We start from the raw sequence: 204658 nt of genomic DNA on the forward strand, positions 1-204658 counted from the left end.
TTATTTGTAGAGGTGCTATGGTTGTTTCTTCCTTGCTTAATAAGCTCGATATTTTACCAATTTCCGTATTCATTCCTGTCTTTTCAACTCGAACGTTTGCTTTTCCTGTGACTACTAATGAGCCAGAAAAAACCAAGTCTTTTCTGTCCCCTAAAGAATCTTCTTTAGAAGAAATATAGGTGGGATCTTTTTCACTTGGTTCACTTTCACCAGTTAGAAACGACTCATCAACAAAGAAATTACTACTCGTTAAAAGCTTAGCATCTGCTGGAATACGGTCCCCTAATGCCAACTGAACAATATCACCAGGAACAATGTTCAAACTTTCAATCTCTTTTAACACCCCATCTCTGAATACTTTACTCACGGGAACACTCATTTTATTTAATTCACTCATTGATTTTTCCGCATGTTTTTGCTGTCGAATCGACAAATATAGATTAAGAATGACAATTGAAAAGATGACTATTGGTTCCGTAAAATCATCAGGATGGTTTTGAAATGCAACGTAACTAGATAAGAGCGTTGCAACGATTAAAATCAAGATGGTAATATCCTTCATCGACTCTTTCAAATAGTCATAAAAATGCTTCTCGTCTGTGCTTTCTATGGAATTAAACCCATATTTCTCTAGCTTCATTTCTGCTTCTTTACTGGAAAGTCCCGACTGGTTAGGGCTCTTTCCTTTTTCTTTCAATTGTTCTTTTAACATCTGCCTATACCTCCTAAAACAAAAAAGAAGTCAGACAAACTAACCATAAAAGCCTAAGGTTAGTTTTTCTGACTTCAATAAGATTTATTCCGGCGAACAAATCTAATGTCATTATTTAAATTCCACCTAATTATTGCACATCCGAATATTTGGGTCAAGATTTTCACGATGACCGATCAATCAAAATGAGAGAATGGTATGCAAAATCGAGAAAAAGTACGTGTACATCCTTATCCTATAGACAAGAAGCTCGCCCTTACAAAATGATTTCAGGACTTTCTTTACTTAGCACATAATCATTACCTGCTACTTTAAAATACTCTTGAACCAACTGACTTAACTCTTTGATTGCTTCATTCGCCCGAGCCCGTTGCGTTTCATTGATCGATTCAATGAATAAAACAGCATTGGTGGTCTCTTCTGTTAGCATCGTACGTTGGGCTTCCCGCCAATTTAAGCATCGACAGATTGCACCTTTCTCATCATAGTAAATGACTTCCTTTTCCAAGGCTGGGGAATCAGTATCTGCACCTAAGGGAAAGAAAGATTCGCCACCTTTTGCAACGCCTAAATGAAGGTCGCCAACGATTGTATCGAGGTCTTCTCCGCCTAAAGGGACACCATATTTCAAGGAAATACTATTATAAATATCTACTAAAGGATTGATGGGAGAAAATTCTCTGTCTTGATTCACCCGTTTCAACAGTGCTTCGATGGAAGAGCGTACCCCTTTTTTCGTTTTAAATTGCTGAAAAGCACTTCGCCAATCTTGGATCACCTGGTTTTCACTGAAGGTGTCGGTCGTTAAGTAGCGCTTTGCTTGCTCTTTACTACTTTTTAGCAAGTTAGTAAAAAACGTCTCTTGTGAAACATCCGCAACATTGTTTATATTTTTTACAACAAGGCAGTTGATTTGGGCTTCTGGAAATAGCGCCCAAAATTCTTGATCGATCATTATTTTCTTCACTTTCTCTACACTCCTACTTAGTTTATTTGAACAAATTCATGTCCTTTATTTTTCAGGCTCTCTGTTTTTTCAGCAGCCAGCCGAGCTATATCCTTTTTAACAAAATATCAGCTACCTGTGCTTCCTATCCTAGGTAGCATGAATGTACATTCAATCAGATCCAATCTCCCCAGTTGCGTTATTCGTTCAATAGTCTCTTTTGATCCCATTCTTGACGTTGACCCAATCAACTTCTACCGAAGATTTTATTTTTGCCAGCATTTCCGCAAGATTTTTTCTTTCTAAAGCAGATAACTGTTGAATCGCTACTTTATTTGAATAGTTATTTTCTCTTATGATTAATTGAACCGCTTGTTTCCCTTTGGCGGTTGTGTATAAGTGTTTGATTTTTTTATTTTCTTTGTCTGACTCTTTTAGAATGAAGCCATTTTCCTCTAATTTTTTTACCGCCCTGGACAAAGTCGTGCGATCAACTTTGATCCGTTCGGCTAATCGTTCAGGAATAATTCCTTCATTTTCAAATATACGAACTAAGTAAATATATTGCCCTTTACTGAGTTGAACCTCTTTAAATTCAATATTAGCAATTGATTCCAACATTCTACTGATTGATCCTATCTCACGAAGGATATCCTCCACGAACTATCCCCTCCCTATCTAGCACTATAATAGCCCATTATTGTTGCATATGCAACAATAATGGGCTTGATTTACTTTTTTACTCACTCTTAGAAAATGGGTGTATTGCATAAGCTTGTCTCAAAAAAGTAGGAGAATACCGAGAAAAACTTCTCTGTACTCTCCTTTTACAAACATTCCAAGTGGAAATACTATCCAAATTTCTCCTAATTTCAAAACCAAATTCATGAAGATGATTGCTTAGTACAGTAGTGAATGAATCAACTTCGTTTTCATTTACTTTCCCCGAATCGTATAATTTCTTTCTTTTTGCTTGCTAAGTTTTTATTTAACCTTGTCTAACGCAGATTGATTGGTTACATCCAATTCGTTGTTTAAAATCACTAAAATTCACATTAGATTTACGACATAAGTTTATGACGCTCTCTCGAGCTTATTTCAATGAGAGTTTACCAACGTATCAAAAACTATTAAGTTTCTGACTCTTTCTAAGAATTGTCCTAATATTCATGAACCTAAATTTTAAATGAACAATGATTTATTTACGAGTTTATGAACACAAAAATACAGTGACACATATAAATTATTGTATCTAAAAAGAGTGTCCAGAAATTCGTCACTTTCTTAACACTCTTTGTCGAAAAATTAAGAAGATCAAAAGCTATTAAATTTCTTCCCCTCATATAGCTGTTAAAAAAATCATGAACTAAAATTCTTATAAACACCTTTTTTAATTGTTGTTTTTTGTATATCTTTTCAGATGTTTTGCTGTGTATGAATCTTCTAACGTTAATAAGTCTATTGGGTACCCTTGAAACAATACTTTACCTCCAAAGTTCCCCCCGCCAGGTCCCATTTCGATAAGCCATTGAGCCTGACTAATTATTTTGAGATTGTGCTCTAGAATAATCAATGTATTTCCTTTTTGCAAAAGTTTATTTAACAATAATAACAACTTGTCAATATCCGCCTCATGAAGGCCGGTAGATGGTTCATCTAATATTAGACAGTTAGAAGTATCTTGAGCAATTATTTTTGCTATCTTTAAACGCTGAAGTTCTCCACCAGAAAATGTATCTAGCGACTGCCCCAACTTCATATACTCTAGATGAACATCCATGAGAATTTGCATCGTTCTGATCAATAAGCGATCATCAAACAAATCTACTGCTTTTCGAACTGATAATTGTAAAATATCGTAAATAGTGAAACCATGCCATAAAATAGATAAGGCTTCATCGTTATATCTTTTTCCTCGGCATTTCTCACAAACTTGCTCTGCATCCCCCATAAAAGCCAAATCCATTTTTATCACTCCTTTGCCTTTGCACAGAGGACATGCTCCTTTACCGTTATAGCTGAAAAGAGAGGCACTTTTACCAGAACATTGCGCGTAGATGCTCCGAATTTTATCAAAGACATTTAGATACGTGAGAACATTTGAGCGAATGTTGCCATTTATCTGACTCTGGTCTAATATACTTGCTTCAGGATATTTTTTTTTAAAAAGATAGCGAATGAGTGTGCTCTTCCCAGAACCAGCGACTCCGGTTACAACCGTTAATGCTTGTTTTGGCAACACCACAGAAGCGTTTACAACATTGTGCAAACTAACCTCATTTAATTCGTAATAGGAAGAAAATTGTTGTCTTTGTGTATTAACGTTCAACTGATCTGCCAACGCTCTTCCAGTGATGGTGTTCGACTTCATTAGTTCATCATAGGTTCCTTCAAAGGTGATTTTTCCACCGCTATCCCCGGATCCTGGACCGATCTCAATGATATGGTCTGCAATTTGTATAATATCCGGATCATGGTCAACAAGAACAACAGTATTTCCTTTATCTTTTAACCCCCTAATTATCTTTGCTATTTTTTGAATATCTTCTGGATGGAGTCCAATACTAGGCTCATCAAAAATGTATAGAATATCACTAAGTGCACTGTTAAGATGTTTAACCATTTTTATTCTTTGAGATTCTCCACCAGATAATGTTGCTGTTGGACGGTTAAGAAACAAATAGCCTAAGCCAACCTCCTCCAAACTCTGTAGTTTCTTACTTAAATCTTTCAAAATCACCTGAACAACAGAAGAATGAATCTCTTTAATAAATTTGTTTAGTTCAGGAATAGGCATCCTCACACAGTCTGCGATCGATTTTCCATTTATCTTTGCAGAGCGAACGAGTTTACTTACTCTAGTGCCTTGACAATTGGGACATTCTTTCACTTGCAGAATGTGATTTAATGTTGCACTATATTGCGTGCTTTCTTTTTCGATAAAATTTTTGGTAATTCTGGGAATAATCCCTTCATAACGTGCAGTTTTTGGCCATTTATTCGTAGGATTACTTGGAGTGCTGCCGAGATCATTTAGTAAACGGTCCAATTCTTCTGCTAGGTAATCTTTAATTTTTTTATTGTTATCGAAATTACCAGATTCTGTATACCTAGACAGGCGCCATCCTCCCGGTTGAAAAGTAGGAAATTGAATAGCTCCCTCTGATAAAGATTTGTCAAAATCGATTAATTTATCGACATCAATCTCTTTGACCTCACCTAATCCCTTACAAACTTCACACATGCCCTTGGGATTATTAAACGAATAATTCATAGAATATCCAATAAAAGGGGTTGCAACCCTCGAGAATAGCAGCCTTAAACTTGAATATATATCTGTTACAGTTCCAACTGTGGAACGTGCATTTCCTCCTAGTTTCTTCTGATTAATCACAATAGATACTGGTAGATTTTCTATTTTATCAACGATCGGTTGAGAATAGTGAGGTAGTAGCTGTTGGATATAACTCGAATAGGTCTCGTTTAGTAATCGTTGGGATTCAGCTGCTAAGGTATCAAATACCAAAGAAGATTTTCCCGAGCCTGAAACACCTGTTACGACAGTTACTTGATACTTAGAAAGTTTCAGAGAAAGATTTTTTAAATTGTTTGTTTTAGCTCCTTCGATAGAAATGAGATCATTCATCATACCTCAGCCTTTCCGTTTTAAGCGCTTCTAAATATTTCTTTGCTAGTTCAGCGAACTGCTCTTTTTCCTTCCGGTTAAAAACTGCATTTGCGATTTCAGATAAGTGTGTATGTCCATTATCAATAGTTGTTAATAAATGACTTCCCTCTTTTGTCAAAAAAGTGAGTAGTTCTCGACCATCTGTATCATTGGGTTTCTGTTGAATATAATTCATTAATTTTAGCTCTTTTAACGCCTTTGAAAGTTTTGTCCTACTAATTCCTAGCAAAACACTCATTTTTGACGGGCGCATCTCAGTTTCAGAATTTAGAATATTTAAAATATCATATTGAAGCCAACTAATTGTTTTAGGATTTAGTCTGGTTCTTTCAGCCACCAATTCACATTGTAAGTTTACTAATACCTCTTCTAAATTATTCATTGAAAACTTCCCTTCAAATTGATTTCTATTTGGAAACTATATCATTTGGGAAATCAGATGTCAAATAGGTAGTCTATCCATCTGGCGCTTATCATTGTTGTGCGTTGATTCCTGCTTAGTCAAGCAGCCTCTTTCGTAGAAAAATGTCAAGTTATTGAAATGGCTAAAAAGGAGTCACGATCCAATGAATTTCTGACACTGGAAAACTTAATTATCGGAAATTCATCGGCCCAAACTAAAAATAGAGTACTCAGAAAATAGATATTTCCAAGCACTCTATGTATTAAAAATCTTTCTTTCACTATCGAAGCAAATGATTTAACTCAAACGATCAATTTGGATCGCACCTTTTATGACGATCAATTTGAGCAAGACATGCGTACTTGAATTCATTTGTTCAACTGGTTGCCCTCGTTAACCATGGCTGCTTTTCTTAGTGTATGATTCTAAACTAAATTCAGTTTCTTCATAAGGAACATCTTCCGCATGTATGCGATTGTATCGCTGCTTAAATTTTCGAAACCCAAACACCACTAACACTTTCACGATTGCATAAAGTGGTATACCGAAAATCAACCCAAACATGCCGAAAAGTTCACCCATTATCCATAGCACAAAAATAATTGTTACTGGATGGATCACCATATGTTTTCCCATGACCTGAGGTTCGATCAGCTCCCCATTTAATAATTGAACAACGATCCAGACAATGCACAACTGAATGAACATCGTAGGAGACGTCATGATTGCAATGATTGCACAAGGGAAAAAGGCGACAACCGGTCCGATATAAGGAACGATAGCTGTTGCGCCAACAAGAAATGCTAAGCTTCCAGAAAAAGGCATGTCGATAATTAAGAAGCCAATAAAAGTCAATGTTCCTATGATCACACAAACGACTAGTTGTCCCTTTAGATAGGCGCCCACCTGATTTTCCATCGTCCGAATGATTTCTTTGACTTCATGACGTAATCTAGGGGGGAAGATACCTAAAGAATACTCTACAAATTGACGGTCATTTTTCAATAAAAAGAACGTGATGATCGGCACTGTCAATAACAACAACAGGACATGGGTAATCGTTGAAAACACTTGTGAAGCACCGAAAATAATATTGCCCAGATATACGCCCACATTATTAGAAACTTGATTTATCCAATTCGCCAGAACCTCGAGTCCCTCATGATATGCTTGTTCATATCTAGTATTTTGTATAAAAGTTTCTATTACTCGTTCAGCTTCGATCAAATAATTTGGGAAGTTTTCGATCAATCGTTCAAATTGTTGGATAAGTAACGGCAGTGCGAGGGCAGTTGACAAGATGAAGGCAGCAGTAAGTGTGCATAATGTAATAATAATACTCAGTACTTTTGAAAGTCCTAGCCCTACCAAAAACTTTACAACTGGTTTAAGTACAAAATATAAAACGAGCGTCATAGTCAACGGAGGAAGAACCACCTGAAATACTTTAACTACTGGCTCAATCAAAAAGGTAAGATTTTTGAACAGCAATAGTGTTGCGCCACCTATAAACAGGACCGCTAAGATGTATAAGAGTGTAGCCCCACCCAACATTTGTATCACTTTATGTTTCTTTTTCATTTCTTCTCCCCGTTCTTTCATTATCTAAATCAATCTTCTTTTCTTGTAAAGATTAGCTCACCCCAAATGGACCTTTTCATTCACTAATCTCCCCCACTTGAGGATTCGATGCGATTTGAAATGAAGACAACTTTTATTTAATAATCTTACCATAATTAGTCATAAAAATACCTCTAAGCTATATCTCTAGCCTAGAGGTGTTTTTCAGATTGATTAATGAGCTATCTTCTTTATATTATTTGACAACCGCCCTTTATTATTTTAGTATTTTCAGAACTTTTTATAATCATTCACAATAAATAAATTTTAATTATCAATGAAAAATCAGCCTCCAAAAAAATTATACCGTTAGCTTAAATGAACATAATAAAAAGAGCCTAATCAAAAATGAAAAACAGGTGAAACATTAATGAATCAAGAACTTTAAAGTTTGCAATTCCTTAAATGAATTATTCTTATATTTAGCGACTCCTATTTTATCTAGACATAGATTTCATTGTAGGTTTCTATACACAATATCGAATAGTATTATTAGAAATTTGATTCAAAAAGAGTGTCCAGAAACGATCGTTTTCTGAACACTCTTTCTTCCTCTTATCGATTACTTCTTTTACGTTTTTTAATTGCTACAAATACGAGTGTGACTAACAAAGCTCCGACACTACTTAAAATCAGTTGTCCTTTAATCTGTTGTCCAGTTTTTGGTAAATGATTATTTGAATTACCATTGTTCTTAGGATTATGCGCTTTAGTGTTATATACGTACACGACTTCTTCAGCTGCGTCACTGAAAGTACCTGAAGCATTATCTGGGGTTTCTACTACATACCACCCTGGGATCTCTTTGGCTTCGCTTGTATATGGTAACCCTACTTTGCCGCTTAATACCGTTGGGTCTGCCAACTGATTCCCTTCGGAATCTTGATATTTCACTGTGACTGGTGCTGCATCGCTGCGTTCATATACGTACACCACTTCTTGCGCTGTATCACTGAAGGTGCCGGAAGCATTATCTGGGGTTTCTACTACATACCACCCTGGGATCTCTTTGGCTTCGCTTGTATATGGTAACCCTACTTTGCCGCTTAATACCGTTGGGTCTGCCAACTGATTCCCTTCGGAATCTTGATATTTCACTGTGACTGGTGCTGCATCGCTGCGTTCGTACACGTACACGACTTCTTGCCCTGTATCACTGAAGGTGCCGGAAGCATTATCTGGGGTTTCTACTACATACCACCCTGGGATCTCTTTGGCTTCGCTTGTATATGGTAACCCTACTTTGCCGCTTAATACCGTTGGGTCTGCCAACTGATTCCCTTCGGAATCTTGATATTTCACCGTGACTGGTGCTGCATCGCTGCGTTCGTACACGTACACCACTTCTTGCCCTGTATCACTGAAGGTGCCTGAAGCATTATCTGGGGTTTCTACTACATACCACCCTAGGATCTCTTTGGCTTCGCTTGTGTATGGTAACCCTACTTTGCCGCTTAATACCGTTGGATCTGCCAACTGATTCCCTTCGGAATCTTGATACTTCACTGTGACTGGTGCTGCATCGCTGCGTTCATATACGTACACCACTTCTTGCGCTGTATCACTGAAGGTGCCTGAAGCATTATCTGGGGTTTCTACTACATACCACCCTGGGATCTCTTTGGCTTCGCTTGTATATGGTAACCCTACTTTGCCGCTTAATACCGTTGGGTCTGCCAACTGATTCCCTTCGGAATCTTGATACTTCACTGTGACTGGTGCTGCATCGCTGCGTTCGTACACGTACACCACTTCTTGCCCTGTATCACTGAAGGTGCCGGAAGCATTATCTGGGGTTTCTACTACATACCACCCTGGGATCTCTTTGGCTTCGCTTGTATATGGTAACCCTACTTTTCCGCTTAATACCGTTGGGTCTGCCAACTGATTCCCTTCGGAATCTTGATATTTCACTGTGACTGGTGCTGCATCGCTGCGTTCGTACACGTACACGACTTCTTGCCCTGTATCACTGAAGGTGCCGGAAGCATTATCTGGGGTTTCTACTACATACCACCCTGGGATCTCTTTGGCTTCGCTTGTATATGGTAACCCTACTTTTCCGCTTAATACGGTTGGATCTGCCAACTGATTCCCTTCGGAATCTTGATATTTCACCGTGACTGGTGCTGCATCGCTGCGTTCATATACGTACACCACTTCTTGCGCTGTATCACTGAAGGTTCCCGTCGGATTACCTTGAACTTCTTTTATAGTATACCCGTCTATTTCTAACTTATACTCTGGCGTTGTTGCATCAAAAGATTCACCAATATTACCGCTAATTTTTTGAGAAGGCTTCAATTCATTCCCTTCAGTATCAATATAACTCACGGTAACATCTGCAGCGGCTTCTTGATGATTGATCGAAAATTGGTGCAAATAGGTTCCTGAAGAAATAGCGTAAAAACTATATCCATCTGGTTGAGCATAGGATCCGGCAGGATTATTCAGTCGTGCGTTATACTCCATTGTTTCGATACTTTCAAATTCACTTTGAGTAACCCCAGATACAGTAATCCCATCTTCTGTAATACTTAATCTTGAGGAGGGTACCTGTACACCATTCAAATCAAAGTACGTCTGACTAGTACTATTCGATTTTGTAAAAGGAGGCTGATATCCATCAAAATTTGTTAAACGATTAGGCATAATGGAAAATGGAACAAAAAATGATTGATTATCGGGATCGTAATTTAACTCTTTTGCAGATAATGAAGTAATCGCATCATTTCTTCCTGTGTTTTGTCCATAAGCAGCTAAGTTTGATAATTTGGGAAACTCATTTATCACAGTAAAATCTGTCACGCCACAGAACTGTATTCTTAATTCTGTTAGATTTGGTAATGCAACCAGAGGTGCAATTGTCGTAATATTCATATTGGACTCGAAACTTAGCGACTCTAGTCCTTTCATATTAACTATTTTTGAAAATACAGCATCGGTTACATTTGCGGAACTAAGATTTAATCTAGTTAAATTGGCACCAAAGTTTGGTACATTATCATCCGTTACATTAGCACCCATCAAATATACATAAACTAAGTTATTTAACGAAGTGAGAACGGAAAAGTCAGTAACCTGATTTTGGCCGCTCATATAAAATGATGATAGATTTGTTGCATATTCCAAGCCTGTCAAATCAGCAATAGCGGAATCTGCAGCGTAGATATAGAGAGTCTGAAGTTTGCTCATCTGTTCCTTCGTGATTTCGGACACATCTATACCTAAAGATTTAGCAACTACGGATTGTAGTGCTGGATCCGGAAGCCAAGCTGCAAAATCTTCTTGATCATTATTTACTGCGACCTCAGATGGATTTGCAGAACTTTGACTTGTCGTCTCATTTTCAACTTGGCTATTCCCCTGATCTTCGCCAGAATACTTTGCGTTGTTAGAAGAGCTTTGCGTTGTTGTTTCTTCCGTGGATTCATTATTATCTTCTGTCGAAGTATCAGAAGATTCACTTTGCGTTGTTGAAGAATCCAGCGTTGTACTCGAATTACTCATATTTTCAGATTCTTCATTAGTTGCTTGTGCTACACTTTCTTGTTGCTCATCTGATCGAACATTCACAATGGGAACAAAAAAAGAAGGTACTATTAAACTTGCCAAAGATATGTAGGAAAAAATTTTCTTTTTCATCTGCCAACTCCATCGTGGTATTTTTTTAACCACCTATTTTTATATCTCATCTATTGTAGTAATAATGTATTCTATAGTAAATACTTTTCAAGCAAGGACAGAGTTCCTTCAACCAAAAATAATCATTATTTTTATAAGATACTTGGTATTATGTAATAATAGTTCCTCTTTGTTTTTTAACAACCCCAGAACAAAATTTAAAGAATGAAAGTTTCTATCTTTGTTAAATGATAGTTAGTGAAAGTCTTCCCGATGTGGACCAAACGTCGAAGAGATGCCCAGATTCATGATAAGATAGATCATTTCTGCATTACCTTTGACCAATTCTGCTTTTCCCGTGTCATAGTTGGTAAGTGAATAGGATTCAATAAGCACGTTTAGCTTCTCGCAATTTTTCACGTCTGTCCTCTATCGTTCGGTTAGAAATTTTATTACGTCTTCATAGGATTCCATCCCTGACTTCAAAATATATTATAAAAGACTACTTTTCCTTGATTCTTTTTCCAGATCACTTTATTTTAAAAATTAGTGAATGGCTAGTTACATCATTCAATTTATATCCACATAATTCTTTATTGTAGTATGGATAATCTTGTTCTACTATTTTTAACACTTCTTCGTCTGAAAAATCAAAATCTTCTATAGTGATAATGAGTTCTCGTAATAATACTAACTTAGAATCTATTCCCATAATTATTGGAATATCAATCCAAAAATTCGCGGACGTTAATGCTTCTATCAATTCTTTTAATTTTTGAACTTGATTTTCAATATAATTTTTTATCAACAGATGTGCTTTAAATGAACAATATTTTGTATATCAATAGACACAAAACGAAAGCCACTTGCTTCAATTGTCATAAAAAAAGAGGGTCCAGAAACTAGTCATTTTCTGAACACTCTTTTAATAGTTTCATAATGCACATTCCATTATCCGAAATTTATTTTTGCGCAACATATTTAGCTGCCAATAATGATTTGTATATTTCATTCGGCAAAAAAATCCATGGAGTATACTCTACTGTCCTCTGAAATAATACCTTTTTGATCTAGTTATTTGAATTACATAAGGAGTTATGAAATAAGTAACTAAAAAGGATCAAAACCTTTTAAGTTTCTGTTCACTTTTGATGAGCTGTTCTAATACTCACAAATCTAATTTTTAAGTGAACAATGAGTTGTATCCGATTCTATAGATACAAAAATAAGCTACTCGTTCAGAAAAAAAACGAGTAGCCTTGAACAGCCAACATCTCTAAGGTGCAAATTCTTTACTTTTGTGAAAAATGATTATTGATACAAGAGAATTTCCTAACATTTTTGATTGAATCTACCATAAAAAGCGATCTTCCTACTTAAGTACATAAAAAGGTATCTAGAGAGGATTCATTTTCTAGATACCTTTCTTTATAAATAGTTCCCAGCGAAAGGAAACATTGCTCCTAAAATATAAGAATATGTTCACTCATTTTTCTATTATACACTCAAAAAATTATTCAAGCTGCACGACTATTGCAGGGAAAACCGAATCTATCTTAGAGATTCTATGCTATTTTGCTTTGTTTGCTTCATCGACAGCTTGTTGCGCTTTTTCCTTACTTCCATTGCTGTCATTAGCTTTACTAATTGCGGCTTGCAGTTCACTGTCCACTTGACTCAACGCATCATTGGTATTATCGACGTCTATGGAGCTATCGCTTAAACCGGCTTCCGCAGCAACTGCGTTCGCATAATCCTTTAGCTTCGTATTTGCAGATTCTAAATCTTTTGCATATTGCGCTACCTTATTAACATTGGCGTTCGCACCACTTACAGCAGCAGAAGCTTCACTATTTTGGGCTTGCACGTTTTCGATTGTTTCATTGGCTACTTGTAAGTCACTTTCCGCTTTTGCTTTTGCTGCTTCAGCTTCCGCTTTTTCTTGGACTAGTTGTGCTATTTGGGCTTTTTGACCTTTAATCTCTATCCCCAAAGCGCTTAAAACTTGTGCAATTCTTATGGAATCGTCTTTTGTCCCCAAAAAATGAAACGTCGTTGCAATCGCTGCATAGGCGCCCACACTAAATGAAAAGATCATTCCCAGTGCTGCAAGAGCTAGGACACACCCTTTCTTATGCTCTTCAATATACCCTCCGATCCTTGCTTGTTTCCTTCTTTCTCTCATACACTTCTTCCCTCTCTCATTTTAATTATTTATACTTCTATCTTTCGATAGTTTTTTATATTGTTTGCTAACTTAGACGATGATAGTTGCTACTCACTCTCTCATTACCCTTGGTTGAAAAACAACGAAAATAAACTCAGTTACAAATCGACTCCATCCCATCCATAATTGAAAAATGGCCAATGTCAATGTCCTGGATTTGATTAAAAAGTAAATCATCAGAAAACCAGTTCTGTCGGAACACTATTGTGACATTAAGCACAATGTATAGTTTATCAAACCTCGTTTGTTCGAATTATTTTGGTCTGGTATTTCGGACTTTCCAGATTTGCTGAATTCCACTTTCCTTTTATAAACCTATGAAAATAAGCAAAAAAAAAGAGTTCAAAAACGTTTTAGTTTTTTGAACCTTTGCTTCTGTAATCCCCTATACTTTTTGAACTATATTTACACAAAGCGCCTATCTATGAGTCACCTTGCATGGCGCTGTCTTAAACATTATATTTAGTAGCTTCTATCTTCCACATAGGATTTAATACACTGGAATCAGCATGTTACTCCAACAATAACGAGAACATTTTTGATAAAGGTGCTTGATCAAGTTCAACCATGATGTCTAGCATTCTTGTTGCCATTGTTCTTCCCTGCTCCTCATTGACTGTCCTCATAATCAGTAATCCTTCAAAAAATTTGTACAGCGTTCTCGAAAAAAAGTCTTGGAAACTGGTGGATAACAATCCCAATTGGGTAAGTAAAACTTCTGCAAACTCATACTGCTTTTTTATAAATGTATATTCAATAATATTAATCAGAAGACCACAATATACTTCTCTGCCTTTCTCAAATTGAATGTAATACTCCAGCAGTTTAGAAACTCTTTTAAAAAAGATAAATATAAATTCGTGATCTAAAAAATCTAGTGTATTGGCAAATAAATGTATTTCTTGAAGCGTCCAGCTTTCAATCCCCATTAAATAGGACAAGATCAGTTGCTTATCTTCTTCTAAAACGACAGCGGTATTGTATACTCCATAAACTTCTAAATGCTGTAAAATTCTTATTCTCGAGCGTACCTCAGCCACTCTGATCGCATTTATTTGTCCTGATTTTCTTTTTAGTTCTTTTAAAAGTAACGCTAATCCTTTTATGTCTTGCTTATTAGATAGGTTGGCGTAATGATAAGTGTAATGATTTTGTTCATTTAATTTATAGCCATTGGCAATAAACAAGAACTCGCTAATATCCATAGACAAGTTTTCTAATATCTTAATAAGGACATCAGAAGATATATTATGTTTTCCTTTTTCAAATTCAATCGCATATGATTTTGAGATAATATTTCTATAGACTTCTTTTTGACTAAATCCTTTTTTTAGCCGTATTTCTCTAATCGTTTCTCCAAACATGCATTATCCCTCTCTAAAAACGTGATACATTTCTAAATAAAACTGAGTAATACTAAAGTGCATATCATAAAAAACCATTTCATAAATTATTCTCCTCTATCTTTCTAAAAATAATGTTTCATCTACGTATCCATGTGATAAAAAGCACAACCAAAAATATTTTTAGGTTCATCCCGAATTTTCTAAAACTCGTCTTGCGGTTCTCATTATAGCCTCCTTTAAATAAAATTTGCATTAGGTCTTATATTTGAGACTAAGTATTTTGGGCATATTTACTATATCTTAACTAGATAGCCAAACTTGTTGGCCCCACCGTTCAATTTGTTAGCATACTGACGGCAAAAGTCTGTCTAGACCAAGACAAAAAGCTTATAAGCATGATCTCAGACTGGTAAAATAAGCTATTATGCTGGCCTCCACTTGCTAAGCTGCTAGTTAAAAAACTATTTCTCCGCCTGAACACAAAAAGAGAGCGTCCAGAAATTCATCATTTCTGAACCCTCATTCAACTAGACCATCCGTTATCGTTTCTTACTGACGATTTAACTTCCTTCGACAATTTGACCGCTAAGAATGGGCTATTTTTCTTTTCACCGAAACGAATGGATCGTTTGGTACCTGATAAAATTTCAGAGCGAAGCTAAACTGATTTTTGTTCCCCTTCACTTAGGCTTACTTTTCATCAATCTCAATCCATTCAAAGTGACAAGCAAAGTGGCTCCCATATCAGCTAGAATGGCAATCCATAAGGTCAACCAACCAGGAACGACTAGTAATAATGCTAGTAGTTTGATCCCTAGTGAAAACGTGATGTTTTGCTTAATGATCTTCAATGTTTCTCTGCTCAGTTTAATAATAAACGGCAGTTTTTGTAAATCGTCTCCCATTAAAGCAACATCTGCTGTTTCTAGTGCTGCATCAGTGCCAATGCTTCCCATGGCAATACCAACTGTTGAGGCAGCTAAAGCTGGGGCATCATTCATCCCATCCCCAATCATAGCCACTTTCCCATAAGTTTGCTTGAGTGCCTTTATATAATCTAATTTGTCTTGGGGCATCAAATCACCTTTTATTTCAGTTATGCCAGTTTGTTTTCCAATGGACTGAGCTGTTGTAGCATTGTCTCCCGTCAACATTATCGTATGTTCGATTCCTAAATCATGTAGTTTTTTAATGACTGATTTACTTGTTGCTCTGACCTCATCCGCTACTGCAACGACTGCCAAAATTTGGTGCTCTGTTCCTAAAAGCATCGCTGTTTTTTCTTGCTGCTGAAGTGTTTGATACGGTTCAATCATCTTCGAGTCAGCGATGACCTTAGCTTCAAAAAGCTTTGGACTTCCCACAAAATAGGTGCTGCCTGCAACATTTCCCTGTATCCCTTTTCCAGTAAGTGAAGTAAATCCGTCAACAACGACTGATCGATATGGCAGTGTTCGTTTGTCAGCTTCTTTTACGATTGCAGATGCGAGGGGGTGTTGAGAGTAGGATTCTATTGCCGCAATGATCGAAAAATATTTTTCTTCATTCGTTGGATCAACTGAAATGAAATCTGTTACGACAGGCGTTCCTTCCGTCAATGTTCCAGTTTTATCAAAGGCGATCGCTTTCAGTCCGCCAATTTCTTCAAGATAGATACCGCCTTTAACTAAAACACCATTTTTGGCAGAGTTACCAATCGCTGAAACAATCGATACAGGGGTCGAGATAACTAAGGAACACGGGCAACCTACAACTAATAAAGAGAGCCCTTGATACACCCACGTATGCCAAGCTCCCTGAAAAAACAAAGGTGGAATAATGACGGTCAGTGCAGCGATTATCATGATAGCTGGCGTATAGAACTTCGCAAACTTATCGACGAATGCTTGAGCAGGTGCACGCTCACCTTGGGCCTCTTCAACCAAGTGAATAATCTTTGCAATCGTCATATCATTTACCTGTTTTGTCACTCTGACTTCTAGCGCACCTTCTTCGTTGACAGTTCCTGCAAAGATTTCATCACCAATGTTCTTTTCAATAGAGACAGATTCACCGGTAATGGCCGCTTGATTTACTGAGGAATATCCTTTGGTCACTCGACCATCCATAGCAATTTTTTGACCAGGTTTAATGATCATAGTATCGCCCACTTCGATTTTTGAAACATCAATCCAGTGCTCAATGTTATTTCTTCTAATCAATGCTTCTTTCGGAGCAATATCCATCAAGTCCCGTATCGATTGTCGGGCTTTGTCCAATGAGAAGCGTTCTAACGCTTCGCTGATTGCAAATAAGATGACCACAATCGAACCTTCCGTCCATTCACCAATAAGGGCGGCACCAATGATCGCAATCGTCATAAGTGTTTCCATTGTAAAATCCAGTTTTAAAAGATCCGAAACTCCTTCTTTAAACAAACGAAAACCGCCGATAATAATCGCTGATACAAATAATCCTTCCGTTAAAAGCGCCTCTTCTCCATTGATTATTTGAGCAATGAATGCCAGAATGATCAAAAAAAGTGAGAGCAATAAATGCCAATTTTTGTTCACAAAAGGCGCCTTTACTGCCACTTGAGAGACTGGATCATGTTCGGATTGGATCCTTAAGTTTTCGAAAGCACCTGCTACTTCAATTTCTGCAATCGTCGCTTCACCTTCAATAGAGAGTTTACTAGCCCCAAAGTTTACTTTAGCAGTTTTCACATTTGGCAGTTGAGAAACGTTTTTTTCGAATTTAGCTGCACAATTTGTACAACTCAAACCTTCCACTCGATAAACCTGTTGTTTATTTTCACTCATATCAAAACCCCATCTTCTAAAGATGGCTTAGCATTTAGGAGCTGAACAACTTTTTCATTTTTAATAGAATAATAAACGAACTTCCCTTTTTTCCGACTGACAATGAGTCCTTTTCTTTTCAAGGATGATAAATGATGTGACGTCGTTGCCACTGTTGCTTCGATGATTGCCGCAATGTCGCAGACACACAATTCATCCTCATAACTCAAGGCATAAAGAATTTTTAGGCGATTCTCATCTGCTATTATTTTGAAGAAGTTTTTCACCTTCAAGATGTCTTCGTTTTGTAACTTCGTTTTTCCTCGCAATACTTTATCTTCATGTATACATGTCATTTCACAAACTTCGTTATCCATATAGACACTCCTTAAACATTCAAATGTGCATTTGAATATACCTTAACACGAGTGAATGTTTAATTCAAATAGCGGCTAGTAAAGGACCAAAGCAATCTTTTCTGGAGTTTTTCCATTTTACAGATCCGTTTCCAGAAGAAAAACCAGATCATTCTATCCATCTTTCATAAATTCGACACAATATTGTTTTTCGCACCAGTTTAAAACCGGCTTTTTCTAGCACTCTTAAAGAAGCAATATTTTTTTGCTCAACTTTTCCAAAAACGCGCAACTCTTCTTGCTTTTCTTTTAGATATGGTTCCACCCATTTTATGACGTGATTCACTGCTTCTGTGGCGTAGCCCTTCTTTTGATAGGCTTCGCCAATGTAATAGCCGACTTCAAAATGCTTCAACCTTTTTTTACCATGGTATTTGGAAACTTCCACAGACCCTATTAGATCGCCTGAGCACTTTTCTTCTATCGCAAAAGCATATTGAGCTTTTGTCATATCAATTGTATTCTGCCACAGGTCTCTATTTTTCTCGATTTGTGCTTTTGCTCTTTTTTCATTAAGTTTTGGCAGGAAATAAAACCATCTGCGATAGGTTTTCTCATTGCACAACTTGATTAATGCCTCCAGATCTTTCTTCTCATAGGGCCGATAGATCAACCGCTCACTAGTATATGTATTCATCGTTTCCTCCCGATCCTTTCTTATTGTCCACACTTGCTAGTTTTCTATTTTTAAGCACAATTCCATTGTAGGGATGGATGCTGTTTCCTGGTATCTTTCGACTGAAAAAGCCTCCACTTTTATTTCATGTTTTGGAAGCCAGACATCAAACAAATACCTATATGCTTCATTCAAAGCATTCGTTACTAGCATTTCTTTCGTCTCCGCCTCGATTTTGCACACCAGATAATAGCCAGAAGGAACACGTTTTATGACCCTACTTGTCGGCGGGACTACTGTCCGGTCTAATTCTTTTCCGCCGACAAAATACCCGAAATGCGTTTGAGAATGACTTGTTGCAAAAGAAATACCAGCTTCCACTGCCTCATCCACAACTCCCTTAAGTAGCGGTTTTTCTTGATAAAATCTCTGCCATAGCTCACCTGGTTGATCAATGCCGGTTTATTGCCCGATAGGAAGTTGCTGATCAACTGAGACCATCCCCTCGATTCCCACATACCGTTCTTCCGTGAGTTGTCTTTTTTCAATCTCCAAGACGATTCCGTTTACGATCAGTGGCACCTTCTCATCAACCAAAAGATAGCTTAAGGCAAGGTACGGTTGTCGGATCAGATTCATTCGCGGCCTTTTTTCTCGGTATTCTTCAGGAGTCAAGTGATAGGTCTCCTTGAACATGCGAGTGAAATTTGAATGATCCGAAACGCCTAAATGGTTAGCGATTTCTATGATTTTCCAGTCTGTGTTCTTAAGTAAATCAACGGCAATCGCTAACCGTCGCAGCTTAATATACTCTTGTACCGATTTACGAACCAAGCGCTTAAATAATCTTTGAAAGTAAAAGGGTGAAAGATACACCTGCTCTGCTAACTGCTTTGTGTTCAATTCCTCTGAAATATGCGCGTCAATGTAGTTTAATGATTGATCGATTGCTTCCCATGCATGCATCTTCTCCCTCCTTTTTAAACATTTTAGCAACCTCTAAAGCATTTCACTGGTTATAGGGTGCTCATTTTGAATCTTTTTAAAAAGAATCACTAAATCTTGTACGCCTGCTCTAAAAACTTTCTATTAGAGACGACACTCTTTCCTCTAAATCGTTGAAGACCATTCAAAACTTTCAGAGTGCGAACCTCTCTTAGCTCCATAAAAACAAACATGTGAATTGCATCAGCTCTTGCAATTTAAAATCGTAAGTTTCAAAAATTCCTATTAAACCGTTAGAACTAGCGCTACTGTATCTTTCTTCCCCATTTCAGAAGCTGAATGTAAATGTTTTTCATTAATTGTGTTACCATTTGAATAAATAGAAACTATCGCTAGACACTTACCAAGGAGAAGAACTATGAGAGCTTTACACTTGAATTTTATATTGGACAAACGAACCATCCGCTTCCTTAAAATTTTGTCCGTATTTGAAGGAAAATCGGATTATTTATTACGAGATCTGTCAGAAGCAACTGAAATAAATGAGCGAACACTTTTGGTCGATATCAAGAATATACGCCTACATTTTGACGGGTGTTTAGAGATAGAGAGTACCCATACGGGTTATCAGTTTCAATTACTTGATCCAACTGGCTATGCAGAAGCTAAGCGAGAACTCATTTCTCAAGAACCGCTTTTCGTTGTGATAGAGAGCATACTGAGCGGAAAACTGCTTTCTTATGAAGAATGGGCCGACCACTTTTTTCTTTCTGAAAGCTCCATGCGCAGACATCTTCTGCGCGTATCTGAAGCACTGGAACCGTACCAGCTACAATTTTCAATAAATCCAGTCGATCTGATTGGGGAAGAAGGAAATATTCGAAAGTTTCTCAAAGATTTTTATTATGAAGCCGACGAAATTTCCCCCTTCACCCTAAAACCGTCTGTAGAAGTCAATGAACTCATGCATTATTTAGAAGAAAATCGTTATCAGCCATCTATGGGAACAGATATTTTGCCTACGGATTTCTATTATCAATTCTATATCATGATTTACCGAAGTTCTCAGAGAAAGTATATGCCCGTCCCTAATATTGAAGGCATGGATTGGGAAAAAGACGACACTTACCAGTTTCTTTTATCACTTAAGCCTAAGATCCAAAAGCGTTATGGCTTTGTCATACCTGATAGCGAGCTTCTCGGTTTGTATCTGTATGCCATTTGTAAGAGAACGATCGACGCTCCAGCAAAGGAAGAGCTATTTTGCCAACAGTTTAACCATTGGTCAACTATAACTGAACTAGCCAGAAAGTTCGTAGTTTATTATGATCCGATTTTAGCCGATCCTCATTTTCCCACGACAACATTCATTGAATCATTTTTCACTTCGGTAAAATATCTTGATCAACTCACACCGATCATGAATAAAAATATTACTGAAGTAAACGCATTTGCTCGTGATTCGTATCCAGATCGTTTCAAGCGTATTCAATCTTTCCTAAGAGCTAACTTGAAGATGCTAAAAGTGGCGGAAATGTACATTGAAGATATTTCCGCAAGTCTACTTTTAACAATTGAAGCAATTCGTGACAGCTATGTTCAAAATCCCAAACGTATTGCTTTCCTACTGGAGGGCTCCTCCTTCGTCTGCCGTAGTGTTAAAGCAAAAGCCCTTCGCTACTTTCGTGGGTACCATCAGATATTTTTTCCAACGATCGAACAAATGGACAACCACTTTTTTTACCAGAATCAGATTGATATTTTCGTGACCAACTATGCAGACTATGTATCCTACTTAGAAAAAGACATGGAGTATATTTTGTTCCAATCCATTCCGACGATCGACGACTGGAATCATCTGCTTGAACGAATCAATCCTCAAATCTTAAAAGATTTCTCCTTGAACCCACTAACTGATCTCAAAGGCTAGCGCCCTTCCAATAGTAATAAAACAAGGATCCTACCCATACTGGCAGGATCCTTATTTTATTTATCCTCGACAGCTTATTTGTTTCTTAGGGAATTGCATTGATCGTCCAAATGATCGTTGTATTGTATTCTTTAGAATTGGGCATCGTACTTCCTGGAACAGTCAGTTTTATGCTTTCAGACATCGTTTTTGAATCGCCGAAACGATAGATCCAGGTTCCAGCACCTTCCTCAGCTATTGTTTTAAAAAGTAAACTCGTTTCTTCAGGAACGAGTTCAACTTGGGTTGGATAATCGGTTGGGACCTTTTGATCGTGAATACTGATTAATTCTGCATTTTTAAAGCTCAAAGAGGCCCCTAATAAAAGATCGCCCTCGCTTGTCTGGAATTGAGACTCTTGCCGAACAGATAGTGTCCAAGAAGTGATCGTTCGATCAAAATTACTTACCTGAACAAAATTTGGTCGCTCCTCATTCGATCCATTGATTTTTAGTGTACCTGCATAATACTCTTGTTCATGAGTCGTTATATTTTGTGTGCCGAATAGAATGAATGGGACGAAATCAATACGAAACCTTTGTGTTTCTTTTGGAAGCTCTGGCATTAACTCTGGGGTTATTTCTACCTCTGGATTGATTGGATCCAAGATAGATGTCTCATTCAAGCGATAGAAAAGATTCACTTCCGTTGTTTCCCCTGTAAATCTTTCTTGAAGTGACCAATCTGAATAATCAAAATGCCAACCTAACACAGACGGAGGAATGATCGAATAATCTTCTAAATACCCCCCTCGGATCGTTTGTTTTTCAGTCAGAAAATTGCCTTTTTGATCGATGGGGTTGATTGTAATCGTTTGCCATTTTTCTAAGACATAGGTTCCCGGCTGTGATCCATCATAAAAGGCAGACAATAAGGAGCTTCGAGGCGCCACTACTCTTTCCCCCACTTGATTGCCGAACTGATCTTTTGTATGCACCCAGTTTCCTGTATATTCATTTGAAGGCACTTCACTAGGAAAACGTGGGCTGCTGGATCCCATATGTAAAAAAGTCGTATTTTCTCCCAGGTGAATAGTTCTTAAGTTTCTCGCTTCAAAGATAAACCAAGAGTTTGAAGATACACTAGCAAGATTCGTCGTATTCCAACTTGAAAGATCCAGTTCCACTAATTCAGTCATATTATGAAAGGTCCTGTTCACAGTACGTACATTCCTTGTATCCCAACCGTTCAAATTGAGAACGGATAAAGACGTACAATTTGCGAACAGGAAATCCATCGTAGTTACTTGGCTCGTGTCAAAAGACAATGCATCTACGTACGTCAGACTCGTTAAATTGGAAAATAAATTTGCGGCATTACTTTGTAAAGTGATCCTATCTTGCACAATAATCTTTTGTACTGAAGAATATGTTTTCCATGGTGCTGCTGCAACCGTTCCAGCATTACCTCCCTGCAATGTTAAGGTAACCGTTTCTTCCTCCCATTCCCAAGAAACGTTCCCCCAGATTCCTGTATCCTGAGAGACAAACCTTTCATCCTCGGAGTCATCTTTTCGTACTTCATCCTCCAATTCCAAATTCTTTTCTTCTTTGAATCGGGAATCCTCTGATTGTTGGCTCTCATCGATAGCAGGGTCTGCCATCACTTGAGAATCATCGGATAGCGAAGACTCACTCAACCTTTTTTCAGGTGCTTCTCCATCCAATATAGTACCTTGAGCTTCAACAATTGGCATGCAAAGAAGAAACGCAAAAACAATGATTCCACCGAGGACGATCAAACAAACTTTCTTCATCATTATCTCCACCCTTTAGCAAAAAAGGATCACTACACATTGTGTAAGGATCCTTTTTCATATTCTTCACCCAAATAGATCAAGCCCCATTTTGGTTTTTGATGTAAATTCCCACCAGTAATTTCTCGATAAAAGGAATCTTTATCTTGACGAGTCATTCGGATAATTTCTTCTTCTGTCATCCCAAAGTCGCTGATAATATCTTTTTGGATAATTTCTGCTAATTCCATCAAGATCTGTATTTGAGCATCAATACTCAACAATTTCCCCCACTGCAAGAAAGGGTTTTGTTGATGGTTGTGATATACGGTCTCAAATTGTGTACAAAGTTCCTCATAATAAGCACATATTTTGGGGTAACTATTTAGGAACCCTGATCCTTCTAGCAATTGCTTGGAATAAGCCAAATACTCTTCAGGGTTATGAATAGATTCTGCTAACATGCTCTCACCTCTTTTCTTCGTTTATTCATTACTTGGTAAAACACGCAGTGGATCAATCAACTGGTCTTGAGCCAAGCTCGGAGACAAACTCACTTCAAAATGCAAATGGGGTCCGGTGCTGTTTCCAGTACTCCCCATCGACGCAATGATTTCTCCTTGAGCCACTGTTTGACCAACAGTAACCAGGTTTTGATTATTATGCGCATAAAGTGTGGTTAGTCCATTCTCGTGCTCGATCGCCACATAATTCCCCCAGGAATTATGGTACTCAGAACGAATCACAGTTCCTGCAAGACTTGCGAGAATTGGTGTCCCAAGTGGTGCCGCAAAATCAACACCACGGTGAAAGCCATCTCCTCGTGGACCAAAAGTAGAAGAAACAACGGGATTCATGACCGGGTGGATCATTTCGTCAGTGCCTTCTGGCAATGCTGCTTTTTCTTTGTCATAGCTAGTCAATGCGTAGGCTTCAATTAGGGCATTCAACTTTTCGCCATATTGCGTGTCCGTCGCATACCGTCCGGTTAAAAAATCCGTTGCATCTTCATAGGATTCCGTCTCTGATTTCCAGGTACCTTTATAAAAGTCGCTATCATGCGCTAAGCCCTCTTTTAAAAGCTTCGCATAATCGTTGAAGGTCGCTTCGTAATCTTCGTATTGTCGGAACGTTGCATCGATCGTATACAGATTCCCTGATCCATCATCTTCTTGCGTTTTGAAGGTAATACCCTTTCCTTCAACTGTTCCTTTGATCCCAAAGAGGTTATGGTACGGGGCTTGGCTTAGCTCACTTTGGCCGCTGGCGGATTCAAGAATCGCTTGGGCGATCATAACCGATCCGTAAAGGTCTTCCTCTAAACCGATTTTCCGTGCCTCTTCACCAATTTCTTTAATAAAATCCCACGTTTCTTTCACAGGAGTGATTTCAATAGCCGCCGATTGATTGACTTCAGCTGGCGTGCTCTTTGTTAGCTCTGGTAAGGTCGGACGTTGCTTTTCAACAGGTGTTGGCAGCTTAGATTCTGGTGTTGATTCCTGATTCGTTGATTGATCCGGTTGAGGAGTTGGTGCTGGTTTCACTTCTTCTTTTGGCGGATCAACCGGTGTAGGATCTTCTGGTTTCGGCGCTGGTGTAGAATCCTCTGGTGTTTCTTCAGGAACTTCTGGTAGAACAGGTTCCTCTGCAATCGGTGGATTTACCTCTTCTAAAGGCAGGTCTTCAGGTCCTTCTTCAGGTTGTGTTTCCTGGTCATCAGGTGTCATTTGCGCTTGTTCTTCCTTCTCTTCACTATTGGTCACTACAGCCGCTGAAGCAGGCAATGTAGTTAAAAACTGACTACAAACCAGCACAAGGGCAAGCCACTTTCTTGATTGTTTCAAAAAATAATCCTCCTTTATTGTGATCGATTTGAAAGGAATATCCAAAATATTAGACATCATTCTAATATCTTGGATAAGATTCCTGTCTTACTCGTTACCAGGTATGGCTTGTAGTTCCCAGTCCAATTTTGTTTGGTAAGTCGTGGCCTCTGGAATGGTTTCTTTTGGTACAACTAAAGCCACGCTTTGATCAGAACTTGCGCCATCACCAAAGCGATAGATCCAGGTTCCCTTGCCTTCGCCAGTAGAAGACGTTAGCAGTGGTTGTTTTGCGCCTGGCTCAAGAACGATCGTTGCTTCAGTCGTTGCTTCTTGCGGTTGTTGTCCATCGTGGTCGGCCACAAGCTGGCGGTTCTTCAGCTGAAGACTTGCGCCACTTAATTCATTCCCGGTTTCTGTCTTAAACTGTTCTCTTTGTGTGACAGACAGCTGCCAACCATCGGCATCCGCACGATTATCTGTGATTTGGACAAAGTTTGGTTTTGGTTCACTTTCAATCACTTCCCCATTTGAATCGAGTCCATATTGTGGAAGTGCATAATAGGTTTCTTCTTCAAACATATTTCTTTCATGGTTGCCAAAGGTAAATTGGGAGACAAAATCAAGACGGAAGTTTCCTTGGTTTTCAGGAATCACTGGTGGATTTTCTGGATCGATCTCAGTATCTGGTTCCAATGGATCCACCGGATTTTCTCCAGCGATTCCGGAAGAACTAATCCGAGAGTAACCATTTAGACCTTGTCTAGGATAAGTAGCACGAAATACATTATGATTCGTGCTGGTGATCGTAGCCGCATTGGCACCAGTCAGTCGTGCTTCAATCTTCTCAAAGTTTTGAGAAGGGGTACTACTTGTACGTCCTCGATTCCAAACTGCTAGGTTTTCAGTTGAGAGTTGGACAGTGTTTGAGCGCGAATTATTAAAAATAGGGCCGCCTTGACTATTAAGCATATCAAATTGTGCTCCGCTAGCAATTTCCATCTCCAAATTAACATTATTTAACAAGGTAAATAGGGGTGTAGTGCTACTTTCCCGTTGTTCAAATTTCACTTGGCTTTTTTCACCCAATTTTATAATAAGAGGCACTGTTCCCTTTGGGTTAGTTTCAAGAACACTAGAAGTATTTGCACTAAAATTTGCTGTACCATTTACCTCAATATATCGAAGCCTAGCTGCACCTCCCTCAGACTCGATAGTTAGGTGGCTTCCTTCATCAATAATCATGCTGGTTAAATTATGTGAAGCAGCAGAATCATCCGCTAGTCGTCCAACTAACATGCCACTTGAAAATACTGAAGCATTATTAGTGACTAGAACACTAGTAGTTCCCTGAAATGTGGAACCAGAATTCGTTGATCTAATAATTGTTGTTCCGCCATCAAATATTACATTCGATCTAGGATTTTGTATAGTCGAAGCAATTACCGAGTTACTTCCTATAAAGTCCACATCACTCAATCTTAAGGTAAAGTTTGTACCTCCTGTACGGATCTTTGAACTTTGATTAATTAAAATAAAATTACGTAGTGTCATTGTACGATTAGCACCTGTCACCTGGAACACTTGTGACTGGGTATCAATTGTATAACCATTCCCATTAATCGTTAAATTTCGAGTTATACTATTCAAACTAGTATTTCCAGAAATATCTTCTAAAACATTAATCTCAGTTACACTAGCAGTATTGATTGCAGTTCGAAATTGCGCCCAAGTACTTACGTTCGAAGTAGTTGCAGGCGTAATATCCTCTGTCTCTTGTGTTGGAGTTTCTTCCTCATCTTGGACTTCTTGGATCACACTGTCTTCTGGATCACTTGTATTATCCTCATCATCGGTTAATACTGATTCATCGTTGCCTTCATCATCCGCTGCTTCTTCAAAGGCGATCGTTCCATCAAGCTCATCTTCAACACGAATGGAAAACTCCCCTGCGGTTTGAGAAGAAACCGGAATGGTGAATTTTGTGCGTTCGTCTGCTGAAAACCACCACTCGGTCTCTGTCATTTGTGTTGCTTCCAGCCCTCCTGACAACTCATCTTTTTGAACAGTCAGCTCTTGAGGAATCGTGACTTGTACTTGCTTCGTTGGGCGATCCACCAGAATCACAACTTCCGTTGTCTCTCCAATCGTCCCAACCATTTGTTCTTTTTCAAGAGAAAATGTCGGTTGCTCTTCCACAGTGGGTTTTTGGTGAGTGTCAGAGGACTCACTCGTTGGTGCCTCTAACAAATTATCATAAGGCAAAGTCACGTCTTGTGTTTCTGTGTTTTTTGTTTCATTGACGGTATCCGCAAGCACCATATTGACCGAGGGCAACATTGTTGTTAGCCCCAATAAAACAATACTGCTTAGCACCCAACTTTTTTGTAGCTTTCCTTTCAAAGTATCACTCCTTTTTGCCTAGACTCGCTTTATTCTTTTTGTTTTGCAGGATCAGGTAAGCAATCACTGCTAATAGGCAGACGATAAATATTGCACCACCAATAAGCAGCCAATTCGGGCTAGAATCAATCGTTACGTCGTCTCGGTTTAGTGAACGAGCTTCATCAGCTTTGATTGTGAATTCTTCCGTCCAGCTCCACTCCTCTTCACCAGAACGAGCAGTCAAATGCAACACATAGTCACCACTTCTAAAACGATCGCCATTTAATGAAATTGGAAAATTGAAATGAGAATTCGGAGCCATTTGCATTTGCTCTTTGCTGGCTTCATAAAGCACTTCATCCTCACCTTTACGTTTTACACTTGCTTCTACTTCCAAACGATTCACGAAGGTCGAAGTAAAGTTCTGTAACGTCGCACTGATCACATTTCGATAGTTCAGCTGATCAGGAAAGACATCCAATAAGGCAAGATCTGGTTGAACCGTATCCCGAGAATTGCTTACAATAACCCCGACAACATAAGAGAACTCATTCTTGATCGCAAGTCCTTCTTCTTCACTTGTCTCTTCCTCAGCTTCTTCTTTCACTTCTGACAAGCGTAAGCCGCCAGCTAAAAATCCTTCAAAGGATTCTTCAGGCATCTTTAATGTCAAACTGACTGTTCTAGTTTCATTGCCCGCTAATTCGATCGTTTCCGGCACTTCAATCAGTTCATCTAGTGAATGAACAAGAGAAGGATCTACTTCTTCGGCATCTTTGCCATATTCCACGACGCCATTGACATTTGTATAGGCGGTATGGGGCGTGATCGCTACTTTGACTGGCTCATCGATCGCATTTTGTAAGGTTAACGTTAATGTTTCAGTCGCACCTGGCGCTATATTTAAATCAAAATAGCTGCCCGATCCTTCAACTTGGCTCTCCGGAAATTCAGGAGTGACATAAAAATTTAAGGTGCCCTCTTCTGCAAATCCTTTCATTGGAAAAGACAAAAGTAGACTCATAAGTACTAAGAAGAACGTCGCAACACGATTATTCTTGCTCAAAATTGATTTTTTCACTTGTTGATCCTTTCTAAAAACAGCCCAATAAGTAGAATTGGGCTGTAATCAATTGATTGTTTTCTATGTTTAGATTGCTTCACCAGCATTCGCGCCTGGTGTTGTGGTCAACTCCCAGTTCAATGTTGACGTATAAGTGGTCGCATCTTTGGCTGTTGATCCTGGAACAGATAAACGGATCATGTCATTCTCAACAACTTCAATTTCTTCATCTGCAAATTGTGCATTTAAATCTGCTTGATCGCCCCAAACAACAGAAGAGGCACCGGCACCTTGGCCTGTTTCAGCTGTCATTACAGATACGCCAGCATTATTCGGGCTTAATACTAAGCCAGCAGCGTGGTTACCTGGCGCATTGTCTTGATTAATTCCTTCGTATTGGATACGTGAATCCACGAATTCGATTTCTGCTCCAGTCAAAACGTTGTTTTGTGTGTTTGAAGTAAATTCAGACATACTTACTTGTAGACCCCATCCAGCGTTGTTCCCACGGACATCTTGTACTTGGGCGAAGCTGACGTAAGGAACCAATTCACCGGTTTCTCTCAATGGTTGCATTTCTGCCACCATGTTATACGTTTGATCTTGGTTAGAGATTACTTGTGAACCAAAGTCCATGTGAGCAACTTTCACGATTGACAACGGTCCTGTTGTTCCTGGAATTTCTACTGGAATATCTACATCCGGTCCTTCTTCTGGCGGAATAACTTCTAACTCTTCGTTATCACTTGGTGTAAATTCGATTTGACCATTCGAGGTTACATCCCGAACTTCATCGGCAAACGCACTCGCTGCCCCTCCTGCTAAGATAGTTGTTGTTAATGCTACGACTGTTGCTAAACGGATCAATTTCATGTAATAATTCCTACTTTCTGATTGTTTTTTGTTTTGGATTGCTCTTCAGTGTTGCTTTCTTTCTGTTTTCTTCGTTTCCATAAGAGAACCACGAAGAATAATACGCCGATTCCTATCCAATAAAGATAAGTTTCACCAATCATGTTGGTTTTCGGTAAAGACCCTTCAGGTCTATTTACGCCGCCACTCGGTGGTATTTCACTGCCATCGGGCGGCGTGGGTTCTGGTATTCCAATTGGTTCATAAATGCCAGTAAACTGGACAGAACCTTCTGTCTCTATCTCTTGGACTTCTTTTCCTTGGGCATCTATGGGGGATAGAATACACAAGAATGTGGCCAATAATGGTAACAAGAACCCGAGTTTTACACGCTTCCTCATTTCCCTCCTCCTGAATGTTTGTCTCAATTTTCGTCGTTTTCTAGATAAGAGTATTTCATTTCACCAGCATTTTGATAAAACCTAATTTAATAGACTTTATAGGACATTCAATATTTCTTGGGTGTCTTTTTTTGTATATTCTCAAAAACGACGGTTTTTAAGAAAACGAATATTGTCTTTCGACATTTCAAACTATAACAAGTTCAGCAAGAAGAGTTAAATCAAGATATGTCGTGATCCCTACATATTTTGAAATTCTCTATCAATTCACGAAAAAAAGACGCTCAAATAAGTGATTTGAGTGTCTTGGATCAATAGTTGTGTTTAGGTGTATCTACTGAAATTTTAAGTCATATAGTTGTTTCTGATAGTATGACATTCTTTTCATATCATCGGGTTCGTACTGATTGCTACATTTCATCATGTTTAGAAATTAGTCGTTTTCTGAACACTCTCTTTAACGATTTCATCATATATATTCTATTATTTAAAACCTAATTTGCTCAACAAATCTGGTCACTATGAACTTTTTTTATATTTCATCTATAAGTACTGCCAACAGTGTATACTATAACGACTTCTAAATACATATCTACATGCTCTAATTAAGTGCGCTACCGAATTTTCTATAAAATGAGCAAAAACGAGGACTAAAAACTCAATTTTTAACAAGAACGATTTGGTTCATAATTACCTCCTAATATATCCATCACACTAATTCGATTCTAATCAAAAAAATATCTTTTCGCTTAAAATACATCCAAAAATTTTTATTCGATTTTAAAAACACAAAATTTATTTGTTTGCATAATTGGAATTTCACCCTATATAATAGAATAAATAAGATTTATATTATAAAACAAGGAGGGATTTATAATAAAAAAAATCAGTTTAAGTATTTCAGCATTACTAGTACTTATGGCTATAAGGGGATGCACTTCCAGAAATAACAATAACGGAACGAGTAGTTCCAGTATCGAAATAAGTGCTAAAAGTGATTCTGCTACTAATCCTACGGGAGATAGCATCGATAGTATGAGAACTGATGGCGATAACTCGAGGTTTAAAGTAGAACAAAAAGCGGGGCAATCCATTCATATCATGTCTACTAATCTAAAGACTGAAGAAGCAACAGAAATAGTTAATTCGGAATTTGTAAATGACTCTCAAAGCAGAGAATTAGAATTGACTTTTACCTCTCAAAACAATAAATTTGAAGTCTCCTTATCGGTTTCAGGTAGTGAAGAATTATCTGATACCAGTACTTTTACGGCTGATCAAAAATATGTTGCATTCATCCCCTATAGTTCTGAAGAAAAAAATAAGTTAGGTGTTTTCGTAATGAGTAATGATCAGAAGATTATTACTGATATAAAAAATGATTTGGATAATATAACTAAATATATGGAAGGTGATTCAGATTTTTACGAACAATCGATAGAGGTACAATAGATTAGTATCTCCCGTCCTAGCATAGTTTATTAGATCAGATGTTAAATTTGTAATATTAAGTTGATCAAAATAAAGAGTGCCCAGATAATAACTCTGGACACTCTTTATTTTGTGGGTAAAACAACCTTTGGGTTTACAATACACTCTATTAAATAAGGGGAAGATTTTCATAGGTTGACATTACCTTGATACTCTCACGTGCACTATATGTTCGTTAAGTAATACTCAACGAGAGAATTAGTTAGTTACAGTTCCTGTTTCTAAATCGATGGTATAATTCGTGTTTTTAATTTTGATAGTTTGCTTATCAAATAGAAAATCATTAGGAATTTCTAAATTCACTCTCTTCTTTGGATTAAAAATAGCTTGTAGCTGTATCCTTTTCGAGACTTCAATAATCCCCTTTCCATCCTCTAGATCCGGATAATATTCCCAGATTTCAGGTTGTTCAAATACATTGAGATTCAATTGAACCTCAACATTAGTGTGATCCTTTGATTTAGTAACAGTAACAGAATCTACATCGTCTTTACCAATATCCATTGAGGGAGAAAAATAGTTTAAAACAAATATAGAAATTAATAAGGTTAAACAAAGTGTCGCTATTTTCCATCCTTTGTATTTTTTTGACATATTAACCTTTTGTGCGAAATCTTTTACCATTACAGAATCACCTCGTAAAATTTCATCTAAGGAAAATTCAAAAAAAATGCTAAGTTCTACAAGAGTATCTATATTAGGGTATGATAATTCATTTTCCCAACGAGAAACAGTTTGACGTGTAACATTAAACTGCTTCGCAATATCTTCTTGTGTTAAATTTAAATCAGTTCTCTTTTGGCGTAACATTTTTCCGATTTCCATAAATAAAGTTTATCCTCCAAGGGTTCGTTTGTTTAGCAATTGCCATTTAACAATTGATTTTGTAAAACATAAATTGCTCTAATTATTTTATTGTACCTGTAAACGAGTAAGAATTGTTTATCAAGTTACCATTATAAAATTGAGCATACCAAGTTGTACTAGATTTAATTCCATTCCAGGTTACTGTCCGGCTTTTCCCTGCTTTGACAGAAAAAGAAATATACGTTGTACTACTATTTTTACACTTTATATCTATAACATTTTTTCCTGTATTACTAATCGATACGGTATAAGAAGTTTTTCCTTTGAATGTATAAGAAGAATACACGTATCCCCCTCGATCACTACTTCCACTAAGGGAATATTTACCTTTGGAGGCTATATTCCAATTGCTACTTGGCACATTAGCTCCTCTAGTCAACCCAGGGATAGTTATGCCAATATTTTCAATTGGTTGATCGCTTAAATCGGCATCCGTTTCAACATCACTAATAATTTCAATTCCCTCAGAAACCCAAATCTCTGATTCTTCAGCTGAAGCTGCTACACCCCATTAATACAGATAGAACAGCTGCAATCCCTAAAATAATTTTCTTCACAATGATCATCTCCGATTTTTTCTGATTACTATATCAGTCAAGTAGGATTATACATTGTGTTCGACAAAACAGGCACGCAATTATCATGTTACATCCCTGAAAACATGCTATTCTACCGTATTCGTCTTTCTATTTGTTGCCCCTCATCTTTTCATGGGAGGGACCCACTCTTCTAAAGATTCGACTTTTCCACCAGCCTCTTCGATCTATCTTTTTTGCTTTTGCACGATAAGGTTAACTATTTTAGTAATTCCTTGAAAATAAGAGGTCAGTATTCTGGTAATCCTATTGATTTATAGGCTGATCGATTTCATCGTAAATTTTACCATAACTTAATACCGACTGAATAACTGAACTTAGATTTTGTTATGTGTTTCTGAACACAATAATTAAGACTAATGAATAAAACTGTAGTCTACGATAAATCACTTTCTTGATCAACTTGTAACCAAGTGATACGCCAAAGCGACCAATCGTTGCTCCCCACCACTTAGGAGGACAAAAAAATAGACGTGCAAAGCACGTCTATAGCGTCAATGATTGATATCTTACTGAAATCTTGCTATAATTACTGTGTAAAGAGGAGTTGCGTCAACAACTCCCCTACAGCACCGTTTAAGACGGTGGCAAGTTTTATATTATTTTAGTAATCAGTCAACTCGCCAAAGTTTAGTGACTGGTTACTTTTTTTTGTCGTTTTTTGCTGCAGTTAGGATGCCAAAGATAATCGTTGCGATTAAATAACCGAAACTAATCATTAGCCCTAATGCTTCAGCTACAGACAAAAGGCTTCTCCTTTCTAAAGAGTTAGCACTTACTTTCATAAGCACCACCACCTTTCAAAAGATAGCCACCGTCACAAACTTTACTGTCCTACTATTATACCAAAAATCCACGTTAAAAACCGATAGTTATCAAGGTTTTTAGCGTTTTTTCATGCGATAAGAACGGTCTAAGTAAAGGGATTTTTTTCTAGTTTCATCGGTTAAAGGAACCATCCATTTGTTTTTTTCCACGTTGAAAGATCCCTTTTATTTCAGCAGCTCAAGCACACATACCGACACCATTTTTTCTCTGACCTTACCTCAAGAAATCCCCATTCCTCATCCTTCATCCTCCCAGGACAGCTCATCCAAGATCCTAATCAACTTTTGAACCTCTTGATTCAACATCGCACTCTTTAAATAGGCATATTGAATATAAAAAATTTCCTTATCTTCAAGGACTAACGGTATTTTCACTAAGCCTTCCATTTCTTGAAACACAGGAAATTCGGTCATCAAGGTAATGCCGATATTGGAACTGACCAGCTGGCCAATCGTCTGGACGTCTGAAAAATAAAAGGGGACTTCCGGCTTCTTCTTTGATTTCTCACTTAAATTCTGAAAAGCGCGCATGTGGGTATAGCCTTTTTCCAATAGGATAAAGGGATATTCGGCAGCTTCTTCAAATGAGATTTCCTTTTTCTTAGCTAATGGATTTTCTTTTGACACAAAAATAAAAAACTCTTGCTGATGCAATAATTTCACTTGCAGATTCGGGTGGACGAGGGGATTGACACTGCCCAGCAAGCTAAAATCGATTTTTCCCGATAATAGTTTTGAAAGCAATTCATTCGATCCCCCAGATACCAAGTGAAATTTCGAAATAAAGCGGATGATCTCTTTTTCATCTAAGAGTTTTGAAAAGACTTTGGAACGAATGATCGGTGGCAGGCCGATGTGGGTGCGGTTGTTTTTGGCATGGTCGATGGCTCTGTCTAAGGTCACAAATTCATCTAAGATATATTGCGCATGAGCCTTCAAAATTTCCCCTTCCGTGGTCAATGAGATGGAGCGATGTGAGGCTTCTCGCACGATCAAATCACAGCCATAATGCTCTTCCAAGCGTTTGACAGCGTAGCTGACGGTTGGTTGACTGACCGCAAATTTATGCGCCACTTGGGTAAAAGAAAGCATATCTGCCAAAGCGTTAAAGTATTCTAAATCTCGTATATTCATCGTCTGATTCCTCCCTTAACCGGTTTAAACTAGCAGCGGTTTTGTTATAAATAATTTTTATTATACCACCGATAGTTGACTATAATTCTGTCTGAGGATTAAAGTAGCTAATGGAAATGAACGAGTACTCAAAATATATCCATTGGAGGAACATAATGAAAGCACATGACATTTTAAATAACCCATTTTTAAACAAAGGAACCGCGTTTACACAAGAAGAACGAAAAGAACTAGGGTTGATCGGTTTATTGCCCCCACACGTGCAAACGATCGAAGAACAAGCAGAACAAGCTTATTTGCAATATGTCACCAAAGAATCAGACATTGAAAAACGTCACTTTTTAATGGAAATCTTTAATACCAATCGGACATTGTTCTACTATTTGTTCAATCAACATATCGTTGAATTCAATCCGATCGTCTATGATCCAACGATTGCTGATACCATTGAAAATTACAGCCGCCTATTCGTTGATCCTCAATATGCAGCATACTTAGATATCAATCATCCAGAGAACATCGAAGAAACGTTGAAAAATGCCGCTGGCGATCGGGACATTCGCTTGATCGTAGCCACTGACGCTGAAGGGATTCTTGGGATTGGTGACTGGGGTGTCCAAGGTGTCGATATTTCTGTCGGTAAATTGATGATTTATACAGCAGCTGCTGGGATCGACCCTGCTTCTGTTTTACCAATCGTGATCGATGCTGGCACGAACCGAAAAGAATTGTTAGAGGATCATTTGTATCTAGGCAATCGTCAAGAACGTGTCTACGGTGATGCCTACTACCAATTCATCGATCAATTTGTTCAAACGGCAGAATCATTGTTCCCTAAACTTTACTTGCATTGGGAAGACTTTGGCCGTTCAAATGCTGCAACGATTTTGGACAAATACAAACAATCGATTCCAACTTTCAATGATGATATCCAAGGAACGGGAATCGTTGTACTGGGCGGTATCTTCGGCGCATTAGATATTACAGGTGAAAAATTAACGGATCAAGTCTACTTATGTTATGGCGGTGGTTCCGCTGGTGCCGGGATTGCCAGCCGTGTCCATGCCGAAATGGTCAGCGAAGGTCTTTCAGAAGAAGAAGCCTACAATCATTTCTTTATGGTTGACAAACAAGGGCTTTTGTTCGATGATATGTCCGATTTGACTCCTGCACAAAAACCATTTGCCAAAAAACGGGCTGACTTTGCCAATGCTGGCGATATGACGCAATTGATCAATGTCATTAAAGTCGCAAAACCAACGATTTTGGTCGGTACTTCAACCAATGCCGGTGCCTTTACCAAAGAAGTTGTGGAAGCGATGTGTGAAAACACAGCTCGTCCAGTGATTTTCCCTATCTCGAATCCAACCAAAAAATTAGAAGCAACGGCTGAACAAGTAATCGAATGGTCTGATGGAAAAGCCTTTGTGGCAACCGGTGTCCCTTCAGGAACGATCCAATACAAAGGGGTCGACTACCAAATCGGTCAAGCAAACAACGCCTTGATCTATCCTGGTCTAGGGTTAGGTATGTTGGCTTCAGAAGCCTCTCTCTTGACCGACGAAATGATTGGTGCCGCTGCTCACTCATTAAGTGGTTTGGTTGATTTGAGCCAACCTGGTGCACCTGTTCTTCCACCATTTGAATACGTTGCGGACGTTTCTATCAAAGTGGCTGAAGCAGTTGCCAATAAAGCAAAAGAACAAGGACTAGCCCAAGCGCAAGAAACCGATATGGCAAAAGCTGTCCAAAATCTTAAATGGTATCCAACATACTAGGAAGGTCTGAAAAATGAATAAATTAAAAACGATGACGATTTCGGGAATTAGTCTTCCCTTGTATCTCTTTTTCATGGTTGTCATATTCAGTGCGATTGCCTTAGACAAGTTGCCATTAAATATGGTCGGGATCACCATTTTACTGGTTGCCTTAGGACACCTGCTGTATTTCATTGGGGAAAAACTCCCGATCATGAATTCTTATCTTGGCGGTGGGTCAGTTTTTACCCTGCTTGGTGCCACTCTTTTAGCCTCCTTCCATCTCGTACCCACGAAAGTCATTGACGCGGTCAGTGACTTCATGGGGGGCGGTTTTGGCTTTCTTGATTTCTATATTGCCGCTTTGATTTGCGGCTCGATTTTAGGTATGAACCGTAATTTGTTGGTGAAAGCTTCTACGAAATTCATTCCCGTTGCTTTGATCACTATGGTAGTAGGCTTTTTCTCCGTCGGCCTTGTCGGTATGCTGCTAGGCAATGGATTCGCTGATTCGGTGATGTATGTGTCTCTACCAATGATGTCTGGCGGGATGGGGGCGGGAATCACCCCACTTTCACAAATTTATGCTGATGGCTTGGCAAACGGCAATCAAGCCGCCATCTTTTCTCAATTAGCGCCAGCAGTTACTTTCGGGAATATTCTTGCCATTATTGGTGCTTTATTTATCGCAAAGGCCTTTGCTAAAACCAAATACAATGGCCATGGCACCCTGATCAATGCCACGAAAGAAGAATTAGAAAAACCAAAAATAACGCTTGATGCCCAACAAATCGGGGTCGGGATGTTGTTTTCCTTTTCACTGTTGGTCGTTGGTGCGATTTTAAGCGACTTTTTCCCTAAAATTCACGAGTATGCCTTTATGATCGTGATTGTCTTTATTCTGAAAGCCTTGAATATTGTCCCTAAGAAACTCGAAGATTCTGTGGTGATGTTCAACAATGTTGTAATGACGAATTTGACCCACGCAGTCTTGGCGGGGATTGGTTTGGCATTGATCGATCTGTCAACACTGGCCTCTGCCTTTACTTGGCAATTTGTCGTGCTTTGCCTAACCAGTGTCGTATCTATGGGGGCTGCCAGCTGGTTCTTCGGGATGGTATTAGGGATGTACCCCGTTGAAACCGCAATTGGCGCCGGTATGATCAACAACTCGATGGGGGGAACAGGTAATATCGCTGTATTGTCTGCCTCTGATAGAATGGAAATGATTGCTTTTGCCCAAATGGCCAACCGTTTATGCGGTGCGATCGTGCTGATTCTAGGTGGAATCTTGATCCGTTTCTTCTATTCTTGATCTAAAACAAAAAACAGGTGCTGCTACGCATGATGCATAGCAGCACCTGTTTTTGCATTCCTCAAACGAATTCGTCCAATTGGTTGCACGAATCGAACAAAGATTCAGCCATTCACTCATAAAAGAGCCAAAAAGAGCAGTGCCACCGCACTGCTCTTGCTTTACTGATTCATTCAAGGGTTACAGCTTCTTAAACAAGGTTGGTGCTTGATCTGGAGACCAAGTGGTGTCCCCGTAATTTGAGTGGGTGTTAATCACGACATAATTGCTGCCTTTATGGCTCACGATTTCACCACTTGTATACACTTCTGGTGCAGAGAATGTACCTAGTTTCCACACACGGTATTCTGACTCCCCGCCTCCAGGTGTTTCAGTTTCTTCTTTGGCATTGGTTTTCACGCTCAGCTGGTTACTGAAAGCGGATTGTTCGCCCGTTTTGCTGATTGCTTTGATTTGGTAATTGTAGGTTGTATCCGCTGCTAGATTCGTGTCTTCATAGGTTGTTCCTGTGGCCGTAGCAATTTTGACGCCATTGCGGTAAACATCATATCCAGCGATCCCATTTGTATGAGTCGATGCTTGCCACATTAAGGAAACGCTGCTGTCTGTCACGCTCATTTGATGCAGGTTGCCTGGTGTCGAAGGTGTTTCGACTTGATTGTCTGCTGAGGTAGTCACTTTCACTGCAGCACTTTTTTCTGAAACTAACGCAGTAAAGCCGACTGCTTCTACTTGATAGCTATAGGTTGTGTTGGCTTTTAATTGTGTGTCGGTAAAAGTTGGCTCAGTAGTCGTTGCCACTAAGGCACCATCGCGATACACGTTGTATTCTTTCGCATCGGTTTGACCGTTCCATGCTAAAGCCACCGTGCTGCTAGTCACTCGTTCTGAGCGGACATTTGCTGGTGCTGCTGGTTTTTCGGGAATGACCGTTGAGCCGGAAACGTTGACGTCGATCACGTTATAAAAGGCATTTGGCGTATCTGCAACATCCCAGACCGCTAAAATGACATGGTAACCGAGACGATTTTCTGGAATGGTAATGGTATGACTTGGGCTATTGCTGGCAGCCGAACCATCGTGATTCACAGTAGCGATCAATTCCAAGCTATCTCTTGAAAGTGGCGCGTTTTGATCCCAACCTGGTTTCGTGATATAGTAATGCCATTTTGTGGTCTTGTGAGGCGCTGTATAATGCCAATTGACCCGCAATGGTCCTTGATTGATGTCTTGTTTGGTCCAACGATTGGTTCCTTGTTCATCAAGAACAAAGTCCCCGATTTGTCCGAGTCCACCATCTGCCGAAGCGATGCGACCATCTACTGGTCCTGCTTCTGGAAAGCCTTTTTTAGTTTCCAATGATTGTGGGTTTGAAATGACATTGCCATATTTCTCAAACGCAGCGCTCCACCCTAACGTATTGCGATCCAAAGACCCTTGATAGCCCCGACTGACCGGTGATTCCACATAACCATGAGCAAATACTTGTTTCCCCGTGAAGAACAAGCTCCCTCCAAGTAAGATTGCCACCCCGACCGACCATTTTACCAATGCGTTTTTCATACTCTGCCTCCTAAAATTTTTTATCATCGAATAAACCAATCCTATCCGTTTATTCCTTGATTCCGATTCATTGAAAAGCAAACCCTACATATATAAATAGTTTATTTATATATGTATGATAAACGACTTAATCATTATAAGATTATAATGACTAGTTTTCCGTCCTTTCAGTTAGAAATACAAAAAACTTGAAACGATTCTCCTCCTAATCACTTAAGAGGATTCGTTCCAAGTTACTTTCTTTATAGACGATCTTTTTTAGGAAAAAACAGCCGCTTATTTCCCGTTTTCTTTCACATAGTCAGAGGATTGCGCGCCTGCTTGGCGACCAAAGACCATAATGTCGGCTACAGCATTGCCGCCGATTCGATTTTGTCCGTGGATACCGCCGGTCACTTCACCTGCTGCATACAAGCCAGTGATTGGTGTGCCATCTTCTTTCAACACTTGGGTCTTCGTATTGATCTTGACGCCGCCCATTGTATGGTGGATCCCAGGTGCAATTTGAATCGCATAGAATGGCCCTTCCGTCAAATCATAGTCCATCGCCGTTTCACGACCGAAATCTTTGTCGGCTTTGTCTGCCACTGCTTGGTTCCATGTATCTAAAGTTTTCTTCAAGGTTGCTGGATCGACATCGATTTTTTCAGCTAACGCTTCGATGGTGTCAGCTTCTACCACTACACCTTGTTCTTTGTAGTAATCGACTTGTTTGGCTCTACCTGCTAACGCATTGTCAAAAATCAAGTAGGCATAGCTTTCTGGCAGATCTGTGATGGCAGCTGAAACATTGTCGCGGGTTTCTAATTCATTGTAGAAACGTTCTCCTTGTTGGTTCACCAAAATGGCGCCTTCTCCACGAACGGTTTCACTGATCAACATACCTGTATCTTGAACCACTGTTGGATGGACTTGGATTTGATCCATATCAACCGTTGCGCCGCCTAATTCTTCGATCATCTTGATACCATCGCCTGTACTTCCTTCAGAAGTCGTGCTGACATAGCCTTTCAGATCTGGACGATATTTTTCGATCAGTTCTTTGTTGGAGCCAAAACCACCAGTAGTAACAACCACTGCATCACCAGCGATTTCTTTTTCTTCGCCATTGATTTTCACGTTGACGCCAGTGACTTTGCCGTCTGTTTCATTGATTTTTGTCACATCAGCATTTACAAACAAAGGAATTTCTTGCTCATGAATGTTTCTCAACAGGCCATCCACCAAATACGTACCGACTGCTGAACCGTCGTGAGGACGATGGATCCGTTTTACACTGGCACCACCGCTATAGCTGATATTGTCTAAAGTGATCCCCATTGAATCCAACCAATCAATCGCTGAAGCAGAGTTGTCTACTAAATAATGTAGCAATTCTTGATCGTTGGTTCCTTTACCACCTTTAAGGGTATCTTCAAAAAATTGTTCATTCGAATCTTCAATACCTTGGGCTTCTTGGAATTTGGTTTCTGATGCGTTCATTCCGCCAGAAGATTTCAAGGTATTTCCGCCTGCGATCGGCATTTTTTCTAAAATGACTGGATTCATTCCAGCATCTTTAGCCGACAAGGCTGCTGCCATCCCTGCACCGCCAGCACCAACGATGACGATATCATATTGATCTTTTAACTCTGCTGGATCGGTATACTCTTGTTGGGAAGCACCTGAAGTGACTTCACTTTCTGAAGAAGAGCTTGACGCACTGCTGCTGGCTTTTGTTCCGCCATCGGCACCACATGCACTAAGCAACAATAATGAGGCTGCCCCAATCACCCATTTTGACCATCCACTTTTTTTCATTTGTTTCCCTCCGTTTTTCTTTTTGCCCTTTTCTCCTCACTGATCCCCGTCATATATGATGAGAAAAGAAGCATTTTTCTTGCGAACCCCGCTTAACTTGTTACTTTATTAACAATGGTAAACATCTTGCGATCGGACTATTTTTCTATTCGATAGCGATAAAAACATTGTTTAAGCAACATTTCAACAGAGTTCTATTTTATTTAACCATTGTAACAAAAAAAGAAACTAAGTGTCTCGTAATAATTTGTGTATATTTTAACTATTAATTCTCATCTTTTTCTAATTTTATCGGAAAAAGATACTATATTTTCCTCGCTAATTTCTGCTATTCAAAGCTGCCACAAAGGTCCCGCTCATAGAATGACCGTTAAGTTCGCGGTCAAAAAGATATTGCCGCGATTGTTCTTTCACTGTTCTTTTCCCTTTGTCCTGCGCCTTCTTTTGTATAATAAAAGAAAAAGCAGAAATGGAGTGGCAAATGGAAAAATTGACCCGGATGTTCGAGCGAGTGATCAGTATCTGTATTGATAGCATGTTAGCGATCTTAGTCGTTGTCGTCTTGATTTTTATGGGAAAAGCGATTTTTATGATCAGCACGACGCTCTTTCCTTTAAGTGAAGCGCCCCACCTGTCCTTTTTGATTGAAGAAATTGCCACGTTATTCATTTTGTTAGAAATCATTTTGATGTTGCTGCGGTATATGAAGGACGGACACCATATTCCCGTCCGTTACTTGATTTTGATCAGTATTACTGCGATTTTGCGCGAGCTATTGCTGACGCAAGGCATGGCGAACGATGCCCTATTTTTTGCTCTAGCGATTTTTGTCTTGGTACTGGTCTTGCTAGTCCTGCAAAAAATCAATGCCTTCCAGCATGCCCAAGAAAAAGACCACTGAAACCATCCCATTGGATCAGTTGGGTTCAGTGGCTTTTTCGGGATCAGTTAGAGGAATACCAATATAAAAGGTGGTTCCTTTAGGCGTACTTGTAACATCGATCAACCAGTCGTTTTTTTCCACGATCGAAGAGACAGTAAAGAGTCCTAGACCAGTACCGCCAGTGGCACTCTTGGTCGTGAAGAAGCGGGTAAAGATTTTTTCTTGGATCGCTTCTGGTATGCCGGGACCGTTGTCGACGATTTCGATCAAAGCAAACTCCTGTTGTGCGGAGAAAGCTTGCTTACGAAATGGAAAGGTGGCGCTTTCTGTCGAAGTGCGACTCAATCGAATGCTGCAATCGGCATTTGCTTGGTACACATTCATCAACAAATTGTAAATGATGACTTGCAGATCGATCTTCTCGTAGACGGCATATCCTACTTCTTGGATATCATACGTAAGGGAAAAGGCTTTTGGCAACAGTGCGCGCATAGTATCGATGGCTTCTGTCAAGGTAGTAGCGATCGACTGCACAGTTTTATCGGCACTTTCGAGTTTCGAAAAACGCAGCACATTGCTGGATAACTCTTTGCCTTTTTCCGCCGCTTTGCAGACTTCTTGCAAGTCCTCCACTAAGACTTCATCGTGTTGGTTTTCCTCGATCAGCAATTGCAGATGACCAATCATAGGCGTCAAAAAGTTGTTTAGGTCATGGACGATTGAGGTCGTTAGCAAGCCAATGGTTTCCAGTTTTGATTCTTGCAAAATGTTTTTTTCGATTTCGTGCTTTTCTTTTAACAGCCGTTGTCGTTCTTTCAATGCTTGGTTTTCGACATAGGCTTGATTGCGTTTCATGTAGTTTTTGATCAGTACGGTCAATAAAATCATAATGACAAACAACAAACCCAGCAGGCCGATCAAAATCAAGTTGTCTTGTAAGAAGAGACCGCTTTGCTCCAAAAAATCGGCATTGCTGGCGACGATCAGCCGACTGTCGCCGATGGTGATCCATTGATAAGCAGCCAATTTCAGCACTTTTTGCAGTGTTTCTTCGTTCCACCAATAAGAATAATAGACGGAGGTGCCTTCTTCATTGTCGATTTGTTCTTGCTCCAAGCGCTCAAGATCGGTGAAATCCAGCTCTGGAAATTCTTTTTTGCGGCTCTCAACGATGGAAAAACCAATTTGTTCGTCCGATGGGTGCATAACGATCCGCATATCGGCGTTTTTGACCATCGTATAGCCGGAAACATTGCGATCGGTGGTAAATTCATGATGATACATGCGCTGCAGATTCAAAGGCATCACAAGAACCGCTTCTTTGTCGTCAAGGGTTAGGGACTGATACACATTTAAATAGGCCTCTTTACCATCGAAATAGACTTGCCCATTTTGTACCTGCCGACCCGCCAATACTTTGTCTAAGGATGGATCTTTAAATAACAGTTCCTGCATCGTTGGATCTTGTGGTTTATTTATAGACGTTGCGGTATTTTGGGCGATGACCTGACCTTGTTGGTCGATCAAAAACAATCCGACCATGGCATTGTTCGCGGAATTGATCACTGGTAACGTTAAGGGGCGCTGCAAATCAGCCAAGGCGGCACCTTCGAGGTGGTCATCGGCATAATTGGCAAGAGCCATGTGGTACGATTCGATACTACGGCTGATCAGCTTGATCGCCGCTTGGTTGACCGTTTCTAACTGCCGCAACCCGACGGTTTCAGCTTGTCTTTGTGCGCTTTTATAACTTGTAAAGGTAAAAATAAGTCCAATCAATGTAATGAATAAGGTAGCGACCACGCTTAAATACAGCCAAAACTTTGATGGCGGTTTCATTGTAAACCCCTTTCATATTTACTATAATACTATTGATACAGGAGGCGGATATTTTGCGAGATGAAAAAATTTTAATCGTTGATGATGACCCTGCTATTCGGCGGCTGATTTGGAAATCTTTACAATCGACGGGCATTTTGATCTACCAGACTGATTCCGTTGAAAAAACGATTGCGATCAATTCTCGTGTCAGCTTTGATCTTTTTTTACTGGATATCAGTTTGGAGCATGAAAATGACGGCTATCATTTGGCACAACTGATTCGAGAAGAAAACCCCACGGTGCCGATCGTCTTTTTGAGCGGTAAAAGTGACGAAAAAGATATGATCAACGGCTATGAGATCGGTGCCGATCACTACATTACGAAGCCTTTTTCACCGGCACTCTTAAAAGCACAAATCGTTTCGATTCTTGATCGCCGCAAAGTGCTGCGAGAAAAAGGGATCGCCAAACCGGAAGGGGATCTGTGCAGCGGCATGTTTCGTTTTGACCAAAAACGCTATCAGTTTTTCAAAAATGACCAGCCCATCAAGTTATCTTCAAAAGAAATCATGCTGATGCGCTTTTTCATGGAAAATCCGGATCAAGTGTTCTCGAAAGAACAGATTTACAGCAATGTTTGGCAAGATGGCCAATTCGATGCCAATACCGTGATGGTTTTTATCAATCATCTGCGAAACAAAATTGAAGATGAGCCGAAGCAAGCCCGTTTTTTGAAAACCGTTTGGGGGATCGGCTATACCTTTTTACCAGAAGGAGACGCCTTCTAGCTGCAAGAAATAAAGGGCCAAGGCTAAAAGATCCGCCGAGCCGCCGGGACTCAAATGGCGTGCGATCAACAATTGATCATAGGTCGTTAATTCACGAAGCAAGTCTGTATCCGACAGATTGGCTTGGTGAATTTTTTGCATTTCCTGCTGCACGGTCTTCATCGCCTCGTAGCCGCCTCGGTGGACGAGGTTGCTGTCTTCGGTTTCACTCATTAGATAGACCAACCCTCGCAACAAGGAAACGGAGGTTTTTTGTGGTTGCTGCCGTAAGTACTCCAGCAGTTTTTTAACCGTTGGATAACCAGCTGCGGCTTCTCCACGAATCCCCATCGTGCCGTAGGTTAAATAATTTTTTTCTCCGTAAGACAACTGGTCTTTGTGGGTGATTTGCTGCAGGTCTTGCTTGACCAAATGCTGGCAGATGTCGGCGGCAAGCTGCAGGATCTGATTAGTATCTTCAGCCGTCAGCACAGCCTTGTCATGCTGTTGATAATAGACTCCTGTCGCCCCCAACAAAACTGCAAAGGAAAAGTTCGCCCCTTTGTGGGTATTGATGCCTTTGGTTGCCTGAAGCATCGCTTCTTCTGCTTCTTGACCGATCCCACGTAACTGGTCAAACAGCTGGATCAGGGCGCCTGTATGGGCAAAGCCAGCTTGGCTATAGCGCTGAAAAAAAGGCGCCAAACAAGTGATACTGTTGATAAAGGTAAACACATTCATGTCCTGATGCGCACCAGAGGAGCAAGGATCTACTAAACCAGGCTTGGGTGCTAACGCTACCTCATAATGCAGCGCATTGACTGCATAGCTGCTGGCGATAAAAAGACGGGAATCAGTCAATTTTTCTTCGCTCCATTTCAGCAAGAATAAATTGCAGGGAGTGATCCAAATGTTCATGGGTCAACAACGTGATCTGTTCCGTGTCATTGGTTCTCATGCCGCGATAAATCAGCCAATGTTCCGCCAATGCCGCATCCCTTCTTCTAGAAGAGCGAATCGCAATGTCACGAAAATACACGAGGTACGCTTGCAGATCCAGCACGATACTTTTTAACCGCAGCATCTGGCTTTTTTCGTAAATAAACGCATTGAAGTCAGAAAAGTTTTTCAAGACCCCATCCACATCATCCTCACGATTCAGCTGTTCGCCATGTTCTAACAAGCAGCGCATCTCCCGGAAATCCTCCTCACTCATCAAGGCCATTGCTTTGATAGTCGCCAATGTATCCAATGATTTGCGGATATCGTAAATCTCATAAGCATCTTTGATACTGATCCCTTTTACGACGATGCCGATTTTTGGTACGTGTTCCACCAGTTTTTCAGCCACCAGCTGAGTCATGGCGTAACGAATTGGGGTCCGGCTGATGTTTAACGTATCGGAAAATTCTTTCTCATTGATGCGAGAGCCTGCAGGAATGTCTCCTAAAATGATGGTTTTTTTGAACGCTTCATAGATCAAATCTTTTAATGGTTTATTTTTGGTCAGATCCAGATTTTTATTTACTGCATCAATAATTGGATTCATGATTTACTCCTATCATACTAAAAACAAATGAGATTTTTGGGAAAAAATAGATATATCGATAAACAAGGAAAACTACCGAGCAAAATGGCAGCCTGCTCGATAGTTTCTTTATGAAGTTACTGTGGAATATAAAACGGCATATGACCCAATAGTACGATCGTAACGACAAAGATCACGAAAATCCCCAGTGCGTATTTCGCCGCTTCTTTTTGCCATTGCCCCATATCTAAGCCAGTCAAGCGCAATAGCAAGTAGATGAAGGCAACCAATGGACTTAACAAGTGGAACGCTTGGCCCATTAAGGACGCCAAGGCCATCTGCATATTGGTGAAGCCATACGAACGACCCGCTTCTGCTAAGACCGGTAGAACCCCAAAGTAAAACCCATCATTGGAAATAAAGAAAGTCCCAGGTGCAGAGATCAGGGCGATAACTATGCCCCAGAAACCAGCCAATTGTTTAGGAATGATTTGCGTGAAACTATTCGCTAAGGCAGTAGCCATCCCAGAGCCTTGGAACAAGCCCATGAAGACGCCCGCTGCAAAAACTAAAATTACTACTTGCACAGCGTCGCCGCCGTTGGCACCGATCCGTGACGATTGATCTTTCAAAATTGGGTAGTTGACCATCAATGCGATACAAGTACCTACAAGGAATAACAAGATTGGTGGTAAAGCGATACTAGAAATAAAGGAGCTTGCTACTAACCAGCCAATCAAGACGATCGTTAAGATACCGTTGAAGACAAAGTTTTTCGGACGGCGGATCGCTAATGTATCAGGATCAGTCACAGTCGTCATTTCTAATATCTCATCGTTCGTCAGTTCCGTAACCCCTAAACGTTTCCGTTCTTGGATCCCCATTCTGCGAGCCACGAAGAAAATCACATATAACAGAGACAAAATCATTCCTGGCAACAAATAAGAAAGGATATCCGCATCAACTTCCAGCACGGCCATTGCTCGGGCAGTCGGTCCGCCCCATGGCAATAAGTTCATGATGGTGTTTTGCAAAATGATCAAGACACCAAGGTTCATCATTTTCATATTCAGCTTCTTGTAGATGGGAATAAACGCAGAACAACAAATCAAGGTAGTGGTCGTTCCATCACCGTTCAAAGAGACCGCAGCGGCAACGACTGCCGTTGCCATCAAGACTTTCATCGGATCGCCTTTAGCAAAATAAATCATTTTTTTCGTGATTGGATCAAACAAACCGGCATCCAACATAATGGAAAAGTACAAAATCGCAAACAGCAACATGATTCCTGTGTTGGCTGTTGTCGAGATGCCCTCAAGGACAAAATCACCGATGTTGCCTTTTTCGGAAACACCAGCAACCATCGCAACGAGGGTAAATAGTAATGGGATAATTACTAAGGATGTAAAGGGTGACATTTTTTTCTTCATGATGACAAACATGAAGACAATAATCATGGCATAGGACAAAATTGTTAAGAACATTTTCTTCTTCCTTTCATGCATCGAAATGTGTAAGCGTTATCAAAAAACATTTTAAAAAAATTACAGGCCCGTAATTTGTTAGCGACAAGCGTCACTAGTTTGTGAATATTTTTCTTTTCTTAAAGGAAATAATGTTATTGAATGCTTTACACGTCTAAGAATAAACAATCAAGAAATAGAAAAAAAGACCCGTTTAAAAAAAGAACAGCAAAAAAACAATTTCTCTTTTCAAATCTTATTTTTCGTTTAAAAAGTTCTTAACAGAATATTAACGCAAGAAAAACCTTGATAAATCAACGTTTATATCGGTTTTTCACTCTTTTCTCAAAAAAGGAACACTGAAAAAACAATTTTCAGCCGAAATAAATCTCGCTGATTGAACGGGAGTTTCTATAATGAAAGGGAACGAATCATTGAGAAAGGAGAAACCCATGAATCTTATTAAAAGATTGTTCAAAAAAACGCATGATGAACCAGATGCGCCTGTCAGTCCTCCTCTGAAGCCAAGGGAAATGATAGCGGACCCACCCGCGTCTGATTGGCAAGAAGTGTCGGGCTATCAGCCGGCGCCTGCAGAAGATTATCCGTTAGTCAGTCTGATAGCCGCCGCACTAGGTGCCGAGTGTTCCCCTGAAAGTCAGTTTGTCATTCGAAGAATTGAGAAACGCAATCCTGAATTTAAGCGAGTCACCCTGATTGCCGCCAGTATCGCCGCCGGAGAGCTATCAGATTCTCAGTTCACAATCAAAAAAATAGCCAAAAAAAATGAAAACAAGTGAGGGAAAAACATGTTACGTAAATTTAAAATAGCGATCGATGGGCAAGAATACCTTGTCGAAATGGAAGAAATCGGTGCCCCGCAACCTACCGCTCCTGCCCCAGCAGTGCCAACACCGGCTCCAGCAGCGGCACCCGCTCAACCAGAACCAGTCAGCACACCAGAACCAGAAGTAGCACCACAGCCAGCACCAGGTACGCTTCCTGCTGACGGCGAGCCGATTCATTCTCCAATGCCGGGAACGATTTTACGTCTCTTGGTCAATGTAGGTGATACTGTACAAGAAAACCAGTCGTTGATGATTTTAGAAGCCATGAAGATGGAAAATGAGATCGTGGCACCAAAAGCCGGAACCGTGGTTGCCATTGCAGTCAATGCGGGCGATATGGTCAACCCAGGAGAACTGCTGATTACGATCGGCTAATTTATTGAAAAGGAAGTGACGTAGTGGAAACGTTAATTGAAGGTGTAGTCGGGTTAGGATCGGAGCCGGGACGGATCGTTATGATGCTCATCGGTGGTCTATTGATGTATTTGGGGATCAAGAAAGAATATGAACCAACCTTGTTGGTCCCTATGGGATTGGGCACGTTGTTAGTGAACTTCCCGAACTCAGGTGTGTTAAGTGCTGGTGGAGAAGCTGGCCCGTTCCAAGTATTGTTTGATATGGGGATCTCAACTGAATTATTCCCTTTGCTTTTGTTTATCGGGATTGGTGCGATGATCGACTTCGGTCCATTGCTGCAAAATCCATTTCTTTTATTGTTTGGTGCCGCTGCGCAATTCGGGATCTTCTTTACGATCATCGTTGCCGTGCTGCTTGGTTTTGATTTAAACGACGCGGCTTCCATCGGGATCATCGGTGCCGCTGACGGACCAACGTCGATTTTTGTCGCAAATACGCTGAACTCGAAATATATGGGTGCGATCATGGTAGCAGCTTACTCTTACATGGCGCTAGTACCGATCATTCAACCGGTAGCCATCAAAGCTGTGACGACCAAGCACGAACGAAAAATCCGCATGACGTATCGTGCCGGTGAAGTTTCGCAAACGGCAAAAATTTTGTTCCCGATCGTGATCTCGATCGTAGCAGGGTTGATTGCTCCTGTTTCATTGCCATTGGTCGGATTTTTGATGTTCGGAAATCTCTTGCGGGAATGTGGTGTCTTAGATCGTTTGTCCATCACCGCTCAAAACGAACTGGTGAATATCATCAGTATCCTCCTAGGTTTATCAATTTCTGTGAAAATGCAATATGAAGAATTTTTACAAGTCGATACATTGATGGTTATTGGTTTAGGGCTGGTTGCCTTCATTATGGACTCGGTCGGCGGCGTGTTGTTTGCGAAAGTGCTGAACTTGTTCCGTAAAGAAAAAATCAACCCAATGATCGGTGCAGCTGGTATCTCTGCGTTTCCAATGTCTAGTCGTGTCATCCAAAAAATGGCGACAGATGAAGATCCGCAAAACTTTATCTTGATGCATGCAGCCGGTGCCAACGTTTCAGGACAGATTGCTTCGGTCATCGCCGGTGGCTTACTGCTGGCACTGATTGCTTAGGTCACTAGAAAGGAGAGGAAAATTATGAGTCAAGATTTACTGACTTCATTTGAATTGTTGTTATTCGGTTGGGGCGGCGTCTTTGTCGTGATCCTGATCATCTACTTCGCATCTTTGCTTTTGTCGAAGCTCTTCCCAGTAAAAAAATAAAGAAGGCATTGTATGTATACCCTAAAAAGAATCTGGCTGCAAAAAGATCCGGAAGTCTTTTTGCAATGGCAAAAATTGATCACCCGTGCTGGCTTAGCCGTCGGTGAAGAAGTAGCCTATACCATCGGCATTTTTGACCAGCAAACCTTGATTGCTACTGCTTCTTGCTATGCCAATATCATCAAGTATGTGGTGGTCTGTGAAAAAAAACGCTCCGAACAGCTGTTGACGCAATTGATTTCGCACCTTAGCGATCATATCAAAGACGAGGGCCATACCAAGTCCTTCGTCTATACAGCACCGAAAAATCGTCTGTTTTTTGAATCTCTCGGGTTTCGTGAAGTGCTGGCAGCACAAGACATCTTGTTCATGGAACAAGGCGTTCCTTCTTATGAAAGCTATGCCCAACAACTGCAACGGCAGCGAATCGGACAAAACAACGGCGCGATCGTGATGAACGCCAATCCTTTTACCAAGGGACATTTGTACTTAGTCGAAACGGCTGCGAGTCAAAAAGAACAGGTTTATGTGTTCGTTTTATCAGAAGACCGCTCGCAATTTTCTGCCAGTGAACGGCTGCAGATGGTGACGGATGGCGTGGCTCACCTGCCAAATGTAACGGTGCTGCCAACCAACAACTATCTCGTCTCTTCGGCAGTTTTTCCCAGTTATTTCTTGAAAGAGCAAGCACCTGAGGCGATCGCCAAAAAACAAGCCGCCTTTGATGCAACCCTCTTCAAAGAAAAAATTGCGCCGTTGTTGGCGATCACTACGCGTTTTGTAGGCTCAGAGCCTTACTCGCCCGTGACTCAACTCTACAACGAGGCAATGGCTGCCGTTTTTTCTCCCGAGCTTGAACTGATCGTGATCGACCGTCTGAAGATCAACCAATCAACCGTTTCGGCTACAAAAGTTCGGAAAGCGATTGCAGAAAAAGATTTACTTTTCTTGCAGCAATTTTTACCAGAAACAACGTTCTCATTTTTAATGCAGCATAACTATATTTAGAGGTGATAATAAGTGGAAATCAAAAAAAGTGCGGTTGCTGGCTCTGTTGAATCCAGTGATATCTTGATCGCGATCGAGCCCACCACAACCCAAACCATCGAGCTGACCCTCGATAGCAGTGTCGAAAAACAATTCGGCAAACAAATTCGCGCCGTCATCCTTGAGACGCTGAACCATCTAGGCGTGACACAGGCCAAAATCACTGCCACCGATAAAGGCGCATTGGACTGTACCATCAAAGCCCGAACTCTGACCGCCGTTCATCGGGCCGCCGAACAAGAACAGTATGCTTGGAAGGAGATCGACACATGGAACGTTTAAGAAGAACGATGATGTTTGTACCAGGAGCCAATGCTGCCATGCTACGGGATGCGCCATTGTATGGCGCCGATTCCGTTATGTTTGATTTAGAAGATGCGGTCTCCTTGAATGAAAAAGACTCTGCTCGGACACTGGTGCATTTTGCCTTAAAAACCTTTGACTATTCTGCCATCGAAACCGTCGTGCGCATCAACGGCCTCGACACGGTGGGTGCCCTTGATATCGAAGCGATGGTCCTAGCGGGGGTCAACGTCATTCGACTACCGAAAACCGAAACCGCCAAAGATATCATTGACGTTGCCGCTGTGATCACACAAGTAGAAGAAGAAAACGATCTGCCTGTAGGAACCACCAAAATGATGGCTGCCATCGAGTCGGCCGAAGGCGTTTTAAATGCCCGAGACATCGCTACAGCTTCCGATCGTTTGATCGGGATCGCTTTAGGGGCAGAAGATTATGTCACCAATATGAAAACCCGTCGCTACCCAGATGGGCAAGAGTTGTTGTTTGCCCGCAGTATGATTTTGCATGCAGCTAGAGCTGCGGGGATCGCCGCCATCGATACCGTCTTTTCTGATATCAATGACACAGATGGCTTTCTCGCTGAAACGACCCGCATCAAGCAGCTTGGTTTTGACGGAAAATCAGTGATCAATCCCCGGCAGATTCCCCTAGTTAATGGGATCTATGCGCCTTCAAAAGCCGAGATCCAACAGGCCAAAGAAGTGATCTGGGCCATTCGTGAAGCCGAAAGCAAAGGTTCTGGTGTGATCTCCTTGAATGGCAAAATGGTCGATAAACCAATCGTTGAGCGAGCGGAACGCGTGATTGCCCTTGCCAAAGCAGCGAAATTGATTACCGAGGAGGAAGTGTAATTATGGTGTTAAACAAAGCAGGAAAAGACATCCCTGAATGCTATGCCAACCAATACGGGGTCTTTGAAAATGAAACGGCCAATATCCATGCCTACAAAGAAGCGAGTCGCAAGATCGAGCCAGTCCTGCCGGGCAAAAGCAAGGTCTTGGGCAGTATTCGTGAAGCCATTGAAAAAACAGGGTTAACGGACGGCATGACGATCTCCTTCCACCATCATTTTCGCGAAGGGGATTTTATCATGAATCTCGTTTTAGACGAGATCGCAAAAATGGGCATCAAGAATCTTGCGATTGCCCCTAGTTCCATCGCCAATGTCCATGAACCATTGATCGGACATATCAAATCTGGCGTCGTAACCAATATCACCTCCAGCGGTCTGCGGGACAAAGTCGGTGCCGCAATCTCCGAAGGCATTATGGATGCTCCAGTCATTATCCGTTCTCATGGCGGTCGGGCTCGTGCCATTGCCGCCGGCGATATCCACATCGATGTCGCCTTCTTAGGGGCCCCTAGCTCAGATGCGTATGGCAATGCCAATGGCACCGTCGGAAAAGCAACCTGCGGCTCATTGGGCTATGCGATGGTCGATGCAAAATACGCCGACCAAGTCGTGATCATCACCGACACCCTGGTGCCGTTTCCAAATACCCCAATCAGCATTCCCCAAACGGATGTCGATTATGTCGTGGAAGTCGACGCCATCGGTGATCCTGCAGGGATCGCAAAAGGTGCGACCCGCTTTACCAAAAATCCAAAGGAGTTACTGATTGCTGAGTATGCAGCCAAGGTCATCACCAGCTCGCCTTACTACCAACAAGGCTTCTCCTTCCAAACCGGAACAGGCGGTGCCGCATTAGCCGTTTCTCGTTTTTTACGCGAGGCGATGATCAAAGATGAGATCAAAGCTAGCTTTGCCCTCGGCGGCATTACCAATGCCATGGTGGAACTGTTAGAAGAAGGATTAGTAGAAAAACTGATCGATGTCCAAGACTTTGATCACCCTTCCGCACAATCACTAGGAAAAAACGCCAATCATTACGAGATCGATGCCAATATGTATGCCTCGCCGTTAAGCAAAGGGGCGTTTATCAATCAATTGGATACCGCCATTCTTTCCGCACTGGAAGTCGACACGGATTTCAACATCAATGTCATCACTGGTTCTGACGGTGTGATTCGCGGTGCTTCTGGCGGACACTCAGATACCAGTATGGCGTGCAAAATGAGCTTAGTGATCGCTCCTCTTGTGCGGGGACGGATCCCAACAATCGTCGATACCGTCAACACGATCGTCACGCCAGGCGCCAGTATTGATGTCGTCGTTACGGAAATCGGGATCGCCATCAATCCTGCTCGCAAAGACTTGATCAGCCATTTTGAAGCATTGGATATTCCCCAGTACACCATTGAAGAATTAAAAGAAAAAGCCTACAGCATTGTCGGTCAACCCGAACCAATCAAGTACGGGGAAAAAACCGTCGCTTTGATCGAATACCGCGATGGCACGATCATTGATGTGGTCAAAAATGTCTGATGCCCTATTTTCAGGAACCCCTGTGACGCTAACCGATATGCTGCAGGCGCGAGAAAATAGAAGCTCCCTTCAACGGGAGCTTCTCGCTGCGGATGAAAAAGCGGCATTGCTTGTTGCCACCATGAATATTCCCGGTCCCGTGAAAAATTCTGTCCCATTGACCGCCGTTTTTGAAGAACTCATTACGGAAATCGAAGAGGCCGTCAAGGAACTGATTCCACTGGCAAACCTCTACCGTAGTTTGGAAACCGGACCGGAATATTATCTCGTACTGCCCACAGATCCTTATGAACTAAAACGAATGATGGTTCAGATTGAGACCCATCATCCTTATGGTCGATTGGTGGATCTGGATGTCTTAGCCAAAAACCAAGACCAGCTTTTACCTATCAGCCGCACCGAAATCGGACTGCCGACAAGAAGCTGCTACGTCTGTGAACAAGATGCCAAAGTTTGTGGCCGTTCTAGAACTCATAGCGTAGCAGATATACAGCAGCAGATCCGTAAAATCATTCAGGAAAGAGTGAAAGAATGAAAAAAATCCAATTTACCGAAACCGTCTTGCGGGACGGCCAACAAAGTCTGATCGCTACACGAATGCCTACCAGCGATATGCTACCGATTTTAAAAACCATGGATCAAGCGGGCTATCATGCCTTGGAAATGTGGGGCGGCGCAACCTTCGATGCTTGTCTGCGTTTTTTAAATGAAGACCCATGGGAAAGATTGCGCGCAATCCGCAAAGAAGTGAAAAAGACCAAACTACAAATGCTCTTACGGGGGCAAAATCTCTTAGGGTACAAAAACTATGCCGATGACGTCGTTGCTGACTTTGTGACCAAATCGGTTGAAAACGGCATCGACATTCTTCGTTTGTTTGATGCCTTAAATGATGTCCGCAATTTAGAAACCGCCATCCGCGCCACAAAAGCAGCCGGCGGACACTGTCAAACAGCAATCTCTTATACTACTAGCCAAATCCATACCGTGGATTACTTCGTTGACCTTGCCAACAAAATGGCAAACCTCGGCGCCGATTCCATCTGTATCAAAGATATGGCAGGCGTTTTGACACCGCAAACTGGCTACGAGCTGGTCAGCCGAATCAAAGATACCGTCGATCTACCGCTAGAAGTCCATACCCATGCCACCAGCGGCATCGCTGAGATGACTTACTTAAAAGTTGCGGAAGCCGGTGCAGACATCATTGATACCGCCATCTCCTCCTTTGCTGGCGGCACCAGTCAGCCAGCAACCGAATCTGTGGCAATCGCCTTAGAAGATTGCGGCTTTGCTACGGGACTTGATTTGCAGAAAGTCGCTGAGATTGCTGAACATTTCAATCCCGTTCGTGATCGTTTCCGCGAAGAAGGACTACTGAACCCGAAAGTCAAAGATATCGAACCTAAAACCTTGATCTATCAAGTACCTGGTGGCATGTTGTCAAACCTACTCAGCCAATTGACGGAACAAGGATTGCAAGACAAGTATGAAGAAGTCCTAGCAGAAGTACCAAAAGTCAGAGCAGACTTGGGCTATCCGCCACTAGTGACCCCATTGTCGCAAATGGTCGGTACCCAAGCCTTGATGAATGTGATTTCAGGAGAACGTTACAAACTTGTCCCAAGTGAGATCAAAGATTACGTCAAAGGACTTTACGGTCAATCGCCAGCACCCATCACCGACGAAATCAAAGAAACAATCATCGGAGATGCTGAAGTGATCACCGTCAGACCAGCTGATCTACTGGCACCACAACTGCCAGCCTTTCGGGAAGAAATCGCTGAGTATGCCCAAAGTGAAGAAGACGTGCTGATGTACGCCCTCTTCCCTCAGCAAGCCCAAGACTTTTTAGGCCGACGAGAAGATCCCTTTTATGATGTCCCCGTACAGAACGTGTCTGTGAGGATTGCGGTGGATTAACAACGAAGCCAGAAACAGAGAAAACGACTGAAAGTGCCCCTCACAAATTCGCTTGCTTGAGCAGATTTGTGAGGGTTGTTATCATTTACAGGCTGTTTCTTCGTTTTTACTAATTAGCAGCGCAAAAATACATGCGCCATAGCCACTCCACCAATAAGCTTGCATTCGTCGTTTCTCGCTCACGTATTTTGGGCATCTGAGAAGCCAGGATTGTACTTCCGCTCCATCCATTCTATAATCAGCTAAAAGAAGGGGTTTAAAGGAGGGGTTATCCATGCAACGATACATCGCTTTATTAAGAGGCATCAATGTCGGTGGAAAGAACAAAATTTCTATGAAAGAATTGAAAGCCGGTTTTGAAGAATTGGGGTTTAGCAATGTGGTCACTTATTTGAATAGCGGCAATGTGATTTTTTCCAGTGAAGAGGATGATCCACAAGCCCTTGCCGAAACGATTAAAGCAATGGTCAAACGCGACTTTTCCTTTGATATCGCTATTTATATCATTCGCCAATCAGAGCTGCAGGAACGCTTGACCCATATGCCCGACTGGTCAGGAACGGAAGATAATACCATCTATGACAACCTGATCTTTTTGATGCCTTCGCTGACCTACGAGGAGTTATCTGAAAAACTCGGGGCTCCGAATGCCGAGCTTGAACAGGTTTTCCCTTACAAAGACGTCGTCTTCTGGTCCTACCTCCGCAAAGACTATCAAAAAACCAATTGGTGGAAAAAAACAGCCAGCACCAGCGTCGGCAAACAGATTACGATTCGAACCATCAATACCGTACGGAAGATTGCGGAGCTGTGACGCCATTCTAAAAATATTCCCCTCTCAACTTATAAGAAAAACCGTCAGAAGGAGTCCCTCTGATGGTTTTTCTTTGACTATCGAATCGTCTTTTTCGCTTGATGGATTTCAATAAAAAGAGCCAGCAGAAACGTGAAGGTTACGATCCAAATTGAATATTTTTTTAAAACAAGACTGACAAAGGCTAGTAAACAAGCACCAATGACAAATGAGAGCACGACGATCGTATAGTTATGGGCATTGCGTCTTTGAAGCGACGTTTTATTCCGTGAGGTCAGATACAGATACCATTCATTTAGCATTTTCCGATAATTGCCTGAGGTCATCATGATCGTATAAGGATTTCCTTCGATTTGCGTTCCAGTAAACGTCAGCATCAGCAAGCCACTGCCAAAAGCAAGCAGACCAATTTTAAAAAGGTGCAAGTTTTGAGACAACAATGGAATGATCAAGCTCGATAAAATAACAGGTAGCATGGTGTAACTGCGCCAATAATGACTGAAATTGCTGCGCTTTAGAAGAATACCTAATAAAAATCCTACCGTAAACAAAACGATCGATACGATCTTAGGCAGCATTTGCTGCCAATTATATTGGGATAAATTCGAAGCCATCAAAATAATGTTCCCCGTCTGGGTAGCAACTAATCCATGAAAGTAATTGTGAGAATAGACATCTAATGCCCCGCCTGAAAAAGCCATTAAAATCGCAAACAGACGACTGTTATTCGAGACAGAGACAACTTTATAAAATTTTTTTTGCATAGTAGGTTCCTCAATCGCTTGATAATTTTGATAATATCGTTCATTTTAGACACTTTTCTTCTATCAACACATTCAAAAATCATTGATCTTTGAATGAAGTTTTTTCAATTGTAAGTATAACAGAATGAACATCTCCTCTTACTTTAATGCAAAGAAAATAAATAGCAAGTAAAGAAGCCCAACAAAGCAAACTTCGTTGAGCTTTCCATACCCGAGATTCGAAAAGAAACCTTTCGCTATCTTTTCATCCAGAAACCAATAGTTCAAACGTACCTGATTCTTATATGCTACTGTTTTGCATGGCGGGCAGGTCATCCTTATTTAGTTTATTTAGATAAGGAATCATCATTAAGACACCCGCAACAAACGCGATACCTTCTGTAATCGCCATTGACCAAATCAATCCGTCCAATCCATAGAAATGATGCAGCACTAAAACGATTGGAATAAAGAATGTTCCTTGAATCGTGGACATCACTCCGGTCTGAGCACCTAGTCCAGATGCCTGGAAGATGCCCGTGAATAAACCAGAGAAACCATTAAAGATCGAAGAAATCAACTGTGCTCCCAAAATCGTTAAGCCAACTTGGATCACACGTGGATCACTTGTGAATAATCCCAACACAGGCACTCGCAACCAATACACAATCAAGGCAAAAAGGATGGAGATCCCACCTATCCACAAAGATACTTCTTTCAGTGCTTCTTTCACTCGTTTCGTGTTATGGGCAGAGAAACTGTAAGCAAATAACGGTATGACGCCCAAAAATAGACCCATTGTTAAAAATTCCGGTAATTGCGTGATTCGAACAGCGATACCAAAGCTAGCCACAACATTGTCCCCATACTCAGCAGAAAAATTGTTCAACAATAATGTGGTGACGATCATGAAAGCTGATTTAAACAGCTCGGATATCCCTATTTTATAAACTTCTAGCTGATCTTTGATTGAAAGTTTCACGTTCTTTAAAAAGCCCTTCAATGTCTCGCTTTTCGTTTCTAGGAACCAGACATAATACGTTGTTGAAGCGATGTTCGCAATCACTAGTGATAGCCCTGCACCGATCACATGTAGGTTAAAGACGAGAATCAATAATGCATCAAGTAGGATACTCACTGCAACACTGACGAACATGCCATACATTGATTCTTTTGATGCCCCTTCTGAACGCACCAACTGTTCCAAAGCAAAATTTAAAATGAACGATGCTCCACCAACAAACAAAATCAGTGAATATTGTTTTGTATACAAAAATGTCTGCCCACCTGCTCCTAGTAAATGAATAAATGGATCCATGAAAATTACTGCGACAATCCCTATGATTACACCGAGCAGGATGCTCGAGTAAAACGCATAGCCGGCAACTTTCTTGCCCTTTTGAGTGTCTCCATTGCCTAGTAGTCGTGTGATATAGCTTCCTCCACCAACACCCAGCATGTTCCCAACGGCCATCAACAGAATCGTAATGGGCATCGCCAAGGTAATCGCCGACATCATATTGGTATCATGGATCAATCCAATAAAATAGGCATTAATCAAATTATAGATCGTCGTGGTTGAAATACCAACCATCATCGGTATCGATAAATAGGCAATTGCCTTTCGCACCGGACTTTCGCTTAAGTAGTAAATATTGGATTCATTCATTGTGACTTCTTCCATGATGATTCCTCCTTCTATTAGATAGTTAACTGTTAGAATTCTAACTTTAAGGCAATAAGCAGTGATTGACTGCTTATTGCTCATAGACTTTGATCGATTTTTCTTAACAAACGAGTCAGTTCTTCGACTTCTTCTGCATTCAGTGCTTGGACCAGTTCTTTTTCTGCCGCATAAAAAGCTTCATTGGTTTGATCAATCAACGCTTTTCCTTTAGGTAAAACGTATATATTTTTTTGCCGCTCATTATTTTTTGGGATGCGGCGTTCGATATACCCTTTTTTTTCTAACCCTTGAAGCATACTTGTGATACTGGCATCACGACGTTGAAACACTTGGGCCAAATCCTTCTGAATCAATCCCTTGTCTTCATTTTGTGCGATATACGCAATCATTCTTCCTTGCTGCTGACTGATATCCAGGTCTTTTATACGCAGTTCCATCGATTCCCGTGACTTATTCATAATGGAACGCATCAAATTCGAAACGATCAGTTCCTCCAAAACGACTCCCCCTTCGCCAAATGTTAGATATCTAACTATTCGAAAAGAATATACACCGGTTAAAAAGGAAAGTCAATAAAAAGATTCGCTACCTAATAATTAGATCTCTAATTATTTTCAAATCCAATAATGGTAGTAAGGCTCAGGGAGTTCCACACTGTGGAAAAGTTACTCACAAAAGCAGACAACAAGGGACTTTTTATTGCCTTTGTAGTAAACGTGTATAAAAGAGTCTCTGGGTTCATCGATTTTTTCCCCTCATGGTATCAAAGCCAATTAGAAAAGTAGGCTTTATTTTCCGCTCTTGCTAGCGAAAAAAAGAAAGCTTATCCAGAAATCATTTTCTGAATAAGCTTAAACTGATTTATCGATCTAATTAAAAAAATTTTCGTCAACTAAGATCGGCTTCAATACTGTAGTAGGTATTATGAACTCTTGTGTCCCCATGTATCCAGCCGAAACTTCATATTTATCAAACGAAATAACTAGTTCATGATTTTCATTAATATAAAAATTCGGATCATTCTCCAACCAATTTGTATCATTATAGTCTAAAACCCAATATTTGATATCGCTATTTACTCTCATCCGCTCTTTCATTTGGTGCTCAATTTCCTGAGCCAGCACCTCTAAATAGTTTTCCGTTTTAAATAACATCTTTAATGATAATAAGACCTCGTTCTTTTTATCGAATGTATCAAATCGATGTTCGACATTGGTGCTCCCCACTGTCTCTTCAAATGTACGGTCGATTACTAAAAATCGATTATCATTGACTTTCACATCATAGGTACCACTGACATACATTTGTTTTTCGTCCACCTTATTTATTACGTCTATATAACTTTGATATGCTCGTTGTCCTTCACGGAGATATTTTTCATTTAATTGCGAATACACTTGATTTTCTTCTGTTATCTTAGGCACATCAATAGTGATTTCTGCCTCCTCTTGACTGAACAGAAGCGTTTCCCCAGTTATAATTGATACCAAATCCCCCAAAATAGGTATTTCTGATGCAAAACCTCTAAAGGTAGTATTTTGAAGCATAATCAAAAAACTAAAAACCACCAAGATCACGCTTTCGACGCCTCTTCTAAGTACTTTTCGCTTCTTTTCTTCGTATACCTTTGCCTTTTCTATTTGAAAACGCGCAACTATTTCACGCTTTAATTGTTCTTGGTTTTCTCCATCAAACGTGTGCTGTTTCATTTCGCTCATTCTCCTTTTCATATCTTGTTTTTTAATTTAAAAGATGCTTAAATTGAACAAGAGAACGGTACATCTTCGTTTTCACCGTATTCTCATTTAAATTAAGTATTTGAGCAATTTCTTGCAAGGTAAATCCATCAAAATATTTTAAAATGATGATATCTCTTTCCGGACTAGGCGTTCTCTCTAGAATTTCCTTTAGTTCAAGAAATTCACTTTGATCGAAACGAAAATGTCTTAGTTCTATAGTTTCTTCAAAGGCTAACCCAAATGGTCTTAGTCTCTTCACTCGCCATTGATCAATCGCGGTTCTTACTAAAATTTTATAGAACCATGCTTGAAAATTATCAATTTCTACTGTTTTTCTAAAGCTTTTTAACGCCTTTTGAAAGCTATCCTGCAGGACATCTAAAGCATCTTCATGATCATAAACATAACTGTAGGCAATTCGATACATTTGATCATATTTACCTTCTATCAGTTCTTCTAGTAGATGCTCATAATAGCGCACTTTTTTTATTTGACTTCTATTCTTAAAAATAAAGATCACTCCTTCAACAACTCTCCAAGGGACTAGAAAAGACTGCTATTTAATTTCTCTTTGGTCAGCTAAACCAAAATACTGATTTAGTGGTTTTTGTCCATAAGAGAGCAATTCGCTTATAGTCACAAACTCATAGCCTCTTTTTCTTAGTTGACTTACCATTTCTGGAATGGATTCTACGGAACGTTCATGGATATCATGAATCAAAATGATTGATCCATTTTCTACAGTATCAATTACCTTATTTACAATCAAATCTTTATTTTTGACTTGCCAATCTTCAGAGTCTACATTCCATTGAATAATAGGCAATCCGATGGTTTTGGCAACGGCGCCGTTTACTGCTCCGTAAGGTGGTCGAAAGAGTTTTGGCAATACCCCTGTAGCATGAAATATTGCCTTATCAGTCTTCAGTACTTCTTCTTTGACTTTATCCAGAGTTACTTGAGTTAAGTCTGGGTGAGTGTATGAATGACTGCCAATTTCATGCCCCTCTCCCACTATTTTTTTCGCGACCTCTGGGTTCTTATCAACCATCTGACCTAAAACAAAAAAAGTCGCTTTGATCTTTTCTTTTTTTAACTCTCCTAGTAATTTTTTCGTAGACGTATCGTTAGGTCCATCATCAAAGGTGAGCGCGACATAGTTTCTTTTTTGGTCTAAGGATTTTTTTGGCAGATTATTATCAGAAACGATCGCTGGATCAATAAAAGACAGAATTTTTTCAATGTCGACATTCATCTTTGTCACCCCTAAGACCTCTTTATCAAAAGCGATTTGTATTGAGTGAGGGAGAATGGTTATCTTACTATCCTTGCTTAAAAAGTCATTTGTTAACACTTGATCTAATTCTTCTTCATCAATTGTCGATTTTAATTTAGTTCGAGTACTAAGTAGCTGTTCTTGTACAATTCTGTTTATCGCAAGCAAGTCTGATTCATCGTTGACAATATCTTTTAATCGAGGCTCATTTCGATTTTTGGATAAGAGTATTTCAGATAATTCTTTTAATTCACCTAAATATTTCAAAGACTTTGTTTTATCATCCCAAATATATTCCTTTGTTACTAATTGTCGATTAATAAGGGCATCATTCACCTTTTCCTCATTGACATAGGAAAGCACCATTGACCGAGAATCCTTCAATTGTTTCGAAGCAACCTGAGTTTGAGCTTCCAATTGTTTTATAATATTTTTATTTTCAGTCGCAGAATAGTACAGGTAATATTTATTGTATTGATTATCGCCACTCTTTGATTCTTCAATCTGAGTGATATCACGATCAAAAAATTCAGTTTTAATTGTTTTTTCGACTTGCGTTTCAAAATTTGTTTCTTCTTCTCCATACACTTGACTCATTAGATACTTATACGTGACACCCACTACTAACGTAAGAATCAGTGCACAGAATATAGCTATTAACAATAATTTTTTTCTCATAGTATTTCCTCTCTTTCGTTGTTCTATAGGGTATGACGAAAGAACAGGTCAAATAGTTTCATTTATTAGCAAGTTTTTATCAATCGTGAACTTTCTTAATCGTGATTCCTTTATCTCCATAATGTTGCTGTCTAAATTCATTAGCGAAAAATAGAAACTTCCAAATTATTCGTTTTTTCCTATCTTTTCCTTTAAGGTTTAGCTTTGACATCAGACCTTTGCATTTTCCCTTAACTATGTCATTAGACAATAGCGTTAGTTCTTAATCTTAATACTTGCGGAAAACAAAAAAAGGCTTCAAAAAATTTTTTTTCGAAGCCTTTTTTAAGATAATTTTTATTTATGCAAAACCTATGACACATTGAATACGATAGAATTCTTCTTTTCTACACTTAGATCATAACCACAGATTTCTTTGAAATACGTCTTGTAATCATTCTCAGTAATTCTAATAATCTCATCTGCTGAGAAATCGTCGAATCGAGATAATTCTGAAACTAGATTCATCTTTGCATCAAGTCCTAGAATTTTTGGGAGCACTTCCCAGAAATTATCTTTTGAAATCGATTCAATCAGCTGACCGAATTCAGTTAGGTGTTTTTCGCAATATACTTCCAATTTTTCACGTTCAATACCTTTTTTTATTTTCTTAAAATTGAAGTAGTAAGAAAAGGTTTCGTAGTTGTTTCCACCGTCCATTCATTTGCCCCTCTTTCTATGTATTTTTCCTAAAATTTTATTTGTATCAGCTAAACGCTATTATCTTGCCTTCCTTTTTATAACAATTAAATAAAACTGCCCTATCAGCTCCATCGAGGTGTTCTGATAGGGCATAAGTAATTATAGAATACTCTGCCTACTCATTTATTTGTTCACTAATTATAGTAATCAGTCGTTCCATAAATGTGTCTGCTTTTACTCAATAGTAATAAGATAGAAAATACTATGAGTGCATACCCCAGGATGATCAAACTGCTTGTGTTTGAAGAACCTGTTTGCGGTAATTTCCCTTGTCCGATTTGAGAAGTATCTGCGACGATCGTTTTCTTATTGTCATCGTCTGCTTCTTCCTCTTCCTTCGCTGTTTCACCAATTCGACCAGTCACAGTGACCTGCCCTGTTGTCGCCTCTGCGACAACGGTTTCTGATAGCTCCCAGACAGTCAGAGCCAGTAATGCAGCGATGAAAAAAATGATTCTTTTTCGTTTTTTCATACGATAGATCCCTTCTTTACTGGGATTTCAGTTTTTAGTCTTCCTCTACATCCGACGCAAAACTCAAGACCAATTTGAAACTTGGGTTTGATTCTTCTGATGCATTGGCAGGTGTTGCTTCACCAGTGAACGCAAACGTCCCTTCATTCGTTCCTTGGTTGCCTTCAAGGGTAAACAATTCTGTTTCTGTTACAGTTGGTGTGCCGTTTTCAAACAACTCAATCCCGTTTACGTTTAACAAGTCTACTTCAGACATATTCAATGGTGTATCAACACCTGCAACAGAAGCGATCACACCAACTGCTGAGTTATTTGTCACTGTGTACGTAGGCGAAACGATCTCTGTATGACTTGACGCTTCAGTCGTATAGAACAAAGCAGTCGTTGGAATCGTTACATTGATCCATTGGTTCAAGTCATCGGGATTTGGTCCAGGTGTTGTATTATCGAATTCACCGATGATCCCGTTTACTTGGACATCTCCTGACGTATCGCCTTCACGTCCATCAATAGTTTGTGTCGCAAAAGCGGTGGTGCCGCTTGCGATTACTCCTGCGATCGTTGCTGTACTTAGAATAGCTGCTACAAATTTTTTCATTTTTATTTCCTCACTTTTCCTTTTTTTAATTCTTAACGATAATCGTTAATTCAGCTTCAGTGACCCCTTGTTTTTCTTTGCTTTCAGGGTCGTAAATATTGATGGTGGCTTTGGCAGGATACTCGCCTTTTGCCAATGGTGTCGCTAAGGCGACATTTTCAACAAATTGATTTGGATAGATCGCACCGGAAGAATAGATGACTTCCCCGCTCGACAGTAAAGAGATATCCACGGCGATTGGGTACACATTGGTGCCTGGATTAACGATTTCGATGGATCCCGTGCTTTGACCATCTTCAAAAATGGCTTCTGGATTGATTTGCAGGGTGAAATAATTCGCATCTGCAATTTCCTGCGCCCGTTCAGATAATCGCTGATCGGTGGCATCGCCAGATTCAGGCAAAAGGTCTGCACTGATCAACGGAACCGCTTCTTTTGATTGATAGAAATAGTACCCGAGTCCACCGGCAAGTACGGCCAATAGCAACAACCACCAGAGCCATTTCCGTCGTTTTTTATTTTCGGTTTGATTCGTTTGCTCCAATGGATTCACCTCCTTCACATTTGGTACGATCTTTTTTTCTTAGTCTCGTGGAACAAAGCGTAAGACGATGCGATAATTCGGTACAAGTAAGTCTTCATAATACCCGCCTTGATCGGCTTCTGAATCAACGACCCACTGGGGATAGTCCCCATAGAAATCCCCCGTTAAGGAAATCGGCACGCGGCTTCTTTCTTCTAAGCGAACCAAGTGTTGTTCTTCCATCGCTTCATAGAGTTGAATCTGGGTTTCTTCCGTTTTTAGGTTCAGTCGCAACAGCGGGGTTGAGATATCGTCATAAGTAAGGGTTGGGTCTTCCTCTTCGCTTTCACTTTCAGCGTAATCGAGGGGATCTTCTCCCTCTTCTAACAAGACGATTCCGGCACTATCATCGATCGCCAATTGATTGATATAGGTATCCACAGCAAGTGGCGATTGATTGCGGATCTCATACGCTTGGCTTTCAAAATTACGATTCGATTCCGCCGGATTGTACAAGGATTCAAAGACCATTTTGGTCGGGATCGTTACTCGCATATGCTCCAGTTTCGATGTCACATCGATACCGATAGTCATCTGGTAGGCTTTATTCCCCACCTCAAGAACAGCGAAGTAGCTGCCGTCTTCGTCCACTTCTCGTGTAAGATCCGTTTCTACGATGCGAAAGTCATCCGTCATATCCGCTTCCGTCAATACATTTGCGGCTTGCGCGCGACTTTCTTGAAGGATCAAAGCATCTAATTCTTCTTGCGTGCTTAATTCATTAATTTTGAAACGGTCTAAAGTGAAGTTATTCGCTCGATAATTAATTCCTTTTATGACTGTTTGTTCTTCCGTTCTATCACCGGTCGTTTCAACAGAAGGTTTCGAAACTGTAATCGTTACCTTTGTCTCGGTCTCAAGACGTTCATTCCCTATCAAATCAATTTGGAACTGTCGGACTTGTTGATTTGACTCTTGATAATCGCCCCAAACAATTCGAGGATCATCTTTTTCAAGAACTACCTTATCTCCAGACGTCGTTTGGTAACTAATAGTCAACTCATCTACGGACTCTGTTGCATATCCAGTAATAGTTTGGGACTGATCGCTTACTCGATCAATGCTTGCGACAAGCTGTTCTGGAGCTACTCGCTCCCAGATATAGGTTCCTGGGGAACTACCATCATAGTTAGCCATAAACTCAGTTGAGTTTTCAAAAGTTATAACCGAACCATCACCCGACAAATTTTCTTCTAGCGTCCAGCGTCCAGTATATTGTTCAGTACTTGGGATTGCTGGTAAGTTTGCAGCAGCAGAAAAAATAGATTGTTCTCCTAATGTTATTCTATTTAATGTGTTAGTATTACCAAACATACTCTGCATATTAGTTACCTGAGAAGTATTCCAGTTGCTGACGTCAATTTCTTCTAAGTCACTTGCATTGGTAAACATGAATGCCATGTCTGTTACTTGTGACGTGTCCCAATTGCTAACATCTATCTTCTTTAAAGCATTCGCATTTTGAAACATCGTTCGCATATTAGTTACCTGAGAAGTATCCCAGTTGCTGACGTCAATTTCTTCTAAGTCACTCGCCTGGGCAAACATGAATGCCATGTCTGTTACTTGTGACGTGTCCCAATTGCTAACATCTATCTTCTTTAAAGCATTCGCATTTTGAAACATCGTTCGCATATTAGTTACCTGAGAAGTATCCCAGTTGCTTACATCTATTTCCTCTAAATTTACATTGTTAAACATAGTTTGTGTAGACAGTAAACTAGAGGTGTTCCAGTTGCTGACGTCAATTTCTTCTAAGTCACTCGCCTGGGTAAACATGAATGCCATGTCTGTTACTTGTGAAGTGTCCCAATTGCTAACATCTATCTTCTTTAAAGCATTCGCATTTTGAAACATCGCTCGCATATTAGTTACCTGAGAAGTATCCCAACTACTAACATCTAGTATATTCAATGCACGGACCTGACTAAACATGAATCTCATGTCTGTTACTTGAGAAACATCAAACTTATCAGCATTTTCGATAGATTCCAATTCTGCTAGTCCATCAAATAAGAAGGAAGAATTTCTTGGTAAAGTAACACAATCATTGACTAAGATTTTCTTGACCGATGGATAAGTTTTCCAAGGAGCAGTTGCAACTGCTCCAGCTTCTCCACCATACAAGATGATCGTTTCTGAGATACCATCATATAGCCATGGAACGGATCCCCACATTTCAAATATTTCCCATGTATACGTACCTGGAAAACGGCCATCATAACTTGTCATGAATTCACTTGAACTGGCATACCTGATCCCAAGATTTTCTGTACCTGGTTCCAACTTCCACCCACCGGTATAACCGTCTGTTTGTTGAATCGCTGGAAGCTGAGTGTCAGCTGAAAACAAGCTGTTTTCTCCGAGTGTCAATGATTTTAAATTAGTATTATTAAATATCTGACTCATATTTGTAACACTGGAAGTGTCCCATGAACTAAGATTCAATCGTGTGAGAGATCGGGTTAAATTAAACATTCGGCTCATATTCGTAACTTTTGATGTGTTCCATGTTCCTAAATCTAAAGTAGTAAGACTATTGGCTTGAAGAAACATGTCACTCATATCCGTGACATTTGATGTGTCCCATGCTCTTAAATCTAAGGTGGTAAGACTTTGAGCATTCATAAACATTTGACTCATATCCGTGACACTTGATGTATCCCACGATGCAAGGTCTAACCTAGTAAAAGCTGCGGGTGTGGCCGCCAGATTCCCAAACATAAGTCTCATATTAGTCACATTTGACGTGTCCCAATTACTAACATCTATTTCCCTTAACCGCCATGTAACTTGAAACATACTCTCCATATTAGTGACGTTAGAAACATCTAGTTTGTCTGCATTCTCTATGACTTCTAAAAGTTGTAATTCCCTAAACATCCCCGACGAGTTACTAGGTAAAATCACTTGATCTTCAAAAATTATTTTGCGAATGTGACGATACTGCCACCATGGCGACTCTCTTGCCGCCCCTGCTGTTCCGCCACCTACTATGATTGTTCCTTCTCCTTCGTAATAAGACCAAGGTACAGTCCCCCATAACCCTTGATCTGTAGGTATCCCTCTGACTAAAATCGAGTCTGTAACTTTACTATCTCTTTTTTCTTGTGCCACTGCCACAGACTCTATTTCTTGTTTTAGTTCATTGTCATGTGAATTTTCTGATATATTGCTATCTACTACTTTTGATGTCTCACTCTCAAATAGTGTATCATCTGAATATTCGTCACTATCTGATTCATTTATTTCTTCTCTTGATGATTTGGATTGAGCAATTTCGTCTTCTTGACGAACATGAACCTCGGCAAAAACAATAATAGGATGAAAAACTTGAACAACCAAAAAACATAATACAGTCAATAATCTTTTCTTCACCTGACCACCTCCTAACATATAAATATAAGGTCATTTAACCAAGTGATCTATATATTCAAATCACTTTCACCTCGTTTTTCGTACTAATGTGATTCAATATTTAAAAATTTCAGAACATTTAACGAGAAAGGTCTGTACACTTAATAAGTGGAATACTTTATGGATGAAAAACACCAAAAACAACCTTCCTAAACCAATAAAGAGATATCTACTTCTTAATTAGTCTCAAATTTCTTCGATTTTTAGATTAGAACAAAAATAGACATTCGATCCGATCGAATGTCATGGAAAAGTTATTAGATTAGGTTTTCTATTTTAGAGAATAAACAACAAATGTTTATTCTAAAAAACGAAGGTTTTTGATACATTTGTCTGTAAGTTTGTATGCATACCTATCTCTTACATGATAAAGGTTACATGATTTTTAGATAAAATGGGAATCAACATTTTCATATTCGGATGAAATAAATGAAAAAAAACACTCGTTAATACTTTTAACGAGTGTACGGGGATTAGAGAAATGGTTTTCGATACGGATCAATTTTTCTTTCCAGATTCCGCCAGTCATGCTCATCTGGGACAGCTTTCAATAACAAGTAATCTGTTTCAATAATATAGTCTAAGAGGTACCGATTATAGTTTGTGACAATCAAATCAATATGATCGGCATTTAATATTTCTTGTGTCAGATGTTGCAATGGCAAAAAGGTCAACGTGTGCTTTGTCCCAAACTGTTGCATTGCACGAGTTCGAATCTGTTGGCAGATGAAGTGATCACCTTCTAGAAGAAAATAAATTCTTTTTGTCGGTGAATAAAAATCAAAAATCAAATCACTGTAGATCGTTAAACTCACACAAATATCTTCAAGATATGGCGCAGCCAAAAAGTCTTTTCTTTGATGCTTCTTTAAAAATCGTAAATTCCGTTGATAGTTTTCATTGTCAGAACGCATGAGAGATTCTTTGATGTCCTGTGCCTCTTTGTTCAATGCAGGAGCTAACGCATAGTTCACTTTTCTAGACAAAAAGAAGGATTGCAAGAAAATTTTTATCTTGGCATAGCTCTCATTTGTGAGCTCAAACTCTTGTAAGTAAGCCTCCGTAAGTTTGGCAATTTCTGATCCTTGATGAAACTGCTGGTAGAACTTTTCCTCCGATGCTTCTCGATCTAAGGTACGTTTACAAATAGTAACTAAATAAATCCATGCAAATTCTTCCTTCGCTAGTTCTACGCCGTAAAGCTTGTTGATTCCGTCTTTTAAAGAATACAGGAGGGAGAAGCTATTTCCTTTGTAGGCTAATTCAATCAAGTATTTCGGGACTGTTATCGGAAAACCAAGGCTCGCCCGTTTGATTGCAATAAAAAAAGTATAGTAAAAAGCAGCTGGTGTTGTTCCAGAGCCAATATCATATTGTCCTAGTTTGTTGTTTAACTGGGTTAAGACCAACTCATGCAATGCGGGGTCGGGAACAAGGGTATGGGCAGTATCAATCCCTTCGTAATAAAAGTCTTTGAAGAATTTCCGTAAATCCGCTTCGCTCCCTTCAATTGTCAATGGATTCGACACCCATTTTAACCGATAACTGCTCAATATTTTGTTCGATTGACCCAACAACCGTCGAAACGTGCTCTCAGAAAAATGATAATGATGGGCCAACTCGTCAATATCCATCAATTCCCCTTGAAAAATATGACCGATGATTTCAAATAAGCACTCATTTTCTAGCAAATCTTGTTTCTTTTCTTGGTACACGGAAGGTTTTTTCTCTTCAAAAAGAAAGCCACTATTCCCCGAAGTTAGGGTGATACAATCACCAAAATAGTCTTTCACATACTTGAGATCATTTGCAATTGTGCGTTGTGTGACTTGCATCTTTTCTGCCATTTCACCAATTGTAAATAAACGATCTCGCTCCATCACACTCAAAACTCGAAATAAGCGCTTAGTTGTGCGATTACTGATAAATGCTAACTGTAAGTCTCTCATATTCTCCGCCTCATATCTCACTACGTCTTTTGTCTAGATGTTACATACATAACACAACAACAAAAAATGAGCAAGACACGGCTCTTAATCACTTCATAAAAAAATAAGTTGCTTCTATACACAAAAAAGGATCAAATGCTCTTATGCTTTTCCATTATTATCTATTTGCTTACAGAACATTCTAATCTCCTTGGCGATGGTGGAGAAAAGGAATGTTCTCGAGCTTCTTTCATTGCAAAAATCTCCTTTAAATGGTTTAATGGTTTAAACTTTTAAACGATAATGGAGAGACAATTATGATAGATTATGCCAATCTGCAACAAGATTTTTCTGAATTAAGTGATTTTTTAATCGCGCTAGGTGACAAAAAAAGACAAGCTATCATCATTCGGTTGCTAGAAGTGGAAAATTGTGCTGGCTTACAGGTCACTTCCTTATTAGAGGCCACCAATTTATCTAGACCCGCCATTTCACATCATTTGAAAATCTTGAAAGAAGCCAAAATCGTGAATTTCAGGCAAGAAGGAACAAAAAATTATTACTATCTCGATCATGAGCAAACAGAAATAAAAAAACTCCAATCCTTTTTAACGAAAGTCCTTCACATTATGAACGAGAGGGACCATTTATGAAGAAAGTATTAGTTGTTGAAACAAACATTCAAAAATATGCTGGCACGAACGAGGCTACCGGACTTTGGTTAGGAGAAAGTGCCGAGTTTCTAGATGAAGTCTATCAACAAGGGATTGATGTTGATTTCGTAAGTCCATTAGGAGGCTTTGTTCCTCTAGATCCAAGAAGCATGAAATATATAGATCAAGCCATTATGAACATTTATCTGGAAGAAAATTTCATTCAGAACGGCTTGATTCACACGAAAAAACTCTCAGAGATAAATCCGAACGATTACCATGCGATTTATTTTACCGGAGGGCATGGTGTCATGTGGGATTTTCCTGATAATAAAGAGCTTCAAGAACTCGCTTTAGCTATTTATGAAAACAATGGGTATATTTTATCTGTTTGCCACGGAATCGCTGGTTTACTAAATATAAAAGATAGAGAAGGAAGCTTTTTGATTTCTGGAAAAAAAATCACAGGATTTACGAAAACCGAAGAATTTCTCGCCGGGAAAATGAACAAAGTTCCTTTCTTTAATCAAACCGCCGCAGAAGAAAGAAACGCTCAATTCAAAAAAAGACGCTTTTATAAAGCATTTGCCTTAAAAGATGGGCGGATCATCACTGGCCAAAATCCTTTTTCTGTACGTGCTGTAGCAAAACTATATCTTGAGGAGGTACAGTCATGCAAACAATTTTAGGAAGCAATGGACAAATCGGCTATGAACTAGCAAAAGAACTATACAAAAATTACACAAATGAGCTTCGGCTAGTTAGCCGGAAGCCTCAAAAAATCAATCCTACAGATCAGATCGTTTCCGCAGATTTGATGGACTTTTCGCAAACGAAAAAAGCGATTGAACATAGTGAGATTGTTTACTTCACTGTTGGGTTACCGATGGATGCAGAGCTGTGGGAAACCAATTTTATGAAAATCACAGAAAATGTCATCCGCGCTTGCCAAGAAGCACAGAGCAAACTGGTTTTTTTTGATAATACTTATATGTATCCAAAGGATCGTACACCCCAAAAGGAAGACACGCCATTTTTTCCAGCAGGCAGGAAGTCCCTCGTGCGCTCTAAAATGGCTCAATTGGTTTTATCCGAGATGGAAAGTGGCCGTTTAGATGCGGTGATTTGTCGAGCCCCAGAGTTTTACGGCCCAGGCAAGACCCAGAGCATTACCAATACACTCGTCTTAAACAATATAGTCCACAATGCTCCCGTCAAAATACCTGTCAATAAGGACACTTTACGCACACTTATATGGACACCTGATGCTAGCCGAGCAATGGCCCTTATCGGAAATACGCCTAGTGCCTATGGCCAAACTTGGCATTTGCCCTGTGATACACCTCATAGTTTCCAAGACATGATCGATCTCGCCGAAAAAATTGAGGGCAAACCATTGAAATACCGCGTCATTCCTTTGTGGCAATTTAAACTTGCTAAGCTATTCAGTAAAAACGCGCGCGAACTAAGTGAGTTATTACCTAGATACACGGTGGATAATCTTTTTGTCTCTGATAAATTCAAAAAGGCATTCCCTCATTTTAAGATCACAACGTTTGAAGAAGGCATTAGGCAGGTACTTGTTGAGAATAGGGCAGGATGACTGGGAATGTTCTTTCGCTGTGTATTCAACAAATAACCCCTCCGAGTCCAATGGAACTTAAGCAATCTGCGAGTGTCCATCAACGAAAAGAAGGCGAATCAAAATAAAGAAAGTCCTTGAAAAACACGCACAAGAAGACCACAAAGAACATTATTTAGTTCTTATTTAAAAAAAGCCAAATAGAAGCGAAGAAAACAAATTGTGCTTTCTTCGCTTTTTTTCAATACATTGATTCTTTACCTTCCTCATTGTCCATCTGTTTCTCAAACCGTTTAGAACGCTAGAACAAAATCATCGATTTTTCGTTGATAATAAGCAATTATCTTCGCATCGATCGCTAATTTTGCTTTGTCTTTCTCACTTAACTCCTTTAAATACCGAATAAAATAGCTTTTCAATACAGAGAATTCAAAATAAGAAAGCTTTACTTGTTTCGCTTGAATCAATAAAAAACCTCTATGAATCATCCCGCTATTTAAATAGGTTTCTAACAAATCATTTCCTGAGACGACATTCTCTTGCTCATCTTCAACCTCACCAAGATCCACTTGGCTTTTATCCAATCTAAAAACAGATGCAATGGCAGCACCTGCCCCTTATCCAATCACTTTTAGCTGTTTTACGATATAATCATTTTTCATCAAATAATGTGCGTCTTCTTTCGTTATATTTTTCTATAGTCTATTTGTACTTCGTGATACTAGTCAGTAATGCTGACAGGGTAAACTTTGAGAAGTTGGGTCGCGCTCTTTGAGATTCTGATCAGTGACGTCTAAAAAGCTCTCCTCGATGCTGTATAATTTACATTCCACTCTTTTAGATTCATAGCCTTTTTACCTTATCTTCTCTTTAAAATTAGAAAATAATGGAGTCTCACTTAAAGCAGAACCAATAATGAACCCACAAGTATTAGTGAAAATATCACCAAAATCAAAAATCCCTAAAGCAAAAACATATTGACTAATTTCTACAAGAAAAATAACCAAAATAAATAGGAGTAAATTTTTCTTGTTAAATTTAAATAAAAAACCACTAGGTATAAACATAACAATATTAAGCAATACCACAGCACTCAGTAAATCTTGAATGAACATAAGAGGATTCCATTCAATTCCTAGTATCCCAATATTTTTGAAAAAAAGTAAATAAATTAATAACAAATAATAAATAATATAAAATATGTATATTGCCCATTTTGGAAAAAAACCAGAAATAAAACTTTGAACAAATAAATACAAATAAAAAGTAATAAGCAATATCTGTATCAACGGAATAACAAAATCAACAGATCCACTAGTAGGGAAAAAACTCATCGAAAAAGGATACAAAAATTCCATAAAAAACCATCTGGATAAAAAAAAGAAACTATAATTATAAAAAAATGGATTAAAATTAATTTTAAGTTTTTCATGAATTCTCCAATATATTATCGTATACATGCAATCGTAATAATAGTATATCATGTTGGAGGATAAGTCATGGAGAAATATATGAAAAAGGTAGCATACTCATTGCTTGTGTTAAGCTTTCTAATTCCCGCTGTTGCACACGTAGCAACCGATATTACTTACAAAAGATATGGTATTTGGTCTTGGTCATCTGTAAGTGATTGGTCAGTAAGCTCAACAAAAAAATACAAAGCAACACATAAACAAACAAGAACAACTGCAACCTCGATTACATCAATGACAGTATATATTATTCGTGGGTTCTAGCACTGCAGCTTCGTCTAGTTTTAAAGGTTCAACAAGCGGTTCTTTTTCAGCTAACCTAGGCAAAGGAACATACTATTTAAGATTTGAAGCTCCCAAAGCATTAAAATTTGATATTAGTGGTAGCGTAACTCACTAAACAAAAAAACGAGCAAAGTTCTGCTCGTTTTTTTTGAGATTGCTCTAAAAGAGAACGCAATCATTCAATTTATTCGTAAAATTTTGGCGTTATAGTTTAGGTAACGGATGAATTAGACGTGATTTTTCAGTCCCAGATTTGATTTTGTACAATTCATCAGTCCTCGGGAACTAATTTTTACCTAATACGTTTCTTTTAAAGGGTCTATAAGACACAAAATTTTTGAACAACCCATTCCTCCCGGAAATGATTTCGTTGTTGTATGATTTCGCAGAGTACAATGGATTTAGGAAAAAAACCAACGAGGAGTTGCTAAGCAACCCTGTAGTTTGTCCCTTCATAAGTCTGTTAACCAGAGCACTCTGTTCCACTTACTAGCTGTTTCGCTCAGGTGCTCGACTCTCAAATAGAAATCAGAAGACATCTGCTCGCTCTTTTATTCCATATTCTATTAGGTGAAACGTGGCCATCCAGTCAGATTCTGGGAACCCCCACAGTATCAAGATGTTTGCTTCCTAATAGATAATAATCAATTGCTCATTTTGCCGGAAACCTCGGTTACTAATGACAGCGAGGGAACTTCATTAACCGATAGACCGGATGACAAAGAGCCAATATTAGACTCGTCACGTCGCCGTCTGTATTTTTTACAAACACTTATTTGACGACTTCTAATAAATATTTTTTTTAATCAGCTCACCGTTTTTCCACTGCATTTCAACTGTTTTATTCCCTTTGATTTTTAGTCCTTTGACAAAACCATCTTTCAGTTCATTTGGTAATGCAGGCAACCATTTAACGCGTCCATTGCGATCTTGAACAAACAGATTGGCAATCCCAGCGGCCACACCAAAGTTACCGTCAATCTGAAATGGTGGATGTTTGCTCCAAAGATTACTATAGGAAGCTTCCAAAATAGCATGCTGAATATGTTGATAGGCTTGTTGCGAATCTCCTAAAATAGCGAATAAATTGATTAACCAAGCGTTACTCCATCCGGTATGTCCCCCACCATTTTCTAAGCGCAGAGCAATTGACTTTCTCGTTGCATTTAACAGTTCATCTGTCTTATAAAGTTCACCAGGATATGCCCCATAAAGGTGAGAAACGTGGCGATGCCCGGGTTCTACTTCTTCAAATTCTTCTTGCCATTCCAAAATTTGACCTTTCGATCCAATTTTTACAGTTGCTAAATATGGTTGGATTCGCTTAATTCTATCCAACAAATCATCTTGGATACTTAGTGATTCACAAGTTCGCTGGAAGAAATCGAAGTTTTCATTGATTAAGCAGATATCCATTGTAGTTGACAGATGCAACGAGCATTTATTTCCAGCAGCATCGAAAAACAGGTTCTCTGGTGACGAAGATGGACAGCTATGATATGTTCCATCACTTTCTATTAATGTATTGACTAAGAACATCACAGACTTTCGCAATACTGGATAAACCACCTCTTTCAAGTAAGTCCTATCTCCCGTGTACTCATAGTGCCGGTACAAATCACTGGCTAGCCAAGCACCGCCCATTTGCCACATTGCCCAAGAAGCATCGCCTCTACCAGTCTGGGATTGATAAGGAGCCCCCACTGGATTGGTTGTAAACCAACGATCTGTATTATGATGACACACAGATCCTGCTACACCATAATGAACACAGGCTGTCTTTTTCCCTGCACTAGAGAGTTGTTCAATGAAGTTACTATAAGGCATAAAGCATTCGTGTAAATTACAAGTATCCGCTAACCAATAATTCATTTCTAAATTGATATTTGTTGTGAAATTGCAGGACCAAGGCGCTCGCAGCTGCCAACTCCAGATTCCTTGTAAATTACTCGGCAGACTCCCAGAGCGAGAAGAACTGATCAATAAGTAGCGTCCATATTGAAAATATAAAGCGATTAGTCCAGGATCTGATTTCCCTTCCTTTACCCTTGCAATACGTTCATTCAGCGGCAAATGGACTTGGTCTCCTAAAGACATCTCCACGCGATTGAATAGTTCTTGATAGTCTTTCCTGTGGCACTTTTCCGCTTCTACAAAGCTTGAAACCTTTCGTGACTCTTTTCTTCTAAAAAGAAATGATACATTTTGGGCGTTTTCGATGACGAGTCGATCGTTGTCAAACACCAGATTGCCATCCGTTTTCTCAATGATTAATTCATAGATATGTGTTTCTCCGCGTGTCCCTTGTACAAAGTCCCATTCATTGCTTATATATTTAGGGTTTACGTGTTCCGGACATTGAACCTGTATTTCAACACAGCTTTCATTCGCATGGTAGATAACCCTTGAGTGTAACTGTGACTCATACGCAATAATAATGGATTCTGCTTCCGGCGCAACGAATCTTCCCCACAAGGCTTGGTCAGGATAACTAGCAAAATACTCGCGCTGATAGACACCTTTCCTTCCTTGGTAGGTTATTTCTACTTTACTTCTACTTAAATCAAGACAACGACAATACTGTTCAATCGCTCCTTCTTGATCTGGTTGCGTAATGATCAGGTTTCCCAAGGGCAAATAGCTTTCGGTATAATTTCCTAAAAAAGCCGCTTCCACTTGTTGGCCCGCTTTTAGATAACGGCCTTCTAAAATAGCTTGTTGTATTTCTGATAAATACTTTGCAGCTTCTGGCCTATTTTTATCATATTCGTATCCCGACCAGAGTAATTCATCATTCAAGCCAATTTTTTCAGGAAAACTTCCAAAGATCATTCCCCCTAGACTACCATTTCCAATAGGTAACGTTTCCTCCCATTCCTGCGCTGGACTTGTAAAGAAAAAATTCATTTTGAGTACCTCCATCATAAAAAGACATATGGCTGTTCTTGAAAAGAGTATTGTATCCCTGATTAAACAATCAGGCATGGTCATATGCCCTCTTTAATTCAAGCTAATTCTAGTCATATTCCACGAGAGCGGCTTTGTGTTAATTGTAACTCTTCCTCCGTCAATCACTATCTGCTCCAACGAATCACGAGGGACAACTAACTCTTGATTTGGCCCATTTACCGCTTTTGGATCATAATCAGCCATTTCAGTAGCCTCAATGACACTAGCCAATCTCAAATCAGAATCAACTGTGAATGCAATTTCTTCACAACGATGCTTATTAACAGAGAAAATGACTAACTCATTTTTTTCATCGTTCAAAATAGCAATACTGTCAAGATAGGGCACATTCTTGAATTGGTTTGTATCATAAGTTGCTACATCAACTTTTGTCGTTAAGGCTTGGCCATGTCCATACAATGAAGCTTGTTGGTATGGATAGAAGATGGTCTGCTTCCAAGCGGTTCCATTTTTTTCGGTCATAATCGGTGCGATCACGTTTACCAATTGCGCTAAACAAGCAATCTTCACTCGGTCAGAATTCTTTAACAATGTAATGAGCATGCTGCCAACAAGCAAAGCATCTTCAAAATTGTAGATATCTTCCAAAATGTGCGGTGCTACCGTCCATGGTTTTTGCGCCGCCGTTTCTTCATTGGAGTGGTACCAGACGTTCCATTCATCAAAGGACAACATCATAGTCTTGTCGCTTCGTTTTTTTGCTTTCATCGTGTCACAAATGGCTATTACTGATTTGATAAAACGATCCATATCTTCTGACTTGGCCAAAAATTCAGCAAGGTTATCTGTTTTATTGTCGTAATATTGATGCAGTGATAAGTAATCGACATATTCATAGGTGTGATCCAGTACCGTTAATTCCCAATCCACGAATGTCGGTCGAGTACTGCTGGAACTGCCACACACCACTAGTTCAATTGAATCATCAACCCATTTCATTGCTTTTGCCGTTTCTTCTGCTATGCGACCATATTCTTCTGCAGTCTTATGTCCAATTTGCCAATCTCCGTCCATCTCATTCCCTAAGCACCAAGTCTTAATTGCAAAAGGGTTTGCATCTCCATTTTGCTTTCGAAGATCAGACCAATAGGTACCTCCCTCAAAATTGCAATATTCAACAAGATTACGTGCGGCATCAATGCCCCGCGTTCCCAAATTAACTGCCATATTCACTTCAGTCCCGCACTTCTGCGCCCAATGCATATACTCATGTATACCCACTTCATTTGTTTCAACACTTTGCCATGCTAAGTCCAATCGCTGAGGACGATTTTCTTTCGGTCCTATGCCATCCTCCCAACGATAGCCAGACAAAAAATTCCCTCCAGGATAGCGAACAATTGGAACAGACAACTCTTGTACAAGCTTTAGAACATCTTGGCGAAACCCATTTTCGTCACTCGTTTCATGATTTGGTTGATAAATTCCTTCATAAACGGCTCGCCCCATGTGCTCAATAAATGAACCATAAATTCGACGATCGATTCTCGAAATTTGTTGCGTCTGTGAAATTCGTGTACTAGCTTTCACTTAATCACACTCCTTTTATTCTTACCTCAAATTGATAATGATACTTTTGCAAATGTAGTTGGTATTTGTCTAATACATCAGGACCACAGCTTCTAGAACCAATCCCGTGCTGTTGATAATCGATGTACAAATAATAGCGGTCTGCTTTTTTTAATTCATGAAGATGTTGTGCAGAATCAATAGCCGCAACAGAATAAGGATGTACACTAAAATTAAAGGGATCGCTTCCTTGAAACTTGAGTGCTAATTGGTTGTCTGCCTTGAATGTCGCCCACTTCGTCTGGCAGTGATTACCACTTTCTTGTGGATACAAATATCGGAAACTCAGCTCATCTGTGGCCTGGGAAAATACATCAAAGTAACTCCCATTTTCGGTATCTGCATAGGTTTCTATGGGCCCCTTCCCAGACCAGCAAGTTTTATCAAACTGTTTATGCAGTTGCCAAACAAGTCCGATACGGGGAACTGTCAGCGGATAGTTATCTTTAGGCTCCCCAGATATTTCATAGATAACTCGACCATCCTTGAAAAAAGTAATCGTCGATGTTTGCTCAATATGCCAGAACTTCCCTGCTGGCCCGATTGCTTCCCTTAAAGATAGCTTCAATTTCTCAGAATCATTGGCGACAATGCTGCAGCTCATTACATTTGTTAGCATGCGATCAACACCATACTCCCGCCACGTTTCACTAGAAATAAAATCATTGTTTGTTGTCGGTCGCCAAAAAATACTTTCTGGCGAAGCTAGATAAATGTCTTGTTGTTCGTTCATAAACTGCCATTTGCCAGTGACTTTATCCACTCTCAAATAGTTTGTCCCATGTTGGAGCAGCAAAATTTTTGCATCATTCTGAATTTCATTAAAAATGAGTAAATCAGGTTCTGGCTCAGGTAGAGAGAATCCTTCAACTGGCATAGATGCGACAATATTAGCTAGTTTGCCATGAAGTGCTTTTTGATCATCGAAAATCAACACTTTTAAAAGGTTACCCTTTTCTGTATTCAACAACTCCCTAGGCAACGCAATTTCGACGTCTTTTTCGTGGGGCAAATTGACGGTCACTATCTTTCTTGCTAACACTTCTTGCTCTCGTTTCATTTCAAGACAACACTTCATACCTAGCAGGTCTTTGAATTGATTGCGATTACGTAGGATTATTTTTCCGACTTCATACGAGGAAAAATCAATGGTGATTGGTTCTTGTTGTCGCTGAATATCGAAATAACTAGGTGATGGTTGCAAATCAGGTGTCATTAACCCATCCAGAACAAAATTGTAGTCGTTAGGAATATCACCGAAGTCGCCGCCGTATAAATAGGTTGGTTGTCCCTCTCGCTTTGCTTTGATTCCTTGATCTTTCCATTCCCATAAAAAGCCCCCTTGTAATTGCGGTTCCTTATAAAACATTTCCCAGTACTCTTTTAACGAACCGGGACCATTCCCCATCGCATGTCCATATTCACAGAGGATGTAGGGTTTGATAACTTTCGGATTATCGACGACCTCTTGTAATTCCCGCATCGTCGCATACATTCTAGAATTAAAATCGGCTTGTTGAACATCTTTAACGTAGCGTCCATCCGTTTCTGAGAGACAATCGCGGGACTCTCCTTCATGGTGAATCAAACGAGTAGGATCTTTTTCGCGGCACCAACGAATCATGGCTTCATGATTAGTCCCATTTCCAGACTCATTTCCTACCGACCAGATAATGATTGAAGTATAGTTCTTGTCGCGTTCGACCATTTGTTTCATGCGATCAAGATACGCTTCTTTCCATTCTTGACTGCTACTCAAGAAATTTTGATCACCGGTACTTCCTATGCCATGACATTCTAAATCCGCTTCATCCATCACGTATAATCCATAGCGATCACACAACTGATAAAATTCAGGGCTATGAGGATAATGAGCAGCTCGAATGGCATTGAAATGCGCTTGTTTTATCAACTGGATTTCTTCTTCTAAAAAACCTTTTGGCAAAGCTCGCCCCTTCGTCTCATGAAACTCATGATGATTGACTCCTTTAAAGAGAATTGGTTTGCCATTAATACAAATTTTATTTTCCAAAAGAGCAACTTCTCTGAAGCCAATTTCCTGACAAATTTCCTCTTCTGAAGTGACCAAGCGCAACCGATACAGTTCTGGCGTTTCAGCAGTCCATTTTTTTGGTGAAACGACTGGAAAAGCAAAACAATGATTATCTTTATCTATCACGATCTTTTTTTGAAAGACAATGGCTTCTTTTTCTAAAAAGACTTCGCAAGCGAGCTGATTCCCATGAATTTTTGGAAAATCAATCGCCAAAATGCCGTTCTCATAATTGCTATCAAAAGATGTTTGAATTTGGAAATCCCAAATACATTCTTTGGGGCGACTAAGTAACGCTACCTCACGAAAGATACCACTTAACCACCACATATCTTGATCTTCAATATAAGAACTATCGGACCATTGGAAAACCTCGATGACGAGTTGATTCTCACCCTCTTGGATATAAGCGGTTACATCAAATTCAGTTGGATTACGGCTGCCCTTACTAAATCCTATATACTTCCCATTCAGATACAAAGCAAAGCAATTATCTACACCTTCAAACCTAAGAAACTGCTGCATTTTTCGAGGGTCATAGCTAAAATCACAGCGATAAACCCCTACCGGAATCTCAGAAAATGTATAGGGTGGATTGATTGGGAATGGATATTGGATATTTGTATAGTGCGGTTTCCCATACCCTTCCATTTGCCAATTGCTAGGTACAGGAATCAGGTTACTATTTTGCCAAAATTCATCAGAAAAAAATTGCTCCTTTTCAATATCTAGATGAGATGGAAAATATCGAAATCGCCAAAAACCATTCAATGACAAAACTCGCGAAGAATTGTCATGATCATCCGTTGGAGCATAGGGAAGATAATAACTTCGCGAGCTTTCTCTATTTTCATGAATGCGCTTGGGATCTGACAAATAGTTTGTCGTAAACATTCGCTTTCCTCGCTTTCATTCATAATTAGTCTTTCATCCCAGTTGTCGCACCAGAATCTAAGATATAACGTTGGAACACGATAAACACTAATACTAATGGAATAATTGAAATCACTGAGGCAGCAATTAACACGGTCCAGTTCACATTTTCTGCCCCCACCAAGCTCCTGATGGCTACCTGGAAAGTGTATTTCTTGGGGTCGTTCAAAACTATCAACGGCCAAATGTAATCATTCCACCGCCATTGGAAAGAAAAGATGCTCAGCGTCATAATGATTGGTTTGGCAATGGGTAACATGATTTTCATAAATATTGTGCCATCTGAAGCTCCATCGATTCGCGCGGACTCGATTAAGTCATCCGGAATAGAGACAAAGAAGGTTCTGAACATGAAAATTCCTGTAGCAGTATTGATTGAAGGAATAATGATCCCAGCCAAACTATCATACAAACCTAATTTACGAATTACCGTAAATACTGGATTCATGATTACTTCGGTAGGTAACATCGTAGTTGCAATAATACAGACAAAGAAGAATTTCAACCACTTCATGTCATATTTTGCAAACGCAAAGCCACATGTTGCACTGGCAATAACCGTTAATATCGTGGTAATAACTGACGACTTCATGGTGTTCGTAAAGTATTTTACGAAATCCAGACTTGTCCATGCATCAAGATAATTCTGCACAGTTGCGTTCTCTGGCAAGATACTTAACGGGTAGGAAAATAATTCTGACCCGGGTTTAAAAGAGCTAAGTACAAACCATACTAGTGGGAACAAGTACAACATAGCCACAAGAATCAGAGCCACTGTGAGAATGATTGTGCTCGTTTTATCGTGAAGCTTTGAAGTGTCATTCATTTTTACCACCTCCAATTTTCATTTGAACGAGTCCGAGAACTAACAAGATTGCAAATAATACCATAGAGGCTGCACTGGCATACCCAACCCTCATCTTGTCAAATCCAGTTGTATAAATGTATTGCACAATGAACATATTTGCTGTGCCTGGTCCACCATTCGTTAAGGATTGAACTAAAGCAAATTCTTTCATGGCCCCAATACTAGCTAATAGGATCACCATAAAACTAGTTGGTTTTAATGAAGGAATCGTAATGTACAAAAACTTTTGAAAGGATGAGGCACCATCAATATCTGCTGCCTCGTAGTATGATTTAGGTATGTTCTTGAGCGCAGACATAAATTGCAACATATTAAATGCGGTCCCGCCCCAAAGCGCTGCTAACAGAATGACAGCAAATGCCGCGCTTGCATTGGAAAACCACGGAACGGATTCTCCGCCTAAATTCCCAATGATGTAGTTTACAAAACCAAAATTTTCTCCAAACAGCCATTTCCAAATAACCCCAGCGACAATTCCTGAAATTGTCCAAGGTAAAAAGAAAACTATTTTCCCTAAGAGTTTTCCTTTTGTGTGCTTGTTATTCAACAAGATGGCAATTCCTAAAGACACAGCGTAAATCAGTGGCACCAAGAAAATTGCATAGGTAAAGGTTCGGAATAAGGAACGATAAAAACTCGCATCTTGAAATAAAGCAATATAGTTATCGAAACCAAGAAAGTTAGCAGTCCCAAATCCTTTATAATCCGTTAAAGAGTAATAGAAACCCAGAATTGCTGGTATGAGAAAAAAAGTAATGAACAGGACAATATTGACTCCCGTAAAAACTAAAGGCCATATATTTTTTTTAAGTTTCTTCATGCTCTGCTCCCTCTTTCATTTTTACAACTGGCATTACTTGGTACGACGCAAGATGGTCAATCTCATTCCAAACGAACAAGCCAAATTGAGAATCATCAAACGACTCATCGGTCATTTTCGCTTTTTTGACCACTGCTATAAAAGACTCAAAAGTTGAAAACTCATTCCTGCTTCCGCACTTTACAAGTACAGTATGATCTATTCCTTCAGAAACGATGTCTCTCCCACGAGTATCCCCGCTTTGCTGCATTTTATACCCTTGCGAGAAGTAAACACCAAGGTAGCTTTGATCTTTTTTGATAAACAGCCAATTAGAATCATCCATATCTACCTGATCTAAATTCCAATAAGGCACATACATGTGGATAAACGGTACATATGCCTTCGATAAATTGTATTTCATGCACAGAACATTTTTAAATTGTTTAATACAAGGCATTCTGCCATTTCCGGCCCAATAACTAGGTCGATTTTCGCCACTATGCATAAACTCACCTGGGTTATTAATCCAAAGCTGTGTCCCATCACTGCCTAAGGAAACGTTCATCATATGTTGCTGGTGGCCTTTTTCAAAGCAATGATAGTCGATCCCACTAGCAAGTGAATATTCTCGACATTTATAAAGATACGTCTGCACTTGATTGATCCCCTGAAGATAAGTTACGGTCAATTCCTCATTTGGCTTTAAATCAATCAAAGACAAGCACTCCTTTGGTGGAACATAATCAGATAGGCAAAACAGTGTCGATGCTCGTAAGGCGTAATTAAAATTTCCTCGGTCCCAAGCAATCGCTAATATATTACTGAGTTCTCCTAAACGCATGGCTTTCAAATCGTGCTCATAGGTTCTACCGAATGTGGAGGAAAGCGTTCCTCCATGAGAATTTACAGCCATGATTGTGAAGGTGAAATCCAATGCTTTTTTCGCTGCATCTCTTATCTCTTCATCTGGTGCATTCGTATAAAGGCTGAAAAATCCGATTAAATCGATAGGGAGATACGTAGTAGAATTCCATTCAGAAAACCCATAGTGTTCAAATTGCTCAAACCACTGTAACAAACGTTGTTTTCCTAAATCGTATTGTTGACTTCCCTGTCTGCCACTCGTTACAAACGTCTCCTCCGGAAGCAAGCACCCAGCAAAATATTGGCAGGTATGAAACAACAAGGAATGGTTTTCACTGAAGTACCACATAACATCATTGCCAGGTTCATCGATCCAATACCGAAAATGTATCGCCAAATCTTTTAATTTTGTCCTTAGCTTTTCTGGCAATTGCTCTTTTTTCCCTAGCCAAAAGCCTAACAACGGTGCAAACATAAAATCTGCACAATCTCCCCGCTCTTCGATCATACGAAAAGCAGGCTGGAGTTTTTCCCAGCACTCTTCTGACAAGGAACCTGTTAAGTGAATTTCGGCTAACGCACTGTTCATATCCTGAATAGCCAGTTTTGAAAAAATCGTCAGCGCTGTCGTTTTTCTTTCTTCTAAATTTCCACCTAAATGACGCGCAAGTTTTTCTTCGTTATAAACTGTAAAAACAAATTTCTTGAACAGATACGTTTGATCCGGAAGTAAAACCCCCACAAATAGATGCGTTAGTCCTGAGGTAGGGATGTCTTCTACATCACCTAAGGAAATCCGTTGATTATTTAACGGCAGAAACTGACTTTCTCGTCGGAAATCTGTGATATTTCCCCCAACTTCTTCTGTAAAGGTGACTTCTTCATAAGTAACAAAGACTTTTTCAAAATAATCATAGTCTGAACAGATACTTACTTCCCCTTTAGAATAAAAGTCTTTTTCAAAATAAAGGCCATTCAAGAAATCCTCTGCCTGTTGAAGAATCGTATCGTCATACGATAAAGGTAAAACGACTTGAAAGTGATGATTCGACAAAATTTTTAATTCAACAAAAAAGTTTACGTCCCGCTCGGCTAGATCATCCATGTAAACAATCAGCTCGTTATCCCCCTGTTCAAGAGGAAGATTTACCGTGGTTTTCGTGCCGTGGTTTCGCGTATAGGGATGAAAATCGGTGAGCAATTTTCCGTTTATCCAAAGAATAGCTCTTCCACAAGTAACCAACGCGCATTCCACCGTTTGGTTCTCTTGGCAACGTAGTTGTGCTCGCAAGTATGTACTTACTTTCTGCGGTGTTGCTTGAAAAGTAGAAAAATCTACCCTCGGGTTTTCAAAGCCATCATACACTTCTGAAAACACTTGCTTTCTAGGGTAAGGCACCTCCGAAAGTGCTCTCAAAAAGTTTGTTCGAATGGGGTATTCGACTTCTTGATATCCTTCCGTCATATTTACAGGAGCATCAATACAACTAGCTTTGCTTGCAACTTTTTGCTTTTGGAGCGTGCTACGTTGCCAGCGATTGATAGAAGTGCCTTGCTTTACTGAATAAATATAATTGCTCATTCTTCTCCCACTTTCAAAATAGAATGGATGTGAACCGGATGAATATCCGTCCAGTTCACATCATTTCTCGCTTTACTTACTTCATCGTGTACCCATCATTGTAGTCTTTTTCGATATTTTCAATCATTTGATCAAACGTGATTTCGTCATTCAACGCTTGAACCATTGAGTCCTTGTATGCACCAGTTAGTCCAACGTATCCAGCCATTGTCATCGCTACTTGATCTGCAGTTTGTTTAGAAGAAATGGGTTGGGCTGCAGCTTCAATTTCTTGGTTGTAGATATCATAAGCCGCTTGTGCATCCCCGTAGTCCACATTTATTCCTTCTTCTGCTGGAAGATAACCAGCTAATTCACATAACTCAGTATAATTTTCTGGTGTGTACAACCACTCCATAAACTTCTGTCCGCCCTCACTGTTCTTACTGTTCTCAAAGCCAACCATAAAATTACCACCCATATTGGTAGCACGAGTTGTTTCATACGGCATGTAGATGGCTTGCCAATTGAAATCTTTAATATTCGTAGTAAAATCCTTAATTTGCCAGCTGCCCGACATGTATGCAGGAATCATTCCACTCTTAAACATAGAAGAAGCATCTTCCCCAGAAGTCCAGACCGTTTTGGGAATTGTTCCGTCATTATTTAGATCAATGAACTTTTGTAGCGCGTCTTTTGTCGCGTCATCCGTTTCATACGTTCCAGTTGCTTCATTTAAAACAAAATCCTGTCCACCAAATTGGTACGTAAACGCTCTCAAACGATGATCAGAAGGATCCATTACAAACCCATATTTCGCATCTGTTTTTTCTTGAATTGTGTCCACTGCTTCTAAAAATTCATCCCATGTCCAAATGTCTCCTTCATCCTGGGGATAAGAAACACCTGCTTGATCAAATAGATCTGTATTAATAAACATCCCTACCGCAGTGACATCTGTTGGTAGTGCTCGAACCTTGCCGTCGTCATCTTTGATCGTCATCGAATCTAGCGTTTTCCCTTTATTAGCAATATCTGTCAAATCAACTAAGTAGTCTCCCCAATCTGGTAAGATTCCTGAAACGCGGGCAACATCGGGCGCATCATCTGATTGTACAGCTTTTGTAATTTTCGTTTCCATGTCTGCATAAGGTACATCTGTCACTTCCACTTTGACGCCAGTTTCTTCTTCATAGCGTTTTGCCATCTCACTATAAGCACCGCCTTCTGATGCATCTCCCGATACAAACAATCTTACCGTTTCGGAAGAAGCTGAATCAGAATTGCCACATGCCGTCAGGCCCATTAATAACCCTACACATAAGCCTGCCTTTAAAATCTTGTTTTTCATTAGTATTTCCTCCTAGTCGTCTATTTAAATTGACTTAAACCCAAAATTGCTGAAAAAAACATGACCATTCCGATGATCGTATGCATCACTTCTACCTTGGTCTTTTTTTCCTTTAATAATAAAATCCCTCCAATAATAGATACAAATATGCACAACTGAGAAATCGTATAACTTAATCCTACGCCTAACTGTGTCACGATATAAAATAAAGAAACATTTGCTATTGTCCAAAATATACCTGTCAGCACATTACGAGAAACTCTTGAAAGTTCTTGCTTTCCTGGATCAAACTTCGCAATCACACAAGAGGAGAGAAACATTGCAAATGCTTGAGGTAGAAAGATTTGTAGCCCTTCTACATGAAAAAGTGAGGTCGTTATCATATAGCCCATCAGACAAAGTGATGAAGTACAAATCATGATCATGGTTTGTAACGACACCGTTTTTTGTTCAGTATCCTTTTTTTGATTCATTGTAATAAGATAGATGGCAGCTAGGATAACCAGCAGCAATAGCAGGGTAACAAGTGACTGCCTCATACTCTGCCATTCACGGAGAAGGATGCCCGCAGCCAATGACGTAAACACCAATTGTGTTCCATTTGATAATGGCATCACGATCGAAACTGACCCAGTCTTAAGGGCTTTAAATTGGAGATATTGGCCACCTGCCCAAAATGATCCAGAGATCAACGCCGCAATAGTCCCAGTCAAGGTGTACTCAACACCCGTTAAAAAACTGAGAATGATAGAAATGCCAAACGCCGTAACAGTTGTTCCCAACAATTGTTCCACGGGTGATCCCCCAGCTTTTTTAGAAATAATAGGCATTAACCCCCATCCCAAAGCTGGCAAACAATAGATGAGATAGTTCATTTGATTTCCTTTTCTTTCAAAGATTTTGCGATACTCAAGGCAAGCAGTGTCATCGCTTGTCCATACACCATTGGCATTTGCACAATTCCTTTATAGTCCTCCGCATTGCAGGAAATCGGAGTACCTGCAGACACCCCAAGTACCGTACCATCTTCTGCTATTTTGGCAGTTAATGATGAGATTAAATCGTTGATCGCCTCGTCAGAAAGCTGAATGTTAAGGAAGTCATTCTTTATTCCTAAAAGAATGCCGGCAATAATTCCGGCTGAGCCGGACGTTTCCGTATAGGAAGTGGTGTCCGTTAAAATGGTATGCCATAATCCATCCTTGCTCCGGAGGTCTAACAACGTTTTGACTTGATTGTTGTAGAGATTCAATAGGTACACTTCTGACGACTTAGCTAAATACCCTTTCATTATTTCCAAAAACAGCGGTATACCAATCGTGATCCAGCTATTTCCTCGACACCAAAAATTGCCTCCATAGTTTGATTGTTCTTCAAAATTCCACCCATGATAAAACAACCCACTCTTACGATTCAAGAGATACTTACAATGAAGCAGCATTTGTTCTATTGCATCCTCACGCCATGTTTGATTATCGTATTTCACCCCCATTTTCGCCATAAAAAGCACGGTCATGAAAAGAGTATCTACCCAAATTTGCTGTCGATTCTCTTTTACTGTGAATTTGTCTATCCCAGACGTAATATGCTGTAGTCCATTTTCATCTGTTCTAGGAAACTCTTTTTCAATCCACTTCATCCATTCTAGAGCCATGTTTTCATATTCTGGATAGTCAACAAGCGTTAGTAAAGGACAAATCGTATTCACATTTTTAGTTGGAAGTCCTTTATTGATCTCTTCAGTTGCCCATTGTTTGATATACTCATCATTTAGCGGTCCTTCCAAATGTAAACCATAGATTGCGACGCCTTGAGGCCAGTCCCATTGTTCCATGCCAAAGTCTCTAGCAAAAAATCCTTTACTTTCTGATAATTGATCATTATTGTCTCTAAAATCTTCTTGATTTAACGGTACGCTATCAAAATACTTAAGCCGTTCTCTCACAAGTGAGATTTTATTATTCGTTACTACCATTTCTAACTCCTCTTGGCTCTTAAGTTTTTTATTTGGTATTGTTTTGGTGACTCGGCTTGTATCTCTTTAAATTTTTTAATATAGCTAGATTCATCACGATAACCAATTTTTTCCGAAACTTGTTTCACAGAGTATCCTTGTTCTAATAATTCTCGTGATTTCATAATTCGCATATAGATTAAATATTGATTTGGGGTCATCCCAAGTGCATTTTTAAATGCGCGAATAATCGTTGATTTACTAATAAAAAACCGTTCACTCAATTCGTCCAGAGTCATTTCATTCATGTATTCTTCTTTAAGAAAAGAAACAATCTCAGAAATTGTTTGGTAATGCTCATACGATATTGGTTTATGTAGTTTCTCATTAGAATAAACAATTTTATTCAATAGAATAAGTAACTCAGTTAACTTCAATTTTAGATGCAAAAGTTCAAAGGGTTTTTCTCGCTCTTGGTCACATCGAATCATTTCCTCATAAAGGTTAGTGACTTTAAGACTTTGATCTGAAGTCAACTCGAGACAGTCGACTTTTTGTTTCTTAGAAAATATTTCTAAAAGAAAAGGAAAACTGGTTGTAAATTCTTCAATAAAGCTGGGCTTGAACAAAATAAAATAGCGTTCATACAATTTGCTGCGGTCAATAGAGACTCGATGGAGTTCTTCTGAACTAAATAGAGCAACTGTACCAGCATCCGCATCAAATTTTCGCTCATCAATCTGATAAGTCGTGCTGTTTGTTAATGTAAAATGAATTTCAAACCCGTCATGAAAATGCGGCTTATCCATAAAATGAATCCTGTCTATTTTGTGCATTACTACTAAATCATTTTCAATCAGTACCTTATCAACGTTTTCAGTATCTAATCTCATGTTTTCACCTCACTGACAAGATGATTGTAACCGATTTCTCTATGAAATTGTATACGTTTCCATTCAATAAATCGGGCAATATTGTCATAAAAGATAGAATTTGGCACGATTTTAATTGTTACTAAATAATTAACCGGAAAAAAAGTATGCATTACTTAATCTAGTTGAGTGGCTCGAAACCTCTTGATATCACTCCAAGCCAAAATTTTTCGATAAGCAGTTTTAAACGGCACATAACGAGAAGAACGTCCGTTGGTTAAGCGTATCTGGCTTAAATGATGATCGCCATTCAAATCAAACTGTCAGAAAGCATTGGCTACTAAACAGAGAAATAGAGGACTCTATCATTTATCGGGCTGATGAATCATAATTGTCGTTGTACCATTTTTGCGCATCGTAAGAAATAAAAAAACCGCGCGTTTCTACGCGTGGCCAAGATAACATGAACGATAAAAAAACCTTTCAATACACGAACAGTGGCTACCAACCACATATCAGATCGAAAGGAAGTTTTTAATGTCTAACAACGATAAACCTTTAGGGCATGTAAGGTGGAGTTGTAACGTTCCCCTTGTTTTTACGGGTGGCTATTTACTATAGCTATAAAAAACGTATCGTTCTCTAGGTTGAGTAAATTACTACAAAATAAAAATCGGGATCTTACGAGTATAACATTCCACTATTTTAGATTTGAACGATCAAACCGCTCCCTCGTTCAGCTGGATTATCGGAATTTACATTCCACTCTTTTAGATTTGAACCGAAGAGCCGGACTTGAATCTGAGCCTAATCCGAGATTTACATTCCACTATTTTAGATTTGAACAAGATGTCTAATTGCATTGATACATGCGTATCTAGATTTACATTCCACTCTTTTAGATTTGAACATATTAGTCGGGGGCTTGGCGTTCTTCGATTTGTACATTTACATTCCACTATTTTAGATTTGAACGAGCTGCATTCGTATAAGCAGGGGACAGTGTCCAGCATTTACATTCCACTATTTTAGATTTGAACCCCGCATCTATTACAAGTTGAAATAATAGGCTTTATAGGCCTGTTTCTGTCGATGGCCAAAATTTGAAGTGATTCATCCTCTTAGATAACATTATATATCAAAAAAAGCTTATGTTCTAAGTACTTTTCGTCATCTGTCGTAACTAGGGGAAATCAGGTTATTCGGCATCGACAGAGAACGACTGTAAAAAATTTTAGAACCGAACCTAGGCTACTACTCTCCCTGCACTTGTTTTAATGTCCTTTTATACTTTTATGAAATCTGAATTTTCTTAGGTCATTTGTTAACCGAATCTTTTTTGATCACCACACAAAAAGCTAGTCAGGAACTGTTCCTAACTAGCTGTAACTGCTTTTTCATCTTCCTGTGTGTACCATTACCTAAGCTAACCGTTAAAGCTAGTTTTGTCTTATAGGACCTAGTAAAAAAGAGTTTCTCTTGACTACTATCTTCTTACTTTTAACTGATTTTAAGCTTCCCTGCAATCAGCCCCACTAGAAGCAATAAACTGCCGGAAAGAACAAACACCCACCGTACATCGAAAACATCTGCCACCTGTCCCATCAACAAGGTGAATAAAGCAAAAACACCGGAATTCAAGATGCCTGAGGCAGCGTAGATGGCAACCAATCGATCGGCTGCTATTTTTTGTTGGATTAATGAGGCTTGTGGGATATTTTTGATCTGGGAAAAAAGCCCGATTAAGACGGATAATCCTAGAATCAAAAAGCGGTCGCCTGATAGGGCAACGGCAACAGTGATCAGTCCGCCTAAAATAGCGCCCATTACAATCGCTGTTCGTTTGTTTTTATCAAACCGCTCGGAAAATCGCATCACCAACGCACTTCCTAGCAACGCGCCAACAAAATAAGTGGCGTTGATATAGCCCCACCAAGCATCAGGTGCCTGCATCACTTCTCGGACGAATACTAACACAATCGCAGACACCCAGGCTGTATTGGCGATACTTTCCAGCATGTCCATGCCAACGATCACCCGAACCAGAGGATCTTTCATAATCCAGCGCCAACCGATAAACAACTGGTGCGCTAATGGCTGCTTTTCGTTTTTTTCTCGAGTCGTTCTGGGCAAAAACGCTAATACTATCGAGGTGCTTAGAAACAGAAAGCTGTCTAATAAAACCAACTGATGAACAGAAAATACCAGCAGCAAGGAGGTTCCGATCGCCCAGCTGCCGATGTTGACTGTTTGAAGCATCGAATTGAATATTCCATTGGCTTTGACGAGGCGATGCTTTTCCACATATTTCGGGATCAAGGCACGACTAATTGGTTCTGAACAGCCGTCCAAAAATGAAATCAATGCGACAAGGCAATATAAAACCAGTAGATTCATCGTTTCGGCTTTCAGATAGAGATACGCGGTCATAAAAAAGAGCACGGCTGTTTTGCACATCTGGCTGACCTTCAGCACTTGTTCTAAGCGAAAATAACTCGTGATGACAGGTGAGAGAAAGCCGGAAATGACACCGCCTCCCGTTACTAGCACCGGGACAAGCGCCGCTGCCAAAGCAGAGTCTGTCCAGCTAAAAATAGAACTGATAATTGCCACAATATAAATGGTATCCCCGACATTCGCCACTGTTTGGCCAATGATCAATTGGGTAAATCCCTGATTCTTCTTCATTTGTTTTCCACCTTTACTTAGAAATAACGATTGCTCGTTTTTCTAGTTATTGATCGCCATTTGCTAAGTAAAGGATTTTATTTTGTCTGATTCATTTGCGGGGCCTCCTCTATCTGGTGTTGCCTAGCTGTCTAATAGTTCTACTATACCAGATTGACGAGCAAAATTATCTTATGTACACTATAATCACATTGCTCAAGGAGGCACCTATGAATGAATTAGGAACTACGTATCGTAAAATCAGAAAAAGCCGCGGCATCACGCAAGCGCAAGTTTGTAAAAACCTGCTTTCAAGAACTACCTTATCTAAATTTGAGAATGAAAAATTAACGCCCTCCGTTACCCTTTTTATCGAACTTTTAGCGCGAATCGATTGCGGTTTTGATGAATTTTTTTACATCGCCCAAGGATACTGTTTAAATGAAAAACAACAAATCTTGCATCAATTTTTCTCTTTGTTTTCCAACCAGGATCTAAAAGCATTGCTTGCCTTGAAAGAACAATGTTTACTTTTCCAAAGAACATCCGTCAGTAAAACCATTGACTTATTGTTGTATGTAATCGACTCTCTCACAGCGCTCTCAACGAATGCAGAAAAAGAAATTCCTTGCCTGCCCAAAGTTCTTTTGACGGTTCCCTGGGATGCGCTTCAGACCTATTCCAATTGGACTCTTGATGATATCAAGCTGATCAATTGTCTTTTATACCTCTTTCCAGTTGAAACCGCCCACGCCATTGCCCGCCAATTGATCCAACAGCTAAAAAAATACGAAGCACTAGAAAATACTGTGCCTTTACAGTGTGCGATTCATTTGAATGTCGCCTTGCTTTATCTGCAAGAGCAGCAACACCAAGAGGCGAAAGAAGCCGCGAATCAAGCCCTGCTATTGGCAAAAAAGAGCAAGCGCTATGATTACTATTCATTAGCCACTGCTCGAAAAAGTTTTGCGATCGGAGATACGGATTTATTTGCCCAAGCAAGACAGATGGCGTCGTTGTTTAAGGATAAATGGACTTGTGAATTGATTGAGAAGGAAGGACGACAGTTTTTGGGTTGATGGCAGGTCGTCGGATGACTTACATTAACCAAATTTTCATAACCGTTCTCCAATGATCACTACGTCATTAAATCTATCTAATACCAACTGGTCGTAATGATGTAAGGACAGCAAAACTATTTTATCGTCAATCTTAAGCAAATAGTCCAGCACAACTTCCTCCATTACTTTGTCCAAAGCAGAAAAAGGCTCATCCATAATTAAAAATGACGCGTCTTTATACAAAGCTCTGGCAATTGAGACCATTTGCTTTTGACCACCACTAAGGGAGCTGATTTCTTTCGAGAAAAAATCATCCTGCTCATTAATAAACAATTTTTTTATCTTACGTAGTTTCTCTTCATTCACATCGCTAGAAAAGCCTGTAATGTTGTCGATTACACTGCCGTTGTATAGTTTTATGTTTTGAGTCACCGCACTGATTTGAGAAAAATAGCCTTCTTTTTTCAAATGTTGGATGTTTTTACCATTAATCAAAATTTCTCCACGATATTTATTATTAGCCAGCATCAAAGCAGCATATATCGTTGACTTTCCGCTACCGTTTTTCCCTATCATTGCATAAGTATTTCCTTTCTCCAAAATAAAACTGTTTGGTCCAATTTCTCGCTTGTTTTCCATAAGAAATGTTACATTTTTCATTTCTACTTTATCTATAACAGAATGGAAGTCCTCTCGCTTTTGTGAATCTTCTGATTGCAAAAACTCCATCATTTCTTGTCGAATTTCCTTTGAAGAGTATATATCTGCTAGTGTATTGGAAAACCAGAAAATAGGTGTTGTAATTGTCCCAGCAGCTTGTGTGATAGCAATCAATTCCGCAAAAAATAAGCTCTTTTGTGTAATGAGAATAGCACCAATGACATACATACCAATTTGTAATAGCCAAGCGAACGAATCATTTGAGACAGTTACGATTGACTTTTCTTTTTTTAATACAAACATTTTTTTTGCACTCTGTTCACTTGAAGAAGCAAACCGTTTTTCCAAAAAATTATCTAGAAAAAATACTTTTCTAATTATGGAGTGATCAAAAATATCTAGCAAAACGTCTGAGTTATTTCCCAAACTATCATTGTATTTCTTTTGAGAAGGGGATATCTTGTTTGACATTTTTTTCGAGACGAGTAACGAACAAACAGCAATAAGAATCAGATAGCACAGAATAATTTTGTTTAAAGAGAAAATAAGAATCGCACCAAAGCTAAATGACAAACCAAAATATATTAAACTAATCAATGAAGGAATATAATTATCCACGATTAAAGGGATGTCATTACTAAATACCTTGATTAGTTTTGAAACCTTTAATTCTTCTGTCACATGTTTAGCAGCTTTGCTGTAAAACAATTGATTTAACTCGTTTTGTGAACGAGAATAAAATTTAATTGAAAAATATTGAGAAAACCAATTAACTAGACACAAAAGAATCAATACACTCAGATTTATTGTTGTCAATCTAACCAGATCTAAAGCGTACTTACCTTCTGCGACAGACATATTGTATTGAATTAATTTTGATAAAATAGGACTATACGCTGAGTAACATACTAAAAAGAATAACGATAAGAAACCCAAATATTTATTTTTTTTCAATAAAAGTCTAAACATTATTTACCTCCAATACGTGTCTTTGATACTGATCTTTCAAAATTTGTTCAAGAGAATCACCAGTACGCTCATAGACACCTTTCTTTCCCCGAAAAAAATTATTTTTTCACTTTCTGAATCAATTTTAGCTACAAAATAACTTATCTATTCATTCTTTCTTTTTTTTAAAAAGCATATTACACTTTCTTTAGAGAAATTAATTTTGTACAGAGTACTCACTTTTTAAGGAGGTTATTTATGAGATGGGACGCAGGCAGTATTTACAAAAAGATACGGAAGAGTAAAGGGTTAAGTCAAAACGAGATTTGTGGCACCAGCATTTCTAGAACAACCTTGTCAAAATTCGAAAATAATAAGCTCTCACCTTCCTATGACACGATGGTCTATCTGTTGTTGCAAATTGATATGAATGAAGAAGAGTTTCAATTTGTATGTAATGACTTCAGCTATGATTTAAGGGATGAAATTATTACTCTTTTCTTTAGACAAACGTCGAACTTAGAGACTGCTCAACTTTCCATGTTACTTGAAAAAGGAAATAGATATTTGAAAAAAGCAGACGATATTTTTATAAGAAACTTGATGAAAATCATTCAAAGTCTCACTTTACTGACTAATGACCAGATTGAGCAAATCGATTGTTTACCAAAAATCATCATAAGTGATGTCTGGTCTAAATTGTCAAAAATGGATGAATGGTACTATAGCGAACTTCGTCTAACTAATAGCTTTATGTATTACTTTCCGATAGAAACCGTCCTTTCGTTTCTTCCAAAACTACTTGAAACGGTTGAAAAATATGAAAAATTTACCTCTATGATTACAATTAGACTATCTATTCTATTAAATGTAGGATTACTTTTGATTCAAAACAACCATAAAGAAGCTGCAATTCCTCTACTCAAAGAAGCAATCGATCTAGGAAAAGAAGCGAAACGGTATGACTATTTGTCGATTGCCAAAGTACGTTATGCTATCTGCATAGATGATTATAAAGTAGCTTGTGAAGGTTTTCTCTTGTTGGAAATGACCGAAGAAAACGACATGTTAGAGCATTTGAAAAAAGAATGGGCAATTTTCTCTTCTTATTAATGCTTACCTATTTCATTTTTGTACCGATGGACAAAAGACTGAACTAAGCAGAAACCAAAAAGCTATAACAACGTTGGTATTCACTTTTTTCCGCCAACTGAAAGAAATTAGCGAAAAAGAGTAAACTCACAAAAATTGTGAATTTACTCCAAATCGATATACGACTCTTCTTTTATGGAATCAAATTTTCTAACGATGAGCTAATCGTTTCTCGCATGTAGCTTCTCCCTACTTCACCGATCCCAACATCCCAGCCACAAAATACTTTTGCAGCGAGAAGAAGACCACCATTGTTGGCAGAGTTGCGATCACGATTGCTAACATCATTAATCCATAATCTGGATTATTGGCGGCGCCGATGGCAGAAATCATTAGGGGAAAGGTTTGCTTTTCTGGTGATTGAAGGGTGATCAACGGCCACAGGTAGCTGTTCCAACTATTGATGAAGGTAATAATAGCAGCGGCCGCATAAGTTGTTTTCATGGTTGGCATGTATATTCGGAAAAACAAGCCTAGTTCCGACAGGCCATCCATTCGCCCAGCTTCAAGCAGTGACTTGGAAAACATTTTTGTGTTTTGTCTGAAAAAGAAAATCAGAAATGCGGTCGATAATGTTGGCAAAATGACTGAAGCTACTGTATCGAGTCCAATAAAAGGAATCGTCGTTGAAAAGCTGCCGAACATCCGAAACAGCGGAATCATGGTGGCGGCAAAAGGCAACATCATCGACAAGAGCAAAATATTAAAAAGCATATTTTTTAATCGGCTTTGATAGATCTCAAATCCGTAGCCGGCCAACGAAGCGATCGTCACAGATAAAATCGTCTGTAACAACGCAATTCTCGCACTGTTAAAGAATACTTGTTTCAAATCATAGGTTGCGACTAGGTTACGCCAGTTTTCTAGCAAATGGGTACTTGGCAATAGTTTGCCTTGCATGATATTTACGGTCGGATTGGTGATACTCACTAACATGAAATAAAAGGGAAAGGCAAACAGAATGGTAAAAACACCTAAAAACACATATGTGCCTACTTTTTTCATTTGTCCTCTCCTCCGATCTTAAATTGGATCATGGAAAAGAAGATGACCATGACGACAATGGCATAAGAAACTGCAGAGGCGTAGCCAAAATCTGGTGTATAGCGAAAAGAAAGATTATAAATATATTGGGAAATCGTCGATGTGGCGTTTCCTGGCCCACCTTGGGTCAAGTTCATCGGTTCATCAAATAACTGTAGTGTGCCAATCGTTGAGGTCACGGCTGAAAATAAAATGACTGGCTTTAGCAAAGGGACGGTGATTTTAAAAAATTGTTTCGTTGGAGAAGCACCATCGATTCTAGCAGCTTCATAAATTGCTGGGTCGATATTTTGCAAAGCCGATAAAAAGAAAATCATATTGTAGCCGGTCCAGCGCCAAGTGATGGCTAAAATGATAATGACTTTTGCCCAAAAGGGACTAGAGAAAAAGGCGATCGGCTCAGAGACAATCGACAGTCTCACTAAAAGGGCGTTCACCACGCCATTTGTTGCAAACAGTGATTTAAAGACCATGGAGTATGCGACTAATGAAGTCACTGCTGGCAAAAAAATGATCGTCCGAAACAGACCTTTCAGCTTTAGGGTTTTCTGATTGAGCTGGACGGAAAAGAACATGGCCAACAAGACCATGACAGGCACTTGAAAGCCCAAAAAGATCAAGGTATTTTTCGTGGCTGTCAAAAAGGTTTGATCCGAAAACAGCCGCCGATAATTCGCGAGTCCGCTAAAGGTCAGCCCGGTGCCGCTTCCTGATTGCAAGGATAATAGAAACGCTTGGATCATTGGATAAAAAGAGAAAAAGAAGATTAAGAGTGTCGGGATAGCAATAAACAGCCACCCCGTGATCACTCCTTTTTTATAAAATAATTTATTTTTCATCGTACATGCCCCTCAGTCCGTGTTAATTCAATTGATTGTCAGCAATCATTTGCGTATTTTTTAAGACTTCATCCAAATCTGCTCCATTGACATAGTCCAAAAAGCCTTGATTCATGATGTCTTCCAACGCATATGTGTTTTTTCCAAAGTTTACCGAAGGAATTTCATTTGCCCAGTTCATGAAATCTTGATAGATAGCCTGATCGTCGAAGAAAGGATCTGGTGCATGATACGCATCTCCTTGTGAAGCGGGAACGTAAGAACCAATTGCTCCAACGGTTTGAATCAGCTCTTCGTAAAAGGCGATATTTTTGCCGAATACGTCAGCAATATAGCTCAGGGCTTCTTCTTTCCCATCGATATCTAACACATAAATTGACGAGCCTCCGAGATTGGTTGCATTGACTGAACCTTCGATCGATTCTTGCTTGGGCACTGGAACGACTGCCCAATCGCCACTTTGACTTTCTTCTGCTTTCACCGATGGCGTGATCCAGTTGCCTTGTAAAACGCCTGCTACTTCGCCGCTGTTAAAACCTGCTAGCATTTGATCCCAGCCATTGTGCGTTGTCATTACTCCTGAATCAAGCAGCATTTTCAAATCTTCAAGCCCTCGTTTCAAAGAAGGATTGCCGTTAATAAACGGCGTTTCACCATCCTCTGCGGTATACCAATAACCACTGGAATGCATCATCATTCGCAAATGTCCTAAATCGTTCATATCGATGGACAGCAATGGTTTGCCAGTTGCTTCTTTCACACGGATCCCCAACTCGTTAAAGGTTTGCCAAGTGATATTGGTGAAATCTGACAGTTCCAAGCCCGCTTCTTCAATGATCGATTTTCGCAAGTAAACGCCCGCTACCCCTGAATCAAACGGCATCCCATACTGCTCGCCATCGATCGAAGACACCTCGATTTTGTAATCCATAAAATCGTCAACATTTATATACTCAGTCAATGGAACGAAATACTCTGGAAACACTTCTAAAAAATTACGAGCGCGAAAATCTTCAATCAAGACGATATTAGGCAATCCTTGGGTACTGCCTGAACTAAAGATGGTATTCATTTTTTGTACGCTGTCTTGTTGGGAAATCTCAGTGACATTGATTTTGAAATCAGGATTTTCTTCTTGATGATATGATTCCGCCAACTCAAAGGCTGCGATATTGAATTTTGGATCCCACGCCCAAATGGTGATTTCCTCTGCGCCGTTTTGATCGCCCCCCTCACGCTCTGGCGTATCGCTGCCATTCCCACAAGCAGCTAAGCCTCCTAGTCCTATCATTGCCATACATAAAGCTATTTTTTTCATTGTTTTGCTCCTTCCACTTTTTTTTGATAGTTCATCTGAAAATCAAAGGCAAATGCCTGATTTTGCAATAAATACTTCGGTAAAATACCGGGACCGCAACTGGCACTTCCTAGTCCTTGCATCCCATAGTCAATGTTGAGGGCAACTGCGTCGCTGGTTTCTAATTGATTGGTATGGGTCGCTTGTTCCAAGTTGTTCTGGGTGTAGTGATGCACACTAAAATTCAGCGATTTGCCGGAAATAGTCAATCCCGCTCCGGAAGGCTTAGACAAACGGAAGAATTTGGTCTTCATGCGGTTGCCATTTTCTTGCGGCCGCACATACGGCGTGTGCATCTCTGGAACGGTTCTTTCCCACCAATCGAAAAATCCACTTTGGCAACTATCAGGATAGGTTTCATGCGGCCCAAGTCCCAGCCACTGCACGTTCTGATGTTCTTTATCAATCATCAGCTGCACACCGATTCGCGGCAGAGTTTTCGGCCCATTGCCAAACGGGGTTCCTTTGACTGCTACACGGATATCGCCTGCCAATGAAAGACGATACGTAAAGGACAATTCAATTCCCCAGTCGAGGGAAATAGGCATGCTGTTGCGGCGAATCTCGACTTTTATTTCATCAGGGCGCTGTTCATAGGTAAAGGCGAGCACACGCTCCTTTAAGTGGCGAATACGAAACGCTTCCCATTCCTTGGCGATGCTTGCCGAACCAAACTCTTCACTACCTAACAAGTCGTTGTCAGTCGGTGCCCGCCAAAAGTTCATTTCAAGCGGTTCAGTAAGCAAGGCTTGCCCTTCGATGAGCCACTGGCTCAAGGTACCTGTTTTCTTATGAAAAATATAGGTCTGCTCAGCCAAAGTAATCCTCAGTTCATCGGCCGTTTCTGAACAGTGAAAGGCATCCGCTTTAGGTATTTGTACGCTTTTTACTGGTTGATCAATGATGGCTTGTTCCCAAGCAACTGCGTGTTCTAGAGAAAAATCTGGCGCATTTTCTTCAAAGAAAAACAGCGTGACCACTGCCTGTGCTCTTCCTGCTAAGCTCAGCGTAGCTTCTTCTGGCAGGGAAATGGTTGTTTCTTCCTGAGGCAGGAGATTGATTCTGGGCAGCTCTTGTAAGAAAACCACCTGATCGTCTTCCTTGATTTGCAGGACTGGCTGTGAAGACACTAAATTTCGAAAGTCGAAACGGTTAGTGATACGACAGGTCTGTTCTGAGAGCTGGAAGGTGATTTTGACAGGCTGAATCACTTTCTTATACTCGAACAATGCTGGCGATGGCGTACGATCTGGAAATAGCAATCCATCAATCACAAAGTTGCCATCATGGATTTCCTCTGCAAAATCACCGCCATACTTGTAGTACGTCTCACCAGAAACGCGGTCTATACTCTTGATGCCATGATCGATCCACTCCCAAATAAAGCCTCCTTGCAACCGAGGATAGCGATAAAACAATTCCAGATATTCGCTCAATCCGCCAGGACCGTTGCCCATCGCATGACCATATTCACATAAAATATGCGGTTGTGTTAACGAACGTTCCCCCTGTTCTGCCATTTCGCCAACAGATGTATACATAGTCGAAATGACATCAGACGCTTGGCACGCTTGCCATTCTCCCAAGGCTTTCAAGTGCCGTGCTTCTCCTTCATAATGAATCAGACGACTGGGATCTAATTCCTTGATCAGCTGCGCCATCTTCAAATGGTTTTCCCCATAGCCAGACTCATTTCCTAACGACCAGAAAATGATCGAAGGATGATTTCTATTTTTTTCGACCATTCTTTTTGCTCGGTCTAAATACGTCGGCAACCATTCCTCACTACTGCTCAGTTCATTGATCCTTTGGGTGATATCCATCCCATGGGTTTCAATGTCTGCTTCGTCAATGACGTACAGCCCATAACGATCACACAGGTGATAAAACTTTGTGTCTGCCGGGTAATGAGAACACCGTACAGCATTGATATTGAATGATTTCATCATCTGCACATCTTGTTCCATCGTCTCAACCGTCAGACTTCTGCCAGACTCACAATACCATTCATGGCGATTGACGCCCTTTAGCACCACCCGCTTTCCGTTGATTCGAAAAATACCGTCAACTATGGAAATCTGTCTAAAGCCGACTTGGAACGGAATGACCTCCAACAGTTCCTCGCCTTGATACTGTTTCACCAAAAGATGGTATAGATATGGTTCTTCTGCGTTCCAAGGAATTATCTCTTCAATGGTTGCGGAGATTGTCCAATCCGCTTTTGCTCCTCCTTGGCGTTTCTCAGCTTTCTTTAAAACGGTTACATTTTCTTGATCTAGCAATTCGACTTCTATCGTTCGTTCTAACTGCTCTGGCATTATAGGGTTAAAGAAAAGCGAAACTTCCAAGAATCCATCTTTGTATTGATTGCATAAATCTGCTTGGATCGTTACATTTTGAATCGACTGCGGCTTACGGGAAAACAAGTAGACTTCTCTAAAAATTCCGCCAAGCCACCACATATCTTGATCCTCGACATAGCTCATCGCGCTCCATTGCTTCACCTTTACACTAAGCACATTTTTGCCCTTTTGAAGATATGGCGTGATGTCAAACTCCGATACCAAGCGACTGCCGGTGCTGTAGCCGACATACTGCTCATTGACATGCACTTCAAACACCGATTCCACACCTTCAAAGTGAAGCACATGCTCAAGATCAATGTCCTCCACAATAAATGCTTTTCGATAAAAGGCAGTTGAGTTCTCCATCGCAACAAATGGCGGATCAATTGGAAAAGGATACTGGACATTCGTATAGATTGGTTTTCCATGTCCCTGAAACTGCCAATGAGCAGGTACCTCAATTTTTTGTTCATACACAACTTGATTTTCTGCCTCACCCAAATAAAAATCCCACAGACCATTTAATGACTGATACCCAAAAGATGCCTGTGGATCTCCTTGCATAGCTGCTGCGACCGTTTCATAACTAAAAAAACTGGTTCGAGGTGACAATCGGTTTTCATGTAGTATTGTTGGATTGAATATTTTTTCTTGGAACATAGCTTCCTCCTTAAATATATATATTATTTTGTTGAATATAAGAAACTAAGGTAGTTTATTTCCATTTGTGATTCTCTCTTCTTATGGTGACTAGCTGAACCAATATTTGAAATTATTCTTATAAATTTAGCTAGAAGCATTTTCTCTTTTAAAAATCTAAACAAAAAAAACTGTCTAATGATTGCTTAATGAGTAACACAACAAGAAGTGTTTTATTCTACGATACTTATATAAGCATCAATAAAAGGGGTGATTTTGTGTATAAGGAAAAGGTATTGGTGATTCATATTCAAGAACTTGTGAAAAAACATAATATTTCTTTACGGGAGCTTTCTAGGCGAGCAGATATAGACATTGCAAGACTAAGTGAATTATCCAGTGGAAAACGGCAACGGATCAATATTGAATACATCGAGCGAATAGCTGAAGCTTTGAATATAGATGATATTCGTGAGATTTTGACGATTGAAAATAAATAAAAGTTTTCATAAATAGAAAAAGATAATAATGCTAGATGCGATCGATCATGGAAAACCTCTTGAGTTTCAATCAAAATTATTCATCCATAACCTACGAAATAAAATAATAAGCACCGAATGATACTTATATAAGTATCATTCGGTGCTTATTATACTATCTGTTACTCTTATAAGCAACATTTTTATGTATAAATGAAAAAATTGCACTACTAAGTATCTTTATAAAAAATAAGCTCCTTATTATATGTTATAAATACAAGAAACAATCATCATAAAAAATCATCCATGAGAAACCAGAAATTACTATATTCTGATTTCTCATGGATGAAAACTAATAAATTAAACAAGGTAAAAAAGAAAAAAATTTCTTACACTCAGTTTTATTTGTTAAGCATATTCATAAACTTTTGCAATTCTTCTTGAGATTCATCTGTTGTGCCTTGTAGTTCACTCAGCATTTCAAATAGTTTATCGGTTGATTCCGTAATTTCCTTTCTCACTTCTGCTAGTTCTTGTGCTAACTGTGGCAATGGTGCAACTTCTTCTTCTTCAAAGGTATCTACATATCTCGGAATATTTAAGTTGTAATCATTTTCTTTAATCTCATCTAAAGACGCTACATATGCATATTTTTCAATATCTTCACGATTCTCATATGTTTCAATAATTTTCGCAATATTATCTGACGTGAGTTTGTTTTGGTTTTTCCCTTTATCAAATTCATTGGAGGCATCGATGAATAGAATATCCTTAGTTGTACGTACCTCTCTTCCCTTAAATACCAATACACAGGTAGGGATGCTTGTTCCGTAAAAAAGATTCGGTGGCATTCCAATTACAGTATCCAATAAGTTATTCTCAATAATATTTTTGCGAATTCTCCCTTCTGCAGCTCCTCTGAATAATACTCCATGCGGCAGTACAATAGCCATTGTCCCATTTTTGTCCAAATGATATAGCCCGTGCAAAATAAAGGCATAATCAGCTTTTGATGCTGGTGCAACACCAAATCCTTTAAAACGCGTATCTTTTTCACGGTCAATTCCTTTTACGTCCCATTTGGCTGAATAGGGAGGATTGGCAACGACAGCATCAAATTTTAACGGGATCTGCATCCCCTCTTTTTCTGCAAATGGCCAATCTGCCTCAAGTGTATCCCCACGTTTTAAGTTCATGTTGCGATAATTAATGCCATGCATCATTAAGTTCATGCGAGCTAAGTTATATGTCGTAGTATTCAATTCCTGACCATAGAAATCAACACTACCTGATTTATGTCCATCAGGTAATTCATTTTTTACCGTTAGCAATAACGATCCTGATCCCATCGCTGGATCGTAAACACGAAATTGATGACCATCAGCTTTCGCGTCTTTGGTAACGATTTTTGCTAATACTTGACTAACTTCATGTGGTGTATAAAATTCGCCACCTTTTTTCCCAGCATTAGCGGCAAATTGTCCGATTAGGTATTCGTAGACATCTCCTAAAATATCGTGTCCCGATTCATCTTTAAAATTAAAGTCGCTCACCATTAAAACAACATCGTTTAACGCTTTTGCACGCTCATTTGTGTTTGAACCTAAACGTGTATCACCGAGGTTAATATCCGAAAAGACATTCGCAAAATCATCTTCTGCAACAGGATTACGTTTTGCATTTACATTAAATGAATCTAGCATGTCTTGGAAATCACTAGCTTTGATCTGATGATTTTCAATCTTAGATACTAATTGATCCCATGTATATTCGGGATCAATGGCATAGCCAATCCCACGACTAATTTCTTCTAAGTAATCTTCTTTTTCTTCTGGATCTGTTACTTCGTAGTATTCTTCCAAGCCATTCTTTTTTAAATAGGTATCTTGATTTTCGGATAAGTAACGATAGAACATGAATGGTAAAATATAGTTCTTATACTCGCTCGCGTCCATAGTTCCACGTAACTTATTGGCCATTGCCCATAGTTTTTTTGTAATTTCATTTGCAGTACTCATTTATTTTTTCTCCTTTTAGATAAACATTTGTTGTAGTAATGATTTTTTCATTTCTTTTAGTACATTCAAGTTACGTTGATGAAGAGCGATAGTGTCGTCGAGTTGTTCGAAGAAAGAACCGATTTTCTTTTGTTCTCCAACGGAGGGTATGCTGACATTAATTCCCATAAACTCATCAAAATTAATATTTAGCAAACCATCCATTCGAGCGCCAGATGAAACAAGTTTGGCCAGCTCTTTATCAGGTCGTTTTGTTGCAAACATATACTCGATAAAGTTGGGATTAGACAGCTCGTTAGTACCAAAGCTATGGTAGACACGCGGTACCAAGGCTTCATTGTAAGTTTTCAACTCAAAGACGGCTCCATACTTAGCCAATTTTGAATTACCATGATTATAAGAAAGTTGACCTTTTTTTAACAATGTGTAATTCTTTTGTTCTTTACCTGCGATATTCCCTGAAAATCGTTCTCTTTGATCTAACCATCCACTACCAGCAGATATAGTAAGTGTTGGTAAGTCCATTCGACCATCATTTCCACGAACTCGCTCAGTTATTTCTTTCAACTTACGCTGTTCCCAAGGTTCAGTAAACCCAGCGAAACGAATTTCTGGTCTATCTTCACCTGCTTTTGGGAACATTTTTTGAAGATATGTCTGTTTTGTTTTTCTTAACAGATCAAGCTCTCGCTGATGAAGAGCGATCGTGTCGTCGAGTTGTTTAAAGAAGGTGCCGATTTTTTGTTGTTCCTTTACATCTTTTGGAAACTGAAATAGTCTTTGTTCCATAATCCCTTTAGTCACATGCACCATCGTAGTTCCGTTTGTTGTTTGCTTAATTTTTTCTTTATCAGTCAATAGCCAAGTATATAAATACTGTTTGTCGAGTTCATTAGTCAAAAATTCAAGTTTCCAAATATGATAATGGTAGATTACAGTTTCTTCATTCCATATCTCAGGACCAAAGCTTGTCGCCCATAAATATAAAAGATCACCTTTGTTAGCATACTTATTTTCTTCAAGTTCTAAGTCTGAATAATACCACCTATCATTAGTATTAAAATTACCCACTCTTAAAACTCTGTATTTTCCTGAATCTAGTAGTTCTTGTTGTTTATATGCTTTACCATTTAAAAACCTTATCACTTCTTCCAACTTACGCTGTTCCCAATCTTCCGTGTATCCTTTGAACCTTATTTTCGGTATATTTGTTATTTCATCATTCATATTTATTCTCCTCTGATCTTCCTTATTTCTTTGTCAAAATCAGAAGCAAATTACTGACGTTTCCCTAACTTCTATTCGTCAATTGCTTTTCTTTTGGCATCTGCATAGCTATTATGACTGTCTACTGATTATTTTCAACCTTTGGTCCTTATTTTTTAAAAATAATATTCATTATTCTTCTTTTTTGATTTCATCCGCCATTTTATAAAAGGCTTTACGAAATTCAATGCGGTATTTAACCCATGACAATGCAGCAATATCAGCTGCGGCGATTTCTTTATAGTCAGATCTTGCATCATTCATGATTGCTGTGAGTTCTCCTTGCTTGTCCATATCTTCTTGTCCAATACGGTGACGTCGAATTAATTTATCCAACTCTTTGGGTTTCGTACTATTGTCCAATCCCCATTTGCGAATAAATTCTGTTAGTAGTTTAATGTTTCCTTCTTTTTGCGATTGCTCCATTGCTAAATTCATTTTCTCAATATCGCGCGGAGCTGGATACTTATCGAAAACAAATTCTTTGGTAAAAATTTTGGAAACAAAACTACGAACTTTTGTTATTTCCTTATCACTGTCTGATTTTGCAATTTCAATGTCAATATCCTCTTTCGTACGTTTGGCTTCATCCATTTTATTTTCATGCACTTCATCAGCCATGCGCGCAATCAGTTCAATCAGATAATCATAGTTAATGGTGACATCGTGGATATGAACCATTTCTAAATTGACTTGAGAAATATCAATTTCTTCTATTTGAGCACGTCTTTCCCGCAATTCATTGGCCAGAACAGTTGTCAGCATAACTTCTTGATCTTCTGTAATTCCCAAACGCTCATAAAATACTTCTGGCTCATCATAAGCAGATATCGGATTCTTATCATCATCTTCGGTAAATTGCTTCAATTGATTAAGTAACCGATTGTAGTCCTTCAATCCATTAAATACTTCTTCTTGCGCTTTTTCACTTGGAGGCAATTGAACAAAGTTATCTGTTAACTCGGCTAATTTTTCAATGACTGCTTTGGTTTCAGCTTCGACTTTACCAAATGATTTTGCTAAAATTCCAGACTCTTCATTGCTCTCTTTCAGCTCATCTAGTGTAAGCTGCTCTGCTGCGGATTCGCGGTTTGAGTAAATTGCGAATGATTCATTCATTTCATACTCATTTTGCACAGGCCAACGGTAATTCACAATGTTTCCTTGTGGTTTTGCATCACGATCATGGATACGATTCGTTCGTGAGTAGGCTTGAATCAAATTCCCGCCTTTTAATGTGCGATCAATATAGAGCGTATTCAGCTCAGGGGCATCGAATCCAGTTAACAATTGATCCACGACGATCACTAAATCTAAGTAGTTTCCATCATCAGCCGTTTTGTTCAAACGCCTTGTCAAATCCTCTGTGTAGGCTTTAACCGAGGTCATATCGAAAGCTGTACCAAATAATGCATTGTAAGCTTTGATAGCTCGGTGAAGACTCTCATTGGTTCGAAGTTGATGAACACCATTTGTCGTATCAACTGAGAAGCTCACAGCAACTTTCAGTCGTTCTTCACTTGGTCGCTTGCTGTTTTCTTCCATAAATTTATCAAAATACTCCATCGCACGTGGAGTGCTGGCGCGATTTCCACCAACATGGACGGTGAGTAACGCGTTATATCTACGATTATTTGAACGCTCTTTCCAATTTTTAAAGATGTCGTTGACAACAAGTTCTACATGTTCTGGGCTGTAATCATATACGCTCCCACGTATAGTGTCATCGATTTCTTCTTCTGTTGGATCTTTAGGTGCCTCAATCGTTTCTTTAAATTCAACTTTAAATCCTAAGACATTTCTATCAGCGATTGCTTCTTTTATAGTATAGGCATGGAGTAAATCACCAAAAATCTCTCTTGTTTCTGGAAACTTCGGTGTCCCCGTATAACCCACCCATGCAGAATTTGGCAATGCTTTTCGAATGGTTTCAAGCATTCCTTCATTTTTTAGCCCATCCCCTGTTGATCGGTGAGCCTCATCGACAATAAATAAAATATTTTCGGTCAATGGTTTATAACTATCTCTTGCTACATAACGAGACATTTTTTGAATACTTGTCACAATAATGTTTTTATCACTTTTCTTCGTCAGTTTCCGATGTAAATCTGAAATATTGGCTGTATCACTAACCACCCCTGTTTTCCCTTCAAACCCAGCAATAGGATCGTATGCGCGATAAGCATCTGCAGTTTGATTAGTCAGAGCTATACGGTCAACCAAAAAAATGACTTTATCCACATTAGACAATCGGCTTGCTAACCATGCTGTTTTAAAACTGGTAATGGTCTTTCCTGATCCCGTAGTATGCCAAACATATCCTAGTTTTCCATCGCCATATTTAAAATCAAATTTACGTACTTTATCTAGTACTCGCTTCGTTGCATATACTTGATAAGGCCGCATAACTTTGATACTTTCTTTGTTCTTTGTCCCATCAAGGATCATATACCGAGTAGCTAAATCATGAGCCATTGGAATGGAGAGCACTTTATCAGCAAAAATCTTCCACGAACGCACTGGTTGTGCCGTTTCTTCATCTTGCCAATTGAAAGCAAATGCACGATTAAAGCTTTGCAAAGTCGTATTTGCCATATAACGTATGTCATATGGTGTCATTGCAATTAGTATTTGTAACGTAGAAAAGATACCGCTAAATTGTTTTTCAGCAATATATTGTTCCATTTGATTTAGCGATTCCGTCGCATTATGTAATGCTTTTTTCAACTCAATTTGAATGATGGGCAGTCCATTGATCAAAAGTGTTACATCAAATCGCCGATTTTGTTTGCCGTCAACCACTTTGGGCCGTTCAATTTGATTCACTACTTGATAAACAGTGTTCCCCCCACCAACTTGAGCCTGATCGAAAACCGTAAGGAATACATGTCTACCATCATCGAGATCTACTTCAATTTCGGAAACCCCATTTACACCATATAGAAACTGTCCAGCGGAATAAGGAGAATCGATATTTGTGATGATCCTTTTCACTTGATTAAACTCAGTTATTGATAGTGGCTGTACTAAACGAGCTTGATTATTTTGCTCAAGTATTTTTTTGAAGTTGTCCCACAATTGTTCCGTCGTTTTTATTTCCTTTTTGTATTCCCACTGCTTTACTCCACCAATTTTTGTTAAGTGATCAATCACTTCTTGCTCGAATTTTAATTCAGATAAGCTCTTTACACTCGAGTTCTTTTTCATCTCTCTACTCCTTTAGTTTATTTTCCAGCATGGCGCCTGTAAATTTTTCAAGTAAACGCGCATATTCACTCAATTTACTTTGTGCTTTTAGTGATTCAACATAAATCGCTCCAATTTGTCTTTGTTCTTTTAAAGGAACGATTGGAATAATAAGTTTCTCTAGAGATTGCTTTGTCAACCGAAGAATGGGTCCTGTTCCTTGCAGTTCACGTTCTTTTTGACGTTGGATATCTTGATAATTATTGAACAAATATAAAAAATAATGCTTGTCTAACTCTTCATTAATAAAATTTACTTTAGTAAAATTGATGGAGAGTACTTTTCCAATGTTCATCTCCCCTACCATGGTCGCACGTTGCAGTGAATTACTAATTACAATATCACGCTTATCCAACGTTACTTCACTCGTAAAAGATTCGTTTATTTTCTCTTCTTGATTCATTTCGTTGTAATGTCGATAGTCATCTTCAAAGGAGGCTTGATCGTAATATGGTATTTCTTGATCCCCAAACTGCTTTTCAGCTCTCGACTGGTTAACCCCTTGAACAAAGCTAACAAAATCGGACAGTTTTCTTTTTTCCATTTTGGTTGTCTCCTTTAAAAAGAACTTTTTTTATTCGATTATTTGAAATATATTTATATAACTTGTATTCATGGTGTTATGATACCTTTTTACTGAGAGCAAGTCAACCGCTTTCTTTGGAAATATTTTTATATTACAAAAAACCGCATTAAAAAATGCGGTTTTTATCTGTATAGTTTACTACCGAGATCAAATCTAGTATCTTCAAATAACTCTTTTAATATTCCTTATTTCAATATCATTCATAATGGGAGAATATCCTTAAATCCCAGTAGACTTGTACTATTAATCAGCATCCATCAACTTCCTAAATTCATAAAACCATAAACAAGAGCATAACTCAGCCACATTCAAGATAATTAAAAAAATAATTTTCAATCCCAAATATTTGTATTTTCAGGTAAGCGTATATTTGCTTCCCTATCAATTTCTCCTGCAAAAGTTTGTCCATTGGGCAGACGGTATCCATATGATTTATATCCTAATTCTCGAGCACATTTCATGAAATTTGACTGATCTATGGGTATGCCTTCGCGACATATATAATTAACTAATTCAGAAAATTTGTATCTATGCATATCTTTACTTGCATAAAACAATTTATAAAGAGAGGGATTTATTATAAATTGTTTTGCGCTTGTCTCATTGTTTATTTCAAAGACGCCTAAAATATTCTGTGGAGCAATACTGTCTTTGATGATTATCTCTGAATGAATGTCTTCATACCAATTTACATTCATCATGCCTAGATTTCGAGATAGTTCTTTTGTAAAAATATAGTTTCCACTATCATTTATATTCGTAAATCCCCAAATTACATATGAATTGATATCAGTATTTCTAGCTTGGGCAAAGCGAAGCGCTGTCTCAAACCCCTTACTCCCATAAGATGCAGACACAAACGGACTTCTACATTTGTTTTCCCATCTTCCCCCAATATTATGAGCCAAATTCAATAAATACATATAAGTACCTAAAGTATCTTTCTCGATCAAAGAACGTATCTTCTCAGGTTTAATTTTCCCAAAATTGTTCTTTTTTAGTATTGAATTTATTAACTGAAGTAATTCATCTATTTCTTCACTATCTGGTGTATCGTAAAAATAAGTTGGTATACCATCATCTAGGACATTCTCTCGATAGGCCTTTCCTTTTTCGCCAACTTCGAAATAATTGTGGAAATACCTAGATATCACTTCCTCATAATTTCCATGATTGAAGTCAGGTCTAAATCCTCTAAAAAAAGATACTACATTCAACTCATGGTTTTCATTTTTTCTTGCGTACCCGTAGATTCCAGATCTAACCCCTCCATGATAAATACTGTTCAATAGGTTCCGAATTCTAGTTACTAAAATTGAATCTACATTTATACATCTATACTCACCTGAATAATCCAATTCTATTGTCTTTAATGAAGTACGCTGCAGTATTTTAAACATCAACTATTCTCCTTAATAGACTATTGTTCAACTCATCTATATTGAAATCAACATAGTTTTTTACTAAAGTTTCCTGCCTAAAATTTTACTCGAACAAAATTATTCTTAGTTGTTCCTATATTGTGCATATTTACACAAACAACTATTGAAACATGCTATTAAAAAGTCACAAGCATAATAATTTTAGTTACTTTGATCCCATTGTATTATTACTTATCCCGAAGTAGCATGGTTACAATTAATATCACACAGCCAGATAGTGTTTGCAACAACATTCAACTATAATATATGAATTCTGTTGAATTTTTTCTTTTAATTCAGAAAAATCTGCTTTACAAAGAACATATCACATGAAAATACATTTTTCTAAAGACACATTATTATGGAGTATGAGCTTATTTTATCAAGCATCAACCACTAGTTGATTGATAAAAATCAGAAAAAATAATACTCTAACAATGAAAAGAGAAAGGACGGGATTGAAATGTTACTGCAAGATATGTTGAAAACCTTAAGAAATACAAATGGATATACTCAAGAACAAATTGCAAACAAACTTTTTATTTCAACACAAGCTGTTTCTAAGTGGGAAAATGGATCTTCTGTTCCATCGATAGATAATTTATTAGCATATATTCTTCTATACTCACCATCTGTTATCTCCTTCATCATTCGCAAATAAATCTATTGGTAATTTTTATTTAACATATATAACTATTAGACTTTAGTGTATAAATAGATGGTTCTGATTAATTGAGCTAATGTAAAAAAACTATGGCTTACGGAAAAATAAAGGATCAGATTCTTTTAAGTTTCTGACCCTTTAAATAATTGTCCTAATATTCATGAATCTAAATTTTAAAAATGAACAATGATTTGTTTACGATTTTATGAACACAAAAATAAAGTAATACCTACCAATTATGGAATCTTTATCACAAAAATATAATCCTCTAAATATGTTAGTTCGTCTTAGTTTGAAATCATCACTAAAGGTCACAGAAGCTCCTAGACTTTTCGCCGCTGCAACCAGCTTTTTCCTATAATGTTTTATGTCTCATATACGTCATAAACTGGAAATTTTTTACCAGAGCAACTTATTGCATTAAAATAATTTTAATTTTATCAGTTTTCAATAATCAATTAAAATCAACCCTGAATATTGTAAAAATTTAAATTAAGTACTCTTTCAGAATAATAATCTTGGAGTGACAATAGTTGGAAAAAGAAACTTACATCATTTTGAAATTGAATCATACCTGTTAAATCAAGTAATAATCAAGGCAAATGGCTAGAAAAATAATCTAAATTAAACACTATAAATGGAATGGCCGGAAACTAATATTCGTCTAATAAGAGTTTAAAAAACACATGATTAAAGCTCCGAACTTAAAATCATGTGTTTTTTAGACTTTTCCGTGTCAACTTTTCTTGACTAACTCAGCTTCAATAGACTTGATGAATATCTTTATTTGTAACTACAAATTGTTTTTTGCAGAAATTCGAGACGGTATCGCTATGTGTAACAATCAACAATTTATTACCTTTACTGATTAAATTCGAAAAAATATTAAGAATTTTTTCTTCATTTTCTTCATCAAGTGATCCTGTAGGCTCGTCCGCTAATATAATTTCAGGTTCCTTAACTAAGGATCTCGCGATTGCAACACGTTGTCTCTCCCCACCCGATAATTGTTCTGGTAGACTATTTATATAATTTTCTAATCCCACTTGTTCAAGAGCAAAAATTGCACGGTCATTTTTTTCCTTTGAACTAATTTCTAGATTTTTTAAAGGTAACAAGACATTTTTCAACGCTGATCTATCATTTAAGAGGTTATAATTTTGTGTAATGATACCTAGCTCTTTTAACCGGATTTCTGCCATAGTGTTTTGTTTTTTTGAGCATAGTTCATCCTTAAAATAGTATTCTCCTGTATAGGATATATCTATTCCTGAAATTATATTTAATAATGTAGTTTTTCCGGAGCCACTCCTACCAGTGATAGCTAGCGAAGTGTCAGAATCACTCATTTCAAAATTCAGTGATTCGAAAACCATAGCTTCGTTTTTTTTCTTTGCATAGTATTTTTTTGTAATGTTATTTAATCTAATCATAAATCCTCCAGCAAACTAATTTAAGTATTCAACTAAGGTTTTCTTTAAAATAAAAAAATAAGAAAATATAAATATAAATATAGAAGCACATAATCCGATCACAAAGCTATACTTATTGAGAATAGTAGTAAAGAACATAAAGCATAAATAAATCACATTTGAAAAAATAATTGGATTTAAAATTTGAAGCTTAGTAAATCTACGCAATGACTTCTTTGAAAATCCTAACAAAAAATAAGTTTGATACACGTTCGTGTATCTTTTAAACGAACAATGAATAATAAAAATTGATAAGATTGTAACGGTTATGAACAAGATACTTAAAATAAACAATAGCAAATATCTATTCTCATTCAAAACAAGGAGCATATTTGAATATTCAGTTACAAAACTATTGAATCCTAATAAAGTATATTGTTTAAAACCAGATTCATTGCTAATTTCAGTTAGATAATATGTCAGACTTTCTAGGGAAGTTTTATTATTTACTACAATATCACCATTAATCATCTCGAAATACAACTGAGGGTAATAGATACCGGAAGATTCTTTCATACTAAGTTTTTCAGGATAAGGCACTAAGATATAATTATCCAAATATTCTTGAGCGTTTCCTTTAAAATAAAGAAATGTATTATCTACAAAAAAATCTTTAACTTCCAGTTCAAATAGTTTATTAAGATAATATACTGTTATAGTATCTCCAATATTGAAATAATTTTTATACTCAGAACCTAAAATTACAGGTATTTTTCCACTTTCAAAATCTATTGTATTCCAATCTATTTTAGTATTGTTTTCTGTTTTTAAAGAATAAAAATCAAAAGCATGTTTGTTAAGCTGCATACTTTTTACATCAAATAGATTATAGCTTTTATTGTCGATATCTGCTTTATATTTGCCGTTACCAACCATTTCAGTTCCATAAGCATACTCAAAAGTTTCATTCCCTTTAAAATCAGAAACTGCCAGAGGCTGATTATTGATAGCTAAATAGTTGATTATATCATGGTTATTTAATTTATCATAAAAAGTCTCAACTTGCTGTAATCTTTCTGGGTTTTCAATAAATGACGAAAAAGATTCTTGATCCTGTAGAGTGTCAACGAGAGAATATAGCATTGTATTTTTTGAGTTTTCCCTTGCAGAATTGGAAAAATAATCAAGGTCATAGTTAAATGAACTGAAGATATTTAGTATAATTAAAAAGATAGATATTATTAATATTTCAATTATTATCAAAAGAATATTTTTCTTTAAAAAATATTTTCCTTCTTGAAATATACTCATTCCAATCCCTCCTTTTGAGCATCAAAAAAGAATATGAAAAAATATTCCAAATTTATCAGTAGCAAATAGAGTATTATTCCAATGATATAATCAAAAGTATCAAATATTATAAAATGAGCACTAATTATCACAGGTAAAACAGAAAAAAATAAAAGAAAATTTAAAAATAATAATCTCTCTTTAAAATAAATCAAATGTGTTGTTCCTAGCAAATAACGAATCGATCGTTCTTTACGATACATTAGATTATATATAAAGGCCAAAAATATTGTAGCTAATACTATTATTAAATGAGTAAAAATAATTAGTAATGGGGTAAAAAAATCAAGATTTAAGAATCTTCCAACTCCGACATTATTATTGTTGGAAACAGTTAAGTAATCGGTAATGTTTTTAGAGAATTCTCCATCTAAAACATATTGACCGGTTCCATCCATAAAAAAAGAATTATCTGATAACAGCACACTGCTTTTAAAGTAATTTGGAACATATTTTCCTAAGTATCCAATTACTTCATACTTTTTTGAATTATATAAAAAATATTTGATTCCATCAATTTCATGGGTAGGGACATCTACTCCAACAAGAGCGGTAAATTCATTATTTTTTTTAAAAAATCTCCCATTATGGATAGGAGCGTTCCAGTAAGAATAGTCATTGGAATAAAAAGCCCTAATATTTAGTTGTTCGTTCTCAACTTGAGAAAATAATCTGTACGGTTTTGATTTTAATTCTATATTTGAAACAAAACTTGAAAAAGTGGTTTCTATATTTACACTTTTTGGGGTATACAAGTTATTGCTTTCTTCTATTAATACTTGCTGAGTTTGTTTATAATACGTACTCAAAGTAAATAATACCGATATTACAAATGACAGCAAGAGAATAATTATTTTCTTCATATAGTTCCTCCAAGTGCAAAAAAATAATAATGAAAAAGACGAACTATTTTCATCTGCATTAACGATGAGAAAATTCGTCTTTTCAGTTTATAGAAAAACCACACTTCTTTGATTATCGCTAACTTTAATACATTACTTGATATTATAGCTTCCTATTTCCCATAAAATGTTTTTGCTGGTGCACTACCTGGTATTTCTCCAACCCATACATATGGAGAGATTGCTTCAGTTCCACTTGTACCCCATTTTCTACCTGAAGTGCTAAGAACTTTCCCAGTTAATGATTGCATTTGAGCTGTAGTATAGTGATAAACACCTGACCAAGTTGTCCAACCATGAGATCTCTTTTCTTGATTAGGTCCAGCATTTTTATACTCTGCTTTTCCAGAATGTTTAACAGTTGCCTTAGCAGCTCTGGTCTCTAAAATATTACTAAATGTTCCTTCATCTTCACTCCAGCCGCCTATAGCCGTATTATTACTTTCTACTTTGGTTTCAAAGGTTTCACTAGCATTAACAGAAATGCTAAGTGCTGATAATAAAGATATTGCTGTGACTGATAATAGAATAAATTTTTTCATAGTATATTTTCCCACTTTCTTTTGTTTTATTAATTATTTCATATTATATATATAAATTCAAGTTTTTTTTAATCTATTTGTAATATTAATTGCAATCAAATTAAACAAATTATTCCTCTTTTCATGATAGGTGATACAAACAGTTGTCGTCTGAACCTAAATTTTATATCAAAAAAGACCTGGGGTTTCCAGATCTTTTTTCGTCTTTGTTTCTCAAAATGGCAAATCATCATCTGGTAAATCGATTGCCGAGCTGCTTTGTGCAAATGGATCCGTTTCTTGTTTAGGTAGCGGTGGCGGTGTTGGTTTGCTTTTTTCAGCTGTTTCATTGGATTCATTCGCACGCTGCTCAGACACATCTTTTGATTCCATTAATTGAAACGTCTCTGCCACGACTTCTGTGACGTACACTCGCTGTCCTTGTGGGTTTTGTCTGAATACGTCCAGTCACGCCGAGAAGCGTCCCTTTATTGGCTTTATAATTTATGGGACTGATGAATCAGAATTGATTCTTCAGTCCCATTTTCATTTTAGGTATTAAAAAACATATCGTTCTCTAGTATGATTAAATCACCACAAAATAAACAACTGAGAGGACGATATGCTATATGAATGATTCTATCAAAAATGCTGAGAATAATAGAGAAAGATTTGATGATTACAGAGGTCTCTTACGAGACCCTTCAGAAGAAAAAGACGTTGGTCGTCGATGCTGTTCTCTCGCCTACTCCTCGTGCTTGTAGAAGTTGTGGTTCTACTGTGGTAGATGGAAACGGGAAAGCAATTATAGTGAAAAATGGGCAGAAGGAAACGATTGTCCGTTTTGAACAATACAATCATATGCCTTTGGTTATGCGCCTAAAAAAGCAGCGCTATACCTGTAAAAACTGCCGAACCCATTGGACGGCTCAAAGTTATTTTGTCCAACCCAGACATTCAATCGCAAATTATGTTAGATATAAAATTGCTTCTTTACTGACTGAAAAAGTATCTTTATCTTTTATTGCAAAAAGCTGTCAGGTATCTTTGACCACCGTTATTCGTACATTGAAAGAGTTTAAAAGCTATTTACCAAAGCAATCTAAGAAGATTCTCCCCAGAGTATTGATGGTTGATGAATTTCGTTCGCATGCTTCCATAGAAGATAAAATGAGCTTTATTTGCGCAGATGGTGAAACAGGAAAATTAATAGATGTTTTGCCTACGCGTAAATTACCTCGATTAACAAGCTATTTCATAGGTTGTACCAATCCAGAAGAAGTAGAATTCTTGGTGACAGACATGAACGCCGCCTACTTCCAGCTCACCAAACGTGTTCTGCCAAATGCGAAAGTAGTGATTGATCGGTTTCATATTGTCAAACACATGAATCAAGCGTTCAATGAGTTGCGTATCCGTGAAATAAATGAACTTCGTAAAGCCGGACAGAAAAGCCAGGCAGAAAAACTGAAAAAGAACTGGCGCTTTTTGCTAAAAAATCGTGCAAACATCAACCATTATGAATACAAAACATGGAAAAGTTTCCGAGCACCAAAATACCCATTTCTTACTGAAGCAATGATGATTGATCGATTGCTTGAGTTTTCTACGCCCCTGAAGGAGGCGTATCCCTTTTTTCATGAATTAGTTGAAGCCTTTCGAGACAAAGACCCTGACTTATTTTTCTGCATATTGGCAGAACTTCCCGAAACGTTAGATGACGGCTTTCGGGAGAAGCTTCAAAACCTTCTGACCTATGAAGAAGGCATCACCAACGCAATGATCTATCCTTATTCCAATGGAAAAATAGAAGCGAAGAATACCCACATAAAGACAATGAAACGAGTATCCTACGGATTTAAATCATTCGAGAACATGAGAATTAGAATCTTTTTGATCAATCAATTAATCAATGTAAGATAACAAAAAAATCTGAGCCAGAATGTGGTTCATTCTGACCCAGATTTGATTTTGCACAACTCATCAGTTCTTATTGACAAAGAGCCCTTTTTTTATTCTGCTATTTACTAATTGAAAGCAGCCGACTTGAATCTGAAAAAAATTTTCTACGGCTGGTTTTGACTTTATTTTAGATCTAACTGAATGATAAAAATTCTCCCGTATTAAATGAATGGTTAGTTTACTGTTTAGTTAGATTGTTTTAAAAATTCGCTCATCACTGTCTTCAATATAATCCCTTATGTCTATTACCACAACACTAATTGTTCTTTATCTTTTTTATATCCATTATAGCTCTATCAAGTATAATAGGAATCGTCATAGTTTTGACTTTGATTTTTCATAAATAAAATCCTTTTTTAAACAAAATAAAAGCATATGCAAATGGCCACAAAATAGGATAAACAGTTAGCTTTACTATACCAATGAAAAAAACATATAGAGAGTAAAATAAACCCATATTTTGCTTCTGTATTTCTCTATGAATTTTCCAATTTATTTGTGTATTTTCAGTAGCATTCTCATAAACATAGCTTTCATATTTTTCGTTATTAGTAGGTAATAAATACCTTCTCAGTGAAGCAACCAACAGAATTGAAAAACAACCAATCAACAAATAAATAGCAAAAAGTTCCTCCATGTAAAAAAACAGATTCACTAATGAAAACAATTCTTTTTTTTGCAAGTAAGGAATAACTATCTCTATATATAACCAAATATTATAGAAGAACGAAAAAAATATAATTATAAAAGAAAAGATAATTTGAACAATTGTATCCCAAACAGTCCCTCTAAGTATTGTGGTATCTAACCAGCTTTTGATTAACCTTTTCATATTGATAATTCTCCTTTATTTGCCTTTATTTGTAACATTCATAGAGACTTGATTGCACGTCTATGAAAAATTTCCTACGGTTGGTTTTGACTTTATATTATATCCAGCTGAACGATCAACGGTCCCACTTCTTGTGTTGCTTCATCCAATATTAAAGAGTAAATTTCGGCATTCTCTTGCGTGATACGTACCTGTTGCGCACTCATTTCACCTGCACCAACTTCTTGAATACGCATCGTTTGATTCTTTGTATCCACGCTATTAATAAAGTAATAATTATCCATGTCTTTCCTCTTTCTCCTAATTAAATAGGTCTTGACTCTTGGCTCATTTTTGCTTGTTCGGTTTCACGCTGAAGCTTTTCAAACGCTACTTGATTTTTGAATTGATCAAATTCATTGTTCGTCACCCGTTCCAGGTGTTTGACTTGATTCGTGACCAACCGAAGGTATTTGAATGATTGTTTAAATGGTCTGGTTCGCTTACTTGGATGTCGCTTTGGCGCTGATCGACTTTCATTCGTCTCTTTCCGCATACGATAATCATTTTTTAGTTTATCATATATTTCCTGATTCTTATTATGTTTTCCTGATACAGAAGAAGGGTGGTAAGGTTCTCCTAGCGACGGTGATTCATTTTCTTTTTTCAGTTCCTGAAGGATATTGTTTCCTAATCGATAATAAATACCATCCGACCCGAACATTCGGCCATCATAAAAATGATTTTTTATCTTTTTTAGGATCTCCCTCTCCATAAGTTGCTTTCTTGGAAATGTCTTCCTCATTTGCCAGCTGTTTAAATTCTTCAAAGTAGCCATTGTATTTCATCAATGAGTCAATCAGTTGATTCATTATTTCTCGATTTTCCTGCATTAAGTTTTTACTATTCCACTTGCTTTGATTCTTCGGCAGCTGTGCTTTTAATTTTTCAAGCAACAGAACACTTTCTTTTTTCGGTGTTTCCATTTTTATTTTACTACGCAGACTATTTCTCAAATCATTCAATCGTTCCAGTTCTCTCGTTCGATCAAAAATGAGATTCGCAAAAGTCTATTTCATTTTTTCTAATGTTTCATCGAAACGTTGCCCTTTTCTTTCGTAGCGATTATGCTCTTTAACAAAAATCATTTTCACGGGTAGGCTCGACTTTCGTCGTCGCAAAATGCACGTGAAAGTGACCCGTTCAAATTATCATTCTCATAAAGAACGTCCATCATTTTTCGACCGGTCATGATCAACGGTTCCCTTTTTAATTCATTTGAATATGGATTATATATGCCTGCTTTAATTAATGCTCTTGTATCGAAAGACACCACATCTTGAAATAAAACAGATTCATTTTGGTTCGCTCCATCAAACAATTTTTTATACTGTTCAACTTTTTGTTGCGTCAGATCATCATTATTAAAATCAAACATCCCTGTATTCAGTGACCATATTTTTTCTTGGGTTTCCTTTTGCATGATCTCGATTTGTACTTTTGATAAAGTCGAATAATCAGAAAGACGTTTGTTGATCTCCACTAGCGATACTCTTCGCTTTATTTCCGATTTTATTTCCTTTAATGAAGAAATCAAGTGAGAGATTTTTTCGAAAATAGCCATCATTCATTCCCCTTTTTTAATTTGGTATTTGTTGCGATCAGCTCATAATAATCGATTTGATTAAAATCACTGACGTGAGCATATGCTACATAAACAAGGACTTGATTTGAATCCAATCCTTCATATATAAGATCAAAAACGACGAAATAGGTTTGATCATCGTTCGTATAAACACTTAGATCTTCTACGCTCATTTTGGCATCTTAATTGTCCATATCCCCAATCGATTGCGTCATTTCTTGGTTATATTCGTCAGTAATCAACTTCTTTTCGTTCAACAGCGAGACACGATTTTTAAGAAATGGTTCGTCTTTTGTGTTGAAATAGGTCGTCACAAAGTCTTGCACTACGGCACTTTTTTCATCCGTGGATTGATTTGTTTGTTCACTCTCAACGGTTTCTGGTGCCTGATTTTCAGTAGGATTAACAGTGCTGCTATTGTCCGGATCCGAATGGTTTTCTTCAATAGATTGTTCAATTTGGGCTTTTTGGAAATGAAAAAACTCGAAAGGAAATAAAATAACGATTTTCCATATTCCAAATGAACTAAAGTAATTACTTCAACAATGGAAAGACAAACAAAAAGAAGAACTAGTTCAATTTGAAATTGAGCAAACCGAAGAGTAGCTACTCTTTACCTTCTTTGATAATAAGGGAAATATCAATCAAAGACTTCATACAGATTATTTGAACTACCGTATGAAATCCATTGAGCGACGACATAAACACCTTACCCATGCGACTTCACACAAGTTACGGCATACTGGGGCAACTTTAGCCAAACAAGCTGGTGTCGCTCTAGAACAGATTTCTGAAGCCTTGACTCACAGCGATAACAATATCACAAGAACTTATGTAAACACACCAAACGTGATTCAAATGCCTATCGGTGAAATTGCCTATCGCAAATTGTCTCAAAAAGATGCAGACCGGAATGGTGTCAACTCAAAAAAAGACGCTTCGCAAACTGAATTGCGAAACGCCTGAAAGTGTTGATATATAAAAATATATTAACGCTTAGAGAATTGTGAAGCTTTACGAGCTTTCTTAAGACCTGGTTTTTTACGTTCAACCATACGTGCGTCACGAGTAAGTAAGCCAGCACGTTTAAGAGCTAAACGGAAATCAGGATCAACTTGTAACAATGCGCGTGCGATACCGTGACGGATTGCACCTGATTGTCCAGCGTATCCACCACCATTTACGTTTACAAAAACATCGTATGAACCTTTAGTTTCTGTAACGCCGAATGGTTGGTTGATTACTTCACGCAAGTCTGCGTGTGGGATGTATTCTTCAACATCTTTTTTGTTAACAGTAATTTTACCAGTACCTGGTACTAAACGTACGCGGGCTACTGCATTTTTACGACGGCCAGTGCCGATATATTGAGCTTGTGCCAATGAAATTCCCTCCTATTAGATTAAGTTTGTGATGTCCAATACTTCTGGTTGTTGTGCAGCATGTGGGTGTTCAGCGCCAGCATAAACATGAAGTTTCATTCCTTGTTTACGGCCTAAAGTGTTTTTAGGAAGCATGCCTTTTACAGAAGTTTCGATCAAACGACGAGAATTTTTAGCACGTAATTCTCCAGCAGAGACTGATTTCAATCCTCCTGGGAAGTTTGAGTGACGGTAATAAATTTTATCGCTTGCTTTGTTACCTGTTAATTTGATTTTTTCTGCATTAATGACGATTACGAAATCGCCTGTATCCACATGAGGTGTGAATGTTGGTTTATTTTTACCACGTAAGACAGATGCTACTACTGCTGAAAGACGACCCATAGGAACATCTGTTGCATCTACTACGTACCATTTACGTTCTACTTCGCCTGGTTTGGCCATATATGTTGTACGCACAATTTTTTCCTCCAATTCAATTTCACGAATGTTTGACATACACTTGAGTTTCCGGGGCTCTTGTGGGGCAAACAATACCATATAACATAATACCTTCTATAAAGCCTAATGTCAACGTAATTCCGCCTCTTTTTGAAAATTTTCTCCATTCATTTTCTGCCATTTTCTCTGAAAAACGAAACTTGTTGGTGCAGACTGCTAAAACTGAATAGATTTATGAATATTATGTATAAACTTTCATCAACAAAGTGAGCATCCACTTCTTTTCCTCAATCACCGATAATAGTATAAAAACCTGATAATCACCAATTTTATGTATAAATATTTAATTTTACCCTTGATTTATTATTTTTATTCTGATAAGATAGCTTCAATCACTTGAAAACACGCGGAAAAGGAGTTAATAAGTATGAAAGAAAAAGTAATATTGGCCTATTCTGGAGGATTAGATACCTCCGTTTCAATTAAATGGTTAACGGACCAAGGATATGATGTGGTGGCTTGCTGCCTAGATATCGGTGAAGGTCGCGACACCCAATCCATTAAAGACAAAGCGTTGGCAGTTGGTGCGATTGAATCTTATGCCATCGATGCCCGCGAAGAATTCGCCCAAGATTTTGCTTTGATCGCTTTACAAGGCAATACTTTTTATGAAAATTCTTATCCTCTTGTTTCCGCTTTGTCGCGTCCATTGATTGCCAAGAAATTGGTAGAGTTGGCATTAGCGACTGGCGCAACGACCGTCGCCCACGGCTGTACTGGTAAAGGCAACGACCAAGTTCGGTTTGAAGTGGCGATCGCTGCTTTAGCGCCTCACTTGAAAGTCATCGCACCGGTTCGGGAATGGAAATGGTCCCGAGAAGAAGAGATTGCCTATGCGGCTGAAAAAGGAGTGCCGATTCCCGCTGATTTGGACAATCCGTATTCCATCGATCAAAACTTGTGGGGACGTGCCTGTGAGTGTGGCGTCTTAGAAGATCCTTGGGCAACGCCGCCAAAAGGAGCCTACGCCATCACGCAAGAATTAGAAGATACTCCTGACGTACCAACGATCGTTGAGATCACTTTTGATCAAGGGGTACCGACCGCCATTGATGGCGAAACGATGAATCTAGCAGAATTGATCATGAAACTAAACCGGGTGGCTGGCGAACATGGCGTTGGTCGGATCGACCATATCGAAAATCGTCTGGTGGGAATCAAATCACGGGAAGTTTATGAATGTCCAGGAGCGATCGCTTTGATGACGGCTCATAAAGAATTGGAAGATTTGGTCTTTGTACGGGAATTGGCGCATTTCAAACCAATCATCGAGCAGCAATTAGCGCAAGTCATCTATGATGGTCTTTGGTTCAATCCATTGACGGAAGCCTTGATTACCTTCCTGAAAAGCACGCAAGTCTACGTCAACGGGATCGTGCGTTTGAAATTGTTCAAAGGCAACGTCATCTGTGAAGGACGGAAATCTGAAAACAGCTTGTACGATGAAAACTTAGCAACGTATACTTCTGCAGATACCTTTGATCAGCATGCGGCCATCGGCTTCATCAAATTATGGGGACTGCCAAGCAAAGTGCACGCTGAGATCCAAGCACAACAGCAACTAACAGAAACATTGATTTAAGTATGCACGGCTGAAGCTGCCGCTTCAGCCGTAATCTTTTTTTTGAGGTGAGAATATGGCAAAATTATGGGGCGGACGTTTCGATGGGAAAAACGAAGCATGGATCGATGCTTTTGGGGCTTCCATCACGTTTGATCAAAAGTTAGCAAAGCAAGACATTCTTGGCAGTTTGGCACATGTCAAAATGCTGGTCCATACGGGCATCATCAGTCAAACCGATGGCGAAGCGATCATTGGCGGCTTGACCACGATTCAGCAGCAATTAGCCGCTGGCGAATTGACCTTCACGATTGAAAATGAGGACATCCATTTAAACATCGAGACATTCTTGCATGAATTGATTGGACCAGTGGCAGGCAAATTGCATACTGCCCGTAGTCGTAATGACCAAGTGGCGACCGATATGCATTTGTATTTGAAAGAAGTCGTGCAAGACGTGATCACTTTGATCGCTGAATTGCGAGAAGCGCTGGTTTTACAAGCCGAAGCCAACATCTACACCATCATGCCTGGTTATACCCATCTGCAGCATGCACAGCCAATTTCTTTTGCCCATCACCTCTTAGCCTATTACAGTATGCTGACGCGTGACCAAGAGCGTTTCAGTGAGAGTTTGAGCCGCATCGATGTGATGCCTTTAGGCAGTGCCGCTTTGGCAGGAACCACCTTTCCCATCGATCGGGTCTTCACCGCTCAAGAGTTAGGGTTTAGCAATATTTACAGCAACAGCCTAGATGCGGTCAGCGATCGTGATTTTATCTTGGAATTTTTAAGCAACGCCTCTTTATTGATGATGCATCTGTCTCGTTTTTGTGAAGAGCTGATTCTTTGGTGCAGCCATGAGTACCAATTTGTGGAACTGACCGATACCTTCTCAACTGGCAGTTCCATCATGCCTCAAAAGAAAAACCCTGACATGGCGGAGCTGATCCGTGGAAAAACAGGACGTGTCTATGGGAACCTCTTTGGTCTTTTGACGGTCATGAAGGGCTTGCCGCTGGCGTACAACAAAGATTTCCAAGAAGACAAAGAAGGCATGTTTGACAGTGCCGAAACCATCACGAAAAGCTTGCAGATCATGACAGGCATGATCGCAACGATGAAAGTCAATCAAGCACGGATGCAAGAATCCACTGAAAAGGATTTTTCCAACGCAACAGAATTAGCGGATTACTTAGCCGGAAAAGGCGTGCCTTTCAGACAAGCCCATGAGATTGTCGGCAAGCTCGTCAGCGAGTGCTTGACCAAAGGCATCTATCTGCAAGATGTTTCCTTGGAAGACTACCAAGCGATCCATCCTGCCATCGACAGCGATATTTTTGAAAAACTTGATTCCTATACCGCCGTCAAAAATCGGCATTCTTATGGCGGCACCGGTTTTGATCAAGTGGCACAGCAAATTGAAGCCGCCAAAACATTATTGGCGGGCAAGTAAAAAAACCAGCGAAGAATTTTCTTCGCTGGTTTTTTGTCGATTAATGACGTACGCGAGATTTCGCTGGATCGATCAATGGCGCTTCGCCTAAGTGCGCTTGGATCATCCAAATACGTTTTTCGATGGCTGTTTTGAAGCCGATGAAGATATCTTGGGTTGGATCGTCGCCTTCTTCACCAGATACTTCGATCCCTTTTTGGTATAAGTCCGCTAAATAACGGTAGCCTTCCACCAATGTAGCTAAGCGTTCTGGAATCGTGCGGTCCCAGTTGCCGACTTCATCAGGGATTTGAGTGTGTTCTGCCATTTCACGCAAAGTTGAATATGGTGAACCATCTAATGTAATCAAGCGTTCAGAAACTTCATCCAATTGCTCATTTAGATCATCCATGAATTCATCCATCATTGGATGCAATGTCAAAAAGCCAGGTCCACGCATGTACCAGTGTGTTTGGTGAACGACCATAGCCATTTGGCTTAAATCAGCAACAAGTTGGTTTAATACTTCTTTTGTTTGTTCAAATTTCATAACGATTCCTCCTCTAAATTATCTATTTTAAGGATAATACGAAACAAATAAAAAGTACAACAAAATCATCTATTTGAGAAAATTTCTCACTCTCTTACGTATTTCTTTATAAGGAGGATCAAAAAATGACGATTTTCGTGTTTTTTTTAGGCGCTTTACTCGGCTTCTTTTGGCTTTTGCTCTTACATACCCTGTTTTGGAATCCGCCCAAAAGTGATTCTCGTTCTCATTACCAGAAGGTGAACAAAGTTTCGGGTAACCATTGGTTTTTTCGCCTTCCTACAAGATGGCTTTTACCCCTGCTTTATTGGGCCATCGTCTGCTTGTGCTATGGCGGACTTTGCGTGGTTGCCTTTCATGATTCCCAAAGCTTCCTGGCTTTTGTCTGGCTGACCAGTGCCTTTTTACTCAGCTTGACCGACTTGATAGACTATAGCGTCTACCCGCAACTGCTGTACCCCGCCCACCTACTGCTAGCGCTGGCACAGCTTAGGAGCGGCGCTTCTTTTCAATGGCTGTCTTTAGGCTTGCTGGTTCCACTGGTCTATTTTGTCTGGCAGGAAAAAATGGGCGGCGGCGATCTCTTAGTGCTATCAGGCTGGAGTATTTGGCTAACGCCGACGACCCTTTTGGCCCTCTTACTAGTAGCCAGCAGTCTCGGGCTTCTCGCTTTTTTTAGCTATCAAAGCATCTGGAAGAAACGATTGGCGCAGTTGCCCTTCGTCCCCTTCTTGAGTCTGGGTTTGCTGATTGTTCGCTTTCTAGCGTTTCATACTTTTGACGCTTTTTTTCTTTGAAGTGAAGAAAAATAGGGCAGGAAAAAGCGGGAGAAGTTGGCCTCATCCCGCTTTCTCTTTCTGCTCTGTTGCTTCCCCTGCCTATGATAACGGCGTCCGTTTTTTGCGATCAAGGTAGATGCCTACTGCGATTACTACTAACAACAGTCCCAAGACGACCCAACCAGCGGTCGTGGTGTCATTGGTTTTCGGTAAATTGCCAGTGCCCGGCTTCGTTGTTTTGCCTTCTTTGACACGGTTGTTGAATACCATGTCTGCCGTTTGTTCCGCTTCAGCCACTAATTTTCCGGCTTGATCTTTGACTGTGACCGTCACTTGATAGGTGGTTTCATCATAGATGATCGTTGCGTCATTGCCAGCTTTTTCACGAATCGTGTAACGATGTTCCCCAGCATCGTCATACGTCAATACATCAAAGGTAATCGTTCCATTTGCGTCATTGCGTTGGGTTTGCAGAACCTTTCCAGCTTCATCCACTAATTCAAATGCAAATTCGTTGGCTTGCAAGTCTCTACCCGTCAAGACTTTCTTCGCACTTAGTACGACACTGCCAGCTTGTGGCTGGTAGCTGTTTTCAAAGACTTGATCGCCTTCGTATTCCGCCACTGCGGTCAACTGTCCGGCTTCATCCGTCACGGTCACAACTACTGCAAGTTCTTTCGTATCGTAGGTGATGGTACCGTCAGTTCCTGCTTTCTCACGAATGATGTAGTGGTACTCACCTGTTTCATCATAGGCGAGAGCGTCAAAGTAGATCTTGCCAGTGGCATCATTGGCTTTTGTTTGAAGTACGTTGCCTTCTTCATCGACTAGTTCAAAGTCGAATTCATTTGCTTGTAGCGTACGACCGGTCAATACTTTCTCGGCACTTAGTACAACACTGCCGGCTTTTGGTTGGTAGCTGTTTTCAAAGACTTGATCGCCTTCGTATTCCGCCACTGCGGTCAACTGTCCGTCTTCATCCGTCACGGTCACAACTACTGCAAGTTCTTTCGTATCGTAGGTGATGGTACCGTCAGTTCCTGTTTTCTCACGAATGGTGTAGTGGTACTCACCTGTTTCTTCGTAAGGGAGCGCGTCAAAGTATATCTTGCCAGTGGCATCATTGGCTTTTGTTTGAAGTACGTTGCCTTCTTCATCGACTAGTTCAAAGTCGAATTCATTTGCTTGTAGTGTACGACCAGTTAAGAATTTCTCGGCACTTAGTACGACACTGCCAGCTTTTGGTTGGTAGCTGTTTTCAAAGACTTGGTTGCCTTCGTATTCTGCCACTGCGGCCAACTGTCCGTCTTCATCAGTGACGGTAACGACTACTGCCAGTTCTCTCGTATCGTAAGTGATGGTGCCGTCAGTTCCTGCTTGCTCACGGATGGTATAGCGGTATTCGCCAGCTTCCTCATAGGCGAGAGCGTCAAAGTAGATTTGTCCGGTTGCATCATTGGCTTTTGTTTGAAGAACAGTTCCTTCTTCATCTACCAGTTCAAAGGCAAACTCGTTGGCTTCCAACGTGCGGCCGGTCAATACTTTCTCAGCATTCAGCACCACTTCGCCAGCTTTTGGCGTATAGTCATTTTCAAAGATTGTATTGCCATCATATGTTGCTTTTGCCACTAGTTGCCCGTCTTCATCGGTTACTTTCACGACAACGCCAATTTCTTTCATGTCATAGGTAATGGTACTATCTGCGTCAGCTTTTTCTCGAATCGTGTAGCGGTATTCGCCGTCTTTGTCATACATTAATTCATCGAAGTAGATTTGTCCGGTTGCGTCATTGGCTTTTGTTTGGAGTACGTTGCCTTCTTCATCTACCAGTTCAAAGGCAAATTCGTTGGCTTCCAGCGTGCGGCCGGTCAATACTTTCTCAGCATTCAGCACCACTCCGCCGTCTTTTGGCGTATAGTCATTTTCAAAGACTTGGTTGCCTTCATATTCCGCCACTGCGGTCAATTGTCCGTCTTCATCGGTGACGGTCACGACTACCGCTAGTTCTTTTGCATCGTAAGTGATGGTACCGTCAGTTCCTGCTTTCTCGCGAATGGTGTAGTGGTATTCGCCTGCTTCATCATATGCGAGAGCGTCAAAGTAGATCTTGCCAGTTGCATCATTGGCTTTTGTTTGAAGTACAGTTCCTGCTTCATTGACTAATTCGAAGTCAAATTCTTCTGCTTTCAAATCACGACCGATCAGCACTTTCTCAGCATTCAAAACGACACTACCGGCTTTTGGCGTATAGTCATTTTCGAAGACTTGATTGCCTTCATAGACTGCTTTCGCAATCAACTGGCTATCTTCTTCAGTGACGGTCACGGTTACCTTTAGTTCTTTGTCGCTATAGGTGATGGTTGGATCATCGCCGGCTTTTTCCCGAATCGTGTAATGGTATTCGCCAGGCTCATTGTAAGTGATGGCGTCAAAGGCAACTTGACCGTTGCCATCATTGGTTTGTGTTAAAATCACAGAGCCAGTTTCATCCACTAGTTGGAACGTAAATTCGCCGTCTTTTAGCTCGCGCCCATCAAGCAGCTTCTGAACATTCAAGGCGTGGGTCGTTTCTTTGATTTCCCGCTTGTTGGCTAGTTCAAAGACATAATTGACTTGCTTATCAGAAATAGTGAAGGTGTACTGAGTCGCATCTCGTTCGTATCCTTCCGGTGCGGTGATTTCTTGGATCATATAATCGCCGTAACGCAGATTGTCGATCCGATCAATGGCGTTGCCGTTTTCCATGATCTGATTGTTTTTAACCACCAGGTTCGACAAGATGACTTCATAGGTATTTTGTGCATTTTTGCGGCTTAATTGGAAAACCGCTTCTTCATCGATCCCTCGTTCTTTGGTGCCATCGGCATCGTATTTCACGATCGTCAAGGAACCGTTCGTCCCAGAAGACGTTCCGCTGCCATCTGTCGATTTGATGGTGATTTCTTTGGTTACTGTGTGAATCTCGATCTCACTACCCGTCAAATTGACATTGTTGGTCACCCGTTCATTGTTCAAAATCCCGGGGTCAAGTTGTGTTTGATAAACGATAAAGTATGGTTTATCAATCATTTCTTCAAAAGCGATCACTAACGATTGCGTCCCTGCTACCACATCCGAGGTGATTTTCGGATTGTCTTCGTTGGTGAAGGTGACTTTTTCTCCTTTTTCCCACGTACCATTGTTTAAGACCGCTTCATACACATCTACGATCACGGCATCGTCGGCATCTCGTAAAAAGGTGTGTTGATTGTAGTTGATGGTATCGGTCACTACCGCATTGTGGATTTTGCGGCTGTCAGCATTGATCATGATTTCCCAATCGATCAACCGATTGTTGTCGGCATTCTGGCTACCATTTTTCATCAACCAATCCGTTTTCGCAGACTTGTCGACTTGGCCATCGGCAGTCAACGTTGTGTCATTGTCCGTCAATGTAATAGTATTTTTGTAGGTAAATACTTCTTCCGCTGCTTCCGTTGCCAAGAAGACCGCCAATGTTTCTGACGTTTCTTTCAGCAAGGTGATCGTAACTGTCTTCGAGTCAGGGTCATAAGTGTAACTGTAATCCTCGTTTAGCACCAATTGCTCTTTCAGTGCTCTGACTTGCGTCGTATACCCAGTTACTGTGACCGTGTAAAGCGCCAAGTCTTTCAAGGTTTGGCCTTCTTGCAGCTGGTCCGTGATGATTGCATCTTTGTTGATTTTTTCTTTGTACGTATTGAATAGCCCCATCCAATAGACTTGATCGCTGGAAGCGGTCTGCTCATCAAAAATAGTTCCTAAGTTCCGACCAAATACGGCGGTAATCGCTTTGGCGACATCTTCGCCTTCACCAATAAATAGTCCGTATTTCAAGGCATTTTTTAACCAGTTGGCGTCCAGCCATGTGTTGGTTTCAGAAGCTTCCGTGAATTCATTGCCGGCTTCGTCTGTGTAATAGACAAACGCTGCGTTGCTAAAACGGGTGCTAGAACTTCCTAGTGCGAGATGCTGTGAGATATCGAAGCTGGTTTTGAAGTTGGCAGTGATCGTGGCTGAAGTCGTTTGGTACGCTCCTTGCAGCTTGATGCGAAAACCAGTCTCAAGTTCCTTTGTTGATCCGTCCGTCAATGTTTTCGTTTCTGTGATCAGCTCCAGCGTATAGTCGTTATTGAGCTCTAAAGGCTCGGTCACGCCGCTGGCCGTCACTACTAACGTATCTGCCAACAAAGTTAATGCGCTGCTGTTTGCGCCAGAGATCAATTGATAGCGATCTTCGATGATCAGGTCACTGACTTTTTGTTGATTGGTGTTGGCTTCAATTTTCCATGGGACGGTTTTTGTCTCATAATCTTTGGTACCGCCTGTTTTGACGACACCGATCATTTTGGTTGGTGTCACTGTCCCACTACCCGTCAACGAGCTATTTTGATTGTCGCGGACCGAAGCGTAGTTGTAAATACGGGTATCGGCTAAAACCGATTCATACAACTGAGTATCGTATTGGATCTTGTAATAGCCAGCTTTAGCAAACGTGATGCTAAAGCGTACGATTTCCCCCTCTTTTTTCCGCTCGTACGTTTCATCAAAAGACCAATCCTCTGAAGAAATCGGGTTGCCGTCTTTATCGGTGATCACCAAACTCTCTGGCACAAAGAAGTGCAGGGCTTTTTCAGGATCCGATCCTGCATAGGTCTGATCAAAAAATTGGGCTTGGTCTTTGTCCAATGAGACGGAAACTTCCCATGATGCTCGTTTCGTCTCTTGATCATAGCCTTTGAACCGTTTGTATTCCGATTGTTCATCGTAAGTAACCGTTGCTTCTGCGGTTTTTTCTGTAAAATCGCTGCCGTTGATTGTTGCCGTGTTTTTGAAAGAAGAAGCCGTTGGATCCGTGACTGCACTATTGATGACGATTCGCACCGGTTGATTGACGGTCTGATTGAAGGTAAAGGTATTGTTGACGCTGTTATAGGTATATAAGCCATCGGTACGAATCCACTCCTCGGTGTCTTCATCGTACAAGTAGCCTGTCGAAGTACTATAAGACAAACCTTGGGGCATTTTATCGGTGATCACCACGTCATGTAATTCTCGACTGGTTTGGTTAAAAATAATTTCCCAAACCACTGAACCGCTGGAAGTCACGTTACCAGTCTTAATGATGTCGACTTCATAAATAGGCAATGTAATGATAATCTCATGACCATCTTCATCGTAGATCCCAGTATGAATCGTCACTTCTTCGGTGACAGTGCTCACACTTAATTCCGTAATTAGATCGATAGTCCCTGAGCGGTTGGAAAGTGTTTGTGCCGCTTCGTTAAAAGTAACAGTCAACGTGCCATCGAGTGCTAAGGTAAAGGTTCCGATCGATTGCCCGCCAGAACGGGTCAATTCGCCGCTAACGGTGTTATGAATAGCAAAATATTCCGGTAATTGATACGTATAATAATCGCCAGCACGAATTTCTTCCGTATCTGCTAACGACCAGTCAAAATGAATTTTGATGTTGCCGTTATACATCGGTGGATTTTCGGCAGTGAAGGGTTGATCGTTTAAGTCAGTAATTCGGACATTGTCAAAAAGTTGTACTCCCCGTTCGTTTAGGTTGGCACTAAGATTCTCAGCGGTAGTAGAAGCTTCCGTTTCCGCCTCAGTATCTGGTGCTCGGGGTTGAATGCTGTTTTGATTCAGTGTCGAAGATGCTTGGGTTGCTTGACTTTCACTAGGGACGGTTGCTTGTTCTTCTTCTGCTTGACTCGTTTCTGACTGAACTGCTCCCGCTGTCGATGAATCCGTAGGTGCTTTTTCCGTATCGATCGTTCCGGTCTCAGGCTCGGTACTTTCCAGCATTTCAGTCGTTCTTTCGGTACTGTCGGTTGTGTTGATTGCTTCTGCTAGTATGATCGTTGGTTCACAAAGAATGGAACCAAGCAAGACTAGCAAACATATATAGATAGAAAATTGTTTTTTCATAATTGTTCATTCCTTTTTATAAAGTTTTTCAATTGATCTCGGAAGCGCTCGACGAATAACATTGTTCAACAATGAGCAAAATATCCAACAAACAACTGCTTTTTGCCTCCTTCCTAAGGTTCAATCATTTTGGTTTATGCTACTTTTATCAAACTTGTTACTACTATTCCACACTCCTATTTTCCCAAAATTTTGGGGTGGGATGTATTCAAAAAAAATACAACACGCAATTTTTTTGAATACATGTAAAAACGTGATACTATTTACTTAAAAGGGGGCTCAGGGGCAATCATGTTACGGAAATTGTTATCATCTACGACACAAAAGAAACTACAGCTGATTGAGTATTTATTAGACGATCAGGGAACGAGTCTTCACGATTTGGCAGTAAAATTTTCCATTTCAATGTCTGCAGCGAAAACCTATATCGCGGAAATCGACAATGAATTTTCGTTTCTGGACTTACAATTTGACGATTATTCAGCTGTTCGCCTCCACTTGCATCCCTTTGCTACTCGGCTAGACGTATACAGCCAGTTTTTGACACGCTCTTCTGCATTTCAATTATTGGAACTACTCTTCTCATCAAGTTTCACTAGTTATGATATGTTGGCTCTAGAATTAAATTTAAGCAAATCGTCGATCATTCGTTTGATCAAGAGGATCAACATGGTTCTGGCACCATATGATTTCTTCATCGCGACCAAACCCATCCAGTTAAAAGGAAATGAACACAACATTCGCCAGTTTTTTCTGATTTTCTTCTTAGAAAAGTACCAGTATGAATTTGTGGATGCCAACATCAACCAAGAACAGGATTTTTTGAAAATCGCCCGTATCATGGCGGCTGCGACGCCCTTAAAGCTTTATTTTTCCGACATCAAAAAAATCGCTTTTGTGATCTATATCAACACGAAGCGCGATCGCCTATACGCCTCCAACCCCAATGGAAACCACGTCGAATATTTCTTAGAGAAAATCGATTTGAGCGAATTTACCGGCTACAGTCGGGCCTACATCGAGAAAATGGTCGGTTATGTCACGACCCATATTGGTCAGGACCCCAACGTCTTTCGTAAGACCAAACAAGAGTTTTATCAAATGACCAAACGTATATTTAAAAAGTACAACTATCATGAAGCCAACTTTGAAGAGAAACTCGACGCTGTGGTCTTTTCTTATTTTCTTGGGATCAACTTGCACGTTCCTTACTGCATCTTGGATGATCGCTTTGCTCGTTTTGTCAACAACTGTGATTTGGTCCAACAGGCAGTCAATCAAGACATCGTTCACCTTTTGACCCATTCAAATTTACCGATCATTCGACCAAGTACGATCAATTACCTGATTTATATTTTCCATATATCTTTCCCAAATTTCGCTAAAGAAATCATCGATGCCAATGCTGGCTTTCGCTTAGCTTTGTTTTATGATACGAATAGTTATCATACGGAATTTATCCAAACGAAAATCCAACAGTTTATTCCTTATCAGCTAACAATCACGATTTTAAATCCTCTGGACTCGTTCTCTCTGACCAAACTGGACGAGACTTATGATTTGATCATCGGCAATTTGACCCCCTCCTGCAGAAAAAATGTGTTTCATTATGCAGACATCAACCTGACTTCGAATGATTTGGCGTTTATCGCTCGGCAGATTCAGGAAAAGGGGATTCGGATGCTGCAAGAAAAGAATGCACAATAAAAAAATACCCTTGAAAAGCCGCAATTTAGCGATTTTCGAGGGTGTTTCCATTATTTTTTTGCTGTTTAGTTTTGTTCACTACGCCATGGCTGGATATTTTGCTGGCGATACAGAGCTGCTTTCCCAATTGCATTGAAGAGGGTCATTTTTTGCGTAACCACTACTTTAGCTGCCTCAATGCATTCTGGGTAAATAGCATTTGGATCCCATAATTCTGTTTCAGCTAAAATTTGACGGCATTTTTTGTAAAAGGCGTATTTATAATCAGAGGAGATATTTACTTTTTGGATACCGATTGCCACTGCCTGAGCGATTTCTTCATCGGGATTGGCCGATCCGCCATGCAACACTAATGGGATATCGACACGATCTTTGATTTCTTGCAAGACATCCATTTTTAATTCCGGTTTGATATCTTTCGGATAAATACCGTGAGCAGTTCCAATCGCAACTGCTAGTGTGTCAATGCCTGTCTTCTCAATGAACTCTTGTGCATCTTCAGGACGAGTATAAATCACTTCGGAGACGCCCCCTTCAACGGAGGTTCCGGTATTGCCGATCGTTCCTAGCTCGCCTTCGACAGATACCCCAATCGGATGGCAAATCTCGGTAATCTGTTTTGTTAGAGCAATATTTTCTTCAAAAGGCAGCAATGACCCATCGATCATCACCGAGCTGAATCCGCAATGGATCGCCCGCATGATACTTGCCAAACTGTCGCCATGATCCATATGGATCACGATCGGCACAGAACTGTTTTTCGCTCTGGAAACTGCATAGTGGAAAAATTCATCCTTTGTAAAGGCCAATTCTGTTGGGTGGACCGCAATGATGGCTGGTGCATCGTTTTCTTCCGCTGCTTCGATAACGACGCGTAAAAAGTTACTGTCTGCGACGTTAAAGGCACCAACGGCAAATTGATTTTCTTTGGCAACGGTCAGTAATTGTTTCATATTGATCAACATATAAGTGTGCTCCATTCTTTTTTAAAGTGATTTGTTTTTTGATCCAGATAATTCGATATACTCTTTGACGACTGCTTTTCCTGCTTCGATGGTTTGGTGGATCAGGGTCGGATAATCGCTTTCCGGACAAGCATCCAGCTGTTGGTGCAGGGCATTTCTTTGGGCTTTCATAAAATCAGCCCCTACATTGATTTTATTGATTCCTAATGCCACGGAACGTAAGATATTCTCTCTACCGGCTCCCGAGCCGCCATGCAAAACCAGCGGTAGGTCAGTGGCTTCTTTGATTGTTTGAACGATGTCAAAGCGAAATGCCGGGCGATATCCTGCTGGATAATCCCCATGACTGGAGCCGTAAGAAAGGGCGAGGCAGTCGACCCCGGTTGCTCGAATAAAATGGATGGCTTCCTCTGGATCGGTATACATCCCATCGTTGGTAAACTGATTCCCAGCCACTGCTCCCATGTCCCCAACTTCTGCTTCGACACTGGCATTATAGGCTTGCGCAAACTGTACGATCTCTTTGGTGATGGCGATGTTTTTTTCTAAAGGATGCATAGAGGCATCCATCATGACGCTTGAGAACCCTTCATGGAGACATTGTTTGACGAAGGCGATATCCTGTCCGTGATCCAGATTGATGGCAACCTCCACATTGGCATTTTCCGCCATTCGAATGATCGGCTGGGTTAAGTAACGATGATCTAGATGGGTCTTTAAATGGTCTTGCAGCAAATCCACGATGATGGGTGCATGTGATTCTGCAGCGGCATCGATCACTGCTTTAGCGGTTTCCAGGTTGAAACAATTGATGGCCATAACCGCATAGTTTTCTCGATTGGCTTTTTGCAGCATCTCTTTCATTGATACATACATCTTCTTCGCTCCTTTTTTTAGGAAATTTCAATCGACGAAAAGTCAATGTCTTCTTCCTCTTCCATGATCGGCGTTTCCACGGGTGCCTTTTTCAATGCAAACAGCAAAACACCGGTGATGGCAGAACCAATCAGGAGTGCGATGGTAAATTTCAGTGGATCCGTCATGGCAGGAATGATGAAGACCCCACCAGATGGCACTGGTGAACCGACGCCCCAAACCATGCTTAGACCACCGCCGACGGCTGCTCCGACCGTACAAGAAAAAATGACGCGAAACGGGTCGACGGCAGCGATCGGGATCACTCCTTCTGTAATCATACAAAGGCCCATTGGAAAAGCGATCTTGATGTTGTCTTCTTCTTCCGTAGAATATTTGGGCCGGCGTAAGAGACGAGAGAGGACCCAAGAGATCGTAACACCAAAGGGCGGCACCATTGAGGCTAAAATTTTCACGGCTTCGGGTTCTTGAATGCCTTCCAGTAATAGCCCATCAGCAAATAGTGATGCAACTTTGTTGACGGGTCCGCCAAAATCAAAGGCAGCCATGCCACCGACAATCGCGCCAAATAAGAAATTCCCCGAGCCTTGCAGATTCGTTAAGAAGGTAGTCAACGCCTCCGTAGCCCACACGATCGGTACACCGATGACGAAGAACATCAAAGCACCGACGATCAGTGTCGACAAGACCGGTACGATCATCATTGGCATCAGACCTTGTGCCCAACGTGGTACTTTAAGGTTTTTTACTAAGAATAAGACCAGATAACCTGCGAGATAGCCTCCTAACATTCCCCCTAGAAAGCCTGCGCCAATCGCATTGGCAATCAGTCCCATAAAAAGACCCGGAGCGATTCCTGGACGATCAGCAATGGAATAGGCGATCGCGGCAGCGATCACTGGCGCCAGCAGCCCCATCCCTAAAACACCCAGCGAGACCAGTGCATCCGGGATCGTATAGGCAGCATCGTAATTTTCAATGACCGTGCCGTTGGCAAGATTTCCGATAGCGATCAAAAGTCCGGCTGTGACAACGACCGGCAGCATATACGAGATGGCGGTTAAGGCATGTTTTTTCAACTGCAGCTGTTTCATCATTTGTTTCATCCCCCTTTAAATTTGAATTGTCAGAACATTTATTGATTCATCCCAGATTTAATTTTTCTTCAATTGTTTCAAGCAAACGCTTAGGCGCTTTGATCACCATACTAGTTGGAATTTCTACTATTCGCTTGCCTTCAAAGCGGTCTCTGCCGCCGATTTTGATATCTGCCGCAATAATGACAACATCGGCTGCTTGAATAGCGGCTTCCGTCAATTCACTTTCCGTCCCGATGGTTCCTTGGGTTTCGATATGGACTTCATGACCAAGTTCTTTCGCAGCTGTTTCGATTTTTTGCTTAGCGATATACGTATGAGCGATTCCTGAAGTACAAGCAGCTACACCAACGATTTTCATCTCTTCTCCCCCTTTCTTAGTTTTCTGCCATTGGATCTTTTGCAAGCAAGGCCATCATTTGATCCTTGCTCCCTGACGCAACGAGACAATCAATAAACGATTCATCCGCTAGTAGCATCGCTACCTTTTGCAGCAGCTTGATATGCATCGTATTGGCATCGGTATTTTTGACTGCAAACAAGATAATTACTTGAACGGGCGCTTCATCGATGGACTCCCATTCAAGTGGACGCTTGGTTTTTCCGATCACTAAAGAGGTTTTTTTCACACTGTCCGACTTTCCGTGAGGAATTGCCAATCCATGCCCGATACCGGTCATTCCTTCTGCTTCTCGGGCAAAGACATCTTGGGTGAACCCTGCTAAATCGGTAATTATCTGGTTTTCATATAAAAGTTCAGACAGTTCAGTGATCGCTTCTTCTTTTGAATTCGCTTCCATTTCCATCTTGATAAGATTGGGATTGATTACATCTGCGATGCTGAACGCTTGGATCGTTTGGCTTTCGTTTTTCATCTTTACATCTCTCCTAATAGTTGTTTGACTCGCTTTTCATCCTGTTTGGTAAATACCGAATTGACTAAAATCGTCGGCACCTTCGTTTCTACTGGCAAATTAATGGTGGTTAAGATCAGATCGATATCCTGGTAGTCTTGCGCATGCTTTCGGTACATACGAGCGGAAAGCACATCCACGATATCCAACTCTGGAAATGCCCGTTGAACTTTGACTTTCAGCAGTTCAGAGGTCCCTACGCCGCTGCTGCACATAATTAAGACTCGCTGTCTGCGCCGACGAATGACTTTAAATTTCACAAAATACAGAACCAAGAAACCAATCTCGTCTTCCGATATGGGATTCGTTCCATAGGTTTGCTCCACTTCCTTGCTGACTTGTGCCACTTGCTCAAAAATCCTTGGGTACTCTAGTTGAATGTCATTTAGCAGCCCATTTTTCACGATAATTTTATTCTTTAGCCGATAGAGCATCGGCTGGATATGGCAAAGTAGATCGGTCTTGTCTGTTTGCTGGTTCAATTTGATACCCAGTGCTTTTTCCATCTGCTTAGTAAAAAACTCCGTGATTTCGCTGGCTTCTTTTGTCAGATTGGTCATTGCCAAGGGTTTGTTTTCCACTCTGGAAGACACTAGATACTGGTAGAGATAAAATACCTCACTTTCTGGTAGCTCCGTCACGAGAAAGGCATTGATTTTTTCAATCACTTGTTGGGCAATTTGATAAAACTCTTGGTGCTGTTCAATCAAATGCTGTTCTTCCTCATCTAAACCCTCAATTATCTCTTCGCGGTCAATTTCTCCTTCCCTCATTCGTAAAATCAGAATATACAGATGCGAGAAAATATTCATATTGTAAGGATACGCAATACTGTTCGCGAGTTTTCGCTCAATAAATTCAAGAATGGAGGTAATAAAGTTGATATCAAAGGCATTGATGGGATACTTTTGCGTGACCATTTCTTCATTCCACACATGAGTCTTCGTAAAGAGATCGTTGACACAGCGACGGATATTTTTTTCGGTACCAATCACTGCAATTCTCTTATCGGATCGGATCAACTGGAGTTCAAAGTACTGAAAATATTCCGCAAGTCGATTGATATCACTACTTATCACTGCTTCACTCAAATAGTAAGGGGCGAACAACTCTTTGATCATTAAACGCTTTGGTGATTTAAACAATACATGCAGTGCAATCGCATGACGTCGCTCAAGCGGCTCATCATATTGATCCGTTTCTTGATTTTCAATCGTGCCTCTTAGATACGCTTCATAGTCCAAACAAAATCCTTTGCCGATTTCAGACCGAATGATTTCTGAACCAGCAGCCTCATTGATCCGCTTGATCGTCCGATAAATGGTTTTTGTTGAAACCTTAGCAGCTGTGGCTAGTTCATTAGCGGTCAAATTCATCCCCTGTATCATAAACTGCTCAATCAAACGTGTTTCTCTCTTGCTCAGCTTCATACTGTCTCCCTCCGTATCTTTACTATAGCCTTCTTTGTCTCTAGTAATTCTTAATCGATGTCCACTGATTTGGACATTTTAAAAATAACGCTTTCATCAATCGTCCCAAATGCCCCTTTTCTAGGATGAAAGAAGGGCGCATTCATTTTCGTGATATTTCCTTTTGCTAAACAAAAAAAACTTGTCATTCCGAAGAATGACAAGCTTTTCCGTCACACTGAATCAATCAGGTGCTGGGCATTGATTAGTTTTGGCTATTCAATGCGTCTTCAGCAGCCATTTGTGCTTCGATGTCTGAGATGCTGTAGACATTTTCGCTGGCAACTGTTACTTCTTTTGGTTCCATTTCACGGTAACGAGGCATACCAGTACCAGCTGGGATGATCTTACCGATGATAACATTTTCTTTCAATCCAAGAAGTGGATCTTTCTTGCCGCGGATCGCTGCATCGGTCAACACACGAGTGGTTTCTTGGAAGGACGCAGCAGACAAGAAGCTGTTGGTTTCCAAAGATGCTTTCGTGATCCCTAGTAGGACTGGACGGCTAGTTGCAGGAACGCCACCGGCTACCAATGTGTCGTAGTTGCGGTCTTTAAAGTCGGCGATATCCAACAATGTTCCTGGCAAGATGCCTGAATCACCTGGATCCATGACGCGGACTTTACGCAGCATTTGACGAACCATTACTTCGATATGTTTGTCGCCGATTTCTACCCCTTGCATACGGTAAACGCGTTGAACTTCCCGTAATAGGTAGTTTTCAACAGACAAGACATCGCGAACTTGTAACAGTTGTTTTGGATCGATCGAACCTTCCGTCAATGGCGCACCACGATGGATAAAGTCGCCTTCTGCTACTTTCATCCGGGCAGTATAAGGAACGGTATACGTACGCGTATCGGTTTCCCCTTTGATAGTCACTTCTTTGGTCCGAGTTGAAGGGTCTTCTGAGATATCGATGACTTCTCCGGTAACTTCGGTAATGACCGCTTGTCCTTTCGGATTACGGGCTTCAAAGATTTCTTGGACACGAGGGAGACCTTGCGTGATATCGTCTCCGGCAACCCCGCCGGTATGGAAGGTACGCATGGTCAACTGAGTACCAGGTTCACCGATTGATTGGGCAGCGATGGTACCGACTGCTTCCCCAACTTCAACTTCAGAACCAGTAGCTAAGTTGCGGCCATAACAATGTTTACATACACCATGTTTGGTGTTACATGTAAAGACAGAGCGAATGGATACTGTTTCGATACCAGCGTCCACGATGGCTTTAGCTAAATCTTCAGTGATCAATTCATTGACCCCTAGAAGGACTTCGCCAGTTTCAGGATGGATCACTGATTTACGTGTGTAACGTCCAATCAAACGTTCTTCTAAGGATTCGATGATTTCGTTTCCTTCGCGAATTGCTTGAATGTCTAAACCACGGTCAGTACCACAATCGTCTTCACGGATGATGACATCTTGGGCAACGTCAACTAAACGACGTGTCAAGTAGCCGGAATCGGCTGTTTTCAAGGCGGTATCGGTCATCCCTTTACGGGCACCATGGGTCGAGATAAACATTTCCAAGACAGATAGACCTTCACGGAAGTTTGAGATGATCGGCAATTCCATGATTCGTCCGTTAGGCGCGGCCATCAATCCACGCATCCCAGCAAGCTGAGTAAAGTTGGAGATGTTACCACGGGCACCGGAATCAGACATCATGAAGATTGGGTTTTTCGCTTCCAATGATTCCATCAGTTTTAACTGAATTTCATCTTTGGCTGCATTCCAAACACCAATAACTCGTTCATAACGCTCGTCATCGGTAATCAATCCACGACGGAATTGTTTCGTGATCGTTTCTACTTGCTTGTGGGCATTGTCGATGATTTCATGTTTTTCGTGCAAGTTCATGATATCAGCGATACCAACGGTGATACCCGCCATTGTTGAGTGGCTGTATCCTAAGTCTTTCATGCGGTCAAGCATGCGTGACGTTTCAGTGATGCGGAAACGTTTGAAGACTTCTGAAATGATGTTTCCTAAGTTTTTCTTCTTGAATGGGCCAACAAGCTCTTGTTCTTTGATGAAGGCAGGCACATCTGTACCAGCTTCAATAAAGTACTTGTCTGGTGTTTGAACCGTCAAGTTGTAGTCTGTCGGTTCGTTCAAGAATGGGAATTCTGGTGGCATGATCGAGTTAAAGATCACTTTACCCACCGTTGTTACCATCAAGCGTTGTTTTTGTTCAGACGTGAATGGTTTGTCCCCTAAAGTGTTTGGATTGATAGCGATCCGTGTGTGTAAATGCACGTAGCCATTGCGCCATGCCGTAACTGCTTCGTCCATGTCACGGAAGATCATGCCTTCCCCTTCACGGCCTTCTTCTTCCATCGTCAAGTAGTAGTTCCCTAGGACCATATCCTGAGATGGTGTTACAACTGGTTTTCCGTCTTTTGGATTCAAAATGTTTTGGGCTGCTAACATCAGCATACGTGCTTCTGCTTGCGCTTCTTCGTTCAATGGTACGTGAACGGCCATTTGGTCTCCATCGAAATCGGCATTGTAGGCTTCACAAACAAGTGGGTGCAAACGAATGGCACGGCCTTCAACTAAGACTGGTTCAAATGCTTGGATACCTAATCTGTGAAGCGTAGGTGCCCGGTTCAATAGCACTGGATGTTCTCTGATAACATCTTCTAAGACATCCCAAACTTCGTCTTCTTGACGTTCGATTTTGCGTTTGGCATTTTTGATGTTTGACGCGATTTCACGAGAAACAAGTTCCCGCATCACGAATGGTTTGAACAATTCGATCGCCATTTCTTTTGGCAGACCACATTGGTACATTTTAAGGAATGGACCAACGACAATAACTGAACGACCTGAGTAGTCGACCCGTTTTCCTAGCAAGTTTTGACGGAAACGACCTTGTTTCCCTTTCAACATGTGAGAAAGAGATTTCAATGGGCGGTTCCCTGGCCCTGCAACTGGACGGCCGCGACGACCGTTATCGATCAAGGCATCAACTGCTTCTTGCAGCATCCGTTTTTCATTTTGAACGATGATGTTTGGTGCATTCAAGTCTAACAAGCGTTTCAAACGGTTGTTACGGTTGATTACACGACGATACAAGTCGTTCAAGTCACTTGTGGCAAAACGTCCACCTTCTAATTGCACCATTGGACGCAAATCAGGCGGGATAACTGGGATAACGTCCATGACCATCCAGCTTGGTTTGTTTCCTGAAGCACGGAATGCTTCTAAGATGTCCAAACGGCGGATCGCACGGGTCCGTTTTTGACCAGTCGCGTTTTTCAATTCTTCTTTTAATTCAGCAACTTCGCCTTCAAGATCAACGCCATCTAATAATTGTTTGATGGCTTCAGCACCCATTGCTGCTGAAAATTCTTGACCGTATTGGTCACGTTTTTCACGGTATTCCCGTTCAGTCAATAGTTGTTTTTTCTCAAGACTGGTGTTTCCTGGTTCAATCACTACGTATGAAGCAAAGTAGATGATTTCTTCCAATGCACGTGGGCTCATGTCTAAGACAAGACCCATCCGTGAAGGAATGCCTTTGAAGTACCAAATGTGTGATACTGGTGCTGCTAGTTCAATGTGTCCCATGCGTTCACGACGCACTTTTGAACGTGTTACTTCCACGCCGCAACGGTCACAAACGATGCCTTTATAGCGGATCCGTTTGTATTTGCCGCAAGCACATTCCCAGTCTTTGGTTGGACCGAAAATACGCTCGTCAAACAACCCTTCGCGTTCAGGTTTTAACGTACGGTAGTTAATGGTTTCTGGTTTTTTTACTTCACCATAAGACCAGCTTCTGATTTTTTCAGGAGAAGCCAAACCGATTTGCATACTTTCGAATTTATTTACATCGATCAAAAAAGGTTCCCTCCATTTCATTTCATGGACATATCCGATAGAACGGGGGCTATTTCCGCTAGTGGCGGAAATAGCGAGGGCCGTCTATTATTGCAAGCGATCTTCTGCTGTCTCGATTTGTTGGTTCAACGCGTCGGCGGCATTTTTAGCTTCTGTTTGTGCTTTTTGTTCTAATTCACGGGCTGTTTGTTGCTCCGCAAATTTTGTTAAGGCATCAACGGTGATCAAATCATCATCGTCATCATCCATATCACGCAGTTCGATCTCTGCATCATCGATATCTAGGACACGCATGTCTAGACCCAGTGATTGCAATTCTTTTACTAATACGCGGAATGATTCTGGTACACCTGGTTTTGGAATTGGTTCCCCTTTGACGATCGCTTCGTATGTTTTCACACGACCAACCACGTCATCTGATTTGTAGGTCAAGATTTCTTGTAAGGTGTAAGCAGCACCGTATGCTTCCAGTGCCCAAACTTCCATCTCTCCGAAACGTTGTCCACCAAATTGGGCTTTTCCTCCCAATGGTTGTTGCGTAACCAATGAGTAAGGTCCAATGGAACGGGCATGCAATTTATCATCGACCATGTGGGCCAATTTGATCATGTACATGACACCAACGGAGATGCGGCCATCAAATGGTTCGCCGGTACGTCCGTCGTAAAGCACTGTTTTGGCATCGCTGGCCATTCCTGCTTCAGCAACCGTTGCCCAAACATCTTCATCGCTGGCACCATCAAAGACTGGTGTTGCCACGTGAATGCCTAATTGACGCGCAGCCATTCCTAAGTGTAACTCTAATACTTGTCCAATGTTCATCCGAGAAGGTACCCCTAATGGGTTCAGCATGATATCGACTGGTGTGCCATCTGGTAAGAAAGGCATGTCTTCTTCTGGCATAATGCGAGAAACGACCCCTTTGTTTCCGTGACGTCCGGCCATTTTATCCCCTTCATGGATTTTCCGTTTTTGAACGATATAAACGCGAACCAGCATGTTCACACCTGGTGACAATTCATCGCCAGCTTCGCGGGTAAAGATTTTGACATCGTGGACGATTCCGCCGCCGCCGTGAGGCACGCGTAGAGATGTGTCACGCACTTCACGGGCTTTTTCACCAAAGATTGCGTGCAACAAACGCTCTTCTGCTGAAAGTTCCGTTACCCCTTTTGGAGTGACTTTCCCAACAAGCAGATCGCCATCTTTGACTTCCGCACCAATGCGGATAATGCCCATTTCGTCTAGGTCTTTCAACGCGTCTTCCCCAACGTTCGGGATTTCGCGAGTGATTTCTTCAGGTCCTAATTTTGTGTCGCGGGCTTCTGATTCATATTCTTCAATATGGACAGAAGTGTAAACATCATCTTTCACCAAACGACGGCTCATGATGATGGCATCTTCATAGTTGTACCCTTCCCAAGTCATGAATGCGACTAAGACGTTTTGTCCTAATGCCATTTCACCTTGTTCCATAGATGGGCCATCTGCTAAGATGTCGCCTTTTTCCACTTTTTCACCAAGTGCCACTAATGGACGTTGGTTGTAGCTGGTTCCTGAGTTTGAACGACGGAATTTGGTAACAGAATAAACGTCCAATGCGCCATTGTCACGACGAACGCGCACTTCGGCTGCATCCACGTATTCTACGATCCCATCATGTTTACATAACAAAGCAGCTCCTGAGTCATGTGCTGATTTGTATTCCATACCAGTACCAACCCAAGGTGCTTTCGGATTGATCAATGGTACAGCTTGCCGCTGCATGTTGGCACCCATCAAGGCACGGTTGGAGTCATCGTTTTCCAAGAAAGGAATACATGCGGTTGCGACCGCGACTACTTGTTTTGGTGATACGTCCATGTAGTCGACTTTATCGATCGATACTTCCAAGTTTTCAGAAGTAGCACGCGCCATAACAACGTCGTTTACGAAAGAGCCGTCTTCATTTAACAAGCTGTTTGCTTGGGCCACAACGTAGTGGTCTTCGGTATCGGCAGTCAAGTAATCGATCTTGTCTGTAACACGGCCTGTTTCACGGTCAACTCGACGGTATGGTGTTTCAATGAAGCCATACTTGTTGACTTTGGCATAAGAGGCCAAGCTGTTGATCAACCCGATGTTTGGTCCCTCAGGCGTTTCGATCGGACACATACGGCCATAGTGGGAATAGTGAACGTCTCGGACTTCATAGCCAGCACGATCACGCGTCAAACCACCAGGTCCTAAGGCAGATAGACGACGTTTATGGGTCAACTCACCCAGTGGGTTTGTTTGGTCCATGAACTGTGACAACTGAGAAGAACCAAAGAATTCTTTGATACTTGCGACAACCGGACGAATATTGATCAATTGTTGCGGTGTCAAGGTTTCGGTGTCTTGGATCGACATCCGTTCACGAACGACACGTTCCATCCGAGCAAGCCCGATCCGGAATTGATTTTGCAATAATTCACCAACAGAACGAATCCGACGGTTTCCTAAGTGGTCGATGTCATCGACATTGCCGATGCCTTCCATCAAGTTGAAGAAGTAGCTCATTGAAGCAATGATGTCTGCTGGACGAACGGTACGTGTGGCAGTATCTGGATAGCCATTACCGATCACGTTGACTTCTTGTTCTGGATCTTTTGGTGAAAAGACTTTGATGACTTGGACCGTCATTGGTTCGGTAACGACCCCATCTTCTGATGGATAGTACGTTACACTGTTTAGGCCATTATCGATAAATGCGCCTAGTGTTTCCATGACTTGGTGAGTCAAAACAGTGCCTTTTTCAACAATGATCTCGCCTGTTTCAGGGTCAACCAAGGTTTCTGCTAAGGTCAAGTTCAATAGACGTGTTTTCAAGTCTAATTTTTTGTTTACTTTGTAGCGACCAACATTTGCTAAGTCGTAACGTTTTGGATCGAAGAAACGTGCGTTCAGCAAGCTGCGTGAGCTGTCTGCTGTTTTTGGCTCGCCTGGACGAAGACGTTCGTAAACATCTTTCAATCCTTCTTCGGTACGAGAATCGCTTGCGTTTTTATGCAAGTCTTTTTCGATCGTGTTACGTAATGATTCACTGTCGCCGAAAATTTCAAAGATCGTGTCATCAGAACCAAACCCTAGGGCACGGACTAAGACCGTCAAAGGAATTTTACGGGTACGGTCAATACGTACGTATGAGATATCTTTGGCATCAGTTTCCATTTCTAACCACGCACCGCGGTTAGGGATAACAGTTGAACCAAAGCCTTCTTTGCCGTTTTTATCGACTTTGCCATGGAAATATACACCCGGAGAGCGGACCAACTGAGAAACGATAACCCGTTCTGCCCCGTTGATGATAAAGGTTCCTTGTTCAGTCATTAATGGGAAATCACCAAAGAATACTTCTTGGGATTTGATTTCCCCGGTTTCACGGTTCGTCAAACGCAAAGTAACATGTAATGGTGCCGAATAGTTTGCATCATGGGCACGGGCTTCTTCTACTGTATACTTTGGTTCTTTCAATTCATAATCCACAAATTCTAGGGACAAGTTACCGTTGAATCCTTCGATTGGCAAAATATCTTCAAACATTTCTCTGAGGCCCTCATCTAGGAACCATTGGTAAGAGTCGGTTTGAATTTCAATCAAATTCGGTAATTCTAATACTTCACTGATCCGTGCGAAACTTCTACGTTCGCGATGCTTTCCGTATTTTACTACGTGTCCAGCCAAGCTCTTCACCTCTTCATAAAGTCTTTCAAAAAGGCTATCCGATTATTTACAAAACTGTAACAAATATTAAATATAGGTTACAGAAAGCATTTTTTGCGGCTTTTAGGCAAAAAAAAACCAAAAATAGAACGGATGCATTGGGCATTTTCTACTTTTGTTTCCTTATTCCTAAGCCGAAACGGACAATATTTCGTTTCTGCTTTTTTCGTTCAGATAGTTTTTGCAACTCCTTATTATACAGATGAAGCACTTCTCTGTCAAGCTTTCATTGGAAGTTACAATGCTTTTCTGGTGCACCCATTTCCTAAGATTTTCTAAAGAAAAAAACAAGGCTGGTGTGGACTGTTTTTCGTAAGAAACTACTTTGCTTTTTGCCGATTTCTTGCTATGCTAACGAAAACGTTACACGTGAAACATTAGGAAGGATATCCTTATGACGACAAAAGAAAAAATACTGACCTTATTACAAAAAGAAGATACTGTGCTATCTGGAGAGAAACTGGCCCAAGCTTTGTCGATCTCTCGTACCGCAGTCTGGAAAGCCATTAAAGAACTCGAGAAAGAAGGCTATCATTTCGAACACTTGGCCAACGGCTATCGCTTTGTCTCGGATGATCGCTACGATCAAGCAGCACTTGCGGCAGCCTTGCCGATGATTCCCACGATTCAAATCATGGAAGCTGTTGAATCCACCATGAAAGAAGCCAAGATTGCCGCTTTGGATAGTGGACTGGCAACCCCCGCCCTTTTTTTGACCGAAACGCAAACAGGCGGTCATGGCCGCTTCGAACGACCGTTTTTCTCACCGAAAAAACAAGGGATCTATATGAGCTTGCTTTTAAAACCAAACCAAGCGTTTCAAGAATTGCCGCAATATACTGTTCTGGCGGCGGTAGCAGTTGCCGAAGCCATCGATGCCCTTCTAATGAAGGAAACGGCCATTAAGTGGGTCAACGATCTGTACTTAGATGGAAAAAAAATCTGCGGTATTTTGTCTGAAGCAACCAGTGACTTTGAGACAGGCCGTATTACTTCGGTTGTGATTGGTATCGGCATCAGTTTTTCAATTCCGCAACAGCAGTTTCCAGCAGAGATTCGGGAAAAAGCGACCTCACTCTTTCCTGGTGAAGAGTATCCAACCTTTTCTCGGGCCGCGTTGATCCAAGAAATTTGGCGTCGGTTCTTCCAATTGTTAGCGCAACTGCCTGACATGAATTATATGGTCCGCTATCGGCAGAAATCCTTCGTTTTGGGCCGCACCGTTCAATTTACGCAACAAGGTGTGACCTATGAAGGGATCGCCAAAGACATTACCAACACCGGTGAATTAGTGGTGGAAACAGCGACGGAGCGCAAGGTACTTTCTTCTGGAGAAATCAGTTTGGAACGGTATTGATGCTGCTTTCGTAGATAACCAGTCACAGCAAGCGTAAACACAAACACTCCATAAACAGACCTGCTTATTCCGAGGGGTTAAATAAAAAGCAACCTAGGCAGCTCCCAAACAAACTTTACTGCTACGATCAATTTCGCGGAAAAAGTGAGCCTCATCTTTTCATAATAAGTATCATGCTCGTTCTTTTATCATGTCTTTTCTACAGTTTTTATGCGCTATTTCATTCCCCACATAAAAAGATCGACCTGCTCTTTCAAGAGCGGGTCGATCTTTTTTTTAAAGCAATTGCCACAACAGACAGAAAAGCAAGCCTAAGGCATAGCTGCTGTTGAATAAAATCATGTTCTTAATCGAATAGCCGAAACTACGTGGGTGGGGCAGGCTGGCTTGATGCTCTTTCAAATTTTGGTGGATTTTCGGCAGTGTCAGAAACACGAGCAAAATCGGCCATTGGAAGAGACCAAACAAGAGGCCCAATAAAATAGCGGCGTAGGAAGCTAGCATCATTCCTTGAAACAGACGGATACCTGCTTCGCGACCGATGTAGTACACCAGTGTGTAGCGGTGATTTTCGATATCGGCTTCCAGATCCCGTAAGTTATTGGCTAACATGATGTCAGCAATCGTGAAAATCAATGGCAAGGATGCCAACACAATCGCACAAACGGCCCAGAGGTTCCCCACTAAGCCAAAGGTCCCGTTCGCAAAATCCAGTGCCAGATAAAACACTTTTTGATCAATGGTATTGATATAGATCGTGATGGCAAAAATCCCTAACCCCATCGTTACGCCGCTGAACACCTCGCCTAAAGGCATCCGCGATAACGGAATGGGGCCAAAGGTATAAAAGACTCCGATAAAACAAACCACCAACCCCATCACTAGCAGCAACCAGCCAGTGACAAACGACAAGTAAAGACCAATTAACAAGGTTCCTGCCAACATCGCAAAAATCAGATTGCGAACAGTAGCTTCTGAGATGTTTTCTCGCCCGATCACATTGTGCTGGTATTTGTAGGTTTCTGATTTGGCTTTTTTGAAATCCATATAATTGTTGATGGACGTCGTCGTCAAATCAAACAGCAGCATCCCCAGAAAAAAGATTGCGGTATTCAACGGATGAAATTCATGAAAATACACCAACGAGAACAACACACCCATAATGAAGGGGAAGACACTGGCCACTTTGGTACGGATCTCCACTACTTCTAAAAACACTGAAAGAGACATCTTTCACTCCTCCTATTCTAAATCAGCACGATCACCCATCGTGTAGCCTGATTCCTCTGAAAGCTCAAAGGTATCTTTGATGCCGTCTGTAACGTACACTTTATCTTCTTTTGTGATAAAGATCGCATCGGTCCCCTTTTCGGTATGCTGTTCGATATAAGCCAAGCCTTCTTTGACCCCTTTATCAAACGCCACCGTAGTCAACCCGTCACCATCGATGGATTTGTCGGTGATGACAGTCACACTTGCTACATCGCTATCGTAAGGATAGCCAGTCTCAGAATCAAAAATATGGTGATACGTTTTGCCGTCTACTTCTAAGTAGCGTTCGTAGATCCCTGAAGTAACTACTGTTTTATTGGTTTCTTTGATACTACCGATAATCGAGCCGCGAGATTTGTTCGGGTCTTGGATTCCGACATTCCATGGCTCATCTGTGCCGCGGTTACTATGACCTAACACATAGACATTCCCGCCCAAATCGACGATCGCGGAAGTCACGCCATTGTCCTTCAACACTTTGACGACTTCGTCCGTGATATAGCCTTTAGCGATCGCCCCAAGGTCAAGGATCATGTCCTTGTCTTTTAAATAAACGGTTTGATCTTCATCGTTAAACTCGACTTGTTCATAATTGATATGTTTCAATGCTTCATCGATCTCAGATTGCTCTGGCTTGCGGGCATCATCAAAGCCGATTCGCCATAATTGGGTGATGGCACCGATGGCCATGTTAAAGCCGCCATCTGATCTCACACTGTAATCGTAAGCTTCTTTTAGCAAATAATAAATATCATCCGAAACCTTCACTGGTTTGATGCCAGCTTGCGCATTGATTTCATCGATCTCTGATCCTGCTTGGTTGATGGTGATTTTATCGCCTAATTCTCTGATGCGGTCAAAGGCTGGCTTCATAGCGTCCTCTTTGCCTTCATCATAAATGCGGATTCGAGTATAAGTGCCTAATAAAAATTCTTCTTGAAAATATGGTTCTTCCCGCAGCGTCGTTGCTTCCTGATTACTGCCACAAGCTGCCAACATTGTGCCTAAAAAAACAAACATCAGAAAAAACGTTACTTTCTTTTTCATGATTTTCCTCTTTTCTATTGTCTTCAACCTTCATATAATAGCCTTTTTTTAGCAGAATGAAAAGGGGCATTCCGTGATTCCGCAACGTATTTTAGGAATCCTTAATCGAACTTTTTCTTCTTTGTAAAAAACAGTTCTTTTAAAAAAAACTTCCCGCCAGATTGCTTCCTTTTGCACGAACTTGCTTTTATGACCTTGCTGCCCACGAAAAAAAGACAGCACTCAAAGCGAATGCTGTCCTCTTCATTCAAAAAAGTTGTGATTATTCAGTAACGAAGTTATCGACTTCAATGGTTGTTTGGTCACCTTTTTCAGCTGCATTCAACAATTGTTGTGCATAGATAACAAAGCTGTGGAAGCTGTGGGTTGCACCAGAAACGACGTCCATGTCTGCCACAGAACCATCTTCAGCATTGACTGCAGAAACAAAAGCTTCATTGAAGTTTGGAATGAATTCTTCTGGACCAGTACCAGATTTTGCTTCCATGTTTTCATTGTATTCTGTATCATCTTTTTTCGACTCGCCGGCTTCGTTTAGGTAGTCGTAGTTTGATTCAGAGATTTTGCCGTCAGCCACAGTCATTGAGAAGACCACGCGGTAACCGTTTGAGTAGTTCTTTTCTTCTAATGTATAGGTTCCGTCTTGCAAGTCTGCACCGTTGTCGATTTCAATGGTATCCGTGTTGCCTGCTTGCGCCGCTTGGATCAATTGTTGTGCATAGTTTTGGAAGGAATCAAAGGAATGTGTCGCGCCAGAAACTACTTCGATTGAAGAAGGGCTTTGTGCGGCAACTAATTCTTCATTGAATTTAGGAATAAATTCTTCTGGACTGATGCCTGCTTTTTCTTTCATCGTTTCATTGTATTCAGTGTTTTCTGTTTTTGATTCGCCATCAGCATTCACGTTGTCATATTTTGATTCAACGATTTTGCCGTCTTTGACTGTGATCTCAAATGTGACACGGTAGTCGTTTTTATAGTTCTTTTCTTCTAAACGATACGTCCCATCTTGCATTGGCTCGCCCGCAACAATGGTTGCTTCCGTGCTTTCTGTTGATGCTGAATCGCTTGCAGAAGTTTGTGATGTACTTTCACTAGTTGACGAAGAAGCTGTGTTATTGTCATCTGCTCCGCAACCCCCTAACAACATTGCTGAGAATGAAAATACCGCCATACCTACAATCAATTTCTTTGCTTTCATAATTATCCACCTTTTACTTGTTTATTTTCCCACAAAAAAGTTTGTGATACATCTAACATTGTAAAGTAAATTTACGATATGTCAACCGCTTCCTTTCCGCTTTTTTACGGAAAAAGGACTTAATTTTTGATTTTCGCAAGTTTTCACGAATTTCAGGAAATATGCGTTTTTTTCATCAGAATCGTTAGACAAATGAACCATTTGTCTATATAATAGGAACGATTGTGTAATTATTATCATAGATTATTTTTATTAAGGAGAGATTTGCAATGGCAAAGAAAAACATTGTCGTTGTCGGTGCCGGTTATGCAGGCGTTTCTGCTACGAAGTACATGGCAAAGAAATTGAAAAAAGACAATGATGTTGAGATAACATTGATCGACCGTCACTCTTATCATACGATGATGACTGAACTGCATGAAGTCGCTGGAGGACGTGTAGAACCTACCGCAATTCAATACGACTTGCAGCGCTTGTTCTCACGCAAGAAAAATGTTCGTTTAGTAACCGATACAGTAACTGGGATCGATAAAGAAAATAAAACCGTCCAAACAAAATTAGGTAGCTATTCATTTGACTACTTGATTTTAGGGATGGGTGGCGAACCGAATGACTTTGGTACACCTGGCGTTAAAGAAAATGGCTTTACTTTATGGTCATTTGACGATGCTGTCCGTATTCGCGAACACATTGAAAAAACTGTCGCAAAAGCAGCGATCGAACCAGATGCAGCATTACGCAAAGCAATGTTGACCTTTGTCGTTTGTGGTTCTGGATTTACCGGGATCGAAATGATCGGTGAACTGATCGATTGGAAAGATCGTTTAGCTTCCGATTATAAATTGGACCCAAGTGAAATCAGCTTGAAAGTCGTTGAAGCAATGCCAACGATCTTGAACATGCTTGATCGTAACGATGCAGCCAAAGCAGAACGCTACTTGAAGAAAAACAATGTTGATCTTGTCTTGAATGCACCAATCGTTGAAGTGGCACCTGACCACATCAAACTAAAAGATGGTTCAACGATCCCAACCCACACATTGATCTGGACTGCCGGTGTCAAAGGAACTAGTGATGCTGCTGATTTCGGTTTAGAAACCGCTCGTGGATTCCGTCTAGTTGCCAATGAGTACATGGAAGCAAAAGGCTACGAAGACAAAAACATCTATATTATTGGTGACTTGGTTTACTTCGAAGAATTCCCGAATACACCAACACCACAAATCGTGCAAGCAGCTGAACAAACAGGTCACACTGCAGCAACGAACATCGTTTCAGCCATCAAAGGCGGCGAAAAACATAAATTCAAAGGAAACTACCAAGGATTTATGGTTTCGATCGGTGCCAAATGGGGCGTGGCGAACTTATTCAATAAGATTCACCTGAGCGGTTTCTTAGCGATCATTATGAAACACATCGTTAACTTGAAATACTTCTTTGATATTCGTTCTGGTTACTACATGTTCCAATACTTGATGCATGAAATCTTCCACATCAAAGATGACCGGACAGTAGCCCGCGGTCACACGTCTCGTTACGGTAACGTCTTGTGGAGTGTTCCGCTTCGTATTTTCTATGGTCTTGTCTGGTTCGTTGAAGCCTTCAAGAAAATTTTAGGTACGAATGGAGAAGTCTTCAAACCTGGTACTTGGTTCGGTGAAGGTTCTTGGTTCCAAGGCAACAGCGTATTCCCTTGGACTTGGGAATATCAAACAGTCGCTGATGCAGCAAGTGGTGCTAGTGAAGCAGCCGATTCAGCAAGTGCCGCTAGTGGCGCCGGTGAAGCAGCCGATGCAGCGACACAAGCCGCACACTTTGGTTTGAGCTATGCTTACGGTGAACAACCAATGATCGTGATCGAAAAATCACCTGACTGGTTCACAAAAGTTATGCAATTTATTATGCCAAACAACGACGTTGCAATGTTCTTCCAAAAATTCATGGTCTTCTTTGAAATTGCTTTAGCTCTTGCATTGATGGCTGGTCTCTTCACTTGGTTAGTGAACGCAACGACCATCGTTTTAGTGTTGACTTTCTGTATGTCTGGTATGTTCTACTGGGTAAACATCTGGTTCATTCCAGTTGCGTTTGCCTTGATGAACGGTTCAGGACGCGCAGTCGGTTTAGATCGTTGGGTAATCCCATGGTTGCAACGTACCCTTGGAAAATGGTGGTACGGTACCCCTCGCTCCTTATATGGCAATAAATAAGCCAGCAAAATAGAATACCTGTACGACTTCATGAGACTAAGACATTCTGATTTTCAATCAGTGTCTTGGTCTCTTTCCAAGTACAGAACTTTTTCTTGATCGTCCTTGCACAGAAATCGGTGGATTATTGAGGATTCAGCTAGTAGAATCTTGTCTTCTTATGCTAGAATGAGACACATCACATGAAAGAACAGGAGTCTTTTTTGATGAAACTAAAAGAATTTATCCGCGATGCCCATTTAAAACTATGGGATGGCGTCATCATACTTGTTTTGATCCTCAGCTCTTTTTTACCGATTTTTATTTTTGGCCAGACGCAAACAGCGGACAAAGAAGCCGTCTTGCGGGTCGATGGGACAGAAATCAAACGTTTTGACTTAGTTGAAGGTCAAAAAACGTACACCTATCTTTATGAAGATGAAGACGGGGATACCAATTTACTGGAGATCGAAGGCGATCGGATCCGAATCAAGGAAGCTGATTGCGGCGACCAGATTTGTGTGCGCCGTGGCTGGGCCAGTAAAAATGGGGAAACCATCGTCTGTCTACCTCATAAATTGGTGATCGAAATCCAAGCCGCAGATGGGAGTGAGACCGACGATCTAATCTATTGATCGTTTGCTTATGAGTCGATTACAACGAATAATTTTCATCTCACTGCTGGTCGCCCAAGGGGTCGTGATTGGTTTAGTTGAAAATATGATCCCTTATCCATTTGCCTTTGCGCCTGGTGCGAAACTAGGTTTGGCAAATTTAATTACCATTATTGCTTTGTTCACCATGCCGAAAAAAGACAGTTTTCTCTTGATTTGGCTAAGACTGATTTTAACGACGTTACTAGGAGGAACGGTTTCGACCTTCTTATATAGTATGAGTGGTTCCTTACTGAGCTACTTTGGGATGTCTTTGGTGAAACAGTTGGGGCCTAAGCGTGTCAGTATCATCGGCATTAGTGCGGCTGGCGGTTTCTTGCACAACGTCGGACAGTTGATCACCGCCTCATGGATCGCTCAATCCTGGAGCGTGATGCTCTACTTGCCGGTCCTGTCTTTCTTTGGGATCTTGTCCGGGATCGCTATCGGGATCGCCGCCAACTACTTGCTGCGTCGTGTTGAAACACTGCGCCGTTTTCAAATTGATTATGAACGCCAGACCAAAGTCAAATGGCGCTCGGATTCAGAATAAAGGAGTTAATTATGAAACTTCATTCCATGTGGCAAGAATATCCAGCACTGCAAGCTGACTTATCTGCCTCCTTGCAATTGATGGAAAAATCATTAAAACTAAAAAACAAAGCGGTCGAACAAGCGATCCTGTCCATGATCCATTCAGGTGGGAAACTGCTGCGTCCTGCTTATCAGCTGCTCTTTTCTGCTTATGGCAGTGACAAAGATCGCGAAAAAGCCGTCGCATTGGCGGCTTCGATCGAGATGCTCCACACTGCTTCGCTGATCCACGACGATATCGTCGATCATGCGGACACCCGCCGCAAGCTGCCGACCATTCGTTCCGAATTTGGCAACGATGTCGCTGTCTATGCTGGTGATTACCTCTTCGTCTGCTGCTTCAAATTGATGGCGGATTATGCTAGCTCCATGAAAAGCTTGCAAATGAATTCCCGTAGTATGGAAAAAATCCTCGCCGGCGAATTAGGGCAAATGAGCAAACGATACGATTTGTCCGTCACCGTCGAGGATTACTTAGAAAACATTCGCGGCAAAACCGCTGAATTGTTTGCCTTAAGCTGCTTTATCGGGGCTTACGAAAGCGGCACTTCCTTGCGCTTTGCCAATCAAGCCCGTGAGATCGGCGAAGCCATTGGCCTTGCCTTTCAAATCATGGATGACGTCTTGGATTACAGTCAAGATGCGACTGCCTTAGGAAAACCAGTATTGGAAGATGTTCGGCAAGGCGTCTATTCTTTGCCGCTGTTGATGGCATTGAAAAATGACCGCCAACAACTGTTGCCACTGCTGGAAAAACAAGCTGCCATGACTGAGGCGGATACCCATGAAGTCTATCGGATTGTCCAAGAAAGCGCCGGGATTGACGAAGCCAAGAAACTCGCTGCCGACTACACGAAAAAAGCTTTGCAAGCGATCCAGAAATTGCCTGAGACCAAAGATGAAACCAAAACATATCTTTATCAGATCACTGCTCAGATCCTTGGGCGTCAGAACTGATCAAGGATCTAGGATAAACCCAGCAGCTGGGATCATCCTGAAATAAGCCCCCAAGGTTCGATTTCTGATCTACTTTTGGGGACTTTTTAGTTGATAGCTAGAATTTTATACGCAAAAAAAGCCTCAACGGACAAATCATCTGTCCGTTGAGGCTTTTTTTCTTTTAACGCATCGTCACAAATTCTTCTGACCCCGTCGGATGAATGGCAACGGTTTGATCAAAGTCTGCTTTCGTAGCACCCATTTTGATGGCTACAGCGAAGCCTTGCAACATTTCATCGACACCGATCCCGATGCCGTGCAGACCGATGATTTTTTCTTCTTCTCCTAAGCACACCAATTTCATCTCACATTTTTGGCGATACTCATTTAAAGCAAAGTACATCGGTGTAAAGCGCGAACGGTACACCTTTATCTGCTCTTGGCCGTATTTTGCCAAGGCTGCTTCTTCGGATAAACCAATCGTGGCAATCGGTGGATGCGTAAAGATGACCGTCGGCACTAAGTGATAATCCAAGTACGCATCGCTTTGACCGTTGAACAAGCGTTCAGACAAGCGACGACCGGCGGCGATCGCAACCGGGGTTAAATCTAATTTTCCAATGACATCGCCCACTGCAAAAATCGAGTCAGCTGTGGTATTTTGATATTTGTCCACAATGATAAACCCTTTTTCATCCAATTGGACATCGGTGTTTTCCAGACCTAACTTATCCGTATTCGGCACGCGACCACCAGCAAAAAGGACGCAATCGCCGGTCAAGGTTTCGCCATTTTCAAAGTGAACGAGATACTCGTCACCTTCTTTAATGATACGAGAGGCAACGTAGCCTGCATAAGTTTCGATTCCTGATTCTTGGTACATCTCCACGAGATTATCCGCAAGCATCTTGTCAAAGGTTCGTAATGGCCGCTCTTTGCGGTACGCCCAAGCCACTTGGCTGCCCAGCTGTTGGCTGACCCCGCTGATTTCGGCTGCGATGTAGCCTGCCCCTAAGACGACCATACGCTTTGGTGCTTCTCGCAACGCAAAAAAACCATTCGAGTCAATGGCGTACTCACCGCCGGGAATATTCATCGCGCTAGGTTTTCCACCGGTGGCAATCAAAATGTTTGCTGCATGGTAGTTTTCCCCATTGACGGTAACCGTGTGGTTATCCACAAACTGTGCATAACCGTGGATAACTTCTACATTATTGCTATCTAAGCCTTTTTGATAGGCTGTGTGTAAAAAATCAATGTATTTTTCACGGTTATCCACAAGCTCAGTGAAATTAAATTTATCCACATGTGGATAAATGCCGTAGCTAGTTGCGTCCCGCTTGATCATTTCTAACATCTCACTGGCTTGCCACATGACTTTTTTCGGCACACAGCCGACATTGACACAGGTGCCGCCTAATTCATTGCCTTCGATCAATAATACTTTGGCGCCGTGCATTCCTGCTCGATTGGCTGAGGCGATCCCGCCGCTGCCGCCGCCAATTACTATGTAGTCGTATGTTTCCATATTTGTTGTTTCCTCCTTAAGATTGTCTATGTTCTCATCGATCCTTTTTGGCTGGATTGATTCAACAAAAAAAGCCGAGAGAAACTCTCGACCTTATTTTTTCTTCCGAATCATGTCTCCGACTTCCACCGGTTCTTTGACCGGCATCGTCAGCAGCATCATAGGATTTGGTGCACGATCGATGGATTCACCGTCTTCATTATACATGACTTCGACGGTTTGGTGAAAGTGATGGAATCCGGGACCGTAAAATTCGATTTCATCGCCGACGGAAAAGTGGTTCCGTTGCCGGATCGTAGCTGTTTTCGTTGCCGGATCATATGCCATGACTTCCCCAATAAACTTGTATTGTGGAATTTTCCGACGTGGACCAAACAACTGCTCATTTTCACTCGGGGTATCATAGTAAAAGCCTGACGCAAGCTCGCGCTGCGCAACTTTCCACAGTTCATCGATCCATTCTTGTTTGCAGACATAGTTCTCTGGATCGGCCATGTAACTGTCCACGGCTGCTTTATAAACGTTCGCCACGGTTGAAACATAGTGGATCGATTTCATGCGGCCTTCGATTTTGAAACTATCCACGCCGTTTTCAATCAGATCAGGGATATGTTCAATCATCGACATATCCACGGCACTCATGGAGAATTCTTCTTCCACTGTCCCATTCTTGGTCAAACTGTTTCGTTCCGTTGCAAACGGCATGTCAAACAGATCATATTTCCAACGGCAAGATTGCGAACAGCCGCCGCGATTAGCGTCTCGCATCGACATATGATTGGACAAAGTACAACGGCCAGAATACGAAATACACATGGCGCCATGAATAAAGGCTTCGATCTCCACGCTGGTATTTTTGCGGATTTCAGCGACTTCCTCCATCGACACTTCCCGGGCGAGGACGACCCGTTCTAGGCCTTCTTCTCGCCAAAATTCCAACGTTTCATAGTTCGTGGCACTGGCTTGGGTGGACAAATGGATCGGTAGACCCGGCGCTTCTGTTGCGCAGATCTGGATCAAAGCTGGATCAGAAACAATCACGGCCGAAATACCGACATCTCGCAATTCCCGAAAGAACTCCCCTGCACCTTCTTGATTGCCCTCATGAGTCACCATGTTGGCTGCTACATAAACTTTTGCGTTGTGGGCTTTGGCAAAAGCTACCCCTTCCGCCATTTCTTCATAGGTAAAGTTTCCCGCGCGACTCCGTAGGCCATAGGCATTGCCGCCGATATAGACAGCGTCAGCGCCATAGTGGATCGCTGTTTTTAATTTTTCTAACGTACCAGCTGGTGCTAACACTTCTGGTCGTTTCAATGCTTGTTTAACGGTCATTTGTTCTTGCTCCTTACTTGATATCGTCAGGATCGATGGCATAAAATCCAGTGTCTAACCCACGTTCTGCCGGATGAAGTTGGGCAACTTGTTCACTGAGCACAGCAGCTTGCTCTGCTTGCCACTCCCCACTTTCTACAAGGGTCTTGGCTTGGGCAAACAGTTTAGCAATTGCCACAAAGGCTGCCCCTCGTGTATAGATTCCGTCCAACTTCCAGGTTTGAAAGCCTGTTTCGGCTAATTCCGCCAGCTGCAGCAGCAAATTAATGTCGTTATTGGCAAAAATGTGCGTACCGTGGCTATCTTCATAAATGGAATAGTGGGTTTCTTCTTTTTTCGGTTCGGATAAAAACAACCCACGATCGTGGTTCTTTTCTTCCGATTGTTGGGTATAGTTATAATAATTTTGTAAAAGCGGACGCTTCGATTGGTGAATGCAGGTCGCACCATAAACCAATACTTCCACAGGAATATTTAGTTGCGGGGCCATGATTTTCATTTCCTCGAAAGGAACTTCTCGCGCTAAAACGGCTGCCCTTGCCCCTTTTTGTCCCCAAAAATTGATTTGACGAGCGCTTGTTACTAAGGTTTCCCCTGCATAGATAAATGGCAAGGCACATTCTGGATTTTGCTTCATGCGGTAAATGATCCCAGGATCTCCGAGAGCGATTTGATCGGCTTGATTGGTCTTCAGAAATGCTAGGTATTCTGGAATCAGCTTCATTTTTTCTGGGTGCATGATGCCATTGACCGCGATCGTCACTTTCTTTCCAGCTTCGTGGGCCATGTCGATCAGTCTGATTTGCTCTTCACGAGAAAAAGAGGCCGGTAGGCGCAGCCCAAATGTCTCTTCTCCAAAAAACAATGTATCAACATAAGGGATCAGCTGCTGTGCTTGCTCGATCGATTCCACCGTGGCGATAATCTCAACCATAATACTCCTCCTTTTTTCAACTCATTCATAGTATCACACAGCAGGATTCTTTCCAAGAGGTCTCGTTACTCTTTTTTTCACGAATAGCGCTTTGATCATTAATCAACCGTTGTCATAAAGCTATTTAGAAGGATATTTTTTTGTGAATCATCAATCATAACCAGTGGAGACTTCTTGATCACTACTAGACATAACAAGACAAAAAAGCGGCGTTCCTATGGATGCCGATTGCTCGACCATAGAAACGCCACTGCCGTTATTGGCTCGACTTAAACTTGTTGCAAGACCCGTGCTTGTCCTTCTTTGACATTGAGGGTGATCGATCCTTTGGAAGCACCGATCGTTACTTTGTCACCTAAATGAATTTGTCCTGATAGGAGTGCTTCACTTAAACGGTCTTCGACTTCTTTTTGCAAGGCCCGACGAATCGGCCGTGCCCCATATTCTGGATCAAAACCAGCTTTACCGATCACATCAATGGCAGATGGCGTGATCTTCAATTGGATGTCTTGGTTGCCTAATCGTTTGATGATCGCTTTGCTCATGATCTTCACGATCTCGTGGATCTCCCCTTCACCTAAGGATTGGAAGACTACTGTTTCATCCACACGGTTCAAGAACTCTGGACGGAAGGCTTTTTTTAGCTCTTCTAATATCCGTTTTTGCATCGCTTGGTGATCTTTCGTTAAATCAGTGACATTAAACCCAACGCTTTTTTCTTCGCGGATTTGTTGGGCACCGATATTAGAGGTCATGATCAAAATCGTGTTGCGGAAATCGACCTTCCGACCTTTGGCATCCGTCAAATGGCCATCATCCAGCACTTGCAAGAGGATATTGAAGACATCGGGATGGGCTTTTTCCACCTCGTCCAATAAGATGACGGAGTATGGTTTTGAACGGATTTTTTCCGTCAATTGCCCACCTTCATCGTAGCCGACATAGCCTGGCGGTGAACCGATCAAACGGCTCGTGCTGTATTTTTCCATAAATTCGGACATATCGACACGAACCAAGGCATCTTCACTACCAAACATCGCTTCTGCTAAGGCTTTGGCAAGCTCGGTTTTCCCGACACCGGTCGGGCCTAAGAACATGAAGGAACCAATTGGACGGTTCGGATCTTTCAACCCACTGCGGGCGCGGCGGATCGAACGAGCGACTGCCTTGACTGCTTCTTCTTGGCCAACTACCCGTTGATGCAAGATCTTTTCAAGATCCAACAAGCGTTCGCTTTCTTTTTTCTCCATCTGCTGCAAAGGTACGCCGGTCCATTGGGAAACGACCGTGGCAACATCTTCTGCAGTAACACTATCGGCATAGCCTGATGCTTCTTTGACTTCCATAAACGCTACTTCCGTCAGCTGTTGGGTCAATTTCTTTTCCTTGATCCGTAAACGAGCTGCTGCTTCAAAATCTTGCTGACGAATAGCGGCTTCTTTTTCTTCGATCAAGTTGGCGATCTCGTTTTGCAGATCTGCCAATTCTGAACTTTCATCGGTTTTGTCTAAACGCACTTTGGCAGCTGATTCATCCATCAAATCGATGGCTTTATCTGGTAATTGGCGCGAATTGATGTAACGCACGGACAGTTGCACAGCGGCGTGTAACGCATCATCAGAAATTTCCACCCCATGATGTTCTTCATAACGAGGACGCAAGCCCCGTAAAATTTCTTCCGCTTCTTCTGGTGTCGGTTCGTCGACTTGCACCCGGGCAAAACGGCGTTCTAACGCAGAATCTTTTTCAATGTATTTTTGGTACTCATCTAGTGTTGTGGCACCGATGGTTTGCAATTCCCCACGGGCTAAGGCTGGTTTCAGAATATTCGAGGCATCAATCGCCCCTTCTGCTCCGCCGGCCCCAATTAGTGTATGCAATTCATCAATGAATAAGATGATTTGACCATCTTGATAGATCTCATCAATGATTTTTTTCATTCGGTCTTCAAATTCGCCCCGGTATTTCGTTCCGGCAACTAAAGCCCCCATGTCCAGCATCATCAAGCGTTTGTTTTGCATGTCTTCTGGGACTTCGCCATTGATGATTTTTTGGGCTAAGCCTTCGGCGATCGCGGTTTTCCCAACACCAGGTTCCCCCACGAGAACAGGGTTGTTTTTGGTCCGACGGCTAAGGATCTGGATCAGGCGTTTGACTTCTTTGGCACGACCGACAACAGGATCCAACCGTTTTTCACGGGCTAATTTGGTCAAATCACGGGCTAAGGAATCCAAGGTTGGTGTTCCTTGCTGCGCTTTGGCTTGGGCTGGACGACGACGACCAGCACTTCCGTTCGTTTTGCTTTCATTGAAGCCCATTTTTTTCTTCAAAAGCTGACGCATTTTCGCGAGACTCAAGCCGAGATTCAGCATGATTCGAGAAGCCAAAATGTCTTCATCTCTTAATAAGCCTAATAATAGATGTTCAGTACCGATTTGTGGTGCCCCTAAGCGTTTGGCTTCATCCCCTGCATAAGCAAATGTATGTTTTGCTCGTGGTGAATACGCGAGATAGGCGTTTTCTGGGTATTGACGGACAGTGCCATACCCTGTTAAATGTTCGATTTCTTCACGAATATCATTTTCTGTGATATTCATTTCCCGCAAGGTTTTGCCGGCAATCCCGTTTTGTTCAATGACCAATGCCAATAGAATATGTTCAGAACCTACTGCTTGGTGCTTAAAGTATTTTGCTTCTTCTTGGGCGATAGCCAAAACGGCTTTCGCGCGTTGGGTGAATAATTCATCCATCTCTTTCACTTCCTGTCTTCGTAACTTAATCGTTCTAGAATTGCATGGAGCAAATCAGCTCGTGTTCTATTTTCATAAGGAGAACGTCCTAGAACTGCTTTCGCGATGACGGTCAATAATAAGTTGCCTTCTCGCTTGGACAGGATTCCTTCCTCATAAAGTTTCTGGATTATTGCATACGCATCTTTTTCCGAGATGGTTTCATCGAATAGTTGATTCATTTCTTTTAAGTAGTGGTGGCTGTCCGTGATTTTGACTTTTTCGATCCGAATATAGCCGCCCCCGCCGCGTTTGCTTTCAACCGCATAGCCTCTTTGAACGGTGAAGCGGGTATTGATCACGTAGTTTATTTGTGAGGGCACGCAGTTGAACAAATTTGCCATTTCCGCGCGACGAATCTCAATGGTTTCACTATCTTCAAGAATTTTCTTCAAATATGCTTCAATCAAATCGGAAGTATTGTGATGACTCAATTCATTCCCTCCCTTGACTAATTCTGACCTTCATTATACCCAATTTTTGAATCCTTGGAAAGATGTACGCTTGCACAAAAGGAAGGTCTAAAGGAAATTTTAAAGACACCTGTGTCTCACTATAAGGTTTAGAAACAAAAACAAGCAGCTGGACGGGGAACAAAAAGAAAATTCTTTGGTCCCCGTAGGCTGCTTGGTTAAAGTATTTGATTTTAGCTAGTTTCTAATCACTTTCTGAGCTACTTTCACTCGTAGCGCTTGAATCAGAGGAATCATCTGAACTACTGCTTGGCGTCGATGAGGACGAATCATCTGGTTCAGGTCCTCTAGAGATCGTGACCGTTACAGTGGAGCCAACTTCGACGGAGGTTCCAGCACCTGGAGAGACACGGACAACATGTCCAGCTGGTACCGAGTCATTATAGCCGTCCTCTTCCTCAAAAGTTGAGTCCAATCCCGCTTCATTCAAGTCTGCTTCTGCATCGGCTTGGCTTTTCCCAACGATTCTTGGTACATTGACCATTTCCTGCCCACTGCTGACCGTCAAAGTGATGGTCGTTTGGGAAGTCACCACCGTTTCACCTGTTGCGGGTGCTTGGGCGATGATCGTGCCTGATGGTTGACTGCTAGATTGATAGTTCACTTCGATCTGTGATCGGTCGACACCACGAGAAGTCAATGCTGCTCGTGCATCTGCCTCTGTCATGCCATAATAGTTGTCCATTGCGAAGCTATCTGGTCCGGAGCTGACCTTAAAGGTGATTTCGTCTTCTGCTGGGGAAACTTCCCGCCCTGCTGCTGGTGATTGACTGATAATATCCCCTTCATCGACATCATCTGACGACTCTAGCTCTTCTTTGATTCTGTCTTCATCAAAGCCCAAATCGATCAACTCTTTTTTGACATCATCAAAGGAGCGACCTTCATAGTCATCAAGGGTGATTTTCTTGGTTCCGCTACTGATGTAGAGGGTCACGACGGAATTCTTTTTGACTTCATTGCCTTCTGGCGGATCGGTCTTGACGACATTGCCTGCTTCGACTTCATCGTCTTCGATTTCTTCTACCTCGTCTGCCACTTGTAAGCCAGCGGCTTCCAGTTCGGCCCGGGCGGCCGCTTCTGTCTGGCCGTTGACTTCAGGAATCGCTACATCCCCCCGACCACCGCCGAATAGGAAATAACTGCCTATGCCTAGCAGTGCGATCACCATAATGACCGGCAGCAGCAGCCAGCGTTTGCGTTTTTTCTTTTTCGGTTTCGCTGATTCTTCGGCTTGATCCGCAGCCGTTTCTGCCACGGGTTCTTCCACTGGCGGCGTTTCAACTTGGGCTGCTTCTACAGGGGTCAGCACTCTCGTTTCATCCATCAGGGCATGAGGTTCCCATCTCGGTTCATTGAGTCGATCAGGTGACAATACAGTATCAAGATCCGCTCGCATTTCATCGGCAGTTTTGTACCGATCCGCCGGTTCTTTGGCGGTCGCCTTCAATACGACGTTTTCCAGTGATTGCGGAACATTTTTGTCATAGATCCGAATCGAAGGGATCTCATCTTGGAAATGTTTCAGGGCGATCGTTACGGCTGATTCGCCATCAAAAGGTACTTTGCCGGTTAAAATTTCATAGAGAATGATCCCAATCGCATAAATATCTGATTGATTGGTCGCCATACTGCCTCGTGCTTGTTCTGGTGAAAGATAATGCACCGAGCCTAGCATCGAGTTGGTTTGGGTGATCGATGTTTCTGATAGGGCGATCGCGATCCCAAAATCGGTGATTTTCACCACGCCGTCTTCATTGATCAGCACATTCTGGGGCTTGAGGTCCCGGTGAATGATGCGGTGTTGATGGGCCAGCGCTACCGCTGATAAGATTTGTTGGATGATATCAACGATCTGCAAATAAGGTACTGGATAGTGCGTTTGGATATAGCGCTTGAGATCCATCCCTTTGACATATTCCATCACCAAAAACTGCATGCCGTCTTCTTCGCCGACATCATAAACGGTTACGATGTTGGGATGAACCAGCTCAGTCGCCGCCAATGCTTCTCGTTGAAAGCGCCGAATCGCACTTTGGTCGTTTTGGAAGTCAAAACGAAGCACTTTGATTGCCACTTCACGGTCTAAGATCAAGTCATGCGCCAAAAACACATTTGCCATTCCGCCGCTGCCGATATTGCCGATGATTTTGTATCGGCCGTTTATCTTCTTCCCAATTTCGATCATGGGCGCTCTCCTCCAACTTTAATCAATAATACCGTGATATTGTCGACACCGCCGCGTTCGTTGGCTTGATCGATCAATGATTGCACTGCTTCTTCCAGCACAGGGGTTTCTTGGATCGTTGCTGTGATCTCTTCATCTGAGACCATGTTGGTCAATCCGTCTGAACACAGCAGCAAATAATCCCCGTCTGCAATAAAGTGGATCGCCACATCGACTTCGACTTCGCTTGGCATGCCGATCGAGCGGGTCAAAACGTTTTTGCGAGGATGATTCAAGGCCATTTCTGCTGTGATTTGTCCTGACTTCACCAATTCATTGACCAGTGAATGGTCCTCTGTGATTTGGGTCAGCACTTGATTGCGTAAAAGATAGGCACGGCTGTCCCCGACATTGGCAATCGTAAACTGGTCGCCTAATAAGGCCACAGCAATGATCGTGGTGCCCATGCCGCTAAGTTCTTCTTGTTCTTGTCCTTTTTGGAAAATCACTTGGCTTTCTGCTTGGATTTTTTGGATCAGCCATTGGGCAGTTTTTTCACTGTCTGTCAGCTCTGTCTGTTCCCAAGCGGTGCCGATCTCACTGACTGCTTGACGGCTAGCGACATCTCCGGCCCGGTGGCCCCCCATGCCATCGGCAAGCAAGGCCAATGTCACATTGGCTTTATTTACATAGGTTGCTGCAAAATCTTGGTTTGTGTTGCGACGTTTGCCGACATCTGTTTGAAAACGAATCTCCAATTTCTTTCACCTCGTTACTTTTTGCGTAGACAACTGATAAAAAAGCCATCTGTCATAAAATCTTGCGGATAGATCGTCAACATATCCTCTTGAACAGCTTCGGCTGCCAGCGGTCCTACCGCAAGAGGCATTTGCTCAAATTCAGGATGGTCAGCCAGAAACGCTGCCACGACTTGTTGATTTTCTTCCTCTAGAATCGTACATGTGCTGTAGACCATTATACCCGATTTTTTCAAGGTTGGGGCGGCACTTTCCAAAATCTCTCGCTGAATCTGCGGCAAGCGTTGGAAATCGGCCTCCGTCTTGCTGTATTTGATGTCCGGCTTACGGCGCATCAACCCTAATCCAGAACAAGGGGCATCCACTAAGATGCGATCAAATTGTTCGGGGGCAAAGGTTTGAGCCGTCTCTCGGGCATCCATCACGCGGGTTTCCAAAACTGCTTCTACGCCTAAACGTTGGGCATTTTGCTGAATCAGCTTAACTTTATGGGCATGGATATCCAGTGCTGTCACTTTGCCGCCCTCTGCGGCAGACAAGAAGGCAGCGATATGGGTCGTTTTTCCTCCTGGTGCGGCGCACGCATCCAATACTTGATGGTCCCGGGCTACTTGTAAAACGGGGGCAACCAGCATCGAACTTTCATCTTGGATCGTCAGTAAGCCTTCTTTGTAGAGGGAAGAGCCCGCCATAAAGCCTTTGTCAGCCACAACCCCATAGGGGGAAAGCTCACTTGGTCGTGCGTCAATGCCTTCTTCTTGCAGCCGTTCGATCGCTGTTGCTTGCGAGATGCGCTGCAGATCGATACGACCACTGGCATGATTGGGTTCAAATAAGGCATAGCCTAGCTCACTGGTTTCTTCGATCCCAATTTGTTTGACTAGTTTCTTCGTTAGCCATAAGGGCAGGCTGATTTCCGTTGCTAAACGTTCCATTGGGTCTTTGATCAATGCCAAGTCTGGCACTCCTTGTCGTTGGATCGTGCGCAGCACGCCATTGACGAATTTACCAGTCCCCGGATTGCCTTTGGCTTTCGCAATATCCACGGCTTCATGAATGATGGCATGGGCGGGTACTTTATCGAGATACAGCATCTGATACAAGGAAAGCCGCAGCAGCGTTTTGACCCACGGGTCGACCTTGCGGGCATTTTTAATAAACCGGTCCAAATAATAATCCAATAAAAGCTGACGACTGATGGTGCCGTACACCAATTCAGTCAGTAAGCGACCGTCCTTGTCATTTAAACGCCCTTGATTCATCAATTCCCGCAGCAGTAGATTGGAATAAGCACCGCCTTTTTCGATTCGCAACAACGCTTCTAGTGCCACAAAACGCACTGTATATTGTATGTCTCCAAGATTACGCTTCATAGGTACCTACCTGATCCCCTTTTTGAATCTGTTGCCCACTGCCGTTTAAGAATGCGGCAATGTCTTGTCGGCCTTTTCCAGCTGGCTGCAATTCATCGATAGCCAATACCGTGCCTTCCCCACAAGCGATCAGCAACGTTTTTTTCGTCCGTTCAATGATCGTTCCTGGCTGGGCTGTCGTCGTTTGCTCCAGCGGTGTTACTTGCCAAAGCTTCCAGCGGTTGCCGTTTTGTGTCGTAAAGGCGATCGGCCATGGCCGCATGCCTCGGACTTGGGCATCGATTTGCACCGCCGTTTTCTGCCAGTCAATGGCTTCTTGTTCACGGCTGATATTCGGCGAGAAGGTTACTTTCGCTTCTTCTTGCGGAACCGGCTGCAACTCTCCTGACAAGATTTTCGGCACAGTTTCCAGCAGCAAGTCTTTGCCTAATAGGCTCAACTTATCAAACATCGTCCCCACATCATCTTGTGCCGTGATGGGCAAATGAGCTTGAGCAAAAATACCGCCAGCATCCATTTTTTTGATCATTTCCATGATGGTTACACCCGTTTCTTGCTCGCCTTCCATGATGGCATAATGCACAGGTGCTCCGCCCCGATATTTCGGTAGTAGGGACGCATGAACGTTGATAGCGCCATACTTCGGTACTTCTAGTAAAGCACTAGGTAAAAATTGGCCGAAAGCTGCCGTGATCAGCAGATCAGGTGCTAAAGCTTGAATCTGCTCCATTTCTGGTGACCCACTGATTTTTTCTGGTTGTAAAACCAACAAGCCATGCTTCAACGCCGCTTCTTTGACGGGTGTCGGAGTGATGGTTTTTTTGCGACCGACGGGACGATCCGGCTGTGTCACGACTGCTGCCACTTCATAGCCGGCTTCAAGCAAGCCTTCTAAAATTGGGACGGAAAACGCCGGGGTACCCATAAAGACGATTTTAGTCATTTTCATGTTCCTCCATATACTTTTCTAAGTCTTCTTCAGGAATGCGTTCGACGAGCTTGTCGACAAACAGCACGCCATTTAAATGATCGATCTCATGCTGCATCGCACGCGCCAAGTAGCCGAATGCTTCCACTTCCATTTCTTCTCCTTCTCGATCGAAATAGCGGACAGTGATCTCGTCTGCTCGTTTGACGGTCCCAAAGGTGTGGGGAATACTCAAGCAGCCTTCCACATCAAGGGATTCACCAGAAGAAGCGATGATCTCAGGGTTGATCATTTCAAAGCGATCGTCTTCTTCGACTTCCACGATCGCCACTTGCAGGTTTTTGCCGACTTGCGGTGCGGCAATACCGATCCCGTCATGGGCGACCATCGTTTCATAAAGGTCGTCTAGTAGCTGAACGAGCTCATCGGTAATTACTTTGACGGGTTTTGCTTGCCGACGAAGGCGTTCATCGGGGGTGATAATAATAGGATAACGCATATTTTCTCCTCTAAATAAAATTCAACGGCTCTTGGTCAATCGATACGTACAATCCTTTGCGCTGATCGATTTGACTTTGATCCAACAGACGGGTCAACAAAGCAGGTAGCTGCGGTTCATTTTTGTATTTAATGATCAATTGGTAGTAATAACGGTTTTTCACCCGCAAAATCGCACTTGGTGCCGGCCCCAACAAAATACTTCGCGGTGACAGCTCCTGCTGCAGATCCCGCGCGATCGCAAACATCTTCTGAGCGGCGACTTGCTCTTCGGGATGGCTGCAGGTGATTTTGACGGTGAAATAATACGGTGGATAACCGCTTTGGTGCCGCATCCACATCTCTTTTTGATAGAAATCTTCGTAGTCTTGCGACTGCGCCAACTGGATGGCATAATGCTCAGGGTTGAATGTTTGGATCACCACTTCGCCGGTTTTTTCCGCCCGACCTGCCCGACCACTGACCTGAGTCAGCAGCTGGAACGTCCGTTCACTCGAACGAAAATCTGGCAAGTTCAAGGCGGTATCGGCATTCAAGACCCCTACCAGTGTGATATCAGGGAAATCCAAGCCTTTGGCGATCATTTGGGTCCCCAACAAAATATCCGCTTTTTTCTCCCCAAACAAGGTCAAGATTTTTTCGTGGGCGCCTTTTTTGCGGGTGGTATCGACATCCATCCGTAAAACCCGCGCTTCGGGAAACAGTTCCTTCAACTCTTCTTCCACTTTTTGCGTGCCCGTTCCGTAATAACGAATCTTGTCTGCATTACAGTTGGGGCAACGATGGGGGATGTGTTCTTCATGTCCGCAATAATGACAGCGCATCGTTTTGGTATCCATATGGAGCGTCAAGGAGATGTCGCAATTTGGGCAAGGCAAAACATACCCACAATCGCGGCACATCACGAAGGAAGAGTAGCCGCGCCGATTCAGCAGCAAGACGATCTGTTCTTTCCGGGCCAAGCGGTCTGTGATTTTTTCCTGTAACGGACGAGAAAAAGTTTGATACTTTTTATTGGCAAATTCGGTACGCATATCCACGACTTCGATCTGCGGTAATTGCGCACTGGTTTTTGCCCGCTGATTCAATTTCAATAAGCGGTAGACTTCTTTTTGGGCCCGAGCACGAGATTCTAATGACGGCGTCGCACTGCCTAACACCACTGGACAGTGATGGTACTGGCTGCGCCAAATCGCTAAATCTCTCGCATGGTAACGAGGGGCTTCATCTTGCTTGTAGGAAGCTTCGTGCTCCTCATCGACGATGATGACCCCGATGTTTTTCAACGGAGCAAAAATCGCCGAGCGGGCGCCAACCACCACCTGCGCCTCCCCACGTTCGATCTTACGCCATTCATCGTATTTTTCACCTTGGGACAAGCCGCTGTGTAAAACAGCCACTGCGTCGCCGAGACGGCTTTTAAAGCGTTCGACCATTTGCGGGGTCAAAGCGATCTCCGGTACGAGCATGATCGCAGTTTTGCCTTGTTTCAGCAATTGGGCGATCGCTTGCAGATAGACTTCTGTTTTTCCACTGCCGGTGATCCCTTCCAGTAAAAAAGTCTGCGCCTCTTGGTTATCCGCACAAGCAGTGATTTGCGCTACTGCAGCTGCCTGTTCTTCATTTAATTCAAGGGGGACCGTTTTTTGAAATTGACGGTCTTTGTAAGGATCACGGTAGGCTTCAACTTCCGTAAAAGTCAGCCAGCCAGCTTCTTGTGCTTGGTTCAAAGCCGCGGTGGAAATCCCTTGTTCGGTAAAAAAGGAAACCGGCAAGCGGGCTTCCTCTGTCAAAATCTGTAAGATTTCCAGCTTGCGGTTGGCCCCTTTGCGCAGCTGTTGCTGAACGGCGGGGATTTCTGCTGGCTCGATCTTACGTTCAATATAACGGGTCATTTTCGCTTTGTTTTTATTTTTCACGAGGTACTGCAGTTCAACTACTGCGGCTTCCCGCAAAGGCTTCAACTGCGGCAGCAGCCCTGCACTTTCGGCGGCTTGCCAGCTGAGGATGCCGTCTTCGGGAAAATATTCTTTGATGGGATGATTTCCTTCGAGTAAAACGATCTGCTTTTGGTACTCGGCTTTCATCACACTAGGCAGCATCGTCTGCAAGCAAGTAATCTTAAAGGCAAAGGTCGTTTCCTTCATGTAGTCGGCTAATTGGAGAAGTTCTTCATTGACGACAGGCGACAAATCCAACAAACGAACGATTGGTTTTAAGGTCTGTTGCGGTTCGGCAACTTCTGAAAGCCCGACGACGAACCCTTGGATATGGCGGTCGCCTTTGCCAAATGGCACTTCGATCCGCATTCCTGTCTCAATGGCGGCTTGTAATTCTGATGGGATCAGATAAGTAAAAGGCTGATCGGTCTGCATCGTGGGAACATCCACGATCACTTCTGCTATGTACGCCATCTCTTCTCCTCCTTTTAGGTTCTATTTTACTAAATGGGCTGGGGTTTGTCTGTACCCCTTACAAAAATTTAACCATCGCCATTCAAAAGAAAAAGCCAGAACACAGGCGTGCTCTAGCTTGCTTTTGTCTATAGCTTTTGTTCGTCGCGGATACGCGCTTCTAATTCTTTTTGTTCTTGGTCTTTTTGCGCTTTGCGCTCTTCTTGTTCCATTTTCAAACGGGCCCGTTTGATTTCCGGATGCGGATCATTAACGACTAATTCCGCTTCGATTTCTTCAAGCGCTTGACCCACGCTTTTCACTGAATCAAAGTTTTCTAATGTTGCTTGCGCACCGGCATCAAGTTCATGCGCCCGTTTGCTTGCTAAGATCACTAATGAATATTTTGAGTTGACACGATCCAACAAAGAATCGATTGAAGGTTTTAACATCATATTTCTTACAGCTCCTCTAACATTTTGATATAGGTTCCGATCACTCGGTCAACGCGAAAATGTTCACTCGAAATAATTTCGCGAATTCGTTGGACTGCCTTAGGTACTTCATCATTGACAACGGCATAATCATACAAAGCCATCATTTCGATTTCTTCACGGGCGACACGCATCCGTTCATCGATCACTTCGGCAGAGTCGGTTCCTCTTCCTGTAATACGAGAGCGTAATTCTGCCAGATCAGGTGGCGTCAGAAAAATAAACACACCATCGGGAACTTTGTCTTTTACTTGTTTTGCCCCTTGCACTTCGATCTCTAAAAATACATCTTTTCCTTGATCCAGTGTTTGTTGGACATAAGATAATGGGGTGCCATAATAATTGCCGACATATTCGGCGTATTCCAGCATTTCACCGGCTTCGATCAAGGCTTCAAATTCTTCCCGCGTGCGGAAATAGTAATCGACCCCTTCCACTTCCCCCTCGCGTTTTTGACGAGTGGTCATTGAAACGGAATATTGAAAATCGTTGTCGTCACTCTCAAAAATTGCTTTGCGCACGGTCCCTTTCCCTACTCCGGAAGGTCCTGATAAAACTATAAGTAATCCTCGCTCTGACATAATGACGTCCTTTCACTGACATTTGCTTAACGTCTATTTTGCACTTTTTTTCAGCAACTTTCAAGAACTACTTTATTATAATGGGAATTTCATGAAATTGCTAGTCTACACTTCGGCTGCTTTCTTAAAAGCCCATGTTGCTTAAGGTATTGATGACCCCTGCTAATTCGTCTTTGGCAGTGATCGCTTTTTCGGTCGGATCCGTCACTTCTTGGCAATCGATACGTACGATGTACCGACGATTTAAAGAAACAGCTACGCCATCAACTAGTAGATGAAGAAAATCCGGCTCGATGGCTACGCAGGCATCTTCCCACGCAGAGAAATTCTCTTTATCAGAGGGAATACTGCGCTTGATGACATTTTTTCCGCTCAGTTCGTGAAAGGTGATATCGTAATATTTCATTGGTTCATTCCTCCTACTCGATGTTTTGAACTTGTTCTCTGATTTTCTCAATGATCGTCTTCATTTGGACGACACTGTTTTTGATTTGGATCGGACTTGATTTTGAGCCAATCGTATTGACTTCTCGGTTCATCTCTTGGATCAAGAAATCCAGCTCTCGACCTATCGGCGTCTCAGCTGCCAGCAGCTCCGTCATCGTCGTTAAATGGATACTTAAACGATCCAGTTCTTCGTGGATATCGCCGCGTTCTAATAAAATCGCCAACTCTGTCAGTAAACGATCGCGATCGACTTCTTCCCCTAAATAAGCAGTCAGTTTCTTTTCAAAGCGTTCTTGGTAGTCCGCCTCATAGAGGGCCACGAATTGTTTGAGTTCTGTCAGCTTTTCCTGCAGCTGTCGCTGGTTTTCTTGTAAGATCTGCAGAATGCCTTGCCCTTCCACCCAGCGGCTTTGGTCGATCGCTGCCAACGCTTGGTCTAATGCTTCCATCACGCCATCGGCTAAGGTGCTTTCTTCTGGCTCTTGATCAGAGATCGTTAGAAAAGCCTCATGGAGCAGGAATTGTTCCAGCAATGCTGCTTTTGGCAGCTCTGCTAGGTCAAAACGGTCTTTGGCTTCGGTATCGATCTCCTGCATGAAACGTTCCAGCAAGTCCCATTGGATCTCGATCTGTTTCGTATTTGCGGTTTTTTCTTTTAACGTCACATACAGTTCGATCCGCCCCCGCTGGAGGGTCTGCTTGATCGACTGCCGTAAAGCACCTTCTAGAGGATTCAATTGTTTGGGCATTCGCAGCTGCAGGTCCAAAAAGCGCTGATTGACACTTTTGATCTCAATTTCGATCTGCACATCTGGCGTTTCTGCACTGCCTTTGCCAAAACCAGTCATACTTTTCATTTGATCACTCCTTACCATTTTGCTTTCTTACATGGAAAGCAGGGCTTTTTTAAGTTCTGCAAATTCTTCATTGGATAAGGTCACGCCTTTGCCCATCTTCTCGTGCTCTGGACCCCAATCTCTCAGATCAAATTTTGGCGGACGCCCATTCCAGCTCACCAAATTCAATTCTTTGCGCCAGCCTCTTTGATTTTCCGAAAGCACGGCGATCTCTTCGACGATTTCATACGAAAATTTATCCATTTTCTGCTCCTTTCAAAAGATAGTGACTATACGCTGCCATCAAAGCAGTCAGCGGGTAACGCCGGCGAATCTGCTGAATGGCGGGCAGATTCAATTGCTGCGTCCGATAAAAAAAGAAAAAGCGGTTTTGCTCGGACAAGACAAAAAAACGGTCGCGATAATAACTCAGCCACTCTGTGATCGACCAGGCATCGGCTTCTTCCACTGCCTTTAGCGCAATTTTCTCAGCTAAAGCCGTTAGAATCGTTTCCTGCTCATAAATCACCGTAGGCGCTAGATACAATACTTTCGCGGTACACTCTATCAGTATACGCCCCCACTGCTCAAATGGCACATCCTGTTGATAGAATTTACGCATTTTTTTCCAAAATTCTTTTTTCTTTAGTTCCTGATAAAGCAACGGGTCTGTCTGGCGTAGCTCTTTCAAAAAGCCCCGCCATAACGGCTGAAAATCAACCGTCTTTTCAAAGGTATACCAATGGCCTTGGTATTTGCCGAACACTTTCAAGGTTTCCAAATAGCCCAAGGTCATATTATCCAGCGAACGCTGGGCATCAAAAACCAAAAAGCTGCCTAAGGACCAAGGAGACCCTAACGAAAGTTGCGCAGTTTCTTCCGTCAAAACCGTCCTTTTATTGATGCCGGGTCCTTGGACATCCACGGTGATACATTCCGTTGCCCCTTGCTGTAGAGCGACATCGATGGGCAGGTTATTGCGATAGCCGCCATCGATATAATAGGCATCATTGATTTTTTGCGCCTGCATCGCTGGATAAAATGAGGCTGATGCCAATAACCAATGCAGGTTTTCTTCTACTGCTGATGGATCAAAGGCATAAACCGTCTCCTTGAAATCTGGCAGACGAGTCGTACAGATCAGCAAACGACAAGCAGTTTGGCTGAATTTTTCTTGATCAAAGGTCTTTTGCAAAAGCTTTGCCAAGGGTTCGGTACTGGCGCCGTTGCTTTTGACCGCCTCACGGACCAGCGAGTTGGCTTGATTCATCAAATCCCGCAGTGTTTGGGCTCGTACCGAAGCAAGCGGATAGTGCAATACTTGCTCGCTGGAGATATTTGCCCATAAATCGACGGCCGCTTCAACATCGTTCATTAAAATCAAGGCACCATTCAACGCACCGACGGAAGTTCCCGTGATCCATTCAAAGGTGATGCCCCGTTCTTGCAGCGCTTGCCAAACCCCGATTTGATACGCCCCATGAGCACCGCCACCGCCTAAAACCAGCGCCGTCTGATAAGCTAGCGCTCTTTGATACCCTTGAGGGACCACCTGATACCCTTGCTGGATAAACCACTCCGCCAAGGGGGGCCGATGAGGAAGCTGCCACAAGACGGCTGCTACAAAGCGACTGCGGGCGAAGCTTTCTGTCACGGCCAGCAGTTGTTTCCAAGTAAACTCGGCGGCCGCTTCCACCAGCAGATTGGTGATAGTCAGTGTCTTTTGGTCAAAATCAAACTGCCCGGCAAGGTAAAAGCGGCCATAACGGCTGTCGATCTGCCAGCCCTGCTGCGCCATGTCGGCAAGAAATGCTCGTCGCGCTTTTGAGTGCGACTCAAAAAAGGAAAAGACCAGTCGGCTTTCTTGAAACCCTGCCCTTTGTGCAAGAAAATCGATCGAAGTCAGTTTTTTCACTTTCATCAAGACGCCTCCTTATGCAAAAAAGAATAGACGAATGACACGCCATCTGCCGTACCACTCGAGCTATTCTTTTGATTAAAATGTTCGTTGTGCCATGTTGAATGCTGCCAACATCTCATCCGTTGCTTCGTCGACAGGCGTTACAGATTCCAGATCACCTTGGATCACACGACGGGTGACACCGCCCATTTCCCCACAGGTGATCAGCGTGATCATTTTGCGGCCTTCTACTTCGTCAAGCAAATAAACATCGGTCGGGTCGACCCGCACAGAAGAAGTCGCAGTATACGTGTAAATATTTTCCAGATCGGTCACATAGATAGCCGCCCCGATCGCGACATCATCCAATGGCGTAAACAAAAGCTCTGGCGATTGAGCGCGATGGCTAGCTAACGCGTAATTGCCTTCCCCCATTTTTTGGGTGGGACTTAACGTACCAGCACCATACAGCAAGGCCTCGTTGGCCAAGCCTTTAAAAATCGGCAGATTGATCCCAACACTGGGAACCGCCACGCCGCCGATCACTGGCAAAGCTTTGTTGCTCAGCTGCGCCCGTAAGACTGCTTCTGAACTTGCCGGCTCCACGGCATCAAAATCAAAGGTCGCTTCCGCTTCCATATTTTTTTCGACCTCACTACGATCAATGGTGCCGACTGCGTATGCTTCACCTGTTTGTTTAATAAAATAATTTTTGATTTGATTATTAAAAATCAAGGCTAAACCAATCAATAACAGCACAAGCAAAAAGAGATTGCTCAGCCAATTCGAAAGTCTGCTTTTCTTTTTTCTCATAGGTTCTCGTCTCCATTAGTTTCTTCTTTTATCATACCAAAATCCTCATAAAGACGCCAATTTTGGCCAGTTTTTTTACGAAAAGACAAGATTTGCCTTTTTTTGTCGAAAAAGGGAACTTAAAAATTGTTTTTTCTGTTATTTTGTAATATAACTTTAAACGAAAAGATACAAGCAATTTTCAGCGCTTTGTTGTAGAATGAACTTAGTATATAGGAGGGATCGATCGGCATGTCTAACACGATTTACGTACATATTGATACAACCAGCAATGCCGTCTTGACCCGCGGGCTTGCCCCCCAAGATTTTAACAAGAGCATCGTCCATCAGCCCAAGAATTTGCTCTTGCTTGATCCTTCCAGTGATTTCGGTGAATTCGACGGTCATACGGGCTTAAAAGTGATACGCGGAATGGAAGATGTCCAACTGTTTTTTCAGCAAATCAACAAAGGTCGCATTGCCGAAGAAATGAAGTGGATCGATTTTAATGATTACGAGATGGTCAAAGAATTGACGCCTTTAGAGATCTCCGAATTGTTATATTTTGGCCACATGAAGACACACCTCCACTCCCCTTTCTTTTACAAACTGCAAAATAACTTTGTTTTCTTTGACTTAAAAGATGCACGTTCCCGCGTTTATTATCGTTACTTAGATGAGTATTACCGGATCTTGGCGGATCGGATCACCCGCATCGTCTTAGAAAAAATCAATGATCGCCTCTCCTTTTTTAAAAAAGCAACACCGGTGGAAAAACTCGATTTTAATTTGCTGAAAGAGTTGCGGGGAATCATGCAAGAAGGCATCGTCTTCTGTCTGACACAAGAACAACTGATCGATAAAACTTATACGATCCCAATCTATCTGTCAGAAGATGCTGGCTTGAAAAGCGCATTGGTCAATCAAAAAGAGTTAGATCAAATTGCAGTTTTGCGCTACTCAGCCAGCAAAAAAAACTGGTCGTTGGAAATTGATCAAGAAGATTTGGCTTTTGGCTTTTTCGACAAAAAAATGTCTTGATGCTTCTCTTTTTCAAAGAGCATCAAGACATTTTTTCATGGTTCCATTTCTAAAACTAAGCTTTAGGCACAAATAATTTCGGGGCTGCCTTGACTAAGAGACCTAATACAACGCCCACATAAACGATATTGATGATGACCGATGTTCCATTGAAGATCAAGGAATACAGATACGGGCTTTGTCCTTCTGGTGCGTACATTCCCCAGACAAAAACCCCTGCCCAATAATGCCAAAACCAACGGCTAATCACCGCCACGATGCCCCCTAAGACGACATACCACGTAACGGTTTTGCTGTTTTGACGGATCGCTTGCTGGATTTTATTAGCAAACAAGCCGCCCATCCCGCCAAAAGCAAAGGCAAAGGGGTATTCAAAGATGATCTGTGGAACGGTGATAAAGTTACGCATGGCGCTACCAATCAAAATATTCAGCAAGCCCCACATAAATCCCGCCGTCATTCCCGGCAGCACCCCGCGACGATACGAATACAAGACCAAGGGCACGAGCCCTAGAGACAAGTCGATACTGGAATTGGCTGTCTGGATCGGGATATACGACAAGACGACCCCGATCGCAGCAATCATCGTTCCTTCCGTCCACACTTGCAGCGACATTTTTCGTTTCAAAAAAAACTCCTCCTTTAGAATCATCACAATTCACAAAGGAGAAGTGTTAGACACTTCAACTCGTCACAATTCCTACGTTCGCATGATCGAAACAGGTACGAAGGGTTTAGAGTACTCTCATTCTCAGCCTTTGCAGACTCCCCTTTGTGATTAGATTCTATTTTATTTTGTGCTTGCGTTTCGCAAGTCACTTTCAAGAATACCATAAATTGGTGAAAAGAAACATGACTGCGATCGTTTTTTCTAAAAACATCCTGAAACTCCTCAGAAAAAAACAACCAATGAGCGGTTAAAGACCGACCATTGGCTGTTGTTCTCATGCTTATGAGGCACGATTAAATTGATAATTTTGATTCAAACAGTGGACTTACTGGTTTGTTCTCATGGATTCGTTTGATCGCTTCGCCCATCAAGGCACCAACACTGATCTCATCGATTTTTTTCGACTTACGGTCTTCTGGCAAGTAAATCGAATCTGTCACAACTAGATGCTCAATGGCCGAATCTTCGATTCGTTCCAAGGCAGGTCCTGACAAGACAGGGTGAGTACATGAGGCGTAAACACTTTTGGCACCTGCTTGTTTCAACGCATTCGCAGCCAATGTGATGGTACCAGCAGTATCGATCATATCGTCGATCAAGACACAAGTTTTGCCTTCAACATGACCAATGATATTCATGACTTCCGCTACGTTGGCTTTCGGACGACGTTTGTCGATGATCGCGATTGGTGACTTAAGAAACTCAGCTAATTTGCGGGCACGAGTCACGCCACCGTGGTCTGGTGAAACGACTACGACGTCATCGCCTTGAATGCCTCTTTCCAAGAAGTAGTTGGCGATCAATGGTGCACCCATCAAGTGGTCAACTGGGATATCAAAGAACCCTTGAATCTGTGAAGCATGCAAATCCAGTGTAACCATACGGTTCGCACCGGCTTTTTCGATCATGTTTGCTACAAGTTTTGCGGTGATTGGTTCTCTTGATCGCGCTTTGCGGTCTTGTCTTGCATAACCATAATAAGGCATTACTACATTGATCGTCTTCGCACTGGCGCGCTTCAAAGCATCGATCATGATCAGCAATTCCATTAGGTTATCGTTTACAGGGCTGCTGGTTGATTGAATCACGTAGACGTGGGCACCACGAATACTTTCTTCAATATTCACTTGGATTTCACCATCGCTAAATTGTTTGACTGAACACTTACCTAATTCAACACCTACTGCAGCTGCGATTTTTTCCGCCAAAGGACGATTTGAGTTCAGAGAAAAAATCTTCAATCTTGGATCAAAATAATGATTTGACATGAGAACCTCCACTTTCTTTGCGTTCATCTAGAAAAAAATGACTCCTTTTTACTAGAATCTTCTTCCTAATAAATAGTAGTCATTTTTCCTTAAGAAATCAAGTCATTTCGCTATTTCTAATTTAGATAAGGTAACTTTTTCGCGTAATCCGCTTTATTTTCCTGACGGGCGCGGGCAATCGCCATACTGTGTTTAGGAACATCTTTGGTGATCGTTGAGCCAGCAGCGATCATCGTTTCCTCTTCGATGGTCAAGGGCGCAACCAGATTAGACCCGGAGCCGATAAAGCAATTGTCCCCGACAGTCGTTTTGAATTTGCTCTTGCCGTCATAATTAACAAAGACTACACCGCAGCCGACATTGATGTTTTTGCCTAAGGTTGCATCACCGACATAGGACAAGTGTCCGACTTTGGTGCCTTCACCAATTGTCGCATTTTTGATTTCCACAAAGTTACCGATATGGGCATGGGCCAAAATTTCCGCATTGGGGCGAAGGTGGGCATTGGGACCGACATCGGCGCCATCATGAATGATGCTCTCCTCGATCGTCGATGCCTTGATCGTCACTTGGTTGCCGATCTTGCTGTCTTCAATTTCAGAAGCTGCCGTAATGACACAGTCTTCTCCGATCGTCGTCTGCCCTTTGATGATCACACCGGCTTCGATCAAGGTATCTGAACCAATCACAACGCCTTCGTCGATATAAGTCGTCGCCGGGTCGATCAAGGTCACGCCGTTTTGCATGTGTTGACGGTTGATCCGCTGGCGCATCAAGCGATTGGCTTCGGCTAAGGCGATGCGGTCGTTGACTCCTAAAGATTCATGGAAATCTTCGGTTTGATAAGCAGCGATGATTTTGCCGTCTTCCTTTAAGATCTCGATAATATCAGTCAAGTAGTACTCCCCTTGGGCATTGTCCGTATCTAATTTTGCCAAGGCGTCAAATAACAATTCATTGTCAAAGCAATACGTGCCTGTATTGATTTCTTGGATCAGTGCTTCTTCGGTCGACGCATCTTTTTGCTCGACGATTTTTTCCACGATGCCGACATGATCCCGTACGATCCGGCCATAGCCCGTTGGGTCTGCCGCTTGTGCCGTCAAGATCGTTGCCGATGCATTTTTCCCTTGATGGTAATCGAACAAGTTATTCAAGGTTTCCGTCGTCAATAACGGCGTATCCCCACTAATTACTAAGGTCGTGCCTTTTTTGCCCTTTAAAAATGATTCGGCTTGAACGACAGCGTGACCGGTACCTAATTGTTCGGCTTGTAAGGCGTAATTGGTGCGATCCCCCAGTTGCTCCTTGACCATTTCCGCCCCGTGACCAACGATCGTCACGATCTCTTCAGGATTTGTTTCCACCACTCGGTTCATGATGTACTCCACCATTGGCTTACCGCAAACCGGATGTAACACTTTATATAACTTCGATTTCATGCGCGTGCCTTTTCCAGCCGCTAAAATTATTGCAAAACGTGCGTCCACGTATTCCACTCCTATCAATCTGAACGATTTTTGTTCATTGAATTTCCTATAAACAGTTTAGCCCAAGTACTTGTAAATTTCAACGATTTAAGGAATCCCCACCTAGACCAATCAAAAAAAGACTGGCAGCCGCCGTTCGAAAAACAGCTGCTTGCGCCAGTCTAAGAGCCACAAAAATCAGGCTTTTTTCTCAAAATAATTTCCCGGTACTACCGAGATCGTTTTGGTCTGGGTATCGACATCTTCAACATACAGCAGAGAGCTGTAATCGCTGATGGCCCGCTTGCCTTTGAATTTCGTTTCGGCAAAAACCGTAATACCGACTAATTCGGCTTCAAATTCTTCAATCAAGCTCTTCATCCCATTGACCGTGCCGCCGCCTTTCATAAAGTCATCGACCACCAATACTCTAGAGCCGCGCTTTAAGCTGCGTTTGGATAATTCCATTTTTTCGATCCGCTCTGAAGAACCAGAGACATAATTGACACTCACGGTCGAGCCTTCAGTGATCTTGGAATCACGACGCACGATCACGAAGGGAACATTCAAGTAGTAAGAGACTGCTTGAGCGATCGGCACTCCTTTAGTAGCAACGGTCATCACCGCATCGATTTGTTCGCCTAAATATTTGGAAGCGATGATGCGGCCGACTTGGCGCAGCAATTCCGGTTCGCCCAATAAGTCAGATAGATAGACATAGCCGCCAGGCAACAAACGGTCTTGCTCAGACAAGCGTTTTGCCAGCCCTTCGACGTACGCATACGCTTCTTCTTCAGAAATTTCAGGCACAAAAAAAACACCGCCAGCAGCGCCTGGCACGGTATCAAGAATGCCTGTTCCTCGTTCTTTAAAGGTCTTTTTGATAATAGATAAATCTTCGCTAATCGATGATTTTGCAGAGGCATATCGTTTAGAAAAGAAGGACAATGAAATCAATTCATGGGGATGATTCAACAAGTAATGTGTCATATCGATCAGTCGTTCACTTCGACGTATTTTCACACCGGACAACTCCTTTAGTTTATTCGCCTTATTATAAGGCTTTTTCGGGATAAATGCGAGCATTATCTGAAATATTGCTTATATCGTTCGGTTTTGATTAGAGTTTAAAAAAAAGAAACGAAAATTCTTCGTTTCTTTTTCATAAAGCCCTTTATTTGAGGCGTTGTTTTCGTTGCACGAGGATCACGATGCGTTTGATCAAATTGATTACTAAGAAAAGAGCGATAAAAACCAGCGTAATCGTCGCTCCCGGTGGTGTGTCCAAATAAAAGGAACTGGTCAAACCAGACATCATCCCAATCATGCCGATCACGACACTGATCAAAATCACCGCGTTGAAGCTTTTGCCTAAACGCATACTGATGGCAGCTGGTAAAACCATGATCGCAGAGATCAGCAATGCACCCGCAATCGGGATCATCATGGCGATTGCCACCCCCGTCAAGACATTAAAGAGCATCGACATCACTCGCACAGGCAAGCCATCGACATGAGCGGTATCTTCATCAAAGGTCAAAATGTACATGGGCCGTTTGAATAAGAAAAATAAAGCAAAAACGACTAAAAACAAAAAGCCTAAGATCCAAACTTGCTCTTGTGTGATCGTAACGATCGACCCAAACAAATACGATTGGATACTCGTTGCGGAGTTCCCCCCGCTAAGGTTCATCAAGACGAGGGCTAACGCTAAACCGCCGGACATCAAAATGGCGATCGAAATCTCTGAATAACTGCGGTACAGTGTTCGCAAGTATTCCAAAATGATTGCGGCAATGACTACGATCAATAGCGTCGTCAAACTCGGATTTAGATTTAGAAAGAAGCCTAGTGCCACCCCTGCTAAAGAGACATGGGACAGCGTATCAGCCATCAATGACTGTCGTCGAATCACCAGAAAGACCCCCAGCATTGGTGCGATACCAGCAATAAAAATCGCCGCAAGAAAAGCTCTTCTCATGAATTCATATGAAAGCAGCGCCATGGTGAATCCTCCTTCCGCACTAAACGGATCTGACGGTCCGCGTATTCTTTGATATCTTCGTGATCATGAGTGATCATCAAAATCGACTTGCCGTGGTCATGAGCATTGTGCCGCAGCAGTTCATAAAACAGATTGCGGGATTGTTCATCCATCCCCGTAGTCGGTTCATCTAAAATAAATAAATCAGGATCCGTGGCAAAGACCCGTGCCAAGCTGATCCGCTGTTTTTGGCCACCGGACAACTCACCGATCCGTTTATGACGCACGTCCCACATCCCGACGGCATCTAATGCACGGCGGACATGTTCATGGTCTCGTTTCGTCAGTCGCTTGAACCAACGATCTCTTGGGTAGCGGCCTGATTGGACCAATTCCAAAACGGTGCTGGGGAACCCGACGTTAAAGGAAGCAATCTGCTGAGGAATGTAGCCGATGCTTAATTTTTCACCAGCTGCATTCTTGGTCGCCAAGGTGACTGCTCCTTTAGAAGGTTTCAACAAACCAAGGGTTGCTTTGATCAAAGTAGATTTTGCCGCCCCATTTTCGCCGGTCAAAATCACGAATTCGCCGTCTTCAACAAAGTAAGAAATGTCTTCCAAGACGGGCTCATCATCATAATAAAAGGTCAAATCTTTTACATCGATATAACGCACGCAGGCGCCTCCTTAGTGAATACTTTTTTGTAATGCTGCCAAATTGTCTTCCATTACAGACAGGTATGTTTCGCCGTTATCCATCTGCTCTTGCGTCAAGCTTTCTAATGGATTCAAGACCGCTAACTCCACGCCCGTTTCAGAGGCTAAGGTCTCAGCCACCTTCGATGAGGCATTTTCTTCAAAATAGATAACTTTGACTTGTTTTTCTTCCACATATTCTTTCAGCTCAGCCAACCGACTTGGCGTTGGTTCTTGATCGGGTGAAATGCCCGAAATCGATTCTTCGACTAAATCATACTGCCGTGCCAAATAACCGAAAGCTGCATGTTGTGTGACGAAGGTCCGTTGAGTCGCATCCTTTAACGCCGCTTGATAGGCTTCATCTAGCGCAGAAAGTTTTTCGATATAGGCAGCCGCATTTTCCGTGAAGGTTGCCTTTTGCTCAGGAAACTTCGCAATCAGGTCATCGCGGATCGTTTCTACTTCTTGGATCGCTAAGACTGGGTCGGTCCAAACATGAGGGTCATACGTATGATCATGGCCTTCATGGCTGTCTTCGTCCTCGTGACCATGCTCTTCCTCTGTGCCTTCCACCAACTGAATGTTTTTGGCCGCTTCAATCACTGCTGTTTGCTCAGGATCGACGGAATCCGTCAAACTAGCAACCCAAGTTTCTAGCTCAGGACTATTGTAGACAAAGGCATCTGCATCCATAATTTTGGTCATATCTTTGGCACTTGGCTCATAGTCATGAGGTTCTGTTCCTGCAGGGATCAGCAAGGAGACATCCGCTGCCTCACCTGCGACTTCTTTCGTAAATTCGTACATTGGGTAAAAGGTCGTGACGATCGACAGCTTTTCTGCGTCACTGGATTGACTTGTCGCTTCTTGCTGCCCACAAGCGCCAAGAAGCACGCCCCCTAAAAGGAGTGCTGTAGTAAGTAAGATTTTTTTCATCGGGATTTCCCCTTCCATTTGCTGGCTCATCTTTTTATTTTAAAACGGAACAACTCCGTTTTGTTAGCAAAAGTTACTCTATCAAATGATTTCCGGTTCGTCAAGACAAATCGTACGTTTTACGATTTAAAACTTTTATTTCGAGATAAATCGGAAAACATAGGAGAAAACGTTCATTTGAAGCGGATTCTTCTCTCGGGAACATCGTCTTATTTTACACCGTTGGCCATGCGTTTCCTTTGTGATAACTTGAAAAATTAGAGAGTAAGTAGGATAATCATTTAAAAGCACTTGGAGGAAACGAAGATGAACGAATTTGTAACTGTGCCGCCAACTGTAAACAACAGCGAACTGCTGAATCGAATCGATTTACCAGAAGATCCTGCATCGCAGCAAACCGAAGAAATCCGCAAAACGATCGACAAACCATTGTATGAAGAAGACAAAAAGAAAAAATCCGCAAAGAAGCAGCACCAAAAAGAATAGCCTTTGCTTTAGGTAAAGAATCAGACCCCGACGCCTTTTTTTCGTCGGGGTCTTTTCTGTAAGGCAGCTTCTAGATGCTTCCTCCCTACCTCAGCTGCCTTATTCTTTACTATTGAACTGGATTTTATAGAAGGAATGCAAAAAAACACAGGCGAATCCAGCCTGTGTCCTTGACTCATTCATTTCAATGTACGTACAAGATAAACCTCGTCGCAGAACCCTTTTAAGGCATTGTAGACCCGCTGTGCCCGTGAATATTTTTGACAAAGAGCAAAAACAGTCGGTCCGCTGCCGGTCATCAAGGCAACATCGGCACCATATTTCATCATGCGATCTTTGATCTGTTGGACGATCGGATACTTCGGGATCGTGATGGCTTCTAGGCTATTGCCCATGGCAGCGATCATAGCCGAGTAGTCTTCGGCTAAGACGGCGGCAGACAATGCTGCGATATCTGGATGGTGCAGTTGGTCTAGCTCGACTTCTTGAAAGATTTTCCCCGTTGAAACACTCAGACGAGGTTTGACTAAGATGACCCAACATTGCGGCATCGGCCGCAGCGGCGTCACCAGCTCCCCTTTTCCTGCAATATGAGCAGTGGTCCCATACAGACAATAGGGAACATCAGTACCAACTTCCATACCAATATCGATCAGCTCTGCCATGGAAAGATCCAAGTCCCAAAGGCGAACCATCCCCCGCAACGCTGCCGCACAATCCGTACTGCCACCCCCTAACCCAGCTGCCACCGGGATATTCTTGGTGATGCGAATGCGGATGCCTTTTTTGATACTATAGCGTTTTTTTAAAATACTGGCGGCCTGATAGACATTATTGCGTTTATCGATCGGTAAAAAAGCTTTGTTGGTTTCTACAATGATCTTATCTTCTGCTATCTCTTCCATTATCAGACGGTCGGCTAGATCAACACTAGACATCACCATTTCCAACTCATGGTAGCCGTCTGTTCTTTTCTCTAACACATCGAGACCGAGGTTGATCTTAGCTGGCGCTTTTTCAATAATCTCCATCTTCATTCATCCAATCATCTGATAGTTATTTAGTTCTATCATAGCAGATTCTTATAAGATAGTTGAGTGATTTCTCTTGTTTTTATGATTGTTGCCATTTTGGTTGCCCTTTGGCTTGGTTCCTCGTAAAATAGAGGTACCAACTCAATGGATAAAAGAAAGCGGGGGAACCACATGGCAAATTTGATTCCAAGAGATTTAGCAGGCGGCGAAGAACTATTAGGCAAATTAATGAACAGTTTTTGGCAAGAACGACAAATGAACACGGACATTAAAGAATACGAAGACAAGTATCTCGTTCAAGCAGATTTACCCGGCATCAAGAAAGAAAACATCCGCGTCAGTTACGTCAACAATACCTTGACGATTTCAGCGGCTCAAACGGAGACCACTGAAACCGAGGATGATTTCGGACATTATTTGCGCAAAGAACGCTCCAGCAGTGCCTATCAACGGACCTTCACCATCACAGACATTGATGACGAGTCCATCAAAGCAGTGTTTGAAGACGGCGTTTTGACCCTGACTTTACCGAAAGCTAGCTACAAAGACGCACCTGCAAAAAACATTCCGATCGAATAACCGAGATACCAAAAAGGCAGTCCCTTCAGAGAACGCTCTGGGGGAACTGCCTTTTCTTATTTGCGTGCTTGTCGTCGATATGCCTGTCTTGAGGTCTGTGGTTCTTCTTCGGAGACCTCTTTTTTGACGTACAATTTCAAACTGTAGGGTTCATGGTATTTGACATCATTTTTGACAAAATCACCGCCAGTGATAAATAAGCCCACTGGCTCTAAAGGTTGCTTGCCGGTCCATTGAATCGTGCCGACTTTCGTCATCTCCGTGTAGCTGGTCCCGATCTGCAATACGTACTCGTTTTTCCCTTGCTGTTTGACAAAATAGTAAGGGTACAAGGTATTTTTCGGGATCGTAAAGCCGTTGGATGACGGTTTGATCGCCAATTCTTCTTGAGCGATCAAGGTCTGCAAATGATTCGCCAATACCAGCTGATAGTCTTCTTCAAAATCGATCACCGCTTTTTCAGTCGTCAAACGATCAATGTCGGTGGTGCTGATAGTTTCCCCTTCAATATTGAAGACTTCATCCGGCAAGACTTTGACAAAGGTCTGAGTGACATCGAACTTCATATTTTTATTCAAGAAATAATAGAAGATATTCAGTACCCAAAAATAGACTAAGACCAAAAAGCCGATCGTATAAAGGATCGCTTGAAAATAGTTTTGGTTCGCAAACATTCCATAGACGATCCGCAAAATATACGCCGTTGGAATGATACTGAGGATGGTATAGGCGCGATTCAAGTATTTGGGACTGATGTCAAGATAGCCCAAAAATTTGTGGATGCCGTTGATTAAATCTAAAATAAGCGTCATTTTCTCACCTACTCATTTCCTTGATTCTCATCCATGATCCCTTGTGGATCTGGCGTGGTTTCTTCACTTGAAGAAGGCGTTTCTTGATTGTTTTCCGGTGTCGCCGGTGAAACACTCTCATCGCTTGATGGTGTCGTTTCTGTCGGCACCGAAGAAGACGGGGTCGTTTCTGGTGTTACTACTTCACTGCTGGATGACGGTGTGTTCTGCTGGTCATCGTTCGTCGGTTGTGAGTCCGTGCTAGCAGGTGTTTGATTTTGACTGTCTTCCGTTATCGAAGACGGTGTGCTTTCACTTGGTGCTTGTTCGGTCGTTTCTGTCGTTTCCGTCGCACGACTTGGTTGGCGGTAACTGCCTGAATTCACCACGCCGGTGGCAGTGGCAATGATCGTTGATATCGTTAAAAGTGCAATTGGTTTTAAAATAGGCGGGACTTTTCGCATGATTCTCATCCTTTTCTTACCCGATTCTGCCCATCGGCAGTCTCGGTTCCTTCAGCCTCTTCTTACCTTTATAATCGTTTCTGACAAAAGGGTCAAGATTCCCGAGGCTTCTGTCGCAGGATTTAAAAAAAACTAAACATGTAACTGTTTTCACAAGAAATAACGACGACAGTTGCCGCCGCTACACAAGGTATTCATAAAACTTTTCAAAGGTCAGGTGCAACGTGCCATGGTAATCCCGTAAAAGGGCGGGCAATGCGATTACTTCTTCATGTTGGATCGGGGCATCGATTTGAATCACCGCTTGCTCATCATCCAGATAGTAGGAACTAAACAGCTCATCATCGGTGATTTCTTCTAATTGATTGGTCAGCTCTTCATAAAACTTTTCTACGATCGGTTCTGCCAACTCATCAAAGACCGGCTGCAAGGCTGCCTCTACAGCTGGAAAAGGCTGTGCGAGTAATTGCTGTCCGCTGAGGGAACGCCGGGTATTCTCATAGGTCAAATAAAGCAGGTCGAAATAATCCTCTTCTTCCCCGATCGCTTCTAGCGTCAAAAGGGCTTTTTCTACCAATGAAACCAAGGACGAGGATACCTCTTGATGCATCACCGCATCGACTTTTTCAAATAGTTGCTGTTTCTCGATGACAAATGTTTCTTCCATAAAAGTGAATTCCGCTTTTTCAAAGCAAAGGGGGGTATCAGAGATAAATAGTTGGATCGTTGCCATGGCGTTGCCTTCTTTCTTTTTCAAGCTGTAGACAAACAGATGATTTGTCAACAGCGAAAATCTTCGTTAGCATAAATAATAGCAGGTGAACAAATTGTTCATCAAGTAATAAGGAGGAGATCGAATGAGTAAAGTTGCTGTTATTGTCACTGATCTAGTTGAAGATGTTGAATTGACGTCACCAAAAGAAGCACTGGAAGCGGCCGGACATGAAGTAGTCGTTATTAGTAATGAAGGCGCCGAGACCGTAAAAGGCAAACAAGGTGGAACGTTTCCCGTTGATGCGGCCATCGATACGATCGATCCCGCCAGTTTTGATGCTTTGTTGATCCCAGGCGGTTTCTCCCCTGACCAATTACGGACCGATGAGCGCTATGTGTCATTGACGAAAGACTTTTTGACATCTGATCGTCCCGTCTTTGCCATTTGCCACGGCCCACAACTGTTTATCCAAACAGGACTGACGAAAGATTTGACCTTGACGGCTTATGATTCTGTGCGACCAGATTTAGCCTACGCAGGTGCCACTGTCAAAGATGAGCCCGTCGTGATCGACGAAACCTATCGGTTGATCACCAGCCGAAACCCAGATGACTTAGATGCCTTCAATCAAGCCATTACCGAGGCATTGAACTAACCACGAATAAGACTTGGTTTCTTAGAGAAAAAAAGCCGCCAGTTGCAGCGTTCGATCCTTCGTATCGATCGAGCTGCAGCTGAGCGGTTTTTTCTTGCGTAGCTTTTCAGTTTTCAGTGAATGGCTTTTTTCCTGTTACTCGTCAGAGGGCAACTCAAAACCATCGAAGGTCTCGCCATCATAGTAGCGCAATAATTCTTCCGTCGATAATAAGGAAGACGTCATTTCTTCCTGCGCCTCATTGACCTCTCGAAGTTGGGCAAGGTAAGCCGCGTAGGCTTCTGCCAACTGCCGGTAAACAGCTTGCCGCGATGTTCCTTCCCCTTGGATCGTCGGCAATTCACGGATAAAAGCCCGATAGACGGGGCGGTTTTCCTGCCATTCGATCGGCAACTCAATTACTTGAAGCTGGGCTTCTTCAAACCATCGTTCCATTGCTCTCCCTCATTTCTTTTCTTATTATCGTCAAGTTGGCAGCAAAGGTCAATCGGTGAGCAAAAAAACACAGAACAAGCAGATAAATTGCCGCATCCGTAAAAGCTAGCCCAACAAGCGAGCTTTTGCGGATAGGTCAATTTCTTTCAACGCTTGTTCTGTGTGTTACTCGTTTTTATGCAGCAACATACGCATATTTTTCAATGTTTTGTCGGATCGTTTCAATCATGTCTTCATCTTGTAAGCCAGTGATTTCTGCAATGACTTCCGGTAGTGATTTTTCATCCAAAAGTGCTTGTAACTGTTGGCTTTGCTCATCTTCAGGGTCTTTGTAGTTGAAGATCATGCCGATCGTTTCATAGAGATGATCTGGCTGCATGTTGCGTTTTTCTAACTCAAGGACTGGTCGGATAAAGCGTTCTTCGGTCCCTAATTTGCGGACAGGTGTCCGTGCCACCCGAGTGATAGCATCGGAAATGTGTTTGTTTTTAAAGCGTTGGATGATTTTTTCGATATACCGTTCATGTTCTTCAGGATCAAAGGCCCATTTCTCAATTAAAAGTCGGCCAGTTTCTTCGAGAACGGATTTTAATTGGATCACCACTAAATGGTCCTGCATCGCTTCATCGATCGTCTGATAGCCTTGGAGGGCGCCTGTGTACGCTACCGTGGCATGACCCGTATTGACACTGAATAATTTCCGTTCAATATACGGTTCCAGGTCCGCCACATAATGGACCCCTTGCAGATGGATCGAGGATTTCATCCCTGACTCTTGGATCACCCATTCGCAGAAGGGTTCTACTTGAACGAATAAGGGATCTTCATGGTGCTGCAGCGGTACGATGCGATCCACCGCTGCATCTGGAAAACCAACCGTCGCTTCCAACGCTGACCAATCCGCAATGTATTTTTGCACTTCGCTTTTTAAAAAGGTCGATCCGCCGATCATATTCTCACAGGCGATCACATCAATGGCTGGCTTGTCTGGGTGTTGCTGACGTGCTTCTAAGCCTTTGGCGATCAGCTCAGCGATATGCGGCAAAATGTTGGGACCAATGGCGGTCGTAAGGATGTCTGCCTCGGCGATCGCTTGGATCACCGCTTCTGGTTCTTTGGCATTGTTCAATCCTGTCACATGCTCGATGTGGATCTGTTCTTGGGTCTCATCGGCTAATTCGATGGTATACCCTTGTCTTGCTTTTAAGGCGTCAATGATCGTTTCATTGACATCAATAAATGTGATTTCAAAGTTGTTGGCAGCCAATATCTCGCCGATAAAGCCGCGACCAATATTACCTGCACCAAAGTGAACTGCCTTCATGTCTTGTCTCCTCCTTAAATCCTTATGCTACGGTCAAACTTTGGGCGATTTCTTCTTTATCCAAAGCATCCGCCAATTCGACGACGTTATCGATATCACTGCAAAAGAGGGCGATTTGTTGGACCAATTGCAGATGATCTTCCCCTTTGCCCGCGATGCCGAAAAGAACGGTGACGATTTTTTCTTCGTCCGCGGTACCGAAATTCACGCCATCAGGTACTTGCACGATACAGATACCTGATTTTTTGACGTATTTTTTGGCTTCATCCGTGCCGTGAGGAATCGCAATAAAGTTCCCCATATAGACTGAGAGCATCTCGTCACGCTCAAGCATGGCTTCGACGTATTCTTCTTCCACACAGCCTGCCGCCAGCAATTTTTCGCCGCAGTAACGAATGGCTTCTTCTTTGGTCGCAAATTGTTTGTTCAATTCAATCATGTCTTTTTCTAATACTTGCATTCGGCTCATCCTTTCTTAATTCGCTGCTTTGATCGATGCCACGATCCGTTGATAGTTCGTCGTTCCCATCAGATTATTAACGGATAGGTGGATCGCTTCTGGCGCTGAAGTTTGCGCTTGCGGCGTTAAGGCTTCTTTTGTGATCACCAGGGAAGAGGCGTTGGCATGGAGATCATTGATATGGCTTTTTCTGATCGGCATCGTCAGAGCTTCTTTGGCTAAAAGATCTTGGAAGACTTTCTGAGCCATCGTTGCCGAACCTTTGCGGTCATCGTGGGCCAAAATGATTTCACTGACTTGCTTAAGGTCATTGGCGGAAGGAACATCTGCCTGGTTGCCTGCTTCAGACTTTTTTTCTGACTCCCCCGCTGTCTTCGTCCCTGACAATGTGGCTACGATTTCATCGTACCGTGGAGAGTTCAGGAAATTTTCAACCGCGACGAAGGTCGCATTTGGCGCTTTTTGTTTGGCACGTTCTTGCAATTCTTCTTGAGTGACGATCAGCGTATTGGCATCGTCCGTTAAATTATTGATGGCGGAATTCGAGACATTTTGTGGAAGACCCGCTTCTTTGACTTTTTTACGTAAGATCGATGCCCCCATAGCACTGGAGCCCATGCCTGCATCACATGCGAAGATGATACGATTGATGCCAGTCATTGGTTGAGCCGCCAAGCCTTTTGAGCTAAGTTTTGCTGCTTGCGTTTGTTGTACTTTTTCTTCAAAATTATCCACCGTATCCTTCGCATCCGCTTTCAAGATCGCGGCAGCGACGATAAAGGACACACCTGCTCCTACGGCAATTCCGGCTAAGACAGAAACGACACTCATCACCGAGTTGAATGGCGTCATTGCTAAGATCGCAATGATCGAACCTGGGGAAGCGGGTGCCCGTAAGCCTGCACCTAGCAATTGGAAGGTAAAGCTTCCTGATACACCGCCGGCAATCACTGCTAAGAACATCAATGGTTTCATCATGACGTATGGGAAGTAGATCTCATGGATCCCACCGATAAAGTGAATGATGATCGCTCCAGGTGCCGAAGATTTCGCTGCTCCTTTTCCGAAGAAAGTGAAGGCTAGCAAGACTCCTAAACCAGGCCCAGGATTGGCTTCTAACAAGTAAAGAATCGATTTCCCAAATTCGCTGACTTGCTCAGTACCTAGTGGTGTCAAAATTCCATGGTTGATGGCATTGTTTAAGAATAGGATTTTTGCTGGTTCAATAAAAATATTGGCTAATGGAATCAAGTGGGCATTGACGATCACTTCTACCCCTGCTGCCATTGCTTCTGTCAAGGTATTAACAACTGGCCCGATTGCTACAAAGCCCAGTAATGCTAAGGCAAAGCCGATCAAACCTGATGAAAAGTTGTTGACCAACATTTCAAAGCCAGCGCGAACTTTTTCTTGGAAGATCTCGTCAAATTTCTTGATGACCCAACCGCCTAAAGGACCCATGATCATCGCACCTAATAGCATTGGGATATCCGTTCCGACGATGACCCCCATCGTCGCGATCGCCCCAACCACGGCCCCGCGGTCGCCAGCAATCACTTTCCCGCCGGTATACCCGATCAAGATTGGGATCAAATACGTTAGCATTGGACCGACCATCGTTGCAAAGGCTTCATTTGGTAGATACCCATCTGGAATAAATAATGCCGTTAATACACCCCATGCAATCAATGCGCCGATATTTGGCATCACCATACTCGACAACGTACTGCCTAATTTTTGAACTTTTGCTTTTACTGATGATTTGGCTGCTTTTTGTGTCTGTTCCATTTTTTTCTCTCCTCTCGTCTGCTTACACCCTTATTGTAGGCGCTTCCCAAAACGGTCGAAAGTCGTACTTTGGCACAAAAAACTGTGCCAAAACTTGTAGCCAAACGGATAGAACAAAAAAAGGCGAGTAGCCCCTGCACTCGCTTATTTTTGTTATGTTTCACGTGGAGCATTTCTATCTGGTTTTTACCAAAACACAAAAAAAAAACGTGTACCCGCTCCTTCTACACAAGGTAGAAAGAGCGAGTACACGGAGGCAGCTCATTCACTCATTTCGTTCGTTTCTCTTGTTACAAGCCAGTCTGCTGCTGACCGCTTATTCTTCTGCCAGCAAAATCTGTTGGATCTCTTCAACCGATTCGGCATCACTAAGCGCCCGAACATTTTGCATATCGGAACAAAAAAAGGCGATTTCTTGCAAAACAGCTAATTGCTGCTCTTTTAGGACGACTACGAAAAGGATCGTAGCGATTTTGGGTTGCTCCTTCGTGCCGAAGTCGACGCCATCCGGCACTTGGATCAAAAAGAGCCCTTCTTCCTTGATCCATTGTTGGGCTTCTTCTTCCGCATGGGGCAATGCAACAAAGTTACCGATATAAACACCTGTTTTTTGATGGCGCCGCAAAAGGCTTTTGACATAAGGTAAAGAGACGATCTCCTGGTTGACTAAGTACTCGCCAATTTTTGTCAGAGCCTCTGTGGCATCGGTAAAGTGTTGATCCAACAAAATCCGCTCCTGTGGAATATACATCGCTGATCCCTCCTATTGTTTTACTTCTTCAATCAAGAGCGAAGAGAGTAACTGATAAATAATCGAATCATTGCCGGAATTAAAAATCTCCGTATTTAGATCATTCATAATGATCGAACCACTGATCTTCCCTAACATCTGAGAGCTTGTTTCATTGATAGGATAGGGCGCCAGCATGACTAATAAACGGGTAACAGCGATTTCTTTTTTATCCATCGCTAGAAGTGGCAGCGGCTGTTTCAAATCGAAAATACGAAAAACAGGTTGCAGGATCGCCGTACTCGCCGCGTGAAACAAGGCAAAGTGGGTGTCAGGAATGCCCACTGGCGCTTGAAAGTAGCGCCGTAAGAGACGATCAACGACTTTCTCACGATCCAAAACAACATGCTCATCAAAAAACGTCAGCACCAGCTGCAACGTTTCTTCCAAGTCCGCTGGGTTATCAATGACCTGCACTTGAAACAGCGCCAATAGCTGGTTAATGGCTTCGATAAAAGCCAAGACCGCTTCATAGGATTCCTCTTTGACCAAAGCAGAGGGCGCTTTTTTGGCGGAACGTTTTTTCTGACTAATGGCTTGGAAGGCCTTCTTCAACTCTTGAATGTCTTCTTCTAGCAGGATCGGTGAAACGAGTTTGTATTCTCCTTGATACCCTGGCAGCAATGAAGTCGAGATCACCAAGTCATAGGTCTCCTCGATATTTTCCCGTTTGACATCCCCCACTCGAAAGAAGGTGATTTGATTGATAAAGGGAAAATGTTTCCGCAGCTGCATCTCTAACAAACTGATGGAGGCTAATCCGCTAGGAGAGATCCCTGCAATATTGACTTCTAACACTTTCGGATTTTTTTCCAACGAATTGGCAAAATGCAGGACCATATAAGCGATTTCTTCTTCCGAGAACTGCTGCTGCGGAAAGACTTGCGGCAGATGATTGCGAATCCCGCTGGCGATCTCGACATACTGGTTCATGATTTTTTCTAGGATAGGGTTGTTCAAATGATCTTCTTCTAAAATCGCCCGCGTCATTACTCCTGAGATATGGGTCAGCAGCATTTTATACAAGTTCGTGTCTTCATAAAATGCCACTTCCGTTTGCTCACTGACCAATTCGATCAAGCGTTTTACACGATAAGCCAAGTCGGTGTCAAAATTGTCATCAAAAAAATCACGATCAAAGGAATTGGCAAAATCACCTAGTAACACGGCAAAAAAGACGATTTCGTTGATGGAATAAAGCAGTTTGGTCTTTTCGGCGATCTGAGCAAAAATCTTTTTCGCCACCTTCAGCAAGTCTTTGTTGATCTGACTCGGGTACGTCTCTTCTTCCACCGTATAGCCCAAAGCTACCCGATCCATGGCTAGCGCCAGCATCAAGACGATAAAGGCTAATTTGCGGTCACTAAGTTCCTTGAATTGGGGTTCGATGGTTTCCCGAATCAACCGCTGGGCTAGCAATAGATGGTCGCGGGACAGAAATTGAAAAATAAACGGGGCTTCATCATCGGTTTCCAGTAAATGGAAAAATTGGTATTCATTGATCTCCATCACTAGTGTATTGGCTGTGATCAACCGCCGATACTTTTCGGAGCCTTCGATCTCATACCCTTGATTGCGCACGATCCTTAACGGCAGCCGTGCGAGACTCTCTTCAAGCTGTTTGATGTCTGAAAAAAACGTCGTATTGCTGATTTGGTAACGCTCCAAGAAAAAATGACTGGATACAGGCTTCGTGGCGGTAGTCAGTTGCAACAAAATACGGTGTTGCCGCTCACTAGCCGCGAATTCTTGATCGGTATCTGCCATAATGGCTTCTTGTAATTGGCGAATGCTCGTTTCTGATGCAAAAATTTGGAAATGACCACGACCGACCTTCTCTAAGGTAGCACCTACTGTTTCCAGGGATTTTTCTAGATTAGCCAGTTCACGGTACACCGTTCGTTTACTGACTTTTAAGACTTGCATCATGCGATCTAAAGAAACCGGACCGGTACTATTCATCAATTCCGTTAATAAAAGTGTTTCACGATTGGTCAAAAACATAGTCGACTCCTTCTGTCAGTAACTGACGATACGCATCTGTCGTCAATAAATCATCCACCACCAGTAAAGGAACATCTGGGATCGAGCACTTTTCTACAAGTTCTTTCGGGAGGATATAGATTGCCGTAGGATCAAGAGCTTGTCCTTCATATGCCATTTTTTTGATGGTCAAAGGAAGCGCTTGTTGGCGGGCCATTTTTCTTAGTATCTCCACTGCCATCGTTTGTGAACCGCGTTTTTTTCCAGTATACAAAAAGATGATCGTTGAAAACCCTAGCGAACTTGCTGCCTCGGTTTGTAGCGATTTTTGCGGATCCTGTTCTCTTCTTTGTAATTCTTGGATCAGCGGAGCATACTCATCTGCCGCCAAAAAATTATCTAGCACATAATGCTGTGCGTGTGGTGTCTGTTTTTGGGCAATAGCTGCTAATTCCCGTTGGGTGATCACTAACAGCTTGGGATCATCCGTCACACGATAAATCGACTGATAGCGGACAGGAAACGTTAGCTGGGCTTCTTCTAACTCTTTCTTTAGTATGCTGGCACCAATCGCACTGGACCCCATCCCTGCGTCACAGGCCACGACGATCTCCGTGACTTTCTTCATTTTCGGCATCTTACGCTCCTCATTTTCTGTATTGGTCTTCCGTTTTAATAGCACACTAACGATCGCAAACGATACGACCGTACTGACGACAATCCCAGTTAAGACACCAAGGATCATAGAAGCCGGTGTATTGAGCAAAATCGCCAAAATCGAGCCCGGGGACGCCGGTGCTCTCAAGCCTACTCCTAAAAATTGGAAGATCAGTGTACCGCTGAAACCACCAACGATCGGACCGAGCAACACCCAAGGATCGAGCAGAACAAACGGGAAATACACTTCATGAATCCCGCCAATGGCCTGCACAAAAATGGATGCTGCGGCATTCGTTCGGTTTCGCTTTGAACCAAAGAAAAGATACGCCGCTAAGACCCCTAATCCCGGACCGGGGTTGGCCTCGATCAAAAATAAAACCGACTGACCGTTAACTGCCGCGGCTTCGATTCCTAGCGGCGTAAATAGTCCATGGTTGACAATATTATTAAAAAACAAAACTTTCAATGGTTCTACAATGATATGAATAAAGGGCAAGACATTTTGCCGAACGAAATAATCAACGAGCTGATAGCTGCCGAGACTGAACCAATTAAAAAGCGGCGCCAATAGGAAATAACTACCTAAAAAAAGGAGTCCGCCAAGCGCACCTGCAATAAAATTGCGCACCAGCATCTCATAGCCACTTTTGACCTTACTCACGAACGAATCACTGCGATACAACAGCCAGCCTGCCAGTGGACCCAGTAGCATCGCCCCAAAGACTTGGGGAATATCCGTTGCGAGAATAGCCCCTAAGACCGCCACTGCTCCTACGACCCCACCTCGCTCAGGCGCCAACATTTGCCCACCTGTATAAGCAATCATGAGGGGCAGCAACACAGTCAAGACCCCTTGTTCCATTTGCTGGATCACTTGTTGATCGACTGAAAACAAAGGCAGCAGGAATGAAATCAGCATCCATGCAATAAAAATACTTAGATTCGGCATCATCATGCGAGAAAGATAATTCGTATAAAACTTAACCGTTATCATTTTTTCTCTGGAAGACGAGGTCTTGTTCATTTTATCCGCTTCCTTTCTCTTCTCTATTATAAGATGTTCTGGCAAGACTGAAAACAAAAAAAGCATACGTTTTTTAAAACAGAAATCAAAAAAAGCTGACGTAAAACGCCAGCTTTTGAAATAGCTTCAATTGATTTAGTTTACGCGCACCGCGAAATCTGGTGAGTAATAAGAGTAACTGCTGACAGAAACATTTTGACCAGGTGTTGGTGCATGAACGTATTGTCCGTTACCCATAGCGATCGCCACGTGGTGTGTGCTTCCGCGGCTACCCCAGAATAACAAGTCACCGGCTTTTGCTTCGTTGATCGAAATTACCGTACCGGAAAATTCTTGTGCGTAAGTTACCCGTGGTAATGAGATCCCAACTTTAGCAAATACATATTGTGTAAAGCCAGAACAGTCAAAGCCGTCTGGTGTCGTACCACCCCAAACATAAGGGGTACCAATGTATTTCATTGCTTCTGCTACGATTGCTGAACCATTGACCGTTTGTGCGGGTGCAGGAGTACTGCTTGAACCGTTGCTGCTATTATTTGATCCTTGGTTGTTATTGCTATTGTTATTATTGGCAGGTGTCGATGGTGTCGTATTTGCTGAACCGCTGCCTTGTGATGAACTGCCTTGCGTAGTATCAGTCGTCGTACTAGAATTTGTTGTGGCGCTTGATGTCGTTGAATTCGACGTTGAAGATTCGCTTGCTGCTGCTTCCTGAGTAGCTGCTTCAGCTGCTGCCGCTTCTTGAGCCGCTGCTTCTTGTGCTGCTTGTTCACGAGCTGCTGCTGCCGCCGCTTCTTCTGCAGCGATGCGAGCTTGTTCTGCTTCGTATTCTTCTTTTTGTTTTTCTAAATCAGCTTTTTCATCTTCTTTAGATGCTTGTTGAACAGCCAATTCCGCTTGCAAAACATTCAAATCAGCTTGTTTGGCTTGTAGATCCCCTAATTGTGTTTCTAATTCAAATTGGTTCGCTGCGATCTCTGCCAATTTATCGTCGTTTTCCGCTTTTTTCGCTTCAACTGCTTCTTGGTCTGCCTTTTGTTGATCTACAAGATCTTTGTTAGCATTGACGATCGTCGTCATTGCTTGCACACGGCCAATAGCATCTGTTAAAGAGTCAGCTTCTAATACTGCATCAATAAAGTTCGTGCTTTGTCCATTGACTTGAACATCACGAGCTTGTTTTTGGATCGCTTCTTCACGCTTTTCGATTCTGACTTTCAAATCGGCAATTTCTTGCTTCAACTTTTCAGAATCCGCACGCAAATCCCCTTGTTGTTGCAACAAAGTTTGGGCTTTTTCATTGATTGCAGTCACGTCGCTTTCAAGTGCTGCTACTTGTGACTGGATGCTCGCTTGCTGGTTTTGCAAGTCAGAGATCTCTTGATTTTTTTCTTCAATTTTATTGTCAAAATCTGATGCAAAGACAAGTGTCGGTGCTGCTGCAGAAGTAAGAACAATTGAACTTACTAACAATAAAGATAAAATTCGCTTTTTCACTCTTCATTCCTCCGGCTGTTGCTTCCCCTAATATGGTTTTTTTATGTATAAATGCTTAAGAATACCTAAAGTCCTTCACGATAGTGTGATTGTAACACAGCCGTATGTCAGAGAGATAAAAGGAATATTACAAAAACATTTCAATCGCTGTTATTTTTATACAGTCAAACGCAAAAAAAATGAAGCTATTCGTCTTTGAATAGCTTCATGAATGGAATGACTAAAAGGATAAACAAAAGGATGTTCAATAAAAGCGTTGGTGCTAAAAAGCGGGAAACAAAGAATGACGTGCTAACTGATGCGATCTTAAACAGCAATTGAACCCCCAATGTCACAACTTCTAAGCTTGTAACAAAGATGATCATTCCGAAAAACATGGTAAATACATTTTGATAAAGCGTATTTTTCAAAATATACATAATCCACACGATCAAGGGAAACGCCACCGTGTAGATGCCGATCACACCGACATAATACACGTCATAGAGACAGCCGATCACCAGCGCCGTGGTGATCAAAAAGTTTTTCGGCAAATACTTCGCGCCACATAAAAGGGCGATCAATAAAAGATGCGCACTGGCGATATAATTGTCTTGGGTCCATTTTTCCAAAAAACGCGTCAGTTGTCCATCTGCCAACATCATCAAAAAGAAGACGCCCGCTGCCAGGTATTTGATGTAGTCATGCTTTTTCATGGCTATTCCTCACCTGCCAAGCGTTTGATAATCGTTACTGCTTGAATATCATACATTTGGGCATACGGTTTTACAAATACTTGGGTATCAAGACCAAACTCATCTTTGGTGGTACGGATCACTGTTCCGATCGCTAAGTCGGCGGGCGAGTTTCCTCCTAATCCAGAGGTCTGCACGACATCGCCTTCCTTCAGCTCATTGTCCCCCGTCAATTGGGTGATGACTAAGGAACGTTCTTTTTGATCGTAACTACTTAGGATCCCAAAGTTTGACCCATCTTCGCCGCTGATCCGAACCGGATAATGGTTGGAATTCTGGTTTTCAGAAGTCAAAAGTTCAATTTTAGAAGAAGCTGCATTGACCTCAATGACACGACCAATCAAGCCTTTTTGCGACATGACTGCCATGTTGACCTCAACACCATCTCTTGAGCCGCGGTCCACGATCAGCATATCTTGCCAAGTATCAGGTGACCGATTGATGACATTGGCGGAGATCCGTTCATAATTCGTCAAGGTTGCATTCAGCTCTAGCTCTTCTTTCAAGGCATCGATTTCTCTTTGCGCATTGTCCTTCGCTTGTTCCAGTTCCTCAAAACTGTCCAATTTCTCTTTTAAACGTTCATTTTCTTCATAGGTCACAAACAAATTTTTGACTGAATTGGCACCATTTTCGATCCAACGAAAAGGAGCGGTAATCATTTTATCGATAAAGCCAACGGAGTCATTGACCGTAGATTGCACGGCATTGGTGGAGTTTCCCGCTGCTCGGCGGGCGATCGTCACGCTTAATACGGTGACAACTAAAATCACAATAATCAATGTGATGATAATATTTTTATTAGGATTAAACTTTTTCACAAAGACACCTCAAATAATTCCAAACTGTAGTTCCAATTTTACCATTAATACCCTGCAAACAAAAGCTAAGTTGTCCGTCTTAATGTTTTTTTTGTAATTAAGTTTCTGAAATTTTCAACAAAAAAAAAGAGACGTTCCGTCTCTTAATCACAACTTTGAATGACTGCTATCATCCCGCTGCTAAAGGAAAAACCTGCTGTTTGTGTCAGAAATTCATTGCTGGCATATGAAGTTGGGTACGGTACTTGGACGTTTTCTAATAAATACTTGCTACCTGTTAACGTCAAATCTGTTACCGGCGTCAAACAGCAATACGCCAAATACTGCATCCCGGGTTCTTTTTCCAATTGATAGGTGCCTGGTAAAAAGAACTGAACGACATTTTGACGATCTAAAAAACGCAGATTTGGGGCAAATGGACGAAACCGATCTTCTAAAACTAACCACAGATTGGCTAAAAGATGGTCAAGGCGTCCCCCCGTTGCACCAATCACGTCGATTTGCGCTTCTGGATAAAGACGCAACGTCTCAACCAATGCCAATTGGGTATCTGTATCATCTTTTTCAGCAGGGGCTTGGATCACTGTTTTAACTTGTTGTTTGACCGCTTGCAGTTCTGCTGCGGTCAGGGAGTCGAAATCACCGATTGCCAGATCGACTGGCCGTTGGTGCTGAAGCAAAAACAGGGCCCCACGATCAATTCCAATGTATTTATCATACGCCATCAACTGTGGCCAATTTTCAGGACTTCCACCTGCCGCTAACAAAATTTTCATTTACTGTAAAGCTTCTTTCAAGGCTCTGATTTGCGCCGCAGGTTCATCGGCATCGTAAATATAGCTTCCTGCTACAAAGACATTTGCGCCTGCTTCCAGGCAGCGTTTGGCTGTCTCAGGAACGATCCCGCCATCTACTTCGATATCATAATGGTAGCCTTTTTCTTCTTTTAAAGCAGCCAGCGCCGCAATTTTTTCCAGTGATTCTTCAATAAATGATTGCCCACCAAACCCTGGATTGACCGTCATAACTAACACTTGATCACACATGGATAAAACATGTTCAATGGCTGAAACTGGTGTGCCTGGGTTGATGACGATTTCTGCTTTGACATTTTCTGCCACAATCATTTGGATCGCACGATGGATATGAGGCGTTGCTTCCGCGTGGATACCAATGATATCTGCGCCAGCTTCCGCGAAGGCATGGATATACTTTTCTGGCTCGGTGATCATTAGATGAACATCCAACGGCAGCTTGGTAACTGGGCGAATCGCTTTAACGATGTTTGGGCCTAAGGTAATATTAGGGACGAAATGACCGTCCATCACGTCTACGTGAATGTAATCTGCGCCATGGCGTTCCACTAACTCAATGTCTCTTTGAAGATTTGCAAAATCGGCACTTAAAATAGATGGTGCTAGTTTCATCATGCTTTTCCCTCACTTTTTCTTCTTTTTATAAACCGGACGTCGGTTTTCAATCTCTTCTAAAAATTGCACGTAATTTTTGTAACGAGTTGCAGCAATCTCATTTGCTGCAACTCCCTGTTTCACTGCACAATCAGGTTCATTGAGGTGCATACACTCCCTAAAGCGGCAGTTGGAAGCTACTGCTAAAAAATCAGGGAAGAGCTTTGGTAACTCTACTGCTTCGATTTCCAGAAAATCGATCGAACTAAATCCTGGTGTATCGGCAACCAATCCATCACAAATCGGCAAGAGCTCCACATGACGGGTCGTATGTTTCCCCCGTCCGAGAGATTCTGAGATCACTCCTGTTTCCAATGCCAATTCCGGGACGATTCGATTCAATAGCGTAGACTTTCCAGCACCGGATTGCCCCATAAAGACAGTGATCCGCTCAGGGAAGTACCGTTGAAGTTCCAATAGATCTTCGCCTTCTGCTTTTGACGTGATCACGTGGTAGCCAATTGCTTGATAGGTCTCCTCAATTGCTTTCATTGCGGCAAGATCTTTCACAAGATCCGCTTTTGTCAAAAAGATGATCGGTTCGATCCCCTCATACTCTAAGGTCACCAAAAAGCGATCCAATAGATTATAGGAAAAGTTCGGCTCAACTAGACTTGTCACGACCACTCCTTGATCCACATTTGCGACTGGCGGTCGAACCAGCTCATTTTTTCGCGGCAAGATCTCTAAAAGATAGCCGTCTGTTTGATTGCTGCTTTCAAAAATCACTTCATCCCCAACCAAAGGAGTGATTTTTCGATTTCGAAAATTTCCTCGAGCGCGGGTTTGAAAGATTTCATCTTCTGATGCCACATAATAAAATCCGCTTAGCGCTTTGATGATTTGTCCCTTCAAACAATTTCCTCCTCGTTTTTTACTATTGTATCATATTTTCAGGTCTTCTCACTGGCTGAAAACACAAAAAAGCCTGAAGCGAATGCTTCAGGCATCAAAAAATCGGGAAGACAGGATTCGAACCTGCGACCCCTTGGTCCCAAACCAAGTGCTCTACCAAGCTGAGCTACTTCCCGATAATAAAAATGAAACAAATAAAAAGACTACGCGCCCAAGAGGAGTCGAACCCCTAACCTTTTGATCCGTAGTCAAACACTCTATCCAATTGAGCTATGGGCGCATATTATGAAATGCCGAGGACCGGAATCGAACCGGTACGGTGATCACTCACCGCAGGATTTTAAGTCCTGTGCGTCTGCCAGTTCCGCCACCCCGGCTGAAAATTGCTAAGGCAAAGCGGAAAACGGGGTTCGAACCCGCGACCCCCACCTTGGCAAGGTGGTGCTCTACCACTGAGCTATTTCCGCGTATTCCTGATGCCGGCTAAAGGACTTGAACCCTCGACCCTCTGATTACAAATCAGATGCTCTACCAACTGAGCTAAGCCGGCAATGAAGTGCGGGTGAAGGGACTTGAACCCCCACGCCCGAAGGCGCTAGATCCTAAATCTAGTGCGTCTGCCAATTCCGCCACACCCGCATAGGTTATTACTATGAGTCGTACAGGGCTCGAACCTGTGACCCTCTGATTAAAAGTCAGATGCTCTACCAACTGAGCTAACGACTCATATGGGGGTTAACGGGATCGAACCGCTGACC

The 204658-nt window shown here is 41.3% G+C and carries 173 protein-coding genes, 8 tRNA genes, 3 pseudogenes, 1 CRISPR repeat array and 1 riboswitch (2 of these 186 only partly in view); of the genes and pseudogenes, 40 read left to right on the forward strand and 144 right to left on the reverse strand.

Translation table 11 applies throughout. The features are described 5' to 3' along the window. From IGJ74_RS17030 to IGJ74_RS17105, 16 genes are all read right to left on the reverse strand, one after another. Positions 1 to 712, reverse strand: the 5' portion of a protein-coding gene (locus tag IGJ74_RS17030; RefSeq protein ID WP_218193081.1) for a cation-translocating P-type ATPase. It extends 1850 nt beyond the left edge of the window; the window shows 712 of its 2562 coding nt (coding positions 1-712); it begins with the start codon at positions 710 to 712; the stop codon falls past the left edge of the window. Between the two features lie 256 nt (positions 713 to 968). After that, positions 969 to 1667: a B3/B4 domain-containing protein gene (locus IGJ74_RS17035; protein ID WP_035006931.1), complete on the reverse strand. Its 699-nt coding sequence runs from the start codon at positions 1665 to 1667 to the stop codon at positions 969 to 971. A 198-nt stretch (positions 1668 to 1865) separates the two neighbouring features. Next, a complete protein-coding gene (locus tag IGJ74_RS17040) occupies positions 1866 to 2318 on the reverse strand; it encodes a MarR family winged helix-turn-helix transcriptional regulator (protein ID WP_008380304.1) in 453 nt (150 codons plus the stop codon). A gap of 730 nt (positions 2319 to 3048) precedes the next feature. Beyond that, positions 3049 to 5304, reverse strand: coding sequence for an ATP-binding cassette domain-containing protein (locus IGJ74_RS17045; RefSeq protein WP_207463047.1), 2256 nt, complete (start codon positions 5302 to 5304; stop codon positions 3049 to 3051). After that, complete coding sequence (locus IGJ74_RS17050; protein ID WP_087664520.1) at positions 5297 to 5728, reverse strand: MarR family winged helix-turn-helix transcriptional regulator; 432 nt, start codon at positions 5726 to 5728, stop codon at positions 5297 to 5299. The genes IGJ74_RS17045 and IGJ74_RS17050 overlap by 8 nt, the downstream gene beginning before the upstream one ends. A 414-nt stretch (positions 5729 to 6142) precedes the next feature. After that, positions 6143 to 7330, reverse strand: coding sequence for an AI-2E family transporter (locus IGJ74_RS17055; protein ID WP_035006938.1), 1188 nt, complete (start codon positions 7328 to 7330; stop codon positions 6143 to 6145). A gap of 594 nt (positions 7331 to 7924) precedes the next feature. After that, on the reverse strand, positions 7925 to 11014 hold the full coding sequence (locus IGJ74_RS17060) for a MucBP domain-containing protein (protein ID WP_430608622.1): 3090 nt from the start codon (positions 11012 to 11014) through the stop codon (positions 7925 to 7927). Positions 11015 to 11248: 234 nt separating this feature from the next. Beyond that, positions 11249 to 11413 carry an N-acetylmuramoyl-L-alanine amidase gene (locus IGJ74_RS17065; protein ID WP_242691954.1) on the reverse strand — a complete coding sequence of 55 codons (165 nt, stop codon included), beginning with the start codon at positions 11411 to 11413 and terminating at the stop codon, positions 11249 to 11251. Between the two features lie 109 nt (positions 11414 to 11522). Beyond that, a complete protein-coding gene (locus IGJ74_RS17070) occupies positions 11523 to 11801 on the reverse strand; it encodes a DUF7006 family protein (protein WP_242691955.1) in 279 nt (92 codons plus the stop codon). Between the two features lie 762 nt (positions 11802 to 12563). Continuing rightward, the gene (locus IGJ74_RS17075) at positions 12564 to 13178 is read right to left on the reverse strand and encodes a hypothetical protein (protein WP_087664518.1); all 615 of its coding nucleotides are present in this window, start codon (positions 13176 to 13178) and stop codon (positions 12564 to 12566) included. 554 nt (positions 13179 to 13732) lie between these two features. Next, entirely contained in the window at positions 13733 to 14584 is an 852-nt protein-coding gene (locus tag IGJ74_RS17080; RefSeq protein ID WP_087664517.1) for a helix-turn-helix domain-containing protein, read from the reverse strand. A gap of 662 nt (positions 14585 to 15246) precedes the next feature. After that, the gene (locus IGJ74_RS17085; RefSeq protein WP_087664516.1) at positions 15247 to 17367 is read right to left on the reverse strand and encodes a heavy metal translocating P-type ATPase; all 2121 of its coding nucleotides are present in this window, start codon (positions 17365 to 17367) and stop codon (positions 15247 to 15249) included. Further along, the gene (locus tag IGJ74_RS17090) at positions 17364 to 17723 is read right to left on the reverse strand and encodes an ArsR/SmtB family transcription factor (protein WP_207462969.1); all 360 of its coding nucleotides are present in this window, start codon (positions 17721 to 17723) and stop codon (positions 17364 to 17366) included. The genes IGJ74_RS17085 and IGJ74_RS17090 overlap by 4 nt, the downstream gene beginning before the upstream one ends. Before the next feature lie 148 nt (positions 17724 to 17871). Further along, positions 17872 to 18399, reverse strand: coding sequence for a GNAT family N-acetyltransferase (locus IGJ74_RS17095; protein ID WP_087664513.1), 528 nt, complete (start codon positions 18397 to 18399; stop codon positions 17872 to 17874). A 36-nt stretch (positions 18400 to 18435) separates the two neighbouring features. Further along, positions 18436 to 18834, reverse strand: coding sequence for a GyrI-like domain-containing protein (locus IGJ74_RS17100; RefSeq protein WP_087664512.1), 399 nt, complete (start codon positions 18832 to 18834; stop codon positions 18436 to 18438). Between the two features lie 6 nt (positions 18835 to 18840). Further along, complete coding sequence (locus tag IGJ74_RS17105) at positions 18841 to 19344, reverse strand: helix-turn-helix transcriptional regulator (RefSeq protein WP_087664511.1); 504 nt, start codon at positions 19342 to 19344, stop codon at positions 18841 to 18843. A gap of 397 nt (positions 19345 to 19741) precedes the next feature. Here IGJ74_RS17105 and IGJ74_RS17110 point away from each other — a divergent pair, with 397 nt between their 5' ends. Then, positions 19742 to 21253, forward strand: a complete 1512-nt coding sequence (locus tag IGJ74_RS17110) for a helix-turn-helix domain-containing protein (protein ID WP_087664510.1) — start codon at positions 19742 to 19744, stop codon at positions 21251 to 21253. An 85-nt stretch (positions 21254 to 21338) separates the two neighbouring features. Here IGJ74_RS17110 and IGJ74_RS17115 read toward each other — a convergent pair whose 3' ends face one another. From IGJ74_RS17115 to IGJ74_RS17145, 7 genes are all read right to left on the reverse strand, one after another. Next, positions 21339 to 23048 carry a WxL domain-containing protein gene (locus IGJ74_RS17115; protein WP_176374295.1) on the reverse strand — a complete coding sequence of 570 codons (1710 nt, stop codon included), beginning with the start codon at positions 23046 to 23048 and terminating at the stop codon, positions 21339 to 21341. A 32-nt stretch (positions 23049 to 23080) separates the two neighbouring features. Beyond that, entirely contained in the window at positions 23081 to 23491 is a 411-nt protein-coding gene (locus tag IGJ74_RS17120; protein WP_087664508.1) for a DUF7006 family protein, read from the reverse strand. 21 nt (positions 23492 to 23512) lie between these two features. Next, positions 23513 to 24871 (reverse strand): peptidoglycan DD-metalloendopeptidase family protein, encoded by a 1359-nt coding sequence (locus IGJ74_RS17125; protein WP_242691956.1) that lies wholly within the window; start codon positions 24869 to 24871, stop codon positions 23513 to 23515. Positions 24872 to 24958: 87 nt separating this feature from the next. Then, a complete protein-coding gene (locus tag IGJ74_RS17130) occupies positions 24959 to 27253 on the reverse strand; it encodes a WxL domain-containing protein (protein ID WP_218193576.1) in 2295 nt (764 codons plus the stop codon). A 4-nt stretch (positions 27254 to 27257) separates the two neighbouring features. Beyond that, positions 27258 to 28259, reverse strand: a complete 1002-nt coding sequence (locus IGJ74_RS17135) for a DUF916 and DUF3324 domain-containing protein (RefSeq protein WP_255324186.1) — start codon at positions 28257 to 28259, stop codon at positions 27258 to 27260. A gap of 126 nt (positions 28260 to 28385) precedes the next feature. After that, positions 28386 to 29171: a WxL domain-containing protein gene (locus IGJ74_RS17140; protein WP_087664505.1), complete on the reverse strand. Its 786-nt coding sequence runs from the start codon at positions 29169 to 29171 to the stop codon at positions 28386 to 28388. Next, a complete protein-coding gene (locus tag IGJ74_RS17145; protein ID WP_087664504.1) occupies positions 29168 to 29551 on the reverse strand; it encodes an LPXTG cell wall anchor domain-containing protein in 384 nt (127 codons plus the stop codon). The genes IGJ74_RS17140 and IGJ74_RS17145 overlap by 4 nt, the downstream gene beginning before the upstream one ends. Before the next feature lie 1035 nt (positions 29552 to 30586). Here IGJ74_RS17145 and IGJ74_RS17150 point away from each other — a divergent pair. Next, positions 30587 to 31003 (forward strand): hypothetical protein, encoded by a 417-nt coding sequence (locus tag IGJ74_RS17150; RefSeq protein ID WP_242691957.1) that lies wholly within the window; start codon positions 30587 to 30589, stop codon positions 31001 to 31003. A 237-nt stretch (positions 31004 to 31240) separates the two neighbouring features. Here IGJ74_RS17150 and IGJ74_RS17155 read toward each other — a convergent pair whose 3' ends face one another. The 3 genes from IGJ74_RS17155 to IGJ74_RS17165 all read right to left on the reverse strand — a co-directional run bounded on the left by IGJ74_RS17155 (position 31241) and on the right by IGJ74_RS17165 (position 34466). Next, positions 31241 to 31867, reverse strand: coding sequence for a helix-turn-helix domain-containing protein (locus IGJ74_RS17155; protein ID WP_087664503.1), 627 nt, complete (start codon positions 31865 to 31867; stop codon positions 31241 to 31243). A gap of 1279 nt (positions 31868 to 33146) precedes the next feature. After that, positions 33147 to 33290 carry a putative holin-like toxin gene (locus tag IGJ74_RS17160; protein ID WP_218193506.1) on the reverse strand — a complete coding sequence of 48 codons (144 nt, stop codon included), beginning with the start codon at positions 33288 to 33290 and terminating at the stop codon, positions 33147 to 33149. Positions 33291 to 33569: 279 nt separating this feature from the next. Then, complete coding sequence (locus IGJ74_RS17165; RefSeq protein WP_087664502.1) at positions 33570 to 34466, reverse strand: LysR family transcriptional regulator; 897 nt, start codon at positions 34464 to 34466, stop codon at positions 33570 to 33572. A gap of 116 nt (positions 34467 to 34582) precedes the next feature. On the opposite strand from IGJ74_RS17165, the gene IGJ74_RS17170 reads away from it, so the two are divergent. Together IGJ74_RS17170 and IGJ74_RS17175 are read left to right on the forward strand one after the other, a co-directional pair. Next, positions 34583 to 36244 (forward strand): malolactic enzyme, encoded by a 1662-nt coding sequence (locus IGJ74_RS17170; RefSeq protein ID WP_278014713.1) that lies wholly within the window; start codon positions 34583 to 34585, stop codon positions 36242 to 36244. A 13-nt stretch (positions 36245 to 36257) separates the two neighbouring features. Beyond that, complete coding sequence (locus IGJ74_RS17175) at positions 36258 to 37538, forward strand: 2-hydroxycarboxylate transporter family protein (protein ID WP_005230514.1); 1281 nt, start codon at positions 36258 to 36260, stop codon at positions 37536 to 37538. Between the two features lie 180 nt (positions 37539 to 37718). On the opposite strand, the gene IGJ74_RS17180 is transcribed toward IGJ74_RS17175, so the two are convergent. Together IGJ74_RS17180 and IGJ74_RS17185 are read right to left on the reverse strand one after the other, a co-directional pair. Next, entirely contained in the window at positions 37719 to 39101 is a 1383-nt protein-coding gene (locus IGJ74_RS17180; protein ID WP_034878234.1) for a lytic polysaccharide monooxygenase, read from the reverse strand. A gap of 276 nt (positions 39102 to 39377) precedes the next feature. Then, a complete protein-coding gene (locus tag IGJ74_RS17185; RefSeq protein WP_016613729.1) occupies positions 39378 to 40901 on the reverse strand; it encodes a flavocytochrome c in 1524 nt (507 codons plus the stop codon). Between the two features lie 481 nt (positions 40902 to 41382). Between IGJ74_RS17185 and IGJ74_RS17190 the strand changes: the two genes are divergently transcribed. Then, entirely contained in the window at positions 41383 to 41802 is a 420-nt protein-coding gene (locus IGJ74_RS17190; RefSeq protein WP_008381850.1) for a phosphate-starvation-inducible PsiE family protein, read from the forward strand. 15 nt (positions 41803 to 41817) lie between these two features. Here IGJ74_RS17190 and IGJ74_RS17195 read toward each other — a convergent pair whose 3' ends face one another. Next, positions 41818 to 43623: a sensor histidine kinase gene (locus IGJ74_RS17195; RefSeq protein WP_016613728.1), complete on the reverse strand. Its 1806-nt coding sequence runs from the start codon at positions 43621 to 43623 to the stop codon at positions 41818 to 41820. A gap of 53 nt (positions 43624 to 43676) precedes the next feature. On the opposite strand from IGJ74_RS17195, the gene IGJ74_RS17200 reads away from it, so the two are divergent. Then, on the forward strand, positions 43677 to 44393 hold the full coding sequence (locus tag IGJ74_RS17200) for a response regulator transcription factor (RefSeq protein ID WP_087664501.1): 717 nt from the start codon (positions 43677 to 43679) through the stop codon (positions 44391 to 44393). Here IGJ74_RS17200 and citG read toward each other — a convergent pair. The 3 genes from citG to IGJ74_RS17215 form a co-directional block, all read right to left on the reverse strand. Continuing rightward, a complete protein-coding gene (gene citG, locus IGJ74_RS17205) occupies positions 44370 to 45233 on the reverse strand; it encodes a triphosphoribosyl-dephospho-CoA synthase CitG (RefSeq protein WP_223347141.1) in 864 nt (287 codons plus the stop codon). The genes IGJ74_RS17200 and citG overlap by 24 nt on opposite strands. After that, positions 45226 to 45921 carry a GntR family transcriptional regulator gene (locus tag IGJ74_RS17210; RefSeq protein ID WP_005233081.1) on the reverse strand — a complete coding sequence of 232 codons (696 nt, stop codon included), beginning with the start codon at positions 45919 to 45921 and terminating at the stop codon, positions 45226 to 45228. Before IGJ74_RS17210 ends, citG begins: the two co-directional genes overlap by 8 nt. A 116-nt stretch (positions 45922 to 46037) precedes the next feature. After that, positions 46038 to 47384 (reverse strand): CitMHS family transporter, encoded by a 1347-nt coding sequence (locus IGJ74_RS17215; protein ID WP_008381841.1) that lies wholly within the window; start codon positions 47382 to 47384, stop codon positions 46038 to 46040. Between the two features lie 431 nt (positions 47385 to 47815). Here IGJ74_RS17215 and IGJ74_RS17220 point away from each other — a divergent pair, with 431 nt between their 5' ends. The 11 genes from IGJ74_RS17220 to IGJ74_RS17270 all read left to right on the forward strand — a co-directional run bounded on the left by IGJ74_RS17220 (position 47816) and on the right by IGJ74_RS17270 (position 56351). Continuing rightward, the gene (locus IGJ74_RS17220) at positions 47816 to 48163 is read left to right on the forward strand and encodes a hypothetical protein (protein ID WP_223347142.1); all 348 of its coding nucleotides are present in this window, start codon (positions 47816 to 47818) and stop codon (positions 48161 to 48163) included. Between the two features lie 9 nt (positions 48164 to 48172). Next, positions 48173 to 48586, forward strand: coding sequence for an acetyl-CoA carboxylase biotin carboxyl carrier protein subunit (locus tag IGJ74_RS17225; protein WP_005233074.1), 414 nt, complete (start codon positions 48173 to 48175; stop codon positions 48584 to 48586). A 23-nt stretch (positions 48587 to 48609) separates the two neighbouring features. Then, on the forward strand, positions 48610 to 49725 hold the full coding sequence (locus IGJ74_RS17230) for a sodium ion-translocating decarboxylase subunit beta (protein ID WP_005233072.1): 1116 nt from the start codon (positions 48610 to 48612) through the stop codon (positions 49723 to 49725). 24 nt (positions 49726 to 49749) lie between these two features. After that, the gene (locus tag IGJ74_RS17235) at positions 49750 to 49875 is read left to right on the forward strand and encodes an OadG-related small transporter subunit (protein WP_008381833.1); all 126 of its coding nucleotides are present in this window, start codon (positions 49750 to 49752) and stop codon (positions 49873 to 49875) included. Between the two features lie 12 nt (positions 49876 to 49887). Further along, the gene (citC, locus tag IGJ74_RS17240; protein WP_087664500.1) at positions 49888 to 50883 is read left to right on the forward strand and encodes a [citrate (pro-3S)-lyase] ligase; all 996 of its coding nucleotides are present in this window, start codon (positions 49888 to 49890) and stop codon (positions 50881 to 50883) included. A gap of 12 nt (positions 50884 to 50895) precedes the next feature. Continuing rightward, on the forward strand, positions 50896 to 51204 hold the full coding sequence (citD, locus tag IGJ74_RS17245; RefSeq protein WP_005230465.1) for a citrate lyase acyl carrier protein: 309 nt from the start codon (positions 50896 to 50898) through the stop codon (positions 51202 to 51204). Next, positions 51192 to 52079 (forward strand): citrate (pro-3S)-lyase subunit beta, encoded by an 888-nt coding sequence (citE, locus tag IGJ74_RS17250; protein ID WP_087664499.1) that lies wholly within the window; start codon positions 51192 to 51194, stop codon positions 52077 to 52079. Before citD ends, citE begins: the two co-directional genes overlap by 13 nt. Positions 52080 to 52081: 2 nt before the next feature. Beyond that, on the forward strand, positions 52082 to 53614 hold the full coding sequence (gene citF, locus IGJ74_RS17255; RefSeq protein WP_005233060.1) for a citrate lyase subunit alpha: 1533 nt from the start codon (positions 52082 to 52084) through the stop codon (positions 53612 to 53614). Further along, positions 53607 to 54149, forward strand: a complete 543-nt coding sequence (gene citX / locus IGJ74_RS17260) for a citrate lyase holo-[acyl-carrier protein] synthase (RefSeq protein WP_237714968.1) — start codon at positions 53607 to 53609, stop codon at positions 54147 to 54149. The genes citF and citX overlap by 8 nt, the downstream gene beginning before the upstream one ends. Next, positions 54146 to 55537 (forward strand): oxaloacetate decarboxylase subunit alpha, encoded by a 1392-nt coding sequence (locus IGJ74_RS17265; protein WP_087664498.1) that lies wholly within the window; start codon positions 54146 to 54148, stop codon positions 55535 to 55537. The genes citX and IGJ74_RS17265 overlap by 4 nt, the downstream gene beginning before the upstream one ends. 274 nt (positions 55538 to 55811) lie before the next feature. Further along, positions 55812 to 56351, forward strand: coding sequence for a DUF1697 domain-containing protein (locus IGJ74_RS17270; RefSeq protein ID WP_218193505.1), 540 nt, complete (start codon positions 55812 to 55814; stop codon positions 56349 to 56351). A 77-nt stretch (positions 56352 to 56428) separates the two neighbouring features. Here IGJ74_RS17270 and IGJ74_RS17275 read toward each other — a convergent pair whose 3' ends face one another. The 12 genes from IGJ74_RS17275 to IGJ74_RS17330 form a co-directional block, all read right to left on the reverse strand. Continuing rightward, positions 56429 to 57115, reverse strand: coding sequence for a YoaK family protein (locus IGJ74_RS17275; RefSeq protein WP_087664496.1), 687 nt, complete (start codon positions 57113 to 57115; stop codon positions 56429 to 56431). 280 nt (positions 57116 to 57395) lie between these two features. Beyond that, positions 57396 to 58778, reverse strand: coding sequence for an MATE family efflux transporter (locus IGJ74_RS17280; RefSeq protein WP_430608633.1), 1383 nt, complete (start codon positions 58776 to 58778; stop codon positions 57396 to 57398). Between the two features lie 80 nt (positions 58779 to 58858). Continuing rightward, the gene (locus IGJ74_RS17285) at positions 58859 to 59239 is read right to left on the reverse strand and encodes a MarR family winged helix-turn-helix transcriptional regulator (protein ID WP_016613715.1); all 381 of its coding nucleotides are present in this window, start codon (positions 59237 to 59239) and stop codon (positions 58859 to 58861) included. Positions 59240 to 59650: 411 nt separating this feature from the next. Next, on the reverse strand, positions 59651 to 60490 hold the full coding sequence (locus IGJ74_RS17290; protein WP_225869329.1) for an RsiV family protein: 840 nt from the start codon (positions 60488 to 60490) through the stop codon (positions 59651 to 59653). A 31-nt stretch (positions 60491 to 60521) separates the two neighbouring features. Further along, positions 60522 to 61040, reverse strand: a complete 519-nt coding sequence (locus tag IGJ74_RS17295; protein ID WP_087664494.1) for an RNA polymerase sigma factor — start codon at positions 61038 to 61040, stop codon at positions 60522 to 60524. A 36-nt stretch (positions 61041 to 61076) separates the two neighbouring features. Beyond that, positions 61077 to 62474, reverse strand: coding sequence for a polysaccharide deacetylase family protein (locus tag IGJ74_RS17300; protein ID WP_207462970.1), 1398 nt, complete (start codon positions 62472 to 62474; stop codon positions 61077 to 61079). Between the two features lie 351 nt (positions 62475 to 62825). Continuing rightward, positions 62826 to 63173: a DUF7006 family protein gene (locus tag IGJ74_RS17305; protein WP_016621996.1), complete on the reverse strand. Its 348-nt coding sequence runs from the start codon at positions 63171 to 63173 to the stop codon at positions 62826 to 62828. A 176-nt stretch (positions 63174 to 63349) separates the two neighbouring features. Continuing rightward, positions 63350 to 63688 carry an LPXTG cell wall anchor domain-containing protein gene (locus tag IGJ74_RS17310; protein ID WP_194188591.1) on the reverse strand — a complete coding sequence of 113 codons (339 nt, stop codon included), beginning with the start codon at positions 63686 to 63688 and terminating at the stop codon, positions 63350 to 63352. 34 nt (positions 63689 to 63722) lie between these two features. Then, positions 63723 to 64286, reverse strand: a complete 564-nt coding sequence (locus IGJ74_RS17315) for a hypothetical protein (RefSeq protein WP_087664492.1) — start codon at positions 64284 to 64286, stop codon at positions 63723 to 63725. Positions 64287 to 64311: 25 nt separating this feature from the next. Beyond that, complete coding sequence (locus tag IGJ74_RS17320; RefSeq protein ID WP_034871937.1) at positions 64312 to 64830, reverse strand: hypothetical protein; 519 nt, start codon at positions 64828 to 64830, stop codon at positions 64312 to 64314. Positions 64831 to 64869: 39 nt separating this feature from the next. After that, positions 64870 to 67986, reverse strand: coding sequence for a BspA family leucine-rich repeat surface protein (locus tag IGJ74_RS17325; protein WP_430608637.1), 3117 nt, complete (start codon positions 67984 to 67986; stop codon positions 64870 to 64872). Between the two features lie 773 nt (positions 67987 to 68759). After that, entirely contained in the window at positions 68760 to 70235 is a 1476-nt protein-coding gene (locus IGJ74_RS17330) for a helix-turn-helix domain-containing protein (RefSeq protein WP_034872175.1), read from the reverse strand. Positions 70236 to 70531: 296 nt separating this feature from the next. On the opposite strand from IGJ74_RS17330, the gene IGJ74_RS17335 reads away from it, so the two are divergent. The 3 genes from IGJ74_RS17335 to IGJ74_RS17345 are packed head-to-tail and all read left to right on the forward strand — an operon-like array spanning position 70532 to position 72470. Next, positions 70532 to 70867, forward strand: a complete 336-nt coding sequence (locus tag IGJ74_RS17335) for an ArsR/SmtB family transcription factor (protein WP_008381808.1) — start codon at positions 70532 to 70534, stop codon at positions 70865 to 70867. Next, a complete protein-coding gene (locus tag IGJ74_RS17340; protein WP_087664489.1) occupies positions 70864 to 71556 on the forward strand; it encodes a type 1 glutamine amidotransferase domain-containing protein in 693 nt (230 codons plus the stop codon). Before IGJ74_RS17335 ends, IGJ74_RS17340 begins: the two co-directional genes overlap by 4 nt. Further along, positions 71541 to 72470, forward strand: coding sequence for an NAD-dependent epimerase/dehydratase family protein (locus IGJ74_RS17345; RefSeq protein ID WP_087664488.1), 930 nt, complete (start codon positions 71541 to 71543; stop codon positions 72468 to 72470). Before IGJ74_RS17340 ends, IGJ74_RS17345 begins: the two co-directional genes overlap by 16 nt. Positions 72471 to 72742: 272 nt before the next feature. On the opposite strand, the gene IGJ74_RS17350 is transcribed toward IGJ74_RS17345, so the two are convergent. Next, the gene (locus IGJ74_RS17350) at positions 72743 to 73018 is read right to left on the reverse strand and encodes a hypothetical protein (protein ID WP_140405515.1); all 276 of its coding nucleotides are present in this window, start codon (positions 73016 to 73018) and stop codon (positions 72743 to 72745) included. Positions 73019 to 73303: 285 nt separating this feature from the next. Beyond that, positions 73304 to 73807, reverse strand: coding sequence for a VanZ family protein (locus IGJ74_RS17355; RefSeq protein WP_087664486.1), 504 nt, complete (start codon positions 73805 to 73807; stop codon positions 73304 to 73306). Positions 73808 to 73948: 141 nt separating this feature from the next. On the opposite strand from IGJ74_RS17355, the gene IGJ74_RS17360 reads away from it, so the two are divergent. Beyond that, positions 73949 to 74185 carry a hypothetical protein gene (locus IGJ74_RS17360; RefSeq protein ID WP_087664485.1) on the forward strand — a complete coding sequence of 79 codons (237 nt, stop codon included), beginning with the start codon at positions 73949 to 73951 and terminating at the stop codon, positions 74183 to 74185. An 807-nt stretch (positions 74186 to 74992) separates the two neighbouring features. Here the strand turns inward: IGJ74_RS17360 and IGJ74_RS17365 are convergent. The 11 genes from IGJ74_RS17365 to IGJ74_RS17415 all read right to left on the reverse strand — a co-directional run bounded on the left by IGJ74_RS17365 (position 74993) and on the right by IGJ74_RS17415 (position 92691). Beyond that, complete coding sequence (locus IGJ74_RS17365) at positions 74993 to 77113, reverse strand: glycoside hydrolase family 95 protein (protein ID WP_218193504.1); 2121 nt, start codon at positions 77111 to 77113, stop codon at positions 74993 to 74995. A 93-nt stretch (positions 77114 to 77206) separates the two neighbouring features. Next, on the reverse strand, positions 77207 to 78706 hold the full coding sequence (locus IGJ74_RS17370; RefSeq protein ID WP_176374292.1) for an alpha-N-arabinofuranosidase: 1500 nt from the start codon (positions 78704 to 78706) through the stop codon (positions 77207 to 77209). 4 nt (positions 78707 to 78710) lie between these two features. Continuing rightward, positions 78711 to 81692: a glycoside hydrolase family 2 TIM barrel-domain containing protein gene (locus tag IGJ74_RS17375; protein ID WP_087664483.1), complete on the reverse strand. Its 2982-nt coding sequence runs from the start codon at positions 81690 to 81692 to the stop codon at positions 78711 to 78713. Between the two features lie 25 nt (positions 81693 to 81717). Continuing rightward, complete coding sequence (locus IGJ74_RS17380; RefSeq protein ID WP_016613017.1) at positions 81718 to 82557, reverse strand: carbohydrate ABC transporter permease; 840 nt, start codon at positions 82555 to 82557, stop codon at positions 81718 to 81720. Next, positions 82550 to 83419, reverse strand: coding sequence for a carbohydrate ABC transporter permease (locus IGJ74_RS17385; RefSeq protein ID WP_087664482.1), 870 nt, complete (start codon positions 83417 to 83419; stop codon positions 82550 to 82552). Before IGJ74_RS17385 ends, IGJ74_RS17380 begins: the two co-directional genes overlap by 8 nt. Beyond that, positions 83406 to 85847 carry a hypothetical protein gene (locus IGJ74_RS17390; protein ID WP_087664481.1) on the reverse strand — a complete coding sequence of 814 codons (2442 nt, stop codon included), beginning with the start codon at positions 85845 to 85847 and terminating at the stop codon, positions 83406 to 83408. The genes IGJ74_RS17385 and IGJ74_RS17390 overlap by 14 nt, the downstream gene beginning before the upstream one ends. 76 nt (positions 85848 to 85923) lie before the next feature. Then, positions 85924 to 87177, reverse strand: coding sequence for an ABC transporter substrate-binding protein (locus IGJ74_RS17395; RefSeq protein WP_087664480.1), 1254 nt, complete (start codon positions 87175 to 87177; stop codon positions 85924 to 85926). A gap of 20 nt (positions 87178 to 87197) precedes the next feature. After that, a complete protein-coding gene (locus IGJ74_RS17400; protein WP_087664479.1) occupies positions 87198 to 88052 on the reverse strand; it encodes a GRP family sugar transporter in 855 nt (284 codons plus the stop codon). Then, entirely contained in the window at positions 88049 to 89152 is a 1104-nt protein-coding gene (locus IGJ74_RS17405) for a glycoside hydrolase family 88/105 protein (protein WP_087664478.1), read from the reverse strand. The genes IGJ74_RS17400 and IGJ74_RS17405 overlap by 4 nt, the downstream gene beginning before the upstream one ends. A 2-nt stretch (positions 89153 to 89154) precedes the next feature. Further along, positions 89155 to 90024, reverse strand: coding sequence for an AraC family transcriptional regulator (locus tag IGJ74_RS17410; RefSeq protein ID WP_087664477.1), 870 nt, complete (start codon positions 90022 to 90024; stop codon positions 89155 to 89157). Between the two features lie 666 nt (positions 90025 to 90690). Further along, positions 90691 to 91043: a CRISPR direct-repeat array (repeat unit 30 nt; unit sequence CATTTACATTCCACTATTTTAGATTTGAAC). A gap of 460 nt (positions 91044 to 91503) precedes the next feature. Continuing rightward, complete coding sequence (locus tag IGJ74_RS17415) at positions 91504 to 92691, reverse strand: MFS transporter (protein WP_087664476.1); 1188 nt, start codon at positions 92689 to 92691, stop codon at positions 91504 to 91506. A gap of 209 nt (positions 92692 to 92900) precedes the next feature. Between IGJ74_RS17415 and IGJ74_RS17420 the strand changes: the two genes are divergently transcribed. Then, positions 92901 to 93749 (forward strand): helix-turn-helix domain-containing protein, encoded by an 849-nt coding sequence (locus IGJ74_RS17420; RefSeq protein ID WP_242691868.1) that lies wholly within the window; start codon positions 92901 to 92903, stop codon positions 93747 to 93749. Positions 93750 to 93785: 36 nt separating this feature from the next. Here the strand turns inward: IGJ74_RS17420 and IGJ74_RS17425 are convergent, their stop codons facing one another. Beyond that, positions 93786 to 95360: an ABC transporter ATP-binding protein gene (locus IGJ74_RS17425; protein WP_207463069.1), complete on the reverse strand. Its 1575-nt coding sequence runs from the start codon at positions 95358 to 95360 to the stop codon at positions 93786 to 93788. A 237-nt stretch (positions 95361 to 95597) separates the two neighbouring features. On the opposite strand from IGJ74_RS17425, the gene IGJ74_RS17430 reads away from it, so the two are divergent. Continuing rightward, entirely contained in the window at positions 95598 to 96452 is an 855-nt protein-coding gene (locus tag IGJ74_RS17430; RefSeq protein ID WP_430608645.1) for a helix-turn-helix domain-containing protein, read from the forward strand. A 228-nt stretch (positions 96453 to 96680) separates the two neighbouring features. Here IGJ74_RS17430 and IGJ74_RS17435 read toward each other — a convergent pair whose 3' ends face one another. The 4 genes from IGJ74_RS17435 to IGJ74_RS17450 are packed head-to-tail and all read right to left on the reverse strand — an operon-like array spanning position 96681 to position 102736. After that, on the reverse strand, positions 96681 to 97496 hold the full coding sequence (locus IGJ74_RS17435) for a carbohydrate ABC transporter permease (RefSeq protein WP_008381786.1): 816 nt from the start codon (positions 97494 to 97496) through the stop codon (positions 96681 to 96683). Continuing rightward, positions 97493 to 98374 carry a carbohydrate ABC transporter permease gene (locus IGJ74_RS17440; protein ID WP_015510593.1) on the reverse strand — a complete coding sequence of 294 codons (882 nt, stop codon included), beginning with the start codon at positions 98372 to 98374 and terminating at the stop codon, positions 97493 to 97495. Before IGJ74_RS17440 ends, IGJ74_RS17435 begins: the two co-directional genes overlap by 4 nt. Before the next feature lie 22 nt (positions 98375 to 98396). Next, on the reverse strand, positions 98397 to 99692 hold the full coding sequence (locus tag IGJ74_RS17445; RefSeq protein WP_087664472.1) for an ABC transporter substrate-binding protein: 1296 nt from the start codon (positions 99690 to 99692) through the stop codon (positions 98397 to 98399). Further along, positions 99689 to 102736: a glycoside hydrolase family 2 TIM barrel-domain containing protein gene (locus IGJ74_RS17450; protein WP_218193578.1), complete on the reverse strand. Its 3048-nt coding sequence runs from the start codon at positions 102734 to 102736 to the stop codon at positions 99689 to 99691. Before IGJ74_RS17450 ends, IGJ74_RS17445 begins: the two co-directional genes overlap by 4 nt. Before the next feature lie 257 nt (positions 102737 to 102993). On the opposite strand from IGJ74_RS17450, the gene IGJ74_RS17455 reads away from it, so the two are divergent. Next, positions 102994 to 103215, forward strand: a complete 222-nt coding sequence (locus tag IGJ74_RS17455; protein WP_308169236.1) for a helix-turn-helix domain-containing protein — start codon at positions 102994 to 102996, stop codon at positions 103213 to 103215. Between the two features lie 380 nt (positions 103216 to 103595). On the opposite strand, the gene IGJ74_RS17460 is transcribed toward IGJ74_RS17455, so the two are convergent. The 5 genes from IGJ74_RS17460 to IGJ74_RS17480 form a co-directional block, all read right to left on the reverse strand. Further along, on the reverse strand, positions 103596 to 105212 hold the full coding sequence (locus tag IGJ74_RS17460) for a type I restriction-modification system subunit M (RefSeq protein WP_087664469.1): 1617 nt from the start codon (positions 105210 to 105212) through the stop codon (positions 103596 to 103598). 15 nt (positions 105213 to 105227) lie between these two features. After that, the gene (locus IGJ74_RS17465) at positions 105228 to 106439 is read right to left on the reverse strand and encodes a restriction endonuclease subunit S (protein WP_087664468.1); all 1212 of its coding nucleotides are present in this window, start codon (positions 106437 to 106439) and stop codon (positions 105228 to 105230) included. 171 nt (positions 106440 to 106610) lie between these two features. Further along, complete coding sequence (locus tag IGJ74_RS17470; RefSeq protein ID WP_087664467.1) at positions 106611 to 109685, reverse strand: type I restriction endonuclease subunit R; 3075 nt, start codon at positions 109683 to 109685, stop codon at positions 106611 to 106613. A 4-nt stretch (positions 109686 to 109689) separates the two neighbouring features. Further along, positions 109690 to 110268: a restriction endonuclease subunit S gene (locus IGJ74_RS17475; RefSeq protein ID WP_074934222.1), complete on the reverse strand. Its 579-nt coding sequence runs from the start codon at positions 110266 to 110268 to the stop codon at positions 109690 to 109692. Between the two features lie 374 nt (positions 110269 to 110642). Continuing rightward, on the reverse strand, positions 110643 to 111710 hold the full coding sequence (locus IGJ74_RS17480) for a hypothetical protein (protein ID WP_207463066.1): 1068 nt from the start codon (positions 111708 to 111710) through the stop codon (positions 110643 to 110645). A gap of 484 nt (positions 111711 to 112194) precedes the next feature. Here IGJ74_RS17480 and IGJ74_RS17485 point away from each other — a divergent pair, with 484 nt between their 5' ends. Continuing rightward, positions 112195 to 112392 carry a helix-turn-helix domain-containing protein gene (locus tag IGJ74_RS17485; RefSeq protein WP_242691867.1) on the forward strand — a complete coding sequence of 66 codons (198 nt, stop codon included), beginning with the start codon at positions 112195 to 112197 and terminating at the stop codon, positions 112390 to 112392. A 764-nt stretch (positions 112393 to 113156) separates the two neighbouring features. On the opposite strand, the gene IGJ74_RS17490 is transcribed toward IGJ74_RS17485, so the two are convergent. The 5 genes and pseudogenes from IGJ74_RS17490 to IGJ74_RS17510 form a co-directional block, all read right to left on the reverse strand. After that, a complete protein-coding gene (locus IGJ74_RS17490) occupies positions 113157 to 113828 on the reverse strand; it encodes an ATP-binding cassette domain-containing protein (RefSeq protein WP_207463065.1) in 672 nt (223 codons plus the stop codon). A gap of 15 nt (positions 113829 to 113843) precedes the next feature. Then, complete coding sequence (locus IGJ74_RS17495; RefSeq protein WP_207463064.1) at positions 113844 to 115118, reverse strand: hypothetical protein; 1275 nt, start codon at positions 115116 to 115118, stop codon at positions 113844 to 113846. Continuing rightward, positions 115115 to 116020, reverse strand: a complete 906-nt coding sequence (locus IGJ74_RS17500; RefSeq protein ID WP_207463063.1) for a hypothetical protein — start codon at positions 116018 to 116020, stop codon at positions 115115 to 115117. Before IGJ74_RS17500 ends, IGJ74_RS17495 begins: the two co-directional genes overlap by 4 nt. A 152-nt stretch (positions 116021 to 116172) precedes the next feature. Further along, entirely contained in the window at positions 116173 to 116601 is a 429-nt protein-coding gene (locus IGJ74_RS17505; RefSeq protein ID WP_207463062.1) for a hypothetical protein, read from the reverse strand. A 213-nt stretch (positions 116602 to 116814) separates the two neighbouring features. Continuing rightward, positions 116815 to 117076: pseudogene (locus IGJ74_RS17510) on the reverse strand (single-stranded DNA-binding protein); the annotation flags it as partial. Between the two features lie 133 nt (positions 117077 to 117209). Between IGJ74_RS17510 and IGJ74_RS17515 the strand changes: the two are divergent. Continuing rightward, positions 117210 to 118503 (forward strand): annotated as a pseudogene (locus IGJ74_RS17515) (ISL3 family transposase). A 376-nt stretch (positions 118504 to 118879) separates the two neighbouring features. Here the strand turns inward: IGJ74_RS17515 and IGJ74_RS17520 are convergent. The 7 genes from IGJ74_RS17520 to IGJ74_RS17550 form a co-directional block, all read right to left on the reverse strand. Then, complete coding sequence (locus tag IGJ74_RS17520) at positions 118880 to 119374, reverse strand: hypothetical protein (RefSeq protein WP_207463061.1); 495 nt, start codon at positions 119372 to 119374, stop codon at positions 118880 to 118882. Between the two features lie 92 nt (positions 119375 to 119466). Next, positions 119467 to 119658: a hypothetical protein gene (locus tag IGJ74_RS17525; RefSeq protein WP_087664466.1), complete on the reverse strand. Its 192-nt coding sequence runs from the start codon at positions 119656 to 119658 to the stop codon at positions 119467 to 119469. 20 nt (positions 119659 to 119678) lie between these two features. Continuing rightward, entirely contained in the window at positions 119679 to 120077 is a 399-nt protein-coding gene (locus IGJ74_RS17530) for a hypothetical protein (protein WP_242691866.1), read from the reverse strand. Between the two features lie 7 nt (positions 120078 to 120084). Beyond that, entirely contained in the window at positions 120085 to 120378 is a 294-nt protein-coding gene (gene mobL, locus IGJ74_RS17535; protein ID WP_140405514.1) for a relaxase MobL, read from the reverse strand. Positions 120379 to 120503: 125 nt separating this feature from the next. Further along, the gene (gene mobL, locus IGJ74_RS17540; protein WP_087664464.1) at positions 120504 to 120977 is read right to left on the reverse strand and encodes a relaxase MobL; all 474 of its coding nucleotides are present in this window, start codon (positions 120975 to 120977) and stop codon (positions 120504 to 120506) included. Further along, positions 120977 to 121171, reverse strand: a complete 195-nt coding sequence (locus IGJ74_RS17545) for a hypothetical protein (RefSeq protein WP_242691865.1) — start codon at positions 121169 to 121171, stop codon at positions 120977 to 120979. The genes mobL (IGJ74_RS17540) and IGJ74_RS17545 overlap by 1 nt, the downstream gene beginning before the upstream one ends. Before the next feature lie 9 nt (positions 121172 to 121180). Next, positions 121181 to 121324, reverse strand: a complete 144-nt coding sequence (locus IGJ74_RS17550) for a hypothetical protein (protein WP_242691864.1) — start codon at positions 121322 to 121324, stop codon at positions 121181 to 121183. Positions 121325 to 121475: 151 nt separating this feature from the next. On the opposite strand from IGJ74_RS17550, the pseudogene IGJ74_RS17555 reads away from it, so the two are divergent. Continuing rightward, positions 121476 to 121964, forward strand: a pseudogene (locus IGJ74_RS17555) (tyrosine-type recombinase/integrase); the annotation flags it as partial. 23 nt (positions 121965 to 121987) lie between these two features. Here the strand turns inward: IGJ74_RS17555 and rpsI are convergent. Continuing rightward, on the reverse strand, positions 121988 to 122380 hold the full coding sequence (gene rpsI / locus IGJ74_RS17560) for a 30S ribosomal protein S9 (protein ID WP_003128901.1): 393 nt from the start codon (positions 122378 to 122380) through the stop codon (positions 121988 to 121990). Positions 122381 to 122395: 15 nt separating this feature from the next. Then, positions 122396 to 122842 (reverse strand): 50S ribosomal protein L13, encoded by a 447-nt coding sequence (rplM, locus tag IGJ74_RS17565; protein ID WP_301280258.1) that lies wholly within the window; start codon positions 122840 to 122842, stop codon positions 122396 to 122398. Positions 122843 to 123248: 406 nt separating this feature from the next. Between rplM and IGJ74_RS17570 the strand changes: the two genes are divergently transcribed. Both IGJ74_RS17570 and argH read left to right on the forward strand, forming a co-directional pair. Then, positions 123249 to 124463, forward strand: a complete 1215-nt coding sequence (locus IGJ74_RS17570; RefSeq protein WP_005230386.1) for an argininosuccinate synthase — start codon at positions 123249 to 123251, stop codon at positions 124461 to 124463. Positions 124464 to 124518: 55 nt separating this feature from the next. After that, on the forward strand, positions 124519 to 125898 hold the full coding sequence (argH, locus tag IGJ74_RS17575; RefSeq protein ID WP_087664463.1) for an argininosuccinate lyase: 1380 nt from the start codon (positions 124519 to 124521) through the stop codon (positions 125896 to 125898). Positions 125899 to 125938: 40 nt separating this feature from the next. Here the strand turns inward: argH and IGJ74_RS17580 are convergent, their stop codons facing one another. Continuing rightward, entirely contained in the window at positions 125939 to 126427 is a 489-nt protein-coding gene (locus IGJ74_RS17580; RefSeq protein ID WP_005230382.1) for a Dps family protein, read from the reverse strand. Between the two features lie 125 nt (positions 126428 to 126552). Here IGJ74_RS17580 and IGJ74_RS17585 point away from each other — a divergent pair, with 125 nt between their 5' ends. Continuing rightward, positions 126553 to 127224: a prepilin peptidase gene (locus IGJ74_RS17585; protein ID WP_087664462.1), complete on the forward strand. Its 672-nt coding sequence runs from the start codon at positions 126553 to 126555 to the stop codon at positions 127222 to 127224. Between the two features lie 81 nt (positions 127225 to 127305). On the opposite strand, the gene IGJ74_RS17590 is transcribed toward IGJ74_RS17585, so the two are convergent. Further along, positions 127306 to 133164, reverse strand: a complete 5859-nt coding sequence (locus tag IGJ74_RS17590; protein ID WP_207491130.1) for a Spy0128 family protein — start codon at positions 133162 to 133164, stop codon at positions 127306 to 127308. A 291-nt stretch (positions 133165 to 133455) separates the two neighbouring features. Between IGJ74_RS17590 and IGJ74_RS17595 the strand changes: the two genes are divergently transcribed. Continuing rightward, positions 133456 to 134871 (forward strand): helix-turn-helix domain-containing protein, encoded by a 1416-nt coding sequence (locus IGJ74_RS17595; protein ID WP_087664459.1) that lies wholly within the window; start codon positions 133456 to 133458, stop codon positions 134869 to 134871. A gap of 65 nt (positions 134872 to 134936) precedes the next feature. Here IGJ74_RS17595 and IGJ74_RS17600 read toward each other — a convergent pair whose 3' ends face one another. From IGJ74_RS17600 to rpoB, 8 genes are all read right to left on the reverse strand, one after another. After that, entirely contained in the window at positions 134937 to 135836 is a 900-nt protein-coding gene (locus IGJ74_RS17600; protein ID WP_087664458.1) for a ketose-bisphosphate aldolase, read from the reverse strand. Between the two features lie 21 nt (positions 135837 to 135857). Then, positions 135858 to 136712 (reverse strand): class II fructose-bisphosphate aldolase, encoded by an 855-nt coding sequence (locus tag IGJ74_RS17605; protein ID WP_087664457.1) that lies wholly within the window; start codon positions 136710 to 136712, stop codon positions 135858 to 135860. A gap of 17 nt (positions 136713 to 136729) precedes the next feature. Then, positions 136730 to 137809, reverse strand: a complete 1080-nt coding sequence (locus tag IGJ74_RS17610) for a PTS fructose transporter subunit IIC (RefSeq protein WP_086332800.1) — start codon at positions 137807 to 137809, stop codon at positions 136730 to 136732. Positions 137810 to 137855: 46 nt separating this feature from the next. Then, the gene (locus tag IGJ74_RS17615) at positions 137856 to 138170 is read right to left on the reverse strand and encodes a PTS fructose transporter subunit IIB (RefSeq protein ID WP_087664456.1); all 315 of its coding nucleotides are present in this window, start codon (positions 138168 to 138170) and stop codon (positions 137856 to 137858) included. A 16-nt stretch (positions 138171 to 138186) separates the two neighbouring features. Then, on the reverse strand, positions 138187 to 138684 hold the full coding sequence (locus IGJ74_RS17620; RefSeq protein WP_005233003.1) for a PTS sugar transporter subunit IIA: 498 nt from the start codon (positions 138682 to 138684) through the stop codon (positions 138187 to 138189). A gap of 2 nt (positions 138685 to 138686) precedes the next feature. Next, the gene (locus tag IGJ74_RS17625; RefSeq protein ID WP_087664454.1) at positions 138687 to 140153 is read right to left on the reverse strand and encodes a BglG family transcription antiterminator; all 1467 of its coding nucleotides are present in this window, start codon (positions 140151 to 140153) and stop codon (positions 138687 to 138689) included. A 244-nt stretch (positions 140154 to 140397) separates the two neighbouring features. Further along, positions 140398 to 144048, reverse strand: a complete 3651-nt coding sequence (rpoC, locus tag IGJ74_RS17630; RefSeq protein ID WP_034871965.1) for a DNA-directed RNA polymerase subunit beta' — start codon at positions 144046 to 144048, stop codon at positions 140398 to 140400. 87 nt (positions 144049 to 144135) lie between these two features. After that, positions 144136 to 147753: a DNA-directed RNA polymerase subunit beta gene (gene rpoB / locus IGJ74_RS17635; protein ID WP_008381746.1), complete on the reverse strand. Its 3618-nt coding sequence runs from the start codon at positions 147751 to 147753 to the stop codon at positions 144136 to 144138. Between the two features lie 433 nt (positions 147754 to 148186). On the opposite strand from rpoB, the gene IGJ74_RS17640 reads away from it, so the two are divergent. Continuing rightward, a complete protein-coding gene (locus IGJ74_RS17640; RefSeq protein ID WP_087664452.1) occupies positions 148187 to 149149 on the forward strand; it encodes a biotin--[acetyl-CoA-carboxylase] ligase in 963 nt (320 codons plus the stop codon). Positions 149150 to 149425: 276 nt separating this feature from the next. On the opposite strand, the gene menA is transcribed toward IGJ74_RS17640, so the two are convergent. From menA to pplA, 3 genes are all read right to left on the reverse strand, one after another. Further along, complete coding sequence (menA, locus tag IGJ74_RS17645; RefSeq protein ID WP_008381742.1) at positions 149426 to 150379, reverse strand: 1,4-dihydroxy-2-naphthoate polyprenyltransferase; 954 nt, start codon at positions 150377 to 150379, stop codon at positions 149426 to 149428. 12 nt (positions 150380 to 150391) lie between these two features. After that, positions 150392 to 151468 (reverse strand): FAD:protein FMN transferase, encoded by a 1077-nt coding sequence (locus IGJ74_RS17650; protein ID WP_086332804.1) that lies wholly within the window; start codon positions 151466 to 151468, stop codon positions 150392 to 150394. 262 nt (positions 151469 to 151730) lie between these two features. Beyond that, positions 151731 to 152669, reverse strand: coding sequence for an extracellular electron transfer flavoprotein PplA (gene pplA, locus IGJ74_RS17655; protein ID WP_061053492.1), 939 nt, complete (start codon positions 152667 to 152669; stop codon positions 151731 to 151733). A 269-nt stretch (positions 152670 to 152938) separates the two neighbouring features. On the opposite strand from pplA, the gene IGJ74_RS17660 reads away from it, so the two are divergent. From IGJ74_RS17660 to IGJ74_RS17675, 4 genes are all read left to right on the forward strand, one after another. After that, positions 152939 to 154879: an NAD(P)/FAD-dependent oxidoreductase gene (locus IGJ74_RS17660; protein ID WP_218193379.1), complete on the forward strand. Its 1941-nt coding sequence runs from the start codon at positions 152939 to 152941 to the stop codon at positions 154877 to 154879. A 206-nt stretch (positions 154880 to 155085) separates the two neighbouring features. Next, a complete protein-coding gene (locus tag IGJ74_RS17665) occupies positions 155086 to 155493 on the forward strand; it encodes a NusG domain II-containing protein (protein ID WP_087664451.1) in 408 nt (135 codons plus the stop codon). 10 nt (positions 155494 to 155503) lie between these two features. After that, positions 155504 to 156064, forward strand: coding sequence for a Gx transporter family protein (locus IGJ74_RS17670; protein ID WP_005232987.1), 561 nt, complete (start codon positions 155504 to 155506; stop codon positions 156062 to 156064). A gap of 11 nt (positions 156065 to 156075) precedes the next feature. Further along, positions 156076 to 157062, forward strand: a complete 987-nt coding sequence (locus IGJ74_RS17675; protein ID WP_087664450.1) for a polyprenyl synthetase family protein — start codon at positions 156076 to 156078, stop codon at positions 157060 to 157062. Between the two features lie 163 nt (positions 157063 to 157225). Here the strand turns inward: IGJ74_RS17675 and gor are convergent, their stop codons facing one another. The 18 genes from gor to IGJ74_RS17765 all read right to left on the reverse strand — a co-directional run bounded on the left by gor (position 157226) and on the right by IGJ74_RS17765 (position 177291). Then, positions 157226 to 158572, reverse strand: coding sequence for a glutathione-disulfide reductase (gene gor, locus IGJ74_RS17680; RefSeq protein ID WP_005230323.1), 1347 nt, complete (start codon positions 158570 to 158572; stop codon positions 157226 to 157228). 93 nt (positions 158573 to 158665) lie between these two features. Next, complete coding sequence (locus IGJ74_RS17685; protein ID WP_008381725.1) at positions 158666 to 159907, reverse strand: peptidase U32 family protein; 1242 nt, start codon at positions 159905 to 159907, stop codon at positions 158666 to 158668. A gap of 13 nt (positions 159908 to 159920) precedes the next feature. Then, positions 159921 to 160841, reverse strand: a complete 921-nt coding sequence (locus IGJ74_RS17690) for a peptidase U32 family protein (protein ID WP_086298904.1) — start codon at positions 160839 to 160841, stop codon at positions 159921 to 159923. A 269-nt stretch (positions 160842 to 161110) separates the two neighbouring features. Continuing rightward, positions 161111 to 163591, reverse strand: coding sequence for an ATP-dependent Clp protease ATP-binding subunit (locus tag IGJ74_RS17695; RefSeq protein ID WP_008381720.1), 2481 nt, complete (start codon positions 163589 to 163591; stop codon positions 161111 to 161113). Positions 163592 to 163596: 5 nt separating this feature from the next. Continuing rightward, complete coding sequence (locus tag IGJ74_RS17700; protein ID WP_005230319.1) at positions 163597 to 164064, reverse strand: CtsR family transcriptional regulator; 468 nt, start codon at positions 164062 to 164064, stop codon at positions 163597 to 163599. Positions 164065 to 164287: 223 nt separating this feature from the next. Then, positions 164288 to 166291 (reverse strand): Stk1 family PASTA domain-containing Ser/Thr kinase, encoded by a 2004-nt coding sequence (gene pknB / locus IGJ74_RS17705; protein ID WP_005232981.1) that lies wholly within the window; start codon positions 166289 to 166291, stop codon positions 164288 to 164290. Next, positions 166288 to 167028, reverse strand: coding sequence for a Stp1/IreP family PP2C-type Ser/Thr phosphatase (locus tag IGJ74_RS17710; RefSeq protein WP_005230317.1), 741 nt, complete (start codon positions 167026 to 167028; stop codon positions 166288 to 166290). The genes pknB and IGJ74_RS17710 overlap by 4 nt, the downstream gene beginning before the upstream one ends. A 14-nt stretch (positions 167029 to 167042) precedes the next feature. Beyond that, positions 167043 to 168401 (reverse strand): 16S rRNA (cytosine(967)-C(5))-methyltransferase RsmB, encoded by a 1359-nt coding sequence (gene rsmB / locus IGJ74_RS17715; protein WP_087664448.1) that lies wholly within the window; start codon positions 168399 to 168401, stop codon positions 167043 to 167045. Continuing rightward, positions 168391 to 169344, reverse strand: coding sequence for a methionyl-tRNA formyltransferase (fmt, locus tag IGJ74_RS17720; protein WP_086332809.1), 954 nt, complete (start codon positions 169342 to 169344; stop codon positions 168391 to 168393). The genes rsmB and fmt overlap by 11 nt, the downstream gene beginning before the upstream one ends. Continuing rightward, on the reverse strand, positions 169337 to 169828 hold the full coding sequence (gene def, locus IGJ74_RS17725) for a peptide deformylase (RefSeq protein WP_005230314.1): 492 nt from the start codon (positions 169826 to 169828) through the stop codon (positions 169337 to 169339). The genes fmt and def overlap by 8 nt, the downstream gene beginning before the upstream one ends. Before the next feature lie 10 nt (positions 169829 to 169838). Next, a complete protein-coding gene (gene priA, locus IGJ74_RS17730; protein WP_218193380.1) occupies positions 169839 to 172241 on the reverse strand; it encodes a primosomal protein N' in 2403 nt (800 codons plus the stop codon). A 128-nt stretch (positions 172242 to 172369) separates the two neighbouring features. Continuing rightward, positions 172370 to 172675, reverse strand: coding sequence for a DNA-directed RNA polymerase subunit omega (gene rpoZ / locus IGJ74_RS17735; protein WP_005232977.1), 306 nt, complete (start codon positions 172673 to 172675; stop codon positions 172370 to 172372). A gap of 5 nt (positions 172676 to 172680) precedes the next feature. Next, complete coding sequence (gmk, locus tag IGJ74_RS17740) at positions 172681 to 173295, reverse strand: guanylate kinase (RefSeq protein WP_005230308.1); 615 nt, start codon at positions 173293 to 173295, stop codon at positions 172681 to 172683. Positions 173296 to 173419: 124 nt separating this feature from the next. Then, on the reverse strand, positions 173420 to 173701 hold the full coding sequence (locus IGJ74_RS17745) for a hypothetical protein (RefSeq protein ID WP_005230307.1): 282 nt from the start codon (positions 173699 to 173701) through the stop codon (positions 173420 to 173422). Between the two features lie 13 nt (positions 173702 to 173714). After that, on the reverse strand, positions 173715 to 174599 hold the full coding sequence (locus tag IGJ74_RS17750) for a YicC/YloC family endoribonuclease (RefSeq protein ID WP_016608348.1): 885 nt from the start codon (positions 174597 to 174599) through the stop codon (positions 173715 to 173717). A gap of 27 nt (positions 174600 to 174626) precedes the next feature. Then, a complete protein-coding gene (locus tag IGJ74_RS17755) occupies positions 174627 to 174842 on the reverse strand; it encodes a YdbC family protein (RefSeq protein ID WP_005230288.1) in 216 nt (71 codons plus the stop codon). Continuing rightward, complete coding sequence (locus tag IGJ74_RS17760; RefSeq protein ID WP_087664446.1) at positions 174835 to 176499, reverse strand: patatin-like phospholipase family protein; 1665 nt, start codon at positions 176497 to 176499, stop codon at positions 174835 to 174837. Before IGJ74_RS17760 ends, IGJ74_RS17755 begins: the two co-directional genes overlap by 8 nt. 75 nt (positions 176500 to 176574) lie before the next feature. Then, a complete protein-coding gene (locus IGJ74_RS17765; RefSeq protein ID WP_005232974.1) occupies positions 176575 to 177291 on the reverse strand; it encodes a class A sortase in 717 nt (238 codons plus the stop codon). A 231-nt stretch (positions 177292 to 177522) separates the two neighbouring features. On the opposite strand from IGJ74_RS17765, the gene IGJ74_RS17770 reads away from it, so the two are divergent. Then, positions 177523 to 178311, forward strand: a complete 789-nt coding sequence (locus tag IGJ74_RS17770; RefSeq protein WP_086332813.1) for a hypothetical protein — start codon at positions 177523 to 177525, stop codon at positions 178309 to 178311. A 55-nt stretch (positions 178312 to 178366) separates the two neighbouring features. Here the strand turns inward: IGJ74_RS17770 and thiT are convergent, their stop codons facing one another. The 7 genes from thiT to IGJ74_RS17805 form a co-directional block, all read right to left on the reverse strand. Beyond that, a complete protein-coding gene (thiT, locus tag IGJ74_RS17775) occupies positions 178367 to 178939 on the reverse strand; it encodes an energy-coupled thiamine transporter ThiT (RefSeq protein ID WP_008381706.1) in 573 nt (190 codons plus the stop codon). A 52-nt stretch (positions 178940 to 178991) separates the two neighbouring features. Continuing rightward, positions 178992 to 179093: riboswitch (TPP riboswitch) on the reverse strand. Positions 179094 to 179274: 181 nt separating this feature from the next. Continuing rightward, positions 179275 to 180249 (reverse strand): ribose-phosphate diphosphokinase, encoded by a 975-nt coding sequence (locus tag IGJ74_RS17780; protein WP_008381705.1) that lies wholly within the window; start codon positions 180247 to 180249, stop codon positions 179275 to 179277. A 116-nt stretch (positions 180250 to 180365) separates the two neighbouring features. After that, the gene (gene glmU / locus IGJ74_RS17785) at positions 180366 to 181739 is read right to left on the reverse strand and encodes a bifunctional UDP-N-acetylglucosamine diphosphorylase/glucosamine-1-phosphate N-acetyltransferase GlmU (protein WP_087664445.1); all 1374 of its coding nucleotides are present in this window, start codon (positions 181737 to 181739) and stop codon (positions 180366 to 180368) included. Positions 181740 to 181916: 177 nt separating this feature from the next. Next, complete coding sequence (purR, locus tag IGJ74_RS17790; protein ID WP_008381701.1) at positions 181917 to 182741, reverse strand: pur operon repressor; 825 nt, start codon at positions 182739 to 182741, stop codon at positions 181917 to 181919. Positions 182742 to 182892: 151 nt separating this feature from the next. After that, complete coding sequence (locus IGJ74_RS17795; protein ID WP_005230272.1) at positions 182893 to 183723, reverse strand: metal ABC transporter permease; 831 nt, start codon at positions 183721 to 183723, stop codon at positions 182893 to 182895. Further along, complete coding sequence (locus IGJ74_RS17800) at positions 183696 to 184376, reverse strand: metal ABC transporter ATP-binding protein (RefSeq protein WP_005232967.1); 681 nt, start codon at positions 184374 to 184376, stop codon at positions 183696 to 183698. The genes IGJ74_RS17795 and IGJ74_RS17800 overlap by 28 nt, the downstream gene beginning before the upstream one ends. Positions 184377 to 184388: 12 nt before the next feature. Further along, positions 184389 to 185336, reverse strand: coding sequence for a metal ABC transporter substrate-binding protein (locus IGJ74_RS17805; protein ID WP_034878800.1), 948 nt, complete (start codon positions 185334 to 185336; stop codon positions 184389 to 184391). Between the two features lie 306 nt (positions 185337 to 185642). On the opposite strand from IGJ74_RS17805, the gene IGJ74_RS17810 reads away from it, so the two are divergent. Then, positions 185643 to 185822 (forward strand): hypothetical protein, encoded by a 180-nt coding sequence (locus tag IGJ74_RS17810; RefSeq protein ID WP_005232965.1) that lies wholly within the window; start codon positions 185643 to 185645, stop codon positions 185820 to 185822. A gap of 179 nt (positions 185823 to 186001) precedes the next feature. Here the strand turns inward: IGJ74_RS17810 and ispE are convergent, their stop codons facing one another. Next, a complete protein-coding gene (ispE, locus tag IGJ74_RS17815; RefSeq protein ID WP_086298909.1) occupies positions 186002 to 186853 on the reverse strand; it encodes a 4-(cytidine 5'-diphospho)-2-C-methyl-D-erythritol kinase in 852 nt (283 codons plus the stop codon). A gap of 174 nt (positions 186854 to 187027) precedes the next feature. Between ispE and IGJ74_RS17820 the strand changes: the two genes are divergently transcribed. Continuing rightward, positions 187028 to 187435, forward strand: coding sequence for an Hsp20/alpha crystallin family protein (locus tag IGJ74_RS17820; RefSeq protein ID WP_034871953.1), 408 nt, complete (start codon positions 187028 to 187030; stop codon positions 187433 to 187435). Positions 187436 to 187491: 56 nt separating this feature from the next. On the opposite strand, the gene IGJ74_RS17825 is transcribed toward IGJ74_RS17820, so the two are convergent. From IGJ74_RS17825 to IGJ74_RS17835, 3 genes are all read right to left on the reverse strand, one after another. Then, entirely contained in the window at positions 187492 to 188247 is a 756-nt protein-coding gene (locus IGJ74_RS17825) for a DUF6681 family protein (protein WP_086298910.1), read from the reverse strand. A gap of 8 nt (positions 188248 to 188255) precedes the next feature. Next, positions 188256 to 188690 (reverse strand): hypothetical protein, encoded by a 435-nt coding sequence (locus IGJ74_RS17830; RefSeq protein ID WP_061053506.1) that lies wholly within the window; start codon positions 188688 to 188690, stop codon positions 188256 to 188258. 181 nt (positions 188691 to 188871) lie between these two features. Continuing rightward, positions 188872 to 189423, reverse strand: a complete 552-nt coding sequence (locus IGJ74_RS17835; RefSeq protein WP_061053507.1) for a hypothetical protein — start codon at positions 189421 to 189423, stop codon at positions 188872 to 188874. Between the two features lie 124 nt (positions 189424 to 189547). Between IGJ74_RS17835 and IGJ74_RS17840 the strand changes: the two genes are divergently transcribed. Next, positions 189548 to 190060: a type 1 glutamine amidotransferase domain-containing protein gene (locus IGJ74_RS17840; protein ID WP_008381689.1), complete on the forward strand. Its 513-nt coding sequence runs from the start codon at positions 189548 to 189550 to the stop codon at positions 190058 to 190060. Positions 190061 to 190195: 135 nt separating this feature from the next. On the opposite strand, the gene IGJ74_RS17845 is transcribed toward IGJ74_RS17840, so the two are convergent. The 21 genes from IGJ74_RS17845 to IGJ74_RS17945 form a co-directional block, all read right to left on the reverse strand. After that, complete coding sequence (locus tag IGJ74_RS17845; RefSeq protein WP_005232957.1) at positions 190196 to 190495, reverse strand: hypothetical protein; 300 nt, start codon at positions 190493 to 190495, stop codon at positions 190196 to 190198. Positions 190496 to 190670: 175 nt separating this feature from the next. After that, positions 190671 to 191819 carry a mannitol-1-phosphate 5-dehydrogenase gene (locus IGJ74_RS17850; RefSeq protein ID WP_005232956.1) on the reverse strand — a complete coding sequence of 383 codons (1149 nt, stop codon included), beginning with the start codon at positions 191817 to 191819 and terminating at the stop codon, positions 190671 to 190673. A 22-nt stretch (positions 191820 to 191841) separates the two neighbouring features. Continuing rightward, entirely contained in the window at positions 191842 to 192279 is a 438-nt protein-coding gene (locus IGJ74_RS17855) for a PTS sugar transporter subunit IIA (RefSeq protein ID WP_008381683.1), read from the reverse strand. Between the two features lie 15 nt (positions 192280 to 192294). Beyond that, positions 192295 to 194067: a PTS mannitol transporter subunit IICBA gene (locus tag IGJ74_RS17860; RefSeq protein WP_087664444.1), complete on the reverse strand. Its 1773-nt coding sequence runs from the start codon at positions 194065 to 194067 to the stop codon at positions 192295 to 192297. A 316-nt stretch (positions 194068 to 194383) separates the two neighbouring features. Next, complete coding sequence (locus IGJ74_RS17865) at positions 194384 to 194818, reverse strand: PTS sugar transporter subunit IIA (RefSeq protein ID WP_005232954.1); 435 nt, start codon at positions 194816 to 194818, stop codon at positions 194384 to 194386. Positions 194819 to 194830: 12 nt separating this feature from the next. Next, a complete protein-coding gene (locus IGJ74_RS17870) occupies positions 194831 to 196861 on the reverse strand; it encodes a PRD domain-containing protein (RefSeq protein ID WP_218193381.1) in 2031 nt (676 codons plus the stop codon). Beyond that, positions 196842 to 198590, reverse strand: coding sequence for a PTS sugar transporter (locus IGJ74_RS17875; protein ID WP_218193382.1), 1749 nt, complete (start codon positions 198588 to 198590; stop codon positions 196842 to 196844). Before IGJ74_RS17875 ends, IGJ74_RS17870 begins: the two co-directional genes overlap by 20 nt. Positions 198591 to 198659: 69 nt before the next feature. Further along, complete coding sequence (locus tag IGJ74_RS17880; protein WP_086316711.1) at positions 198660 to 200021, reverse strand: NlpC/P60 family protein; 1362 nt, start codon at positions 200019 to 200021, stop codon at positions 198660 to 198662. Between the two features lie 185 nt (positions 200022 to 200206). Continuing rightward, on the reverse strand, positions 200207 to 200716 hold the full coding sequence (mreD, locus tag IGJ74_RS17885; RefSeq protein ID WP_005232950.1) for a rod shape-determining protein MreD: 510 nt from the start codon (positions 200714 to 200716) through the stop codon (positions 200207 to 200209). Positions 200717 to 200718: 2 nt separating this feature from the next. Next, positions 200719 to 201576: a rod shape-determining protein MreC gene (gene mreC, locus IGJ74_RS17890; protein WP_005232949.1), complete on the reverse strand. Its 858-nt coding sequence runs from the start codon at positions 201574 to 201576 to the stop codon at positions 200719 to 200721. 143 nt (positions 201577 to 201719) lie between these two features. Beyond that, on the reverse strand, positions 201720 to 202352 hold the full coding sequence (locus tag IGJ74_RS17895) for a thiamine diphosphokinase (RefSeq protein WP_016612034.1): 633 nt from the start codon (positions 202350 to 202352) through the stop codon (positions 201720 to 201722). Then, positions 202353 to 203006 carry a ribulose-phosphate 3-epimerase gene (gene rpe / locus IGJ74_RS17900; protein WP_005232947.1) on the reverse strand — a complete coding sequence of 218 codons (654 nt, stop codon included), beginning with the start codon at positions 203004 to 203006 and terminating at the stop codon, positions 202353 to 202355. It lies immediately after the preceding gene. Positions 203007 to 203015: 9 nt separating this feature from the next. Next, positions 203016 to 203900 carry a ribosome small subunit-dependent GTPase A gene (rsgA, locus tag IGJ74_RS17905; RefSeq protein WP_086332823.1) on the reverse strand — a complete coding sequence of 295 codons (885 nt, stop codon included), beginning with the start codon at positions 203898 to 203900 and terminating at the stop codon, positions 203016 to 203018. Positions 203901 to 204002: 102 nt separating this feature from the next. Further along, a tRNA-Pro gene (locus IGJ74_RS17910) sits at positions 204003 to 204076 on the reverse strand. Positions 204077 to 204106: 30 nt separating this feature from the next. Next, positions 204107 to 204180 (reverse strand) — tRNA-Arg (locus tag IGJ74_RS17915). An 11-nt stretch (positions 204181 to 204191) separates the two neighbouring features. After that, positions 204192 to 204277: transfer RNA gene (locus IGJ74_RS17920), tRNA-Leu, on the reverse strand. 18 nt (positions 204278 to 204295) lie between these two features. Then, positions 204296 to 204367 (reverse strand) — tRNA-Gly (locus IGJ74_RS17925). Positions 204368 to 204377: 10 nt separating this feature from the next. Next, positions 204378 to 204450 (reverse strand) — tRNA-Thr (locus IGJ74_RS17930). Positions 204451 to 204457: 7 nt separating this feature from the next. After that, positions 204458 to 204539: transfer RNA gene (locus IGJ74_RS17935), tRNA-Leu, on the reverse strand. A gap of 14 nt (positions 204540 to 204553) precedes the next feature. Then, positions 204554 to 204626 (reverse strand) — tRNA-Lys (locus tag IGJ74_RS17940). Between the two features lie 3 nt (positions 204627 to 204629). Beyond that, positions 204630 to 204658, reverse strand: a tRNA-Val gene (locus IGJ74_RS17945) (it continues 44 nt past the right edge of the window).

It is taken from the genome of Enterococcus sp. AZ009, from assembly GCF_050548785.1.
Classification (GTDB): Bacteria; Bacillota; Bacilli; order Lactobacillales; family Enterococcaceae; genus Enterococcus_D; species Enterococcus_D entomosocium.

Coding starts and splice junctions, on each gene's coding strand:
- IGJ74_RS17165 (WP_087664502.1), bottom strand. CDS start 34,466: ATGAATATACGAGATTTAGAATACTTTAACGCTTTGGCAGATATGCTT.
- IGJ74_RS17470 (WP_087664467.1), bottom strand. CDS start 109,685: ATGAAAAAGAACTCGAGTGTAAAGAGCTTATCTGAATTAAAATTCGAG.
- IGJ74_RS17110 (WP_087664510.1), top strand. CDS start 19,742: ATGAGAGCTTTACACTTGAATTTTATATTGGACAAACGAACCATCCGC.
- IGJ74_RS17810 (WP_005232965.1), top strand. CDS start 185,643: ATGAACGAATTTGTAACTGTGCCGCCAACTGTAAACAACAGCGAACTG.
- IGJ74_RS17445 (WP_087664472.1), bottom strand. CDS start 99,692: ATGAAAAAAATAGCTTTATGTATGGCAATGATAGGACTAGGAGGCTTA.
- IGJ74_RS17665 (WP_087664451.1), top strand. CDS start 155,086: ATGAAACTAAAAGAATTTATCCGCGATGCCCATTTAAAACTATGGGAT.
- IGJ74_RS17220 (WP_223347142.1), top strand. CDS start 47,816: ATGAATCTTATTAAAAGATTGTTCAAAAAAACGCATGATGAACCAGAT.
- IGJ74_RS17825 (WP_086298910.1), bottom strand. CDS start 188,247: ATGACGCTTATTTTAGATTTAATCAACGGCATCCACAAATTTTTGGGC.
- IGJ74_RS17075 (WP_087664518.1), bottom strand. CDS start 13,178: ATGAGAGAAAGAAGGAAACAAGCAAGGATCGGAGGGTATATTGAAGAG.
- IGJ74_RS17605 (WP_087664457.1), bottom strand. CDS start 136,712: ATGTATGTATCAATGAAAGAGATGCTGCAAAAAGCCAATCGAGAAAAC.
- citC (WP_087664500.1), top strand. CDS start 49,888: ATGTATACCCTAAAAAGAATCTGGCTGCAAAAAGATCCGGAAGTCTTT.
- IGJ74_RS17310 (WP_194188591.1), bottom strand. CDS start 63,688: ATGAAAAAACGAAAAAGAATCATTTTTTTCATCGCTGCATTACTGGCT.
- priA (WP_218193380.1), bottom strand. CDS start 172,241: ATGGCGTACATAGCAGAAGTGATCGTGGATGTTCCCACGATGCAGACC.
- IGJ74_RS17265 (WP_087664498.1), top strand. CDS start 54,146: ATGAAAAAAATCCAATTTACCGAAACCGTCTTGCGGGACGGCCAACAA.
- IGJ74_RS17405 (WP_087664478.1), bottom strand. CDS start 89,152: ATGGTAGTAACGAATAATAAAATCTCACTTGTGAGAGAACGGCTTAAG.
- pknB (WP_005232981.1), bottom strand. CDS start 166,291: ATGATCGAAATTGGGAAGAAGATAAACGGCCGATACAAAATCATCGGC.
- IGJ74_RS17290 (WP_225869329.1), bottom strand. CDS start 60,490: ATGAAACAGCACACGTTTGATGGAGAAAACCAAGAACAATTAAAGCGT.
- argH (WP_087664463.1), top strand. CDS start 124,519: ATGGCAAAATTATGGGGCGGACGTTTCGATGGGAAAAACGAAGCATGG.
- IGJ74_RS17105 (WP_087664511.1), bottom strand. CDS start 19,344: ATGCATGCATGGGAAGCAATCGATCAATCATTAAACTACATTGACGCG.
- IGJ74_RS17365 (WP_218193504.1), bottom strand. CDS start 77,113: ATGAATTTTTTCTTTACAAGTCCAGCGCAGGAATGGGAGGAAACGTTA.
- IGJ74_RS17235 (WP_008381833.1), top strand. CDS start 49,750: ATGAGTCAAGATTTACTGACTTCATTTGAATTGTTGTTATTCGGTTGG.
- IGJ74_RS17570 (WP_005230386.1), top strand. CDS start 123,249: ATGAAAGAAAAAGTAATATTGGCCTATTCTGGAGGATTAGATACCTCC.
- citX (WP_237714968.1), top strand. CDS start 53,607: ATGTCTGATGCCCTATTTTCAGGAACCCCTGTGACGCTAACCGATATG.
- IGJ74_RS17830 (WP_061053506.1), bottom strand. CDS start 188,690: ATGCGAAAAGTCCCGCCTATTTTAAAACCAATTGCACTTTTAACGATA.
- IGJ74_RS17345 (WP_087664488.1), top strand. CDS start 71,541: ATGCAAACAATTTTAGGAAGCAATGGACAAATCGGCTATGAACTAGCA.
- IGJ74_RS17115 (WP_176374295.1), bottom strand. CDS start 23,048: ATGAAGAAAGTTTGTTTGATCGTCCTCGGTGGAATCATTGTTTTTGCG.
- IGJ74_RS17170 (WP_278014713.1), top strand. CDS start 34,583: ATGAACGAGTACTCAAAATATATCCATTGGAGGAACATAATGAAAGCA.
- IGJ74_RS17640 (WP_087664452.1), top strand. CDS start 148,187: ATGACGACAAAAGAAAAAATACTGACCTTATTACAAAAAGAAGATACT.
- IGJ74_RS17590 (WP_207491130.1), bottom strand. CDS start 133,164: ATGAAAAAACAATTTTCTATCTATATATGTTTGCTAGTCTTGCTTGGT.
- IGJ74_RS17190 (WP_008381850.1), top strand. CDS start 41,383: ATGGAAAAATTGACCCGGATGTTCGAGCGAGTGATCAGTATCTGTATT.
- IGJ74_RS17670 (WP_005232987.1), top strand. CDS start 155,504: ATGAGTCGATTACAACGAATAATTTTCATCTCACTGCTGGTCGCCCAA.
- IGJ74_RS17745 (WP_005230307.1), bottom strand. CDS start 173,701: ATGAAATATTACGATATCACCTTTCACGAACTGAGCGGAAAAAATGTC.
- IGJ74_RS17435 (WP_008381786.1), bottom strand. CDS start 97,496: ATGAAAAAAGTAGGCACATATGTGTTTTTAGGTGTTTTTACCATTCTG.
- IGJ74_RS17695 (WP_008381720.1), bottom strand. CDS start 163,591: ATGGATGAATTATTCACCCAACGCGCGAAAGCCGTTTTGGCTATCGCC.
- IGJ74_RS17090 (WP_207462969.1), bottom strand. CDS start 17,723: ATGGATAACGAAGTTTGTGAAATGACATGTATACATGAAGATAAAGTA.
- IGJ74_RS17580 (WP_005230382.1), bottom strand. CDS start 126,427: ATGAAATTTGAACAAACAAAAGAAGTATTAAACCAACTTGTTGCTGAT.
- IGJ74_RS17425 (WP_207463069.1), bottom strand. CDS start 95,360: ATGTTTAGACTTTTATTGAAAAAAAATAAATATTTGGGTTTCTTATCG.
- IGJ74_RS17155 (WP_087664503.1), bottom strand. CDS start 31,867: ATGGAAATCGGAAAAATGTTACGCCAAAAGAGAACTGATTTAAATTTA.
- IGJ74_RS17820 (WP_034871953.1), top strand. CDS start 187,028: ATGGCAAATTTGATTCCAAGAGATTTAGCAGGCGGCGAAGAACTATTA.
- IGJ74_RS17650 (WP_086332804.1), bottom strand. CDS start 151,468: ATGAAAAAGAAAGTAACGTTTTTTCTGATGTTTGTTTTTTTAGGCACA.
- mreD (WP_005232950.1), bottom strand. CDS start 200,716: ATGAAAAAGCATGACTACATCAAATACCTGGCAGCGGGCGTCTTCTTT.
- IGJ74_RS17050 (WP_087664520.1), bottom strand. CDS start 5,728: ATGAATAATTTAGAAGAGGTATTAGTAAACTTACAATGTGAATTGGTG.
- IGJ74_RS17675 (WP_087664450.1), top strand. CDS start 156,076: ATGAAACTTCATTCCATGTGGCAAGAATATCCAGCACTGCAAGCTGAC.
- IGJ74_RS17660 (WP_218193379.1), top strand. CDS start 152,939: ATGGCAAAGAAAAACATTGTCGTTGTCGGTGCCGGTTATGCAGGCGTT.
- IGJ74_RS17805 (WP_034878800.1), bottom strand. CDS start 185,336: ATGAAAAAAATCTTACTTACTACAGCACTCCTTTTAGGGGGCGTGCTT.
- IGJ74_RS17870 (WP_218193381.1), bottom strand. CDS start 196,861: ATGTTTTTGACCAATCGTGAAACACTTTTATTAACGGAATTGATGAAT.
- IGJ74_RS17410 (WP_087664477.1), bottom strand. CDS start 90,024: ATGAGATTAGATACTGAAAACGTTGATAAGGTACTGATTGAAAATGAT.
- IGJ74_RS17465 (WP_087664468.1), bottom strand. CDS start 106,439: ATGAATGATGAAATAACAAATATACCGAAAATAAGGTTCAAAGGATAC.
- IGJ74_RS17845 (WP_005232957.1), bottom strand. CDS start 190,495: ATGGAACGATGGTTTGAAGAAGCCCAGCTTCAAGTAATTGAGTTGCCG.
- IGJ74_RS17390 (WP_087664481.1), bottom strand. CDS start 85,847: ATGAGCAATTATATTTATTCAGTAAAGCAAGGCACTTCTATCAATCGC.
- IGJ74_RS17180 (WP_034878234.1), bottom strand. CDS start 39,101: ATGAAAAACGCATTGGTAAAATGGTCGGTCGGGGTGGCAATCTTACTT.
- IGJ74_RS17895 (WP_016612034.1), bottom strand. CDS start 202,352: ATGAAAATTTTGTTAGCGGCAGGTGGAAGTCCTGAAAATTGGCCACAG.
- IGJ74_RS17530 (WP_242691866.1), bottom strand. CDS start 120,077: ATGTTCGGGTCGGATGGTATTTATTATCGATTAGGAAACAATATCCTT.
- IGJ74_RS17085 (WP_087664516.1), bottom strand. CDS start 17,367: ATGAGTGAAAATAAACAACAGGTTTATCGAGTGGAAGGTTTGAGTTGT.
- IGJ74_RS17140 (WP_087664505.1), bottom strand. CDS start 29,171: ATGAAATTGATCCGTTTAGCAACAGTCGTAGCATTAACAACAACTATC.
- IGJ74_RS17520 (WP_207463061.1), bottom strand. CDS start 119,374: ATGAAAAGGTTAATCAAAAGCTGGTTAGATACCACAATACTTAGAGGG.
- citF (WP_005233060.1), top strand. CDS start 52,082: ATGGTGTTAAACAAAGCAGGAAAAGACATCCCTGAATGCTATGCCAAC.
- IGJ74_RS17450 (WP_218193578.1), bottom strand. CDS start 102,736: ATGTTCCAAGAAAAAATATTCAATCCAACAATACTACATGAAAACCGA.
- IGJ74_RS17855 (WP_008381683.1), bottom strand. CDS start 192,279: ATGCAAGTATTAGAAAAAGACATGATTGAATTGAACAAACAATTTGCG.
- IGJ74_RS17600 (WP_087664458.1), bottom strand. CDS start 135,836: ATGTTGATCAATATGAAACAATTACTGACCGTTGCCAAAGAAAATCAA.
- IGJ74_RS17300 (WP_207462970.1), bottom strand. CDS start 62,474: ATGAGAAAAAAATTATTGTTAATAGCTATATTCTGTGCACTGATTCTT.
- IGJ74_RS17500 (WP_207463063.1), bottom strand. CDS start 116,020: ATGAAGAAAATAATTATTCTCTTGCTGTCATTTGTAATATCGGTATTA.
- mobL (WP_087664464.1), bottom strand. CDS start 120,977: ATGGCTATTTTCGAAAAAATCTCTCACTTGATTTCTTCATTAAAGGAA.
- IGJ74_RS17780 (WP_008381705.1), bottom strand. CDS start 180,249: ATGTCAAATCATTATTTTGATCCAAGATTGAAGATTTTTTCTCTGAAC.
- IGJ74_RS17185 (WP_016613729.1), bottom strand. CDS start 40,901: ATGAAAAAAAGTGGATGGTCAAAATGGGTGATTGGGGCAGCCTCATTA.
- IGJ74_RS17525 (WP_087664466.1), bottom strand. CDS start 119,658: ATGGATAATTATTACTTTATTAATAGCGTGGATACAAAGAATCAAACG.
- IGJ74_RS17795 (WP_005230272.1), bottom strand. CDS start 183,723: ATGGCGCTGCTTTCATATGAATTCATGAGAAGAGCTTTTCTTGCGGCG.
- IGJ74_RS17400 (WP_087664479.1), bottom strand. CDS start 88,052: ATGAACTATCTCATCTATTGTTTGCCAGCTTTGGGATGGGGGTTAATG.
- IGJ74_RS17225 (WP_005233074.1), top strand. CDS start 48,173: ATGTTACGTAAATTTAAAATAGCGATCGATGGGCAAGAATACCTTGTC.
- IGJ74_RS17175 (WP_005230514.1), top strand. CDS start 36,258: ATGAATAAATTAAAAACGATGACGATTTCGGGAATTAGTCTTCCCTTG.
- IGJ74_RS17340 (WP_087664489.1), top strand. CDS start 70,864: ATGAAGAAAGTATTAGTTGTTGAAACAAACATTCAAAAATATGCTGGC.
- IGJ74_RS17460 (WP_087664469.1), bottom strand. CDS start 105,212: ATGAGTACTGCAAATGAAATTACAAAAAAACTATGGGCAATGGCCAAT.
- IGJ74_RS17420 (WP_242691868.1), top strand. CDS start 92,901: ATGAATGAATTAGGAACTACGTATCGTAAAATCAGAAAAAGCCGCGGC.
- IGJ74_RS17690 (WP_086298904.1), bottom strand. CDS start 160,841: ATGGTTGAGATTATCGCCACGGTGGAATCGATCGAGCAAGCACAGCAG.
- IGJ74_RS17490 (WP_207463065.1), bottom strand. CDS start 113,828: ATGATTAGATTAAATAACATTACAAAAAAATACTATGCAAAGAAAAAA.
- IGJ74_RS17285 (WP_016613715.1), bottom strand. CDS start 59,239: ATGAATAAGTCACGGGAATCGATGGAACTGCGTATAAAAGACCTGGAT.
- IGJ74_RS17835 (WP_061053507.1), bottom strand. CDS start 189,423: ATGGCAACGATCCAACTATTTATCTCTGATACCCCCCTTTGCTTTGAA.
- IGJ74_RS17685 (WP_008381725.1), bottom strand. CDS start 159,907: ATGACCGTTAAACAAGCATTGAAACGACCAGAAGTGTTAGCACCAGCT.
- IGJ74_RS17095 (WP_087664513.1), bottom strand. CDS start 18,399: ATGAATACATATACTAGTGAGCGGTTGATCTATCGGCCCTATGAGAAG.
- IGJ74_RS17625 (WP_087664454.1), bottom strand. CDS start 140,153: ATGAAGCTGAGCAAGAGAGAAACACGTTTGATTGAGCAGTTTATGATA.
- IGJ74_RS17620 (WP_005233003.1), bottom strand. CDS start 138,684: ATGAAAAACGAAAGCCAAACGATCCAAGCGTTCAGCATCGCAGATGTA.
- IGJ74_RS17770 (WP_086332813.1), top strand. CDS start 177,523: ATGTCTAACACGATTTACGTACATATTGATACAACCAGCAATGCCGTC.
- IGJ74_RS17315 (WP_087664492.1), bottom strand. CDS start 64,286: ATGAAAAAATTTGTAGCAGCTATTCTAAGTACAGCAACGATCGCAGGA.
- gmk (WP_005230308.1), bottom strand. CDS start 173,295: ATGTCAGAGCGAGGATTACTTATAGTTTTATCAGGACCTTCCGGAGTA.
- IGJ74_RS17135 (WP_255324186.1), bottom strand. CDS start 28,259: ATGAGTCTACTTTTGTCTTTTCCAATGAAAGGATTTGCAGAAGAGGGC.
- IGJ74_RS17850 (WP_005232956.1), bottom strand. CDS start 191,819: ATGAAGGCAGTTCACTTTGGTGCAGGTAATATTGGTCGCGGCTTTATC.
- IGJ74_RS17480 (WP_207463066.1), bottom strand. CDS start 111,710: ATGTTTAAAATACTGCAGCGTACTTCATTAAAGACAATAGAATTGGAT.
- IGJ74_RS17615 (WP_087664456.1), bottom strand. CDS start 138,170: ATGAAAATCGTTGGTGTAGCTGCTTGTACTTCAGGAATCGCTCATACG.
- IGJ74_RS17475 (WP_074934222.1), bottom strand. CDS start 110,268: ATGGAAAAAAGAAAACTGTCCGATTTTGTTAGCTTTGTTCAAGGGGTT.
- IGJ74_RS17045 (WP_207463047.1), bottom strand. CDS start 5,304: ATGAATGATCTCATTTCTATCGAAGGAGCTAAAACAAACAATTTAAAA.
- IGJ74_RS17215 (WP_008381841.1), bottom strand. CDS start 47,384: ATGTTCTTAACAATTTTGTCCTATGCCATGATTATTGTCTTCATGTTT.
- pplA (WP_061053492.1), bottom strand. CDS start 152,669: ATGAAAGCAAAGAAATTGATTGTAGGTATGGCGGTATTTTCATTCTCA.
- IGJ74_RS17505 (WP_207463062.1), bottom strand. CDS start 116,601: ATGAAAAAATTTATTCTATTATCAGTCACAGCAATATCTTTATTATCA.
- rsmB (WP_087664448.1), bottom strand. CDS start 168,401: ATGAAGCGTAATCTTGGAGACATACAATATACAGTGCGTTTTGTGGCA.
- IGJ74_RS17610 (WP_086332800.1), bottom strand. CDS start 137,809: ATGATGAAACAGCTGCAGTTGAAAAAACATGCCTTAACCGCCATCTCG.
- def (WP_005230314.1), bottom strand. CDS start 169,828: ATGCGTTATCCTATTATTATCACCCCCGATGAACGCCTTCGTCGGCAA.
- IGJ74_RS17750 (WP_016608348.1), bottom strand. CDS start 174,599: ATGAAAAGTATGACTGGTTTTGGCAAAGGCAGTGCAGAAACGCCAGAT.
- IGJ74_RS17195 (WP_016613728.1), bottom strand. CDS start 43,623: ATGAAACCGCCATCAAAGTTTTGGCTGTATTTAAGCGTGGTCGCTACC.
- citE (WP_087664499.1), top strand. CDS start 51,192: ATGGAACGTTTAAGAAGAACGATGATGTTTGTACCAGGAGCCAATGCT.
- IGJ74_RS17840 (WP_008381689.1), top strand. CDS start 189,548: ATGAGTAAAGTTGCTGTTATTGTCACTGATCTAGTTGAAGATGTTGAA.
- IGJ74_RS17150 (WP_242691957.1), top strand. CDS start 30,587: ATGAGAACTGATGGCGATAACTCGAGGTTTAAAGTAGAACAAAAAGCG.
- IGJ74_RS17755 (WP_005230288.1), bottom strand. CDS start 174,842: ATGGATAAATTTTCGTATGAAATCGTCGAAGAGATCGCCGTGCTTTCG.
- IGJ74_RS17865 (WP_005232954.1), bottom strand. CDS start 194,818: ATGTATATTCCACAGGAGCGGATTTTGTTGGATCAACACTTTACCGAT.
- gor (WP_005230323.1), bottom strand. CDS start 158,572: ATGGAAACATACGACTACATAGTAATTGGCGGCGGCAGCGGCGGGATC.
- IGJ74_RS17875 (WP_218193382.1), bottom strand. CDS start 198,590: ATGCTTTTTTTGTTTTCAGTCTTGCCAGAACATCTTATAATAGAGAAG.
- IGJ74_RS17585 (WP_087664462.1), top strand. CDS start 126,553: ATGACGATTTTCGTGTTTTTTTTAGGCGCTTTACTCGGCTTCTTTTGG.
- IGJ74_RS17415 (WP_087664476.1), bottom strand. CDS start 92,691: ATGAAGAAGAATCAGGGATTTACCCAATTGATCATTGGCCAAACAGTG.
- IGJ74_RS17060 (WP_430608622.1), bottom strand. CDS start 11,014: ATGAAAAAGAAAATTTTTTCCTACATATCTTTGGCAAGTTTAATAGTA.
- IGJ74_RS17120 (WP_087664508.1), bottom strand. CDS start 23,491: ATGTTAGCAGAATCTATTCATAACCCTGAAGAGTATTTGGCTTATTCC.
- IGJ74_RS17275 (WP_087664496.1), bottom strand. CDS start 57,115: ATGCAAAAAAAATTTTATAAAGTTGTCTCTGTCTCGAATAACAGTCGT.
- IGJ74_RS17035 (WP_035006931.1), bottom strand. CDS start 1,667: ATGATCGATCAAGAATTTTGGGCGCTATTTCCAGAAGCCCAAATCAAC.
- IGJ74_RS17330 (WP_034872175.1), bottom strand. CDS start 70,235: ATGAGAGACTTACAGTTAGCATTTATCAGTAATCGCACAACTAAGCGC.
- rpe (WP_005232947.1), bottom strand. CDS start 203,006: ATGATGAAACTAGCACCATCTATTTTAAGTGCCGATTTTGCAAATCTT.
- IGJ74_RS17360 (WP_087664485.1), top strand. CDS start 73,949: ATGGAGAAATATATGAAAAAGGTAGCATACTCATTGCTTGTGTTAAGC.
- IGJ74_RS17595 (WP_087664459.1), top strand. CDS start 133,456: ATGTTACGGAAATTGTTATCATCTACGACACAAAAGAAACTACAGCTG.
- IGJ74_RS17210 (WP_005233081.1), bottom strand. CDS start 45,921: ATGAATCCAATTATTGATGCAGTAAATAAAAATCTGGATCTGACCAAA.
- IGJ74_RS17765 (WP_005232974.1), bottom strand. CDS start 177,291: ATGAGAAAAAAGAAAAGCAGACTTTCGAATTGGCTGAGCAATCTCTTT.
- IGJ74_RS17545 (WP_242691865.1), bottom strand. CDS start 121,171: ATGAGCGTAGAAGATCTAAGTGTTTATACGAACGATGATCAAACCTAT.
- IGJ74_RS17485 (WP_242691867.1), top strand. CDS start 112,195: ATGTTACTGCAAGATATGTTGAAAACCTTAAGAAATACAAATGGATAT.
- IGJ74_RS17495 (WP_207463064.1), bottom strand. CDS start 115,118: ATGAGTATATTTCAAGAAGGAAAATATTTTTTAAAGAAAAATATTCTT.
- rpoZ (WP_005232977.1), bottom strand. CDS start 172,675: ATGATGTTAAAACCTTCAATCGATTCTTTGTTGGATCGTGTCAACTCA.
- IGJ74_RS17305 (WP_016621996.1), bottom strand. CDS start 63,173: ATGGACGGTGGAAACAACTACGAAACCTTTTCTTACTACTTCAATTTT.
- IGJ74_RS17440 (WP_015510593.1), bottom strand. CDS start 98,374: ATGAAAAATAAATTATTTTATAAAAAAGGAGTGATCACGGGGTGGCTG.
- IGJ74_RS17385 (WP_087664482.1), bottom strand. CDS start 83,419: ATGAAGAAACTTAAAAAAAATATATGGCCTTTAGTTTTTACGGGAGTC.
- IGJ74_RS17270 (WP_218193505.1), top strand. CDS start 55,812: ATGCAACGATACATCGCTTTATTAAGAGGCATCAATGTCGGTGGAAAG.
- IGJ74_RS17395 (WP_087664480.1), bottom strand. CDS start 87,177: ATGAAAAACAAGATTTTAAAGGCAGGCTTATGTGTAGGGTTATTAATG.
- IGJ74_RS17760 (WP_087664446.1), bottom strand. CDS start 176,499: ATGAAAGTGAAAAAACTGACTTCGATCGATTTTCTTGCACAAAGGGCA.
- IGJ74_RS17160 (WP_218193506.1), bottom strand. CDS start 33,290: ATGAAAGTAAGTGCTAACTCTTTAGAAAGGAGAAGCCTTTTGTCTGTA.
- IGJ74_RS17335 (WP_008381808.1), top strand. CDS start 70,532: ATGATAGATTATGCCAATCTGCAACAAGATTTTTCTGAATTAAGTGAT.
- IGJ74_RS17430 (WP_430608645.1), top strand. CDS start 95,598: ATGAGATGGGACGCAGGCAGTATTTACAAAAAGATACGGAAGAGTAAA.
- IGJ74_RS17145 (WP_087664504.1), bottom strand. CDS start 29,551: ATGAGGAAGCGTGTAAAACTCGGGTTCTTGTTACCATTATTGGCCACA.
- IGJ74_RS17055 (WP_035006938.1), bottom strand. CDS start 7,330: ATGAAAAAGAAACATAAAGTGATACAAATGTTGGGTGGGGCTACACTC.
- IGJ74_RS17080 (WP_087664517.1), bottom strand. CDS start 14,584: ATGTTTGGAGAAACGATTAGAGAAATACGGCTAAAAAAAGGATTTAGT.
- IGJ74_RS17280 (WP_430608633.1), bottom strand. CDS start 58,778: ATGGAAGAAGTCACAATGAATGAATCCAATATTTACTACTTAAGCGAA.
- IGJ74_RS17355 (WP_087664486.1), bottom strand. CDS start 73,807: ATGGAATTTTTGTATCCTTTTTCGATGAGTTTTTTCCCTACTAGTGGA.
- IGJ74_RS17375 (WP_087664483.1), bottom strand. CDS start 81,692: ATGTTTACGACAAACTATTTGTCAGATCCCAAGCGCATTCATGAAAAT.
- fmt (WP_086332809.1), bottom strand. CDS start 169,344: ATGACTAAAATCGTCTTTATGGGTACCCCGGCGTTTTCCGTCCCAATT.
- menA (WP_008381742.1), bottom strand. CDS start 150,379: ATGTCTCTTTCAGTGTTTTTAGAAGTAGTGGAGATCCGTACCAAAGTG.
- IGJ74_RS17380 (WP_016613017.1), bottom strand. CDS start 82,557: ATGAATGACACTTCAAAGCTTCACGATAAAACGAGCACAATCATTCTC.
- ispE (WP_086298909.1), bottom strand. CDS start 186,853: ATGGAGATTATTGAAAAAGCGCCAGCTAAGATCAACCTCGGTCTCGAT.
- IGJ74_RS17860 (WP_087664444.1), bottom strand. CDS start 194,067: ATGGAACAGACACAAAAAGCAGCCAAATCATCAGTAAAAGCAAAAGTT.